The organism is Micromonospora sp. CNZ285, assembly GCF_004637285.1.
In genome coordinates, this window is record NZ_SPQD01000001.1 from 1187683 (window position 1) to 1413982 (window position 226300).

Consider the following 226300-nt stretch of genomic DNA (forward strand, 5'->3'; position numbering starts at 1 on the left):
CCCCGCTGCGCGCGGGCGCCCCGCTGCGCGGCAAGATCGTCGCGATCCGCCCGGAGACCCGGGACGCGGCCACGCTGGTGATCCAACCCGGCCGCGCCTGGCAGGGCCACACGCCCGGGCAGTACATCCGCCTCGGCGTGGACGTCGACGGGGTGCGGCAGTGGCGCGCGTACTCGCTCACCTCGGCGCCGGACGCCGCGGGCGGCCGGATCTCCGTCACCGTGAAGGCGATCCCGGACGGCAAGGTCAGCAAACATCTCGTACGCCGGCTGCGGCCCGGCACGATCGTGCACCTCGACCAGGCCCAGGGCGAGTTCGTGCTGCCCGCCGCGACGCCCGAGCGCGTCCTGTTCCTCACCGCCGGCAGCGGCATCACCCCGGTCATGGGGATGCTGCGATCCGGGCTGGCCGACCGGGCCGACGTGGTGCTCGTGCACTCGGCGCCGACCCGCGACGACGTCATCTTCGGTAGGGAACTGCGCGCGCTGGCCGAACGCGGCGCGCTGCGGCTGGTCGAGCGGCACACCGACACCGACGGCCTGCTGGACGTCGGCGAACTGGCCGGCCTGGTGCCCGACCACCTCGACCGCGAGACCTGGGCGTGCGGGCCGATCGGCATGCTCGACGCGGTTGAGGGGTACTGGTCCTCGAACGGACTCGTCGAGCGGTTGCACACCGAGCGGTTCCGCCCGACGGTGATCACGCCGGGCGAGGGGGGAACGGTGACCTTCACCGGGGCGGGCGTGACAGTCGAGTCCGACGGCGCCACCACACTGCTCGACGCGGGGGAGAACGCCGGAGTGCTGATGCCTTCCGGGTGCCGGATGGGCATCTGCTTCGGCTGCGTCGTACCGCTGCGCCAGGGAGCTGTCCGCGACCTGCGCAACGGCGACGTCACCACTGCCGTACCGGGGGACGGCGTGCTGGTCCAGACGTGCGTGTCGGCCGCCGCCGGTACCTGCGACATCGATATCTGACAGGAGCCACCCACGTGACCGTGATCCAGAAGAAGGCCGTCAACCCGATCGCCCACCTGAGCGCCGAGGACATCGAGATCATCGGCAAGGAACTGGACGCGATCCGGGACCGGGTCCTCGCCGACCGGGGGGAGCGGGACGCCCGCTACATCCGCAAGGTGGTCAAGACCCAGCGGACACTGGAGATGAGCAGCCGTGCGGTGCTGCTGTTCTCGCTGTTCCCGCCGGCCTGGATCGCCGGCACGGCCGGGCTCACGGTCGCCAAGATCCTGGAGAACATGGAGATCGGGCACAACGTCCTGCACGGCCAGTGGGACTGGATGCGCGACCCGAAGATCCACTCCACCACCTGGGAGTGGGACCACGTCTCCCCGGCCGACCAGTGGAAGCAGTCGCACAACGAGCTGCACCACCGGTACACCAACGTGGTCGGCAAGGACAACGACCTCGGGTACGGCATCATGCGCGTCGACGAGGACCAGCCGTGGCACCCGATGCACCTCGGGCAGCCGCTGTGGAACCTGCTCAACGCGATGTTCTTCGAGTACGGCATCGCCGCGTACGACATGGAGCTGGGCGACCACCTCAAGCAGCGCAGGCTCAAGGACCCCAAGTTCCGGGCCAAGGCCAGGGCCGTCGGGCGCAAGATCCGCCGCCAGGTGCTCAAGGACTACGTGGTGCACCCGCTGCTGTCCGGCCCGTCGTTCCTGTCCACGCTCGCAGCCACGTTCACCGCGAACCTGCTGCGCAACGTGTGGAGCCACTCGGTGATCATGTGCGGGCACTTCCCCAACGGCGTGGAGACGTTCGAGAAGACCTCCATCGACGGCGAGACCCGCGGCGAGTGGTACCTGCGGCAGATGCTCGGCTCGGCCAACATCAGCGGCAGCCGGCTGCTGCACATCATGACCGGCAACCTGTCGTACCAGATCGAGCACCACCTCTTCCCCGACCTGCCCAGCAACCGCTACCAGGAGATCGCCCCGCAGGTGCGGGCGCTGTTCGACAGGTACGGCCTGCACTACACCACCGGCCCGCTGCCCAAGCAGGTCGCCTCCGCGTGGTGGAAGGTCATCCGCCTGTCGCTGCCCAACCGCAAGGACAGCCGGCAGCCGGTCGCCCCGGCCGCGCTGGCCTCCTCCGGTACGGCCTGACCCGCCCGTTCGGTGCACGGCCGGTGAACTTCCACCGGCCGGCACCTGACCACCGCCTGCACAGTCGGCGTCCCCGCAGCTCAGAGGCGTTCTCGCGGCCGTCGTGACGGTCCGGTCCCCCCGTACACTCGCGCCCGTCCGGGCGTACGGGTGAAGGGGTGGAACGCCGATGCGGCGCGACGACACGACGCGGCCCGGCCGGCGCGTGGTCATGCTCGTCGACAACGCGGTCGACGGTGACTCGCGGGTGCAGAAGGCGGCCCGCTCGGCCGCCGACGCCGGCTGGGACGTCACGCTGATCGGCTGCGCCCACGTCGACTCCGAACGCCGCTGGCGGCTCGGCGACGCCGAGGTCCGCGTCCTGCCCCTCGCCGCCGCTCGCGCCACTCCACCGGCCGCCGGCTCCGGCCCGCGGGGCGTGTCCGGGTTGCGGGCTTGGCTGGTGGCCCGGGGCGGGTTGCCGCTGCGCGCGGCCCGGCTGGCTCGCCGGCCCGTGGAGCACGCCCAGGTCCGCTACTGGCGCGCCCGGCTGCGCGACGGGGCCTGGCGGCGGCTGGAGCCGGGGCTCTGGGACTACGAACGGGTCGCCGGACCGGTCGTCGACGACCTGCGCCCCGACCTGATCCACGCGCACGACTTCCGGATGCTCGGCGTGGCCGCCCGCGCGGTGGACCGTGCCCGCGCCGCCGGGCGCGACACCAAGCTGGTCTGGGACGCACACGAGTGGCTGCCCGGCGCGCGGCCCCGCCGCGACAACGCCCGCTGGCTGCCCGCGCACCTCGGCTACGTCCGCGAGTACGTCGGTCACGCCGACGCGGTGGTCACCGTCTCCGGCACGCTCGCCGACCTGCTGGTAGGCGACCACGCCCTGCCCGAGCGCCCCACAGTGATCCTGAACGCCCCGGTCGCCGCCGCCCCCGACACGGACGCCCCCGACCTGCGGGAGCGCTGCGGCCTGCCCGCTGGCACCCCGCTGCTCGTCTACAGCGGGGCGATGGCCGTCCAGCGCGGCGTTGACACGGTGGTCGAGGCGTTGCCGCTGCTGCCCGGCGTACACCTGGCGCTCGTCGTCGCCGACCCGGCCGCCGCCTACGTCCGCCAGGTCGTCGCCCGCGCCGCCCGGCATCAGGTGGGCGACCGGGTGCATGTGCTGCCGTACGTGCCGCACCGCCAGCTCGTCGCGTTCCTCGCCACCGCCGACGTCGGGCTGATCCCGCTGCACCACTGGCCGAATCACGAGATCGCGCTGATCACGAAGTTCTTCGAGTACGCGCACGCGCGGCTGCCGATCGTGGTCAGCGACGTCCGAACCATGGCGGAGACGGTCCGGGCCACCGGGCAGGGGGAGGTGTTCCGCGCCCGCGACGCCGCCGACCTGGCCCGCGCGGTCCGGGCGGTGCTCGCCGACCCGGCCCGCTACCGCGCCGCCTACGAGGGCGAGAACTCCCCGCTCCAGGAATGGACGTGGGAGGCCCAGGCCGAACGCCTGGACGCGCTCTACCGCCGTCTGCTCACCCCCACCCGCTGACGCGTGGGGAAATGCGGTGGGCGGGAGCACGCCGACCGGGCTACCGTCGAGGCATGCAGAACAGGCGCAGCATGACCGCCGCGGCCGCGCGAGCTTCCCGCTCGCCGGTTGCCGCCGCCTGACCTGCCCCACACCCACGCCGGCGACCGGAAACGGTCCGCCGGCGTCGTCGTGTCGACGCCAACGCGCGCGGCGGGCCGCCCGGTCACCCGTACCCGGAAGGCACCCGCCATGACGCCCGACGAGATCACCCGGACGTTCCTCGACCACTACCAGCGGCACGACCATCGGCGTGCGCCGGAGAGTTCGCTCATTCCGCCACCCGGCGACCCGGTGCTGTTCACCACGTCCGGCATGCACCCACTCACGCCGTACCTGCTGGGGCGCCCGCACCCGGACGGACGGCGACTGGCGAACGTGCAGCGGTGCCTGCGCACCACGGACCTGGACGAGGTGGGCGACAGCACCCACCTGACCGTGTTCCAGATGCTCGGCTCGTGGTCGCTCGGCGACTACGACATCGTGACCAGCCTGCGCTGGGGATTCGAACTGCTCACCGACGGGTTCGGCATCCCGGTGGGGAGGCTGCACGCGACGGTGTTCGGCGGCGACGACCGGCTCGGCCCGGACGACACCGCGCGCGACACCTGGACCGCGCTCGGCGTGCCGGTGGAGCCGCTGGGGGAGGACAACTGGTGGTCCAACGGCCCGACCGGTCCCTGCGGGCCGGACTCGGAGATCTTCGTGTGGACCGGCGACGGCCCGCCCACCGGCACACCGAGCGCCGACGCGCGCTGGGTGGAGGTGTGGAACCACGTGCAGATGCGCTACCACAGACACCCCGGCGGCCGGCTCACGCCGCTGCCGCACTCCAGCATCGACACCGGCATGGGCCTGGAACGGCTGGAGATGGTGCTGCGCGGCGACCGGTCCGTGTTCACCGGCGACGGCCTGCGCCGGTGGGTGGACGCGGCGGGGGAGCGGTGGGACCTGCGCGGTGAGGACCTGCGCGTGGTCTCCGACCACCTGCGGTCCGCGGTGGTCGTGCTCGGCGACGGGGTACGCCCCGGCAACACCGGCCGCGGGTACGTGCTGCGGCGGCTGCTGCGCCGCGCGCTGACAGTGCTGTGGCGCGACGACCCGGCGCGCACCCTGGACGACCTGCCACCCCAGGTGTACGCGGACACGCTGCGCCGCTTCCGCCAGCTTCCCGATCCGAGCACGCGGCCGGTCGACGTCGGCTCGCTGCACGCGACGCTGGTGGACGAGGAACGCCGCTTCCGGGGCCTGCTGCGACGCGGACGGCCGCTCGTGGACCGGGTACGGGAGCGCGGTCCGCTGACCGAACGCGACTACCACTGGCTGCACGACACCCACGGGTTGCCCCGTGACCTGGTCGACGGCCTGCTCGCCGAGGCGAGCTGAGCGGTGGCCGCCCGGCCGGGCCGGTGCCAGACTCGGAGGCGGACGCCACGCGAGGGAAGCGGACGCCGCCGCGAGGAGAGGGCTGCCGATGACCGAGGTACGGCCGGACGAGGAGACGGTGCCGCTGCTCGGCGCCGAGGTGCGCATCACCGACGCGGCCGGGCTGCTCGTCGCCGCCACCGACGGGCCGGTGGACCTGCTGGTCGGTGGCGACTTCCCCGCCCCGGTGCGGGAGGTCCGCTGCACCGTGCGCGCCGACACCGCCGCCGAGCCGCCGGTGCACCGCTTCGAGGCGTACCTCCGGGTGGAGGCCGCACCGGCGGGCCTGATCGCCCTCGGGCTGGCCGGGCCGGTCGGCCTGCTGCTCGCCGAGCGGCTGGCCGCCCGCGGCGGCGACGGCCCGGCCGCCGCGGTGGGCCGGATCGCGGCGGAGGCCGGGCGGCGGATCTGGCCGCGGCCGGTCGCCACGCTCGTCGCGCCGCCGCGCGACCCGGCCGGGCGGGAGGTGCTGCGCGCCGCCGAGGAGGCCGGGCTGCGGCCCCGCGTCGACCAGGACAACGGCACGGTACGCATCCGCGCCGACGTACCGAGCGCCGGCGTGGATCCGGTGCACCTGCGGGCGATGCTGGGCCTGCTGCTCCAGGCCGTACGCGAGCTGTCCGGCGACAGCGAGGAGCCGACGGTGCTGCGCGGACGGACGTACCTCGTGGGGCGGCGACCGGTCGCGGCGGCCGGGCCGCGCAGCGCGGCGGTGACCCTCGACCAGGTCGGCGGCCTGCCCGACGTGGTCGCGCGGTTCCGCGAGGTGGCGGTGTCGTTCCGGCACCCGGCGGCGATGGCCCGGTGGGGTGCGCGCCGGCCGCAGGGCATCCTGATGTACGGGCCGCCGGGCACCGGCAAGACGATGCTGGCCCGGGCGCTGGCGAACGAGGTCGGCGCGGACTTCGTGGAGATCCGTACCCCGGAGATCCTGGACAAGTACCTCGGCGGCTCGGAACGCAACATCAAGCGCATCTTCCGGGAGGCACGCCGCTACCGGCGGCCCACTGTGATGCTGTTCGACGAGTTCGACTCGATCATCAGCTACGCGGGTGCCGGCGGCGACGCGGCCAGCCAGGCCGTCAACGCCGTCGCGGGCATCTTCAAGCAGGAGATGAACACGCTGTTCGAGGAGAACCCCGACGTCATCGTGGTCGCCACCACCAACTTCCCGCAGCGCGTGGACGCCTCGCTGATCCGCTCCGGCCGCTTCGACCTGAAGATCGCCATTCCGGCGCCGGACGAGGCCGGACGCGCGGAGATCCTCACCAAGATGGTCCGCGAGCTGATCGACCGGCACGAGCGGCCCGGTTTCCGGATGTTCGCCGACGACCTCGACCCGGCCGCCCTCGCCGCCGACACGGCCGGGCTGACCGGCGCGGACCTGCGGGAGGCGCTGCGGCGGGTGCAACTCGCCAAGGCACTCCGGGAGGCGGCGGAGGGTGCGCCACCGGCTCCGATCGGTCAGGATGACCTGCGGGAGGCCGTCGCCGGGTTGCGCCGCGGCTGACCGGAAGGAGTCCACGTTGTCCTCGTCCGATCTGCTGCTGTCCCGCCGTGACCTCGCGTTCCTGCTGCACGACTGGCTGGACGTGACCCGGCTGACCGAGCGGCCCCGCTACGCCGAGCACTCCCGGGAGACCGTCGACGAGGTGCTGGACCTCGCCGCGCGGGTCGCCGCCGAACGCTTCGCCCCGCACAACCGGGCCGCCGACACCGGCGAGCCCACGTTCGACGGGCAGCGCGTGCGGACCATCCCGCAGGTGAAGGCCGCCCTGGCGGCGTTCGCCGAGACCGGGCTGCTCGCCGCCACCATGGACGAGTCGGTCGGCGGCCTGCAACTGCCGCACACGGTGGCCGCCGCCGCCTTCGCCTGGTTCCAGGCCGCCAACGTGGGCACGTCGGCGTACCCGATGCTCACCCTCGGCAACGCCAACCTGCTGCTCGCCCACGGCAGCGCCGAGCAGATCGACACCTGGGTACGCCCGATGGTCGAGGGCCGGTTCTTCGGCACCATGTGCCTGTCCGAGCCGCAGGCCGGCAGCTCCCTGACCGACCTCACCACCCGGGCCGAGCCGCAGGACGACGGCACGTACCGGATCGTCGGCACCAAGATGTGGATCTCCGGCGGTGACCACGAACTCGCGGAGAACATCGTGCACCTGGTGCTCGCCCGCATCCCCGGCGCGCCGCCCGGCGTGAAGGGCCTGTCGCTGTTCATCGTGCCGAAGGTGCTGCTCGACGACGACGGCAACCTCGGGCCGCGCAACGACGTGGTGCTGGTCGGCCTCAACCACAAGCTCGGCTACCGGGGCACCACCAACACGCTGCTGAACTTCGGCGAGGGCGTGCACCGGCCGTACGGGCGGGCCGGGGCGGTCGGCTACCTGGTGGGGCAGCCGCACCAGGGGCTCGCGGTGATGTTCCACATGATGAACGAGGCGCGCATCGGCATCGGGGCCGGCGCCACGGCGCTCGGCTACACCGCGTACCTGAAGTCCGTCGCGTACGCCCGGCAGCGCCCGCAGGGCCGGCCCGTCACCGACAAGGACCCGACCACACCGCAGGTGCCGATCGTGGCCCACCCCGACGTACGCCGGATGCTGCTGGCGCAGAAGAGCTACGTGGAGGGCGCGCTCGCGCTGGTGCTCTACTGCGGACGACTGCTCGACGAGCAGAAGACCGCGCCCGCCGAGGCCGACCGCGAGCGCGCGCAGCTGCTGCTGGACCTGCTCACCCCGATCACCAAGAGCTGGCCGGCGCAGTGGTGCCTGGCCGCCAACGACCTGGCCATCCAGGTGCACGGCGGGTACGGCTACACCCGCGACTACGACGTCGAGCAGCACTGGCGGGACAACCGGCTCAACGCCATCCACGAGGGCACCCACGGCATCCAGGCGCTGGACCTGCTCGGCCGCAAGGTCACCATGCGCGACGGGGCAGCGCTGGAACTGCTGCTGGAGACCATCCGCGGCACCGTGAGCCGGGCCTGGAAGGCCGAGGGATTCGCCTCGGAGCTGGCCGGTCAGCTCGCCGCCGCGGTGGACCGGATCGCCGTGGTGACGCGGCGGTTGTGGGCCCCTGGTGATCCGGAGCTGGCGCTGGCGAACGCCTCGGTGTACCTGGAAGCGGTCGGACACGTGGTGATCGCGTGGATGTGGCTGGAGCAGGTGCTGGTGGTGGAGGCGCTCGGGTCGCCGGACGCGGCCGAGGGGGAGTTCCTGGCGGGGAAGAGGCAGGCGGCGCGGTACTTCTACCGGTGGGAGTTGCCGAAGGTGGGGGCGCAGTTCGACCTGCTGGAAGGGCTGGACCGGACGACGCTGGACATGCGCGAGAGCTGGTATTGAGCTGCTCGGGGTTGCGTGAGGCCGACGGGTGCCGTCACCACCAGAGCCACTGCGCACCGTGTCGGTGTTGCCGGGTGGTCGGGACGGTGTCGACCACCCCGTTACCGCGATGCCCCTTCGGGGCGTTGCGGCATGCGACTCTCGCGGCCTGGCGCTCCCTGCTGGTCCAGATGGCGTTGACGAACCAACGCGGTGGGCCTCCGCCGCCGACCAGCGACCGCAGGCCGGTTCGCGGGGAACGTGGATCGTCTTTATCCGTACGCGACATGGTCGCCCCCTTTGGGAGCCGCGGGCGCGATGCCTCCGATTGACACAAGCCTAAGGGACGTCTCGTAACCCCGGTGTCTGTCTAGTCAGGACGATCGGTCAGGATCCCTGGGTGCAGGTGATCACCGCAGCCAACCCTGACTGGATCTTCCCGTTCACTGGGCTGCAGCCCGCCCAGTTCTGCAAGCTGGTCCGGCTGGTCGCCGAACGCGGCGGGGACGGCATCGCCGACGGCCGGCCGGGTCGGCAGTGGGCCCTGGATCTCGCCGATCGGGTGCTGCTGGTCGCCACCTACTGGCGCACGAACCTGACCATGCGGCAGATCGGCCCGCTGTTCGGGGTGTCGCACTCCGCAGCGCACCGGGTCATCGACACCCTCGCGCCGCTGCTGGCCCTGGCGCCGGTGCGTAAACGGCCGGTCGAGCAGATCGCCATCGTCGACGGCACCCTGATCCCCACCCGCGATCACCGCCTGGCAGCCCGGAGCAAGAACTACCGGTACTCAACGAACCTGCAGGTCGCCATCGACGCCTCCACCCGCCTGGTCATCGCCGTCGGCGACCCGCAGCCCGGCAACCGCAACGACACCATCGTCTACCGCACCTCCGGCATTGCCGAGAAGCTGGACGGGCGGCCGGTGATGGCCGACGGCGGCTACCGCGGCAACCCCGAGGTGATCATGCCGTACCGCAAGCCCACCGACGGCAGCACACTGCCGGACTGGAAGGAAGCCCTCAACATCGAACACCGCACCGTCCGAGCAGGGGTCGAACACGCCCTGGCCAGGATGAAGTGCTTCAAGATCCTGCGCGACTACCGCCGCGCCGCCCACACATTGACCGACGCCGCTTCCGGCATCGCCAACCTCCACAACATCATCCTCGCCGGCTGACCACCGGCCCCATCCCACGCAACGCCTTCACCCAGTTACGAGACGTCCCTTAGGCTGTGCGTCATGGAAGGAACGGCGGTCGAAAGCTGTTGACCAACAGTCATGCCGACGTGGGCACCCAGCGCTCGGCGCATGACTTCGTCAACGAGTTGCGAAGAGATCCACCATTGCTTTGCGGCTCCGCCGGCTCGGCCTGGTGCCGTTGCTGAACAAGTACGGCCATTGCGGGCCGTCATAGGAGCCGGCCGCCCAGCCGTAGGCCTTCGCTGCGGCGCCACCGAGAAATATTGCCTCGCACGCCACACCGAGAATGTTCAGTGGGCCTTGTTCCTGGACCACTTGCACGGCCGCACCGGTCGCCCCGGCCGCGCCGACCAGAGCCATCAGCCTTGTAAACTGGTTGTCGAATGCCTTGCCGAATCCGCTGCGCTTGGCCTGCCGAAGCTTCTGCGCGACGTCGCGCATCAGCGCGTTGTCGTCGATCGTTGACCCGTGCTGAATCAGCATCTTGTATGTGACGAGCCACTCGATGAGTTCCTTGTGGCCGTCGCCGGCGATGAACTTCGGCAGGCTTGGTTGACCGCGGCATTCGTCGAGCCGCGCCAGTACCCCGAGCAGTTGCTCGGCCAGCGCGTCCGTGGACGCGGATCGCGCCGGAAGGTCCATTTGCGCGCGGGTATGCCCGAACCGGCCAGCGCTCAGAATGTCTAGGAAGCGAGTGTCGGTACGGCTGAGCAGAAACGGCACCTCGGCGTCGGCGTCCTTGACCGCCTGGCCGTGGTTCCAGGCGTCGCGTAGGATCCGGAGCGTCGCGGCCTCCGGGTCCATCTTCTCCCGGGTGATCGCCTCCAGCGTCCCGCCCGGTACGTAGTCTTCCACGTCTGGCCGGTCGAGCACCTCCTGCCAGAAGTCGATCTGTCCCGGGTCGGCGGTTAGCGTTTGCTCCGCCCGCACCTTCCCGAGCTCCTCATCCGCGATGATCACCCGCTTCTCCTCGGCCGGAACGTGCAAATCTTGGATGTACATCCGGTAGATTGCGCCGTCGACCTCGTCGTCCCAGGCTGCGGCGTCCCACTTCCTTGCACGCAGGTCACGGTAGCTGCGGTCCAGTAGCCACTGTTCCCGTCCGACGATGCGCACCTGCCGGTGCTTCAGTAGGTGCAGGAAATCGTCCACCGAGATGCTGCCGTACTCGCGAAGCATCGCACTCGACGGCGCCCACAACACGACCGGTTTGCTGCCAGCTATCAGGCGGTGCAGATTCGCATAGCCCGCCGCTTTATAGTCGCTGATATGACAGAATGTGCGGAAGTCGACCTCGCTCATGTCAATGTCGCCGCCTCGGTGTCCGGGTCGGCCTCGTCGAAAGGCACTGGCGACAAGCCCGCGACGATGAGATTTGCCGTACCGGTGTTGCGGATCGCGTGCGCCACCCCCGGGTGCACCGTCAGGCTGACCCCGCCGGCACCCCGGAAGACCCGCTTCTGCGGTATGCCGCCTGGGGTGCTCCAGTGCAACTCCCACTCGTCCTCGTGCAGCACCACGAGTACCTCGCGCTTGCGCGCGTGGCAATGATTGCCACGAACCGCGCCTGGCCGCACGGTCATGAGATGCACGTCCGCGACTCCGCCGAGCGCATCGAGGGTATTCCCGGGTACGGCGAAGGCGAGTCCCCGCGGGTCACCCGCGTCCGCTCGGCAAGTGACTTCGATGCCGCATGTCATGGACGGACTGTGGCAGTAGCGGTCCGGCCTCCGCAAGCGACCGATCGGGCCGCGTGAGATGTCGATGTATCCGTTGCCAGCAACCGGTCGCCCAGCAGAGTCACTGGTCGGTATCGAGGACATGGCTCGGGCTTGCCCTCAACCTTTGATGCCGCTTCTCGGCAGACACGAGCGTGTCTGCGAGGTCCAGATGTCGCTCCCGTAGTGATCGGGACGTCCACAAGAGCAGTCGGTTCGGGCCGTTGCAGGATCTATGTTAGGCATCTTGTCGCTGCTCGCCGGCAATATTTCGGATAATTCATATCGCAGGATGCTGCGAGAGTTAAGTATGCATTGTCGTCGGCGGATCGGTATATGTGAGACAGGGGATGCGGAAGCTAGATGCGAAGGGCTCGCGTTCGACCTCTGCATCACAGGCGCAGTGGGTTCAGCCACACCATCGGTGAACCGCTGAGGGCAGCGTCTGCAAGACGGTGAGCGGACGTAGTCCGCAGTGCGGCTCGCGAGCTGTCGATCCAGCGCTGCACGTCCGCGACTCCCTGATGCCGGTATTCGACCGCCTGGACGAGGCACTCCAACTTGTCCGCGTCGCGGGCCACGACCGCTTCCAGAGTTTCGCCGGCCTCGTACTCGGCGACGGCAGCGGTGATCACGTCGGCGACCGCGGGCGGGCACGCGGCGACCTGGTCGGCGGTGACGGCGGTGTTGGGCGCAGCGGTGAGGTAGCGCTTGGCGATGTGCGGGATGTCGGTGATCCGGGTCTCCTGCGTGTCGTGCAGGACGCACAAGATCGAGACGCGACCCGGGTCGGCACCCTCCATGGCCGCGAGCATCATGCCGATGAGCGCCGTGCGGAACGAGTGCTCGGCGATCGATTCGGGGTGCTTCACACCGGCGAACCACCAGCCGGTGCGGGCGGCGCGCTTAAGCACGCCCGCTTCGAAGATGAAGCTCATGGCTCCTGCATGAGGATCGTTGCCCATCGGAAGTGCCCTCTCATCCGCCGAGCTTGTCGACATCGCATCCCCCTCGCCAGATTGTCAGTCGATGGGGAGACGGTAGACGAGGTCGTATCGGCCACCTGGTAGCACGATGTCGGCGGTCTCCACCGGCGTGCCGCTCGCGGTGTAGGTCCGCTCGATGGTGTGCACGAACGTGCGGGCCGGCAGGTTGAGCGCCTTGACCTCATCGGCCGTCGCTGATCGAAGGCCGACGCGCTCCACGACCTCGTCGACCCGTACGCCGATGGTGTCCATCCGGGCGACGACGCCCTTGACCTCTCCGTTCTCGGGCCACTCGATCGGAGTGTCCTCGGTGACGGCAAGCGGCTCGTACGACACGGAAAGCTGTATCGGTTCGCCGTCGGCGAGGAAGCGGTACGACGTCCGCATCACTGGCATGCCCGAGGCCGCGACGTCCGCTCCGGTTACGGCCCGACTTCCCCGTTCGCCCGCGACGCGGCCGGTGCCGGCCAGCAGGGCACGTGGGAGCACGACAGCCGACACGAGCAGGCCGATGAACGGATTGCCGCCCGGCTCGGCATCGAGCCGGGAGCGGACCAGCCGGGTGGTGTCTCGGACGTATACGCCGGATCCGGCGCGACCTACACGATGTCCTCGCCCTTCAGCACGGCGACGGCCCACTTGGCGACGGTCCGGCTCACGTCGTACTGGCGCATCAGGCCGGACTCGGACGGCAACTTGGCTCCAGCGGGGAGTTCTCCGGACAGGATCGCGGCACGTAGGTCGGCGGCGATAGCCAAGTAGGCAGGCGGCGTTGGCATGTCGGCGGCACCTCCGATCAGTCCACTCAGTCGATCACAGAGCGTGGGGGAGTAGCAGCTAGGAGCCACCTCGGTGCCGATGCGAATTCGCTGCCACACGTACACTGGCGCACGGGCATGCCGGCTTACCGGCCGGTGCCGGAGTCCCAGCCCTCGTCCTGGGAGGCAGGCGAGACATGGCCAGCAAGGCCGACACGATCGGTGCCCGGATTCGCTACTGGCGGATGCGCCGGGGCGGGATGAGCCAGGCCGTTCTCGCCGGGCTCGCCGGGGTCAGCCAGTCCTACATCTCCCAGGTCGAGTCCGGCCGTAAGACGATCGACAGGCGCTCCACCCTGGTCGCCGTCGCCGCCGCGTTGCAGATCACGGTCGCGGACCTGCTCGGCCAGGGCACCGAGACAGGCGACCCGGCACGTGAGCGCGCGGCGGAATGCGTGCCAGCGATCTGGTCGGCGCTCATCGAGATCGAGGACGGCGAGCGGCGGCCGTCGACACTCAGCCGCGAGGAACTGGCGGCGGGCATCGCACGCAGTGAGCAGCTCCGCCACCGCTCGAACTTCCCGGCCATGGCCCAGATGCTGCCCGGACTGCTGCTGGAGGCCGCCGCAGCGGGCGGACCGGCGCTCGCCCAGGTGGCGTACCAGGCGTCGGCCTGCCTGCGGCACCTCGGGTACCGCCACTTGGCGTTGAACGCGGCGCGGGTGGCGGTGACGGCGGCCGAGGACGTCGAGGAGGCGGCGTGGCTGGGCGCGACCCGCTTCGCGTACGCGCAGAGCCTGCCGATCGAGTCGGCGTCCCTCGCCGCGCGGGCGGCCGATCGGTCGCTCGCGGAGCTTCAGTCCGCCGCCTCCGACGAGCGGGTCCGGCAGATGCTCGGCCAGTTGCACCTGTCGGCGGCTCTGGCCTCGACAGTGAGCGGGCGCCCGGACGTCGCGCGTGACCATCTGACCGAGGCCGCCCGGGAAGCGGCGACCCTTGGCGACCCGGCGGACGGCATGGGGTTCAATGGCTGCGGGTTCGGGCCGACGAACGTGACGCTGTGGGAGATGTCCATCGCCGCCGAGTCCGGCGAGCCCGGCCGGGTGATCGAGCTGTCCCGCACGGTACGGCCGCAGGTGCTGGCAGCGTCGATCCGGCAGATGTCGTACTGGCTCGACCTCGGGCGGGCACTGGCCGATTCCGGTCGCCGGGACAACGAGGCGATCGCGGCGTTCGTGCGCGCGGAGCAGGCCGCGCCGGTGCCGTTCTCCCTCAACCCGCTCGCCCAGGACGCGGTCGTCGCGATGGCGCAGCGAGCCAAGCGGCGGGCCGTGCCGAACGAACTGCGTCTGCTCGCAGGGCGGCTGGGCATCAACCTGGCGGCATAACCAGCGGTAATTTCTCCATCACCATGCGGTCCTAGTGTCCGTTTTCGGGTGAGGAAAAGCCTCATCCTGCCGGGCGCGACGCCGCACTCCCTTGTGAAGTGATCCGTCGCGCCGGAGCGGACGGAGGTGGTGATGGGCGGGCGGAACGGTTGGCGCCGCACGGGCCAGGAGGCGCAGACAGCCGAATGGGAGGCGGCGAAGCGGCGGATCCTCGCGCTGGCTGAATCAGATCACTCGCAGGCAGCGCCCGTTGAGTCGGCAGCGGCCCAAGCGCCGCGCCGGGACGCAGACTTCGTCGCACCCGTCGAGCGGCGCCTGCCGTACGAGGGCTACCTCCTCGCTGTCGCGTCGACGCTCGTACGCCGGCATCGCCCGGCCTGGTCGTGGCGGAAGTGGCGGTGGGTGTGCCGCTGCGGGGCGGACCTGCCGTGCCGGAACCGCCACCGCGTACCGATCAATCGCGGTCACTGGCCGTCGCAGGAGGACCAGTGAGCACAGCGGAACAGGCGATCCTGGCGGTGCACGTACGGGGTCTGGACGGGATGTGCGTCGGTTGCCGGCTGTGGTGGGCGCGGCTGACTCCGTACCCCTGCTGGCAGGTCGCGTGGGCGACCAGCCGGCAGGCGCGCGCGAGCGTCGCCCGTTTTCTGGGGGTGCGCGGGTGAGCACCCACGGGCCGGTGCTGCCGGTCTGGACGTGCGGCGGGTGCGGTGCGCCGTGGCCGTGCGTGACGCGGCGGCGGGAGCTTCTTGCGGAGTACGAGGGTGCGCCGGTGTCGCTGGCGGTGTACCTCGGGGCGCAGCTGGTGCGGGCGACGGCGGACCTGAGCTGGGCGCCGGCGGGGGCGTTGCACCGGCGGTTCCTGGGGTGGGTGCGGTGAGCGTGTTGCGGGCCGGCGACGAGAAGTTCCATTACAGCGACGGGTCGCATCGGTGGACGGCGCCGGATCCGGAGTACGACCAGGAGGTGTGGGAGGAGCAGGTCCGCCAGCACAAGCTGGGTCACCTGCGCAACGAGCGTCCGAGGGTACGCATCCGGCGGATCGTGTGATCCCAGCAGCGTGCCGGGCTTCGGCGTTCGCTAGGGCTGCGCCGGGCCGCTGCTGACGTTGTACGAGTTCTTGGCGGCGACCACTGCTGCCTGGATGTGCTCGGGGTCGACGCCGTGGACGTTGAGCGGCGGGTGCAGGCGCCGGACGAGCTCGGCCTCGATGTCCGCCGGCTCGGCATCCTCCGCCCAGGTCAGGCGCAGGTGCTCGTGCATCCACGCGGTCAGCCGTGCCTCGTCCTCGGGCACCAGGACGACGCGGTCGGTCCAGGTCGTCCGATAGCCCTCGGCCACGAGGAGGCCGGCCAGCGTGCGGCGCAGCGTCGAGCTGCCCGAACGCCTCAGATGGTTACGCAGGATCCGGCCCCGCAGGCTGGTCGCCCGGCCCAGATAGAGCATCCGCCGCGACGGGTCGCTGTCGTTCGGCGGACCGGGGAGGTCGGGGAGGACCGACGGCGCAGCCCACCAGGCGTAGACGCCGCTGCCACGGGCGAGCCGCTTGACGGCGACATCGAGGGCGACCGGCACGCCGGAGAGCAACCGCAGGGCCTCGTCGACCCGCGCTTTATCGGTCGGGACGTCGGTGGGTCGCCGTTCGGGGATGGTCACCGGGACCATCCTAGGCGCTCGGCGGACGCGCAGCGTCGACGGACCAGAGTGTCCACGCCGGTAGGCTGCCCGGATGAACCATGACGTCGCGTCGATCCTGCGTGGCCTCGTGGCGAACCGTCGTCTCACTCCGCGAGCGATCAGCCGTGCCTCTGGCCGAGCTGAATCGACGATCCGGCGACTTCTCAGTGGTGCCGTCACGCCAGGAGCCGACGTCCTCCACGACATCGCCCCTGCCTTGCAGATGCCGGTAACGGACCTCTTGGTGATCGCTGGATTGCCCGTCGTGGATGTCTCCGCGAGGGAAGGGGCCTACGCGGCGAGCCAGGAGATCGGCAGGCTGGTAGCTGTTGCCAGCCGGCTCTCATCGGAGCAGGTGCGGGAGCTGATCACGCGTGCGGAGGACCAGGTTGAGTGATCTCTCGCGACCCGCTCGACAGGGGGAGCCGCGGTGACCGAGGTGCCCGCGCGACCCGCGGCAGATCAGCCCACCTGATCTTGGTCGGCGCGTTCTCTCGACTCGTACGCCCCGGATGCCCGCCGGTCACCGAGCCGGCGCGAGGTCCGCAGGTGACGGCCGGATGAGCCTGGTGTCGGCGTTCGTACCGATCTGGATCCTCACCGCGGTCGGCTACGCGGCGTGTCGCTGGGGTCTGCTGGGCGAGGCGGCGGCGTCGGTGCTCGGCCGGTTCGTGTTCCAGCTCGCGATGCCGTCCGCCCTGTTCCTGGCCCTGGCCCGGATGCCGCTGTCCGGGTTCGCCGGCCGCTCGCTGCTCGCCTTCGGGGTGAGCACCGTCGCGGTCGTCGGGTTCGGGTGGGCCGGCGCGAGCCGGCTGTTCGGTCGCGAGCCCGGCGAACGGCCGATCTGGGGCATGGCCGCCGGGTACGTGAACTCGGCGAACCTCGGCATCCCGATCGCGACGCAGGTTCTGGGCGACGTGTCGTTCCTGGCAGTGGTGGTGCTGCTGCAGGTGCTGGTGGTGGCGCCCGTGATCGTGGTCGCCCTGGACCGGCGAAGCGACCCGGCCGGGCGGGTGCGGGTCCGCCGGATCGCCTCCCTGCCGGTACGCAACCCGGTGATCCTGGCGTCGCTGCTCGGTGTCGCGTGCTCGGCCGCCGGAGTGCGTCTGCCGTCGGCGGCCGACGCGTCGCTGACGCTGCTTGCGGGTGCCGCGGTTCCGGCCGCCCTGGTCGCGCTCGGCGCGTCGCTGCACCCCACGGCGCCGTCGCGGGCAGAGCCGGCCGAGCCCGCCGAACTGGCCGTGATCACCGCGCTGAAGCTTGTCGCACAACCGGTCGTCGCGTACGCGGCCGGCCTGGCCCTGCATCTGTCCGCGCCGCAGTTGCTCGCCGTGGTGGTGTGCGCGGGCCTGCCGACGGCGCAGAACACGTTCATCTTCGCCCAGGAGTACGGCGTCGGTGAGGCGGTGGCCAACCGGGCGGTGGTGGTGACCACGACGCTGTCGCTGGCCACCCTGGCCGCCGCGGCGGCGCTCCTCGGGTAGCCCTCGTCGACAACGGTCACTCCCGGATCTCCATCTCTGTCACCAGGCCGTTGCCGAGGCGATAGACGTGCGTGACGGTGTGGTCGGCGAGCTTCGCTCCGGCCTTGTCGTGGACCACTTGATGAACGGTGACGGCGATGCGGCCGTCGGCTTCCGTGCGGAACGCGGTCGGCGTGACAGTCGGATCGAGCTGCTCCCACTGCCGGCGCCAGTAGTCACTCACCTGGTCCCGGCCGCGAACGACGCCTCCTTCCCAGCCGTTGGGCCACGAGACGTCCGGCGTCATGGCGGCCAGCAGCGTGGGGACGTCACGCCGGTTGAAGGCCGCGTAGAGGTTCGTGAGCAGGGCCTGGGCAGTGAGGCGTCTCGGCGAATCCATCGAGTCAGCATGGCCCGTGGACCCCACTTCGCGAGGACCGCTTCGCGGTCAGCAGAACGCGAGATTTTCGGCAGAGCCGGACGGTAGCGAGGTGGCCCGACAACGCCATCGGCTCCAGCCGCGGTGGCGACCTCCGACGGCGATCAGGTCAGGGCGAGGTGCGCCGCGCTCACGGTCGTCGCCGGTACGTCTCGTTCGCCTCGGCGGCCTGCCGGCGCAGCGTCTCGACCCACGGGTACGACCCCGGGCTGTCGAGCAGGTGGTCCCAGATCACGCCGAGGGCGAAGGCGTCCCGGCCCCGCACCCCCTCGTGCCGCAGCGTGAAGCCGTCCGGGCCGGAGATCAGCCGCACCGTACTCGGCTCGTCGTCCGGCAGGGTGACGAGCGGATCAGGGAACCCCGGCTCCTCGGCTGCCGTCCACGTCCACCGCAGCGTCTCGTCTTCGACCCGTTCCAGCCGGATCGCCAGGTCACCGGCCGGAAGCACCGCCGCCGGGACCTCGACCGGTGCGGGCCGGTGACGGACCACAGTCACCCGGTCCAGGTCGGCGTCGTCATCGTCCTCGTCATCGTCGCACGGCGGCGGCATCGCCGGACCGCCGGCCGGACGCGGCACCAGGGACAGCAGGGCCCACTCGGCGGCCGTCGCCGGCTTCTGCTCCCAAGCGCGACCACCCGGGTCGGCCAGCACGGTGCGCCGGCGCGACTCCTCGGTCACCGCCCAGATGTGCAGCTCGTGCCGCTCGGGCGGGTCGTCGTCGGTGCGTACCGTCTCGTGCAACCGGTCGCGGGCATGCACCCGCACCCGGATCAGCCCGCGGGGGACGGCGACGTCGCTGAGCGCGTTCGGAGGGCCGCCCATCAGGCCGACGAGCGACAGCAGGCCGCCGGGACTCCAGATGGTCGCCTCACTGACGGCGTCCCACCCGTCCTCGACCTCCGCCGGCGGGCCGGGCAGGACCCGTACACGTGCCTCGATCCGGCCCGTGTGGGTGCCGCAGAACCCGGTGAACTGGTACGGCCCGCCGAGGTGCAGAAGACTGTCACCGACCGTGTAGATGGGCATGCCGGTTTCCCCCGGCACTGTCGACACGTCGTACTGGCAGTAGCTGACGGCGATCCGCGTCCAGTCGGACACCGGGCCCTCACTCCGCTGCTCTCCACCGCCCGCGTCGACCATCGCCGGATCGTAGCGCCGTCCTGACCGCACGGTGGGGCACCCGGACGGTGCTCCCGCCCCGTCGCGGACGATGGTCCGGTCCGGCGGGGCGCCGGCCGTGACGGCGCGGCGTCCGTGATGCTGTGGGCGTGGAGTACGTGTCCAGAGTGCCGCGACCGCCGTTGGACGGGCTGATCGACGACCTCTACTACCTGGAGGGCACCCCGCCGTACGCCCGGCTGACGCTGCCGCCGATGCCGGCGGCGCTGCTCATCGTCAACCTCGGGGCGCCGTTCCGCATCCGCGGCGGCGCCGACATCGAGACCGCGGAGTACGCCGACGGCTGTGTGATCACCACACCCACCCGCGCGTTCGACTTCGGCTACCCGCGCCCGACCCGGTCCGTCGGCGTACACGTCAAGCCGTGGGGCCTGGCGCCGCTCCTGCCGATGCCGGCGGCCGAGCTGCGCGACCGGCCGGTGACGCTGGAGCAGGTCTGGGGCCGGCCCGCCGTCGCCGAGCTGCGCGACCGGCTGGCCGCGGCGGACGGACCGCACGAGATGCTGACGCTGCTCGAGGAGGATCTGACGCGACGGCTGTCCGAGACCACCGGCCTGGGCCTCGTGCGGCATGCGAGCGGCGTCATCGCGGCGACAAGCGGTGCGGTGGCGATCGGTGACCTGACGGCGGCGGCCGGCGTCAGCAGCACCCACCTGGCGCAGCGGTTCAAGGAACTCGTCGGCGTCACGCCGAAGCGGCTGGCCCGCACCCACCGCTTCGCCGCCACCGTGTTCGCGATCGACCCCGCCGGACCTGTCGACTGGGGCGAACTCGCCGGTCGCGCGGGCTACTTCGACCAGGCCCACTTCGGCCACGAGTTCCGGGCTTTCACCGGGCTCACGCCGACCCGGTACATCGAGGTCCGGCGGCGGTTCCTGCGCGAACACCCCGGCCACGCGATGGACGGCTGGCCGCTGCCGGCCGATTGATTTCCTACAAGAACTGCGGCTCACGGCCCGCTAGCGTGAGGGCATCCAAGGCAGAGGGGAGCCGGCGTGGGCACTGTGGTCCTGTACAGCTCGGTGTCGGTGGACGGCTTCGTCGCGGACGACAACGACCAGCCCGGACCGCTGTTCGACTGGTTGACAAGCGGTGACGTCCCGCTGGACGACAGCGATGCGTTGACGGTCTCGCAGAGGTCCCACGACTACGTCCGGCCGTACTGGGACCGCATCGGGGTGACTGTCGTCGGCCGGCACGTCTTCGACCTGACCGACGGCTGGGACGGGACGCCGCCGAGCGGCATCGACCACGTGGTCGTCGTGACACACCGGCCCCCGCCCGAGGGCTGGGACCCAGCGGCGCCGTTCCACTTCGTCGACGGCGTCGAGGCAGCCGTGGCAAAGGCACAGGAACTCGCGGGGGACCGCATCGTCGAGGTCGCCGCCGGCGACGTCGGCGGCCAGGCGCTCGCCGCGGGCCTGGTCGACGAGGTACGCATGGACGTCGTACCCGTGGTGTTCGGCTCCGGCAAGCGCTTCTTCGGGTCGGTCGACACGCAGCACCTGCTGGCGGATCCCGACGTGGTGATTCCAGGTGACCGGGTGCTGCACCTGCGCTACCGGGTGCGCCGCTGACCGATCCGGGATGATGTCGCCGTGGACTATCCGCCGCCGATACCGGACCCGGCTGACGGCACCACCCGCCGCTACGTCATCGCCCCGTCGCAGCAGGGAAGCGCTCGCTACCTGGAACTCCTGCACGGTGGCATCGTCCGTCCGGACGCGCCGGAGGAGAATGCTCCAGTCGCGCACGCCCTGCGCCAGGATGCTCGACGCGTCAGCGACGAGGAACTCGTCTTCCTGCTCCAACCCGGCGGCCTGCCGAACTGGCGCTCACGGTTGGTCGCCGCCTATCTCATTGGGCTCGACAGGCGTAGCCGGTTCCGGCAGACCGTCGGCGAGCTGCTTCTGGACAGCCAGGTCTGCTTCAGCGGCCAGGGCTACTGCTTCGCCCTCGCCGCCTTCGGCGACCACCCGGACGCGGAGATCCTGAACGCCTACCTCGATCGCTACCTGCCCGCACTCGACCTCCGCTACGACCAGCACTGGGCGCTGGGCGCCCTGCGGTATGTCGACCGGCGACTCGGAACGGCCCACGCCGACCGCTACCTGGGACCCGGCGGACGGTGGGAACGCTGGGCCGGCGCCGTCTCCCATCCGCCGGACGCCGACATCCATCGAGACCTGATCACCGATCTGTGCGCCCTTTGAGGACTAAGGGCTGCGACGGCCGACGGCAGGGGCGGTGTCATCAGAGCGGTGCGAGCCGGCGCCCCCTCGGGTCAGCGTGGCCCGAGCCCGGTGCGCCCGTCGATCAGCTCGCGTACGACGTCAAGGTGGCCGGCGTGCCGGGCGGTCTCCTCGATGACGTGCAGAACGATCCGCCGCAGGTCAGTGGTCTGCGATGCCAGCGTCTCGTCCGGATGCCGGCCGGCGGGTGCCGCCGTCAGCGGGGCCGCGGCGATGATCGAGTCCGAGATCTCGCACTGGTCGCGGTAGAAGGCGAAGACCTCGGCCGGCGATCGCGTCGTGCGCAGTGGTGTGTTCTCATCCGGCCAGGGCAAGGGCTCCACCGCACCACGGAAGACCTCCTGGAACCAGTGGCGTTCCGCGTGCCCGAGGTGCTCCACCAGCCCGAGCGGCGACCATCCGGAGGGCAGGACGGATGTCCGCAACGCGGTCTCGTCCAGATCCGCCAGGATGGCCCGGACGCTGGCCCGCTGGCACTCGAGGAACTCACACAGCGCAGCCTTCTCCATATCGATCTCCGTCACGCCGGCAGGCTAGCGGCCGCCTACGACACTCTCGCCGGCAACCGGCTGACGGGCGCCGGGCATCGCGGTACACCTGGGCGGTGATCGTCATTCAGTTGGTCCGCGTCCGGTGGACCGCCGACGCCCGCGGTGCGCCAGCGACGAACGCCCGCCGCGGCCTCGTCCGGGCGATGCCGCTGCCCGGGCCGCTTCCGGACGCCGAGGTGGTCGTCCACGACGTGCTCGCCGACCAGGCGGTCGGCTACGAACACCGAGACGGGGTGCGGTTCCGGTTCACCAGGTGCGCGTGCGATCCGAGCTGGTACTACGAGGGATGGTTGGGTCAGCTCAGCGAGCTGCGGCTCGACGCGAATGCGGCGTCCGATCCCCGCCGGACAGCCGGTCCGTTGTCGACCAGGCTTTCCACCATGAACAACGCACTCGACGGCAAGGTAGCTCTCGTCACCGGCGGTGGCCGTGGCATCGGCGCGGCGGTGGCACTGCGCCTGGCGGAGGACGGCGCCGATGTGGCGCTGACGTTCCAGCAGAATCAACGACGCGCCGACGACCTGGTGGACCGGATCAAGGCGGCGGGGCGGCGGGCGATCGCCGTACGGGCCGACAGCGCCGACCCGGCAGCGGTGATCGCGGCGGTGGACCGGGCCGCCGGCGAGCTGGGCCGTTTGGACATCCTGGTCAACAACGCAGGCGCGTTCCTGCTGGGGCCGCTGGAGCAGTTGAACCTCGACGAGTTCGAGCAGACGGTCGCGGTGAACGTCCGGGCGCCGTTCGTCGCCTCGCAGGCCGCGGTGCGCCACATGGCGGCGGGCGGGCGGATCGTCAACATCGGCAGCAATGTGGCCGAGCGGACGGTCTTCCCGGGCTTCTCGCTGTACGCGATGAGCAAGACCGCTCTGATCGGCCTGACCAAGGCGCTCGGGCGCGAACTCGGCGGCAGAGCGATCACCGTGAACCTGGTGAACCCCGGTGCCACGGACACCGAGCTGAATCCGGCCGACGGCCCGAACGCCGACGCGATCAACGGTTTCACCGCGCTCGGCCACTACGCGCAGCCGGCCGACGTGGCCGCCGCGGTGGCGTTCCTCGTCGGCCCGGACGGGCGCTACGTCACGGGGGCGACGGTGAACGTCGACGGCGGATTCACCATCTGACCGTCCGGAACGGCCAGGGTCGTGACCGAGGGCTGATGGGCTGCCCACCGCGGGGCGGCGCGGTGGCTAGGCTGTGCCGGTGTGGAAGGCGGGGTTCCGGGGTGACCGTCGTGGTTGACGCGGACGACGTCCGTCGGCTGGCGCTGTCGCTGCCAGACGTGGTCGAGATCGACAGCGACGGCTTCGACTTCCGGGTCGCCGGCAAGGGATTCGTCTGGTCCTACCCCGAGCGTAGGCCCGGCAGACCGCGCCGCATCCGCACCGACATCGCCGTGCTGTACGTGGGCGACGAGGCGGAGAAGCAGGCGTTGCTCCTCGGCGAGCCCGACCTCTTCTTCACCACGCCCGCGTACGACGGGTTGCCCCTGGTCATGCTGCGGCTGGCGCACGTCGGCGTCGAGCGCCTGACCGAGCTGGTCACCGACGCGTGGCGGATGCGTGCCCCCGGCTCGCTCACCGGTGACCTCGACGAGGGCACCGGAGCGGGACCCCGGCCGTCTCCGTCCTCGTCGCCGGTGACCGGCGATTGACACGTTCGCGTCAGATGAGGAATGGTTGCCGGCGACCCCGCGATGCGCGTGGGCACTCTGCATGAAGGAATGACGCCTGTGATCCGGGTAGGCCGAGCGGCCGCCTGAGTGTCGACCGCACGACGGATGACCGTCGTGCGGTCGCGGCACGGTGGAGCGGTCCGACGTCTCCTCCGCCCGTCGCAGTTCCTCTCATGCATCGAGGTCTCACGTTGAGCATGGACGCCCGCATCCAACAATCAGTCGTCGTCAACCTGTCCCGCCGGCCCGCGCCGGTCGAGGTGGGGCCCTTCGTGATCGGGCTCGACCCGACGACGACCAGCCCGTACATCAACTACGCGACGCCGCGCCCCGGCGCCGCCGTCACCGCGGCCGACGTCACCGCGCTGGTCGCGGCGTTCCACGCCGCGGACCGCAGGCCCCGCCTGGAGTACGTCACCAGGTGCGCCCCCGATCTGGAGGCGCTGCTGACCGCCGCCGGCTTCACCGTGGAAGCCCGGCACACGTACCTGATCTGTACGCCCGGCACGCTGCGGGCAGGTCCGACGCCGGCCGGCCTCGACCTGCGGGAGCCGGACACCGATCCGCAGCGGGCCGCGCTGATCGGCGCGCAGAACGAGGGCGCGGTCAGCGAGGTGGCCGGCATCGCCGTACGCCCGCCGTACCGCCGCCGAGGACTGGCGTCCGCGATCACCGCCGAGGTGACCCGGCGGCTGTTCGAAACCGGCACCGAGGTCACCTGGCTGGAGGCCTCCGGCGAGGAGTCGTGGCGGATCTACGAGCGTGTCGGCTACCGGCCCGCCGGCCAGCGCCTCTACATCGCCGTGAACTGAGGCCGGAGGAGCCCGGGGGGGTCCGGCGACCCGGCCCCGGGCCACCTCCGCAGGGGTACGTGCCGGCTACGCTCCGGCTGAGGTGTCCGAGCCGTACGCGGCGTCGTACCTCGTCACCGGGCTTCCACCAGCGCCTTCGCCCCGGATCGTGCCCCGCCCGGATCGCCGGCGCTGCTTCTGCAACCTGGCCACGGCCCGCCGCGCGTCCCGCATGACCGGGTCGGACGCCGACGACGCGCGGGCCGTCCGGCGGCGCCGCGCCACGACCACGGCTGACGTGACGAGTGACAAAGTCGTGCCGCTCAGGACGATCCAGAGCCAGAGCATCGTCATGGTCCACTCCAGTCGTTGCTTCCCCCCGTGGCCTCAGCGTGGCCTCTCGATGCAATGTCCGATCAGGCAGGCGACCGCAGCGATCCGAACCGTACGCCGGTGGCCTGTTCGGACAGCTCCCACAGGCGGCGGCCGTGCTCCGGGTCGGTCGCGGCGGGGGACAGCTTTCCCGGCGCGGGGTGGCCGCGCAGTTCGCCCGCCCCGCCCGGGGCGACGAGCCGGCCCGACGGTGCCGTGGGGTCGGTGGCGGCGAACAGTTGGGGCCAGGCGCCGTGGTCTGCGGGCTGCGCGAGCAGCGGGTTGCCGATCCGGCCCAGCAGTATCCGCCAGACTCCGGTGGTGGCACTGGTCTGCAGGTTCGTGGCGGTGTAACCGGGGTGGGCGAGGATGCTGCGTAGCGGACTCGCTGCGGCGCTGAGCCGGCGATGCAGCTCGACGCCGAAGATGGCGCTGGCGAGCTTGGACGTGTTGTAGAAGCCCATCGGGGAGTAGCGCCGCTGCCGGGCCGGGTCGGCGAAGGGCGGCTTCGCCCGCCGGTGGTTGACCGAGGTGACGGTGACCACCCTCGGGTCGCGACCGGCCAGCAGCAGGTCGAGCAGGAGCCCGGTGAGCGCGAAGTGCCCGAGGTGGTTGGTGGCGAACTGCAGTTCGTGCCCCTGCGCGCTGAGCGTGTGCGGCGGAGCCATCACGCCGGCGTTGTTGATCAGTACGTCCACCCGGCGGTGGTCGGCGTGCATCCGGCCGGCGAACTCGCGTACCGAATCGAGGTCGGCCAGGTCGACCCGCCGTACTTCCAGATCCGCGCCGGGCCTGGTGGCGGCGATGCCGGCCGCCGCCCGGCGGCCCTTGTCCTCGTCGCGGACGGCCAGCACCACGCGGGCGCCGCGGGCGGCGAGCGCCCGGGTGGTGGCCAGGCCGAGTCCGCTCGTCGCGCCGGTGACGACGAAGGCACGGCCGTTCAGATCGGGGATCCGTTCCGCTGTCCAGCCATCAGCGTTCATGAGTCTCACTGTGCACTCGGTGGCACTGAGTGTCAATCATTGCGTCGGATGTCATCCGGGGCATCACGTAGCATCGACGAATGGGATCTCGTGTGGACGGCGGCCTGGCCGAGCGCAAACGCCGGCTGGTCGCCGACGAACTGCGCGACGCCGCCCTGATGCTGCTCGCGGCCCGTGGCTTCGACGCGGTGACAGTCGACGACATCGTGGCGGCGGCCGGCATGTCGCGGCGCACCTTCTTCCGCTACTACGCGTCCAAGGAGGACGTGGTCGTCCGGTTCCTGGCCGACATGGGAGCCGACGTCGTCGCCGAACTCGCCGCGCGGCCACGCACCGAGCCGCCGTCGGTCGCGTTGCGCCACGCCGTCCGGGTGCCGATCGCCTCCTGCGCCGGCCACCCCGACCACGCCGAGCGGGCCCGGGTCGTGGTCCGGTTGATCCTGGACACCCCGGCCCTGCAGGCCCGCTGGCTGGAACGCCAGATCCAGTGGCGCGCCGGCCTGGCCGCCGAACTGGCCGCGCGCTGCGGTCTCGACCCGGACACCGACCCCTATCCGGGGATGGCCGCCGGGATGGCCCTGCTGGCGCTCGACACGGTGCTGCGGCAGTGGCGGGCGGGAGACGACGAGCAGCACCTGGCCGCGCTGACCGATCGGGCGTTCGCCGTCGTGGCCCCGGCTCTCGACGCGTACGCCGCCGACGCTTTGCGTTGACATTAGGCAGGCAAACACCTGCATAACGCCCGTTGACGTCGGCGCGGCTGTTCACGCTCGCCCCGGGGCAGGTCGGCCGCTACCGGGCCGACTTCCGGTTCACCGGCTGCGGGTGCAGTCCGAGCCGGTACTACGAGGAATGGCTTGTGCACGTCGGACACGGCGCGGTGACATCCTTCGGGCAGCCGGACCGCGACGTCGACCACCCGCGTCCACCTGTACGGGTGAGGCGTCAGCTGTCGAACCAGACGACGAGTCGTACGTTGTGCTCGCCGTACCGTTCGGCCAGCTCGCGCATGCCGTCCAGTACCGCGCGCAGCGCCGGGTCGCCACGCAGCGCATCGCCGTGGGCCAGGCGCTCCACCCGCCACATCACGTCCCCCGAACGCCATTCGGTTCCCTCCGGGTAACTGCTGCCCCGGTGATCCGCGTGCTCGCCGGCCACGTCGCGCCAGGCTTGCCTGTGCCGGCTCGCCTTGCTCCGGTAGCGCGGCCCCTCGGCCGTCAGCTCGTACTCGTGGATCCGGTCGTCCACCCGGGGCGATCGCGCGTTCCAGTCGATGCGTGCCACCTCCGCCCACGACACCCATGAGGGGTCGTGATGGCATTCGGTGAAATGGCGAGCGCGCAGATCCGATGTGACGTCGTCGGGCAGGCCGCGGCCGGGTGCGACCGGCTCGAACCCGGCGTAGTTGCGCACGCCGAACAGCAGGCCGAATGCCTCGTAATTGGTGGGTATGTCCGTCAGGCTGATGTCGGTCAGCTCCCACGGCGAACCCGGGCCGTGCGGCCGGATCTCCACCCCACCCCAAATGTCGGTACTCATGTCACTCCACCCCAAGCCGAGACGTTCGATGTCCTCCCCGAACATCGCACCTGGCGGCAAGGCGTCGCAGTCCGGGTCTGCCCACTGCGGGGCGGCGCGGTGGCTAGGCTGGGCCGGTGTGGAAGGCGAGATCGACAGCGACGGCTTCGACTTCCGGGTCGCCGGCAAGGGATTCGTCTGGTCCTATCCGGAGCGTACGCCCGGGAAGCCCTTGGTCATGCTGCGGCTGGCGCACGTCGGCGTCGAGCGCCTGACCGAACTGGTCACCGACGCGTGGCGGATGCGCGCCCCCGGCTTCCTCGCCGGTGACCCCGATTGAACGGCTTTGCACCGCCATGAGGTGAGCCCCGGCTGAGAGGCTCGGAGCCGCAGGGGACGGTTGGCGGACGTCAGCTCCGCACCCCGTGCGGCCGGATGAGCGCAGGGCGTCTCAGGCGGGTCGCTGACGTACCGCGACGATCTCGGCATGGTGAGCGACCGCCCAGTCAGCCAGCGCGGAAAGCGGATCCAGAAGGCTGACACCGAGTGGCGTCAGACGGTACTCGACGCTCGGCGGCAACGTCGGAAACACCTCACGTTCGACCAGGCCGTCGTTCTCCAACGCGCGCAAAGTCCGGGTGAGCATGCGCGGGCTGATGCCCTCCACGGCCCGGTGCAACTCGTTGAACCGGTGCGGACGCCGGCCGAGCAGGGTGATCAGCAGCAGCGCCCACTTGTCGCCCACCCGCCGCAGCAGGTCGGTGACCGGACAGCGATCGTACTCGCCGACCGGAACCGGCATCGGCAGCCGATGATCGTGCAGCGAGGCACTCACATCGGTGTTACCTGTGGACATGAAAGTGCCTTCTTTCGCCTCCGCCGACCTGCTGCCCAGGATGAGGCAGGCCGATGAGCAAAACGATAGGGGGCGACGTGGGCGTCGTGGTGGTCAGTGGCGGTACGAACGGGATGGGACGCGATTTCGCCCTGGGGCGGGCCGAACGTGGCGACCGCGTCCTGGTGCTCGGCCGCAACCGTGAACGTGGCGAGGCGATGGCCGGCGGCCTGATCGCCTTCCGTCCCGTCGATCTGTCCAGCATGGCCGAGACGCGGCAGGTCATCGAGCACATCCTCGGCGAGCACCAGGTCGTGGACGCGTTGGCGCTGTTTGCCAATGCTGTTTCGCCGCGTCGCGTCGTGACGGTGGAGGGACTGGAGCGCACGTTCGCGCTCTACTACGTCAGTCGCTACCTGCTCAGTTTCGGTCTGCGCCCGGCCCTGGAGCGGGCGACCGCGCCGGTGATCGTGAACGTCGCCGGTGTCGGTGTCACGAAAGGCGGGGTGCGCTGGGCCGATCCACAGATGACGGCGGGCTACTCAGCCATCGCCGCGCAGTTGCAGGCCGGTAGGGCCAACGACCTGCTCGGCGTAGGCTTCGCCCAGCGTTCCGGTAGCCGCGCCCGATACGTGCTCTACCATCCCGGGTTCACCAGAAGCGGCGACCGTAGCGCGCTCCCGTTCGTGGTCCGAGGGCTGCTGGCGGTGGCGGCGGCGGTGGCCGCCCGGTCCGTCGCGGACGCGGTGGCGCCGATTCACCAGTTCCTGGACGCTCCGCCAACCGCGCCGGTGATCGCCGTCGACCGGGGGAAGCGACTTGCGCCCGGTTTCCCGACCCTCGACCCCCATGACGCCGAGCGGTTGATGGACTTCACGGAGAGGCTCGTGGGTTGAGACGCTACCGTACGGAGGTGCGCGCGCCGCGCCGACGCTACGGCTGGAAGTAGTCGGACATCATGCGGCTGACCCACTCCGGCTGCCGGACGTCGGCGGGGACGAACTCCACCAGCACCGGCTTCAGGTCGATGACCGGTGTGCCGGACACCGCGTCGAGGCCCACCACCGTCAGCTCGCGGCCGTTCACCGCCTCGATCGCGCAGCACGTCACGCCGATGCGGTTCGGCCGCCGGGGGCCACGGCCGGCGAACACGCCCATCGGCGGCAGGTCAGCCCGGCCCCGGTAGGGACGGGGCTCGCGGTGGTCGCCGTCGTCCGGGAACCGGTCGAAGACGAACACGACCTCCACGTGCGAGAACGCCTCCAGGCCCTGCAGGCACGCCTCGCCGAAGCGCTCGTCGACGACGATCGTGCTGCGGACGGCGCCCCAGTTGTCGCTGTGCTGGATGTCCGTCCGGTCGTTGTGGACCGTGCCGATCGGCGTGATCTCGAAGGCGCTCATGACCGGAGACTAGTTCCGCATCGAGCGCCCCGGTGTCCCTGCTGCGCGGGGAGCCGGTCACGGGGCAGACGAGCCGGAGCGTCCTCGCTAGGCTCGTGATCATGGACATTCTCCGATACGCGGCGTTCACCGCCGACCCCGCCGGTGGCAACCCGGCCGGCGTCGTCCTGGACGCCACCGGGGCGGACGACACGGAGATGCAGCAGGTGGCGGCCGAGGTCGGCTACTCCGAGACGGCGTTTCTCGTGCCCGCCGGCGAGGGCGGGCGGTTCACCGTCCGCTACTTCAGCCCGAAGGCGGAGGTGCCGTTCTGCGGGCACGCGACGATCGCGTCCGCGGTCGCGTACGCCGAGCGGCACGGCCCGGGTGTGCTGCACCTGGACACCCGCGCCGGGCTGGTCGAGGTCGCCACGAGCGTGCACGCCGACGGCGCCACCACCGCCACGCTGACAAGCGTCGCGCCGCGCACCGTACCCCTTGCCGCGGACGACCTGGCGGCGCTGCTCGCCGCGTTGCGCTGGTCGCCGGACGATCTCGACGCGACGCTGCCGCCGCGTGTCGCGTACGCCGGGGCCTGGCATCCGATCGTGGCCGCCGCGACCCGGCAGCGCCTGGCGGACCTGGACTACGACATGGCGGCGCTGAGCGCGCTGATGGCCGAACGTGACTGGACGACCATCGACCTCGTGCACCGCGAGTCTCCGCTGGTGTTCCACGCGCGCAACCCGTTCCCGCCCGGCGGCGTGGTCGAGGACGCCGCGACCGGGGCGGCCGCCGCCGCGTTCGGCGGCTACCTGCGCGAACTGGGCCTGGTGCGGCCGCCCGCGACCGTCACCGTGCGGCAGGGCGAGGACATGGGCCGTCCGAGCCTGCTCACCGTCGGCATCCCCGCCGGAACCGGCGCCGGGATCGCGGTGACCGGCACCGCCGTGCCCATCCGGGAGGACGCCGATACACCGAGTCCGCTTCCGCACTGAAACGCAGGGCGCACGACGTCGGATCCGGGGCGGCTCGTTCGTAGTACGGGTGAGAGGCGGCCGGACCGGGCCGCCCGGACAAGGGAGTCATGGCATGCCGCGGTACCTGATCTCGTTCAACGACGGCGCGATGGACCACATCCCCGCCGAGGAGATCCCCGAGGTGGGCAGGGAGGCGCACGCCGTCATCCAGGAGGCCGTGAACGCGGGTGTGTTCGTGTACGGGACCGGGCTCGAACGCCAGCAGGCGAGCATCGTGGGTACGGACGGGGTGGTCACCGACGGGCCGTTCCCGGAGACCAAGGAGGTCATCGGCGGGTTCGTGGTCCTGGACGCGGCCTCACGTGACGAGGCGCTGAAGTGGGCCGCCAAGATCGCCGCCGCGTGCCGCTGCGCCCAGGAGGTCCGGGAGATCATGCCCGACCCCGAGACGGAGGCGATGCTCCGCGCGGCGGGCCGGTGACAGGTCCGACGTCGACGCGATGAGGGCGGGCGTGGCACCCGGACGGCAGCCACGCCCACCATGATCGCTAGCCTCGTGCGGTGAAACGTGGACTCGCCGCACTCTCCCTGCTGTTCGTCTCCGCCTGTGCGCCCGCGGAGCCCGCGCCGCCGTCGTCCGCGGCCCCGTCGTCGTCCGCGGCCCCGTCGTCGTCCGCTGCGGCGTCGTCGGCCGCTCCTCAGGCCGGCTCGACCGCGCCCGCGGACAAGGTCGCGGCCGGGGCGTGCAACATGGTGGCCCGGGTGGTCGAGCAGCAGGACGTCCGCTTCACTTCGAACTCGCCGATCGCCATGCGTGCCCGCAAGGCGGCCGACCCGGGCGTCCGGGACGCCGGCGAGCGACTGGCGGTGGCGGCGAAGGAATCCGGGGACATGTTCATCCGCAACGACCCGAACGCGGACACCGGCCCGGTCGACGCGCGCATGGCCGAGGCGCAGCGCGGGCTCCTCACCAAGTGCACGGAGCTGTTCGGCCCGCAGCCGTGGCCGTTCGCCCCGTCGCCGACAGCGACCAGCTGAGCCGGATGGTAGGCGACGTCCGGTCGACCAGGTCGCTGCGGTGACGGGCCGGGGCTGGCCGCGATAACCGGTTGGCGGGCCCCGGCGAGCGCTGCTAGCTTGCCGGTGGCCGTGCCGGAGAACGAGGGAGGTGGTACCCGTGACCGCAGTATCGACATGGGTGCTCCCCTCGGGGGTCACGGCCGGGGCGATAGGTCGTCCGGGAGCGCCGTCGCACTCCCGAAAGGCACGACCATGCGCTTCACCTCCGAACAACGCCTCGCCGACGACGTCCGCGAACGCGAGTTCACCCTCGGCGGGATCCCCGGCCTCCTGTGGACGCCCGCGTCCGCGTCCGCGCCGGTCCCGCTGATCCTGCTCGGCCACCCCGGCGGACTGCGCCGGATGTATCCCCGCCTGCTTGCTCGGGCGGAGGGCTGCGTCGCGCAGGGCTTCGCGGCCGCCACCGTCGAACTGCCCGGCAGCGGCGACCGGCCCGCGTCCGCCGCCGCCGAGCAGGCCCGCGCCGACCTGCGCCGGGCACTCGCGGCGGGGGAGCCGGTCGCCGGCGAGGTCGTCGACCGGCTCGTCCTGCCGCTCGTGGAGAAGGCGGTCCCGGAGTGGCGGGCCACCCTCGACGCCCTGCTCGCGCTGCCCGGGATCGGCGGCCCGGTCGGCTACGCCGGCGGCGTGATCTCGATCGGCGTACGGCTGGCGCTCGTCGAACCCCGCATCGTGGCGGCGCTCCTGTTCGCCGGGAGCTTCGTGCCGCGCGCCATCGTCGAGGAGGCCCGGCGGGTCACCATCCCGCTGCACGTCCTGCTCCAGTGGGACGACGAGGGCAACGACCGGCAGATGGCACTGGACCTGTTCGACGCCTTCGGCTCGGCGGAGAAGACGCTGCACGCCAACATGGGCGGCCACACCGGCGTGCCGTGGTTCGAGGGGGAGCCCGCGAACCGGTTCTTCGCCCGGCACCTGAGGTAGGGCAGGGACGCCGGTTGTTCGCCTACCAGCTCGCGGTCCAGCTGGGACCCGGCGGCAGGTAGGCGAACCCGGCGTCGTCCAGCATGTTCCCGTTCATCTCGTGGAGCACCACTCCACCGGGCACGGTGTAAGCCGAGGTGATGATGGACCGCCGCGCGCCGGTCACGCGGACCCGTTCACCGGCGGCGCCCAGGTGGGGCGCCTGATCAGGCAGAACGGGTGACCGGCCGGGTCGGCGTACACGTGGTCGCCCGGCAACCGCCGCGCGCCCAGCGCGAGCACCGCCTCACCCGCCGCGTCCTGGTCGTCGACCATCACGTCGAGGTGCATCTGCTGCGGCACCGCCGGATCCGGCCACGTCGGCGGCACCAGCCCGGGGGCGCGCTGGAACGCCAGCCCGGACGCCGCCGTGCTCGCCGACACGACGGTGAAGTCGTCGTCCGCGTACGTGATCGGGTCGCCGAGGACCGCGCTCCAGAACCGGGCCTCGACCATCGGATCCGGGCAGTCGACGATCAGGTGGTGGAGCCTGCCGACCGGCATCGCGATCACCCCGTTCCCGACCGGTGCTGCGGACGTCAGCTCAGCCGCAGGTCGTGCTCGGCGAGGGCGGCCTCGATGACGCCCAGCGCCTTCGGCCCCATGCCGTGCAGCCGCGCCAGCTCCGCGCGCGGCACCCCGGCGAGCTGGCGCAGCGTGGTGTAGCCGGCGGCGGTCAGCGCCCGCGTGGCCGGTGCGCCGATCTTCGGCAGGCGATCCAGGGGCGAGGTCATCGCCCGATGCTAGACCGCCACCGGTACGGCTCGCCTGCCGTACCTCGGCGTCAGGGACGGAATGGGGGAAAGACCCGACGGACATATCGGGGCGTTTCCGTATAGGACTCGGGTGGGACACCGCTGAAGAATCGACGAGCATCCAGACACCGGGAGGTGCCGTGTTCCGACGTACCATGGCCGTCGCTCTGGCCGCGTTCACCGTCCTGGCGGGACTGCCCGGCGCGGCGCGCGCCGGCCTTCCGTCGCAGCGCCTCGCCTGGGGCGAGTGCGCCGACGACCTGCCGGACGTCCCGCCGGATCCGCGCGTGCGGTGCGCCCGGCTCCGGCTGCCGGTGGACTGGGCCCGGCCGAACGGCCCGACGTTCGAGCTCGCCGTGGCACGCCGGTCCGCGCGCCTGCCGGAGCAGCGGGTGGGCACGCTGGTGTTCGGGCCGGGCGGCCCCGGCGACTCGGGGGTGGAACGCATCCGCCGGGGCGACCGGTTCAGCGGCGAGTTGCTGGACCGGTTCGACCTGGTCAGCTTCGACCCGCGCACCGTGGCCCGTACCGCCGCGCCCGTCTGTACCGCGGATCCGGCGTTGCGCAGGCCGCCCGTCCCACTTGCCGGTCAGGCGGACTTCGACGCCGCGGTGGCCTACAACCAGGGCTTGTGGAGCAGGTGTCGCCCGACCAGCCCGGTGTTCGACCGCGCCGACACGCTCAGCACCGTCCGTGACCTCGAGGCGTTGCGGCGTGCGCTGGGGGAGCGGCGGCTGTCCTTCCACGGCAGTTCGTACGGCACGCTGCTGGGCCAGCAGTACGCCGAGCGGTACCCCCGCCGCGTGCGGGCGGTGGTGCTGGAGGGCGTGTTCGACCACAGCCTCGACGTGCGGTCCTTCGTGCGGACCCAGGCCGCCACGTTGCAGGACTCGTTCGACGAGTTCGTGTCCTGGTGCGACAGCTCGGCGGACTGTGTGCTCCACGGACGGGACGTGCGATCGGTGTGGGCGCGGACGCTGGCCCGCGCGGACCGTGGGGAATATGCCCCCCGTACCGCCTTCGACGTCACCGCCGTGGCACTCGGCACGCTCGCCGGCCCGCGCTGGCCGCAACTCGCCGCGGTCGTGCGGGACCTGGACGCCGGTACGCCGCCACCGGCTGTGAATCTCTCGATCTCGGTCGCGGCGTTCTGCGCGGACTGGCCCGCCGAGGTACGCGACTACGCCGAGTACGCCGGACTGGTCCGAGACGCCGCGGCTGCCGCCCCGGACGTCCGGTACGGCGCCGGTCTGCTGGCCGTGCAGACCTGCCTGGGCTGGCCGTCCCCGGTCCGTAATCCGCCGCACGAGCTGAACGTGCACACCCGTACGCCGCTGTTGCTGCTCAACTCCCGGCACGATCCCCGTACCGGCTACGCCTGGGCGGCGAACGTCGCCCGGCAGCTCGGCCGGCACGGGCGTCTGGTCACCTACGAGGGCTGGGGCCACGGCACCTACCAGCGCAACGACTGCACGACTGCCGTGGTGGACAGGTACCTCGTCGATCTGACGGTGCCCGCCCCCGGCACGCGATGCCCGGCGAGCTGACCCGGCGCCGCTAGACCGCCGGTCCCGGCGCCCCGGCGAGCGTACGGCCTGCCGGGCGCCGGTGCGGCAGCGCCGCCAGGCCCAGCGCGAGCAGCAGCAGGACCGCACCGACCAGGAACGGCAGCGACAGGGTGGGCTGGCCGAGCCACTCCCACGGCACGTGCCAGCGCGGATGCGGCTCGCTCAGGTGGTGCGTGAGCATCATCGGAGCGCCGAGCAGGACCGGCGCGGCCCAGAACACCATCGCGACGCCGTAGAGGACCTTCGCCGGGCCCTGCACCAGCGGGCGTCGTCCCTCGGTGCGGCGGCTGGCCCAGCCGAACAGCACCCAGCCGCCCAGCGTGCCCAGCGCGAAGCCGAGCAGACCGGCGGGATACGCGGCGCCGGGGGTGGCGCGGCTGAGGGTGACGTTCGTCGAGCCGTCGGCGGTGAGCTCCACGGCGAGGATGTGGTCGCCGCGTTCGGCGTACACGGTGATGTCGGAGGGGATGGACGCCGCGTCGCACTGCGGACTGCCGGGGACGCAGTCGTAAGCGTTGGCGTAGAGCGGCTCGTGGTGCTCCCACCCGGCGGCGTCCAGGCGCTGCCGCAGGTCGGTGAGGCCGCCGGCCGGGGTCTGGTCGAACGACGCGGTCAGCTCGGCCAGCGCGTACTCGCCGCCGTCACCGAGGAGCAGCTCGGACAGGAGGCCCTCGTTCAGCGGGTGGCCGTAGATGAGGAACACGGCGGGCGGGTCGTCCTGGTCGATGTGGCTGGCCTGCCGGTCCGGGTAGAGCTGCCCGACCACGGCGGCCAGGTCCCGGTGGTCGAGCGGGCGGGAGCCGAGCCACGCGAGCCAGGTGCCGAACGACGCGGCGAACAGACCGCAGACCACCGCGAAGACCGCCGCCCAGGCCACGACGGTGCGGCTCGCCGGCCGTCCCAGCCGGGCACGCAGACCATGACGTACGAGATTCGCCGCCACCCGGGTACGCCGGTGGGCCGGGCCGACGTCCCGTACCGTCTCCAGGATCTCGGCCCCGCGCGCCCGGCGGTAGTCGCGGGGGTAGGCCAGCAGCAGCCAGCGATGCATGGGTTTCTCCCTCGGGAGCCGCGACGGTGGGGGTCAGGCGGTGCGGGGGCGCAGGGTCCGCAGCCGGCTCTCGGCGGCGGAGGCGAGCTGTCGCAGCCGCTCGGTCTGGCGGGCCAGCTCGGCCCGGCCGTCGGCGCGCAGCCGGTAGTAGCGGCGCAGCCGGCCGTCGACGACCTCTTCGTGACTGAGTTCCACGAGTCTCTGCGCCACCAGCCGGTCCAGGGCGGCGTAGAGGGTGCCCGGCAGCAGGTTGACGCGACCGCCGGACAGTCCGGCGACCTCCTGGATGATCCCGTAGCCGTGGCGCGGCTCGTCGGCCAGCGCGGTCAGGATCAGGAAGGTCGCCTCGCGCATCTCACTCACCGAGGCAACATATACAGCCGATCAATACATAGTCAACGGTCGCCGAGAAGGTGCCGCTCGGCCATGAAGGCGCGCAACGTCCCGGCGTCCTCGGCGGACATCAGCCACCGGGGGATCACCGTGGCCGGCATGCGTCCCACGTACACGATCCAGAAGTCCGGCGTCTCGGTGACCCGCGTGACGCCGTCCCAGGCGATGCCGCCGGACTCCGAACCGCTGCGCATCATGATGTTGGTCTCGTCGATGTCGTAGCCGCCCTCGACGGCGTACCCGCCGGAGCGGCGCCGGGCCCGCCACCGCACCCACGGCGCGTACAGCATCGACAGCACGCCGGCCACGATCAACGCGGTCCACAGCGAGGCGAACCGCGCCGACGCCTGCGAGGCGATCCAGCCGATCACCCCGATCGCGGCGAGGGCCGCGCCGATGTAGCCGAACCGGCGCAGCCGGGCGGCGGCCAGCGCGGCGGCCACGCGGGCCGGATAGGCGGGATCGGCCGGTACGGCGAAACGGATCTGCATCGGCACCGAGGACCACCCACCGGACTCGTGATTCTGGACGGCGGGAACGTTGCCCCGCGACGACGTGCGGCTCCACGGTACCGGTGGCCGGCGGGGGTGCGGTCTCAGATCCGGCGCAGCACGAACGTCACGAAGCCCAGCATGTTCCGGTACCCCCGCAGCCACTGGTCACGGTGCTCGCGGGCGGCCGTCAGCGCCCCGGCGGCGTCCGGGTGGCCGGGGTTGTCCAGCGCCCACTCGGTGAGCGAGCCGGTCCACGACCACTCGTAGTCGTCCCACTCGGCGGTGTCGCTGACGTGCGCGTACACCGGGGCCCAGCCCGCCTGCTCGGCGGCGTCGACCAGACCGGCGAGGTCGGCGTGGTCGTCCGGTTTCGCGCCCAGCGCCGCCAGCGCCCCCGGCGTCGGCGGCACCTGCCAGAACCCCTCGCCGACCATCAGGATGCCGTCGGCCTTCACGTGCCGGCCGGCCAGCCGCAGCGTCTCGCCGAAGCCGCCGAGTGCGTGCGTCGACCCGACGCACAGCACCAGGTCGTAGTCGCCGTCCGGCACGTACGCGCGGGCGTCGCGCTCGTGCAGCGTGAGCCGGTCGGCGAGGCCGCGTTCGGCGGCGGCGTCCGCTGCGCGTTCGAGCGCGTACGGGCTGAGGTCCACGCCGTCGGCGTGCCCGTCCGGGTAGTGCGCGAGAGCCTGCAACGCCCAGGCGGCCTCACCGCAGCCGAGATCGAGGATCCGGGCCTCCGGCCGCCGGCCCGCCCGGCGTAGCAGCCGGTTGAGGCTGAGGCCGGAGATCGGGGCCGCGATCGGGTGGTGCGAGTGCGCGATGCTGCTCAGGCGTTGACGGTCCATCGCCGCAGTCAACACGAGGACGGCGCGCCCGCGCACGCGGGTGGCCGCGCCGGTCAGTGCCGGCAGACGATCGTGGCGTCATCGGTGGCGACGCCCCCGCGTGCCTCGGCCTCGCGGACCCGGCGGATGACCTCGGCGGGCCCGTCGGTCTCCAGCAGGCGCAGCAGCCCCGCCCAGTCGAAGAGCCCGAACGTGTCCACGAGCCGGCTCGCGCCGTTGCTGAGCAGCGCCGCCGTGCCCACCCCGCCGGCCGGGCACGCGCCGGTGACCGCCTCGGCCACCACCGCCGGGTCGTCCTTGGCGACCCAGAAGCCGCCGGGGCTGTTGCGGCGGGATCGCAGTTCCATCAGCAGCCGCCGGTACTCGTCGCCGCCCTCCGGCACGTCCGTCAGCCGCTCCTCGAACGACCGGGCGATCACCACCTCGCGCGGATCGTGGGCGACGAGCGGCTCGCCGCCCGCCCGGCCGACGACGGCCACCGCGTCGCCGAGGACCAGGTGCTCGACGCTGTCGCCGGAGAACCGCAGCATCGCCACCGCCGCGAACGGGCTGATCGGATGGCCGACGTCGCACGTGTCGCGGTGCGCGTCGGTGACCCGCTCGATGCCCTCGGCCAGCACGTCGCGAAGGCTCCGCTCCTGCGCCAGCGCGCCGAGCAGAGCGCCGCCGAGCCGGGTCGCGTACCAGGCGATGCCGTGGTGGCAGACCTCGCCCGCGCCGGCGATGCCGCCGGCGCCGTCGACCAGGACCATGCCGCACGGTACGGCGCCCGCGAAATCCTCATTGGTACGGCCGGGATGCCCCGCGTCGGTCGCCATCGCTACCCGCATCGGCTCATCATGCCGGGGCCGGCCGGAACGCGATGTCCCGCGCGGCCTTGATCTGAAGCCTGGTTGAGGTCCTAGCGTCGTGCGCACCCGACCACGGCTTCACCCAGCCCCAGTTCTGGCTCCTGCGCAACCTGTCCCCGAACGACCTTTTGCCCGGCGGCGGCGGACTGACCGTCCCCGAGCTGCGGCACCGATGCGCTCGTACCTGCGGGCCGAGGACGACCTGGACGCCGAGGCGGAGGTGCTGCGCGAACGCGGCCGGCTGACCCGCGACGCGGACGGCCGGCTGCGGATCACCGAGGCGGGGGAGGACGCCCGGCTCCGGCTCAAGCCGCACGCGCCGGGAATCCGGGCCCGCATCCACGACGGCGTCGACGACGCGGACTACGTCACCACCCTCAAGGTGCTCCGGCGGATGATCCGGAACACCGGCGGCACCGTGTAGCGCACGGGCCCGGCTCAGGACGCCCGACGGCTCCGGATCGCCAGGCGGGCTCCCTGGTGGAGCAGCACGCCGGCACCGGTGTTCGCGACGGCCGCCACCAGCGCCCGAGGAGAAGCCCGAACAGGATCAGCACCGGGATCATCGCGGGCGACCTCCTGCCGTCGGCTCGTTCGAGCGTACGCCCGGTCCACCCCGCCGGTCGCCGGGCGCCTGTCGTCGCGGCTGCCCCGAATCGGCCGTACGGGCGCGGCCGGGCCGCCAGGATGAGGTGATGCGCGCCAGTCAGAAGATCCGCCACCGGCACGCCGACGTCGACGGCCTGCAGGTGTTCTTCCGCGAGGCCGGACGCCCCGGCGACCCGGCGGTGCTGCTACTGCACGGCTTTCCCAGCTCGTCGCACACGTTCCGCGAGGTCATGCCCGCGCTCGCCGAGGTCGCGTACGTGCTCGCGCCCGACCTGCCGGGCTTCGGCATGTCCGCGTCGCCCACCGTCGCCGAGTACGACTACACGTTCGAGAACCTGTCGTGGACGGTCGAGCGGCTCCTCGGCCGGCTCGGCGTGGACCGCTTCTTCGTCTACCTGCACGACTTCGGCGCGCCGGTCGGCTACCACCTCGCCACCCGCGCCCCGGAACGGATCCGCGGCCTGATCGTGCAGAGCGGCAACGCGCACGCCGACGGGCTCGGCGCGCAGTGGGACACCGCGCGGGCGTACTGGGCCGATCCGGGCGAGGCCACCCGCGCCGCGCTGCCCGACTGGCTGACCTTCGCCGGCACCCGGGACCAGTACCTCGCCGGGCTGCCCGGGCACGTACGCCCGTTGCAGGCGCCCGAGGCGTGGCACCTGGACTGGGAACGGATGACCCGGCCCGGCAACGTCGAGGCGCAGTTCGCGCTGTTCACCGACTACGCGAACCATGTCGCCCGGTTCGGCGAGATCGCCGCGTACCACAGCGCCCACCAGCCGCCGGCGCTCGTGCTGTGGGGCCGGCACGACGCGTACTTCGACGTGGCCGAGGTGCTCGCGTACCACCGCGCGCTGGACCGGATGGACGCGCACCTCTACGACGGCGGCCACCTGCTGCTGGAGACCCACGCGGCCGAGTGCGCCGCGCTCATGCGCGCGTTCGTCCTCGACAACTCGTGAGACGTGGCGAGAGGACCCGCGACGTCACGGCGTGGTCGAGGGCTTCGCCTTCTGCGGGTGGAACGTCTCGTGGCGGGCCAGCATGGCGACGAACTCGCCGATCTTGCGCGTCCGGGTCTCCGCGCGTTTGACCGCGTTCAGCCGGTGGATGAGCGCGAACCGGTTGGCGCTGGTCAGGACGTCGAACATGGCCTGGGCGGCGGGTTCGGCCGCGATGGCGGCGAGCAGGTCGGCCGGCACCTCGGCCTCCGACGGTGGTGCGTACGCCGCCGCCCACCGGCCGTCCGCCTTCGCGGCCTCCACCGCGGCCCGGCCCGCCGGTGTCATCCGTCCCTGCTCCTCCAGCCGGGCCACGTGCCCGACGTTGCGCTGCGACCAGGAACTGCGGGCCCGGCGCGGGGTGAACCGGATCCAAGAGCTCTCGTGGTCGCGCTTGCGGGCCTGCCCGTCGATCCAGCCGAAGCACAACGCCTCGTCGACCGCCTGCTGCCAGGTCAGCGTGGTGACGGTGCCGCCCTTGCGGGTCAGGGCGAGCCAGACACCGGGCGACGTGTCGTGGTGGGCGGACAGCCACGCGCGCAGGCGTCCGCGTCGGCCACGATCAGCTCGTCCAGCTCAGCGGTTCCCATGACCGGCAGGCTATGCCCTGGGTACGACGCTACCGCCGGACGCCCGGATCAGCCGCCCGCTGATCCCCGTCGGACGACGGGTCGGCCGCCCGCCGTATCCGCCGCCCGGCCACCAGCATCGCCACGCCTGCGCCGGCGAGCCCCGCGCCGATCAGCCCGCCCACGATCCCCGCCGCCGGATCGCGTTCCCGGAACGCGTACACCACGGTCGAGGTGAGGATCGGCGTACCGAGGGCGATCGCCATCCACCCGCCGAGGATGTCCTCCTTCCCGGCGAAGGCGTTCGTGGTGATGAGGAAGAGCAGCACCATGGCAGCGGCGAGGCTGATGAGGATCAGCGCCGAGAGGATCAGCGCGGGATCGCGGGGGAGCAGCCCGGCGGCCGCGGCGAGCACGTAGATGATCGCCGCCGCGATGAGGTTCGCGAGGACGTTCGTCATCACGTTCGCCACGAACCTGCGCAGGCCGCCGCGCCCGGTGTCGTCGCCGCTGATGGCGTCCCCCGATCGCCGTCGATGCCGTCAACGGGAGGCTAGGGGGACCGGGCGGCCGGCACAACGCCCGGCGCCGGTCGGTGTCGTCACGACGTCCGCGAATCGTGCGACCGGCGGGCGGCCAGCAACTCGTCCAGGTGCCGCTCGCTCCACGACCGGGCCGCCGCGACGAGAGTCAGCAGGCTGCGGCCCAGCGGCGTCAGCGCGTACTCCACGCGCGGCGGGTTCTCGTCGTAGGCCGTGCGTGTGACCAGCCCGTCGCGTTCCATCGCCCGCAACGTCTCGGCCAGCACCTTCGGCGTGATCGTGCGCAGCGGCACCCGCAGCTCGGTGAACCGGCGCGGCCCGTGCTCCAGGCACAGCACCACCATCGCGGTCCACTTGTCGCCGATCTGCAACGGCACCATCCGCGACGGACACGCGGGGTGGAACATGTCCGGATCGAGCGGCGTCACCGCCCGAGCGTAACCCCGGTACCGTTGCGGTAACCGGCACCCCGCGCTCTAGCGTCGCGCCATGACCAGCATCGTCGTCTTCGGCGCGGGCGGCCGGGCCGGCCGCGCGATCACCGCCGAGGCCCACCGCCGTGGCCACCGCGTCACAGCCGTCGTCCGCGACCCCGCCCGCCATCCCGGCCTCACCTCCGCGGTACGCGGCGACGTCACCGACCCGGAGGCCGTCACCTCCATCGGGTACGGGCACGACGCCGTCGTCCACGCGGTCAGCCCGGCGTCCGGGCCGGAAGCGCTGGCCGCCGCCGGTCCCGATCCGGAGTTCTTCGTCCGGGCGGCCGACGCGCTGCTGCACGGCCTGGCCCGCGCCGGCGTGCCGCGGCTCGTGGCGGTCGGCCTGTTCGCCACGCTCACCGACGCGCACGGCCGGCCCCTCTACGACGACCCGGCCGTGCTGCCCGCCGAGCTGCGGCCGTTCGCGCTCAGCCATGCCGCCGGCCTGGACCGGCTCCGTGCGGCGGACACCACAGTCGACTGGCTGGTGCTCACCCCGCCCGCCGCGCTGGACGTGGACGGCCCCCGCACCGGCCGCTACCGCCTCGGCGGCGAGCACGCCCCGGCACTCGCGCACCTGTCGTACGCCGATCTGGCGGTCGCGGTGGTCGACGAGATCGAGGCGCCGCGCCACCACCGCACCCGGCTCTCGGTCTTCGGGGACGTGCCGGACTAGCCGCCCGCCGCGTTGTGCCGGGCGACCAGCGCCGGCAGCTCGTCCAGCGAGTCGATGCGGAACAGGCACCGGTCGGCCACGTCCGGCATGTCGAGGATGTGGCCCCACGGTCCGCGCCGGATCAGGCACGCCGTCATGCCGGCGGCCATCGCCGGGGCGGCGTCGTTGTCCGGCCGGTCACCCACGTACAGGATCGTCGACGCGTCGCCGCCGCCCTCGCGGACGACCCGGTCGAAGAACTCCGGCGCCGGCTTCGCCACGCCCCAGGCCGCCGACGTGCCGATCACGTCCACCGCCAGGTCCAGCGCCCGCAGCGTCGCCTCGGCGTGCGCCGGCTGGTTGCCGGCCAGGCCGACGCGCAATCCCTGCTTCCGCAGGGCGGCCAGGCAGGCCCGCGCGTCCGGGTACAGATCCTCCTCGCCGAACGACTCCGGGTCGCCGGCCACGACCCGGCGCGCGAGTTCGGCGGTGAGGTCGAAGTCCGGCCGGAACGCCCGGAACACCTCCTGGTAGTCCAGCCCGCGGGCGATCACCGCGCCGAAGACCGCGGAGAACGTGTGCCGGGGTACGCCGAGCCAGTCCGCCCAGGTCGCGAACTCGCGGGTCTCGTCGAGGATCGTCCCGCCCACGTCGAAGAAGACCGCTCGGATCATCAGCGGATCGTACTGTCGTTGATCAGCCTGTGGGGGGCGCCCGGGTAGCGCAGACTGCCCGCATGAATGCCGCCTTCCTCCCCGAACCGCCGCAGAGCCCGGCGGCGAAAGCCGCCTACGAGGACGACCTCGCCTCCGACGGCTACGTCAACAACCTCACCCGCGTCTGGTGCTGGCGCCCCGACGTGCTGATGTCCTTCCAGAACACGCGCACCGAGCTGCTGTCCGAGTCCACGCTGTCCTCCCGTGAGGTGGCGGTGCTGGTCGCCGCCACGGCCGCCGCGCGGGGCGACTCGTACTGCTCGCTGGCCTGGGGTGCCCGACTGGCCGGGATGAGCGACGAGGAGACAGCCGTCGCGGTGCTGCGCGGCGACGAGGCGGACCTGTCGGAGCGGGAGACGGCGCTCGCGGACTGGTCCCGCCGGGTCGTGACGGACCCGAACGCCACCACCGAGGCCGACACGCGACGCCTGCGCGAGGCCGGCCTGAGCGACCGGGAGATCTTCGAGGCGACCACGCTGATCGCGTTCCGGCTGGCGTTCTCCACAGTTAACGACGCGCTCGGCGCGCGGCCGGACGCGCAACTGGCGGAGAAGGCGCCACGGCTCGTCCGGGAGGCGGTCACGTTCGGCCGCCCGGTCTGAGCGAGCGGGCCCCGGCCCCGGGCCGCGCCTCGGCCGGGCACGGCCTCGGGGCAGCGGTCCGCCACGCGAGCGGAGATCATCATCCGGTGACAGACACCGCCGCGTACACGTTGGCCGTTCCGCCGCTGTTCGCTGCCCTGGCTCCGGCGAACGACATCCTGATCGCCGGCGCCGGTGGCGGCTTCGACGTCTACGCCGGCCTGCCGCTGGCGCTGGCGCTGTGGCAGGCCGGCAAGCGGGTGCACCTGGCCAGCCTCTCCTTCTCGGAGCTGGAACTGCTCGACCGGCAGGTGTGGGTGGACGAGCACGTCGCGGCGATCCGGCCGGACACCCTCAGCCCGGACTGGTACTTCCCGGAGGGGATCCTGGCCCGCTGGCTGGCGGGCCGGGACCTGCCGTCGACCGTGTACGCCTTCCCACCGCTGGGCGTGCAGCCGCTGCGCGATGCGTACCGGCACCTGGTCGACCGGCTCGACCTCGACGCGATCGTGCTCGTCGACGGCGGCACCGACATCCTGTTGCGCGGCGACGAGAGCGGCCTGGGCACCCCGGTGGAGGACATCACCAGCCTGGCCGCCGTGGCCGGTCTGGACGTGCCGGTCCGGTTGGTGAGCAGCCTCGGTTTCGGCATCGACGCGCACGACGGCGTCAACCACGTCGAGGTGCTGGAGAACCTGGCCGCGCTCGACCGGGAGGGCGGCTACCTCGGCGCGCTGTCCATTCCCGGCTCCAGTCGTGAGGCCGTGCTCTACCGCGAGGCGGTCGCGCAGGCCCAGGCCGCCACCCCGCACCGGCCGAGCATCGTCCAGGGGCAGATCGCCGCCGCCACCGGCGGCGCGTTCGGAGACGTACGGTTCAGCCGGCGCACCGGCCACGGCGACCTGTTCGTCAACCCCCTCATGGCGATCTACTTCTCCGTCGACCTGCCCCGGCTCGCCGCCCGCTGCCTCTACCTCGACCGGATCGAGAACACGATCGGGCGGCGTCAGGTCATCACCCGCATCGAGGCGTTCCGCGACGAGCTGCGGGCCGCCCGGGTGCCCCGGGCGTATCCGCACTGACGGCCACGGCATGTCGTACCGGTGTGGGAGGGTCCGGGCATGACGACGTTCGTGCTCATCCACGGTGGCGGGGGCAGCGCGTGGGACTGGCACCTGCTGGTTCCCGAGCTGGCCGCCCGGGGTCACGACGCGGTGGTGCCGGAGCTGCCCATCGGTGACCGGTCGGCGGGGTTCGCCGAGTTCGGCCAGGCGGTGATCGACGCCGCCGGCGACCGCGACGACCTCGTGGTGGTCGGCCACTCATACGGCGCGTTCACCGCACCGCTGGTCGCCGACCGGCTGCCGGTGCGCCTGCTGGTCCTGCTCACGCCGATGATCCCGCGGCCCGGCGAGAAGCCGGGGGACTGGTGGGGCAACACCGGCTACCGCGAGCCGGAGGGGCTCAGCGAGGAGCAGCAGTTCTACAACGGAGTGCCGGCCGAGATCGTCGCCGAGGCGCCCGCGCACGGCCGGGAGCAGGTCAGCGCGGAGTGGGACGAGCCGTGGCCACTGCCCACCTGGCCGGCCGTGTCGACGGCGGTGCTGATCGGCCGCGACGACCGGTTCTTCCCCGCCGACTTCCAGCGCCGGGTGGCCGCCGACCGGCTCGGCGTTGTGCCGGACGAGATCGACGGCGGCCACGCGGTGGCGCTCAGCCGTCCGGGCCCGCTCGCCGACCGGCTGACCGCCTACCTGGCGTCCTGACCGTCCGGCCGCCGGGCTCAGGAGACGGCGGCGGCCGGGCGCGCGGGCTCCGGGTCGCGCGTGTGCCGGCGCGTCGGCAGCAGCAGCGGCGTGGCGAGCAGCAGCACCCCGGACACGGTGATCGCGGCGAGCGGGCCGACGACAGTGGCGAGGCCGCCCCACCCGGCCATCAGCGCGGCCTGGGTGAGCCGGCCGGTGACGCTCCACGCGGTCAGGACCTGCGCGGTGTGCGCCTGCGGGGTGCGGCGCAGGCGCTCGGTCGCGTAGATCGGGTTGAACACGCCCATGCACGTGATGAGCACCGACTCGACGGCGATCACCGTCAGCAGCCCGGTGGTCCCCGGATGGGTGAACGCGAGACCGAGCGGGACGATCGACCGCAGCCAGCCGGACGCCGTCATGACGCGCTGCCGCCCGTACCGCCGCACCAGGCGCGGGCTCAGCCGTGCGCCGAGTACGCCGCCGAGCGCGGAGACACCGAAGACCAGCCCGTACTGCCAGGCCGCCACCCGGTATTCACCCAGCAGGAGCACGGCGAGCAGCGGCGCGGTCGCCATGATCAGGCCGCCGACCAGCACCGAGTTGAGGAACAGCCGCCACAGCACCGGGTCGCGGCGCACGAGCCGCCAGCCGGCGCCCAGGCCGGCGACGCGTGAGGCGCCCGCCGGGTCACGGGGCGCGGCCGTGTCGCCGGCCCGGATCCGCCGGACCGCGAGCGCCGACAGCAGGTGGCTCACGGCGTCGGCGGTGATGGTGACGACCGGGCCGAGCAGCCCCACGAGCGCACCGCCGAGCGGCGGCCCGGCCGCCGTCGCGGCCCAGCTCGTCGCCTCGAACCGTCCGTTCGCCGCCAGCAGCCGATCATCACGGACCAGGCTCTTCAGGTACGCCCCGGACGCAGCGGTGAACGTGAGGCCGGCCGTCCCGCAGACCACCGCGACGACGAGCAACTGGCCGTAGGACAGCACCCCGAGCGCGTACGCGGCCGGCACGCTCGCCAGCGCCGCGAACCGGACCAGATCCGTCGCGATCATCACCGGCAGCTTCCGCCGGTAGGCCACCCACGGCCCGAGCGGGACCGCCAGCAACGCCGCCACCGCCAGCCCGGCCGCCTCCAGGAGCGACACCGCGAACGCCGACGAATCCAGCACCCGCACCGCGATCAGCGGGAACGCGCCGAACGCCAGCCAGGTGCCGTACGTGCTCACCGCGTACGCCGACCACAGCCACCCGAAATCCGATCCCCGTCTCCGCACGCCCGCCCCCGTCACCGATGCCCGCGCATCAGACCGGCCACGCGGGTGCCGCAGCAAACAACCGCCGCCCGGCGCGCCACAACCATCGGCTGGACCCCCCTACTGTGGGCCGGTGGACAGCGAGGCGGTGCGGTCGTTCGTGCGGGCGGCCGAACTCGGGCAGTTCCGGCACGCCGCCGACGATCTGGGCGTCACCCAGCAGGCCGTGTCGAAGCGGATCGCCGCGCTGGAGCGGGAGCTGGGAGTGCGCCTGTTCACCCGTACACCCCGAGGGGTCGAGCTGACACACGACGGCCGGGCGTTCCTCCCGCACGCCCGGGGCGTCGTCGCCGGCGCGGACCGCGCGGTCGCCGCGGTCCGGCCCGGCGCGCGGGCGCCGCGCATCGACGTGCTCGGCCTGCGCAGCGCGCAGGCAGTCCTGCTGCACGACTACTGGCGCGCCCACCCGGGCGTCGACCTCGACGTGGTGACGCTGCGGGTCGACGACCCCCGGCAGGTCGCCGCCGCCGTCCGGGCCGGCGACGTCGACGCCGCGTTCCGCACCGTCACCGACCCGGCCGCGCTGCCGTCCGAGGTACGGATGGTCCGCGCCTTCGACTCGCCGCTGCAACTGCTCGCCGGGCCCCGGCACCCGCTCGCGTCCGCGCCCACGCTCACGCCGTCCGAGCTGCGCGGGCACCGGCTGCGGGTGCCGGGCATCGTGCCGGGCAGCGAGTGGGGCGAGTTCTACGAGCAGCTCGCCGACGCCTTCGACCTGTGGGTGGACGCGACCGGGCCGAACTTCGGCACCGAGGTGCTCCTCGACGAGCTCGCGGACTCGGCGGACGTGGCGACGCTCGTCGGCACCCGGGACCGCTACCTCTGGCCCGCCGGCCACGACCTGCGCCGCATCCCGATCACGGATCCGGTGCTCGCGTACCCGATCAACCTCATGCTGCCCCGGACCGGTCCGCATCCGGGGCTGCGGCCGGTGATCCGCCACTTCGCGGACCTGCCGCCGCTGCCCGGGCCGGTCTGGCGGCCCGCCTGGCCCGGGTGATCAGGGCTGCGACGTCCGCCGCGCCAGGTGGACCGTGACATCCGAGGTGACCTCGACCGTGCCGGGCAGCACGTCCCGGACGCGGCGGAACACCTGCTCACGTACGGGTGGCGGCAGTTCGAGATAGGCCGAGACGGTCGACAGGAGACCGACGTAGTCGTCGGCGCTCGTCGTGATCCGCCGCGCGATCTCCGACTGGCGAACGTCGGTGAACCACTCGGACGCGCGCAGCTCGGTGCCGGGCCACTGCATTCCGGCCTCCGGTGGCGTCCCGTCCGGCGACGGGATCTCGTCGTCGGCGAGGAACTCGGACCGGGCCGCGGCCACCGCGTCGCGCAGCGCCGGGTCGGCCAGCCGCAACGGCCCGCCGAACGAGGCGAACACGCCACCGGCCGCGAGCAGCCCGGCGATCCGCTCCCACCGCCGGTCCGGGTCGGTCCAGTGCAGCGCCGCCGCCGCGTACACCAGGTCGTGGCGCTCGCCGGCGCGCAACTGCTCGAACGCGGCCTGCCGGACCCGCACCTCGGCCGGGACGTGCCGGCGCAGTTCGGCGAGCATCGCGGGGTCCGGGTCGGTGGCGGTGACCGCGATGCCGCGCCGGGCGAACAGCCGGGTCGCCTTGCCGGTCCCGGCGCCGATCTCCAGTGCGGTCCGGACCGGCCGGCCCGCGTACGTTAGCACCAGGTCGGCCAGCTCCTCGGGGTAGCCGGGCCGGAACCGCTCGTACGCCCGCGCTGCCGCCCCGAAGCTCAACGCGCGATCCGGCATACCGGTCATCCTTCCACGCTCAGGCCACCGGGCTACGCGTCCGGGTCCCACGCCGCGATCTGGTCGAGCACGCGCCGGTCGCCCTCGATGGCGAGCGCGTCCAGCGGAATCCGGCCGTAGAAGGCCAGGACCAGGTCACCGGCGGTGGAACGGGCGGAGGTGTCGGCCGGGCCCGCGTCGTCTCCGGCCTGCACGCGGGTGACCCGTGCCCCGCCGGGGGAGAGCCGCGTGCGCCACGATCCGCCCTCGGTGACGTGGTAGTCGAGGACGGCGGGCTCGTACGGCCACGGCACGGTGGTCGCGCAGCAGGTGAACAGGAAGTCCTCCACGCCGTCGAGGGCCACCTCGACCGGCAGCGGCTGCGGCGCGCCCACTGTGAGCCGGGCGTCGTAGGTGTGCACCGCGATCTCCTGGAGCTGGTGCCGGGCGACGGCGCCGCAGGTCTGCGGCGACTGCGACGTGTCCCACCACGTCCAGCAGCGGCGATCGGGTCCGGCGTCGCGCAGCGCGGCCAGCAGGTGCTCGGTGGACTCGGCCAGCCAGTCCCGCAGCGCCGTACGCTCCCGCGGCGCGCCCGGCCCGCCGGGTTCGGCCCGTCCGGACGCCTCGGGACCGGCGGCGACGGTGGCCGCCCACGAGCGGCGTCCTTCGCCGATGTGCCGGGCCAGGTCGAACAGCGTCCATCCGGGACAGGTCGGCACCGGCGCGTCGAGGTCCGGCGCGGCGGCGACCGCGTCCCGGAACGCGGCCGACCGGTCGTCGATCAGCCGCAGCCGGTCGGGAAACGTCAGGGGTTCGGTCACTCCGGCTGTCTACCACTGTGCCCGGAGGCCCGACAGCGAGTTTCGGCGCGCACGTGCGCGCCGACGGCGTCGGCCACCTGCTCGGGCGGGGCGGAGGCGTCGATCAGACGGGCGTCGGTCACCGACGCGAACGCGGCGAGGGCCCGGGCGACGTGGTCGTGCCGCCAGCCGCGCGCGCCGGACTCGACCTGGTCGGCGTCGATCCGGGCCCGCAGCCGGTCCTCGGGGAGCGTGAGCACCACCTCGCGGACGTCGACGCCCGCGGCGCGGATGCCGCCGAGGATCTCCGCGCGGTATGCCGGGTCGAGCAGGCTCATCGGCACGATCCAGACGCCCGCGTGGTGCCGGTCCAGCCCGGTGACCGTCTGCACGACGAGGTGACGCCACAGGGGCAGGTCCTGGAAGTCGTCGGTCGGCGGGGTGACGAACGCGGTGAGCATCGAGCCGAGGAACTCCGGGTCGAACAGCCGCGCATCCGGCAGCGCGCTCGTGAGCAGCCGCGCCGTGGTCGTCTTGCCGACACCGAACGCGCCGTTGAGCCAGACAATCATGACGGTGATCGTGTCAGTTGGCGGCTAGCCTGGCGCGGTGGGATTCGACGTCGGCGCGGACGCGTACGGCCGTTTCATGGGCCGATTCGCCGAGCCGCTGGCGGTGCGCTTCGCCGACGCCGCGGGTGTCACGCGAGGGCAGCGGGCGCTTGATGTCGGCTGCGGCACCGGCGCGCTGACCGCGGAGCTGGTCGCACGGCTGGGGCCCGAGGCGGTGTCGGCTGTCGACCCGTCGGCGCCGTTCGTGGAGGCGGCCCGGGTACGCCTGCCCGGGGTCGAGATCCGGCGGGCGTCGGCTGAGCTGCTGCCGTTCCCCGACGGCGGCTTCGACGTCACCCTCGCTCAGCTCGTCGTGCACTTCATGACGGACCCGGTTGCCGGCCTGCGGGAGATGGTCCGTGTGGCCCGTCCCGGGGGAGTGGTGGCGGCCTGCGTGTGGGACCACGCCGGTGGGCGTGGACCGCTGACCGTGTTCTGGCAGGCGGTCCGGTCGCTCGACCCGGACGCCTACGACGAGTCGGGGCTCGCCGGGGCGCGGGAGGGCGACCTCGTCGACCTGTTCGCCGCCGCCGGCCTGCGTGACGTGCGGTCGTCCATGCTCACCGTCCGGACGAGTTTCGCGAGCTTCGACCAGTGGTGGGAGCCGTACACGCTCGGGGTGGGCCCGGCCGGGGACCACGTCCAGCGGCTCGACGCGGCGGGCCGCGCGGCGTTGCGCGACAGGTGCGCGTCACTGCTCGGCGACCGGTGGCCGGTGGAGGTCCCGGCCTCGGCCTGGACGGCGGTCGGCCGGGCGCGGTAGGCGGTCAGTCGGCGAAGTCGACACCGGCGAGCGCCACACCCCGGTACGCGGCGAGGCGCTCGGCCTCCGCGACCACCGCGTCGCGGGTGCTGCCGGGCAGTTTGCGCCACGGCTGGACCGCGACGGTGAACGACCGGCCGGACTTGCGGGGCCGCCAGGTGCCGGCCAGATCCCCGTCGGCCAGTACGGCGCCGGGGCGGCCCAGCACCGGCCACAGCTCCTTCGCGCGGGCCGCGTCCGGCACCAGCGTCGCCCGGTCCTTCGCCTGGAGGAACAGGTCGAACGGGCCGAGCAGGCGGGTCGTGGTGGCGTCCGCCGACCCCAGCGCCGCCTCGTCGGCGGCGAGCAGCCAGCGCGTCTCACCGTCGACGTTCACCTCGACCGCGTCGTGCGGCCAGCGGGCCTTGACCTCCTTGACCGGGGCGTCGAGGTAGTCGGCGACGTGCTTGGGCGTGGCCGGGCCGAGCAGCCGCAGGTACGCGCGGATGAGTTCGAACCGGTCGCCGGGCGCGGCGGCCGGACGGAAGTCGCTGATGCGTTCCAGAATCGGCGGTGACGTGTCGAGCCGCAGCTCCAGTCCGGCGCGCACGGCGGCCAGCCGGAACGGCATCTCGTAGAGGTGGATCGCGTCGCACGGCCGGCAGTGCCGCAGGTAGGGCTCGGGCATCACCTCGGCCAGGCGGCCGGAGACCGCGCCCTTGACCGTCGGCTCGCGGACGATCTCCCGCATCCGCGCGGCCACCTCGTCGAGCGCGGCGACGATGCCGATGCCCGCCGCCTTCAACGGCTTCGCCGCGTCGTAGATGCGCTTGCCCGCGTCGGCGTCGGAGAACGGCTCGACCGCGGCGGCCACCGCGCCCACGTCGGCGCGGCGGTAGAGGTGCGGGGCGCCGCGTACGGTCCAGAGCAGGACCAGGTCGTCGCCGGTCAGCGGGGCCACGTCGACGCCGCGTGTGGCGAGCGCCCACCGGCCGCCGTCGGGACCGGTGTCCTGCACGCCGATGCCGAGCACGGCGGTGTCGGCGAGCGAGCCCCGCACCCGGTCGAGCTGCTGAGCGCGCACGCGGAAGGCCAGCACCTGACGCCTGTCGGTCATCGCCACAGCGTAGGCGCCGGCACCGACACGTCGTCGATGGAACGCTGCGGGTGTCTCCGGCCCCGTTTGACACCCACAGCGTTCCACTCGCCGCCCGTCGGCGGGGGAACGCGGCGTCAGCGGTCGGCGAGCAGCCGTTCGCGGACCTCGCGGCGCAGGATCTTGCCGATCTGGGAGTACGGCAGCTCGTCGACGATCACGACCCGGCGTGGCACCTTGTACCCGGCCAGGTGGGTGCGGCACGAGGTCCGGATCGCCTCCGGGCTGCCGGCCACCGCCGGGTCGACCACCACCGCGGCGACGACCTCCTCGCCGTCGTCGGTGGGCATTCCCACGGCGGCGGCCTCGCGTACGCCGGGGACGCGGCGCAGCGCCTCCTCCACCTCGGACGGGTAGACGTTGAAGCCGCCCGTGATGATCAGTTCCTTGATCCGGTCCACCACCGTCACGAAGCCGTCGGCGTCCATGGTGACGATGTCGCCGGTACGCATCCAGCCACCGGGCAGCAGCACCTTCGCCGTCTCCTCGGGCCGGTGCCAGTAGCCGGTGAACACCTGCGGGCCGCGGACCAGCAGCTCACCGGCCTCACCCGGAGCGCGGTCGCGGCTCGGATCCTCCGGGTCGACGATGCGCACGTCGGTGGAGGGGAACGGCACGCCCACGGTGCCCGGCCGGCGGGTCGGCGCGACCGGGTTGCCGACGGTGATCGGGGACGTCTCGGTCATCCCGTACCCCTCGACCAGCAGGCCGCCGGTCACCTGCTCCCACAGCTCCACCGTGGCCGGTGGCAGCGACATCGCGCCGGACAGCGCGTACCGGATGGAGGTGAGGTCGACGCCGCGCTCGCGCGCGACGGTGGCCAGCTTCGCGTAGACCGGCGGCACCGCGGGCAGGAACGTCGGCGGGCGGCGGCGGACAGCGTCGAGCACCTGGTCGGCGTCGAAGCGGGGGAACAGCACCAGCGTCGCCCCGATGCTGACGGCGAAGGTGAGGCAGAGCGTCAGCCCGTAGGCGTGGAACAGCGGCAGCACCGCATACACCGTCTCCGCGCCGTCGCGCAGGCCCGGCACCCAGGCCCGGCCCTGCGCGGCGTTGGCGCGCAGGTTGCGGTGGGTCAGCACCGCGCCCTTGGGCTCGCCGGTGGTGCCGCCGGTGTACTGGAGCAGCGCCACGTCCCCGGCCTCGGGCGCGGGATGCCCGGCGGGCAGCGGCCCGGCGGCGGCGACCAGCTCCGACCAGGGCAGGGCGCCGGGCGCGGGGGCGGTCATCGCGGCCCGCGCGGCGCGGACCTTCGGCAGCGGCACCCGCAGCGCCCACCGCTTGAGCCGCGGCAGCGCCGCGGTCAGGTCGACCGACACCACGGTACGCACGGCGCCGCGTCCCGCCACCAGCGGCGCGACCTTGTCCCACACGATCGCGACCGTCGCGCCGTGGTCGGTGAGCTGCCGGTCCAGCTCGTCGGCGGTGTAGAGCGGGTTGTGCTCGACGACCACCGCGCCGAGGCGCAGCACGGCGTAGAACGCGACCACGTGCTGCGGGCAGTTGGGCAGCACCAGCGCCACCCGGTCGCCCGGGCCGACGCCGAGCCGGCGCAGCGCCTCGGCGGCGCGGGCCACCTGGTCGGCCAGCTCGGTGAAGGTGGTGGTGGCGCCGTAGAAGTCGAGCGCGACCCGGGGACCGAACCGTCCGGCCGCCTCGGTGAGCAGGTCGACGAGCGAGCCGTCCGGCTCGGTGATCTCGGCGGGCACCCCGGGTGCGTAGCTACGGGTCCAGGGTCGCTGGGCGGTCGCGTCCATCGCCGTTACTCCTCGTCGCGCGGATGACGCCACCAGCCTAACTTAACCGCGCGGTAACCTACGCTCACGTAGGTTGCCGGGTCGGTCACACCCGCCGCAGGTCAGCGGCGGCCGGTCGAGTGTTGGTGCACCGCCCGCCGGCCCTTCACGATCCCGACGACGATGACCGCGGCGAGCGCGATCACGCCGATGATGACGAACCAGCGGACCGCCTCCAGCAGCAGCCCGAGCAGGATGATCACACCGGCGGCCACGCCGACCACCCACAGCAACGCGCGCATGTCCCAGCCTCCCGTCGTACGGTCGGCCGCCCGCTTTCCCGCTGGACCGGCGGGCATGCCGCCGCCGGGTGGATCAGTGCCGGGCCACGTACACGGTGTTCGCCGCCTCCCGGCCCTGCAACGGGTTCGGGAACCGGACGACGTGTGCCACCGAGGTCGGGAACACTTCGGTCAGCGTGCGCTGGAACGCCGGGTCCGGCGGGTCGTTCGACCACAGCGCGAAGACGCCCTCCGGGTGCAGCAGCGCGGCCAGCCGCCGCAGCCCGTCGACCGTGTAGAACGGGGCGTGGCTGGGGTGCAGCACGTGGCGGGGGGAGTGGTCCACGTCCAGCAGCACCGCGTGGAAGCGGCGCCCGGGCTCGTCCGGGTCGAGACCGTCGCCGGCGACCGCGGCGAAGAAGTCCGCCCGGACGAACCGGGTACGCGGATCGGTGGCCAGCCCGGCGGCGAACGGCAGCAGGTCCCGCCGGTGCCAGTCGATCACGTCCTCGATCGCCTCGACCACCACCAGCGAGCGCACCCGGGGATCCTCCAGCGCGGTACGCGCGGTGTAGCCGAGGCCGAGCCCGCCGACCACCACGTCCAGCGCGTCGCCGGTGAGCGGAGCCAGCCCGAGCCGGGCCAGTTCGATCTCCGCGACCGGGAAGGCGCTGGACATGAGGTACTCGTCGTCGAGCTTCACCTCGTACACGTCGGAGTCCAGTGCCGGGTCACGGCGCCGCCGCAGGCTGATCTCGCCGATCGGCGTCTCCCGCCAGGCCAGTTCCTCGAAACGCGCGCCCACCCGTGTCCTCTCCGCCGATCCGTCCCCGGATGCTACCGGCCGGTTCCCGGCCCGGCCCGGCGAAACGGCGGCGGACGGCGGTCAGTCGGCGGGGCGGGTGGCGACCACCACGGTGTCCAGCGCGTCGACGGTCCCGCCGTCGGTGGCCGGGACCGGCCGGCGGGTCGTCTCGGCCCGCTGCACGCGCAGCCCGGCCAGCCCGTCGACCACCGACTCCGGCGTGAGCAGCACGTCCGGGTCCTGCGGGCCGCCGATGCCCCCGGCGAGGTTGGCCAGGTCGTGGCCCACCACCACCAGCGTGCCGCCGGGGCGCAGCGCGGACTTCGCCGCGGCGAGCACCGCGGCGAACTCCGGCGCGGGCAGGTGCAGGTAGCTGATCAGCACCAGGTCGTAGCTGTTCGGCACCGGCCGGTACGCGGTCACGTCCGCGACCCGCCAGTCGACAGTGACGCCCCGCGCGGCGGCCAGCTCACGCCCTCGGTCCACGGCCACCGCGGAGAAGTCCACCGCGTTGACCCGCCAGCCCTGACCGGCCAGCCAGACCGCGTTGCGGCCCTCGCCGGCGGCGATGTCCAGCGCTGACCCGGGAGGCAGCCCGGTGACCGACTCGACCACGAAACGGTTGGGCTCAGCGCTCCACACCAGTCCGGGCGTGTCGGCGTACCGGCTGTCCCAGGCGCTGCTGTCCACTGTGTTCCCTCCTCCGGCGGCCCCACACCGCCATGGTGACCGTACCGGCCACGGCAAGCGCTCCCACGGCGAGTCCCCATACCGGCGGCAACTGCTGCGCGAGCACGAACACGCCCATCACCACGACGAACCAGCCGAACCCCCGGCGCAGCAGGTCGGCCGGGATCCGCCCGGCGAGCCGGCCACCGAGCAGGCTGCCGACGACGGCGGCGGCGGTGACCCCGGCGGCCAGACCCCAGTGGATCTGCACGCTGGACAGGTAGCCCGCCAGACCGGCGAACGACTTCATCGCGATGACGACCAGCGAGGTGCCGACTGCGATCGGCATCGGCAGTCCGCCCAGCAGGGCCAGGGCCGGTACGACCAGGAAGCCGCCGCCGGCGCCGACCAGGCCGGTGACCAGGCCGACGACCACACCGTCCCCGACCACCCGCAGCATCGGCAGCTCGTGCGGCACCGGGCGGCCCTCGGTGGACCGGCGGCCCCGCAGCATCGCGACCGCGGTGGCGAGCATCATCAGCGCGAACCCGGTGAGCAGGACGCCGGCCGGGACGAACTCGGCCAGCCGGCCGCCCGCGTACGCGCCGGTCATGCCGGCCACGCCGAAGATGAGCCCGGTACGCCAGCGGACCCGGTTCGCCCAGGCGTGCGGCAGTACGCCGACGGCGCTGGTCACGCCGACGACCAGCAGCGAGGTGGCGATCGCCTCCTTGGCGGGCAGGTCGGCGACGTAGACCAGCAGCGGCACGGCGAGGATGGACCCGCCGCCGCCGAGCAGGCCCAGCGTCACGCCGATCAGCACCGCGCCGGCCAGCGTCAGCGCGAGGGTGGTCACTTGCGGCTCCCGTCGCGCAACTGCCCGACGATCGTGTCCAGGTCGCAGCTCGCGCCGCGGTTGTACGGCAGCTTGCTCAGCAGCATGCCCATGGCGCAGGTGTTGGTGAGCGCGGCGAACGTGAGGCCCGCGCCGATGAACGCGGCGACCCACTTCAGGCCGGGCACGAACACCGACCCGAGGACGGCGGCGAGCACGATCGAGCCGGCGACGAGGCGTACCTGGCGCTCCAGGTCCCAGCGCGGGCGGCCCTGGTTGACCGGGGCGTTTGTGGCCTGCCAGGCCAGCATGCCGCCGTCGAGCACCTTCACGTTGGGCAGGCCGACGGTGCCGAGCGCCTGACCGGCCTGGCCGGCCCGGACGCCGGAGCGGCAGATCAGCACCACGTCCTCGTCCAGGTGGCTGCGCAGCTCCGCGCGGTGCTCCCGGAGCAGGTCCAGCGGCACGTTGTACGCGCCGGGGATGTGCGCCGCCTCGAACTCACCGGGTGTGCGCACGTCGAGCATCCGGGGCGTACGTCCGGCGGCGATCAGCTCGCGCAGGGTCGCCGCGTCGATGGTGGTGGGGGTGGTCGTGGTCATGCTTCGGTCTCCTTCAGCGGGTGTTTTCGGGCAGGGTCGGGCGCCGGCCGGCGTGGGGACACGCCGGCCGGGCGCTCGGGGAGAGGTCAGGCGGTGGGCGCCATGCGTACGCCGGCCGCCTCGGCTCGGCCGTACGAGTCGTCGATCAGCACCACGTCACGGCCGGCGTTGGCGAGCAGGGACGCGGCGGCGGTGGCCCGGTAACCGGAGCCGCAGTGCACCCAGACGGTCCCGGCGGGGATGTCGGCGAGCCGCTTCGGCACGTCCGGCAGCGGCACGTGCACCGCACCGTCGATGTGCCCGGCCTTCCACTCGTTCGTCATCCGCACGTCGAGGACGACCTGCGGCGCGGGCAGCCCGGCCGGGGTCTTCCCGGCCTGCGCGGCGGCGAGCGCGCCGAAGTCGGCCACCGCCAGCTCCCGCAGCTGCGACGGGTCGGCGGTCCACTGCTCGGGCTCGCCGGTGGCCTGGGCGGCCGGGCGGTCGATGCCGATGCGGACCAGTTCCCGCTGGGCGTCGGCGACCTGCTCCGGGGTCTGCGCCAGAAACGTGATCGGCACACCCCAGTCGATCAGCCAGCCGAGCCACGTCGACATCGGCCCGTCCAGGCCGAGGCTGACGGTGCCGGCCAGGTGCGAGGCCGCGTACGCCTTGCGGTGGCGCAGGTCGACCACCCACTCGCCGGCGGCGATACGACGGCGCAGCTCGTCGGCGTCGGCGCGGGCCACCGGCGTGAGGTCGACCGGGGCGGGACCGGCGGCGTTGGCGACGCCCATGTGGGCGTAGTACGCCGGGTAGGCGTCCAGCCCGGCCAGCGTCTCGGTGACGAACTGGTCGGCGGCCAGCCGCAGCACCGGGTTGGCCTCCTTCTCCCGGCCGATCGTCGACTCGGGGGCGTCGGCCTGGCTGGCCGAGCAGAAGCTGCCGAAGCCGTGCGTGGGCCAGACGTGAGCGCCGTCGGGCAGCAGGTCGGCCAGCTTGCGCGCCGAGGCGTACTGGTGGTGCGCCAGCTCGTGCGCGTACTGCTGGCCGAGCAGGTCGGTGCGGCCGGTGGTGCCGAACAGCAGCGAGCCGCCGGTGAACACGCCGGCCGCCGTCCAGCCGCCGTCGCTGGCCTCGTCGAGCGCGAACGACAGGTGGTGGAACGTGTGACCGGGGGTGCCGATCACCCGCAGCCGCATGGTGTCCGACACCGGCACGGTGTCGCCGTCGGCGGCCGGGGTCCGGTCGAACTCGACCGTGTCGGCGGCGGCCACCAGGTACTGCGCGCCGGTGATCCGGGCCAGCTCCAGGCCGCCGGAGACGTAGTCGTTGTGGATGTGCGTCTCGACCACGTGGGTGATCCGTACGCCCTTGGCGCCGGCCAGGTACAGGACGCGGTCGATGTCGCGCTGCGGGTCGACCACGATCGCCACCCGGCCGTCGGAGGCGAGGTAGCTGCGGTCGCCGAGCGAGGAGGTCGCGATGACGGACACGTCGAGAGTCATGCCGTTTCCTCTCATTGCCTATATACCCCGGGGGGTATGCATGGGACAGTCTGCGGCCTGGGTCAACCAGGCAGGTGTTTACCCGCCCGCGTCGTGGTCACACGGCGCGGGCGGGGCTCAGCCGGTCAGGCGGACGCCGTCAGGCAGGGGGCCGTCAGGCCAGGGACAGGAAGAGCTTCTCCAGCTCCTCCTCGGTCATCTCCGGCTCCTCGCCCGCCTGGCGGGCGGCGTCGCAGTAGCGCATGCCGGAGGCGATGATCTTGAAACCGGCCCGGTCGATGGCCTTGGAGACCGCGGCGAGCTGGGTCAGCGCGGCGCGGCAGTCCTCGCCGTTCTCCATCATCTCGATGACGGCGTTGAGCTGCCCCCGGGCCCGCTTGAGCCGGGTCAGCGCCTCGCCTGTCATCTCCGGTCGAAGATTCACGTCATACCTCCTGCGCTCGAAGATACCCCAGGGGGTACCCGTGCCGCCACCCGTCAGGCGGTCTTGGCCCGGACCTCGTCCATGTCGAGGTCACGCACGGCCCGGATCAGCTCCTCCAGCCCGGCCGTCGGCAGGGCGCCCGGCTGGGCGAACACCAGCACGCCGTCCCGGAACGCCATCAGTGTCGGGATCGACCGGATCTGGGCGGCGGCCGCCAGGGCCGGCTCGGCCTCGGTGTCGACCTTGCCGAAGACGATGTCCGGGTGCTGCTCGCTGGACTTCTCGTAGACCGGCGCGAACGCCCGGCAGGGGCCGCACCAGCCGGCCCAGAAGTCGACCAGGACGATGCCGTCCCGGTTGACCGTCTCTGCGAAGTCGGTGGTGGTCAACGCCACGCTGGCCATCAGTACCTCCGTCGGTTCGGGTTCCGCCATGTCTAACACACCCCCGGGGGTATCCATTCCGGGGGTGGTGGCCGGCTTGATCCACTCCACCTCGGGGAGGTGGACGGGTCTGGGCCGGTGTGATGCGGCCACCTCGGCGTACTGGCGGGGCGAACCGACGACGGAGGGCCCGTGAGGGACACGCAGGGTCGCCGGGGCATCGACGGAGCGCTTATCCTGTGCGCCGACCATCCCGGCGGGAAGGGACACGATGGCGTCGCGGCAGGACCAGCTGCACTCGTACCAGTTCACCGTCCAGCGGGCGGTCGCCGCGCTCGTCATGCGGGAGACGGACCCGCCGCAGTCCCCGTTCCGCCGGCTGGCCGGCGCCGGTCTGGCCAGCGTCCTGGTCGCGGCGATCGCGCTCGGCGGCGTCGCCCTCTACGGCCTGTTCACCGGCGGCGGTGACTCGTGGCGCGAGACGGGCGCGGTGATCGTGGAGAAGGAGTCGGGCGCGCGATTCGTCTACCGCGACGAGAAGCTGCACCCGGTGTCGAACTACGCCTCCGCGCTGCTGATCATCGGGGCGGAGCGGCCGAAGACGGTGCTGGTCAGCCGCCGCGCCATCGAGGGGGTGCCGCGCGGTCTGCCGCTCGGCATCGCCGACGCGCCGGACTCGCTGCCCGCGCCGAACCGGCTCGTCCGCGACGCGTGGACGCTCTGCTCCGTGGCGGGGGACGAGCCCGGGCGCGACGAGGCCCGGTCGGTGCTGCTGATCGGGCGGCAGGCCACCGGCGGCCGGGTGCTCGGCGACCAGGGGCTGCTGGCCCGGCACCCGGACGGCGGCCTGCACCTGCTCTGGCACGACCGGCGCTACCTGCTGCGCGACACCGACCGGGTGCTCGCCGCGCTCGCCGCCACCCGGGAACGGGCGGTGCCGGTGGCGGCGGCGCTGCTCAACACGCTGCCGGCCGGCGCCGACCTGGCCCCGCCGCCCGTCGGCGACCTCGGCGAGCCGTCCGAGCGGGTCACCGGCGCCACAGTGGGTGACGTCTACCTGGTGCGCAACTCCGGCGGCGGACGGCAGTACGCGGTCGCGCAGCGCGCCGGGCTGGCCGGCATCACCGAGTTGCAGGCGGCGCTGCTGCTGGCCCGCACCGGCCAGCGGGAGCCGGAGCCGATCACGCTCGGCCGGTTCGCCGCGCTGCCGAAACTGCCCGGTCTGGTGCCCGGCGGGGCGAGCGCGCCACCCGCCGTACCGCCCCGGCTGGCCGCCGCCGAGAGCGGTGCGATCTGCGCGCGGGCCGGGGACGACGCCGGCGTTCGCGAGATCCGTCTCGGAGTCACCGCGCCGGACCTCGCCGCCGCCACCCGGACACAGGGCGGGCGGGCCGGGCTCGCCGACGAGGTGGTGGTGGAGCCGGGACGCGGCGCGCTGGTGGAGGCGGTGTCCGCGCCGGGCGCCACCGGCGGCGCGGTCTGCGTGATCACCGACCTCGGACGGCGGTACGCGCTGACCGGCGCGGACGTGCCGGGCTCGCTCGGCTATGCCGGGGTGCGCCCGGCGCGGCTGCCGGCGGCCCTGGTGGACCTCCTGCCGGCTGGCAGCCCGCTCGACCCGGAGGCCGCCCGCGCCGTCGCCGCGCCCGCCTGAGCGCCGGGCGCGATCCGCCGGGGAGGACGAGCAGCGGTCAGCCGGCGGGGCGGCGCAGCACGCTCACCGCGAAGTCGGCGTCGTCGCGCCACGGCCGCAGGTCCCAGGTGGCGAAGCGGTGCTCGGGGCGCAGCCCGGCGGCGACCGCGTCGGCGTCCAGGTCGGCCACCGGGTAGCCGCGGTCGGTGGCGAAGCCGACCACGACCAGGCCGTCCGGGCGTACGTGCGCGGCGACGCGGGCCAGCACGTCGCGTTCGGTGCCGGGGGCGACGAAGACCATCACGTTGCCGGCCAGCACGGCGGCGTCGAACGGCTCGGCCTCGCCCTGGGCGGCCAGGTCCAGCTCGGCCAGGTCGGCGACCAGGAAGCGGGGACCGGGGTGGTCGGCGCGGGCCGCCTCGACAAGCGTCGGGTCGGCGTCCACGCCCACGGCGTCGTGCCCGCGCGCGGCGAGCGCGGCGGCGACCCGGCCGGTGCCGCAGCCGGCGTCCAGGACACGGGCGCCGGGCGGCACGAGCGCGTCGAGCAGCCGCGCCTCACCGGACAGGTCGGCGCCCTCGGCGGCGAGCTGACGGAACCGGTCCACGTACCACTGCGAGTGGCCGGGTTTCGTGTCGGTCACCCAGCGGGTCGGCTTGCCCATGAGGCCACCGTAGCTGATCTTGTGGCGGCGGGTCAGGCGAGCGCCAGGAACGTGCCGGCGGCGAGCGGCCCGCCGAGCGCGACGCCGGCCAGCACCTGCGGCCAGGTGTGGTCGCCCAGCCGTACCCGGGACCAGCCGACGGCCGCGACGAGCACCCAGCCGAGGTTCGCGCCCGGGCCGGCCAGCGGCACCAGCACGGCGACGGTGGCGGCGGCGACCGCCGCGTGGATGCTCAGCTTCCACCAGTGGTTCACCAGCGCGCAGGCCGCGCCGACCACGAAGACCACCACGATCACGGCGAACAGTTCGGCCGGCGCGCGCACCGCCGCCAGCAGCAGCAACCCGGCCGCGACCGAGGCCAGCCCGATCGACAGCGGCCGGGCCCGCTGGGCGCGGTCGCCGACGTGCCGGTCGGTGAGGCGCCCCCGGCGGACGCCGTGCACGAGCACACCGATCGGGATGACGGCGCAGAACGTGAGCGCGATGCCGCCCCAGAGCAGGAACTGGCCCGCCGAGCGGCTGACCCGGGCGGCGGCGATCAGCGGCAGCGCCGTGACCAGGACGGTCGGGGCGAGCGCCTCGGTGAGCAGCCGGGCCGCCCGCGCGCCGGCCCGGCGCTCCCGTGATGCTCGCACCCGATCATCCTGGCACGGACGCTCAGCCCTTCTCGGCCCCGCTGGTGAGTCCCTCGGTGAGCAGGCGTTCCCCGGCGAAGAACAGCACCACGATCGGCAGCGTGAGGATGACCGAGCCGGCCATCAGCACGGTCTTGGGCACCTCGACGCCGTCGGCGAGCAGCGACAGGCCCAGCGACACGGTCCACCGGTCCGGCCGGTCGACCAGGAACAGCAGCGCGAACAGGTACTCGTTCCAGGCGATCATGAAGTCGTACAGCGCGACGGCCATCACCGACGGGGCCGCGAGGGGCAGGCTGACCCGGCGGATGATGCCGAGCCGGCCGGCGCCGTCGATCGCCGCGGACTCCTCCAGGCTGATCGGGATCGTCTCGAAGTAGTTCTTCAGCATGTAGACCGACACCGGCAGCGTCTGCGAGATGTAGACGAGCACCAGGCCGGTCAGCGACCCGCGCAGCCCGGCCCGGGTGAAGACCACGAACAGCGGGATCGCGATGACGATGGACGGGAACAGGTAGACCGCCAGGAACAGCGCGCTGACCTGCCGGCGGCCGAAGAACCGCAGGCGGGACACCGCGTACGCCCCGGGGATGGCGATCACCAGGGTGAGCGCGGTGGCTGCCAGCGCCACCAGGCCGCTGTTGCGGATGAACGTGAGGAAGCCCTGGCCGCCGTCGGAGACGGACTTCAGCACCTCGGCGTACGTGGCGACGGTCAGCTCGCCGAACGGTACCCAGAGCGAGCCGGGTTCGAGCAGCAGGCGTTCGATCGGACGTACCGACAGCACCAGCATGTACCAGAACGGCAGCAGCGTGACCACCAGGAACCCGGCGATCACCAGCCGCCGCAGCCAGCGCAGGCTGACCGTCTCGATCCGGTCCCGGTCCATCACGCCTCCCGTCGCGCGCCGAAGAAGCGCAGGTAGATCGCCACGAACACGAGCAGCACGACGGCCAGGACGACCGCCTGGGCGGCGGCCGCGCCGATGTCGGTACGGGCGGTGAGGAACTGGTAGACCCGCACGCTCACCACCTCGGTGCCTGCGGCGCCGCCGGTGAGCAGGTAGACGTCGTCGAACTTGTTGAACGTCATGATGAACCGCAGCACGCCGATCAGCGCGATCACCGGCATGAGCTGCGGCAGCAGGATGTGCCGGAACCGCTGCGTGGGTGTCGCCCCGTCGACCCGGGCGGCCTCCTCCAGCTCACCGGGCACCGCCTGGAGCCGGGCCAGCAGGAACAGGAACGCGAACGGGAAGTAGCGCCACGCCTCGAACGCGATCACCGTCCACAGCGCGGTGGACTCCTGGGACAGGAACGGCACCGGGGAGTCCCAGCCGAGGAAGCGCCGCCCCCAGTCGTTGACGATGCCGAGCTGCGGGTCGAGCATCACCTGCCAGACGAACGTCATGGCGACCACCGGCGCCACGTACGGCAGCAGCATCGACGCGCGGACGAGCGTGCGGCCGCGGAACGGCCCGCGTACGGCCAGCGCCGCCGCGAGCCCCACCACGATCGAGCCGGCGGTGCCGCCGACGCTGTAGAGCACAGTGGTCCAGAGCGTGTCGGCGAACCCGGGCGTGTGCAGCACCCGGTCGATGTTGTCCAGGGTCAGCTCGCCGAACAGGCCGGTCTTGCGCAGGGTCGCCAGGCGTACCCGCTGGAAGGCCAGCACCACCGTCCAGACGATGGGTATGCCGATCACCGCGACCACGACGAGCAGGGTCGGGGTGACCAGCGCGAGCCCGGCGCGGGCTTCGCGGCGGCGCAGCGTCAGCGGGCGTCGGCCGGGTCGGCGGGGTCGCTCCGGCGCGGGGGAGCGGCCGGCCTCCGGCGCGGTGGTGGTCAATTGACGCCCTTGGCTATCGCCTCGACGTCCTTGCGGGCGCGTTCGGCGGCGGCGCGGGCGTCGGACTTGCCGCCGACGACGTCGGCGAGCGCCTTGGGTACGGGCAGCTCACCGAGGATGGCGCCGACGAGCTTGCCCTGGTTCTCGGTCAGGCCCCAGCGCTGGAAGGTGTCGGGGCTGCGCCGCAGGGTGGCGAGCACGTCCTCGCCGTAGACCTCCGACAGCGGCTTCTTGGTGTCCACGCCGGCCGGGCTGGTGTTCCAGGCGGTCCGGAACTTCTGCTTGTCCTCCGGGGTGCCGGTGCGCACCGGGAAGCGCCCCTCGGGGGACATGCCGAACCAGCGCGGGTAGCCGTCGGAGAGCATGTACTCCACGAACGACTTCGCCGGGTCGGCCGCGCCGTCGAGCACCGCCCATGAGCTGACCTCGCCGTACTGGGCCGGTTCGGTGCCGTTCGGGCCCTTGATCGCGGTGACGAACCCGCTGTTCTTCGCGAGCCAGGCCGGGTCGGACTGGCACTGCGGGCAGGTCGGCCGGGCGTCGGCGCGCAGCCCGGCCAGCTCGTCGAGGATGAAGGGCGACCAGATCAGCATGGCCGCCTTGCCGGCGAAGTAGGTGGCCCGGGTGGTGTCGACGTCCTGGGCGCCCTTGACCGAGTTGTTGCGCATCAGGTCGCCGTAGAAGCGGAACGCCTCGACGCACTCGGGGGAGTCGAGCGTGACAGTGCCGGAGTCGTCGGTGAGCCGGCAGTTGTTCGCCAGCGCCAGGTGCTCGAACGTCTGCTGGGTGAACACGTCGCCGGGGGAGGTGGCCGCGGTGATGCCGGCGACGCCGCCGGTGTTCAGCTTCGCCGCCGCGGCGGCGATCTTCTCGTACGTGTCGGGCGCCGGCAGGCCGGCGGCGGCGAACAGGTCCTTGCGGTAGACGAGCAGCTGGCCCCACCCGTCGCTCGGTACGGCGAGCTGCGTGCCGCCGTCGCTGGTGAGTTCCAGTGCGCGGGGCGTGAACGTGTCCCGGCCGAGCCGGTCGACGACGGCGCCGTTGGCGTCGGCGTCGAGGAGTTCGTTCGCGGACAGCGTGCGCACCCCGGCCAGCGAGACCGAGCCGACCACGTCGGGCAGGTCGCCGGCGGCGGCGCTGGAGGCGATCAGGGACGGGAACTGGTCCTCGTTGACGGTGACCAGGTTGACCTTGACGCCGGTCTTGGCGGTGTAGTCGGCGATGATCGTCTTGGTGGCGGCGACGCGGTCCGCCACGTCTTCCAGGCTCCAGACGGTGATCTGCGAACTGTCGGATTTCTGCCCGTCGTCGCTGCATGCGGCCACGCCGGTCCCGGTCAGTGCCAGGATCAGGCTGATTGCGAGCCGCCGCGTGGAGGGTGATGACATCGGTGGCACTCCTCTCGAAAGAGCACGGCCTGCCGCTAATACCCATCGATTCATCAATCTAATCACATATGCCCATTTTTTGGGTTAGAATCGGGGTCGGCACTTCCCTCGGAGCGACGCCATGAGCAACTGGGTTGTCTCTCTGGCCGGGCCCGGGCACGTACGCCTGGAGCCCTGCCCCACGGACCGGCTCGGTCCGGGCCAGGTCCGCGTCCGCACCCGCTACTCGGGCATCTCCGCCGGCACCGAGCTGACGCTCTACCGGGGCAGCAACCCGCGACTGCGCAAGGACTGGGACGCCGGCTCCCGCATGTTCGTGCCCCGTCAGGCCGCGCCCGCGTACCCGGTGGTGGGTTTCGGATACGAGGAGGTCGGCGAGATCGTCGAGGTCGCGCCCGACGTGGCCGGGCGGCGGCCCGGCCAGCTCGTCTGGGGCATCTGGGGGCACCGCGCCGACGCCGTGCTCCCCGCGACGGCCGTGCATCCGCTGCCACCGGGCCTCGACCCGCTCGCCGCCGTGTTCGCCCGGCCCGGCGCCATCGCGCTGACCGCCGTGCTCGCCGGTGACCTGCACCTGGGCGACTGGGTGGGCGTGTTCGGACAGGGCGTGATCGGGCTGCTCGGCACGCGCCTGGCCGCGCTGTCCGGCGCCCGCGTGGTCGCCGTCGACCGGATGCCGGGCCGGCTCGCGCACGCCGTGCGGCTCGGCGCCCGCCGGGTGGTCGACGCCGCCGCCGACTCGCCCGCCGCCGCGCTGCGGGCCGCCACCGACGGCCGGGGCGCCGACGTCTGCCTGGAGCTGTCCGGGTCGTACCCGGCGCTGCACGAGGCGATCCGCGCCACCGCGCACGCCGGGCGCGTCGTCGCGGCCGGCTTCTACCAGGGGTACGCCCACGGGCTGGAACTCGGTGAGGAGTTCCACCACAACCGGATCCAGCTCGTGGCCGCCCAGGTCTCCGGGCCCGATCCGGCACCCGGCACGGCCGGCCGGTGGTCCGGGACGCGGATCGCACACACCTTCATGGACCTGGTGGCCGAGGGCAGCGTCGACCCGCTGCCGCTGGTGAGCCACGTCGTCGACGCGGGCGCGGTGGCCGACGCCCTGGCGTTGCTCGACCGCGGTGACGGTGACGTCCTCCAAGTGGTGCTGAGGTTCTGATGGACATTCCGCTCTCGTGCCAGGAACAGCTGCTTCCCGGCACCGACCTGACCCGGAAGTACGCCCTCGCCGTCTCCCTCGGCTACCAGGGCATCGAACTGCGCGGGCGGGGCGACCACGCGCTGGCCCGGCGGCTGCCGGAGCTGCGCCGCGCCCGCGCCGCCGGCGTGGTCATGCCGACCGTCTGCGTCGAGATGGACCACTTCGTCGGCGACTTCGACCCGGGCCGCTCCCGCGACGCGGTGGACAACCTGCGCTCCCAGCTCTCGGTGATCGCCGAGCTGGGCGGCGTCGGCGCGATGACCCCTGCCGCGTGGGGCATGTTCTCCCGCCGGCTGCCCCCGTTCGACCCGCCGCGCTCGGCCGACGAGGACCGGCGGGTGCTCGTCGACGCCCTGGGCGAGCTGGCCGGGCACGCCCGCGCCGAGGGGGTCACCGTGTTCCTGGAACCGCTCAACCGGTACGAGGACCACATGGTCAACCGGCTCGACCAGGCCGTCGAGCTGTGCCGCGCGGTCGGGTCACCGGCACTGCGGGTGGCCGCCGACACGTACCACATGAACATCGAGGAGGACGACCCGCACGCCGCGCTGCGCGCCGCCGCGCCGTACCTCGGGCACGTCCAGGTCAGCGACTCCAACCGGCACCAGCCCGGCGCCGGGCACCTGGACTGGGGCGCGCTGCTGGCCACGCTCGACGCGATCGGCTACACCGGCTGGCTGGCACTGGAGTGCCGGCTGCGCGGTGAGCCGGTCGCCGCGCTGCGCCAGGCCGCCACCGCGCTGGCCCAGGCCCGTCCCCGGCGGGCCGCCGCATGACGCTGACCACCGGGGTACGCGCCGACGCCGACCGGCACGCCCGGCTGCGCCGCCTCGCGCTGGCCACCCTGGACGCCAACTGGGAACACGACCACACCGTCCCCTCGCGCACGCTCTACCCGCACCAGTGGAGCTGGGACTCGGCGTTCATCGCGATCGGCCTGGCCCACGTCCGTCCCGACCGGGCCTGGCGGGAGCTGCGCACGTTGTTCGCCGCGCAGTGGGTCGACGGGCGGGTGCCGCACATCGTGTTCAACCCGGCCTCGCGCGCCGGGCCGTACTTCCCCGGGCCGCAGTTCTGGGACTCGGCCCGCGCCGACGGCTCGCCGGCCCGGGCCACCTCCGGGATCGTCCAGCCGCCGGTGCACGCCCCGGCCGCCTGGCTGGTGCACCGCCGCGCGCCCGGCGAGGCGACGGTGGCCGCGCTGCGTCGGCTCTACCCGAGGCTGGTCGCGCAGCAGCGCTACCTGACCGGTAGGCGGGACGCCGGCGGCGGCGGGCTGGCGTCGATCGTGCACCCGTGGGAGTCCGGGCTGGACAACAGCCCCGCCTGGGACGCGCCGCTGGCCGGCGTGCCCGCCGACGAGGCGGTGATGCGCGCGTACCGGCGGCACGACACCGCGCACGCCGACGCGGCGCAGCGCCCCACCGACCTGGACTACGCGCGCTACGTCGCGCTGGTGGAGAGCTACCGGGCCGGCCGCTACCGGGACGAAGGGCTGCTCGGCCGGCACCCGTTCCTGGTGGAGTGCCCACTGGTGAACGCCGCGCTCGGCGTCTCCGAGTACGCCCTCGCGCGCATCGCCGCGGTGATCGGCGCCGATCCGGGACCGCACCGCGACCGGGGTGCCCGGATCACCGAGGCGCTCGTCACCCGCCTCTGGGATCCGGTCGCCGGCACGTTCCGTCCCCGCGACGTGCGCGCCGACCGGCTCGTGCCGGCCCGGACCGTGCTCGGGCTGATGCCGCTGGCGCTGCCCGAACTGCCCGCCGCGCAGGTGTCGGCGCTGCTGGCCGAGGCGTGCTCGCCGCGCTTCGGGCTGGCCGCCCGGATGGACCGGCCGCTGCCCACGTACGACCGCACCGCGCCGGACTTCGAGCCGCTGCGCTACTGGCGCGGCCCGAGCTGGATCAACACCGGCTGGCTGCTCTGGCAGGGACTGCGTACCCACCGCCGGGCCGACCTGGCCGCCGGGCTGCGCGAGTCGCTGCTCGACCTGGTCGACCGGGCCGGCTGCCACGAGTACTTCCACCCGGACACCGGCGCCGGTCTCGGCTCACCGGCGTTCAGCTGGACCGCCGCGCTGGTGCTGGACGCGCTCGCCCAGGAGTGACGGCGGTGGGCGCCGGGTACGCCGGCGCCCACCGGGCCGTCCAGGGCTCAGGCGATGCCGGCCGGGGTGGCGCCGCCGACGCGCAGCGCCGACATCGGCACGTCGTCGATCGCGTAGCCGAGCGCGTCGACCACCTCGACCACGCCGCTGACCTGCCGGGCCAGCCGGACCGCGAGCTGCGCGGTGGACCGGCGCTCCACCTGGCCGGTCAGCGTCACCACGCCCCTGCCGACGGTCACGTCCACCACGCCGTCGCGGACGCCGAGGCTGCGCCACAGCACCTCCTCGACCACGTCCCGCCGGATGCCGGCGTCCGGGCGCAGGTGCACCTTGAGCAGGTCGCCGCGGGTGACGATGCCGACCAGCCGGCCGAGGTCGTTCACCACCGGCAGCCGCTTCACGCCGCGCGCGTCCATCAGCCGGGCCGCCTCCACGATCGTCGCGTCCGGCGTGATGGTGACCGGGGGAGCGGTCATCAGGTCGGCGGCGAGCGTCGCGCCGGCCTTCGCCCGCGCCTCGCGGCGGTGCCGGTCCGGCAGGATCCGCCGCTCCCGGGGCCGGCCCAGGAACTCCACCTTGTACATCAGGTCCGCCTCGGACACCACGCCCAGCACCCGGCGGGTCTCGTCCACCACCGGCGCCGCAGTGACGTGCCGTTCGGTCAGCACGTCGACGATCTCCCGGTACTCCGTGCCCTCCCGTACCGACGCCACGTCCCTGGTCATCACGTCCTGCACCTGCCACGTACGCATGGCGAACCTCCCTGTGTCCGCCTCCGACGCTAGGTGGCGGCGACGGGCCGGAGCAGGGGCGCAAAGACCAGGTCCGGGGGCCGGAGGTCCCGAATCACCCAGCCGCGACGGGCTCCGCGACCTCGTCGAAGGGCGGCTCGGCGGTCAGCAGGCCCGCCGGCACCGGCTCGACCTCGACCCGGCAGTCGTGGAACGTGGGCGCCTCGCCCAGGTCGGTGTCCCGGACGCCGGTGACCGCGTTGACGGTGGACCGCCCCGGGCTGCGCCGCGCCCAGTACGCCTTGTACGTGAACGCGCACCCCGGCCGGGTCGCCTCGTCCACCGCCACCGCGGCGAGGAACGCGCCCCTGTCGTTGTGCACGCGTACCGCGTCGCCGTCGGCGAGCCCGCGCGCCGCCGCGTCGTCCGGATGCAGGTGCACCCGGGGCGGCCCGGCGCGGCGGGTGTGCCACGGCAGCGACGCGAACGTGGAGTTCATCAGGTAGCGGTTGGCCGGGGTGAGCAGCGTCAGCGGGAACCGGCGGGCCAGCTCCGAGTCGGCCGCCTCGGCCGGTGGCGTGTACCCGGGCAGCGGGTCCACCCCGAGCGCGGCCAGCGCCGGGTCGTGCAGCCGGGCCCGCCCGTCCGGGGTGGGGAAACCACCCTCGGCGTACGGCGCGGAGCCCACCGGCACGCCGGTGAGCCGGGCGTACGTGCGCTCGCGCAGCTCCTCGTACCTGATCGGGGCGTCGGCCAGCAACTGCCGGGCCAGGTCCTCGTCGCTGTCCCGGAACGCCGGGTGGTCGATCCCGAGCGCGGCGGCGATCCGCCGGAAGATCTCGGTGTTCGGCAGCGCCTCGCCCGGCGCGCGGGTGACCGGCAGGTTCAGCGTCGTGTAGTGGTGCCCGTATGACGTCTGGAGGTCCAGGTGCTCGGGCTGCATGGTGGCCGGGAGCACCACGTCGGCGTAGTCGCAGGTGTCGGTCCAGCGTTGCTCCAGCACCACGGTGAACAGGTCGGCGCGGCCGAGCCCGGTCAGCAGCCGGGCCTGGTCCGGGGCGGTCGCCGCCGGGTTGGCGTTGAACACGACGAGCGAGGTGACGGGCGGGTTGGCCTCCCCGGTGAGGACGGCGGCCAGCCGGCTCATGTTCAGCGACCGGGCCGGCGGGGCGGGCATGCCGCCCGGCCGGATCACCGGGCCGTTGTCGACCGGGTGGTGGCCGCTGGTGGTGACCAGCGCCCCGCCTCCGGGGTACCGGAAGTCGCCGGTGACCAGCGGCAACGCGCAGATGGCCCGGATCGCCTGCCCGGCGCCGTGGTGGCGTTGCAGGCCCAGCCCGACCCGTACCGCTGTCGGCCGGGTGGTGGCGATCCGGTCGCCGAGGCGGCAGATCGTCCCGGCGGGCAGGCCGCACTCGGCGGCGGCCCGTTCCACCGGCCAGTCGTCGAGCCGGGCGCGTAGTTCCGGCCAGCCGGTGGTGTGCGCAGCCAGCCACTCCTCGTCGGCCGCCCCGGCGTCGCGGACGTGCCGCATCAGCCCGAGCGCGAGCGCCGCGTCGGTGCCGGGTAGCGGAGCGACGTGCTCGTCGCTGCGGGCCGCCGTGTCGGTGCGCAGCGGGTCGATCGTCACCACGTACGCGCCGCGCTCGCGGGCCTGCTGCACGAACGGCCACAGGTGCAGGTTGGTGACGAGCGGGTTGGCGCCCCAGAGGACGATCAGGTTCGCCTCGACGATCGACTCCGGTTCGAAGCCGACCGAGGCGCCGTAGAGCGAGCGCAGCGCCGCCCGCGCCGCCGCCGTGCAGATGGTGGTGTCCAGCCGGGACGCGCCCAGGTGGGCGAAGAGCCGGGGCCCCATGGTCCAGCCCTGGACCAGGCCCATCGTGCCGGCGAAGTAGTAGGGCAGCACCGACTCCGGGCCGTCCCGCTCGATGCTCGTACGCAGCCCGGCGGCCACCCGCTCCAGGGCCTCGTCCCAGCTCGCCGGCCGGTACGCGACCCGGCCGGCGCCCTTCGGGCCGGTGCGGACCCAGGGCGTGGTGAGCCGGTCCGGCCCGTTCACCGCGTCCAGGTAGCGGTTCACCTTGCCGCAGAGCGCGCCCCTGGTGAACGGGTGGTCGCGGTCGCCGCGCAGCGCGACCGCCCGGCCGTCGTCGACGGTGAGCTGCCAGACGCAGGTGTCCGGGCAGTCCAGCGGGCAGGCGCCGGGGTGGGTGGTGACGGGTCCCATGCGCGGATGCTACCGATGCGACAGGCCACCCGGCCTCCGGCTTTCCCGCCGCCGGGTGGGTGGGGCGTTTGGCCGGGGCGGGGGCGGGTACCCGCCGGGGCCGAGCGGGGTGGGCGTGGTGCCCGCCGGCGGCGAGGGGAGGGGTGGGATGCGGTTCCCCCTGTTCGTCGAGGCGGTGGCGCGGCGGGCCGAGTTGCCCGCGGACGAGGCCGCGACCGTCTCCCGTGCCGTGTTGCAGACCCTCGCCGACCGGATCACCGCGGACGAGGCGACGGACCTGGCCGCGCAGCTGCCGGACGACGTGGGCGGTTATCTGGAGCCAGGCGGCACCGCCACCACCGGTGGCGCTGTCGACTTCCTGTACCGCGTAGCCGAACGCGCGGCGGTGGACCCGGCGGTCGCCGAGGTGGGCGCCGTGGCGGTGCTCGCCACGCTGCGCGACACGGTGACGGTGGGGGAGTTCCACGATCTCGTCGCGCAGCTCCCGAAGGGCTTCGACGCCATGGTGGACCCCATCCCACGCCCGCCGTACGATGTCTGAGCAGGTTCCCCGCGATCCGGGTTGAGCTGCGGCACCGAGGCCGTCTGCGGCGAAGATTCCACGGCCTGGAAGTATTTTCACCGTAAAATAACTTGTTGCCGGTCACCTACGCTGTAAATCGTCTACGCGCTAGAGGGATGATCGGACGAATTCCTCCGTCCGAGGTTCCAAGGTGCGGTCCCCTCTTCGGCTCAAGCCTCATCGCCGCTCTTCCGGCGCAGGAATCGAGCCATATTCTGCTTCCAATGTGAAGTCCTGGGGGGGATCAATGATCACATTCGTCGATTGCTGCCTGCCTGCCCTCTGTGGAGCGCAACCCGCATCCTGACATGGCAGAGACGATGATCATCAATCGTTTCGGCGCGATCTCGGCGGTACACGGCGGACGTCCGGCACTTCTCGGTGAGACCCACGAGGTCACCTACACCGAGCTGGCCGGGGCGGCCGGCGGGCACGCTGCCGTGTTCGCCGCCGCGGGCCTGCGCGCCGGAGACCGGATCGCGCTGCTCACCGCACACGGCGCACCGACCGTGGCGGCGATGCTCGGCGCCCTCGCGACCGGATGCGCGTACGTGCCGCTGGATCCGGGCTTCCCGGTCGCCCGGCTGCGCCACATGGTCGACGCCGCCGGCGTCACCGCCGTGGCCTGCGCCGCCGAGCACCGCGACCTCGCCTCCACACTGGCCGGCGAGCGCCCGGTCGTCCCGCTGGACGAGGTGCCGTCGGCTGCGCTGCGCCCGGTCGCGGCCGACCCGGACGCGCTCGCGTACGTGCTGTTCACCTCCGGGTCCACCGGCGTGCCCAAGGCGGTCGGGCAGACCCACCGCAACCTGGCCCACGTCGTCGACAACCAGATCGCCGCGCTCGGTGTCGGCCCGGACGACCGGCTCAGCCTGCTCGCGTCGTTCAGCTTCGACGCCGCCATCCCCGACCTCTACCCGGCGCTGCTCACCGGCGCCGCCGTCGTCCCGGTCGACCTGCGCCGCCAGGGGCTCGCGTACGCCGTCGAGCAGCTCGACCGGCACCGCGCCACGGTGCTGCACTGCACGCCCACCGTCTACCGCTTCCTGCTCGACACGCTCGGCGCGCGCCGGCTGCCCACGGTGCGGGCGGTGCTGCTCGGCGGCGAGCAGGCCACCTGGGCCGACGCGGCCCGTGGCCGGGACCGGTTCGCCCCCGAGTGCGTGCTCGTCAACGGCTACGGCGCGACCGAGATGACGTTCGCCGCCCGGCACGTGCAGCCGCTGTCCGAGGTGGACCCGGACGCGCGCGGGCCGCTGCCCGTGGGCGTCGCGTTCCCCGGCTACCGGCTGGACCTCGCCCCGGACACCGGCGAGATCGTGGTCCGCAGCCGCCACCTCGCCCCCGGCTACCTCAACCAGGACAGCGACCGGTTCGGCGTCGACGCCGACGGGCTGCGGTCGTACCGCACCGGTGACCTGGGCCGGCTGCTGCCCGGCGGGGAACTGGTCTGCCTCGGCCGGCTCGACCGGCAGGTCAAGGTGCGCGGCCACCGGGTCGAGCTGACCGAGATCGAGGCGGTGCTGTCCGCCCAGCCCGGCGTCGCGGGCGTCCGCGCCATCGTGCGCGACGGCGAACTGCTCGCGTACGCCCGGCCGGCCGGCGTCCGCCCGGACCCGGCGGCGCTGCGCGCGGCGCTGACAGCCGCGCTGCCCGACTACGCGGTGCCCCGCGCGGTGGTGGTGGTCGACGAGTTCCCGCTCACCGTCACCGGCAAGGTCGACGAGCGGGCGCTGCCCGACCCGGTGACCGAGGTGCCGGCCGAGGAGGCACCGGCCACCGACACCGAACGCGCCGTGCACGACATCTGGTGCGCGGTGCTCGGCCGCGACGCGGTCGCCCGCACCGCCAGCTTCTTCGACGTCGGCGGGCAGTCGCTGCTGCTGGGCCAGGTGCAGCAGCGCCTCGCCGAGCGGTTCGGCGTCCGCCTGCCGATGCTGCGCCTGTTCGATCACCCGACCGTCGCCGCCCAGGCGGCGCTGCTGGACGCCCCGCCCGAGGCGGTCCGCGCCCCGGTGCTGCCCGCACCCGCCGCGCCGGTGCGCGCCGCCCGCGAGTACACCGGCGACGAGATCGCCGTGGTCGGCGTCGCCGGGCGGTTCCCCGGCGCGCCCGACGTGGCGACGTTCTGGTGGAACCTGTGCACCGGCGTCGACTCGGTGCACGACCACACCGACGAGGAGTTGGCCGCGCTCGGCGTCGGCCCCGGCCTGCGCGCCGACCCCCGGCACGTCCGCGCCGCCGGCCGGCTCGACGGGGTGGCCGACTTCGACGCCGAGTTCTTCGGCTTCGCCGCCGACGAGGCGGCCCGTACCGACCCGCAGCACCGGCTGTTCCTGGAGACCGCCTGGGAGGCGCTGGAGGACGCCGGGCACGACCCGGAGCGCTTCCCGGGGCTGGTCGGCGTCTACGCCGCCACCTCGGCCAACCGCTACTTCCTGTTCCACCTCATGGACAACCCGGCGGTGGTCGGCGACGTCGACCCGGACGACTGGGAGGCCCGGCTCGTCGGCCGCCAGTTCACCGACCACCTGCCCGGTCAGGTGGCCTACCGGCTCGGCCTGACCGGCCCGGCGATGGCCGTGCAGAGCGCCTGTTCCAGCTCGCTCGTCGCGGTGTGCGTGGCCGCGCAGAGCCTCGCCGACTACCAGTGCGACCTGGCGCTGGCCGGCGGGTCCACGGTGATGTGGCCCCGGCACCGGGCCACGCCGGGCGGGCTCGCCTCGCCCGACGGCCGGTGCCGCGCCTACGACGAGGGCGCCGCCGGTTCCGGGTTCGGCTCCGGCGCGGGCGTGGTGGCGTTGCGGCGGCTCGCCGACGCGCAGGCCGACGGCGACCGTATCTACGCGATCCTGCCCGGCTGGGCGGTCACCAACGACGGCCCGGGCCGGGCCGGCTTCGCCGTGCCCGGCCCGGCCGGACAGGCCGCCGCCGTCGCCGGCGCGCTCGCCACCGCCGAGGTCGCGCCCGGCGAGGTCCGCTTCGTCGAGGGCCACGGCAGCGGTACGCCACTGGGTGACGCCATCGAGGTGGCCGCGCTGCACGAGGTGTACGCGGGCGCCGCGCCCGCCGAGTCCACGGCGCTCGGCTCGGTGAAGACGAACATCGGTCACCTCGACGCCGCGGCCGGCATCGCCGGGCTGATCAAGACGGTGCTGGCCGTCCGGCACGGGGTGATCCCGCCGAACCTGCACTTCACCCGCCCGCACCCGGAGATCGACCTGGCCGCCGGCCCGTTCTACGTGCCCACCAAGGCGCGGGACTGGCCGGACGACGCGCGCCGGGTCGCCGGAGTCAGCGCGTTCGGCCTGGGCGGCACCAACGCGCACGTCGTGGTGGAACAGCCGCCGCCCGCCGAACCGGCCGACCCGCCCGGCGAGGGACCGTGGCTGCTGCCGGTCTCCGCGCGTACCCCGGTGGCGCTGCGGGCCGCGCTGGCCCGCCTGCGCGGCCACCTGGCCGGGGCCGCCCCGGCGCTGTCCGACGTGGCCGCCACGCTGGCGCTGGGCCGGCGGGCGTTCGCCCACCGGGCGGCGGTGGTCGCCGCCGACCTGCCGGCCGCGCTGTCCGCGCTGGACGTGCTGCTGGACACCGGCGCCCGCATCGCCGGTGACGGCGGCCCGCTGCGCGAGACGGCAGCCGAGTGGGTCGCCGGGCGCGACGTCGACTGGCACGCGCTGCACCCCGAGGGCACGGTCCGGCGCACCGGACTGCCCACCTACCCGTTCCAGCGCCGCCGGCACTGGATCGACCCCGTGCAGAAAGGTCCGCGGTGAACTGGTTCGTCTCCGCCGGAAGCCGACCCGAGGCGCCGGTGCGGTTGTTCTGCCTGCCCTACGCCGGAGCGGGCGCCAGCGCGTTCCGGCGCTGGGCGGCCGAGTTCGGTGCGAGCGTCGACGTGGTGCCGGTGCAACTGCCCGGCCGGGAGAACCGGATCACCGAGGACCCGCGCTTCAGCGTCGCCGAGGTGGCCGACGCCATCGCCTCCCGCGCCGACCGCCCGTACGCGATCTACGGCCACTCCATGGGCGGACGGCTCGGCTTCGACGTGGTCCGCGAGCTGCGCCGTACCGGCCGCCCGCTGCCGCTGCGGCTCTACGTCGGCGGCGCCCGCGCCCCGCACGTCGCCACGCCCGGCCCGTTCGACGGGCTGTCCCGGGCCGGCGACGACGAGCTGCTGCGCCGCCTCGGCGAGGGCGGCGGCCTGCCCGCCGAACTGCTCGACCACCCGGAGCTGGTGGAGCTGCTGCTGCCGCTGCTGCGCGCCGACTTCGGCCGGGTCGACGACTACCGCCACATCCCGGGCGAGCCACTGCCGGTGCCGATCGTCGTGTTCGCCGGCCGCACCGACCGGGCGGTCAGCCTGGAGCAGAGCGCCGCCTGGGCCGAGCACACCGCGGCCGGGTTCACCCTCCACGAGCTGGACGGCGGGCACTTCTTCCTGCACGACCGGCTGACCGAGCTGGCCGCGCTGATCCGGGCCGACCTGACCGCCGCGCCCACCGACACCCGCCCCGGCACGCCGGACGCGGGTCCGGACCCGGTGCGCGCCGCCGGCCGCGGGACCGCCGGCGCCGCGCACCGGGTTCCGCTCGGCGACACCGGCTGGTCGGTGTGGCGTGACGCGGTGCTGCGGACCACCGGGTTCCCGGCCGACGGGCTGGAGCTGTTCGCCGCGCCCCGGGCCGCCGCCGCGGCCGACGAGCTGCTGGCCACCGGGGCCGGTGAGGACCGGTTCACCAAGGAGTTCGAGGAGGCGCTGCGCGCCGGGGCGCAGCGGTTCAGCGAGCTGGCCGCCGACCCGCTGCTGCGCGAGGCGGTCACCTGGCAGAACCGGGGCGCGCTGGTGGCGTTCGACGGGCTGGTGCGCGGCGGCGCCGACGCGGCCCGCAACGTGCGGCGTCGTGACCGGGAGCGGGCGCTGCTGAAGTACTGGCAGCGCTACTGCGGCAAGAACGAGACCGTCGGCTTCTTCGGCCCCAGCTGCTGGGTCACTGTCGATCCCGCGCAGCCGGAGGTTGCCCGGGTCAACCCCGGCGAGAGCCTGACCCGGCGACGCTGGGTGTGGTTCGAGTCGTGGGCGCTGTCCGCGTACGCCGAACGGATCGGCGCGGACCTGGCGGTGCGCCGGTGGTGGCCGCCGATGCTGCGGGCCCACCTGGCGGTCCGGGACCGCGACGTGCTGCGGCCCGGCCGGCCGGCGCTGACGCTGACCCCGGTGGAGGCCGCGCTGCTGCGCGCGGCCGACGGCCGGCGTGCCGCCGCCGACCTGGTCGCCGACCCGGCGATCGGGCTGCGCCGCCCGGAGGACGGCTACGCGCTGCTCGACCGGCTGGTCGAGCGGGAACTGATCACCTGGGACGCGGCCCTGCCGGTGAGCCCGGACGCCGAGCGGGTGCTGGCCGACCGGATCGACGCGATCGGCGACGAGCCGGCCCGCGCCGCCGCCCGCGCCGGATTCGACCGGCTGCGCGCCGCCCGCGACGACGTCGCCGCCGCGGCCGGTGACGCGGACCGGCTGCGGACCGCCCTGGACGCGCTCGACGCCACGTTCACCGAGCTGACCGGCGTGCCCGCGGTACGCCGGGCCGGGCAGATGTACGCCGGCCGCACGGTCTGCTACGAGGACAGCGCCCGGAACCTCGACGTGGTGTTCGGCGCGCCGCTGCTGGCCGAACTGGCCGCCCCGCTGGACGTGCTGCTGCGCGCCGCCCGCTGGCTGGCCAACGCGCTCGCCCGCGCCTACCTGGACGTGCTGCGCGGCCTGTACGAGGAACTGCGCGCCGAGGCCGGCGCCCCGGTGCCGCTGGCCGACCTGTGGTTCCTGGCCCAGGGGATGTTCTGGGGCGACGGGGAACGGCCGGTCGACGCGGTGGCGGCGGACTTCGCCGCCCGCTGGGCCGGACTGTTCGGCCTGGACACCCTGCCCGCCGGCACCACCGACGTACGGCTGCGCGCCGCCGACCTCGCCGGCCGGATCGACGCGGTGTTCCCCGGCAGCGGTCCGGAGTGGTCGAACGCCGCCATCCACAGCCCCGACCTGCAGATCTGCGCCACCGACGCGGACGCGCTGCGGCGCGGCGACTACACGGTGGTGCTCGGCGAGCTGCACGCCGCCTGGTCGTCGTTCGACTGCGCCGTGTTCACCCCGTCGCACCCGGACGTGGAACGGCTGCGCGACGCGCTCGCCGCGGACCTCGGGCAGCGGCGCGTCCGGCTGCTGTTCCCGGCCGACTGGCCGCGGCGGACCAGCCGCACCGCCGAGTCCCTGACCGGCCCGACCGACAGGCACCTGGCGTTCCTCGACGCGCCCGGCGCCGACCCGGCCCGCGTGCTGCCCACCGTCGACCTGGTCGTCGACGAGGTGGACGGCGAGCTGGTCGCCACCGCCTCGGACGGGCAGCGCTGGCCGCTCGTCGAGATCTTCGCCGAGCCGTTCAGCGCGCACGCCGTGGACGGGTTCAAGCTGGTCGCCGCCGCGCCGTACACGCCCCGGATCACCGTGGACCGGCTGGTGCTGGCCCGGCAGACGTGGCGGACCACAGTCGGCGAGAGCGGACTCGCCGTGCCCGACGGGGAGCGGGACCGCTTCCTCGCCGTCCGGGACTGGCGGCGCCGCCTCGGCCTGCCCGAGCAGGTGTACGTCAAGCTCGGCACCGAGACCAAGCCGTGCTTCGTGGACCTGTCCGCGCCGGCGTTCGCCACCACGCTGTGCGCGATGGTGCGCGCCGCCCGGGTCGACGGCGGCGACGACGTGTCGTTCACGGTCAGCGAGATGCTGCCCGCGCCGGAGCAGGCGTGGGTGCCCGACGGGGCGGGCCGCCGCTACTTCAGCGAGCTGCGCCTGCACATCACCGACGCCGGGCGGGAGGACCACCGGTGAGCCACCTGCTGCCCCTGGGCGACACCGGCTGGTCGGTGTGGCGGGACGTGGTGCTGCGTACCGCCGGTTTCCCGGCCGCCGGGCTGGACCGGTTCGCCGCGCCCGACTGCGCCGCCGCCGCGGACGCGCTGCTCGCCGGCGACACCGGCACCGAGGTGTTCGGCAAGGCCCTGGCCGAGGCGTTCGCCGAGTCCTCCGCGGTGGCCGGTGAGCTGGCCGCCGACCCGCTGCTGCGCGAGGCGGTGACCTGGCAGAACCCGGACATGCTGATCGCGCTGGACGGGCTGCTGCGCACCGACCCGCAGGTCCGCAACGTGCGCCGCCGCAAGCGCGAGCTGAGCCTGCTGCGCTACTGGCAGCGCTACTGCGGCAAGGCCGAGACCATCGGCTTCTTCGGCCCGGTCTGCTGGGGCACGTTCGACGCCACCCGGCCCGGCGTGCACACCACGCCCGGCGACGCGCTGGTGCACCGGCGGCGGGTGTACTTCGAGGCGTGGGCGCTCATCGCGTACGCCGACCGGCTCGCCGACGACCTCGCGGTGCGCCGCTGGTGGGCGCCCGCCCTGCAACCGCACCTGACCGTCGCCGGGCGGGAACTGCGCTGGCCGCTGCACCCGCCGATCGCGCTGACCCCGGTCGAGGCGCTGGTGCTCGGCGCCTGCGACGGGCGGACGCCCGCCGTGGAACTGGCGCAGCGGCTATGCGACGCCGGTGAGGTGCACGGCGCCGACGACGTCTACCTGCTGCTCGACCGCTGGGTCGAGCGCGGCCAGCTCAGCTGGGGCGCGAACCTGCCGATCGCGCCGGACGCCGAGCGGGTGCTCGAAGCGCGGATCGCGGCGATCGGCGACGAGCCGGTCCGCGCCGCCACGGCGGCCGAGTTCGGCCGGCTGCGCGCCGCCCGCGACGAGGTGGCCGCCGCGGCCGGCGACCCGGACCGGCTCGGCGCCGCGCTCGCCGCGCTCAACGCCGAGTTCACCGCCGTCACCGGGCGCCCGGCCACCCGGCACAGCGGGCAGATGTACGCCGCCCGCACCGTCTGCTACGAGGAGACCGCCCGCGACCTGGAGTTCCGGATCGGGTCGGCGGTCATCGACGCGCTCGCCGAGCCGATGGCGGTGGTGCTGCGTACCGCCCGCTGGTTCACCACCGAGGTGGCCGCCCGCTGCGGCGAGCTCTTCACCGAGCTGCACGAGGAACTGGCCGCCGACGGCCCGGTGCGGCTGGCCGACCTGTGGCTGCTGGCCCAGGGCACGCTCGTCGCCCCGGACGGCCCGATCGGCCGGGCCGGCGCCACGCTCACCGCGCGCTGGGCCGAGCTGTTCGGCCTGGCCGACCTGCCCGAGGGGCAGGCGGAGCTACGGCTGCGCGCCGCGGACCTGACCGAGCGGGCCCGGGAGCTGTTCCCAGCCGCGCGGCCCGGCTGGCCGTCGGCCCGGCTGCACAACCCGGACGTGCAGCTCAGCGCCGCCTCGCCGGAGGCCGTCGAGCGCGGCGACTTCCTGCTGGTGCTCGGCGAGCTGCACCCGGCCTCTGTCGCGTTCGACAGCGCGGTGCTCAGCCCGTTCCACCCGGACCCGGCCGCGCTGCGCGCCGACCTGGACGCCGACCTGGGCCCGGTCCGGCTGCGGGTGCTCTGGCCGGACAGCTTCCCCCGCCGCACCACCCGCACCACGTACGCGCTGACCGGCCCGGCGGACCGCCAGCTCGGCATCGACACCGCGCACGGCGCCGACGTGGACCGCCTGGTCCCGGCCACCGCCGTGCTGGTCGAACGCACCGGCGACCAGCTCACCGCGGTCTTCCCCGACGGCGCCCGCTGGCCGCTGATGGAGGTGTTCGCCACGCTGCTCGGCTCGCTGCTGCTGGACGCGTTCAAGCTGCTCGGCGCCGCCGCGTACACGCCCCGCATCACCATCGACCGGCTGGTCGTGGCCCGGCGCACCTGGCGTACCACAGCCGGGGCGTGCGGGCTGGGCGGCCACGCCGACGAGACCGCCCGCTACCTGGCGGTACGCCGCTGGCGCGCCGAGACCGGCCTGCCCGAGCGGGTGTTCGTCAAGGTCGGCACCGAGATCAAACCCTGCTACGTGGACCTGACCGGCCCGCTGTACGCGCAGTCGCTGTGCGCGATGGTCGACGCCGCGCTGCGCACCGGGCCGGACGTGCCGGTGGTGGTCTCCGAACTGCTGCCCGCACCCACCGAGGCGTGGGTGCCCGACGCCCGGGGCCGCGGCTACGTCAGCGAACTGCGCCTCCAGATCACCGACCCGGCCGAGCACCTTGGAGCACTCCGGTGACCGACACCCTGACCGTCAGCGCCGTCCACGGCCCGGACCTGCCGTGGCCGGACACCACCCTCGCCGATTTGATCACCGCGCAGGCGGCCCGCACCCCCGACGCGGTGGCGGTGCGCCAGTGGGACACCCGGCTCACCTACCGGCAGCTCGTCGACCGGGCCGCCGGGGTGGCCGCCGCGCTGCGTGAGCACGGCGTCGGCCGGGGCGACCGGGTCGGCGTGTGCGGCGCGCGTACCCCCGACCTGGTGGTCACCGTGGTCGGCGTGCTGCTCGCCGGCGCCGCGTACGTGCCGCTGGAGCCGGGCGGCCCCCGGGCCCGCCTGCGCGGCATCGCCCGCGACGCGGGCGTCCGCGTCGTGGTCGGCGACGCGGCGGCGGCCGAGTTCGGCGACGAGCCCGGCGTCACGCCGCTCGGCCTGCCCGGCCCGGCCCCGCTCGCGCCCTGCCCGGCCCGACCCGGCGACCCGGCGTACGTGCTGTTCACCTCCGGCTCCACCGGCCGCCCGAAGGGCGTGCTGACCACCCACCGCAACGCGGTCGAGTTCGTCACCGGGGTGAGCGCGCTGACCGGCGCCGACGCGTCGGTCCGCAGCCTCGGCATCGCCTCGCTCGGCTTCGACGCGGCCACCATGGACCTGTTCGTGCCGCTCACGCTCGGCGGCGCGGTGCAGCTGCTCGGCGCCGACGACCGGGCCGACCCGGTACGGCTGGCCCGGTTCGTCGCCGAGCACGAGGTCACCTGGGGCTTCATCACCCCGACCGTGCTGTCGCTGCTGGACTCGGCCGCCTTCCCGTCGTGGCGGGTGCTGCTCTGCGGCGGCGAGGCGGTCCCGGCCGAACTGGTCGCCCGCTGGGCGCCGGGCCGGCGGTTCCTCAACGGCTACGGCCCCACCGAGACCACGGTGCTGGCGGTCACCTGCGACCTCACCCCGGCCGACACCGACCCGATGCCGATCGGCCGGCCGCTGCCCAACCACCGGGCGTACGTGGTCGACGCCGACCTGCGTCCGGTGCCGGCGGGGGAGACCGGCGAACTGCTGATCGGCGGGCCCGGCCTGGCCGACGGCTACCTGAACCGGCCCGGCCTGACCGCCGAGCGGTTCGTGCCCGACCCGTTCGGCGAGGCACCCGGCGAGCGGCTCTACCGCACCGGTGACCTGGTCCGGCAGGGCCCGGACGGCCGGATCGTCTACCTCGGCCGCGCCGACCGGCAGGTGAAGGTCCGCGGCCAGCGCATCGAGCTGGGCGAGATCGAGGCGGTGCTGGCCGCCCACCCGGGCGTCGAGCGCGTCGCGGTGGAGGCGGTACCCGGCCCGGCCGGCGCCGAGCTGGTCGCGTTCCTCACCCCGGCCGGCGCGCCGGACGACGACGAACTGCGGGCGTACGCGACGACGCGGCTGACCACCGCGATGCTGCCGGCCCGGACGGTGCGGCTGGACGCGCTGCCGGTCAGCGCGACCACCGGCAAGCTGGACCGGCCGGCGCTGCGCGAACTGGCCGCGGCCGCCCCGGCCGGCGTGGCCGAGGCGTCCGCCGACGACGACCCGGTGACGGCGGCGGTCCGGCGCGTCTGGACCCGGCTGCTCGGCACCGCGCCCGCCCCGGACAGCGACTTCCTCGCCGCCGGCGGCAACTCCATCGCCGCGATGCGGCTGGTCGCCGCGCTGCGCGCGGAGCTGGGCCGGCAGGTGGACACGCGGGTGCTGTTCGCCGACCGCACGTTCGCCGCGCTCGTGGACCGGGTCCGCGCCGCCGACGCGGCCGACGCCGACGGGCTCACCACCGGCAACCCGCCGACGCTGTCCCCGCCGCAGCGGCGGCTGTGGTTCATGGACCAGCTCGCCCCGTCCAGCGCGCCGTACAACATCGCCGTCGCGCACCGGCTGCGCGGGCCGCTGGACGTCACCGCGCTCGGCGCCGCGCTGCGGGCCGTCGCGGAACGGCACGACGTGCTGCGCTGGCGCATCCCGCAGAACGGCGGCGTGCCGTACGCGGTCCGCGAGGAACCCACCGACGTGGCGGTGCCGGTGGTCGACCTGACCGGCGCCGCCGACCCGGACGCCGAACTGGCCGGCATGCTCGCGGCCGGCGCCGGGCACGCGTTCGACCTGGCCACCGGCCCGCCCTGGCAGGTGACCGTGTACCGGCTCGCCGCGCAGGAGCACGTGCTCGCGATCACCGTGCACCACGCGGTCTTCGACGGCTGGTCCGAGACGCTGCTCTACGACGAGCTGGCGCTCGCGTACGCCCACGCGCTCGGCCGGTCCGTGCCGGGCCGCCCGCCGCTGCCCGCCACGTACGCCGACTACGCGGTGTGGCGCGCCGACCGGGACCGGCGCCGGGGCGAGACGGACCTGGCCTGGTGGGCCGCGCACCTGGCCGGCGCCCCCACCGTGCTGGACCTGCCCCGCGACCGTCCCCGCCCGGCCGTGCAGACGTACGCCGGCGCGGAGGCCGCGGTGCGGCTGGACGAGGCCGCCGACCGGGCCGTACGCGACCTGGCCGCCCGGCGCGGCACCACTGTCGCGGCGGTGCTGCTGGCCGCGTTCGGCGAACTGCTCCGGCGCGTCACCGGCGGCGACGAGCACGTGCTCGGCGCGATCGTCGCGGACCGGCGGCTGGCCGCGTTCGACGAGGTGATCGGGTTCTTCATCGACACCGTGCCGGTACGGGTCCGCTCCGGCGGCGCGAGCTTCGCCGAGCAGGTCGACCGGGCCGCCACCGAGCTGCACGAGGTCACCGCCCACCCGGGCGCGCCACTGGAACGCATCGTCGAGGCGCTCGGCGTGGGCCGGGACACCTCCCGCGCCCCGCTGGTGCAGGTGCTGTTCAACGTGCTCAACTTCGTCGCCCCCCGGCTGACGCTGACCGGCCTGGCCGTCGAGCCGGCGCCGGTACCGAAGCCCGGGTCGCCGTTCGACCTGACCGTCTACGTGGTGGAGCGCGACGGGCGGGCCGGCGTCGAGGTGGTGCACAACCCGGACCTGTTCACCGGCGAGCGGATCGAAGCGCTGCTGGCCGACCTGGCCGCCCTGGTCGGCGCGCTCGCCGCCGACCCGGACGCCCCGGCCGCCGAGGTCGCGCCCGAGCTGCCCCGCCCGGCGGTACGGGTCGCGGCGCTCGGCGCCATGAGCGTCGCCACCGCCGAACCGGCGCGCGCGCCGCTGCCCGCCGGGTCGGACGCGCTCACCGCGACCGAGGAGCTGATCGCCGGGATCTGGCGGGACGTGCTCGGCCGCGACGCGGTCGGCGTGAGCGACAACTTCTTCGACATCGGCGGTCACTCGATGGCCCTGGCCGCCGTGCACGCCCGCCTCACCGAGGCCACCGGCCGCTCGATCACCATGCTCGACCTGTTCCGCCACCCGACCGTGCGGGCGCTCGCCGCCAGCCTCGACGGGGCCGCCGACCGGCCGGAACTGGCCCGCGCCGCGATGCGCGCCGCCGCCCGGCGGGGACGTGCCCGCCGTACCCCGCCACCACGCCGACCTCACCCGTGACGCGATCCCTTGTGAATGAAGGAACCCCCATGCAGAACGACATTCCCGCCGACGACGGCGTCGAGCCCATCGCCATCGTCGGGCTCGCCGCCCGCCTGCCCGGCGCGGCCGACGTCGACGAGTTCTGGCGCAACCTGGTCGACGGCGTGGAGTCGACGACCGAACTGACCCGCGAGGAGCAGCTCGCCCGCGGCGCCCAGCCGCAGGAGGTCGACGACCCGGGCTGGGTCAACCGTGCCCCGCTGGTGGACGGCTACGACGAGTTCGACGCCGGCCTGTTCGGGATGACCGCCCGCGAGGCCGAGATCACCGACCCGCAGCACCGGCTGTTCCTGGAGACCTGCTACACCGCCCTGCAGAACGCCGGCTACGACCCGGGCCGCTACGACGGCGCGGTGGGCGTGTACGCCGGCACCGGCGGCAACACGTACCTGCACCGCAACGTGTACCGCAACAAGCGGGTCGGCGGGAACCCGCACGGCGCGGTCTCGCTCGCCACCGGCAACTCGCCGAACTACGTGGCCACGAACGTGTCGTACCGGCTGGACCTGCGCGGGCCCAGCATGACCGTGCACACCGCCTGCTCCACCTCGCTTGTCGCGTTCCACCTGGCCTGCGAGGCGCTGCGCAACGGCGAGTGCGACATGGCGCTGGCCGGTGGCGTCAACATCGAGCTGCCGCACGTCGGCTACCTCGGCATGGACGGCTTCACCTCGCCGGACGGGCGGTGCCGGCCGTTCGACGCCGGAGCGAACGGCACGGTGTGGGGCAGCGGCGTCGGCGTGACGCTGCTCAAGCGGCTGTCCGACGCGATCGCCGACGGCGACACCATCCGCGCGGTCGTGCTCGGCAACGCGATCAACAACGACGGTGCCGGGAAGGTCGGCTTCACCGCCCCCAGCATCGACGGGCAGATGGAGGCCGTCGCCCAGGCCGTCGAGCTGGCCGGCGTCGACCCGCGCAGCATCAGCTACGTCGAGGCGCACGGCACCGGCACCGCGCTCGGCGACCCGATCGAGGTCGCCGCGCTGTCCGCGGTCTACACCAAGGACACCGACGAGCGCGGCTGGTGCGGCATCGGCTCGGTGAAGTCCAACATCGGTCACCTCAGCCAGCCCTCCGGCATCGTCAGCGTGATCAAGACGGTACTGGCGATGGAGCACGGGCTGATCCCGCCGACCATCAACTACGAGACGCCGAACCCGGCCATCGACTTCGCCGACACCCCGTTCTACGTGGCGAACACGCTGACCAAGTGGGACACCGACGGCGGACCGCGCCGCGCCGGCGTCAGCTCCTTCGGCATCGGCGGCACCAACGCGCACGTGGTGCTGGAGGAGGCCCCGGCCGCCGGCCGGCACGAGCCGCCGGCCCGCCCGGCGCACCTGCTCCAGGTGTCGGCGAAGACCCCGACCGCGCTGGACACCGCCGTGCGGCGGCTCGCCGACCACCTGGAGAGCGGCAGCGACGTGACGCTGGCCGACGTGGCGCACACGCTGCGCGTCGGCCGCCAGGTGTACGCCCACCGCGCCGCCGTCGTCGCCGGTGACCCGGCGTCCGCAGCCGCCGCGCTGCGCGAGCGGCGCAAGGGCCACCGGGGTGTCGCCGAGGGCCCCGCACCCCGGGTGGCGTTCCTGTTCAGCGGCCAGGGCTCGCAGTACGCCGGGATGGGCGCCGAGCTGTACGCGCAGGACAACGCGTACGCCGCCGCCGTCGACGAGTGCGCCGAGCTGCTCCGCCCCGAGCTGGGCCTGGACATCCGCGACCTGATCCTGGGCCGCGACCCGGAGGCGGCGGACAAGCTCACCGAGACCCGCTACACCCAGCCCGCCCTGTTCACCGTCGAGTACGCGCTCGCCGCCGCCTGGCGGGCCGCCGGGGTCACCCCCGCCGCGATGATCGGCCACTCCATCGGTGAGTACGTGGCCGCGACGGTGGCCGGGGTGCTCGACCTCGCCGACGCGCTGCGCGTGGTGGCCGCCCGGGGCCGGCTCATGCACTCCCTGCCCGCCGGTTCGATGCTGGCGGTCACGCTCGACGAGTCGGAGGTGACCGGCAAGCTGCCCGAGGGCCTGTCGGTGGCGACGGTCAACGGCCCCGGCACCTGCGTGGTCGCCGGTGAGACGGCGCTCGTGGAGGAGTTCGCGGCGAGCCTCGGCGGCAAGAACAAGTCGAAGGTGTTGCGCACCTCGCACGCGTTCCACTCGCCGATGATGGACCCGATCCTGGACGAGTTCACCGCGCTGATGGCCACCGTGCCGCTGCGCGCCCCGGCGGTGCCGTTCGTCTCCAACGTGACGGGCACCTGGATCACCGAGGCGCAGGCCACCGACCCGGCGTACTGGGCCGCGCACCTGCGCCGCCCGGTCCGCTTCGGCGCGTGCGTGGCGACGCTGCTCGCCGAGGGCACCTGGGCGCTCGTCGAGTGCGGCCCCGGCCGGCAACTGGCCAACCTGGCCCGGATGCAGGTCGCCAAGGCCGGTGAGGCGCAGCGCGCGCTGACCCCGCTGGGCAGCCTTCCCGGCCCCGGCGAGCAGACCGGTGACCTGGCCGCGCTGCTCGGCACGGCCGGCGCGCTGTGGTGCGCCGGGGTGCCGGTGAGCGTCCCGGCCGACCCGCACGCGCGGCGGGTGCCGCTGCCCACGTACCCGTTCGAGCGGCGCCGCTACTGGATCGACCCGGACCCGGAGCAGGAGCTGGCCGCGGCGCCCGTCGAGACCGGCCCGCGCCCGCTGCCGGAGTGGTTCGCGGTGCCGGTGTGGCGGCAGGCCGCGCCGGCCCGCACGGCCGAGCCGCTGGGCCGCTGCCTGGTGCTGGCCGACGGTCCGCGCGGCGACGCGCTCGTGGCCGCGTTGCGCGCCGCCGGCGACGACCCGGTCGAGGTACGCGCCGGCGAGGCGTTCACCGCCACCGCCAACGGCTTCCGGCTGCGCCCCGGCGTACGCGCCGACGCGGAGGCACTGGTCGCCGCGCTCGGCGCCGACCTGCCCCGGCGGATCGTGCACGCGTTCGCGCTCGACGGCGACCCGGCCGGCACCGACGCGGCGGCCGCCTGGGCGGCGCAGGAGCGCGGCTTCTTCGGCGCGCTGCACCTGGTGCAGGCCCTGGCCGGCGCCGGTGTCACGGCCGACGAGGCGGGCGTCCGCCTGGACCTGGTCACCGCCGGCATCGGCGACGTCCGCGGCGACGACCTGACCCGTCCCGAGCACGCCACGCTGGCCGGCCTGGCCCGGGTGCTCCCGGCCGAGCTGCCCGGCCTGACCGTGCGGCTGCTCGACACCGACCCGGCCGCGCGCGGCGTGGCCGCCCTGGTGGCCGAGCTGCGCAGCCCCGTCGACGCCGAGCACCCGGAGGTGGCGCTGCGCGGCGACCGCCGCTGGCTGGCCGGCTACGAGCAGGTCACAGTGGCCGCCGAGGACGAGCCGGGCGTGCTGCGCGAGGAGGGCCGCTACCTGATCACCGGCGGTCTCGGCGGCATCGGCGTCACCCTCGCCGAGGACTTCGCCCGCCGGGCCCGCGCCAAGCTGGTGCTGCTGGCCCGTTCCGGGCTGCCCGAGCGGGACGAGTGGGACGCGCACCTGGCGGTGCACGGCGGCGCCGACCGGGCCGGGCGGGCCATCGCGGCGATCCGCCGGATGGAGGCCGCGGGCGCCGAGGTGCTGGTGCTCGCCGCCGACGTCACCGACGCGGACGACCTGCGCCGGGTCCGCGACGAGGCGGAGCGCCGGTTCGGCGGCCTGGACGGCATCGTGCACGCCGCCGGTCTGCCCGGCGGCGGCATGGCCGAGGTGAAGGACCGCGACGAGGCGCGGCGCGTGCTGGCCCCGAAGCTGGCCGGCACCCTGGCGCTGGCCCGGGTCTTCGGCGACCTGCCGCTGGACTTCGTCGTGCTCTGCTCCTCGATCACCGCGGTGATCGGCGGGTTCGGCCAGGTCGACTACTGCGCCGCGAACAACTTCCTGGACGCCTTCGCGCGCTCCGGCACCGGGTTCCGCGCGCCTGTGGTGTCGCAGAACTGGGGCGGCTGGGCCGAGGTCGGCATGGCGGTGGAGACCGCCGCGCCTGCCGCGTTCCGGGCCGCCGGGCGGGACACCGTGACCACGGCGGTCGCCCACCCGGTGCTCACCACGATGGTGGCCGGCCCGGACGGGACGGTGCTGCACGGCCTGGTCTCGGCGGACACCCACTGGCTGCTCGACGAGCACCGGATCGGCGGGGTGCCGGTGGTGCCGGGCACCGCCCACCTGGAGTCGGTGCGCGCCGCGGTGGTCGCCGCGCTGCCCGCGCCGGGGCCCGACGCCGCCGTGGAACTGCGGGACGTGGTGTTCCTGGAGCCGTTCTCGGTGCCGGACGGCACCGTGGCCCAGTACCGGGTCGAGCTGACCCCGGCCGAGGACGGCACCGACTTCACCGTCGCCAGCCTCGCCGCCGGCCAGGCGCGCACCCACGTCCGCGGCACCGCCGGGTGGACCACCGACGCGGCCCCGCCGGCCGCCGTGCCCGCGGTGGCCGGGCGGCGGGTCGACGACGACGCCTCGTTCGGTCGGGGACGCACCAGCATGCTCACGTTCGGGCCGCGCTGGGCGGCGCTGGCCGAGCACCACCTCGCCGACGGCGAGGAGCTGGCCCGGGTGCAGGCACCCGCCGCCGCGGTCGGTGACCTGCCCTCCTGGGGCATGCACCCGGCGCTGCTGGACGTGGCGACCGCGTTCGGCCGCGGGCAGGGCTCCGGCACCTACCTGCCGCTGTCGTACGGCCGGATCGTGGTGCGCGGCGCGCTGCCGGCGACGTTCCACAGTCACCTGCGGCACCGGCCCGCCGCCACCGACGAGGTGGTCGCCGCCGACCTGTCGCTGCGCGACCCCGACGGGCGGGAACTGGTCTCGATCAGCGACTTCGTGCTGCGCCGGGTCGACCAGGACGCGGTCACCGGCAACCTGGCCGAGTCCCCGGCGGCGGACGCGGACGCCGCGGCGCCGGTCACCGAGGACATCCGCCCGGTCGACGGCGCGGAGGCGTTCCGCCGCAGCCTCGCCGCCGGTCTCGGCGCCCAGGTGGTGATCACCACCCGCACCGTCGCCGACATCCGGCGCCGCGCGGCCCGGGTCACCACCGACAGCCTCGCCGAGGAGACCGACGCGCCGGCCGGCCCGGCCGGGGTCACCGGCGGCGGCTCGGCGGCGCCCGGCACCGAGCTGGAGAAGACGATCGCCCAGGTGTGGCGCGACGGCCTCGGCGTCACCGACGTCGGCGTGGACGACGACTTCTTCGCCCTCGGCGGCAACTCGCTGGTGGCCGTGCAGCTCATCGCCGCCATGCGCAAGGCGACAGGCGTACGGCTGCCGATGCGCAGCCTCTTCGAGACGCCCACGGTGGCCGGCCTGGCCGCCCGGATCGAGGAGCTGCGCGCCGAGGCGCCCGCCGACGCACCGGCCGCCCCGGCGGCGATCCCGGCCATCCCGCGGCTGCCCCGCGGCTGACACCCCCGACGCAGAACTTAGGAGACACCGCACCATGAGCGAGACAACCACGACGCTGCCGGTGGTCGTCGAGAGCGACGGCCGGGCGCTGACCGACCTGATCGCGGCCCGGCGCGCCGAGCTGCGGGACACCCTCGTCACCAGCGGCGGGCTGCTGTTCCGCGGCTTCGACGTGGGCGGCGTGGACGGCTTCGACCAGGCCGTCCGCGCACTCGCCGGCGAGCCGCTGACCTACACCGAGCGCTCCTCGCCCCGGCACTCCATCAAGGGCCGGGTCTACACCTCGACCGACTACCCGCCGGACGAGGAGATCTTCCTGCACAACGAGAACTCGTACCAGGCGCGCTGGCCGCTGACGCTGTTCTTCTACTGCGTCACGCCGCCGGACAGCCTGGGCGCCACGCCGCTGGCCGACGTGCGCCGGGTGTACGAGCTGATCGACCCGGCGGTCCGCGAGGAGTTCATCCGCCGCCGCTGGATGCTGGTACGCAACTTCCACGGCGACTTCGGCACCCGCTGGCAGGAGGTGTTCAACACCGAGAGCCGCGCCGAGGTCGAGGCGTACGCGGCGGACAACGGCATCACCGTGGAATGGGTCGGCAAGGACGGCCTGCGTACCCGCGCGGTCCGCGACGTGGTGCACCACCGGCCCGGCTCCGACACCCCGCGCTGGTTCAACCACGCCACCTTCTTCCACCTCAGCACCCTGCCGACTGACTACCAGGAGGGGCTGCTGGCCATGTTCGGCGCGGACGGGCTGCCGTCGAACACCTACTACGGCGACGGCGGCGAGATCCCCGCCGACGTCATGGACCACCTGCGCGCCGCCTACCGGGCCGCCACCGTCCGCTTCGACTACCAGCGCGACGACGTGCTGGTGGTGGACAACATGACCGCCGCGCACGGCCGGGAACCGTTCACCGGTCCCCGCAAGATCGCCGTGGCGATGGCCGAGCCGTACACCCCCGAGACCGCAGGAGCGAACTGACATGGCCGAACCCCGATTCCTGGTCGTCCGCAACGACGAGGAGCAGTACTCGATCTGGTCGGCCGACCGGGACCTGCCCGCCGGCTGGCACGACACCGGCTTCGCCGGCACGCGCGAGGAGTGCCTGGCCCACGTCGACGAGGTCTGGACCGACATGCGTCCCCGCTCCGTGCGCGAGGCCCTCTCATGAGCACGAGCCAGGAGTGGACCTTCCCGGCCTCGTACGCCCAGGAGCGGGTGTGGATGGCCAACCAGCTCGACGCCGGGTCGCCGGTGTTCAACGTGTCCTTCCCGTGGCTGTTCCCGGCCGGCGTGGACGCGGACACGGCCGGCGACGTGGTCAACCGGGTGATCGCCCGGCACGAGGCGCTGCGTACCCACCTGCGGGCCGACGACGGCGCGCTGGTGCAGGTCGTGCGCGCCCACGAGCCGGCGCCGCTGCCCGTCACCGACATCACCCACCTGCCGGCCGGTGAGCAGCGGGCCGAGTTCGAGCGCATCCGCGGCGAGATGGCCCGCACGCCGATCCCGCTGGACGCGGCGCCGCTGTGGCGGGCCCGGCTGATCCGCATGGAGGAGGGGCTGGCGCTGGCGTTCGTGGTGCACCACGCCGTCTTCGACAGCCACTCGGCGGTGCTGTTCCACGCCGAGCTGGTCGCGTTCTGCGAGGCCGCGCGCACCGGCGCCGAGCCCGTCGTGCCCGAGCTGCCCATCCAGTACGCGGACTTCGCGGTCTGGCAGCGCCAGCAGCTCACCGGTGCGGAGCTGGACCGGCAGCTCGCGTTCTGGACCGGTCACCTGGCCGGCGCGCCGCCGGTCACCGGCCTGCCGCTGGACCGGCCCCGCCCGGCCCAGCTCGGCTTCGCCGGTGACGAGGTGCGCTTCACGCTGCCCGACGGGCTGCTGGACCGCGTCGGCGCGCTGGCCACCGGCGCGCAGGCCACCCCGTACATGGTGCTGCTCGCCGGTTTCGCGGCGCTGCTGTCGCGGATCTCCGGCGACGCCGACGTGGTGGTCGGCGTCTCCACCGCGGGCCGGGACAACCCGGAGCTGACGCCGCTGATCGGCATGTTCGTCAACCCGGTGGCGCTGCGCTGCGACGTCTCCGGCGACCCGACGTTCGCGGCGCTGCTGGGCCGGGTCCGCAACGGCCTGATCGACGCGATGGAGCACGGGCAGACGCCGTTCCAGAAGATCGTCGAGGCGGTCGACCCGCAGCGTGACCCGTCGGTGCAGCCGATCTTCCAGACCGCGCTGAACTGGATCCCGGACTCCGGCCTCGACCCGGTGGAGCTGGGCACCACCAAGGACGACCTGGCCTTCGACATCACCACCGGCGACTGCCGCCTGGTCTACCGCACCGAGCTGTTCGACCGGGCCACGGCCGAGACGGTGGTCCGCCGCTACGTACGGCTGCTCGCCGCCGCCGTCGCCGAGCCGGAGCGTACGGTCGGCGCGCTGCCGTTGCTCACCGACACCGAGCGGGACCGGGTGCTCGGCGCCTGGAACGACACCGCCCGCGACGTGCCGGTGACCACTGTGGTCGACGAGGTGCAGCGGCAGGCCGCCGCCACCCCGGACGCGGCGGCGCTGGTCTGCGACGGCGTGACGCTCGGCTACGGCGAGCTGAACACCGCCGCGAACCGGCTGGCCCGGCTGCTGGTGGCGCGCGGCGCCGGTCCGGAGACCCGGGTCGCGCTGGCGCTGCCGCGCTCCTGCGACCTGGTCGTGGCGATGCTGGCGGTGCTCAAGGCCGGCGCCGCGTACGTGCCGGTGGACACCGCGTACCCGGCCGGCCGGATCGCGTACCTGCTGGCCGACGCCGCGCCCGCGCTGGTGGTGACCGCGCCGGACACCGCCGCCCTGGTGCCCGGCGACGCGCTGGTGCTCGACGGCGAGGTCGGCTCCGACCAGTCCGGCGACGACCTCACCGACGCCGACCGGGTCGCGCCGCTGCGCCCGGAGCACCCGGCGTACGTGCTCTACACCTCCGGCTCCACCGGCCGCCCGAAGGGCGTGGTGGTCGAGCACCGGGCGGTGACCGCGTACCTGGCCTGGGCCCGCGCCACCTACCCGGGGCTGGCCGGGGTGGCGCTGCTGCACTCGCCGGTGTCGTTCGACCTGACCGTGACCGGCCTGCTCGGCACGCTCACCGCCGGCGGCACGGTACGGCTCGCCGCGATCGACGAGCCCGCGGCCCGCGCCGGCGGCCGGCCCGCGTTCCTCAAGGTCACGCCGAGCCACCTGCCGCTGCTCGACGGCGAGCTGTCGCCGACTGCCGACCTGGTGATCGGCGGCGAGGCGCTGACCGGGGAGCAGCTCGCCGCCTGGCGGGCCGCGCACCCCGACGTGGCCGTCATCAACGAGTACGGCCCGACGGAGGCCACTGTGGGCTGCGTCGCGGCCCGGATCGCCCCCGGCGAGCCGGTCCCGGCCGGTCCGGTGCCGATCGGCACGCCCACCTGGAACACCCGCGCGCTGCTGCTCGACGCCGCCCTGCGGCCGGTGCCGCCGGGCGTGGTGGGGGAGCTGTACGTCACCGGCACCCAGCTCGCCCGCGGCTACCACGACCGGCCCGCCCTGACCGCCGAGCGGTTCCTGCCCTGCCCGTACGGCCCGCCCGGCGCCCGGATGTACGCCACCGGCGACCTGGCCCGCTGGCGCGCCGACGGCACGCTGGACTACCTGGGTCGCCGCGACGACCAGGTCAAGGTGCGCGGCATGCGCATCGAGCTGGGCGAGGTCGAGGCGGCGCTGCTGGCCCACCCGGACGTGCGCGCCGCCGCCGCGGCGGTCCGCACCGACGGCGGCGAGCCGGCGCTCGTCGGCTACCTGGTGGGCCCGGCCCACGAGGACTCGGTCCGCGCCGAACTGGCCCGCGAGCTGCCCGCGCACCTGGTGCCGGCCGCCCTGGTCCGGCTGGACGCGCTGCCGCTGACGCCGAACGGCAAGCTGGACCGTGCCGCGCTGCCCGCCCCGGCGGCGGCCGAGCAGGCCCAGGACAGCTACGTCGCGCCCCGCACCGAGGCCGAAGGGCTGGTCGCCGAGGTGTACGCCGAGATCCTCCAGGTGGAGAAGGTCGGCGCCCTGGACGACTTCTTCGCCCTCGGCGGCAACTCGCTGCGCGGCATGCGGGCGATGGCCCGCATCCGCGCCGAGGTGGACGTCGACCTGCCCATGCGGGCGCTGTTCAGCAGCCCCGTGGTGGCGGACCTGGCCGCCCAGATCGAACAGCGGATCGCCGCCGAACTCGACGGGCTCTCCGACACCGAGGTCGCCGCGCTGCTCGCGGCGGAAGAGGGAACCAACTGATGACCGACCTGAAGGATCCGGCCCGCGAGGCGGCCCGGCAGGCGCTGATCGCCCGACGGCTACGCGCCCGCCAGACCGCCCCCGCGGCCCGGATCACCCCCCGCCCGTCCGGCGCGGAGGTGCCGCTGTCCTACGCCCAGGAGCGGGTCTGGTTCATGGACCAGCTCGCCCCGGGCGAGGCGGCGTACCACATCGCGGTGCCGCTGCGGGTGCGCGGACCACTGGACGTGGACGCGCTGCGTGCCGCCCTGACCGGGCTGGCCGAGCGGCACGAGTCGCAGCGCACCCGCTTCCCGGCCGACGCCGACGGCCGTCCCACAGTGGTCGTCGCGGACACCGCCGACGTGCCGCTGACAGTGGTGGACGCGCCCGACGAGGCCGCCGCGCAGGCGCTCGTCGACGCGGCGGCGGCCGAGCCGTTCGACCTGGCGAACGGTCCGCTGCTGCGGGCCCTGCTGATCCGGCTGACCGCCGAGGACCACGTGCTGTTCCTCGCCCAGCACCACATCGTCGGCGACGGCTGGTCGGTGGACGTGCTGCTGCGCGACCTGATCACGCTCTACCGGGGCGGCGAGCCGCCCGCGCTGCCGATCCAGTACGGCGACTTCGCCGTCTGGGAGGCCCAGGAGCTGGACGGTCCGCAGGCGCGGGCGCACGTCGACTACTGGAAGCAGCGGCTGGCCGGCATCACGCCGCTGGAGCTGCCGCTGGACCGGCCGCGTCCGGCCACCCAGACCTACCGGGGTGACTTCGTCGAGTTCCAGCTCGACCCGGCCGCCACCGAGGCGCTCAACGCGCTCACCCGGGACAGCGGCGGCACGCTGTTCATGACGCTGCTCGCCGCGTACCAGGTGCTGCTGGCCCGGCACGCCGGCCAGGACGACTTCGCCGTCGGCGCGTCGGTGGCCGGCCGGTCCGCGCCGGAGCTGGAGAACGTCGTCGGCATGTTCATCAACATGCTGCCGCTGCGCGCCGACCTGGCCGGCGACCCGACGTTCGCCGAGCTGCTGGAGCGCACCCGCCGTACCGTGCTCGACGGGTTCGAGCACGCCGAGGTGCCGTTCGCCAAGGTGGTCCACGAGCTGGGCCTGCCGCGCGACGTCAGCCGCTCCCCGGTGTTCCAGGCCATGTTCGTGCTCCAGAACTACGAGATGGGCCGGTTCACCGGCGTGTCCCGCACCGACGAGGTCACGTTCTCCTGGACCCCGATGGAGTTGCAGGCCACCCGGTTCGACTTCGAGCTGCACGCGGTGGAGACCGTCGACGGGCTCTGGGGCAAGCTGGTCTTCAACACCGACCTGTTCGACCGGGCGACTGTCGAGCGGATGGCGCAGCGGTGGACCGCGCTGCTGGACGCGGTCGTCGCCGCGCCGGACACCCCGGTGTCCCGGCTGCCGCTGCTGCCCGCCGCCGAACGGGAGCTGCTGGCCGCCTGGAACGACACCACCGCCGACTTCCCGCGCGCGGAGACGCTGCACGGCCCGATCGAGGAGCGTGCCGCGGCCACCCCGGACGCGGTCGCGGTCACCATCGACGGGCACAGCCGCACGTACGCCGAGCTGAACGCGCAGGCCAACCGCGTCGCGCACCGGCTGCGCGCGGCCGGCGTCGGCCCGGAGACCCTGGTCGGGGTCTGCGCGGAACGGTCGGTGGAACTGGTCGCCGGACTGCTCGGCGTGCTCAAGGCCGGCGGCGCGTACCTGCCGCTGGACCCGGAGTACCCGGCCGACCGGCTCGCGTTCATGGTCGGCGACGCGGACGCGCCGGTGGTGCTGGTCCAGTCGCACCTGCGCGACGTGCTGCCCGACACCGGCGCCACGGTGCTCGAACTCGACGACGCCACCGTGTGGAGCGGGCAGCCCGACACCGATCCGGCGCCGGCCGCCGGACCGGAGAACCTGGCGTACGTCATCTACACCTCCGGCTCCACCGGCCGCCCGAAGGGCGTGCCGAACACGCACCGGGGCATCGTCAACCGGCTCGACTGGATGCAGAAGACGTACCGCCTCGGCGCCGACGACGCGGTGCTCCAGAAGACCCCGGCGAGCTTCGACGTGTCGGTGTGGGAGTTCTTCTGGCCGCTGCGCACCGGCGCCCGCCTGGTGCTGGCCAAGCCCGGCGGCCACAAGGACGCGGGTTACCTGCGTGACCTGCTGGTGTCCGAGCGGATCACCACCGCCCACTTCGTTCCGTCGATGCTGACCGTCTTCCTCGCCGAGGACGGCGTGGAGGCGGCCACCGCGCTGCGCCGGGTGATCTGCTCCGGGGAGGAGCTGCCGCTGGCCTCGGCGGCCGACTTCACCGCCCGGCTGCCCTGGTGCGGCCTGCACAACCTGTACGGCCCGACCGAGGCGGCCATCGACGTGACCGCCTGGGCGTGCGAGCCGGACCGGCTCGCCGAGGTGACGAGCGTGCCGATCGGCGCCCCGATCGCCAACCTGCGGCTGCACGTGCTCGACCCGTCCGGCGCGCAGTGCCCGGTCGGGGTGGCCGGTGAGCTGCACATCGGCGGTGTCGGGCTGGCCCGCGGCTACCACCGCCGGGCGGCGCTGACCGCGGAGAAGTTCGTCCCCGACCCGTTCTCCGGTGAGCCGGGCGCCCGCCTCTACCGCACCGGTGACCTGGCCCGCTGGGTGGTCGGCCCGGACGGCGCCGGGGTGATCGAGTTCCTGGGCCGCATCGACCACCAGGTCAAGCTGCGCGGCCTGCGCATCGAGCTGGGCGAGATCGAGAGCGCGCTGCGCGAGCAGCCGGGCGTCACCGAGGCCACGGTGATCGTCCGGGAGGACAGCCCGGGCGACAAGCGGCTCACCGCGTACCTGGTGGGGGAGGCGGAGCACGCCGCGCTGAAGGCGGCGCTGAAGGACACGCTGCCGGAGTACATGGTGCCGGCCGCGTTCGTCACGCTCGACGCACTGCCGCTGACCCCGAACGGCAAGCTGGACCGCAAGGCGCTACCAGCGCCGGTGGTCACCCGCGAGGCGTCGGTGGCGCTGGTCGAGCCGCGCGACGACACCGAGCGGGCGCTCGCCGCGATCTGGTCCGAGGTGCTGGGCGTGGACACGCTCGGCATCGACGACGACTTCTTCGACCTGGGCGGGCACTCGATGCTGGCCACCCAGGTGGTCGCCAAGATCCGCAAGGCGGAGCTGGGCGGCCGGGCGGTCGGCGTGATGGACCTGTTCCAGAAGCGCACCATCCGCGACCTCGCCGCGTTCATCTCCGGCGACGCCGCGCAGGAGGGGCCGCGCCGGCTGCTCTACGAGCTGACCAAGCCGATCCCGGCGGGCAAGCGGGTGCTGACGTACGTCTGCGTCCCGTACGGCGGCGGCAGCGCCATCGTCTACCAGCCGCTGGCCGACGCGCTGCCGGCCGGGTACGGGCTGTGGTCGCTGGCGATCCCCGGTCACGACGTGGGTCTGAGCGAGGACGCGCTGCCGTTCGACGAGCTGACCAGCCGGGTCGCCGACGAGATCCTGGAGCGGGTCGAGGGACCGATCGCCCTGTACGGCCACTGCGGCGTGGGCAGCGCCATCCTCGCCGACGTGGCCCGCAAGGTCGAGGCGGCCGGCCGGGAGCTGGAGGCCGTCTACATCGGCGCCATGTTCCCGTTCGCCCGCCCGAAGGGCGTGATCGCGGCGCTGCGCGACCGCCTCGAGCGGCTCAGCAGCAACAGGCACTCCGCGAGCTGGCTCAAGTCGATGGGGGTGGACACCGACGAGCTGGACCCGGAGCAGGCCGACCGGATCATCAGCAACATGCGGGCCGACTCCCGCGCCTCGGAGGAGTACTTCACCCGGCTGCTGGACCAGCAGGCGGCAAAGCTCCGGACGCCGATCATCTCGGTGGTCGGCTCCGAGGACCCGGTGACCGACTACTACCGCGAGCGGTACGCCGAGTGGCAGTTCCTCAGCGACACGCTCGGCCTCGTGGTCCTCGACCAGGCCGGGCACTTCTTCCTCAAGTACCGGGCCGAGGAACTGGCCGAGATCGTCACGCAGGTCCACCCGGCGGTGGTCGCCGGTGACGTCAGCGCGCTGACGCCGGAGGCCCGGGGTGAGGACGCCGGCTGGGTGGTGGCCGACACGCTGCGGGTGGGCGAGGACCGCAAGCCCACCAAGACGGTCAAGCCGAGCATGGGCCGGTTCATGGCCATCACGACCGGCCAGCTCATCTCCAGCACCGGTTCCGCACTGACCGCGTTCGCGCTGCCGATCTGGCTGTTCAACCGCACCGGCTCGGTGGCGAACCTCGGCCTGCTCTGGGCGCTCGCGCTGATCTGCGGCGTGCTCATGCTGCCGGTGGCCGGCGCGCTGGTCGACCGGGTCAGCCGGCGGCGGATCATGATGACGGCGAGCTGCTTCGCCGGGTCCGTCCAGCTCGTGCTGGCGGCCCTGTTGTGGACCGACAACCTGGCGCTCTGGCACATCTACATGCTGGTGGCGCTCAGTTCGGTGGCCGGTTCGTTCCAGCGGATCGCGTTCCAGTCGGCGGTGCCGCAGCTGGTGCCCAAGCGCTACCTCGGGCACGCCATGGGCATCACCCAGCTCTCCACCGGTGTGGCCACGCTGCTCATGCCGGCGTTCGCGGCCGGCCTGCTCGCCACCATCGAGCTGAAGGGCATCCTGCTGGTCGACGTGGCCAGCTACGTGTTCGCGGTGCTCACCCTGGCCGTGGTCCGCTTCCCGGACGCGCTGGGCTGGCGGCCCCGGGAACGGCTGCTGGTGGCCATCGCCAACGGCATGCGCTACTCGTGGCGGCACCGAGGGTTCCGGCTGATGCTCGGCTACTTCGCGCTGGGCAACATCTTCCTGGCGCCCGCGCTGGTGCTCATCACGCCGCTGGTGCTGTCGTTCGGCAGCCCGACCCAGGTGGCGCAGGTGGCGCTGGCCGAGGCGGTCGGCGCGGTGCTCGGCGGCGTGCTCATGTCGCTGTGGGGTGGTCCGCGCAAGCGCCGCATGATCGGCGTGCTGATCGGCAACCTGGGCACCGCCATCGGCTGCGTGCTGATCGGCCTGGACGCGTCGGTGGCGATGATCTGCGTCGGCTTCTGCTGGCTGGCCATGTCGATGACCACCGCGCAGTCGATCTACGCGACGATCGTCCAGGTGAAGGTGCCGCAGCGCTTCCACGGCCGGGTGTTCAGCCTCAACCAGACCATCTCCTGGTCGACGCTGCCGATCGGGTTCGCGCTGCTCGCGCCGGGCGCCACCGCGCTGTTCGAGCCGATGCTCGCCCCGGGCGGGGCGCTCGCCGGGTCGGTGGGCGCGGTGATCGGCACCGGACCGGGCCGGGGCATCGGTTTCGCGTACATCTGCTTCGGTGCGGCGCTGATCCTGATCACGCTCGGCGGGTTCGCGATCCGGCTGCTGCGCCGCTTCGACCTGGAGGTGGAGGACTCCCTGCCGGACGACCTGATCGGCGCCCAGGAGCGCGAGAAGCGCCTGGCCGCCAAGGCCGAGAAGAAGGAGCTCGTCTCGGTCTGACCCCGCCTCCCATCCGGTCGATCAAGGAGTTCGTGTCCGGTCCGGGCCGTCCGGCCGGCACGAACTCCTTGATCACCGGGGCTAGCATCGGTGCGATGAGCGAGGACGTCACCGACGCGCTGCTGCGGGAGATGGGGCGCCTCGATCCGTGCGCCGCCGTGGTCGAGGCCGGTGAGCAGGACGTCGACGGCCTCACCGACTACAGCCCGGACGGTCACCAGGCCCGCGCCGACCTCGCCGCCCGCGCCCTGCGCCGGATCGAGGCGCTGCCCGCGACCCCGCTGCACGCCCACCTCGCCGAACGGCTGCGCACCCGGATCGCCTTCCACGACGCCGGGGAGGACCTGCGGGAACTGCACGCCGCGGCCACCGGCCCGCTCCAGCTCATCCGCCAGTGCGTCGAGTCAGCGGTGCCGGGCCGCGACGCCGGACACGCGGCCTCCGAGGACGGCTGGGCCCGCGTCGGCGCGCGCCAGGCCGCGATCCCGGCCGCACTCGACGGGTACGCCCAGAGCCTGCTGCTCGCCGCCGCGCGCGGTCACCTGCCGGCCCGGCGCCAGGTGGAGCTGGTGACGCGGCGCTGCCGCACCTGGCTCGACGACGACCTCGCCCTGGTGCAGCGGTACGGCGACGGCCCGCAGCGCGCCTCGTTGCAGGCGGCGGCCGAGGGCGCGCGGGAGGCGTACCGGAGGTTCGCCGCGACGCTCACCGCGGACCTCGCGCCCCGGGCGCACCACGACGAGGCGTTCGGCCCGGCGCGGTACGCCCTCTGGGTGCGGGCCTTCCTCGGCGCGGAACCGGACCTGCGCGAGCTGTACGCGTGGGGCTGGGACGAGTTCACCGCGATCGAGGCGGAACTGGTCGCCGAGGCGAGAACCCTGGGCGGCACCGTGCCCGAGGTGCGGGAGCGGCTCGACCGCCCCGACGCGCCGGGCGTGCTGCGCAGCCGGGACGAGTTCGCCGCCTGGCTCCAGGAGCTGCTGGAGGCCACCACCGAGCGGATGCACGGCGTCCACTTCGACATCCCGGCGCCGCTGCGGCGCATCGAGTCACGCATCACCACGTCGGGCGGCACCGCCTACATCGCGCCGTCGCGGGACCTGACCCGGCCGGGCCGGGTCTCCTGGCTGCTGCCCGACGGGCAGGAGCACTTCTCCACCTGGTGGGCGTACAGCACCGCGTACCACGAGGGCGTCCCCGGCCACCACCTGCACCTCGGCTCGGAGGCGTGCCGGGGCGGCCCCGGGCAGCGACTGAACCTGCTCGGCGGGCTCTCCGGCGCCCAGGAGGGCTGGGCGCTGTACGTCGAGCGATTCATGGACGAACTCGGACTCTACGAGCAGCCGGGCGCCCGGCTGGGACACCTGTTCATGCAACTGCTGCGGGCGGCCCGGGTCGTGCTCGACATCGGCCTGCACCTGAAGCTGCCGATGCCCTCCGGCGGTACGCCGTGGACGCCGGACGCCGCGCTGGACCTGCTGGGCGAGCGCTGCCACCAGGGCCCGTACGCGCCACTGGAACTGGCCCGCTACCTGGGCCGGCCCGGGCAGGCGCTCACCTACAAGGTGGGGGAGCGGGTGTGGCGGGACGGCCGTGCGGCGTTCCCCGGCGACCGGCGCGGTTTCCACAACCGGGCGCTGGAACTCGGCTCCTTGGGACTGGACCAGCTCACGAGCGCGCTCGCCGCCTATCCGGCCTCGTCGGCGGGCAGCTCCTCCGGATCGGCCACCCAGGCGGAGTAGACGGGCAGCGCGTGCCACGGGCCGCCGGCCGGGTCGGTGGTCACCGCGACCACCGCGTACGGGTTACCGAACCGCAGCTCGGCGACGCGCGCGACGCCCTCCGGCGGCAGGCCGGCCACCATGCCGAACGCGGTCACCGCGGCGGCCTCGAAGCCGTAGCGCCCGAACCGGGCCACCGCGGACTGCGCGGCGTCGAACTCCGGCCCGGCCAGGCCCAGCAGCTCGCCGAGCGCCCGGGCCGCCGCGTCGAAGCCGAACCCGGGCGCGGTCAGGTCGTGCCGGCTGCGCGCCGACCAGCAGGGCAGCACCGCCGTGGCGCGTTCCTCCCGGCCGTCCGCCGCGAACGTGTTCACCGGCTCCTCCCGCAGCGTCCACAGCGGCGTCTCGCCCAGCGGCAGGTCGAACAGCGACCGGCGGCCCGGCGCCGAGTTGTCCGGGATGAGCGCGGCGGCGCTCGCCAGCTCCTGCGCGGCGGCCAGCACGTCGGCCGCGGGCACCTCGGGCGCGGCGGCCACCGACACCACGAGCATCCCCGCGCCGTCGTCGCCGGTGCGGGCCGGCACCGCATGCACGACCACGTCACCGGCCCGGTCGGTGGCCGCCACCCAGCAGCGGTGCCCGAACGGCGGCGTCCGCAGCACCCGGTTCAGCCGGCCGGACCAGGCGCTGCCCGCGCCCAGCTCCGCACCCGGGGCGGTGTCGAACGGGTCGGCCCACGACACCCGGGTCGCGAGCGCGCTGCCCAGCACCAGCAGGGTGTCCGGGGCGACGTCGACCGGGAAGCGGTCGATCAGCCCGCCGGTACGCTCCCGGGCCCAGGCGTCCAGCGCCGCCTGGTCGGGCAGCGGACCGCGTTCGGTGGTCTCCGGCAGGGCGGCCCGCCACGCGGCCAGCTCGGGCGCCGGGGTGCGCTCCCACAGTGCCGTGGCGGCGGCGACCATCGGGTGCGGCGCGGCGAGCAGTGCCCGGGCCTCGGCGGCGGCGTCGTCCGGGTCGGCGTCGAGTGCCTCGGCCAGCGCCGCGCGGGCGTCGCCGGTGGCGGCCGGGCCGGTCAGCGCCAGCAGCAGCCAGGCGCCCAGCGGCGAGGCGACGTGGTGGGTGTCACCGGCGGCGCGGTGCAGCCGCTCGGCGTAACGGGCCAGGGGTGCGCGCAGAGGAGTCACGGCTCCACTCTGCCCGCACGGCGCGCCCGCCGGCACGCCCCGCGTCAGGACCACAGTTCGAACGGCTCGTCGATCTCCGTCCCGGCCAGGAACGCGGGCAGCAGTTCCGGCAGCCGCCCGGGATAGCAGCGCGGCTGCTCGGCGAGCACCTCGGCCAGCGGCCACCAGCGGAACCCGAAGTAGTCCTCCACCTCGTAGTCCAGCCGCAGCGCCTCGTCCACGTCCGGCCCCGGGCCGGGCAGCCGTACCGTCACGATGACCTCGTCCTGGAGGTGGCGGCGCTGGCGGTGCCGGAAGCTGGCCCGCCGCCGCCAGGTGGGAGCGCCCACCTCGTCCGGGCCGATGGCGATGCCTGTCTCCTCGCGCAGTTCCCGGACCGCCGCCTCCCGGTACGTCTCGCCCGGGTCCAGCCCGCCGCCGGGTAGCTCCCACCACACGCCGAGGTCCGGGTGGTCCGGGTCGCGGGTGTGGAACAGCAGCAGGCGGTCGGCGGCGTCGAGCACCACCAGCCGCACCGCGCTGCGCTCGAACAGCGGCAGATCGTCGGGCAATTCCACGCCCCCAGCGTAAGGAAGGCCCCCTCTTAACGCCTCCGGTAGTAGAGGGTCCCCTTATTAACATCGCGGCGCGGCGCGACGATGGCGAGCCCGGCGCGGCACCGCACCCGCTCAGCCCGCGTCGATGACGCGGGCCACCTCGGCCGGCAGCGGGTACGGCCGCTCCACCGGAGGCAGCGCCGCCGCCCCGGCCTCGTCGCCGTCGGTGAGACGACCGTGCACCGACCGGGCCAGCCCGGTGACGTCGGTGAGCCCGACCATCCACTCGTCGACGTACCGGCGTACCGCGTCGCCGGTCAGCCCGACCTGCACCGAGCGGTACGGCAGGGGCGCCAGCCGCAGCGAGCGTTCCGGGTCCCACTGCACCCGCACCGGGCTGACCCGCAGGCAGTGCCGCCAGGCGTCCCGGTCCGGGTGCAGGCGCGGGTCGTAGCTGCTGAGGCAGGCGTGCCGCAGGGCCCACTCGAAACCGGCCCGGCTGATGTCGACAGCCAGCACCCGTTCCTGGCCCGGCTTGAGCGCCCAGCCGCAGCGGTACATCATCCAGCGGAACGAGGGCTTGATCCAGGTCATCCGCTCCCGCTTGAACGGCGGCACGAACCGGCCCGCGCGCAGCGCCGCGTCGGCGATCTCCGGCGGGTACGCCTGGTAGACGGTGACCGACGTGTCGGTGTACGCGGCGCGGATCTGGTGGCGGGGCACTGTCACCGGGGCATGATGGCACCGCGTACCCGCCCCGGCGACCCGATTCCGGGCCCGGCGCACCCCGACCGATAGGCTGCCCGCCGTGGCAGGTCTGTTGAGGAACGTGGCGTCGAAGCTCGGCCGGATCACCCGGGGCGTACCCGCACCCACCCGCACCGGCGGGCCGATCCCGGCGCAGGTCGCGCGCCGCCGCCAGGTGAGCGCGTTGCAGCGCCGCGAGCTGTCGTACGCCCCGGAGCCGGACGGGCAGGCCGACCCGGGTGAGATCGTCTGGACCTGGGTGCCGTACGAGGACGACCCGCGTCAGGGCAAGGACCGCCCGGTGCTGGTGGTGGGCCGGCACAGCCGCACGCTGTTCGGGCTGATGCTGTCCAGCCAGAGCGACCGGGACGGTCAGCGGCACTGGCTGGCGCTCGGCCCGGGGGAGTGGGACCGGGACGCGCGGCCGAGCTGGGTACGCCTGGACCGGGTGCTCACCATGCGCGAGGACAGCATCCGCCGCGAGGGCGCGGTGCTGGACCGGCCCCGGTTCGACCGGGTCGGGCAGGCGCTGCGCGCCGGCTACGGCTGGCGCTGACCGGACGAGCGGCTCAGAACTCCGCCACGAGCTGGCGGGTCGGGCGGGACGCGCCGAGCGTCTTCGCCTCGTACATGGCCGCGTCGGCGCGGCAGAGCGCGTCGGCGAGCTGCGTGGGGCAGTGCACCGGCGCCAGCCCGACCGAGGCGGTGACCTGGATGCTGCGCGCACCGAGCGGGATCGGCGCGGCGAGCGCCTCGCAGAGCCGCCGGGTGGCGTGCTCGATCCACCGGCGGTCCGGCGTGGGGCTGGCCAGCAGTCCGGCGAACTCGTCGCCGCCGAGCCGGGCGACCAGGTTGGGGCCGGCGAACGCGGCGAGCCGCTGCGCGACGCTGACCAGCACCTGGTCCCCGGCGGCGTGCCCGTAGCGGTCGTTGACCTGCTTGAAGTTGTCCAGGTCGAGCACCACCGCGACGAGCGGCTGGCCGGCGGGGTCGGTGAGCAGGGCGGCGGCCAGCCGGAAGAACGCGCGGCGGTTGGGCAGCCCGGTGAGCGGATCGTGGCTGGCGGCGTGCCGCTCGGCGGCCAGCTCGGCCTGGAGCAGCTCGATCTCGGCTTCGGCGCGCAGCGCGCGGCGGCGTAACTGCCAGGCGGAGACGAGTGCGCCAGCCGCGGAGATGCCGGAGGCGATGGTCATCGGATCCGCCAACGCGTCCTCCTCACCGCAGTCCCGAAGCCGCGCGGAGCGGCGTCCCCGGGGCCGGGCTCAGGTCACCGTACGTGAGCGAACCGGCACACCGTATTTCGAGTATCATCCTCTCCGTCCATTGCAGATGCAATAGCAGATGCACGTGCATCTCACTCCTCAGTCGACAGACGTCGCCACCCACCGCTCCTCCCCGCGGCCTCGGCTGGCTCATCCCGAAGGACGCCCATGCAGCAACCCCCGAACGGCGTGCCCGTGACCGAGTTGCCACCGATGCGCTGGCTGAAGAGCCGCCGCAGCAACCCCAGCGGCAACTGCGTCGAACTGGCCGAGCTGCCCGACGGCGGCGGCATCGCGGTCCGCAACTCGCGGCACCCGGAGGGTCCGGCGCTCATCTACACAGTGGACGAGATCGCGGCCTTCGTGCTCGGCGCGCGGGACGGCGACTTCGACCACCTGATCCCGCCGTCCCGTACACGGGACTGACTCCGTCCGTCCGGAGGAGTTCACCTCACTGTCGGTTCATGGCATGCTTACTCGTCGGTCCGGGAGGGTGCCCGGCCGGGGCGGTCGGGATGCGAGGGCGGTCAGGTGGCGACGGTGCCCGTCGAGGGTGGTCCGACAAGCGGTCCGACAGTGCTGCGCATGCTGCTCGGCGGGCAGCTGCGCCGGCTGCGGGAGAGTGCCGGGGTCAGCCGGGAGACCGCCGGCTGGGAGATCCGCTCGTCGGAGTCGAAGATCAGCCGGATGGAGCTGGGCCGGGTCGGCTTCAAGGAGCGCGACGTGGCCGACCTGCTCACGCTCTACGGCGTCACCGCGCCGGAGGACCGCGACGCGCTGCTCAAGCTGGCCCGCGACGCGAACAGCCCGGGCTGGTGGCACCGCTACGGCGACGTGCTCCCCGCCTGGTTCCAGTCGTACCTGGGCCTGGAGGCGGCCGCCGCGCTGATCCGCACGTACGAGGTGCAGTTCGTACCAGGCCTGTTGCAGACCGCCGCGTACGCCCGGCAGGTGATCCTGCTCGGCCACCGCGGCGCGTCGGCGGCGGAGCTGGACCGGCGGGTGGAGCTGCGGATGCAGCGCAAGGAGCTGTTGCGGCGGCCCGACCCGCCGCAGCTGTGGGCGGTGCTCGACGAGGCGGTGCTGCGCCGCCCGATCGGCGGCGCCGCGGTGATGCGCGAGCAGATGGACGCGCTGATCGAGGCGACCTCGGGCCCGCACGTGCGGTTGCAGATCGTCCCGTTCGCAGCCGGCGGGCACGCCGCGGCCAGCGGCGCGTTCAGCATCCTGCGCTTCGGTGACGCCGACCTGCCCGACATCGTCTACATCGAGCAGCTCACCAGCGCCATCTACCTGGACAAGCGCGACGACCTCGACTTCTACGCCGAGGCGATGGAACGGTTGTGCGTGGAGGCGGCGCCGCCGGAGCGGACCCCGGAGCTGCTGGCCCGCCTGCGCGACGAGCTCTACCCGGCCTGACCGGCGCGGTGGCGGGCAGTAGCATGACCGCCAACCGGAGACAGTGGACGGTGGCACGCGAGTCGTGGAGGCGGCCTTGACCAGCGACGCACCAGGTACGGCACCCGAGTCGGGCCGGATCGACACCACCGTGGCGCATCCCGCCCGCCGGTACAACTACTGGCTCGGCGGGAAGGACAACTTCCAGGCCGACCGTGACTCCGGCGACGCGATGGCCGCGCGGTTCCCGACCATCCGGATCAGCGCGCTGGAGAACCGGCGGTTCCTGCGCCGCGCGGTGCGCCACCTGGCCGGTGAGGCGGGCATCCGGCAGTTCCTGGACATCGGCACCGGCATCCCCACCGCCGACAACACGCACGAGGTGGCGCAGGCGACCGACCCGCGCGCCCGGGTGGTCTACGTCGACAACGACCCGATCGTGCTGGCCCACGCCCGCGCGCTGCTCACCAGCTCCGCCGAGGGCGCCACCGCCTACCTCGACGCGGACCTGCGCGACCCGGAGCGCATCCTCGCCCACCCCGACCTGCGCCGCACGCTGGACTTCTCCCAGCCGGTGGCGTTGATGCTGCTGGCGGTGCTGCACTTCGTGCCCGACGGCGAGGACCCGTACGCGATCGTCGGCCGCCTGCTGGACGCCCTGCCCGCCGGCAGCTACCTGGCCGCCTCGCACGCCACCCACGACTACCTGCCGGCCGAGGTGGCCGCCGAGGCGAAGGCGGCGGCCCGCGGCGGCGGTCCGCATGGTGTGATCAACCTGCGCAGCCGGGAGGAGGTCGTGCGCTTCTTCGACGGCCTGGAGCTGGTCGAGCCGGGCATCTGCTCGGTCGCCGAGTGGCGCGCCGACGGCGAGCCCGAACCGCGCCCGTCGGTGATCGACGTCAGCATGTACGGCGGGGTCGCCCGCAAGCCCTGACTCCGCGCTCCGGGCCGGGCGGTTGACGGGCACCGGGACCGGACGGGCAGACTGGAGGCATCATGTCGCCGTTCACGCCCGCCCTGCGCCTGCACGACCGGTACGTCCTGCGCGAACGTATCGGCCTCGGCGGGATGTCCGAGGTGTGGCGCGCCGACGACGAGGTGCTGCACCGGCCCGTCGCGGTCAAGGCCCTCGCCGGGCAGCTCGCCGCCGACCCGCAACTGCGCGCGGTCATCCAGCGCGAGGCCCGCGCGGCGGCGCGGCTCACCCACCCGCACGTGACCCAGGTGTACGACTACGGCGAGGCGACGCTGGACAGCGGCGTCGTCGTCCCGTACCTGGTGATGGAGCTGGTGGAGGGTCAGACGCTCGCCGACCGGCTGAACGGCGGGCCGCTGGCCTGGCCGGACGCGGTCCGTACGGCCGGGCAGGTCGCCGGGGCGCTGGCCGCGGCGCACCGGATCGGCGTGGTGCACCGCGACGTCAAGCCGGCGAACGTGATGCTCACCGAGACCGGCGCGAAGGTGCTCGACTTCGGCATCGCCGCGCCCGCCGGCCCGCACCCGGTCACCGGGCAGACCGGCGCGCTGCTGATGGGCACCCCCGCCTACTTCGCCCCGGAACGCCTCGACCCGGGCCCGGCGAACCCGGCCGGCGACGTGTACGCGCTCGGTGTGCTGCTGTACCGCAGCCTCACCGGCCGGGCGCCGCTGCCGGTGCGCAGCTGGGACGACGTGCTGGACGTGCGGCGCAACCGGCCGACCGTGCCGCCGCTGCGGGTGCCCGGCCTGCCGCCGGAGATCGCCGACCTGGTCCTGGCCTGCCTGCACGTGGACCCGGAGCGGCGGCCCACCGCGGCCCGGCTCGCCGACCGGCTCGGCGCGGGCCGCCCGGTGGACCCGCCGACCGCGATCCTGCCGACAGTGGCGCCGGCCGCGCACCCGCCCACCCTGATCGAGCGGTCCCCGGCCGCCGCGTCCCGCCCGGTCCCGCCGGCACGTCCCGTTGCGCCGCCGCGCCCGGCGGTCTCGTCGAACCGGCTGCTCGGGCTGCTCGTCGCCGGTGCCCTGGTCCTGCTGCTCGCGGTGGTGGGCTCGCTGGTGTGGGGCGACGGCTCCGGCACGCCGCCGGCCACCGCGCCCACCGCGGGCCCGTCGACCGGTGCCGCCGAGCCGCCCGCCCCGGAGCCCAGCAGCGCCGCGCCGCCGTCGACGGTGCCCGAGCCGGTGACCCTGCGTCAGCTCGGCGACCGTTTCGGTGAGCTGATCGACCGGGCCGAGTCGATCGGGCTGGTCGACGGCAAGACCGCCGACGACCTGCGCAAGAAGGCCGCCGAGCTGGACCGGGGCAAGCCGAAGGACCGGAGCAAGCGGGTCGAGGACCTGCGCGAGAAGATCGACGACGCGGCCGAGGACGAGAAGATCGACCCGGTCACCGCCACCGCGCTGCGCAAGCTGCTCGACGGTTACGAGCGGCTGCGCGGCGCCGACGAGGGCTGACCGTCACCGCAGCGTGGCGGCGACCACCTCGCCGACGCCGGTGCCGGCCCGGACCACCGGCTCACCCGCCGGTGACCAGATACCGGAACCACCCGCGGCGCGCGAGTACCCGCCTCCGGTCGAGCCGGCGAAACTGGCCGTCACCACCCACACGCCGTGCGCGGCGGCGACCCGGCGGGCGCGTTCCTCGGGCACCGCCGCGTCGTCCGCCGACTCCAGCACCCCGGCCAGGTAGGCGTCCGCGCCCAGCGCCACCGTGGCCGCCGCGTGCTCCGGCGTGCCGGTGTCCTTGCACACCGCCAGCCCCAGCCGCCAGCCGTCCACATCGAGCACTGCCGGCTCCCGGCCCGGTCGCATGTGCCGCGGCTCCGCGCCACCCAGGCACATCTTCCGGTACGCGACCCGCACGCCCTCGGCGTCGACCGCGAGCACCCCGATGTGCGGGCCGGGCACCGGCGCCCCGGCCAGCGCCAGCGTCCCGGTCTCGGCGCAGGCCGTCCGCAGCGCCGCGAGCCTCGGATCGGCCGGGTCCAGCGGCGTGGCGGTCAGCTCGTACCCGGTCAGCGACATCTCCGGGAAGACCACCACGCGGGCCCCGGCGGCGCGCACCGCGTCGGCGTGCCGGGCGGCGTTGCCCTCGACGTCGTGGGAGCGGGTCAGCGGCTGGGCGACGGCGATCCGCAGCGGCGTACGCATGACGTACACGATAATGGTTTCCATGACGCGTGGTCGTCCGCGGCTTCGCCCCGTAACGTTGGTCCGATGATCGGAAACGCACAGCTGCTCGCCGTCCCCCGGGTGAGCACCGCGCGGGCCGCGGAACCGTCCGGCGACGGGGTGACCGGATGGGTCACCGGCCTGATGGAACGGCTCGGTGGGCCGGGCGCCGGGCTCGCGGTCGCCCTGGAGAACCTGTTCCCGCCCATCCCCAGCGAGGTGATCCTGCCGCTGGCCGGCTTCACCGCGAGCCAGGGCCGGATGAGCCTGGTCGGCGCGATCGTCTGGACCACGCTCGGGTCGATCGTGGGTGCGCTGGCGCTGTACTACATCGGCGCGGCCCTCGGGCGGGACCGGATGCGTGCCCTCGCCGCGCGGCTGCCGCTGATCAAGCTGGAGGACGTGGACCGCACCGAGGAGTGGTTCCTGCGCCACGGCGTCAAGGCGGTGTTCTTCGGCCGGATGATTCCGATCTTCCGCAGTCTCATCTCCATCCCGGCCGGGGTGGAACGGATGCCGGTGCCGGTGTTCCTGCTCTACACCGCGCTGGGCAGTCTGATCTGGAACACCACGTTCGTGCTCGCCGGTTACCTGCTGGGCGAGCAGTGGCACGTGGTCGAGGCGTACGCGGGCACGTTCCAGAAGCTGGTCATCGTGGCCGTGCTGGCCGGTGCCTGCTGGTTCGTGGTCAGCCGGGTCCGCCGCTCCCGCCGCACCGCCGGGGCCGCGCCGCAGGAGGCGGAGGCGCCGCCGGAGCCGCAGCCGGCCCCGCAGGGCACCGTCTACCGGGGCGGCTGGTACTCCCGGGCGGAGGACTGAGGCAGGCTCAGCACGGCGGGTAGAGCGGGCGGGTGCCGGTGCCGGCGGCCCGGGCGGCCCGGTCGCTGAACCGGCAGCCGAAGTCCGGCGCCGCCACCGCGCGCCGGTCGGTGACCGCGTCACCGGCCGGGCGCTTCCCGGTACGCACCCAGCGGGCCAGGTCGTCCCAGGCGGCGCCGGCCTCGGCCGGGCTGAACTCGCAGTGCTGCGCGGTGCGCACGGCCCGCTGCACCAGCAGCCGGGACCGTCCGTGCCGGGCCACGTCCCGGGCGTACGCCTGCTCCATACCGAACGGCACGAACAGGTCGCCGAGCCCGTGCAAACTGAGCACCGGCGCGGTGGGCCGCCCGGCGATCCGGGGCACCTCGGTCAGGCCGGGCGAGAGCCGCTGGCGCAGGTTCTCCGGCGCGACCCGCTGCACCGTGGCGTTGAGGTTCACCGGCTGGTCCGGCGTGTACCTGGTGAACAGATTCGTGGCGAGCTGACCGGGCCGCCGGGCGGGGGAGCCCTCCGCCTCGCCGACCGCGATGCCGAACAGGAAGTCCTTCCACACCGCGAACGCGGCGTCGCCGCCCGGCCGCGGCCCGCCGGAGCGCTCCACGGTGACCGCGCGCAGCTGCTTGCCGAGGTCGTTCGTGGTGTCCGGGCCGCCCGGCGTCAGCCCGGCCAGACCGAGCGTGACCTGGATGCGGGGCACCGCCGAGGTGAGGTAGTCGGGCGGCGTCGGGTACGCGCGCACCCCGGCGAGCGCCTGCGCCACCAGGTTGTAGTCCAGGAAGAAGTCGAACAGCTCCTGGTCGCCGAGCACCCCGCACATCGGCAGCGCCCCGGCGTAGAAGCCCGGGTACTGCTCCAGCGACCGGCCGATGACGTGACCGCCCATCGACGCCCCGGCGATGAGCACCCGGTGCGGGCGGCGGACGGTACGGCTGAACAGATCGGCCAGGGCGCGGGTGCCGCGTACGCCGGAGCGCACGTCGTAGCCGTTGCGGTCGTACGACGACGACGCCCACGCGTACCCCTGCGCCACCAGGCGCTGCCGCAGGTCGAAGCCGGGCGGCTCGGGCGACAGCTCGGTGCTCTGGCCGCGGTAGCCGTGCGCCCACATCACCAGCTCGCCGTTCCAGCGCGCCGGGATCTCGATGATGTACCCGGCGTTGTCGTGCACGCCCTGCCGCACGGTGGTGGCGGCTCCGCCGACGACGAGCGGCGGCAGCGGCGGGTTGACGATGGTGTAGCCGGGCAGCGGGCCGCTGCCGTCGTCGCGGCCGGTGGCGGGGGCCGCGCCGGTGAGGCCGAGCGTCAGCGCGAGGGCCGCGCCGACGGCGAGCAGCCGGCGGCGCACGGGTGAGGGCTGCATCGCTGCTCCCCGGGGGGACGGGTGCCACCCCGGGACGGGGGTGACGACGCGGGACGGATGCCTACCGGCCGGTAGCGACCTGAACCTAGGCCGGGCGTCGAGAGCTGTCAATCGCTGACCGACCGCTCGGTCAGCGTCCGTCCCGCGGGCCGCTCACACCAGGCCGTGCGCCAGCATCGCCTCGGCCACCCGCCGGAACCCCTGGATGTTCGCACCGGCCACGTAGTCGCCGGGCAGGCCGAACTCCTCGGCCGTCGCCCAGCACGTGTCGTGCACGTCGCGCATGATCTCGCGCAGCCGCTGCTCCGACTCGCCGAACGTCCACGTGTCGCGGCTGGCGTTCTGCTGCATCTCCAGCCCGCTCACCGCCACGCCGCCGGCGTTCGCGGCCTTGCCCGGGGCGAACCGCACCCCGGCCCGGCCGAAGATCCGCACCGCCTCCGGCGTGGTGGGCATGTTCGCCCCCTCCACCACCGCGACGCAGCCACCCGCGACCAGTGCGGCCGCCTCCGCGCCGCCGATCTCGTTCTGCGTGGCGCACGGCAGCGCCAGGTCGCAGGGCACCTCCCACACGTTGCGGTCCGCGACCGCCACGGCGTTGCGTGCGTGCTCCGCGTACTCGGCCAGCCGGCCCCGGCGCTGCTCCTTCAGCTCGCGCAGCAACGCCAGGTCGACGCCCTTCTCGTCGACCACGTAGCCGCCGGAGTCCGAGCACGCCACCACGGTGCCGCCGAGCTGGTGCACCTTCTCGATCGCGTAGATGGCCACGTTGCCGGAGCCGGACACCACCACCCGCTTGCCCTCCAGACTGTCCCCGGCCTGGCGGAGCATCTCGTCGGCGAAGAACACCGCCCCGTACCCGGTCGCCTCCCGGCGCACCTGCGCGCCCCCGTACGCCAGGCCCTTGCCGGTGAGCACGCCCGCGTCGTACCGGTTGGTGATCCGCTTGTACTGCCCGAACAGGTAGCCGATCTCCCGGCCGCCCACCCCGATGTCACCGGCCGGCACGTCGGTCTGCGGGCCGATGTGCCGGTACAGCTCGGTCATGAAGCTCTGGCAGAACCGCATCACCTCGCGGTCGGAGCGGCCCTTCGGGTCGAAGTCCGCGCCGCCCTTGCCGCCGCCGATGGACAGCCCGGTCAGCGCGTTCTTGAAGATCTGCTCGAACCCGAGGAACTTCACGATGCCCAGGTAGACCGACGGGTGGAAGCGCAGGCCGCCCTTGAACGGGCCGAGCGCGCTGTTGAACTCCACCCGGAAACCGCGGTTGACCCGCACCCGGCCCTGGTCGTCCTCCCACGGCACGCGGAAGATGACCTGCCGTTCCGGCTCGCAGACGCGTTCGACCACCTCGGCGTACTCCGGATGCCGGGCCAGGGCCGGACCGATGCTCTCCAGCACCTCGCGGACCGCCTGGTGGAACTCGGGCTCTCCCGGGTTCCGGGCGACCACGCCGGCGAACACCGACTCGACGGTCTCCGGCATCACGGGCACCTCCTCTCGCCTGGGACGCGGGCCCCCTGGCCTGCGTCGCCCCAGGATACGAACGGTGTGCGGGGTGGGGTTCACTGGTCGGCGTGGACGCCACCATCTGGACGACTGCGCGGGACGCGCGCGCCTGGCTCGACGCCGCGAACGGCCGCGGCGACACCGAACTGACCTGTCGCATCCTCAAGATCGGCGAGGAGGCCGGCGAGGTCGCCGCGGCCTGGATCGGGCTGCTCGGGCAGAACCCGCGCAAGGGGGTGACGCACACCCGCGAGGAGGTCGCCGCCGAACTCGCCGACGTGGCGTTCACCGCGCTCGTGGCGATCGAGAGTCTCGGCCTGGACGCGCAGGCCGTGCTGGCCGGGTGCGCCGGCAAGGTGCGGGAACGGACCGGAGGGGGAATGAACCGGGACGCCGACACGGACGTATGACCCGATGGGGACCGGCGAGAGGGGACGACCATGACCGCATCCGAGGACGACCCCGGCCTGGCCCGACCCCGCTGGTCCGGCGGAGCCCGGCTGCTGGCGGCGGCGGCGGTGCTCGTGGTGGTGCTCGGCGCGGTGGCGGTGGCGGTGACGCTGTCCAACCCGGCCCGGCTCGGCGTGGTCTTCTCCGGCGGCGCCCCGCCGTCGCCCGCTCCCGGCGGCGGCTCCGGCGGGGCCGGCGCCGCCGAGGTGGCCGGCGCCGAGACGCTCGCCGCGCCCCGCGGCAACCGGCAGCGCGCCCAGTTCGAGCTGGTCGACGGGCTGACCCGGTTCACGCTGCGGGCCGCCGACCTCGGCGACGACCTGTACCGGATCGGCGCGCCGGACGGCTCCGGTGTGACACCGCGCCCGCAACTGGTGGGCGACCGCGTCCGGCTGCGGATCGAGGAGAACGGCCGTCCCGGCCCGGCCGCCGTCGAGGTGGTGCTCAACTCCCGGGTCACCTGGCGGCTGCGGCTGATCGGCGGCGTCAGCGAGCAGCGGCTCGACCTGGGCGAGGCCCGGCTCGCCGGGATCGACCTGGTCGGCGGCGCGTCGCGTACCCGGCTGCTGCTGCCCCGGCTCGACGGCTCGCTCACCGTCCGGATGACCGGCGGGGTCAGCGAACTGACAGTCACCGTGCCCGGCGGGCCGCCGGCCCGGGTGCGGGTGGCCTCCGGCGCCGGCTCCCTGACCCTGTACGACGAGCGTCGCGGCGGGATCGCCGCCGGTGACCTGGTCAGTTCGCCGGGCTGGGACCGGGCCGCCGACCGGCTCTACCTCGACCTGGTGGGGGGCGCCAACGCGGTGAGCGTCACCGCGGAGTGAGCGTACAGTCGGGCGGTGGACCGCACCGAATCCCTGCCCGCGCAGACGCTCCCACCGGGCGTCGGCCCGACCGACCCGGGCAGCGTGCTGCTGCCCGGCCACGACGTCCCGCTCGGCCGCTACACCACTGTGCGCCGGCTGCTGCCGCAGCGGCAGCGGCGGATGGTCGGCGCCTGGTGCTTCGTCGACCACTTCGGGCCCGACGACGTGGCCGACCGGCCCGGCATGGAGGTGCCGCCGCACCCGCACACCGGGCTGCAGACCGTCACCTGGCTGCTCGACGGGGAGATCCTGCACCGCGACAGCCTCGGCAACGTCCAGCCCATCCGACCGGGCCAGCTCAACGTGATGACCTCCGGGCGCGGCATCGCCCACTCCGAGCGCTCCCCGCTGGTGCACCCGCCGCTGATGCACGGCGTGCAGCTGTGGGTGGCGCTGCCCGACCCGGCCCGCGCCGGTGACCCGGACTTCGCCCACCACGCCGACCTGCCCCGCTTCCGCGACGGCGACCTGGACGTCACGCTGCTCGTCGGCGACCTCGGCGGGGAACGCTCGCCCGCGGTCGTGCACACCCCGCTGGTCGGCGCGCAGATCGAGGTCCGCGGGCCGGCACCGGCCACGCTGCCGCTGCGTCCGGACTTCGAGTACGGGCTGCTGGCCATGTCCGGCGCCGCCGAGTGCGACGGCACGGCGCTGGCCCCCGGCGCGCTGCTCTACCTGGGCCTCGGGCGGAACGCGCTGACGCTGCGCGCCGAGCCGGGCACCCGGCTGCTGCTGCTCGGCGGCACCCCGTTCGAGGAGCCGCTGGTGATGTGGTGGAACTTCGTCGGACGCTCGCACGAGGAGGTGGTGGCCGCCCGGGAGGACTGGATGGCCGGCTGCCGCTTCGGCGTGGTCGCCGACGACGCGGCGCCGCCGCTGCCCGCGCCCGCGCTGCCCACCACCCGGCTCAAGGCCCGTGATCGCGGCGGTGACGTCCGCGGCTGACCGTCGTACCCCGAATGCCGCGCCGTCGCCGGGGTAGTCGGCGGCATGCCGACAACCACCGCCCCGCGCGACGTCGCGGACAGGAAGCGGCTCGCCCGCCGGCTCGCCGGAGACGGCCGCGGGTTCGCCGAGTGCTTCGGGTTCCGGGTGACGAACAACCCGGCCCAGTTGTTCCAGGTGCTGTACCTGGCCGTCCTGCTGGCCCGCCGGGGCGACTTCCACCGGGCCGTCGACGCGGCCGGCGCGCTGCGCGACGCCGGCTGGGACACCGCGGCCCGGATGGCCCGCTCCCGGCACGAGGACCGGGTACGCGTGCTGCGCGCCGCCGGGCTGCGCGGTGACCTGCCCGCGATCGCCGACACCCTCGGCGACCTGGCCCGCACGATCGTCGAGACGTACCGGGGCGACCTGCGCCGGCTGCGGACCGCCGCGCACCAGGATGCGGGCGAGGAACGGCGGCTGCTGACCGCGCTGCCCGGAGTGGACGACGAGGTGTGCGACCTGTTCCTGCGCGAGGCGCAGGCGCTGTGGCGTGAGGCGGCGCCGGTGGCCGACCGGCGGGCGCTCGCGGCGGCCCGGCGGCTCGGGCTGGGCCGTACCGCGCGCGACCTCGCCGGACTGACCGGCAGCGGCGAGTCGGAGCAACTGTCGTGGCTGGTCGGAGCGCTGGCGCGAGTGGACCTGGAGCGGCGGTACGCGGAGGTGACCGCCTGAGCGCACACGTGCGCCCGGACACACTTCCGCGATTCTCACCCGTTCGGCTGATGTCGCGTCGTATGATGATCGTGGCAGCGATGCCCGCCCGGTTCGGGCGAACATCTCACCGCTCTGCGGTCGCGACCCGGTTTGGGCGTGAACCGCGGAGGGCAGGTGCTGCGTGGCGCCCCAGGTCGCGGTTCGTGACCCGGGGCGCTCGCCTGTCCGGGCACGCCGACCGGCCACAGGGGAGCCCACGCGCGACAGTCGTACGCCGGGCCTGTTTCCGCACGCGCAGAGGCCGGCGGCCGTGTCGCCCGCCGGCCCGCCGCCGTGCTCAGATGCCGCGCAGGTGTTGCGACACGCGCGGGTGGTTGTCCCGGGCCTGCGCCGCGCGCTGCGACCGGCTCACCTCGGGCGCCGCCTCGATGCCGGCCGAGCGGGCCACCTCGGTGCCGTTGGCGTAGTCCACCGGGGGCAGCGCGCGCAGCGCCCGCAACACGTCCGGCGGCGCGCCCTCCCGTTCCGCCTCGCGGATGACGTCGTCCTTGCCGGCCGGGTAGTCCAGCGCGGACAGGTAATCAAGGACATCCGTGTAACTCGCCATGGGTCGGGCTCCTCGTGGCAGTAGTCGGGGTCATGACCGGGCGGCGGTTACCCGTCGTGCCGCCCCTCACGCCCGCGAGCGCGGAAAACCCGCCGTCGTCGCACGCCGGTGGCCGGCGCCGTTTCCGGCGCGCCGTCGCGGGTAGCCGCGGTGGGCGCACCGAAGGGGGTACCACGGATGCACTACCTGACCTTCGTGAGCCGGGTCGCCCGGCTCACCGGCACGAGCGAGGACCGGGCCGCCACACTCACCGGCGCCACGCTGGAGACGCTCTCCGAGCGGCTGACCGGCGGCGAGGTGATGGACCTCGCCGCGCAGCTGCCCAAGCCACTCCAGGGGCTGCTCCGGCCCTATCCGCGCGACGAGGCCGCCGAACGGTTCGGCGCGGCCGAGTTCGCCGCCCGGGTCGCCCGCCGGGCGGACTGCGACGAGAACACCGCCCGGGACGCCGTACGCGCGGTGTTCGTCACGCTGCGCGAGGCGATCCGGGGCGGGGAGTTCCAGGACGTCGTGGTGCAGTTCCCCCGCGACTACCGGGACATGGTCGAACCGGCCCTCGCCCCGGCCGCCGCGCGCCGCTGAACCGGCGGCCGGTCAGCCGATCACACCGGCGTCGCGCAACGCGGCGATCCGGTCGGCGTCGATCCCGGCGCCGGCCAGCACCTCGTCGGTGTGCTCGCCCGGCGACGGCGGCGGGCGCCGGACCGACGTCGGGGTGGCCGAGAAGCGGGGCGCGGGAGCGGGCTGGGTGACGCCGTCCGGCGCCACGAAGACGTCCCGTGCCCGCAGGTGCGGGTGTTCCGGCGCCTCGGCCCAGTCGAGCACCGGCGCCACACAGGCGTCCGTGCCGGCCAGCAGCTCCGTCCACTCCTCGCGGGTACGGGTGCGGAACAGCCGCGCCCAGGCTGCCCGCAGCGCCGGCCAGTCCGCCGGATCGTCCCGGTCCGGCGCGTCGTCGCCGTCCAACGGGAAACCGGTGAGCCGGACCAGTTCGGCGTAGAACTGCGGCTCCAGCGCGCCCACCGCGACGTACCGCCCGTCGGCGCACTCGTACGTGTCGTAGAACGGCGCGCCGCCGTCGAGCAGGTTCACCCCGCGCGGGTCCTGCCACAGCCCGATGCCGCGCAGCGCGTGGATCTGGGTGGCGAGTACCGACACGCCGTCCACGATGGCCGCGTCGACCACCTGGCCGGGCGCGCCGCCGCGCACCGCGTACAGCGCCGCGACCACGCCGAGCGCCAGCATCATGCCCCCGCCGCCGTAGTCGCCGAGCAGGTTCATCGGCGGCACCGGGCGTTCCCCGGCCCGGCCCACGCCGTGCAGCGCCCCGGTCAGCGCCAGGTAGTCGATGTCGTGCCCGGCGCGCTGCGCCAGCGGCCCGTCCTGCCCCCAGCCGGTCATCCGTCCGTACACCAGGCGGGGGTTGGCGGCGAGGCAGGCGTCCGGGCCGAGGCCGAGTCGTTCGGTCACCCCGGGCCGGAAGCCCTCCACCAGCGCGTCCGCGCCGGCGACCAGGTCGAGCACCAGGTCATGCCCCTCTGGCTGCTTCAGGTCGACGGCGATCGAGCGGCGGTTGCGGTTCAGCAGGTCGCCGGGGAAGGCGCCGAACCCACCCCCGCCGGCCCGGTCGACGCGCACCACGTCGGCGCCGAGGTCGGCCAGCATCATCGCCGCGAACGGACCGGGGCCGATCCCGGCCAGCTCGATCACCCGTACGCCGGTCAGTGGTCCCTGATTGGTCACCCGCGTCACCATAGGGGCAGGGGTGACCCGGGCGCCACGCCCTCCGCCGGCGCCCAGTGGTTGACCAGGGCAATCATGCGTGTCCCGACTTGGCGTCCGGTCCGGCGGTGACCTAGCCTTGTGCAGGCGAGGGGAGTACTTCCCACGAATCATTCCGGTCAGTACGGCGAGCCGCCGAGGCGAGCCCCGGGTGGTTGCCCACGAAAACGTGGGTGAAGGAGACCTCGAACATGACACGGTGTTCGAGGAGGCTCCATGCCCGAATTGTCGCCCCTGGCCGCGGCCGGGTTGTCGTCTGTCGGCACGCCCACGCTGTGGGCCGTGACGATCGTCGGCGTGTTCGTCCTGCTGGTGCTCGACTTCCTGGTCACCAGGAAGCCGCACGAGGTCTCGATCCGTGAGGCGCTGGGCTGGTCGGCCTTCTACATCGCCCTGCCGCTGGCCTTCGGCGCCTGGGTCTGGTCCCGCTACGGCAGCCAGCAGGGCATCGAGTACCTCACCGGTTACCTGGTCGAGAAGTCCCTCTCGGTCGACAACCTGTTCGTCTTCATGCTGCTGCTGGCCGCGTTCGCGGTGCCCGCGGTGCTCGCCCAGCGGGTGCTGCTCTACGGCATCGCCGGCGCCCTGGTGCTGCGCGGTGTGTTCATCGCGCTCGGCGCCGCCGCGCTCCAGACGCTCGACTTCGCCTTCCTGCTGTTCGCGCTCATCCTGATCGCCACCGCGGTCAAGCTGCTGCGCGACGCCCTCTCCGGGCACGAGCAGGAGGTCGACATCAACAAGATGCGGTCGGTGCGGCTGCTCCGCAAGATCATGCCGGTGGTCGACGACTACCACGGCACCCGGATGACGATCCGGCAGGGCGGCCGGCGGGCGCTCACGCCGTTCGCGCTGGTCGTGGTCGCCGTGCTGGCCACGGACATCGTGTTCGCCGTCGACTCGGTGCCCGCCGTCTACGGCATCACCGAGGATCCGTACCTGGTCTTCGCCACGAACGCCTTCGCGCTGCTGGGCCTGCGGGCGCTGTACTTCGTGCTGCACGCCGCGCTGAGCCGGCTCGTGCACCTCAGCTACGGCCTGGCCGCCATCCTGGCGTTCATCGGCGTCAAGCTCGGCCTGCACTGGGCGCACGGCATCTGGAAGGGCGTGCCGGAGATCCCGACGCTCGCCTCGCTCGGCGTGATCATCGGTGTCCTGGTGATCGTCACCATCACCAGCCTGCGGGCCACCCGGGACAGCGGCGACGGCAAGCGCACGGTCGTGCACGAGGGGTCGGGCGGGGGTTCGGCCTGACTCGGTGGGAAACCTGCGCCGGCGCGACCGGCAGTGGTACGACTGACGGGTGGGAATCGTCTCGCCCGGCTTCCAGGGCCGGCCCCGTTCGTCCGCGCCCGACCTGCCACCGGGGCAGTACCTCACCGAGGACTTCCCGGTGCTCTCCGCCGGCCCGACGCCACGCGTGCCGCTGGACACCTGGGAGTTCGTGCTGACCAGCGAGACCGGCGCGGAGTACCGCTGGTCCTGGGACGAGATGATGGGCCTGCCGCAGGACACCCCGACGGTGGACCTGCACTGCGTCACCCGCTGGTCCAAGCTCGGCACCACCTGGCAGGGCGTCTCCCTGGACACGCTGCTCGACGGCGTCGACACCGGGGCCCGGTACGCGCTCGCGCACTCCTACGGCGGGTACACCACCAACCTGCCGCTCGACGACCTGCGCGGCGGACGGGCCTGGGTGGTGCACACGTACGACGGAGGGCCGCTGCCGGCCGAGCACGGCGGACCGGCGCGGCTGCTCGTGCCGCACCTGTACCTGTGGAAGTCGGCGAAGTGGGTGCACGGCATCCGGCTGCTCGCCGACGACCGGCCCGGCTTCTGGGAGACCGCCGGCTACCACGACTACGGCGACCCGTGGCGCGAGCAGCGCTACCAGGGCGACTGAGGTGACGGCGCAGGCCGAGGGCCGCCGCGTCGCGCCGCTGATGTGGCGGGTCGCCCGGCTGGTCGAGCGGCGGATCGAGACGTCCACCGCGCAGACGCTGGTGCTGGACGTGCCCGGCTGGCCCGGACACCTGCCCGGGCAGCACGTCGACCTGCGCCTCACCGCCGAGGACGGCTACCAGGCCGCCCGGTCGTACTCGCTGGCCGGCCCCGCCGACGGCGAGCGGACCGAGGTGACGGTGCAGCGGGTGCCCGACGGTGAGGTGTCGCCGTACCTGACCGACACCTACGCCGAGGGCGACCCGCTGGAGGTACGCGGACCGGTCGGCGGCTGGTTCGTCTGGCGTACCGAGGACACCGCGCCGGTGCTGCTCGTCGGCGGCGGATCCGGCGTGGTGCCGCTGATGGCGATGATCCGCGCCCGTCGCGCCGCGGGCAGTCGCACGCCGTTCCGGCTCGTCTACTCGGTGCGCACCCCGGACGACGTCATCTACGCCGACGAGCTGCGCCGCCGCGCCCGCGACGACCAGGGCCTGGACGTCGCGTACGTCTACACCCGGTCCGCGCCCGAGGGCTGGCGCGGCGAGCCGCACCGGATCGGCCTGGCCGACGTGAACAGCCACGGCTGGCCGCCCGACCTGGAGCCGCTGTGCTACGTGTGCGGCCCCACCGGATTCGTGGAGACCGTGGCCGACCTGCTGGTGGGGCTGGGTCACCCGACCCGGCGCGTGCGGACCGAACGGTTCGGCCCGACCGGCTGAGACCCGAGGAGGGCGAATGACCGACCTGTCCTACGTGGATGGCAACATGCTCGACGGGCCGCTGCGCGAGTTGTTCGCGGTCGACCTGAGCGCCACCACCGGGCGCTGCGACACCTGCGGGACGACCGGCCCGATGGCCGGGCTACACGTCTACTCGCACGCTCCGGGCCTGGTCGGGCGCTGCCCCGCCTGCTCCGGGGTGATGGTGCGACTGGTCCGCGCGCCGCAGCGGGCCTGGCTGGACCTGCGCGGCACCACGTACCTCCAGGTGCCCATGCCGGCCGAGCAGGGTTTCCGCGCCGCGTCCTGACGCCTGCGCCGTGGCTGGGCCGCGTCCTGACGTCTGCGCCGTGGCTGGGCCGCGCCTGCCGCGCCGGCGCAGCCGCCCGACGAGCTGACCCACAGTCACCGGCACCACGGAGAGCACGAGCTGACCGTTGCGCGGGTCGACTGTCGCCGCCACCCCGTACAGCCGGGCGCCGTGCCGCAGCAGCCGGGGCCGCCCGGCGGCGAGCCGAGGTGCGCGCACCGCGGCCCCGCCGCGCCCGTGACCGCCGTCCACCTCGGCGCGTACCGGATGGCGCTGCCCGCTGGCGGCGCTGGCGGCCAGGAGCCCGTCCAGCGCGAAGTCCGTGCGCAGCGTGCGGCCGGTCGGATCGCCGGCGTCCATCCGGGTGGCGCCCACGACCGGACCGGCCAGCATCCGCACCGGCCCGGCCTCCGTGGCGAACCGGGGGTACGGGCTGCGCGTGGTCACCGTCAGCGTGTGCCCGTCGGTCCAGCTCACGTCGACGGTGTCCAGCCGCGCCAGCCAGTCGGCGCGCACGTCGGTGACGTCGGTCCACCGGGCCGGGGCGCCCGGGTAGCCCGCGTGCCAGCGGTCACCGGCGAACACCGTCGCCGGTACGCCCCGGCCGCTGTCCTGCTCGATGACCGCCAGCAGGTCGTCGACCCCGCCCGCGGTGACCGCGCCCAGGCGCAGCCGGGCCTCGATGTCGAGCCGGTCCCGCAGGCAGTCGGTGACGTGCCGCCGTACCAGCCGCGCCACCGTCGCGTGCACCCGCTCCTGCGCGGCCCGGTCCAGGTGCCGGAAGTCGTCGCCGACCAGGTTCGCCAGCTCCAGCCCGGCGTGGCGGCTCAGCACCGCGTCCCGGCGCTCCCCGGCGGGGATCAGCTCGGCCACGTACGCGAACAGCCGTTCCACGCTGACCAGGCGCTGCTCCACCCGGCTGTGGTAGGTGATGTTGCGGGCGTCCAGCCGGCGTACCGCCTGGTAGTAGTCGTAGTCGGCGAGCACCGAGATCCGCCGGGCGTGGTAGCAGGCGGCGAGCGTGAACGGCTGGTCGCTGAGCACCGGCATGTCCTCCGGGAACCGCAGCCCGAGCCGGTCCACCAGGTCGCGCCGGAACAGCTTCGTGTTCGCCAGCGACCACGGCAGCGCCGAGTCGAACAGGCTCACGTCGACCGCGTTGCCGTCGGCGAACACGTCCGAGAACACGTGCCGGCCGTTGACCCCCACCACCTTGCCGAGCACCACGTCCGAGCCGTACCGGTCCGCGGCGGCGACCAGACGCTCCAGGGCCTCCGGGCCGAGCCGGTCGTCCGAGCCGAGGAAGAACACGTACCGGCCGGTGGCCAGGTCCAGTCCCCGGTTGCAGGGCGACGCCGGGCCACCGGAGTTGGACTGGTGGACCACCCGCATCGTGCCGGGGTGCTTGGCGGCGTACCGGTCGAGCAGGCGGCCGCTCCCGTCGGTGGACCCGTCGTCCACCGCCACGATCTCCATCCGGTCCGGCCCGATGGTCTGCCGCAGCACCGAGTCGAGGCAGGACCGCAGATAGCGCAGCGTGTTGTAGACAGGCACGACGACACTCACATCGGGGCGGCTCGTCGCCGGTGGGCGCTGCGTGGTCGGTGGGCGGTGCGTCGCCTCCTCGGCTGCCACGGCTGCTCCTTCACGGTCGCCCGGACGATCCGGCGCGACCCAGCGTGGTGGAGCGACAGGTCCGGGTGACGACACCGGCGTGACGGCGAGGTGACCGGAAGGCAGCCGTTGGATACGCGCGAAAGGGCCCGACCCCGTGGTGGGGGTCGGGCCCTTCCGGTGTGCGTGCTATCGCCCTTGCTCGGCAGCCGTGGGGGCGGCGCTGTTGCTTAGCTGGTGCTGTAGCCGCGGGTGGCGATCCAGTCGGCGAGGTTGTCGATGCTCATCCGGTAGGTGGCGGTGTTCGGGTTGGCGCTGTCGGCGATGGTGACGGTGTTGCCGTTGTCGCGGTAGCCGATGACGCTGATGTAGTGGCCGCCTTCGAAGGAGTGGGTGGTGCCGTCGGTGTCGGTGGCGGTACCGGCGATGTTGGCGACCACGGCCCGGCCGGCGTCGACGGTCTTGACCACGTCGGCGCGGAGCTTGTCGGTCTGCTTGTCGTCGGCCTTGGGGGTGCTGATCTCGACCGACTTGTAGGCGTCCTTGGCGCCGGTCTCCTTGTTCAGCACGGGGGTGATGTCGTTGATGCTGTTGGTGCCGGCCTCGGTGGTGCCCATCTCCTTGGCCATGGCGTGCACGTCGATGTTCTTGCCCTGCACGCTCAGGGCGTTGCGGGCGGCGGCGGGGCCGCAGAAGTAGAAGTTGGGCTGGGCCTCGTAGCGGACGTCGAGTTCCCGCTCGCCGTGGCCCTTGCGGTCCGCCACCACGCTGGTGGTGCTGGTGGTGGGGGCGGCGTGGGCGGCGATCGCGGGGCCGGCGATGCCTCCGGCGGTGGCGGCGATACCGGCAGCGGTCAGAACGGTCTTACGCAGCAGAGTGGTAGCCATGATGGTTGCCTCCCTGAGTGGGGGAAACGCGGCGAAGGGGACGCCGCGAGAAGGGGGAAAGTCTTGGGGGTGCCCGTCGACAGGGCTGGCGCACGGGCGGCCTGGGGGCCTGCTGTCCGCGGCTCGGGGATGTAACGACGACCGGCCCGGCGTCATTCCCGTCGGCGGTGTGACGGCGTCCGGGCCGGGGTCATTCCCGGGGGACGGCGGTGCCCGACGCTCCGGCGATGTAACGACGTCGGGGCCGGGCCGATTCCCCTGACCTGTCCGGGCGCCCGGGCGGCCGGCGTCTGGCGCTCGACGGTGCCGGGGCCGTCAGCCATGTACAACGCCCCGCGCCCGCCACCGATTCCACCCTCACGGTGGCACCGACCACAGCCCCACCAGGGCCAGCGAAACGAACATCAAGCACCAAACCGCCCAGCCGGATGCGGACGGTTCGCCCGAGCCGCGGTGGATCCGCCGAATGTCAGCCCTCGAACGCCAGCCGTCACAGATTCGGCCCTCGAATGCCCGCCGTCACAATCCACCCCCGCCCGCCCACGCGATCTTGCAGTTTGGTGCCCGGCGAACCTCGCAAAGCAGGCATCCCCGGGGCGCCAAGTGCAAGATCGCGCAAGCGTCGGTCCGTTACCCGCGGCGGCACAGAGCCAACGGATGCCGACCGCGGGCTACAGGCGTTCTTCCGCAGAATGAGATCGGCAGGCCGCTCGCCTTGGGGCGAGGCGGTCGCGGCGTTGCGACCCGCATTTCCTGGGGTGGTGGACCGGCCGGGACGGGCGGCGCGTCGGGGCCGGGACGGTTGGCCTCACGTCGGGACAGGGGGGCGGAGTTCGTGTCGGAGGTGGGCGCTGGCGCGGGGCACGAACTCCTGGCGCGGCGGCCCGTGTCGCGGCGGGGAGCGCAGCACCCCGGATGCGGTGGGGTGGACGCGGTGGCGGAGAGTGGCGCTGTGCGATATCTGCGCAGCGACGGACGTGTCGCCATCCGCCGTCCCCGTCCGGCCGACGAGGCGGAGTTCGTCGCCGCCGCCCGGCGCAGCCGCGACCTGCACCATCCGTGGCTCTCGGCGCCCGATGACGCGCAGCGGTACGCGGCGTACCTGCGCAAGATCCGGGGGCGGGACAGCTCCGGGTTCCTGCTCTGCGACCGGGCCACCGGGGAGATCGCCGGATACGCGAACATCAGCGGCATCGTGCTCGGCGCGCTGCGCGGTGGTTACCTCGGATACGCGGCGTTCCGCCCGTACGTGGGCACCGGGCACGCCTCGGCCGGGGTGCGGCTGGTGATCGAGTACGCGTTCGGGCCGCTCGGTCTGCACCGGCTGGAGGCGAACATCCAGCCCGGCAACGAGCCGTCGAAGCGGCTGGCGCGCCGGCTCGGCTTCCGGCTGGAGGGGTTCTCGCCGGACTACCTGTTCATCGACGGCGCGTGGCGCGACCACGAACGCTGGGCGATCACCGCCCCGGAGCCGGATCGGGCGGAACCGGCGCCGGGGCGGTGACCGGCCGGCCTCAGCTGCCGGGCTTCGGGAAGGCGACCGGGCTGCGGTGCCCGTCCCGGTCCACCGCCCGTACGCCGAAGAACACGTTGTCCTTGGACAGGTCGATGGTCACCTCGGTGACGTCGCCGACCGGCAGCACCTTCTGCCACTGGTCGGCGGTGGTCTCCCGCCACACCACCTCGTACCCGGCCAGGTCCGGCTCGGGGCCGCGCTGCCATCGCAGCGTGGTGTCGTTTGTCAGGTTCGTGGTCACCACGGTGACGCCCTTCGGCGTGCCCGGGGCCTGGGCCAGTGACCACAGCGTCGCGGCGTTCACCCGCGCCACCCGGGCGATGTAGCCGAAGTCGCAGAACTCGGGCAGGTCGCCGTACTGCACCCCGTCGACGACGCGCACGTCCTGGTGCTGGTGCGCGAAGTCCTCGTTGGGCTCGGTGAACCGGCCGGCCGGCCAGCCCTCGCGCAGGAACGAGATGTGGTCGCTGCCGCGCAGGTAGCGGTCCCGCCGGTAGATGACGCGTACGTCCATGCCGGTGGCGGAGTTCTCGGCCACATCGGTGACGAACCGGGCGAGCTGCCGCGACGGCGAGTCGTTCTCGCCGCCGACGGACTGCCGCACGCTCGCCTCGGCCGGGGTCTCGGCGGTCGGCACGCCCTCGGCGAACAACCGCACGGTACGCGGGTCGCGGGTGCCGTCGTCGGCGGTGCTGGACCCGACGATGTCGTTGCTGAACATCGCCTGCACGTCGGCGCCGGCCGCCTTCAACTGCGAGGCCAGGTACGCCGAGCCGTACAGTCCCTGCTCCTCGGCGGCGACGGCGGCGAGCACGATGGTGGCCTCGGTGCGGCGGGTGGACAGCACCCGGGCCAGCTCCATCACCACCGCCACGCCGGAGGCGTCGTCGTCGGCGCCCGGCGCGTCGCTGACCGCGTCCATCACGTCGGTGGCCCGGGAGTCGTAGTGGCCGGTGATGACGTACACCCGCTCGGGCGTGACGTCGCCGCGCAGGGTCGCCACCACGTTGGTGATGGTGGTGGGGACGGGGATGCGGGAGGCGGGCTGCTGCACGTACGACTGCAGTTCGACGCTCATCCGGCCGCCGGACGCGGCCGCGTACCCGGAGAGCTGGGCGTGGATCCAGTCGCGGGCGGCGCCGATGCCGCGTACCGGATCGGTCTGGCTGGACAGGGTGTGGCGGGTGCCGAACGCGGCGAGCCGGCGCACGACGGCCTCGATCCGGCGGCTGTCGATCTCGCGTAGCAGCGCGGTCAGCTCGCGGCCGGGCCGCTGCGGCCGGGCCGGACGGCCCGGGCCCGGGGGAGCGCCGGTCGCGGCGGCGGCCGGGGCGGCGGCGAGCGGGGTGGCGACGGCGGCGGCGGTGGCCGCGGCGGAGGCGGTGAGGAAGGTACGCCGGCTGGACCTCGTGGGCCGACCCTCGGCGGTCTCGTGGTTTCCCATCCCGGCATCCTCGCGCCGATCACGAGGAATGTCCATATAGCCGCCGATGGATGGATCATGGGCACGTTTGTCGCAGGTCTGCCCGGGAACGGCAGCAGGCATGACGAAACCACGGGTGGTGATCGTGGGGGCCGGGTTCGCCGGGTACCACGCGGCCAAGACGTTGCGCCGACTGGCCCGCGACCGGGCCGAGATCGTCCTGCTGAACACGACCGACTACTTCCTCTACCTGCCGCTGCTGCCCGAGGTGGCGGCCGGCGTGGTGGAGCCGACCCGGATCGCCGTGCCGCTCGCCGGCACGCTCGACGGCGTCCGCGTGGTGGTCGGCGAGGCGGACCGGGTCGACCTGCAGAACCGGTGGGTCGGCTACCGCTCGATCGAGGGCGACCACGGGCAGCTCGCGTACGACCGCCTCGTGCTCAGCGTCGGCAGCGTCAACAAGCTGCTGCCGATCCCCGGCGTGACCGAGTACGCCCACGGCTTCCGCGGCCTGCCCGAGGCGCTGTTCCTGCACGACCACGTGGTCCGGCAGGTCGAGCTGGCCGAGCTGACCGAGGACCCGGCCGAGCAGCGGGCCCGCGCCACGTTCGTCGTGGTCGGCGCCGGCTACACCGGCACGGAGGTGGCCGCGCACGGGCAGCTGTTCACCGACCGGCTGATGGCCCAGCGCCCGCACCTGAAGGTCCGGCCGCGCTGGATGCTGCTGGACGTGGCGCCCCGGGTGCTGCCCGAACTGGACCGGCGGATGTCGGTGACCGCCGACCGGGTGCTGCGCAAACGCGGCGTGGACGTGCGGATGGGCACCTCGGTCGCGGAGGCCACCCCGGACGGCGTGATGCTCACCGACGGCGAGTACGTCCCGACGTGCAGCCTGATCTGGTGCGTCGGCGTACGCCCCGACCCGTTCGTGGCCGAGCTGGGGCTGCGCACCGAGAAGGGCCGGCTGGTGGTCGACGAGTTCCTCAACGTCCCCGGCTACCCGGAGGTGTTCGCCTGCGGCGACGCCGCCGCCGTGCCCGACCCGACCCGCCCCGGGCAGGTGTGCGCGATGACCGCGCAGCACGCCCAGCGGCAGGGCAAGCTGGCCGCGCACAACATCGCCGCCTCGTACGGGCAGGGCGTGCGCAAGTCGTACAAGCACCACGACCTGGGCTGGGTGGTGGACCTGGGCGGCAAGGACGCGGCGGCGAACCCGCTGAAGGTGCCGCTCGCCGGGCTGCCCGCCAAGGCCGTCACCCGCGGCTACCACCTGCTGGCCATGCCCGGTAACCGCCCCCGGGTGGCGGCGGACTGGGCGCTGGACGCGACGCTGCCCCGGCCCGCCGTGCAGCTCGGCCTGGTCCCGGCGAACGCGGTGCCGCTGGAGAGCGAGTCACCGGAGCTGGCCCGCCGCCGCTGAGCCGCGCACGCACCCGCCGGCCGGCCCGTCCGTCACCCGCCGGCCGGCGGCCGTTCCGGCGTCCTGGCGCCCCTGGCCTCCGGCCGAGCCGGCGATCCCGTGGCGGGCTCCGGCGCGATCGCACCGACGGCCGGACCGGTGCCGGGTGGACCCGCCGGTTCGGCCGGATCGCCGTCGGCGGGCTGCGGCAGCGCCTGCCGCCCGGCGGGCGCGAACTCGCGCAGCAGCACCTGCACGATACCGGCGGCCGGGATCGCCAGCAGCGCCCCCAGCAGCCCGGCCAGCTCGACCGACAGCAGCACGCTGACCAGCACCGTCAACGGGTTCAGCCGCACCGCGCGGGCCATGATCACCGGTTGCAGCAGGTGGTTCTCCACCTGCTGGTACACCACGAAGAAGACAAGCACCACGAGGCCGGCGGTGGGGGAGTGCAGGAACGCCGCGCCGGCCGCGGCGAGCGCGCCGAGCGTGGCGCCGACGAGCGGGATCAGGTCGAACACGGCGACCGTCAGCGCGATCACCGCGGCGAACGGCACACCGAGCAGGAACAGCACGACGAACGTCAGACCGCCGCAGATCACGCTGATCAGCAGGTTGCCGCTCAGGTAGCCGGTGACGATCCGGGACGAGTCACGCCCGATGCGCCGCAGCCGTGCCGCCGCGCCGTCGCCGGTGAGCCGCAGCGTGGCGGCCACGATCTTCGGCGCCTCCAGGACCATCAGGTACGCCAGCACCACCACGGTGACCAGCGCGGCGACCGCCTGGGCCACGCTGCGGACCACCCCGACCGTCGGGTCGCCGAGCCGGGCGCCGTACCGGCGGAGCTGGCCGGGTTCGGCGTACCGGAGCAGGTGGAAGCGGTCCAGCAGCCGCCCGAGCGGTCCCTGCCCGGCCTGCGCCTCGCGTACGAGGTCCGGCGCCCGGTCGGCGAACCGGCCCACCTCGTCCACCAGCGGCACCACGATCAGCGCGCCGACGGCGGCGAACAGCGCGAACGCGGCCAGGAACACCAGCAGCGTGGCGAGCGCGCGGCGGCGTACCCGACGTTCGAGACGGTCCACGAGCGGTTTGAGGGCGACCGCGAAGAACACCGCCACCAGCCCCCACACCAGCACCCGCCGGGTGGCCCAGACCAGCGCCAGCCCGACCCCGGTGGCGAGGACCAGACCGATCACGATCAGCGTCCGGCGCGCGATGGACCGATCGTCGGCGGCGCTCATCCGGCGCGGCTACCCGCGCTGGGGGTACGAAAACCCGGCTCAGCCCAGGTCGGCGTCGGTGACCGGGTGGGCGCCCGTGGCGAACGCGTCGAGCGTCGCGCCGTGCAGCACCGTTCCGGGCACCGGGTCGGCGGCGACGCGGGTGGCGAGCCGGATCACCGGGATCCGGCCCGCCGCGGGCGTGGCGGCGAGCACCACGTTGCCGTAGCGGCGTCCGCGCAGCATCCGCCGGTCGGCGACCAGGCAGACGTCGGCGAACACCGCCCGCAGCGTCGCCACCTGTGACCGGGTGTGCGCCAGCGGCGGCAGGTCGGTGAGGTTGATCAGGTAGAGGCCGTCCGGGCGCAGCACCCGGGCCACCTGCGCCGCGAACTCGACCGCCGCCACCTGCGGCGGCATCCGGGCCGCCCGGTACACGTCGGCCACCACCACGTCGTACGTCCCGGACGGCTCCTCGGCGACCGCCTCCCGGGCGTCGCCGAGCGCGACCACCACCTCCGGCGGCAGCCGCGGCAGCCTCCGCCGGACCAGCTCGACCACGCCCGGTTCGCGCTCGATCACCCGCTGCGCCGAACCGGGCCGGGTGCTCGCGAGCCAGCGCGGCAGGGTGAGCGCGCCGCCGCCCAGGTGCAGGGCGGTCAGCGCCGCGCCGCGCGGGGCGGCGAGGTCGATCGCGGCGGCGATCCGCCGCACGTACTCGAAGTGCAGGTACCGGGCGTCGGCCACGTCCACGTACGACTGCTCGACCCCGTCGGCCAGCAGTGTGCGCCCGGACGGGCGGGCCGGGTCCACCACGATCTCCAGAGTCTCGGTGTCGTCGTGATCCACGGCGGGACACGGTACCGCGCGGTCGCGGGCGGCCCCGGCCCGCGTGGGACCGGGGCCGTTCCGCCGCCGGGTCAGCCGGCCGCCATCCCGGCGCCGGCCTCGTCGACTGCCGCGTCCACCCGGTGCGCGAGGTCCACGTCCGCCGCCGTCACGCCGTCGACCTGCTGGGTCCGGACCGTCAGCACGGCGTTGTCCGGGTCCGGCCGCCCGATCTGCGGCGAGCGTCCGACGTCGGACTTGAGCCGGTCCAGCCGGTCGAGCACCCGGTCCAGGTTGCCGCCGGGCAGCTCGATCGTGCGCACGAGCGAGCGCCGGTCGCTGGACCAGTAGGGCAGCGTCGCGAGCGCGTCGCGCAGCTCCGCCTCGGTCAGCGGCGCGGTGGCCGAGGACGCGCCCACCAGGCCGCCGCCGAAGTCGGTCGGCCCGAGCAGGTCACGCAACTCGTCGGGTACGCGCAGCGACTCGACCAGTTCCGCGTCGGCCTCGGCGAGCGCGGCGAGCGTCGCCTCGGCCTGGTAGCGGGCCTGCTCCGGGGTGAGGCGGCTGTACCGCCCGACCTCGGCCAGGAAGCCGGGCAGGTCGCGGCGGCGTTCCAGGCCGTACACCGGCACCACGTCGTGCAGCGTCAGCGGCACCGCCTCCAGCAGCCGCTCCCGTTCCGCCTCGTCCAGCGCCCGGGCCAGGGCCAGCACGGTGCCCTCCGCCGCGACCTTGGCCGTGGTGAAGTCCACCCCGGCGCGCCGGCTCACGTCGTCGACGAGATCCCGGTAGCCCATCGAGACCCCGGGTGACGGCGTCGGGTCCGGCAGCGGGCGCGGACGCTCCGCGACGGCGACCGGCGGCGGCGCCGGGCCACCCCGGGTAGTGTCCGGCTTGTGCCGTCCGGCCGGCGGCGGGCCGGACCGGTCGTGCTGGTCCAGCGAGGTGACCTGCTTGGACCCGCTCAGGCTGGCGCCGATCTGGCTCGGCCGCAGCCCTCGTTCGCGGGCCTCGCGGGCCAGGGCCCGGCGGCGCTGGTTGTCGCCCTCCATCTGCTTGCGCATCGTCGCACCTCGTTCCTGGGTCGGTTGCGCTTGCGCCGACCGCGTTCCCGGCGCTGCCGGGAAGGTAACGGCGGACCGCCCGGGCGGACGCTTCATTCGCTGCGGGTGAGGAGCGCTCACCCCGGCGGGCGGCAGGCTCGGACGGACCGGACAACTTCCGACGCACGCGGAAGGGCAGGTCGACATGAAACGGATCGTGGAGATCGTCCCCGCCCGTCCCGGCTGGTACGCCCGTTGGCGGATCGGCCCGGACGACACCCGCTCCTACCCGGTGACCCTGTGGGCGCTGCTGGAGCACCACGACGGCAGTGGACGCGAGGTGGTCGGCGTCGACTGTGTCGGGCAGTGGCCCGGCGCGGACGACGACGACATGAGTGGGGACTTCGTCCGTTATCTGTTCCAGACGCCTGATTCCGGCGCGCCGGAGGACGTCGAGCCTCCACTCGCGGGACAGTCGCGGCACCGGCAGGCCGAGCCTGCCGCCTGAGCCATCCTCCCGGCCCCCGGCCCCTGGTCCCAGGGTCGGGGGCCACCCCTGTCCGCCTGTCGCTCCAGCCCGCGTGACGGGTCGAGCCGGCCCGGGTCAGCCGACCTCGCGGACGCCGCCGGTCAGGGCGCGCGGCGGGGCAGCCAGCAGTTCGGCCAGGCCGGTGCGGTCCAGCAGGTGCCTGATCTGCGGGTTCAGATTGAACAGGCGGATCGCCCCGGTGCCGGCCCGGTGGATCACCACGAGCGCGCTCAGGCCGGAGGAGTCGCAGAGGTGCACCCCGGCGAAGTCGAGTTCCAGCTCCTGGTGACCGTCGCGGCGCAGCTCCGCCACGGCCTCGACGAGTTCCGGCGCGGTGTCGAAGTCCAGCTCCCCGGCCAGCCGCACCCGGGCGGAACCGGCGCCGAGCCGGTCCACCTCGATGGTCAACATCTGGGAGGGCACGTTCCCATGTTCCCAGCCGGGCCCGGCCGGGAAACCCCCGGGGTCACGCGGACGCGGTCGTACCCGGCGCGGGAAGGCCCGGCGCGTCGTCGACCGGCGAGCGGTCGAGCAGGCCGGTGACGCCGGTCAGGTCGAGGATGGTCTCCAGGAAGCGCGGGACCGCGCGCAGCTCGATGACGGTGCCGGCCTGCTGGCCCTCCCGCCAGGCGTGCACGATCACGGACAGGCCGGTGCTGTCCATGAACTCCAGGTCGCCGAAGTCGAACACCAGCGTCGTCGGGCGCCCGGCGAGCAGTTCGTCGATCTCGGCGCGCAGCGGGGAAGCCGTGGCGTACGCCAGGTCGCCACCGACCACGACCACCGGAACGGCCGGGTCTGATCGATCCACGGAGATGCTCAGCGGGCTCGCCTCGGGCCCTCTCCGTTGAGGAAGCACGTCACGCCTTTCCGTGGGGCTGCCGGCCGGGACCGGGATGACAGGATCGTAACAACGGCGGCATCACCTCGCAGGACGCGCGAGCGGGCCGCCAGCGCCGTGAGGTGGCGGTCCCGGCATACCGGCGTAGGGTGGGCGGTGAGACGTGACCACAGGCGCCGGGTCCGGCGCCCCCGGGTGCCGACGAGGAGAGTGGGGCTCAGCTGGTGACTGCTGCCGACGTCAGGGGTGCCGACCCGGGCGACGGACGGATCTCCACGCCGAGTGCCGCACGGGCTCCGGCGTGGTCCGCCGCCGCGCCCGTGCCGTCCGCCCTGCCGCCGCTGGCCGCCGACCGCGACCTCACCGTCCCGAACTGGTCCGAGGTGGTCGAGCACTTCCGCGAGGGCCTGGTCGTCTGCGACGCCGACGGTGTCGTCCAGCACGTGAGCCCGGTCGCGGAGCGGCTGATCCCCGAGGTGACGCCCGGCGAGCTGCTGGCCGCGGCCGGCCCGGTCCCGCTGCGCGGCGACGGCCCGGCCGAGTTCACCCACCACGGGCGGCGGCTGCGGGTACGACCGGTCGCGCTGTCCCGCCACCGGCGCTGCTGGTACGTCGACGACGTCACCGAGAGCGTCAGCCGGGCCGACGCGCTGCTCGCCGAGCGGGCACGTTCGGCGTTCCTCGCCGTGGTCGGCGAGAAGCTCGGCAACCCGCTGCACCCGGACCGGGCCGCCGCCGCGGTGGTGCGCCTGGCCGTGCCCACGGCGGCCGACGTCGCGGTTCTCGTCCTCGCCCCCCGTTCCGGCCGGGCCCGCTGGTGGCGGGCGGTACGCGCGGACGACAGGTCGCCCGTCGTGGACAGCGGGGTGCTGTCCGCCACGGCGCTCCCGGCGGCCATCGAGGCCGGCCTGGACGGCACCGAGCCGCACGAGCTGGACTGGCTGGTCGAGCAGGCCGCCGAGGCGGGCTGGCTGCCCGGCCTCGACGCCTCCGGCGCCACCGCGCGGGTGGTGCCGCTGCCGGGCCGGGAGGCGCCGGCCGGGGCGCTGCTGGTGGTCCGGCGCGCCGACCGCTGGTACGACGAGGCCGACGTGGACCTGGTCCGCGCGTTCGCGGCCCGGGCCGGCGCGGCGCTGACCACCGCCGTGCTCTACCGCGACCAGGCCGAGGTCGCCGACACGTTGCAGGCCAGCCTGCTGCCGGTCGAGCCGGCTCCCGCGTCCGGCGTGCAGTGGGGCACCGCGTACCGGCCGGCGCAGGCCGGGCTGCGCATCGGCGGTGACTTCTACGGCTCGCACCGGCTCGCCGACGGCGGCTCGGTCTTCTTCCTCGGCGACGTGTCGGGCAAGGGCGTGGAGGCGGCCGTGTTCACCGGCCAGCTCCGCCAGTGCCTGCAGGCGCTGCACCGGGTGGAGACCCAGCCGGGGCGGCTGCTGAAGCTGCTCAACGACGCGTTGCTGGAGACCACGCAGGCGCACGGGCAGGGCCGGTTCGCCACCATGGTGCTCGGCGTGGCCCGGCCGGACCGCGACGGCGGCCTGACGCTGACCCTGGCCGGCGGTGGGCACCTGCCGCCGCTGGTGCTGCGCGAGTCCGGCGAGGTCGAGGCGGTGCCGCTGCGCGGCATGCTGATCGGCGTGGTGCCCGACCCCCGCATCGGCGAGGTGACAGTGCAACTGGCACCGGGGGAGACCTGCCTGTTCTACAGCGACGGGGTGACCGAGGCGCGCGGCGGGCGGCGCGGCGACGAGCAGTTCGGCGCCGAGCGGCTGCTCCACGCGGTGACCGGCTGCCACCGGATGCCCGCGCCGGCGCTCGCCGAGCGGATCGAGCAGGTGACCTGCGACTGGCTCGCGCACGGCGACCACGACGACATCGCCGTGCTCGCGCTGCGGGCCACCGGCCCGGCCGGGCGGGCGCCGCGGCACCTGCACGCGGTGCCGGACCCGGCCGCGACCGAACGAACGAGGGAGTCGTCCGCGTGACCGTGCCGACCGTCGAGGCCGACCCGGGCCACGTCTTCGCCCGCTATCTGGAGTGCCTGGCCGACGCCGACGAGTCCGCTGCCGTGGCGGTGGCTCGCGGCCTGCTGGAGGCGGGCGTGCCGGCCGAGCGGGTGCTGCTGGACCTGGTCGCCCCGGCCCAGACCGAGGTGGGCGAACGCTGGGCCCGCAACGAGTGGAGCGTCGCCCAGGAGCACGCCGCCACCCACATCAGCGAACGGGTGGTGGCGGCGGTGGCCGCGTACGCCGATCCCCGCCCGACCCGCGGGCGGATCGTGATGGCCTGCATGGACGGCGAGTGGCACGCGCTGCCGGCCCGGCTGGTGGCCGAGGTGCTGCGGCTGCGCGGCTGGCAGGTGGTCTTCCTCGGCGCCAGCGTCCCGGCCGCGCACCTCGTGTCCTACCTGCACCGCTACGACGCGGAGGCGGTGGCGCTGGCCTGCGCGCTGCCGATGCGGCTGCCGCACGCCCACCGGATGGTGGAGGCGTGCCGCCGCTCCGACGTGCCGGTGGTGGTCGGTGGCCGGGGTTTCGGCGACGACGGCCGCTGGGCCCGTGTGCTCGGCGTGCCGTGGGCTCCCGACGCGCCGGCCGCGGCGGACCTGGTGGCCGACGAGCGGGCGTTGCGCGAGGCGTCGCCCGCGCGGCTGGACCACCTGGCCGATGACGAGTACGCCAGCCTGGTCAAGCGGCGCGGCGAGTTGATCGACAGCGCCCTGGCCGACCTGCGGGAGCGGGTGCCGTCGACCGCGGACTACACGCCCGCGCAGCTCGACTCCACGATCAGCGACCTCGGCTACATCGTGGACTTCCTGGCCGCCGCGCTCTACGTGGACGACGCCACGCTGTTCACCGCGTTCGTCGAGTGGCTGGTCGAGATCCTGGTCAGCCGCGGGGTGCCGGCGGGTGCGGTCGGGCTGACGCTCGAGCACTATGGACAGCAGCTGCGCGACTTCCCGCGCGCGACCGCCTTCCTCGACCGGGGCCGCGCTCTGGTCGGCGGGTTGTCGGCGGTGGGCCGCTGACGGGCGTCGGCGCGGCGGTCGCATATACTTGCACCACTGCAAGGATCTGCCTGCTGTGGGAGCGAGGAGGGCCACTGTGACGTTCGCCGTCACGTACGCCCAGCGGGACGGGGGCGGCGCCCACCTCCGGCTGGCCGGTGAGCTCGACCTCGGCACGGCCGGAGAGCTGAACTCGGCGATCGACCGGCTGATCGCCGAGGGACACCGCGAGCTGCTGCTCGATCTCACCGAACTCACGTTCTGCGACTCCACCGGCATCGCGGCCTTCATCCGGGGGGACAACCTCGTCGCCGCCGACGGCGGCTGGCTGCGCCTCACCGGTGCGACCGGGCGGGTGGCCCGCGTGCTCCAGGTGACAGGGCTGGTCGAGGTGCTCCGGCACGACCGCGACACCGTCGACCCGACCGCGCCGGCCGCCTCCTGATCCGGTACATTTCCCCGCCAGCAGCCGGCCGTGCGGCCGGACGCCCTCCTCACCGCGAAGCAGGTAAACCGATGGGCCAGACCAGTCCCAGCCCCGTTCGCATCCTGGTGGTGGACGACGACCCGGGTGACGTCCTGATGATCGAGGAGGCGCTCGCCGACTCCGACGTCGACAAGGTCATCGACGTGGTCGCCGACGGCCAGGAGGCGATGGAGTTCCTCCGCCGCGAGGGCCGGCACGCCGAGGCGCAACGCCCGGACGTGATCCTGCTCGACCTGAACATGCCCCGGATGGACGGGCGGCAGGTGCTCGGCGAGGTCAAGGGTGACGAGAACCTGCGGACCATCCCGATCGTCGTGCTGACCACCTCGAACGCCGACACCGACGTGGTCAGCAGCTACACGTTGCAGGCCAACGCGTACGTGACGAAGCCGATCGACCTGGACGACTTCAACGACGTGGTGCGCCGGATCGACGAGTTCTTCGGACGGGTGGTCGTGCTCCCGAAGCACCAGTAGGTGCGGGAAGTCCGGGCCCCCGCATCCTGAACATTTTGTGGGAACGGCCGCGCCCGGGAGCGCCCGGACCGCAGGATCGGCTGGTGGGGACGCACACCGGCTGCCTGGGGGGCGACGCATGAGGTTCTCGGTGGTGGAGACCGGCTACGACAGGCGTCAGGTGGACGCCTGTCTGGACGAGCTGAGCCTGCGGCTTGGGCGGCTGGCGGCGCGTGCGGAGGGCGCCGCGGGGGCCGGCCGGGAGTGGGACCAGATCCGGTCGGACGCCCTGCACCTGTGCGACTTCCTGCATCGCCGTACCGCCCCGGTCGAGGGCGGCACGTCCCGCCCGCCGGCCGCCGAACGGGAGGCCGCCGAGCTGCTGGCCCAGGCCCGCGCCGAGCTGGAGGCCGCGCGCGAGGAGGCCCGCCGGTTGCGGGAGGAGGCCTACGCCGAGGCCGTGCGGGCCCGCCGCGAGTTCGAGGCGGCCCTGCTGGCGCGCCGGCGCCGGGAGTCCCGGGTCGACGAGATCCTGGCCGGCGCGCGGGGCGATCGGGTGGCGGTGGACACCCCCACCGCCGCGGCGGGCGTGCGTCCCGGTGGCGGCGGACGCAGCGCCGCCTGACCCGCGCCGGTCAGACCAGCGCCGCCACCACGGTCGTGGCGCGCTTCTCGTGCCGGGCGTACGCATCGGGGTAGGCGGACACCTGCACCGCCTGGGCCGCGGCGGTGACGCTCATGTCCTCCCAGCCGGGCACCTCGCGCAGCGCGGCGTAGAAGGCCCGGGCGGCGTACGCCGGCCGCATGAGCTGGGCGACGGTGCCCCAGCCGCTGCTGGGCCGCTGCTGGAACAGCCCGACCGAGTCGTGGTCGGAACCGCTGCCCTGGTGCGGGTGGTCGAACGACTCCGGGAGCACGTCGCTGGCCAGGTTGTAGAGGTCGCTCTCCTGCATGGCGGTGGCGACGGCCACGACCAGCGCCCGGCGGGGCATCTTCATCTCCCGCCCCGCGTCGACGATGGCCTTGGCGTTGTCCATCTGCCGCTGGTCCAGGCCGGCGACCGGCCGGGGGCGCTTGGGCGGCACGGGCTTGCGCGGCGGCTTCTTCGTCGCCGGGGTGGCGCTGGGCGTGGGGGCGGGCGGCGGCAGGGCCGCGGCGGCGGGCGGCGCGATCCGGGTGAAGTCGCGGGAGGCGCGCTGGTCGGCGGCGGCCCGGTCGGCGACGGCCTCGCGTACCTCCAGGTGCGCCGGGCCGTTCTCGCCGACGCCTGCCACGCCGATCAGGCCGAGGCAGCAGGTGACGCCGGTGGCCACCGCGATCCGGCCGGGTACGGTCCGGGCCGGGCCGCGTCGCGGCGGTTCCGGGGCGCGATGACGCCCCACTCTCCGTTCGGCTGATGCCGGGTCAATCGTTCGGCGAACCGGGCGGTTGGCGGGCAGCGGCTGATGATCGGAGTCGTCGGGATGCACCCGCCGAGGCTAGAAAGCTCCAGGGCTTTTGCCATCGGGGTGATTGGTGGCATGCGCCACAATCTGCCGGATTCGCGGGCCGCATTAGGGGTGCCGGATCATGAAAACCGCCAACGTCGCGTACCCGGAAGAACGCCTATGTCGGTTTCGGCGGTGCGAAACGGGCGCCGGGCCGGGTCGGCGGCGGCGTACCCCCGGTTCCTCCGTTCGGCGGAGGGTGCCCTGGTCGGACGGCTTGCGCACGGCGGCGGCCCACCGACCCGCCGGGATCGACACCTCGCGATCGGACGCTCCGCGCCCGAGCCCTGTGGATCATGGCGAGGCCGCCGCGCGGCGGCCCGGGCGCTCGATACGATTCCCACGGTGACGGAGCGGATGGTCGACGAGCGCCCGAGCGGCCCCCGCAGCCGGCGCGGCACGCTCGTCGTCGTCTGCGCCGTGCTGCTCGCGCTGCTGCTCGCCGGGCACCGGCTGGTGCCCAACGTCCACGGCCTGGGCAGCCTGATGGACAGCGTCACCCCGCTGCTCGGGATCGCCGTACCGCTGCTCGCGCTGGCGGCGCTGCTGCGCCGCTCCCGGCCCGCGCTGCTGGCGGTGCTGCTGCCGGCCCTGATCTGGGCCGGGCTGTACGGACGCGCCTGGCTGCCCCCGGCCGCCGGCGCGGACGGCGCCACGGTCCGGGTGGTCAGCCAGAACCTGCGCGTGAGCAACCCCGACCCGGCCGCCACCGTCGGCGCGCTCACCGGCGACGCCCCGGACCTGATCGGGCTCCAGGAGGTCGCCGACGGCGGCCGGGTGGCGCCGGTACTGGCCGAGCGCTACCCGCACCGGGCGGTCGTGTCGACAGTCGCGCTGTGGAGCCGGTGGCCGATCCGCGAGGCGCACGGCGTGGACACCGGGCTGGGCTGGGACCGCGCGCTGCGGGCCGTCGTGGCCGCGCCCCGGGGCGACCTGACCGTGTACGTGGCCCACCTCGGCTCCGCGCGGGCCGGGCACACCGCCACCCGGGACCAGACCGTCGCCGCGCTGGCCGACGCCGTGCGCGCCGACCCGGCCGACCGGCTGGTGGTGCTCGGCGACCTGAACACCGCCACCACCGACCGGGTCTTCGACCCGCTGACCCGCCTGCTCGGCGACGCGCAGGCCGAGGCCGGGCAGGGATTCGGCTTCACCTGGCCGGCGGAGCTACCCGTCACCCGCCCGGACCACGTCCTCTACCGGGGACTCACGCCGACCACCGCCGGGGTGCTGCGCACCCCGGACAGCGACCACCGCGCGGTGACGGCCGGCTTCCGCTGGTGAACGCTCAGTGCCGGCCGTTCTCCGCCGGGGTCACGGTGAGCCGGTGCCGGCTCGGGTCGCCGCTGGAGAACGGCCACAGCCGGTCCGCGTACGCGACCAGATCGGCCAGCTGATCCCGGGTCAGTCCCGCCGAGGAGATCTCGGCGTGCACGTCGGCCCGGTAACGGCCGTCGTCGTCGCGGCCCAGTTTCGCCTCGGCGGTCACCTGCACGGTGTGCGCCTCGTCGGTGATCTCCCCGGCCGCCTCCACCGCCGCGTGGTGCAGGCAGGAGGCGAACGCCGCGGCCAGGAGCTGTTCCGGCGTCAGGCCGGTGCAGTGCGGCGCCAGCGGGGACGCCAGGGCGGAGGAGAGCCCGCCGTCGTCGGTGCGTACGTGACCGCCCGCCGCGGTCGCCGTGGCCGTCTCGGCCAGCCAGGAACTCGGATCCGGCATCGCGTTCCTCCCGTCACTCACCGGACCGCGTTCCCGGACCCGCAGCGGCGAAACCGTGCCCGGGCGGGCAGTAGGAGCGCTCAGCCGACCCGGCCGCTGGTCGCGGCGTCGACTGCCATCGCCTCGGTGGCCTCGGCGGCGGCCCGGCTGGTCCACGGCGACACCTGCGGTGCGCGTTGCCGGGGCAGCGTCGCGGTCATCGGCACGTAGACCCGGGCGTCCACCGCCTCGGCCAGCAGCAGCGCCGCCATCGGGCTGGTCGGCCGGGCGCACGGGTCGGCGTCGAGGCAGCTCCGGCACAGCTCCGCCACCTCGCCCGGCAGGCCGGGCACCTCGGGCAGCGGGCGTGGTGGCCGGCGGCGGCGCGACCCGAGCAGCTGGGTGGTGCTGCCGGCCTCGTACGGCAGCTCGCCGGTGAGGCAGTAGTACAGCAGCACGCCGAGGGCGTACATGTCGGCGGCCGGGGTGGCGGGCTGCCGGTCGAGCTGTTCCGGCGCCAGGTACGCCGGGGTGCCCACCACGACGCCGTCCGGAGTGCGGTCCGGTGCGCCGGCCGGGGTGGCGATGCCGAAGTCGAGCACCTTCACCCCGCACGGGGTGAGGATCACGTTCGCGGGCTTCACGTCCCGGTGCACGATGCCGTGCGCGTGCGCGGCGGCGAGCGCGGCGCACACCTCGGCGCAGACCCGCACCGCGATCCGCCAGTCCAGCGGCCCGCTGCGCAGGTGCGCGGCGAGCGTCTCGCCCTCGGCCAGCTCCATCACGATGTACGGCACCGGCCGCCCGTCCGGCAGCGTCGCGGTGCCGAAGTCGTGCACGCTCGCCACGTTCGGGTGCACCAGCCGAGCCGCCGAACGCGCCTCGTCCCGGATGCGTTCGACCGAGCCGGCGTCGCCGTCGAGCGCGGGCGAGATGAGCTTCACCGCGACGGTCCGGTCCAGCACGCGGTCGTGCGCGCGCCACACCTCCGACATGCCACCCAGGCCGGCCCGCTGTTCGAGCTCGTACCGCCCGCCCAGCGTCCTCATCGCCACTCCTCGCCTCGTCCGGTGCCCTCCGGTCCCGCTACCCGGCCCCGGAGCTGTGCAAACCGCAGAGGGTACGCACCCCGGCGGGGTAGCTTCGCGGCGAGGGCGTCGACGGACGGAGGGCAGCGGTGGCCGTGGTGCGCGTGCGGTTCGTCGGCGGACCGGCCGACGAGCTGACCCGGGAGCTGCCCGCCGGGCCGGACGGCGTGCCGCCGCCCCGGTGGGTGCTGCGTCATCCGGAGGAGCCGGCCGAGGGGGTGGCCGACCACCTCTACGAGCGCGACGACCACGCGTCACCCGGTGGCTGGACGATGCGGTACGTGCACACGTTCCCGTTCGGTGCGACCGAGTGAGACTCCGCAGCGGCCGCAGGCGAGGCGTCAGGCCGGCCGGACGCCGGTGGTGCCGAGGATGACCGAGGCGACCAGCTCGGGGTCGTCGTGCATCGGCACGTGCCCGCAGCCGGGCAGGTCCAGGTGCCGGGCGCCGGGCAGCCGGGTACGTGCCAGCGCCGCCTGCCGGTACGGCAGGATCCGGTCCCGCGTACCCCACGCGACGGTCACCGGCACCGTCGGCGCGCCCGCGTAGGCGTACCCCCGCCCGGCGCGGGCGACGGCGCGGAACGCCCGGGCCTGGCGCAGCGCGCGGGCGTCGGCGAGCGCGTCGTCGAGGGCCATCCGGTTGGGCCGGGCCAGGATCATGCCCATCGCCAGCATCCGCAGCGCGGGTGCGGCGAACAGGCGGCGCAGCACCGGTTCGGGCAGCCGGGCCGCGTTGCGGTGCAGGGAGAGCACTGCCAGCGCCCAGCGCAGCTCGCGCGCGGTGCAGAACCCGGCCGGCGACAGCGCGGTGGCCGAGGAGACGGCGCCGAGCGCGGCCAGTTCCAGCGCGATCGCGCCGCCGAGGCTGTTGCCCGCGACGTGCGGGCGGTCCAGTCCGAACGCGCCGAACAGCTCGACCATGGCCGCGGCCAGCCCGGGCATGTCGGCGGGCAGCCCGGCGGCGGGCAACGGGGAGCGGCCGAAGCCCGGCAGGTCGACGGCGATCACGTCGTGCGCCTCGGCGAGGCGGTCCATCACCGGCCGCCAGGCGGCCCAGTGGTGACCGATGCCGTGCAGCAGCACCAGCGTGGGCCCGGCGCCCCGCCGCTCGTAGACGACCTCCACCGGCGCGGTCACGGCCGCCCCTGCGGCGTGCTGGCGCCGAAGCCCCGGCCCAGCGCCCGGGACTGCTCCTCGATCAGCGGGACGGTGGCCCGGGCGGTGCGACCCACCAACCGGTCGGCCAGCGGGCTGACCAGCACCGATCGCATCGCCTGCACGCCGGCCACGGCGCGCGGCACGTACACCCGGCGGCTGCGGCGCTCGATCGCCCGGACGAACGCCTCGGCGCACTCGGCCACCGTGGTGGTGCGCCGCAGCGGCCACGGCAGCTTCGCCAGCGCCGTCTCGAAGGCCGGCAGGTCGGCGCGCGCCTCGCGGACCAGGTCGGTGTCCACCCAGGACGGATGGGCGGTGCCGACCGCCACGCCCCGGTGCGCCAGTTCGAGGCGGATCGCGTTGCCGAACTGTTCGACGCCGGCCTTGGACGCGCAGTAGGCGGCCATGCCGGGCAGCGCGGCGAACGCCGCGGCCGAGGAGACGATCAGCAGGTAGCCGCCCCGGTCGACGAGCGCGGGCACGGTCGCCGCCGCGGTGCGCATCACCCCGATCAGGTTGACCTCGACGGTACGCACCAGCGCCTCGACGTCGCCGACGGCGATCGTGCCGCGGTTGGCCACCCCGGCGTTCGCCACCACCGCGTCGATCCCGCCCAGCGTCGCCAGTGTCCCGTCCACCGCCGACGCGAGGGCGTTCTGGTCGGTGACGTCGGCGGCGAACCAGGCGTGCCCCGGGCCCAGCTCGGCGGCGAGCGCGGCGAGCCGGTCTGGTTCCAGTCCGACGAGGGACAACCGGGCGCCGCGGGCCGCGGCGAGGCGGGCGGTGTGCTCGCCGATGCCCCGGGCCGCGCCGGTCACCAGCACCACCTTGCCGGCCAACCGGCCGGAAACACGACCATCGATGGACATGCCGGGAAGTTACCACCGGGTAGCCCCGGTGCGGAAGACCCGGCCGCACCTGCCCGGATCGCCGCCGAACGGCGCGCACAGCTGGTACACAGGATCGGGACAGCCCGGCGACAGCGGGTCCGCCCACGATGGGGGCATGGTCATGAACGCGCAGTCCGCGCAGGGTCGCATCGAGCTGCGCCGACCGGACGGCGAACCGGTGCGGGTGCTCGTCGTCGACGACGAGCCGACGCTCACCGACCTGCTCTCGATGGCCCTGCGGTACGAGGGCTGGCAGGTAGCCACCGCCGGCAGCGGCATGGCGGCGGTCACCACCGCCCGTCAGTTCCGCCCGGACGCCGTGGTGCTCGACGTGATGCTGCCCGACCTGGACGGCTTCCAGGTGCTGCGCCGCCTGCGCGAGCAGTCGCCGAGCGTGCCGGTGCTGTTCCTCACCGCCCGCGACGCCGTGGAGGAACGCGTCGCCGGGCTCACCGTCGGCGGCGACGACTACGTCACCAAGCCGTTCAGCCTGGAGGAGGTGATCGCCCGGCTGCGTGCGCTGCTGCGCCGCTCCGGCTTCGCGGTCGCCGCCCGCCAGGAGGCGGTGCTCACCGTCGGCGACCTCACCCTCGACGAGGACAGCCACGAGGTACGCCGCGGCGACGACCTGATCACGCTCACCGCCACCGAGTTCGAGCTGCTGCGCTACCTCATGCGCAACCCGCGCCGGGTGCTCAGCAAGGCGCAGATCCTCGACCGGGTGTGGAACTACGACTTCGGCGGCCAGGCCAACGTGGTCGAGCTGTACATCTCGTACCTGCGCAAGAAGATCGACGCGGGCCGCGCGCCCATGATCCACACATTGCGCGGGGCGGGTTATGTCCTCAAGCCCGCCGAGTGACAGCCGGGGCCGGCTGCGCCGCCGCCTGGCCGGCTGGTCGCTGCGCCGCCGGCTCGTGCTCTCCGTGGTGGCGCTGCTCGCGCTGGTCAGCCTCGGCATCGGCGGCCTGACCACAGTGGCGCTGCGGCACTTCCTGATCGACCAGATCGACAACCAGCTCACCTTCGGCGACCGGCGGCCCGCCGACTTCGAACGCTGGGCCCGCCGCGGCGTCGACCCGCCGCGCCCGGACCAGCGGCCCCTCCCACCGGACGACGACGAGGTCGCGCCCGACCCGCCGAACGGCTTCCCGCCCGGCTCGATCTCGGTCCGGGTCCCCGCCTCCGCCGAACCCGTCGGCCGGGTGCGCGCGGAGAGCGGCAGCAGCGAGGCACTGCCCGCCGCGGACCTCACCGCGCTGACCGGCGTACCCCGGGACGACCGCCCGCACACCGTCGTCGTCGGCGACCGGGGGGACTACCGCGCGGTCGCGCTGCCCTCGCCGCGCGGCGACGGCGACGTGCTGGTCCTCGCGATCCCGCTGGCCCAGGTGGACGACACCGTCATGTGGATGCTCGTCGCCCAGGCCGGGGTGATCGGCGCCGGCCTGGTCATCGCCGGCGCCCTCGGTCTGCTCATCGTCCGGGTCACGCTGCGCCCGCTCAACCGCGTCGCCGCCACCGCCGCCCGGGTCACCGAACTGCCGCTCGACCGCGGCGAGGTCGCCCTGTCCGTGCGGGTGCCGGCCGCCGACACCGACCCCCGCACCGAGGTCGGTCAGGTCGGCGGCGCGCTCAACCGGATGCTCGGCCACGTCGCCGCCGCGCTCGCCGCCCGGCAGGCCAGCGAGACCCGGGTACGCCAGTTCGTCGCCGACGCCAGCCACGAGCTGCGCACCCCCCTGGCCGCCATCCGCGGGTACGCCGAGGTGGCCCGCCGGGGCCGCCAAGAGGTGCCGCCCGACGTGGCGCACGCGCTGCGCCGGGTCGAGTCGGAGAGCACCCGGATGACCAGCCTCGTCGACGACCTGCTGCTGCTGGCCCGGCTGGACTCCGGCCGCCCGCTCGCCGCCGAACCGGTCGACCTGACCGCCATGGCCGTGAACGCGGTCAGCGACGCGCACGTCGCCGGACCCGGCCACCGCTGGCAACTCGACCTGCCCGACGAGCCGCTCACCGTCACCGGCGACGCCCACCGGCTGCACCAGGTGCTGGCGAACCTGCTGGCGAACGCGCGGGTGCACACCCCGGCCGGCACCACCGTCACGGTCCGGCTCGCGCCCGCGCCCGACGGCGTCGAACTCCGCGTCACCGACGACGGACCGGGCATCCCGGAGCAGTTGCAGCCGGAGGTCTTCGAGCGGTTCGCCCGCGGCGACACCTCCCGCTCCCGCGCGCAGGGCAGCACCGGACTGGGACTGGCCATCGTCGCCGCCGTGGTGGAGGCACACCACGGCCGGGTCGACGTGGTCAGCCGGCCCGGTCACACCGCGTTCACGGTCTGGCTGCCGGGATCCACAGCCGACGCATAGGCCGTTCACGGGAGCGGGCCAGCGGGCCCGCCGAGTCTTGCCGGCATGAACCGAACCGAGAGCCTGCCGACCGCCCCGCCGGCCCCTGTGCCCGTACCCCTGGAGACCCGCGCGGACCGCGAACCGCGCTGGGCCCGGCCGGCGCTGCTCGGCCTGCTGGCCGCCACAGCGCTGCTCTACGTGTGGGGTCTGGGCGCCTCCGGCTGGGCCAACGCGTTCTACTCGGCCGCCGTGCAGGCCGGGTCGCAGAGCTGGACGGCGTTCTTCTACGGCTCGTCCGACGCGGCCAATTCGATCACGGTGGACAAGACCCCCGCCTCGCTGTGGCTGATGGCGCTCTCGGTGCGCGTCTTCGGCCTGAGCGGCTGGTCGATCCTCGTGCCGCAGGCGCTGCTCGGCGTCGCCTCCGTCGGCGTGCTGTACGCGACGGTCTGCCGCTGGTACGGCCCGGCCGCCGGACTGCTCGCCGGCGCGGTGCTCGCGCTCACCCCGGTGGCGACGCTGATGTTCCGGTTCAACAACCCGGACGCGCTGCTGGTGTTCCTGCTCGTCGCCGCCGCGTACGCCACGGTGCGCGCGGTCGAGACGGCGAGCACCCGGTGGATCGCGCTGACCGGCGTGCTCGTCGGCTTCGGCTTCCTCACCAAGATGCTCCAGGCGTTCCTGGTGATCCCGGTCTTCGCCGGGGTCTACCTGCTGGCCGCGCCGACCGGCCTCGGACGGCGGATCCGCCAACTGCTGCTCGCCGGCCTGGCCGTGGTCGTCTCCGCCGGCTGGTGGGTGGCGATCGTCGAGCTGGTGCCGGCGAGCGCCCGCCCGTACATCGGCGGCTCGCAGAACAACAGCATCCTGGAGCTGACGCTCGGCTACAACGGCCTGGGCCGCATCACCGGCGACGAGGTGGGCAGCGTCGGCGGCGGTGGCGGCCGGCCCGGTGGGGGAGGCGGCGGGCCGTTCTCCGGTCAGACCGGTCTCCTGCGGATGTTCGACACCGAGGTCGGCGGGCAGATCTCCTGGCTGCTGCCCGCCGCGCTGATCCTGCTGGTCGCCGGGCTGTGGCTGGCCGGGCGGGCACCGCGTACCGACCGCACCCGGGCCGGTCTGCTGCTGTGGGGCGGCTGGCTGCTGGTCACCGGCCTGATCTTCAGCTTCATGTCCGGGATCTTCCACGCGTACTACACGGTCGCCCTGGCCCCGGCGGTCGGCGCGCTGGTCGGCATCGGGACCACCCTGCTCTGGCGCGCCCGCTCCGCGCCGGTCCGGTGGCACCGGCTAGCCGCCACGCTGGTCCTGGCCGGCACGCTGGCGGTCACCGCCTGGTGGTCCTGGCACCTGCTCGGCCGCACCCCCGACTGGCACCCCTCGCTGCGCCCCACGGTCCTGGCCGTGGGCCTGACCACCGCAGCCCTCCTGGCCACCTCGGCGGTGATCAAGGAGTTCGTGTCCGGGAACGGCGTTCAAAGTGACGCGAACTCCTTGGTCAACTCGGAGACGGGGGTGGCGGCGGGGCCCGGGGCCGGGTTTGCCGGGCGGGTTGTGCGGTGGGTCGTGCCGGTGGTGTCCGTCGCCGGGATCGCGGTGGCGCTGGCCGGGCCGGCCGCGTACGCGATGCAGACCGCTGCCACGCCGCACAGCGGCTCGATCCCGAGCGCCGGGCCGGCCGGAGCGGGTGGCTTCGGCGGTCCCGGTGGACCGGGCGGGCGGACGCCGGGCAGCGGGAACGGGCAGTTCCCCGGTGGTCCGGGCGGTAGGAACGGGCAGTTCCCGAGCTTCCCGGGCGGCCCGAACGGCACCGGCTCGGACGGCACGGGTTCCGACGGCTCCGGCCCGGACGGCACCGGCCGGGACGGCGGGGCGAACGCCGGTGGGTTCCCCGGATTCCCTGGCGGTGGTTCGGCCCCGGGCGCGCCCGGCACCGGGCAGGACGGCGGCACCGCGCCGGGTGGCATCCCGGGTCTGGGCGGCTTCCCCGGGCAGGACAGCGGGACCGGGCAGGAAGGGCGGGGGCAGCGCGGCGGGGGCATGGGCGGGCTGCTCGACGCCCGCGAGCCGAGCGCCGAGATGACCGCGCTGCTCACCGCCGGCGCCGACGACTACACCTGGGTCGCCGCGACGGTCGGCTCGAACAACGCCTCCGGCTACCAGCTGGCGACCGGCCGGCCGGTCATGCCGATCGGCGGGTTCAACGGCAGTGACCCGTCGCCGACGCTCGCCCAGTTCCAGCGGTACGTCGCCGACGGGCGGATCCACTACTTCCTCGGTGGCGGCGGGTTCCGGGCCAACGGCGGCAGCAACGCCTCGGCCGAGATCGCCGCGTGGGTCGCGGAGACCTTCACCGCGACCACCGTCGACGGCGTGACCGTGTACGACCTGAGCAGCGGAAAGCAGGGCTGAGCGATGACCGACACGTACGCGCCCCGGGCCGCCGTGCAGGCCCGGCCCGCCGCCGGCAGCGCGGTGCTCGACGTGGTGGTTCCGGTCTACAACGAGGAGGCCGACCTCGGGCCCTGCGTCCGGCGGCTGCACGCGCACCTGACCGCGCACTTCCCGTACCCGTTCCGGATCACGGTGGCCGACAACGCCAGCGTGGACGGCACCCCGGCGGTGGCCCGCGCCCTCGCCGGCGAGCTGCCCGAGGTGGGGGTGCTGCGCCTGGACGAGAAGGGCCGCGGGCGGGCGTTGCGGGCCGCCTGGTCGGCCTCGCGGGCGCCGGTGCTCGCGTACATGGACGTGGACCTGTCCACCGACCTGGCCGCGCTGCTGCCGCTTGTCGCGCCGCTCATCTCCGGGCACTCGGACCTGGCCATCGGCACCCGGCTGGCCCGCACCAGCCGGGTTGTCCGGGGCGCCAAGCGGGAGGTCATCTCGCGCGGTTACAACCTGCTGCTGCGGGGTGCGCTCGCGGCGCGTTTCTCCGACGCCCAGTGCGGGTTCAAGGCGATCCGCGCCGACGTGGCCGCCGAACTGCTGCCGCTGGTACGCGACACCGGCTGGTTCTTCGACACCGAGCTGCTGGTCCTGGCGCAGCGGGCCGGGCTGCGCATCCACGAGGTGCCGGTGGACTGGGTGGACGACCCGGACAGCCGGGTCGACATCGTCGCCACCGCGCTGGCCGACCTGCGCGGCATCGGGCGGCTGGGCCGGGCGCTGGTGACCGGGGCGCTGCCGCTGGCGCAGCTGCGCGCCCAGCTCGGCCGGGGGCCGCTGCCGGCCCCGCCGGCGCGGGTGCCGGTCGGGTTGCCGCGCCAGCTCGCCCGGTTCGCCGCGGTGGGCGTGGCGAGCACGCTCGCGTACCTGCTGTTGTTCCTGCTGGCCCGCGGCCCGCTCGGGGCGCAACCGGCGAATCTGCTGGCGCTGCTGCTCACCGCGGTGGCGAACACGGCGGCCAACCGGCGGCTCACGTTCGGCGTCAGCGGGCGCCGGCACGCCGGCCGGCACCACCTCCAGGGGCTGCTCGCGTTCGCGCTCGGCCTGGCCCTGACCAGCGGCTCCCTGGCCGCGCTGCACGCCACCACCACCCCGAACCGCGCGTTGGAGCTGACCGTCCTGATAACCGCCAACCTGGCCGCCACCGCCCTGCGCTTCCTCCTGCTCCGCCTGGCCATGCACCACCGCCCCTGACCCCCACCACCCCTGACCCCACCCCGTCGATCATGAGGTTGGCGGTGCGACACGCCGGGCCACGGCACCGTCAACTTCATGATCGACGGGGAGGGTGGGAGGGTGGGGGCGTGTACCGGGAGTGGAAGGTGGCGGGGGTTCCGGGCGGGGTGCTGTGGAGCAGCGTCTCCGGTGGGAGTGAGACGCGGGTGCTGCCGGACGGGTGCCTCGACCTGCTCTGGTCCAGCCGGTCCGGGCTGCTGGTGGCGGGTCCGGACCGCACCGCGCACCTGTCGCGTTCGGCGCCGGGGGACCTGTGGATCGGGCTGCGCCTGCCGCCGGGAACCGGCCCGGCCGTGTTCGGAGTGCCGGCCGAGGAGCTGCGGGACCGCCGCGTACCGCTCGCCGACCTGTGGGGCAGCGCCGCCGCCGAGGTGACCGAGCGGGTCGAGGCGGCGCTGGCCGCGCCGGGCAACGAGGCTGCCGGGGTGCTCACCCGGGTCGCCCGCGACCGGCTGCGCGCGGCCGGCGGCGCCGACCCGATCGGCGCGCATGTCGCCGCCCGCCTGGCCGCCGGGGCCACCGTCGCCGCGACCGCCGCCGAGGTCGGCCTCGGCCCGCGCGCCCTGCACCGCCGCAGCCGGGCCCTGTTCGGGTACGGCCCGAAGACGCTGGCCCGCATCCTGCGGATGCGCCGCGCGCTGGACCTGGCCCGCGCCGGTGCGCCGCTCGCCGAGGTGGCGGTGCGCAGCGGGTACGCCGACCAGGCCCACCTGACCCGCGAGGTGCGGGAGCTGGCCGGGGTGCCGCCGACCCGGCTGCTCGCCCCGGCCCGGAGCCGCCCGCAGGCGAGCTGACCGGCCCGGAAGCGGCCCGCGAACCGGCTCGCGTCTACTCGGCCGCGGGCAGCGGGGCGAACAGGTCCACGCCGTTGCCGTCCGGGTCGTGCAGGACCGCGTACCGCTGCCCCCAGAACGCGTCCCACGGCGGCATCTCGCCGTGGTACCCGGCGCCGGTCAGCTCGGCGTACCAGCGGTCCACCTCGGCCGGATCGGCGCACCGGAAGGCCAGGCTCATCCGGTTGTTGCCGCCGGACGGGTCGAACTCGGGATGGAAACTGCGGATCACCTCGACCGTGTCCCAGGCCAGCCGTACCCCGTTCGGCAGGGTGACCTCGACGTGCCCCTCGGTCTCGGCGCCGGCCGGGATCGGCAGCCCCAGCCGCCGGTAGAAGTCGAGCGTGCGGGCCATGTCGGTGACCACGGCCCCGACCAGATCGAACTGCGGTGTCATGCGGCCACCGTAGGCGCGACCGGGCCGGCCCGTCTTGAACGGATCGGACGGGGGACGAGTGGCCGGTGTGGCCGCGCACCCGGACGCCGAGACGTTACGGTGAGGGACAAGTCCGGCTTCGAGCAATAAAGCTCGCATTCCGGGCGTGCTCCGATGACCGGCGAGGGAAGGAAAAGCAGCCGTGACGCATCTGGCCTACCTGGACGCGGGATCCGGCAGTCTCATCGTGCAGGCGGTGGTCGGCGGGGTGGCCGGGGTGGCGGTGGCCGCCAAGCTCTACTGGCGCCGCCTGGTGTCCCGGTTCCGGCGTCAGCCCTCCGACCAGGGCCCGGCGGCGTGACGATCCCCGACACCGGCGTCCGCGTCGAGCCCGGCTCCTTCCGCGACCCCGGCAACCGGGTGTTCCACCGCGGCGAGGAGGTGCTGCGCGGACTCGACGAGCGCTCCGCCCGGGACTGGCGAGCGCTGTCCGTCACCGACTTCTTCCGCCAGGCCACCAGCACCGGGCAGATCGTCGGCACCGAGGAACTGACCCCGACCCCTGTCGACGCGCCCTGGACCACGGTGCTGCGGCACGAGCGGATCCCGTTCGTCTCGCACCCCTACGAGTGGTCGTCCGCCATGCTGCGCGACGCCGCGCTGCTGCACCTGGACGTGCTGCGCGCCGCCCTGGAAGCCGGCTTCACCACCAAGGACGGCTCGGCGTACAACGTGCAGTGGCGCGGCGCCCGGCCGGTCTTCATCGACGTCGGCTCGTTCGAGGCACTGCGCGACGGCGAACCCTGGGCCGGCTACCGGCAGTTCTGCCAGACGCTGCTCTACCCGCTGCTCATCCAGGCCCACCTCGGGCTGGACTTCCAGCCGTTCCTGCGCGCCCGCGTCGACGGCGTCGAACCGGACCAGATGCGCCGGCTGTTCGGCGGCACCCGGCGCTGGCGGGCCGGCGTGCCCACCCACGTGCACCTGCACGGTGCCATGCAGGCCCGCAACTCCGCCGCGAGCACCACCGACGTCCGCGCTCAGTTGCGCGCCGCCGGGTTCTCCCGCGAGCTGGCGCTGGCCACGGTACGCGGACTGACGAAGCTGGTCCGCCGCCTCGACCACCGGCCCGGCGACAGCCACTGGTCGGACTACCAGCGCACCTGCGCGTACTCGGTGCCGGACCGGCAGGCCAAGGAGGAGTTCGTCGACCGGGCGGTGGCCGCCGTCGGTGGCGGCTCGGCGCTGGACCTGGGCGCCAACGACGGCCGGTACGCCCGCATCGCCGCCCGGCACGCCGCGCACGTGGTCGCCGTCGAGCAGGATCCGGCGGTCGTCGACACGCTCTACCGCGCGCTGCGCGACGAGGGCGAGACACGGATCCTGCCGCTGGTGATGGACCTGGCGGACCCGTCCCCGGGCGGCGGCTGGCGCGGCGTCGAGCGGGCCGCGTTCGCCGACCGGGCCCGCGCGGACACCGTCCTGGCCCTGGCTGTGGTGCACCACCTGGCGATCGGGCGCAACGTGCCGTTGCCCGATGTGCTCGACCAGCTCACCGCGCTCACCGCCACCGGCGGCAGCCTGGTGGTGGAGTTCGTCCACCCGGACGACCCGATGGCCCGCCGGCTGCTGGCGAACAAGCCCGACGGACTGTTCCCGGACTACCGGCGGGACGTCTTCGAGGCGCTACTGGGCCGCCGGGGCCGGGTGGTCGCCCGGACCGAGCTGCCGTCCGGCACCCGCACGCTCTACCAGGTGGTGGTGGGTGGCTGAGGACACCCTCGCGCCACCCCGGGACCACGCCGCCGTCCCGGTCCGGCGGGAACGCCGGCAGTGGTGGCGGGCCGAGGCGGCCCGGCTGGCCGAGGTGGTGGCGCTGGTCGGGCTGGTCGTCACCCAGCCGCTGCTCGACGTGCTCGGCCGCAGCCCCGACTTCTTCCTGTTCCACCGCGCCTCCCGGGCCGACGTGCTGCTGCTTGTCGCCCTGATCGCGCTCGCGCCGACGATGCCGCTCGCGCTGCTCGGCGCACTCGCGCTGCCCGCCGGGCGCCTCACCCGGGCCGCCGTGCACACCGCGTTCGTGGGCCTGCTGCTCGCCGCGCTGGCGGTCCAGGTCGGCCGGCACGTCACGCCGCTTCGGGGCGTACCCCTGCTCGTCGCCGCCGGTGTGGCCGGAGCCGCCGGTGCGGCCGCACACCGGCGGTGGCGGGCGCCCCGGCGGGTGCTGCGGGTCGCCGCCGCCGGGCCGCTGGTGTTCGTCGGGCTGTTCCTGTTCGCCTCGCCCGCCTCGGCGGTGGTGCTGCCGCGCGGCGAGGGCGGCGCGGCCGGTGTGGCCGGCGCGGGCGCACACCCGCCGGTGGTCATGATCGTGCTGGACGAGCTGCCGCTCGTCTCCCTGCTCGGCCCGGACGGCCGGATCGACGCCGAGCGCTACCCGAACTTCGCGGCACTGGCCGGCGGGTCGACGTGGTACCGCAACGCCACCGGCGTCAGCGGCTGGACGCCCTACGCGCTGCCCGCGATGCTCACCGGGCGCTACCCGGAGCGGGGGGTGGCGCCGCACTACTCGCAGTACCCGGACAACCTGTTCACCGCGCTCGGCGGCCTCTACCGGATCAAGGCCGAGGAGAGCATCACCCGGCTCTGCCCACCGAGCCGCTGCGAGCAGGCCACCACCCCGGAACAGGGGCTCGACGTGCTGGTCCGGGAGAGCGGCAGGCTGCTCGGGCGGATCGCCGCGCCGGTGGACAGCCGGATCGACCCGGAGGACTCCTACCGCGAGCGGACCGCCGCCGAGGCCGGGCTGGACGCCGCCGAGCCGGTGCCTGACGACCCGAAGTTCCGCTGGGACACCCTCGACGACAACCAGCCGGCCCGGTTCACCTCGTTCCTCGCCGGGCTGCGCCCCGACACCCGGCCCACGCTGCACTTCCTGCACCTGCTGATGCCGCACTCGCCGTGGGCGTACCTGCCGTCCGGGGCGCACTACGCGGCGCCGGAGGACCTGCCGAACGACGGTGCCGGCTGGGTCGACCTGGCCCGCGCCCGGCATCTGGCCCAGCTCGGCTACACCGACCGGCTGATCGGCGAGACGCTGCGGACGCTGCGCGCCACCGGCCTCTACGACAAGGCGCTGGTGGTGCTCACCGCCGACCACGGCGTCAGCTTCCGCCGGGACTGGCAGGGCCGGGGGATGGACGCCATCGACCACGCCGCGAACGAGGTGGCCTGGGTGCCGATGTTCGTCAAGGAACCCGGCCAGCGCGCCGGGCGGGTGGACGACCGCAACTGGGAGCACGTCGACCTGCTGCCCACGATCGCCGACGAGACGCACATGCGGGTGCCCTGGCGGATGGACGGCCGGTCGGCGAAGGCCGCCCCGCGCGAGCGGGCCGACAAACGCTTCTACGACCGCCCCGGCCAGCCGGTCACCATCAACGGCGGTGTGCCCGCCCCTCTCCCGCCGCTTCCCGTCGACCCGCTCGTCGGCACCCGGGCCGGTGACGTGCCGGTCGGCGGGACCGCCACGGTGGCGAACCGGGACGCGTTCGACGCGGTCGACCCGGCCGGCGGCGGGCTGCCCGCGATGGTCTGGGGCACCGTGCCGGACGGCGTGCCCGACGGCACCCGGCTCGCCGTGGCGGTCAACGGCACCGTCGGCGCGGTGGTGCCCGTGGTGCCGCCGGACGCCGGTGGACGGCGGTTCGCCGCGCTGCTCGCCGACGACCGTCTGTTCGCCGCCGGAGCCAACCGGCTCGACCTCTACCGGGTCGGCGACGACGGGACGCTGCGGCGGCTCACGCTGTCGTGACGGACCTCCCGAACGTCCCCATGGCCGCGCTCCCATCCGGTTTCCGGACCGGCTGGCCGGGAAACAGGTGACGCACACCTCACCCTCAAACCATGACGAGCGGTGTTCTCCGCGCCGTGATTACGGTAGAAGCGAAGGCAATTCAACGAAGATCTTGCCGGCGAAGCGAGGAACAGATGACGGAAGTCAAGCTCGACCACCCCGGTGGGCAGCTGTCGATGCCGGTGCAGTCCGCGGTTGAGGGCCCCGCCGGGATCGGGGTGAGCAAGCTGCTCAAGGAAACCGGGATGACCACGTACGACCCCGGTTTCGTGAACACCGCGTCCTGCTCGTCCGCCATCACCTACATCGACGGTGATGCCGGCATCCTGCGGTACCGGGGTTACCCGATCGACCAGCTGGCCGAGAAGTCCTCCTTCCTGGAGGTCTCCTACCTGCTGATCTACGGCGAGCTGCCGTCCCAGACGCAGCTCACCGAGTTCAGCGAGCGGATCCGGCGGCACTCGCTGCTGCACGAGGAGATGCGCCGCTTCTTCGACGGCTTCCCCCGCGACGCGCACCCGATGGCCGTGCTCTCCTCGGCCGTCAGCGCCATCTCGACCTTCTACCAGGACAGCCTGGACCCGTTCGACTCCGAGCACGTGGAGATGTCCACGGTGCGGCTGATGGCGAAGGTCCCCACCATCGCCTCGTACGCGTACAAGAAGTCGATCGGGCAGCCGCTGCTGTACCCGGACAACTCGCTGGGCTACGTCGAGAACTTCCTGCGGATGACCTTCGGCGTGCCGGCCGAGCCGTACGAGGTCGACCCGGTCGTCGCCCGGGTGCTGGACATGCTGTTCATCCTGCACGCCGACCACGAGCAAAACTGCTCCACCTCGACCGTGCGGCTGGTCGGCTCCAGCAACGCCAACCTGTTCGCCTCGGTCTCGGCCGGTGTGAACGCGCTGTTCGGCCCGCTGCACGGCGGCGCCAACCAGGCCGTGCTGGAGATGCTCCAGAAGATCCAGGCCGACGGTGGCGACGTCCGCTCCTTCGTGCAGAAGGTGAAGGACAAGCAGGACGGCGTGAAGCTGATGGGCTTCGGGCACCGGGTCTACAAGAACTACGACCCGCGCGCCGCCATCGTGAAGAAGGCCGCCCAGGACGTGCTCGGCCGGATGGCCAAGCCGGACCCGCTGCTGGACCTCGCGGTGCAGCTCGAGGAGATCGCGCTCGCCGACGACTTCTTCGTGTCCCGGCGGCTCTACCCGAACGTGGACTTCTACACCGGCCTGATCTACAAGGCCATGGGTTTCCCGACGAAGATGTTCACGGTGCTGTTCGCGCTCGGCCGGCTGCCCGGCTGGATCGCGCAGTGGCGCGAGATGATCAACGACCCGGAGACCAAGATCGGTCGGCCGCGGCAGATCTACACCGGCGCCACCGAGCGGGACTACGTCCCCGCCGAGCAGCGCTGACGCGACCCCGGCGAAAGGCCGCCGCCTCCGTCCGGAGGCCGGCGGCCTTTCCCGTACGCGCCCCCGCCCCACCCCGCCCGCGCACTCGTCCCGCCCTCGCTTCCGTTGATCTTGCACTCGGTGCCCCGGCATTGCGGGCATTGCGGCCCTCCTGGGGGCACAAAGTGCAAGATCGCGGGGGCGAGGGCGGGGCGGGGGTAGGGGAGAAGGGCCGGGGGAGGGTTAGCGGAGGCCGGCCGCGGTGAGGAGGTTGCCCTCGGGGACGCGCGGCGCGGGGTGGCCGTGTGCCATGCGGTGCTGGGCGCGGGCGGCGGTGAAGGCCGGGTCGCCGGTGATGGCGGCGGCGTACGCGGCGGCCGTACGGGACGCGATGGCCGCCCAGCCGTACTGCTCGTGCACCATCGTGCGGGCCCGCCGGGCGAGCGCACGCGCCCGGTCCCGGTCGGACAGCAGCGCGTGCACCGCCTCGGCGAGGCCGTCCGGGTCGTGCGGGGCGAACGTCATCCCGGTGACGCCCGGCTCCACGATCTCGGCCAGCCCACCGGTACGGGCCACAGCGAGCGGCGCGCCCGCGGCGGCCCCCTCCAGCGCCACCATGCCGAACGGCTCGTAGATGCTCGGCACCGCGAAACAGTCCGAGGCGGCCATCACGGCGGGCAGGTCGGTGCCGCCGAGGAACCCGGGCATGCTCACAGTGGCACCCAGCCCGAGGCGGTGCACCTCGGCCTCCAGGTCCGCCTTGTACGGCCCGTCGCCGACGATCACCGCGCGCAGCCCGGGGGTGCCGGTCGCGCAGCCGGGGCAGCCCGGCCAGCAGGTGCTGCACGCCCTTCTCGTACACCAGGCGGCCGGCGAACGTGACCAGCGGGCCGTCGGCGGCGAACCGGGCCCGGGCGGCGGCGACCGCCGACGCGGGCACCCGCCAGCGGTGCGGCTCGACGCCGTTGGGGACCACGTCGACGCGCGTGGCGTCCACGCCGAACAGCGCGCCCACCTCGTCGCGCATGTAACCGGAGCAGACGATCACGCGCCCGGACTCGCCGGCGAGCCAGTGCTCGACGCCGTGGATGGTGCGGTTCATCTCCTCGGGCAGCCAGCCCTGGTGCCGGCCGGCCTCGGTGGCGTGGATGGTGCTGACCAGCGGCACGTCCAGGTGCTCGCGCAGCGTCATCGCGGTGTGCGCGACGAGCCAGTCGTGGGCGTGGATGACGTCGTACGAGCCGGCGGAGGCGGCGCGCAGCGCGGCCCGGGTGAGGGTGTGGTTGAACGCCATCGTCCAGGCGAGCAGGGAGCCGGTGGCGAGCGGGAAGGTGACCGGGTCCTCGGCGGCGCGGACGATGCGGACGCCGTCGGCGTACTCCTCCAGGGGAGCGCCCTCGGCGTGGCGGGTGACGACTGTGACCTCGTGCCCGGCGGCGGCCAAGGCGACGGACAGCGCGTGCACGTGGCGGCCGAGCCCGCCGACGAGCACCGGCGGGTACTCCCACGACAGCATCAGGATGCGCCGGGTCCGGGGCGCGGACCCGGCCGGCGACGGGGGCGCCGGGCGGGAGGTGAGGGTGGGCCGGTGGAGCCGGTCCGTCGCGGTGGCGGGCTGAGCGCCGACCCGCAGAGTGGTCACGGGGATCTCCGTCCATGCATGGTGAGGCACGCCGGCTTCGGTGGCGGCGTCGAGCGGTGGTGAGGGGTGGCCGAACGGCCGGGCGGGCCCGCGCGCGCGTGGGCCCGGATCCAGGAAAGTCCATCTGCCGCCGGTCCGCATCTCGAAAAGGGCGATCGTGACGGATGACACCCGAACGTCTATCCGTTCGCACGAGGGCGGATTCGGTTACGGTCCGAACGGGTGGATTGACGGCGGGTACGACTGGGCATCACCGGCGTGCGCATCGGCGGCTCCCCCTGTCCGGTGCGCTCACGATCATGGGCCGAAGGAGCGACATGCAGGTCTGGCCGGGCGAGAGCTACCCCCTCGGCGCCACGTACGACGGGATGGGCACCAACTTCGCGATCTTCTCCGAGGTGGCGGAGAAGATCGAGCTGTGCCTGTTCGACGAGTGGGACATCGGCACCGAGCGGCGGGTGGAGCTGCGCGAGGTCGACGCGTACGTCTGGCACGCCTACATCCCCGGTGTCGAGCCCGGCCAGCGCTACGGCTATCGCGTGCACGGGCCCTGGAATCCGGCCGAGGGGCTGCGCTGCAATCCGCACAAGCTGCTGCTCGACCCGTACGCGAAGGCAGTCGACGGGGAGATCACCTGGGATCCGTCGGTCTACGACTACGAGGTCGGCGGCGACCCGGACCGGATGAACACCGCCGACTCGGCGCCGTACATGCCGAAGTCGGTGGTGGTGAACCCGTACTTCGACTGGGGCAACGACCGGCCGCCGCGCACCCCGTACCACCATTCGGTGATCTACGAGGCGCACGTGCGGGGCCTGACCATGCGCCACCCGGGCATCCCGGAGGAACTGCGCGGCACGTACGCGGCGATCGCCTCACCGGTGATGATCGAGCACTTCAAGCGGCTCGGCGTGACGGCGGTGGAGCTGATGCCGGTGCACGAGTTCGTGCACGACCACCGCCTGGCCGACCTGGGGCTGCGCAACTACTGGGGCTACAACACCATCGGCTTCTTCGCCCCGCACCACGGTTACTCCGCGCTGGGCCGCCTCGGCCAGCAGGTGCAGGAGTTCCGGGGCATGGTCAAGGCGCTGCACGCCGCCGGCATCGAGGTCATCCTCGACGTGGTCTACAACCACACCGCCGAGGGCAACCACCTCGGGCCGTCGCTGAGCTTCAAGGGCATCGACACCCCCAGCTACTACCGGCTCTCCGAGGACGACCGGCGCTACTTCGTCGACTACACCGGCACCGGCAACAGCCTCAACGTGCGCAGCCCGCACTCGCTGCAACTGATCATGGATTCGCTGCGCTACTGGGTCACCGAGATGCACGTCGACGGCTTCCGGTTCGACCTGGCGGCCACGCTCGCCCGCGAGTTCTACGAGGTGGACCGGCTGTCCACGTTCTTCGAGGTGGTGCAGCAGGACCCGGTGGTCGGCCGGGTGAAACTCATCGCCGAGCCGTGGGACGTCGGCCCCGGCGGCTACCAGGTCGGCAACTTCCCGCCGCAGTGGACCGAGTGGAACGGAAAATACCGCGACACCGTCCGCGACTTCTGGCGCGGCGAGCCGGCCACGCTCGCCGAGTTCGCCTCCCGCATCTCCGGCTCCGCCGACCTCTACCAGGACGACGGACGCCGCCCGTTCCACAGCATCAACTTCGTCACCTGCCACGACGGGTTCACGCTCACCGACCTGGTGTCCTACAACGACAAGCACAACGAGGCGAACGGCGAGGACAACCGGGACGGCGAGAGCCACAACCGGTCCTGGAACTGCGGCGTCGAGGGGGAGACCGACGACCCTGGTGTTCTGGCGCTGCGGGCCCGGCAGCGGCGCAACTTCCTGGCCACGCTGATCCTGTCCCAGGGCGTGCCGATGCTCGGCCACGGCGACGAACTGGGCCGCACCCAGCGCGGCAACAACAACGCCTACTGCCAGGACAGCGAGCTGGCCTGGGTGGACTGGGACCGGGCCGACACCGAGCTGCTGGACTTCGTCCGCCGGCTCACCGAGTTCCGCAACCGGCACCAGGTGTTCCGCCGCCGCCGGTTCTTCACCGGCCTGCCGGTGGGCGGCCGCGCCGCCGGATCCGGGCTGCCGGACCTGGCCTGGTACACCCCGGACGGCCGGGAGATGACCGGCGAGGACTGGGGCAACGACTTCGGCCGCTCGGTGGCCCTCTTCGTCAACGGCGACGGCATCGGCGAACGCGGCCAGTACGGCCAGCGCCACCGGGACAGCTCGTTCCTGCTGCTGTTCAACGCGCACGACGCGTCGCTGGACTTCACGCTGCCCGGCGAGGAGTTCGGCACCCGGTGGGAGCTGGTCATCAACACCGCGGAACCCGATCCGGAGAAGACGATGCTCGTCGAGGCGGGCGGCACGGTCTGCGTGCCGGACCGTTCGCTGCTGGTCCTGGAGAGGACGGCCTGACCGATGCCCGACACCCCCCGCTCGACCTACCGGGTCCAGGTGCGTCCCGGCTTCGACCTGGACGCCACGGCCGAGCTGGCGGGCTACCTCGCCGCGCTCGGCGTCACCCACCTCTACACCGCGCCCCTGCTCACCGCCACCCCCGGCTCCACGCACGGCTACGACGTGGTCGACCACCGCGCGGTCAACCCGCAACTCGGCGGCGAGGCCGCCCGCGCGCGGCTGGTCCGGGCGCTACGCGCCGCCGGGCTGGGCCTGGTCGTGGACATCGTGCCCAACCACGCCGGGGTGGCCCGGCCCGAGGCCAACCCGGCCTGGTGGGACGTGCTGCGGCGGGGACGCGAATCGGCGTACGCGCGCTGGTTCGACATCGACTGGGACCGCGGTCGGCTGCTGCTGCCGGTGCTCGCCGACACCGCCGACGCGCTCGACGACCTGAAGCTCGTCGACGGGGAGCTGCGCTACCACGAGCACCGCTTCCCGGTCGCCGACGGCACCGGCGACGGCACGCCCCGCCAGGTGCACGACCGGCAGCACTACGAACTGGTGAACTGGCGGCGCGGCGACGCCGAGCTGACGTACCGCCGGTTCTTCGCCGTGTCCGACCTGGCCGGCCTGCGGGTGGAGGACCCGGGGGTCTTCGACGCCACCCACGCGGAGATCCTGCGCTGGGTCGACGCCGGGGAGGTCGACGGCATCCGCGTCGACCACCCGGACGGGCTGCGCGACCCGGCCGGCTACCTGGCCCGGTTGCGCGCCGCCGCACCGGCGAGCTGGCTCGTGGTGGAGAAGATCCTGGAGTACGGCGAGGACCTGCCGGACTGGCCGGTCGACGGCACCACCGGCTACGACGCGCTGGCCGCCGTGTCCGGGCTGTTCGTCGACCCGGACGCCGAACCGGAGTTCACCACGCTCGACGGCCGGCTGACCGGGCGGCACACCTCCTGGCCGGACCTGACGCACGCCACCAAGCTGGAGGCCGCCACCCGGCTGCTCGCCGCCGAACTGACCCGGCTGGCCGCGCTGGTGCCGGAGCTGCCCGGCGAGCAGGCCCGCGCGGCCCTGGCCGAGCTGGCCGCCTGCTTCCCGGTCTACCGCGGCTACCCGCCCGAGGGCGCCCGGCACCTGGCCGCCGCCCGCAGCGAAGCAGGTCGCCGCCGTCCCGACCTGACCGGCGTCCTCGATCAGGTCACCGCCCGGCTGCGCGACCCCGGCCACGAGCTGGCCGCCCGGTTCCCGCAGTTCACCGGCGCGGTGATGGCCAAGGGCGTGGAGGACACCGCGTACTACAGGTGGAGCCGGTTCGTCGCCCTCAACGAGGTCGGCGGCAGCCCGGCCCACTTCGGCGTACCAGCGGCCGAGCTGCACCGGTTCGCCGCCACCCGGCAGGTGCGGTGGCCGGCGAGCATGACCGCGCTCTCCACCCACGACACCAAGCGCGGCGAGGACGTGCGCGCCCGGCTCGCGGTGCTGTCCGAGCTGCCTGGCCGCTGGGCCGAGCGGGTCGCCGACTGGATGTCGCGCGCGCCGCTGGCCGACCCCGCGCTGGCCCACCTGCTCTGGCAGACCGCCGTCGGGGCGTGGCCGATCGAACGGGAACGACTGCACGGGTACGCCGAGAAGGCCGCCCGGGAGGCGTCGGTCACCACCAGCTGGGCCGACCCGGACCCGGCCTTCGAGCACGAGCTGCACGCCCTGGTCGACCGGATGTACGACGACCCGGAACTGCACGCCCAGATCACCGCGTTCGCCGCCGAGATCACGCCGCCCGGCTGGTCGAACGCGCTCGGGCAGAAGCTGGTGCAGCTCGCCATGCCCGGTGTGCCCGACGTCTACCAGGGCACCGAGCTGTGGGAGAACTCGCTCGTCGACCCGGACAACAGGCGGCCTGTCGACTTCGCCGTACGCCGGGACATGCTGGCCCGGCTCGACGCCGGCCGGCGGCCCGCGGTGGCCGACGACGGCGCGGCCAAACTGCTCGTGGTGTCCCGGACGCTGCGGCTGCGCCGCGACCGCCCGGACCTGTTCGGCGGCTACCGGCCGGTGCCGGCGCGCGGCCCGGCCGCCGCGCACGCGGTGGCCTTCGACAGGGGTGGCGCGGTCGCGGTGGCGACCCGGCTGCCGCTGCGGCTGGCCCGCTCCGGCGGCTGGCGGGACACGACGGTGTCACTTCCCGTTCATCAGTGCACAGACTTGTTCACCGGGCGGGTCTACAGTGGTTCTGAGCTGCTCCTGGATGATCTGCTGAGCACCTATCCCGTCGCCCTCCTCGCACCCACCGACTCTGTGGAGGCCGCCGCATGACCGAGTTCACCGTGTGGGCGCCCGAGGCCGCGCGGGTTCGGCTGCGCCTGCCCGGCACCGCCGACCACGCGATGCGTCAGGGGCCGGACGGCTGGTGGCGGGTCGAGGTGCCCGACGCCGGGCCGGGCACCGACTACGCGTTCCTGCTCGACGACGACGACCAGGCGTTGCCCGACCCCCGCTCGGCCTGGCAGCCGGCCGGGGTGCACGGGCCCAGCCGGCTCTACGACCACGCCGCGTTCGCCTGGTCCGACGCCGCCTGGACCGGCCGGCAACTACCCGGCAGCGTGCTGTACGAGCTGCACGTCGGCACGTTCACCCCGGAGGGCACGTTCGACGGGGCGATCGCGAAGCTCGACCACCTGGTCGACCTCGGCGTCGACATGGTCGAACTGCTGCCCGTCAACGCGTTCAACGGCGAGTACAACTGGGGCTACGACGGCGTCTGCTGGTACGCCCCGCACGAGCCGTACGGCGGCCCGGACGGGCTGAAACGGTTCGTCGACGCCGCCCACGCCAAGGGCCTGGGGGTGATCCTCGACGTCGTCTACAACCATTTCGGGCCCTCCGGGGCCTACGCGCCGCGGTTCGCGCCGTACCTCACCGAGCAGAGCAACACCTGGGGCCGCACCGTCAACCTGGACGGCCCGCACTCCGACGGGGTACGCCGCTACATCGCCGACAGCGTGCTGGGCTGGCTGCGCGACTACCACGTCGACGGGCTGCGGCTGGACGCCGTGCACGCCATGCCGGACGGCCGGGCGGTGCACTGGCTGGAGGAGGTCGCCGCCGAGGTGGAGGCGCTGTCCACGCACCTCGGGCGGCCGCTGTCGCTGATCGCCGAGAGCGACCTCAACGACCCGCGCCTGATCACGCCCCGTGAGGCGGGCGGGTACGGCCTGCACGCCCAGTGGAACGACGACGCCCACCACGCGCTGCACACGCTGCTCACCGGCGAGCGGCAGGGCTACTACGGCGACTTCGGCTCCCTGGAATGCCTCACCGACGTGCTGACCGGCGGGTTCTTCCACGCCGGCACCTGGTCCAGCTTCCGGGGCCGCAGCCACGGCCGCCCGGTCGACAGGCAGCGCACCCCCGGCCACCGCTTCGTGGCGTACCTGCAGAACCACGACCAGATCGGCAACCGGGCCACCGGCGACCGGATCTCCGCCACCCTGTCGCCCGGCCTGCTGCGCGTCGGCGCCACGCTGCTGATGACCGCGCCGTTCACGCCGATGCTGTTCATGGGGGAGGAGTGGGCGGCCTCCACGCCGTGGCAGTTCTTCACCAGCCACCCCGAGCCGGAACTCGCCGCGGCGGTCGCCACCGGCCGCAGGCGCGAGTTCGCCGACCACGGCTGGGCCACCGACGACGTACCCGACCCGCAGGACCCGCAGACGTTCCTGCGGTCCCGGCTGGACTGGGCCGAGCTGGACAAGCCGGACCACCGCGAGACGTACGACCTCTACCGGCGGCTGATCGCGTTGCGCCGCTCCCGGGCCGACCTGTCCGACCCCCGGCTGGACCGGGTCGACGTCCGCCACGGCGACCGGTTCCTGGTGATGCGGCGCGGCGAGACGCTCGTGGTGGCGAACCTGGCGGGCCGGGCACAGCGGATCAACCTGCCCGGGGTGGTACGCCGGGTGCTGCTCGCCACCTCCGAGGGCGTCACGGTCATGCGCGACGGACTGGAACTGCCGCCGGAGAGCGCCGCGATCGTGGCGCTCTGACGGCTCATGGGCCGGGGCACGCGCTCAGCTTCCGCCGTACCGCCTCGGCGTCGGCGTGACCGAGTTCGTCGAGCAGCGATAGCGACCGTCGCCAGGCGTCCCGGGCCGCGTCCGTCCGCCCGGCCGCGGCCCACGTGTCGCCGAGATGGTCCAGCACGATGCCTTCGGCATGCCGGTCACCGATCTCGGTGAACAGGGCGAGGGCCTGCTGGAAGCAGTCGACGGCGTGCTCGTACTCGCCGAGGTGGTGGTGGGCGAAGCCGATGCTGTCCCACGTGTTCGCCTGCCCGTACGCGCTGCCGGCCTGCTCGGACAGGGCGAGCGCGCGGCGGCAGTAGGTGATCGCGTCGTGGTGCTCGCCGAGCTGCGAGTGGTACCAGCCGATCGCGTTGAGCGCGACCGCCTGCTTGAGCGGGCCGCCGGCCCGTTCGTAGAGGGCGAGGCTCCGCCGCGCGTGCGGCAGGGCCTCCCGGGGCTGCCGTTGCCGGTCGTGCAGCATGCTCAGGTCGAAGTGGGTGTGCGCCCGCCCCTCGTCGTCGCCCAAGGCGGCGAACAGGTCCAGCGCGGCGAGCAGGTTGCGCTGCGCCTCGGCGTACCGGCCGAGGTTGGAGCAGGCCCCGGCCAGGAGCCGGTGCGCCTGGGCCTGCGCGGGACGGTCACCCGACCGCCGGGTCGACTCGACCGCCCGGCGGGCCACCGTGGCCCAGTCGTGCCAGTGGCCCTGCCTGTCGAAGTACGTGGCCAGGGTCCACGAGAGCTGCCCGGCAGCGGTGTCGAGACCGCTGCCGGCGGCGTACTCGATGATCGCGAGGAGCACCTGGTGTTCGCCGGCGAACCAGGCCAGCGCGGCCGCCAGGTCGTCGAGCCGTTCGGCGGTCACCCCCGGCGCGGCGGGGGCCAGGGTCAGCGGGTCGCGCTGCGGGGACAGCAGCAGTGCGGCCGCGTGTGCCGTGTGCAGGTGGTGGTCGACCAGCCGGCACAGCGCGGGCCGGGAGCCGGCCGGGTCACCTGCCGCCCGCTCGACCGCGAAACTCCGGACCAGGTCGTGCATGCGGTATCGGCCCGCGACGTGCTCCTGCACGAGATGCGCGTCGACCAGCTCGCGCAGCGGCGGGCGCAGCTCGTCCGGCGTACGGGCGGTCAGGCTTGCCGCCGCGGCCCGGCTGATGTCCGGGCCCGGGGCGAGGCCGAGCAGCGTGAACACCTCCGCCGCGGCCGGTGTGAGCGCCGCGAGCGAGCGGGACAGCACCACGCGCAGGTTCGTCGTCGCCTCGTCGCCGGACAGCGCGTCCAGCGGGTGGACAGCCGTGGTCAGCTCCGCCGCGACCGACGACAGGGGGAGGTCGGGGTGAAGCGCCGCACGGGCCGCCACGATCCCGAGCGCCAGCGGCAGACCGCCGCAGAAGCGCAGGATGTCCGCGACGGCGTCCGGGTGCCCCGCCACCCGCGCGGCACCCACCTGCCGGACGATCAGCTCGTGGGCCTCGTCGTCGGGCAGCACGTCCAGCGGCAGCGGTCGCGCGCCGTGGGTGGTGACGAGGCCGGCCAGCTGCCGGCGGCTGGTCACCAGGACAGCGCTCGTGGGCGTGCCGGGCAGCAGCGGGATCACCGTGGCGGTGTCGCGGGCGTCGTCGAGGACCACCAGCATCCGGCGGCCGGCGACGAGCGTGCGGTACAGCGACGCCCGGGCCTCCGGGTCGGCCGGTACGCGCGCCGGTTCGACGCCGAGCGCCTCGAGGAAGCCGCGCACCGCCACCGGCCACCCGACCGGGTCCCCGGTCGGGTCGAAGCCGCGCAGGTTGACGTAGAGCTGCCCGTCGGGGAAGCGGCCGGCGTTGGCGTGCGCCCAGCGCAGGGCCAGCCAGGTCTTGCCGACGCCACCGCCACCGCCGATGGACGAGATCACGACCGGTGATCCGGCGCGGTCCGGGCGCCCGGCGTCTGCGAGTTGTTCGTCGAGGCGCGCGAGCGCGGCGGTCCGACCGGCGAAGACCCCTGGTGACGCGGGTAGCTGCCGGGGCACGGTGTCCGCATCCCGCGCCGCGCCGGACCCGCCGGTTGCCGTCGCGGTTGGTCCGCCGCCTCCCACAAGGGCCGGCGGCGCGATCACCGCGTCGGCGGTGAGGATCTGCTGGTAGAGCTGTGCCAGCGGCGGGCTCGGGTCGGCGCCGATCTCGGTGGCCAGCCTCCGGCGCAGCCGGTGGAAGTGCTCCAGCGCGTCGGCCTGCCGCCCGCACCGGTACAACGCAAGCATCGCCTGCGCCGCCAGGCGCTCGTCCCACGGGTACCGGCCGCTCAGATCCAGGACGTCGGGAAGGAGACGAACGTGCCCGCCCCGCCGCAGCGCGATGTCGTTGCGGTCCAGCGCCGCCGCGAGCCGCTGCCGGTCGAGGGTCTGCCGGTAGGCCGCCAACCACGGCGTGGTCAGCCCGTCGAACGCGTCACCGCGCCAGAGACCCAGCGCCCGTTCCAGACAGCTGATCGCTGTCGCGTCGTCTTCGGCGCGCCGAGCCTGCTCGGTCAGGTCGCGGAAGCGGTGCAGGTCGACGCGGTCCGGGTCGACGGCGAGCAGATAGCCGGGATGGCGCCGGACGACGCGGACCTCGTCCGCGCCGGCCAGCGCCTGGCGGAGCCGGGACAGGTAGCCACGCAGGGTGGCGGTGGCCCCGTCCGGCACCTCGTCGCCCCAGATCCGGCTGATGAGCTGTCCGGTCGCGACGACACGGTTGGGCTCGACCAGCAGGGCGGCGAGGACGCACTGCTGACGGGCGTGACCGATCCGGACCGCCCGGCCGTCGACCCGGACGTCCAGGTCGCCGAGCACCCGGAACTCCACCGCCACGGACTGTCACGCTAGCCGCGTGCGGTGGTGGCCGGACCGGGCGTGACGACGATCCGACAGGCAGCAGCGCGACGGTCCGCGTTCCCGGTCTCCCGGTTCGCGGACCGCCGTGCCGGCGGGATCACGGGCAGTTGATCGGGAGATCCAGGGTGGGCCGGGGATCGTCGATCACCGCGTCCGGGCCGCAGTCACCGTCGTCCCAGCCGGGGCCGCCGACCAGGGTGTCCACGCCCTTGTCGCCGTAGAGGTGGTCGTCGTTGCTGCCGCCGTCCACGCGGTCGTTGCCGTCCAGCGCGCTGGGCCCGACGAAGCGGTCCCCGTGGACGGTGTCGGCGCCGCCGTCGCCGTGGAGGTTGTCGTCGCCGAGGTCGCCCCAGATGTCGTCGCCGGTCAGCCCGCCGTAGACGATGTCGTCGCCGCTGTTGGCCTGGATGTCGTCGTTGCCGTCGAGCCCGCAGATGACGTCGTCGTCGACGCTTCCGACGATGACGTTGCGAGCTGTCGTACCGATGATGAACTCCGGGCCGTTGGCGTTGTTGCTGACGTAGAGCGCGCCGGCGAATCTCAGGGTGTACCCGGCCGGCACCGGCAACCCGGAGTAGGGGCCGCAGTCGGCGGGGACCACGTAGGCCGCGGACGCCGGGGTGGCGCCGGCGGCCAGGCCCGCGGTGGTCAGGACGAGCGCACCGACCACCGAGGCGACGGCACGGGCGGTGGAGAGGTACCTGTGTGACATGACGCTTCTCCCTTGCGGTTGATGTGTGCGATAAGCGTCACCGGCGAGCGTTCAGCGGACGTGCAGCAAACGTTGAACCCCGCCCTCCCCGTCGATCTTGGACTTGTGGCGCCTCGAAGGTCGCGCATGTCCGTTTCGCGAACCACCACAACTCCAAGATCGGCGGGGTGGGGAGCGGTGAGTTCGCCGAGGGGGCGCGGTCCAACCTCTGACGACCGACTCTGGAGGTTCCCCATGTCCGACAACCCGGGCCGTGACGAGCTGTGGGCGCTCGCGCACGCCGAGCGCGCCGCCCTCGCCGACGATCTCGCCGGGCTCGACGCGGCGCAGTGGGCCCAGCCCTCGCTGTGCGGCCGGTGGACGGTGGAGGAGACGCTCGCGCACATGACCGCGGCGGCGAGCCTCGGCCGAGCACGCTGGCTCGCCAGCGTGCTCGGCGCCCGGTTCGACTTCGATCTGCACAACGACCGCCGGCTGGCCGAGCACCGGGGCGCCGACCCGGGGGAGACGCTCGACCGGTTCCGCCGGATCAGCCGCAGCACCACGTCGACGTTCGGGCCGACCGAGGCGTGGCTCGGTGAGGTGGTCGTGCACGCCCAGGACATCCGGCGTCCGCTCGGCCTGACGCGGACGCCCCCGGTCGAGGCCGTCACGCCGGTCGCCCGGTTCTACGCCGGGCGGGACTTCACGGTGGCCGGGCGCAGTGCGATCGACGGCCTGCGGGTGGAGGCGACCGACGGGCCGTTCACCGCCGGCGCCGGCCCGCTGGTCAGCGGCACCACGCTCGCGCTGATGATGGCGATGGCCGGGCGGGCCGCCTACTGCGACGACCTCTCCGGCCCCGGCGTGCCGGCGCTGCGGGAACGCTGCGCGCCCGCCTGACGACGCCCGGCGGCGGAACACGGGCGGGCCGTCGTGCCGGACGCCTGCGGGGCCGCAAAGAGGGTCACGACCTCGGCAGCGTCAGGATCTCCGCGCCGTCGTCGGTGATGGCGATGGTGTGCTCGCTGTGCGCGGTGCGGCAGCCGGTCGCGCTGCGCAGCGTCCACCCGTCGGCGTCGGTGACCAGCGTGGCGGTGTCCGCCATGATCCACGGCTCCAGCGCCAGCAGCAGCCCGGGCCGCAGCGTGTAGCCGCGACCGGGCCGTCCGGTGTTCGACACGTGCGGGTCCTGGTGCATCGTCGATCCGACGCCGTGGCCGCCGAACTCGGTGTTGACCGTGTATCCGGCTTCGGTGAGGACCGAGCCGATGGCGTACGAGAGGTCACCGACGCGGGCGCCGGGGCGGGCCGCGGCGATCCCGGCCTGCAACGCCCGTTCGGTGGCGTCGATGAGCGCGACGCTCTCCGCGGGCCGGGCGTCACCGACGAGGAAGCTGATCGCGGAGTCGGCCACCACCCCGCCCAGCGAGACGGCCAGGTCGAGGCTCAGCAGGTCGCCGTCGGCGAGCGTGTAGTCGTGCGGCAGCCCGTGCAGCACCGCGTCGTTGACCGAGGTGCAGATGTAGTGGCCGAACGGCCCGCGCCCGAACGACGGCTCGTAGTCGACGTAGCAGGACTGCGCCCCGGCCTCGGCGATCATGCGCTGCGCCTGCCTGTCGATGTCGAGCAGGTTCGTGCCGACGGTGGTGCGGCTGCGCAGCGTCCGGAGGATGTGGGCGACCAGGGCGCCGGTGTCCCGCGCCCGCCGTACGTCGGTGGGGCTCAGGATCTCGATCATGCAGGCGCCTTCCTCGCGCGACCAATAAGTATCCCGGTCATGTTATCCCGGTATTAGAATCCTGGCATGGTCCGGTTGCCCCTCACCCCCGCCGAGGTCGAGCGCGGGCAGCGCCTCGGTGCGCTCCTGCGCCGCGCCCGGGGTGGGCGTTCGATGCTGCTCACCGCACTCGACGCCGGTGTCTCCCCGGAGACGCTCCGGAAGATCGAGTCCGGCCGGGTCGCCACGCCGGCGTTCCCCACCATCGCCGCCATCGCCGACGTCCTCGGCCTCTCCCTCGACGAGGTGTGGGCCGAGATCAACAGGTCCGACGCCGCGGTGCGTCTCGCGTCGTCCGAGCGGCGCCTCGCCTCGTAGGGCCACCCTGCCGACCCGATGAGCATACTGAGTATGCTCACTCGCATGCCGCCCTCGCGTCGCGCCGTCGCGCTTGTCGTCCCCGTCGCCGGATTCCTGCTCGGCTTCGGAGACTTCGTCTGGATCAAGTGGGTGCCGTACCCCTTCGCCGAACTCGGCAACTCCACCGCAACCTGGGCGGTGGCCGCGTTCGCGCTGGGCTGGTGGATCCGGTCGGGCGCGGTGCGCGCCGCCGTGGCCGCCAGCGTCCTGCTGATCGTTGCGGTGCCCAGCTACTACCTGGCGGCGACCCTGCTCCAGGGCGACGACCTCGCCGTGATCTGGTCGCCCACCTCGATCGTCTGGATGGTGTTCGGCGTGGTGGCGGGCGTGGTGTTCGGCGTCGCCGGCATCTGGGCGCGGACCGAGGGATGGCGGCGCGTCGTGGGGACCGCCCTGCCGGTGGCCGTGTTCGTCGAGGAGGCGCTGCGGTTCGCGCTGAAGTCCGGGTCGTACCCCGGAGCGTGGTGGAACGTGGCGATCGACCTCGCGCTCGCCGCGCTGCTGGTGGTGCTGATCGGCCGGTCCGCCCGGGTGCGGCTGCTGGCCGCCGCGGTGGCGCTGCCGGTGGCCGCGCTCGGCGCCGTCACGTTCGCCGCCGTCGCGGGCTGACCCGCCGCGTCGGCCGGTGGCCGCCAGCCCGACCGGGATCGGCGACAATGACCCGAGACGGCGTGGTCCGGACGACGGGGGAGGAAACGGATGATCCGACGGCAGGTGCTCGCGGCGGCGATGCTCACGGTGACGGCTCTCGTGGCCGGCTGCACCACGGACCGGCCCGAAGCCGCACCGCCCACCAGCGCCCCGGCCGCATCCACCGCCCCGGCCACGCCGAGCGCCACACCGAACGTCACGCCGAGCGCCGAACCGGTACCCGCGCCTGCGGAACTGGCGGCACTGGAGCGGCGCTTCGGCGCCCGGATCGGCGTCTTCGCCCTTGACACCGGCACCGGCCGCACCCTCGCGCACCGGGCCGACGAGCGGTTCGCGTACGCCTCGACCTGCAAGGCGCTGGCGGCGGGCGCGATGCTGGCCGCCACGTCCGACGCCGACCGGGACCGGGTGGTCCGCTACCGGCGCGCGGACCTGGTGGCGCACTCCCCGGTCACCGAGCGGCACGTGGAGACCGGGATGACGCTGCGGGACGCCGCCGAGGCGGCGGTGCGGTACAGCGACAACACCGCCGGCAACCTGCTGTTCGACGCGCTCGGCGGCCCGGCCGGCTTCGCGCGGGCGCTCCGGGAGGTGGGCGACTCGGTCACCCGGCCCGCCCGTACCGAGCCGGAACTCAACGCGGCCACGCCCGGCGACGAGCGCGACACCAGCACGCCCCGCGCGCTGGCCGGCTCGCTGCGGGCGTACGCGCTGGGGGAGACCCTGCCGCCCGCGGACCGCGACCTGCTGCTGGGCTGGATGCGGGCCAGCACCACCGGCAGCGGGCTGGTCCGGGCCGGCGTGCCGGCCGGCTGGCAGGTGGCGGACAAGTCCGGCACCGGCGGGTACGGCACCCGCAACGACATCGCCGTGGTGTGGCCGCCGGACCGGGCACCGATCGTGCTCGCCGTCATGTCCAGCCGGGACAGCCGCGACGCGAAGCCCGACGACGCCCTGGTCGCCCAGGCCGCGCGGGCGACGGTGACGGCGCTGCGCTGACGCGGGGCGCCGCGCCCGGCCGGCTCAGGGGATGGGCCACTCGTGCACGGGCCGGTTGCTGTGCATCAGGTCGACGTAGTGGCGGACCACCTCGCGCAGCGCCGCCGGCCGGTCCATGTGGTCGGCCGACTCCAGCCGGTGCAGCGTCTCCACCTGCCAGGTCGCGCCGTTGCGGCCGGTCAGGCAGCGCTGCTCGACGATGCCGAGCAGCCGGTCCCGCTCGGCCGGGTCGAGGCCCCACCGGTCCAGCCCGTGGTGGGCCATCGGCAGGAGGCGGCGCAGCACCAGCTCGGTCACCGGCAGGTAGCCGAGCCCCGGCCAGTACACCTGGGCGTCGATGCCGTGCCGGGCGCAGGCGTTGAAGTTCTCCTCGGCCGCGCTGAACGACATCTGCGACCACAGCGGACGGTCGGACTCGGCGAGCGCCCGGACCAGGCCGAAGTAGAAAGCGCCGTTCGCGACGGTGTCGAGCACGGTCGGACCGGCCGGCAGCACCCGGTTCTCCACCCGCAGGTGCGGCCGGCCCTTGAGCACGTCGTAGACCGGGCGGTTCCACCGGTAGATGGTGCCGTTGTGCAGCCGCAGCTCGGCCAGCTTCGGCACGCCGCCGCTGTGCAGCGTGGCCGCCGGGTCCTCCGGGTCGCACACCGGCAGCAGCGCCGGGAAGTAGCGCACGTTCTCCTCGAACAGGTCGAACACCGAGGTGATCCAGCGTTCGCCGAACCACACCCGCGGGCGTACGCCCTGGGCCTTGATCTCCTCCGCCCGGGTGTCGGTGGCCTGCTGGAACAGCGGCACCCGGGTCTCGCGCCACAGCTCCCGGCCGAAGAACAGCGGGGAGTTCGCGCCGAGTGCCACCTGGATGCCGGCGACCGCCTGGGCCGCGTTCCAGTAGTCGGCGAACTGCGCCGGGCTGACCTGGAGGTGGAACTGGGTGCTGGTGCACGCCGCCTCGGGCGTGATCGTGTCAGCGGTGGTGGCCAGCCGCTCCACCCCGCTGATCGCGATCGGCAGGTCCTCGCCGCGGGCGGCGAAGATCTGCTCGTTGAGCAGCGCGTACCGGGGGTTGGCCGACAGCGTCTCGGCGGTCAGGTGCTCCGGGCGCAGCGTCGGCAGGATCCCCACCATCACCATGTGCGCGCCGACCGTGCGGGCCTTGGACTCGGCGGCGTTCAGGCTGGCCCGGACGTGCTCCTCGAACGCGGCCGTGCCGGTGCCGGCGAGCCGCCGCGGCTCGACGTTGATCTCCACGTTGAACTGGCCCAGCTCGGTCTGGAACGCCGGGTCGGCGATCGCCTCCAGCACGTCGGCGTTGCGCATGGCCGGGTCGAAGCCGTCGTCGACCAGGTTCAGCTCGATCTCCAGGCCGGTCATCGGCCGCTCCACGTCGAACCGGGACTCCCGCAGCATCTCGGCGAACACGTCCAGGCACCGCCGGACCTTCTCGCGATAGCGGGCCCGGTCCTCCCGGCTGAAGGTACGCACGCCGACGTCCTCGCCCATGGTCACCACCCTGTCACCGTTGGTTCTCCCCAACCTCGCACGGAGTGGCGGGTCAGGAAAGGCCCGGAGGCCCTTTTCTGTACCCCGTGGCGGCCCCGGTGATCCCCGTCGCGGGGCAGCGGGTTCCGTCCGGGCGGCCCGGCCCGGGCGGCTAGCATGGCCGCCGACGGCGAAGGGGAGTGGCGGAATGCGCGACGGGTGGATCCGGGCGTTCGTGGTGGCGGCGTTCGCCGAGGCCTGCTCGTGGGCGGCGCTGCTGGCCGGCATGGCGGTCAAGTACGGCCCGCCCGGCAACGAGATCGGCGTGAAGATCTTCGGCCCGATCCACGGCGCGCTGTTCGTGGTCTACGGCCTGCTGACGCTCGTGGTGGCCCGTCGGCGCCGCTGGACGCTCGTGCAGACCGGGCTGGCCCTGGCCAGCGCGGTACCCCCGTTCGCCACCGTGCTGTTCGAGCGCTGGGCGAACCGCCGCGGCCTGCTCGACGCGCCTGCTGTCGCGCAGCGGCCGCTCACCCCCGCCGGTCGCTGACCGCGGCGACGTCCTCCGCGAGGAAACCGGCCAGCACGTCGGTCAGCTCCCGCGGCGCCTCCTCGGCCATGTGGTGCCCGGACGGGATCGACGCGGTCCGCACGTCGTCGGCCCAGTCGCGCCAGATCGCGGCCGGGTCGCCGTAGAGGTCGACCATGTCGTCGCGCTCGGACCAGGCGAACAGCACCGGGCAGCCGATCCGCCGCCCGGCGGCCCGGTCCGCGTCGTCCGCCGCCCGGTCCGGCCCGAGCCCGGCCCGGTAGTCCTCGCACATGGCGTGCACCGTCGCCGGGTTACCGATGGCGCGCCGGTAGTCGGCGTACGCCGCCTCGCCCATCTCCTCCGGTGATCCGCCGTACCAGGCGTCCGGATCGGCGTTTATGACCCGCTCGGCCGGCTTGGCGAGCTGACCGAGGAAGAACCAGTGCCACCAGCGGGCGGCGAACCGGGCGTCGCAGCGGGCCAGCGCCTCACCGATCGGCACCCCGTCCAGCACGCCGAGCCGGCTCACCCGGTCCGGATGGTCCAGGGCGGTCCGCATGGCCACGTACGCGCCGCGGTCGTGACCGATCACTGCGGCCCGGCGGTGACCGAGCGCGTCGAGCAGCCCGACCACGTCGGCGGCCATCGCCCGCTTGGAGTAGACGGTGTGCTCCGGGTCGCTCGGCGGCTTCGACGAGCCGCCGTAACCGCGCAGGTCCGGGCAGATCACCGTGTGCCGCGCGGCCAGCCGCGGCGCCACCCGGTGCCAGGTCGCATGGGTACGCGGGTGCCCGTGCAGCAGCACCACGGGTGGCCCGGAGCCGCCGTGGCGTACGCGCAGGCGCACCGCGCCGACGTCGATCTCGGTGAGCGTGAAACCGGGGAACATGGCCGCAGCGGTGCCCACCACCGGCGACGGGGAAACCTAGGTCAGGGCCGAGCAGGCGGCCACGCCGAACAGCAGCACGGCGCCCAGTACGGCCTGCAACAGCAGCGCCGGACCCAGGTGCGACCAGAGCGTGGCGGTACGCGGGGTGAGCAGCTGCCCGGTGGTCAGGTTGACGATCCGCTCGATCCGCGGCGGCAGGTCCTCGTCGCGTTGCGCCCGCAGCGTGAGCTGGACGTGGTCGCCGGGGTGCAGCGCGCTCTGCGGCAGGTGGCCGTGCAACTCGACCTCGACCAGCCGGCCGGTGGCGTCGCGGACCCGGACCGGGGTGACCAGGAACTCCGGCCCCTTCTTCAGCTCCTTGAAGCTGCGCCGGGCCCCGCCGCCGCCACTGCTGAGCAACGCGCGCACCACCTTCAGCAGCAACCCCACCACCCCCGCGGCGGTGAGCACCGCGACCAGCGCGGGCTGCCCGACCCGGACCTCCCGGGCGTAACCCTCCATCAACCGGACCAGACGCCCGGTGACGACGCGTTCCGTCGGGTGGACGACGCGTCGGGTGTACAACTCCGTATCCATGTTCACCACCGAGAGTCCCGTTCCGTGCACAGATGGTATCGGCCCTTCGGGTTGAACGACGTGAATGAACGGTGGTCACGCCCGGGCGGCCGGCAGGTGAACTCCGCCGGGGCGCGGGTATGCGTGCGGCCGAGCCGGAAAGGGGTCGAGCATGCAGCTGTCCTTCCTGCGCCCGCTCTACGACCGTCCCGGGCCGTGGTGCTCGGTGTACATGGACGCCTCCCGCGACACCCAGGACGCGCGAGCGCAGGTCGACCTGCGCTGGCGGGCCCTCAAGGGCGACCTGCTGGGGCAGGGCGCCGACCCGGTCACCGTCGAGGCGGTGGAGGAGGTCGTCCGCCGGCACCAGCCGATGCCCGGCGACTACGGCATCGCCGTGTTCGCCAGCCGGGGCCGCGTGGTGCTCACCGAGTACCTGTCCGCGCCGCCGCTGCGCGACCTGGCGAGCTGGTCGGCGCTGCCGCACACCATGCCGCTCGTGGCCCAGCGGGGCGAGCAGGTGGCCTGGGTGCGGGTGCTGGCCGACCGTACCGGCGCGGACGCCATGGCGGTCAGCGCCGGCGGGGTGCCCCGGCGGGCCCAGGTGCAGGGCGGGCAGAGCCGCCAGCTGCGCCGGGTGCAGCCGGGCGGCTGGTCGCAGTCCCGCTACCAGCGCGCCGCGATGGAGGCGTGGCACCAGAACGCCGGTGACGCCGCCGCGGCCACCGCCGACCTGGCCGAGCGCGTCGGCGCGGACGTCGTCGTGGTGGCCGGGGACGTCCGGGCCACCGGCATGATCGCCGCCCAGCTCCCCGCCCGCTGGCAGGACGTGCTGGTGCGCACCGACGCGGGCGCCCGCGACGTGGGCGCCGACGACACGCTGATGGACGACATCACGGTGCAGACCGTCGCCGAGGTCGCCGACCGGCGGATCGCCGCCGCGCTGGACCGCTTCGGCGTCCAGGAGGACGTCGGCGCCGGACTCGACGCCGTGGTCTCCGCGCTGCAACGCAACCAGGTCGACACCATGCTCATCGTGGACGACCCGTCGGCCGACGGCGAGCTGTGGGTGGGCCCCGAGCCGACCGAGATCGCCACCGACCCGGGGCAGCTGGCCGGCATGTCGGTGGCCGACCCCCAGCGGGTACGCGCCGACGCGGCGCTGCTGCGCGCGCTGATCGGCACCGACGCGGACCTGACGGTGCTCGCGCCCGAGGAGGCGCCGGAGCTGACCGACGGGGTCGGCGCGGTGCTGCGCTACGTCGACGCGAGCACGCCGGGGCGGGGTAATGGCTGAGCGCATCGTCGCCGACCTGGTGGTCGAACGCCTGCGGGCCTGGCGGGTGCCGCGGGTGTTCGGCTGTCCGGGCGCGGCGATCGCCCCGCTGGTGGGCGCGCTCGACGACGCGGGCGGGGACCCGGCCTTCGTCCCCGCCCGGCACGAGGAGACCGCCTCGTACATGGCCACCGGGCACGCGAAGTTCACCGGCGGCGTCGGGGTGTGCCTGGCGACCCAGGGCCCGAGCGCGGTGCACCTGCTCAACGGGCTCTACGACGCCAAGCTCGACAGCAAGCCGGTGGTCGCGATCATCGGCGAGGACGTCACCGGCCCGCTCGGCGGCGCGCACGAGGAGATCGGGCTGAGCCGGCTCTTCGGCGACGTGTGCAACCAGTTCGTCCGCTACGGCCGCAGCCCGGAACAGGTGCCGGCGCTGCTGGACCAGGCGTTCCGTACCGCCGCGGCGACCCGCAGCCCGACCTGCGTGGTGCTGCCGCGCGCGTTGCAGGTCACCGCCGTACCGGACCTGCTGCCGCAGACCGCCGGGGTGGTCACCGCGACGCCCGGCGAGCCGCTGGCCCGGGTGCTGCCGCACGACGCCGACCTGGACGCCGCCGCCTCGCTGCTCGGCAACGGGCGGCGGGTGGCGATGCTCGTCGGCCAGGGCGCGCACGGCGCGGCCGAGGAGATCGTCGCGCTCGCCGACCGGCTCGGCGCGGGCGTGGCCACGTCGCTGCTGGGCAAGCCGGTGCTCGACGAGCGGATGCCGTTCCACACCGGCGTGCTCGGCGAGGTCGGCACCACCGCCGCCGCGCAGCTCATGGGCTCCTGCGACACGCTGCTGATGATCGGCACCAACGACCCGTGGACCGACTGGTTCCCGATGCCGGGCCAGGTACGCACCATCCAGATCGACATCGACGGCCGGCGCGTCGGCACCCGCTACCCGGTGGACGTGCCGCTGGTGGGCGACGCCGCCGAGACACTGCGGGCGCTGCTGACCCGGGTGCCGGAGAACCCCCACCGCGAGTGGCGCGGCATGGTGGAGAAGATGGTGGACCGGTGGCGCGAGGCCGCCGCCGAGCGCGCCGCCACGCCCGCCGACCCGGTCGACCCGCGGCTCGTGCTGCGTGAGCTGTCCACCCGGCTGCCCCGGCACGCCGGCGTCGCCGTCGACGTCGGCTCGGTCGTCTACTGGTACGCCCGCCACCTGGAACTGCCGCCGGGGGTGCAGGCGCGGCTGTGCGGCACCCTCGGCTCGATGGGCTGCGCCCTGCCGTACGCGGTCGCGGCCAAGCTGGCCCGCCCGGACGAGCCGGTGCTCGCGCTGCTCGGCGACGGCGCGATGCAGCTCAACGGCCTGGCCGAGCTGATCACTGTGGCGCACCACTGGACGCGGTGGCGCGATCCGCGGCTGATCGTGCTGGTGCTGAACAACAGGGACCAGTCCGGCGTCGGCGGCGGCCGGTCACCGGGGGAGCAGGGGCCCGAGGTGCCGTACGCCGGGTGGGCCCGCCTGCTCGGGCTGCACGGCGTCCGGGTGGACCGGCCGGACCTGGTCGGACCCGCCTGGGACGAGGTGCTGGCGGCCGACCGGCCCGCCGTCCTGGAGGCGGTGGTGGACCCGGCCGTGCCGCTGGACGCGCCCGAACCGGCGCTGGCCGACCTGCGCGGCCTGGTGACCGACGGAGACGCCGCCCGCCGGGTGCGGGAGCGGGTGATCCAGACCGAGGCCATCGCGGCGGACGAGGTCGTTTAGCCGGATCACTCCGGGGCACTGCGACCAGGCACAACCGTCCCGGGAGGTCCCATGTCCGTCGCCGCCGACCGTCGTTACGGCCCCGCCCCGCTTCCCGCGGCGCGCGGGCCGGTCTCCGCCGCCTTGCTGGCCGCGCTGCGCGACGCTCCCCGGGAGCTGCCGGCCGGGCTGGGCGCCGCGTTCGACGCGGAGGCCGCGCCGCTGACCGACGAGGATCTCCAGCTCACCCTGTTCCTCTGCTACGAGCTGCACTACCGGGGCTGGTCCGGCGTCGACGAGGCGTGGGAGTGGGAGCCGTCGCTGCTGGCGTTGCGCGCCCGCGCCGAGCGGCCGTTCGAGGCGGCGCTGCGCGAGCTGGCCGGCCCGCCGCCGGCGGTGCTGCCGGCCGCCGTGCCGGGCGCGCTGGCCGACCTGGTGGCCGCCGACGACGGCCCGCCGCTGGCCGCCACGCTGCAACGGCGCGCCGACCTCGACCGGTTCCGCGAGTTCGTCACCCACCGCTCGATCTACCACCTGCGCGAGGCCGACCCGCACAGCTGGGCGCTGCCCCGGCTCGGCGGGCCGGCGAAGGCCGCCCTCGTGGAGATCCAGACCGACGAGTACGGCAACGGCCGGCTGGACCTGATGCACGCCGAGCTGTTCCGCACCACGATGGACCGGCTCGGCCTGGACACCGGCTACGCCGCCCACCTGGACCGGGTGCCGGCGGTGACGCTGGCGACCAACAACCTGATGTCGCTGTTCGGCCTGCACCGGCGGCTGCGCGGGGCGCTGCTGGGGCACCTGGCCGCGTACGAGATGACCTCGTCGCTGCCGAACCGCCGCTACGGCAACGGACTGCGCCGGCTCGGCTTCGACGCGGTCGCCACGCGCTTCTACGACGAGCACGTCGAGGCCGACGCCGTGCACGAGCAGATCGCCGCGTACGACATGTGCGGCGGACTGGTCCGGGCCGAGCCGGCGCTCGCGTCCGACGTGCTGTTCGGCGCCGCCGCCGCGCTGGCGCTGGACGCCCTGTTCGCCGCGCACCTGCTCACCGCCTGGACGGCCGGCGAGTCGTCCCTGCGCCCGCCCCAGCGCACCCTCGCCGCAGCCTGACCCCCCACCCTCTCCCTCGCGATCTTGCAGTTCGGGCCCCTTGGGTGCCCGCTTCGGGAGGTTCGCCGGGCATCGAAGTGCAAGATCGCGAGAGGGCGTCAGGTGGAGCGGTCGCTGCCGGCTCGGAAGCCCGTCGCCTTGTGCGTGCCGTCGCAGAACGGCTTGATCGCGCTCTTGCCGCACCGGCACAGCGCCACCGTGCCCCGGCGCGCCTCGATCGGCGTGCCCTCGGGCGTGACCAGCGCGAAGTCGCCGCGTACCAGCAGTGGTCCGTCCCGGTACGGGGTGATGGTCGCCGCCGGGGTGCTCTCGTCGTCGGGCATGCGCGGTGCAGTGCCCGTCCCGGTCCGGCCCAAACCCGCATCCGAGCGCCGTTGCGCCCGCGACGGCGGGCACGCGGCGCGACGGCGTACCTGGGTGTCGCGGGCGGTGCCGGTACCGGGCGGGCCTTGGTCCTGACCCGTGGGGAGATGCCCCGTTTAGACCCCAGAGGGACGGGAAGCCGGGCCGCGTGGTGAGCGAACGAGTCGAACGGGTCAGCGGCGCGGGCCTGCCCGCGGAGCGGGTGGTGGCGGCCGGCAGCGCCGCCCGGATCCTGGTCGCCGCGACCGCCCGGGCGCTGCGCGGCGACGACTGCGGCGACCTCGGCCACCCGGGCGCGCTGTCCCGCCTCACCGGCGCGCCTGAGCCGGTACGCCGCGCCGCCGCCGTCCGGGCTGCCGGGCGGGCGGCGCTCACCGCCGATCAGATCGCCGCCGTGGACGCCGAGCGAATCGCCGGATGGTTCGCCGGGCAGTACCCGGACCGGCGCTTCCCCGGCGTGGTGCTCGGCTCGCCGCACGGCGCCGCCGCCCACCTCGCGGTGGCGCTCGGCGTGCCCTGGCTCCCGGCCGGGTTCGAACTGGCCGGGCAGTGGACCCGGGGAGCGGTGGACCGCCCCGACGCCGCGTACGCGCACGGCGCCACGCTGGCCGCCCGGCTGCTCGACGGCAACCCGCGCGTGCACGTCCGCCAGGTGCACTGCCCGGCGAGCCGGGGCGCGGCGGCGGGCGCGGCGGTGACGTTCGCGGTGCGCTGGCGCACCCTGCCGGAGGCGTACGCGCGCTTCCTGGCCGACCGGCTGGAACCGGCCGCGCCGGTGCTGCTGCTGCACGACGCCCGCACCTGGCCGGTCCGCGACGGCGGCGACGGTCACAGCTTCCAGGCCGGCTGCCCGGGCGGCGGCCTCGACCCGGTCGACTTCCACCCGGACGCCCGCGCGCTCGGCCAGGTGCTGCGCGCCGCCGGCGGTGACGAGACGCGCTGGGCGGCGCCGGAGGTCACGATGGCGGGCGCGTTCGCCGAACACGGCGTGGAGTCCGGCTTCGAGCACGACGCCCGCTCCTTCGGCGACCGGCACGGGCATCCGCTGCACCGGGTGGTCGTGCCGCAGCCGGACGCGCTGAGCGCGGTGACCGCCGACCTGTACCGGCGCTGGCTGCGGCGCGCCGGCAAGACCGGCAACCGGCTGGTGGTGGAGTGCGGCCGGCTGCTCGACCCGGCGCAGGTGCTGCGGGCCGGCCTGGTGCCCTACTGGTGCGAGAACGCCACCGCGCGCCGGGTCGCCGGGGTCGAGTGGTGGCTGGCCGGCAGCGAGCCGTTCAGCTCGGTGGACGTGCTGCCCGAGCCGCCCGGCCTGCGCTCGCCCGCGTCCGCGGGGCTGCCCCAGTGGCTGGCGGTGGCCGGCTTCGGGCGCAAGCGGCGGGCCCTGGACCGGGGCGCCGCGCGCGGCTACCCGGTCGCCTCGGTACCCACCCGACGTGCCACGGAGGTGTTGCGCAACCAGCCCTGCGACCTGCCCGCGCCACCGCCGCTGCGGATGGCCGAGGCCCTCACCGCGCTGCGTGACGCGGGCGCACACCAGGGTCTGCTGGTCTCCTGAACCGCCGCCGGGACCGGCCCGCCGGCCAACCTGGCGAAACTTCCTCGCGATCCTGCGGTCCGTGATTGAGTACCTACGGAGCGGGAAGACCGCTCGCCGCGAAACGGCCCACGACGCCGTGCGGCGGGCAGCCACCGCTTTCGACGTATCCGTCACGTAACCCAACTTCCTCACCCGGTGCGTGGTCCGACCACGCGCACGACCGGTTCCGACCGGGCGGGGGCTCTTCGGCGAGGGGGCGCGGATGTTCGGACAGACCACCACACCCACACCACCGACCACCGACCGGGGTCTGGAGGACCTGGACGCGGCGGCGCTCGCGTACGCGGCCCGGATCGAGGGCCTGCCACCGGAGCGGCGGCAGGAGGCGCGGGACGACCTGGTCCGGTTCGCGCTGCCGTTCGCCGGCCGGCTCGCCCGCCGCTACCGCGGGCGCGGTGAGCCGCTGGAGGACCTGGAGCAGGTGGCCCGTCTCGGCCTGGTCAACGCCGTCGACAGGTACGACCCGGAACGCGGTTCGTTCACCGCGTACGCGGCCATCACCATCGTCGGCGAGATCAAACGGCACTTCCGCGACCGCACCTGGGGCGTGCACGTGCCGCGTCGGCTGCGGGACCTGATCCTCGAGGTGGGACAGGCGACGGCGACGCTCACCAGCGAGCTGTCCCGCGCCCCCACGGTGGCCGAGCTGTCCGCCCGGCTGGAGACGCCGGAGGAGGAGATCCTCGCCGCGCTGGAGTCGGCCGCCGGCTACAGCCCGGCGTCGCTGAACGCGCCGGTGGGCGGGGAGAGCTCGGCCGAGTTCGGTGACCTGGTCGGCGAGTCCGACCACGCGCTGGAGTCCGTCGACGACCGGGTCACCGTCAGCGGCCTGCTGCACCGGCTGCCCTGGCGGGAACGCCGCATCCTGGCGATGCGCTTCTACGGCAACCAGACCCAGGCGGAGATCGCCGCCCGGTTCGGCATCTCGCAGATGCACGTGTCCCGGCTGCTGTCGCGGGCGCTGACCTGGCTGCGTCAGGCGATGCTCGCCGACGCGCCGCCGCCCTGGCAGAACGGCGCGGCCGAGGCCGAACCGGCCAAGGCGCGGATCTCGGTGAGGCAGAACGGCGACCGGGTGGTCGTCGAGGTCGGCGGCGAGGTGGACCGGGCGGGCGCGGACCAGTTGCGCCGGGCGGTGCTCCAGGCGGTCACCGGGCAGCCCCGTGAGGTGGTGGTCGACCTGGTCGGGGCCGGTGGCTTCGACGCCGGCGGGATCGCCGCGCTGATGGCCGGCCGGGAGGCCGCCGCGCGTACCGGGGTGCCGCTGCGGCTGACCCGGGTGCAGCCGGCGGTACGCCGCTCGCTGGCCGCGGCCGGACTGCCGGCCGCCGACTGACGCACGCGCCACCGCGCCGGCTCCCCACCACGGGGTACCGGCGCGGTGGCGTACGACGAGAGGGCCGGCGCCCGGCGGCGCCGGCCCTCGTCCGGTGTGTCAGTTCTCCGGGGTGTCCCCGTGCCCGCGCGGGTGCCGCCACCTGTCGTTGGGCTGGTCGTCGCGCTCGGCGTTGAGCGCGCTGCCCTCCGGCTCGTCGGTCTCCTCGAAGCTGGGACGGCGCACGTCCTCCGGCTCCGGCACCTCCACCGGCCGGGCCCCGGACTGCGGCGCGGGATGGAACTCCACCGCCTCGTGGGCGCCGTACGCGCCGCCGCGCGACGGTGACTCCGGCACGTGCCGCTCGTGGTGCATCTCCTCGCTGAAGCTCTGCGGCGGCTTCGTGGTGCGCTGCGGCAGGTCCCGGCCGAGGTCGGACACGAGCGGACCGTACTTGAGGTCGAACGCGGGCCGCTCGGAGCGGATGCGAGGCATCCGGTCGAAGTTGCGCAGCGGCGGCGGGCAGGTGGTGGCCCACTCCAGCGAGTTGCCGAAGCCCCAGGGGTCGTCCACGGTGACCATCGCGCCGTACCGCCACGACTTCCAGATGTTCCAGATCACGAACAGCGTGGACGCGCCGAGGACGAACGAGCCGATGCTGGAGATCGTGTTCAGCGTGGTGAAGCCGTCGCCGGGCAGGTAGTCGGCGTACCGGCGGGGCATGCCCTCGTTGCCCAGCCAGTGCTGCACCAGGAAGGTGGCGTGGAAGCCGATGAACATGGTCCAGAAGTGCATCTTGCCGAGCCGCTCGTCGAGCAGCCGCCCGGTCATCTTCGGGAACCAGAAGTAGAGCCCGCCGAACGCGGCGAACACGATCGTCCCGAACATCACGTAGTGGAAGTGCGCCACCACGAAGTAGGTGTCCGTGACGTGCCAGTCCACCGGCGGGCTGGCCAGCAGCACGCCGGTCAGGCCACCGAGCAGGAACGTCACCAGGAAGCCGACGGCGAACAGCATCGGCGTCTCGAAGGTGATCTGCCCCTTCCACATGGTGCCGATCCAGTTGAAGAACTTCACCCCGGTCGGCACCGCGATCAGGAAGCTCAGGATGCTGAAGAACGGCAGCAGCACCTGCCCGGTGGCGAACATGTGGTGCGCCCACACCGTCATCGACAGCACCGTGATGGCGATGGTGGCGAGCACCAGTCCGGTGTAGCCGAAGATCGGCTTGCGGGAGAACACCGGGATGATCTCGGTGATGATGCCGAAGAACGGCAGCGCGATGATGTAGACCTCGGGGTGACCGAAGAACCAGAACAGGTGCTGCCACAGCATCGGCCCGCCGGTCGTCGAGTCGTACACGTGCGAGTGCAGCAGCCGGTCCGAGGCCAGCGCCATCAGCGCGGCGGCCAGCAGCGGGAACACGAAGATCACCAGGACGCTGGTGAGCAGCGCGTTCCAGGTGAAGATCGGCATCCGGAACATGGTCATGCCCGGCGCGCGCAGCGTCACGATCGTGGTGATCAGGTTGACCGCGCCGAGGATCGTGCCCAGGCCGGACACGGCCAGGCCGACCACCCACAGGTTCCCGCCGACGCCGGGGGAGTGCTGCGAGGTGCTCAGCGGCGTGTACGCGGTCCAGCCGAAGTCCGCCGCGCCGGCCGGGGTGGCGAACCCGCCGACGACCATCAGCGCGCCCAGGAAGTAGAGCCAGTACGCGAACGCGTTCAGCCGGGGGAACGCCACGTCGGCGGCGCCGATCTGCAGCGGCACCAGGTAGTTGGCGAACCCGAAGAACAGCGGGGTGGCGAACAGCAGCAGCATCACCGTGCCGTGCATGGTGAACATCTGGTTGTACTGCTCCGGGGAGACGATCTGCATCCCCGGCCGGGCCAGCTCCGCGCGGATGATCAGCGCCAGGATCCCGCCGACGATGAAGTATCCGAACGACGTGACGAGGTAGAGCAGGCCGATCTGTTTGGCGTCGGTGGTGCGCAGCAACCGCCACAGCGCGTTGCCCTTCACCGCCTCCCGTACGGGCCCGGGGAATCCCCCGAACCGGGCCGGCGCGAGGATCGCGGGCCCCCGGTCTCGTGCCGGTTCCGTGACTACCCGCTTGGGCATGGCATCTCACCCCGTGTGACGACAGACAGGACGGGCGGGCGTACCCGGCCCCCTGCCCATGTAACCAGGCGAGAGCGGAGAATTCGGTCAATTAGCCGGGAGCATGGCCCAGACGACCTTGCCGGCACCGACCGGGGTGCTGCCCCAGCGCTGGGTGAGCTCCCGCACCAGCATCAGCCCGCGGCCGCCCTCGGCGCGCGGGTCGCGGCTGCTCGCGGCGCGCGCGTCGGCCGGGCTGCCGTCCATCACCGCGACCCGCAGGTACGGCCGGCGCAGCGTCAGCGTCACCTGCATCGGGGTACCGGCGTGCCGCACCACGTTGCCGACCAGCTCGCTGAGCACCAGCGACGCCGGGCCGGCCAGCTCCGGCACGTTCCACCTGCCGCACGCCTCGGTGACCAGCTCCCGGGCCCGCCGGCAGGCGCCGGCGACCGGCTCCAGCCGGGCCCGCAGCCGGGGCGACGCCGCCGCGCCGGCCAGCGCTGTCGCCTCGGCGCAGTCCCGGCGCACCGGCACCACCCGGCAGGCGGTGGTCTCGTTCAGCCACGCCGCCGTCTCGGCGCAGGGAGCGGCGAGCACCATCGGCACCGCCGGCCAGTCGGCGGCCCGGCGGGCGGCGGCGGCGAACACGGACAGCGCCAGCGGCTCGCCGACCTCGATCTCCTCCAGGTCGACCACCAGGGCGTCCGGCTGCGCGGCGAGGCAACTGTCGAGCACCTCGTGCACCGCGCGCATCGTCCCCAGGTCGAGCGCTCCGGCCAGCCGTACGACAGTGACCGGCGACTCGTCGCGGACCTCGCACCTGATCCGGGTCACCATCGCCGCCTCGTTTCCTTCTCGTCGGGGAGGGTCGCCCTCGTCGGGCGGGTCGCCCCGGCCGGGGCGGTCGCCGCCTCCCGCAGCCGGAGGACTACGGACGTACCCGGGCCCCGGACCGGCGAAACCGGGCATCGGGGTCGCCGGGGCGCAGGTCAGCGGCGCTCCCCGCGCCACGACGCGAGCAGGCCCAGCGCCAGCATGGCGGCGCCCAGCAGCAGGTGCAGCCACGAGTCGGCCCGGTTGACCGCGAGCGCGTTCGCCGCGTCGCGCCGGTCGACCGCCAGGCCGTAGAGCCACAGCGCCAGGTAGACCGCGCCGGCGCCGACCAGGAACGCGCGGGCCCCGGCGACGGTACGGGCCAGCACCAGCCCGGCCACGCCGAGCACCAGGTGCACCAGGTTGTGCACCACCGAGACCTGGAACACACCGAACAGCCGGGCGCCCGAACCCGGGCCGGCGAAGCGCAGATCCGCGAAGTGGCTGGTCACGCCCGGCACGAAACCCAGCGCGCCGAGCAGCAGCAGGAGCACGGCGAAGCCCGAGGCGATCCGGCGTACCGGCGCGCGCCCGTCGGCCGGGTTGCGCCGCGCCCGGGAGTGCGCCATCGAGTTCGTCACGCCGGCCTCCTCGCCACCGCGGGAAGCGCCGGTTTCCCGCGGCCGGCGGGGGCAAACGCCGGCCCGGCCGCGCGGGGCGGCCGGGCCGGTGCGGGCTCAGGCGGGCTGCAGCGGCTTCGTCACGCCCGCCCGGACCCGGTCGTACAGCTCCACGTACCGCTGTGCCATCCGGGCCGGGGTGAACCGCCGGGCCGCCTCACGCCGGCACTCGGCCGGCTCCAGCCCGCCGGCGGCGAGGACCAGATCACCCAGCTCCCGCTCGTCGCCGGTGAGCAGGCCGGTGCGGCCGTGCTCGATCAGCTCCGGCAGGCAGCCGCGGGAGGTGGCCACCACCGGCGTGCCGAGCGACAGCGACTCGACCACCGCCGTACCGCCCGGCTCCTCCCAGCGCAGCGGGAACAGCGACGCCCGCGCGGAGGCGACCAGGTCGTCGCGTTCCCGCCCGGCCACCGTGCCGACCCAGCGCACCCGGTCGCCGTCGACGTACGGGGCCACCTGGTCGTAGAAGAAACGCACGTCCGGGTTCTGCCGGGCCTCGTCGCCGGCCGCGGCCAGATCCTCCGGCCGGTGGTACGGGCCGACCGGACCGGCCAGCACCAGCCGGAAGCCGGCCTCCTGCGCGAGCCGGGCGCCCAGGTCCTGCCCCTTGCCCGGGTTGATCCGGCCGAGGATGACCACGTGGTCGCCCTTCGCCACCGGGCCGTGCCGGTCCGCGTCCACGGCGAGCGGGGTGGACAGGTGCACGTGCCCCACCGCGTGCGCGCGCAGCGCCTCCGGGGCGCGCGCCAGCTGCGACGCGGACACCCCGTTGACCCGTACCCGGTCGCCGCCGTCGAGGTTGCCGTACAGCTCCGGGTGCTTGGCGAGGTCCCAGTGCAGGGTGTGCAGCACCGGCGGGGCGTCCGGGCCCATCGCGGCGAGCGTGGCCAGCCCGACCGCCTCCACGTGGTCGTGCACCAGGTCGATGTCGTCGCGGGCGTGCAGCGCCCGCACCACCCCGGACAGGTGCGCCTGGGAGACGCCGCAGACCTGGTTGTACGGCCGCTGCAAGGCGTGGAACTGGCCGTCCGGGAAGACCGCGATCCGCTCGTCCACCGGCAGCGTGCTGCTCTCCACCGAGGCCAGCACCACCCGTACGCCCAGCCGGCGCAGCTCCGGCACCAGCGTGGCGATCACGTTCTCGATGCCGCCGTAGCCCGGCGGCGGCACGGACAGCCACGGCCCGGCGTTCATCAGCACGGTGAGCGTCATGCGCTGTCCTCTCTCAGGGTTTCCCCGGTCACGCGGCCGCCACCCGGCGGCGGGGAAGACGGTTCCGCATCTGCGCCAGCGGCGGGCGTTCCTGCACCGACACGTCGTTGACCACGATCTCGCGGTCCAGGTTGGGCAGCGCCTCCGAGCCGCCCCGGCGGAACTGGGTCAGCAGCGCGGTCGGCGCCACCCCCGGCGCCGCCCACCCGCGCCGTTGCAGCCGCGACCAGGCGGTCAGCATGATCTGCGCGGACATCCGGCCCAGCGCGGCGGTGTCCTGGTGCCGGTGCTTGCGCTCACCCAGGTCGACCTGGGCCAGCGCGTCCAGCCCGACCAGCTCCAGCAGGTCGATCAGCATGGCCGTCTCGACGCCGTACCCGGTGACGAACGGCACCCGCTCCAGCACCTCCCGGCGGCCGGCGTACTCGCCCGCGAGCGGCTGCACGAAACCGGCCAGCTCCGGCCAGAACAGGTTCAGCAGCGGCCGGGCCATCAGCTCCGTCACCCGCCCGCCGCCGTCGGGCTCCACACTTGTCGCACCGACCAGCGGCCGGTGGTAGAAGCCCTTCACGAACTCCACGCTCGGGTCCGTCAGCAGCGGCCCGAGCAGCCCGGTCACGAAGTGCGGCCGGAACTCGCGCAGGTCGGCGTCGACGAACGCGACCAGGTCCCCCTCGGCGGCGGCCAGCCCGGCCCAGAGCGCGTCGCCCTTGCCGGTCAGCCGGGGTAGCCCGCGCGTCATCGCGTCCTGGCTGACCACCTCGGCGCCGGCGGCGCGCGCCACCTGGGCGGTCCGGTCGGTGGAGCGGGAGTCCACCACGATCAGCTCGTCGACGAGCGGCACGCGGTCCATCAGGTGTTCCCGGACGGTCGACACGATCGCGCCGACAGTCGCCTCCTCGTTGCGCGCCGGCAGCACCACGCTGACCCGGCTCGCGCCCTTGGCCCGGACCAGCCGTCGCGCCGGCCAGTCGGCGGCGGTGCTGGTGCGGTACGTGGCCCACGCCTCCACCACAGGTGAGACGGTCGAATCTGATTCCCGCACGGGCACCCCCCATTAGTGGTGGAATCGCGAACCATGGTTTTCCCAATCCCGCATCCGCGCTAACCGGATCTTGCCTAACAACCTGATCACCAGGTGCGTACCGGGCGGTTCCGGGCGGATGAACGTTGCGTTGCGCCCCCCGGCGGCGTTTCGCGCGCGGCCGCCGGGGGGAGTGGTGACCGCAGTCTTCCAGTCGTGGCGAGAGGGTTGGTCGGATGCGTACCTGCCGGGTGGGACTAGTCGGAGCCGGTGGGGTGGCACAACGCCACGCCCGGGTGCTCACGGGCTTCGAGGACGTGGAGCTGGTCGGTGTGACCGACGTCGCGCCGGACGCGGCGGGGGCGCTCGCCGGCACGTACGGCGGCCGGGTGTTCCGCGACGTGGACGAGCTGCTCGCGGCCGGCCCGGACGCGGTGTACGTCTGCGTGCCGCCGTTCGCGCACGGCCCGGTCGAGGAGGCGGTGGTCGCCGCCGGGGTGCCGATGTTCGTGGAGAAGCCGGTGGCGCTGGACCTGGAGACCGCCGAGCGGGTCGCGGCGCTGGTGCAGCAGCGCGGGCTGCTCACCGGCGTCGGGCACCACTGGCGCTACCTGCACGTGGTGGAGGAGGCGCGGCGGCTGCTCGCCGGCCGTCCGGTCCGGATGGTCAACGGCGCCTGGCTGGACAAGGTGCCGCCGGTGGCGTGGTGGGCGCGGCGGGACCGCTCCGGCGGCCCGGTGGTCGAGCAGGCCGCGCACGTGCTGGACCTGGTCCGGCTGCTGGCCGGCGAGGCGGTCGAGGTGACCGCGTACGGCGACGGCAGCCCGCCGCCGGTGGACGGCGCCGACATCGACTCGGTGACCGCCGCCACGCTGCGGTTCGGCTCCGGCGCGGTCGGCACGCTCGCCGCGTCCTGCGTGCTCGGCTGGAAGCACCGGGCCGGTGTGGAGGTCCTCGCCGACGGGCTGGCGCTGTGGCTGGCCGAGGACGGCCTGACCGTGCGTGACGCCGACGGCGAGCGGCACGTGCCCGCCGACCCGGACGGCGCGCGGGTCGCCGTCGACCGGGCCTTCGTCGACGCCGTGTGCGGCCTCGGCGACGACGTGCGGGTGCCGTACGCCGAGGCGCTGCGCACCCACCGGCTGGCGCTGGCGGTGGCCGAGTCTGCGCGTACCGGGCGGCCGGTGGCGCTGCCGACCGGGCCGGCGGCCCGGCTCACCGCGGCGGTCGCGGACGCGGGGGTGAGCGTCGATGCGTGACCGCGTGGTGGTGGTCGGCGGACCCGGCCGGGTCGAGCTGGCCGAACTGGACGCGCCGGAGCTGCGCGAGGGCACGTTCCGGGTGGAGACGCTCTACAGCGGCGTCTCCGCCGGTACCGAGCTGAGTTTCGTCAAGGGCACCAACCCCTATCTGCACGTCACCTGGGACGCCGGGCTCGGGCTGTTCCGCCCCGGCGGGGCGAGCACGCCGTACCCGGTGACCCGGCTCGGCTACATGCAGGTCGGGCGCGTGGTGGAGAGCCGTACCCCGGCCGTCGCAGTGGGCGAGGTCGGGGCCATGACGTACGGGCACCGCAGCGGCTGGGTGGCCGACCCGCTCACCGAGCGGTTCGTGCCGCTGCCCGACGACCTGGACCCGCTGCTCGGCGTGTACGTCGCGCACATGGGCCCGATCTGCGCCAACGGGCTGCTGCACGCCGCCGCCGACCTGTGCGGCACCGACGTGCGGACGCTCGGCGACGGCGTACGCGGACGACGGGTGGCGGTGGTCGGTGGCGGCGTGGTGGCGCTGCTGACCGCGCTGTTCGCCCGCCGGCACGGTGCCGCCTCGGTGGTCGTGGTCGACCCGACGCCGGCCCGGCGGCAGGTCGCCGAGGCGCTCGGCCTGGACACGCTCGACCCGGACGCGGACGACCCGGCGGTGGTGCTCAAGACGCGGTGGAACCACGCCGCCGGGGACCGGGGCGCCGACGTGGTCTTCCAGTGCCGCGGCCAGGACTGGGCGTTGCAGCTCGCGCTGCGCCTGCTGCGCCCCCAGGGCACCGTGATCGACCTGGCGTTCTACCAGGCCGGCGCGGACGCGGTCCGGCTCGGCGACGAGTTCCACCACAACGGGCTGTCGCTGCGCTGCGCGCAGATCGGCCGGGTGCCGCGCGGCCTGGCCCCCACCTGGGACCGGGAGCGGCTGTCGGCGGAGACGGTGGAGCTGCTGCGCCAGTACGGCGACGTGATCCGCAAGCACCTGATCTCCGCAGTGGTCCCCCTGGACGAGGCCCCCACCCTGCTGACCGACCTGGCCGACCGCCGCCGCACCGAGCTCCAGGTCGTCCTGACCCCCTGACGCGCCCCCGCCCCGAACGCGTCGATCATGAGGTTGACGGCGACAAAACGGGCAGGAGATGCCGTCAACCTCATGATCGACGGAAGCGGGCGGACGGTGGGCGGGAGGCGCGCGGTGGGCGGGGGTCACAATCGGCTCCGGTTCGCGTACCGTTGCGGCTCATGGGTGTGTCGCAACGCTTGAAGACCAGGTTCCGCCGGTTCCTCCAGCGCCCGGGGACGACTGTCGACCTGGCGCCGCTGGAGAAGCTGCTGCCGGCGATCGAGGCGCGCGAGGCGGACCTGGAACAGCTCTCCGACGCGGAGCTGACCGAGGCCGCCGGCCGGGCCACGGGGTACGAGGAGATCTGCGCGATCGGCCGCGAGGCGGCCCGGCGCGGGCTCGACCAGCGCCCCTACGACGTGCAGCTGCTCGGCTCGATGGCGCTGCTGTCCGGCAAGGTCGCGGAGATGGCCACCGGTGAGGGCAAGACGCTCACCGCCACGGTCGCCGCGTACGGCCACGTGCGGCTGGGCAACGGCCCGGTGCACGTGCTCACCGTCAACGACTACCTGGCCCGCCGCGACGCCGAGTGGATGACGCCCGTCTACGACCTGCTCGGCCTGACCGTCGGCTGGGTCAACGAGGCGTCCACGCCCGAGGAGCGGCGTGCCGCGTACGGCTGCGACGTCACCTACGTGTCGGTCAGCGAGGCCGGCTTCGACTTCCTGCGCGACCAGCTCGTCACCGACCTGGCCGACCGGGTGCAGCCGGCGCTGAAGACCGCGATCGTGGACGAGGCCGACTCGATCCTGATCGACGAGGCCCGGGTGCCGATGGTGCTGGCCGGCGCGGTCGGCGGCGAGCAGGATCCGGTGCACGCGGCCGCCGCGCTGGTGCGCGGGCTGCGCAAGGGCAAGCACTACACGATCGCCGAGGACGGCCGCAGCGTCGCCTTCACCTCGGTCGGCCTGGCCACCGTCGAGGCCAAGCTCGGCGGCATCGACCTGTACGACGAGGAGCACGTCGGGCAGCTCTCCGCGGTGAACGTGGCGCTGCACGCGTTCGCCCTGCTGCACCGGGACGTGGACTACATCGTCCGGGACGACTCGGTCGAGCTGATCGACGAGATGCGCGGCCGGGTCGCGCAGCGCCGCCGCTGGCCGGACGGGCTGCAGGCCGCGGTCGAGGCGAAGGAGGGCCTGGACGCCACCGCCGAGGGCGAGGTGCTGGGCACGATCACCGTGCAGGCGTACATCGCGCTCTACCCGACGGTCTGCGGCATGACCGCGACCGCGGTGCTCGTCGGTGACCAGCTCCGCGAGTTCTTCGGCCTCGAGGTCGCGGTGATCCCGCCGAACACCCCCTGCGTCCGCGAGGACGAGCCGGACCGGATCTACGCCACCCGCGCCGAGAAGGAGGAGGCGCTGGTCGACGAGATCACGCGCTGCCACGAGGCGGGGCGGCCGGTGCTGGTCGGCACGCTCGACGTCAAGGAGTCCGAAGGGCTGGCCGCCGCGCTCAACGCCGCCGGCGTGTCGTGCGTGGTGCTCAACGCCAAGAACGACGACGAGGAGGCCGGCATCATCGCGGAGGCCGGCGCGTACGGCGCGGTGACGGTCTCCACCCAGATGGCCGGCCGGGGCGTCGACATCCGGCTGGGCGGCAGCGACCAGGCCGACCGGGACCGGGTGGCGGAGCTGGGCGGCCTGTACGTGATCGGCAGCGGCCGGCACGACAGCCGCCGGGTCGACGACCAGCTCCGCGGCCGGGCGGGCCGGCAGGGCGACCCGGGCGGGTCGGTGTTCTTCGTCAGCCTGGAGGACGACCTGGTGGTCCGGCACGCCGGCGACACCGTGCCGGCCTCGCCGCGGATGAACGCCGACGGCCTGGTCACCGACCCGCAGGTCGACTACGCGGTCGAGCACGCCCAGCGGGTCGCCGAGGGCGTCAACCACGAGATCCACCGCAACACGTGGCGCTACAGCCAGGTGATCGAGCAGCAGCGCAAGGCGCTGGCCGAGCGCCGGGAGCGGCTGCTGACCAGCGACATCGCCGCGCTGATGCTGCTGGAGCGGGTGCCGGAGAAGGCCGGCGACCTGGACGAGGACCTGCTCGCCGACGTGGCCCGCAAGATCGCCCTCTACCACCTGGACCGGCTCTGGGCCGACCACCTGGCCGAGCTGTCCGAAGTACGCGAGGGCGTGCACCTGCGGGCACTGGGCCGGCTCGACCCGCTCGACGAGTTCCACCGCAGCGCGGTGCCGGCGTTCAACGCGCTGGTGCCCGAGATCGAGACGCGGACCGTGGCCACGTTCGAGGAGACCGAGTTCGACGAGGGCTGGGAGCCGGACTCGTCGAAGCTGGTGCGGCCGACCGCCACCTGGACCTACCTCGTGCACGACAACCCGTTCGGCTCGGAGCTGGACCGGCTGATCGCCTCGGTGGGCCGGCGGCTCATCTCCGGCTCGCGCTGACCCGCGCCGAAGGCCCCTTCCGGTGCGACCGGGAGGGGCCTTTTTGCGCGGTTTCGCCCGCGGTCTGCGAGGGTAGTAGGCCGGGGCCCACAGGAGGGACGGACATGGGACAGGCAACGGTGCCGGACGGGGAGACCGCGTGGACGTACGCGGGGACGGTGGAGGCCCCGGCCCGGTGAACCTCGACACGCGCCAACCCATGATCGACAACCTTGGTGTGCTGGAGACGGCCGCGCTGCTGCGCGAGCTGACCGCCGGCCTGATCGGTGCGGCCGGGTTCGACGAGGCGCTCGACCGCCTGGTCCGGATCGCCCGCGACGCCGTACCGGGCGTGGACTGCTGCGGCTTCACCGCGCTGCGCGCCGGTGAGCCCGCCGGGGTGGCCGCCTCCGACCCGGACCGGGCCGAGCTGGACGACCTGCGGCACGGCCCGGACACACCGGCGATGACGGCGGTCCACCGCCGGGAGATGATCATCGCGGGCGGGCTCGCCGACGAGACGCGCTGGCCGGCCTGGAGCGAGCGGGCCCGCGCGCTGGGCGTGCACGGGGTGATCTCCGCGCCGGTCGACGTGGACGAGCAGGTCATCGGCGCGATCAACCTGTACGCCGAGGCGCCCGACGCGCTCACCCCCCGCCACCAGCTCACCGCGATGCTGCTCGCCGAGCACGCCGGGCTGCTGCTGGCCGCGGCGCGCGACCGCGAGCGGGCCGCCTCCCGGGCCGGTGAGATCGACGACTCGCTGCTGGCCGAGGGCGTGGTCGGGCAGGCCGTCGGCGTGATCATGACGCAGCGCGGCTGTCCCGCCCCGGAGGCGCTGCGGGTGCTGCGCAGCGCCGCGTCCTCGCTGGACATCCCGCTGCGCGAGGTGGCCGAGCGGCTCGTGCTGACCGTCTCCCGGCCCCGGGACAACTGAGCGACAGTCGTTTCACCCCGCGGCGCCTCGGGTAGCACTCTGGACTGGTGAGCTGCGCCGACCTGGGGAGGAAGCGATGCAGAGCCGATTGCGGGTGCAGGGGCATCCCATTCAACCGATGCTTGTCACGTTCCCGTTCGGCCTGTTCGTGTGCGCCGCGATCTTCGATCTGGCCGACGTGGCCGGCGGTCCGGCGTTCCTCGGTGAGGTGGGCTACTGGACCGCCGTGGCCGCGCTCGTCGCCGCCGGGCTCACCACCGTCGCCGGCCTGGTCGACCTGTGGGACGTCCGCGCCGGGCGGACCAGCCGGACCGTGCTGACGTTCAACCTCGTCAACGCCGTCATGGCGGGGCTGTTCCTGCTGTCCTGCCTGATCCGGGCGAACGCCCCGCAGCGGGGCGCGAACGGTGCCCTGCTCGCCGCCGAACTCGTCGCGCTCGCCGTCGGCGCGGTCGGGGTGGCCCTGGGCGCGCGGCTGATGCAGCAGTTCGACCGGGCCACCGAGCCGAGCGGCTTCGAGACGTTCGGCGACGTGCCCGCCGGGTCCACAGTCGAGATCGCCCGTCCGCGCCCGTTCTGACCCGGCGGAAATGCGTTGCCGCGGCCACCGCCGGGCGGCAGGCTCGCGGGCATGGAAGGCACGTTCGAGGAACTGGTAGCCGAAGCCGAGGCGGCGCCGGTCGAGGGCTGGGGCTTCGACTGGCTGCGCGGCCGCGCCACCGAGGAGCGCCCGTCCTGGGGGTACGCGCGCCTGGTCGGCGAGCGGATGGCCGGGGTCGGGGCGGCGCTGGACATCGACACCGGCGGGGGAGAGGTGCTGGCCGAGGTGCCCGCGCCGCCGCCGCTGCTGGTCGCCACCGAGGCGTGGCCGCCGAACGTGCCGGTGGCCCGGCGTCACCTGCGCCCGCTCGGCGCGACAGTGGTACGGGTGGCCGACCGCCCGCCGCTGCCGTTCCGGGACGCCGCCTTCGACCTGGTCGTGAGCCGCCACCCGGTGCACACCTGGTGGGACGAGGTGGCCCGGGTGCTGCGCCCCGGTGGCGCCTACCTGTCCCAGCAGATCGGCCCCGGCACGGTGCGGGAACTCAGCGAGGCGATCCTCGGGCCGCTGCCGCCGCCGGAGCACCGCCACCCGGAGAAGGCGGTCGCCGACGCGCGGGCCGCCGGGCTCACCGTCGTCGACCTGCGCGAGGCCACGCTGCGTACCGTCTTCCACGACATCGGCGCGGTGGTCTGGTTCCTGCGCAAGGTGGTCTGGACGGTGCCCGGCTTCACCGTCGGCCGCTACACCGACGAGCTGCGCCGCCTGGACGAGCGGATCCGCGCCGAGGGGCCGTTCGTCGCGTACGCCCGCCGTTTCCTCATCGAGGCGCGCCGGGACTGAGCGGGCCGGGCCGGTGGGCGGCGGCGTGGTGCGCAGCCAGCACGTCGGCGCCGAAGTCACCGGCCGGGCGGCGCAGCACGGTGTGCGCGTGGTTGCCGTCGTCGGTGGTGTTGTCGTACTCGATCAGCAGGTCGTCGCCCTGCACCCGGTAGTAGTGCCGCCGGCCCGGCTCGACCGGGCCGGCCCAGGCGAAGTGCAGCTCGCCGCCGTCGAGCCGGTCGGCCTCCCGGGCCGCCAGCTCCGGCGGCAGCCGGTCCAGGTAGAGCGCGACCAGCCGGTCGAGCAGCGCCCGGCCGGTGGGCCGCAGCCGCCCCCGGGGTACGCCGAGCGGGTCGAGCCGTCCCGGCGCGGTGGCCCGGGTGGCGCTGATGATGTCGGCGGGCGCCTCCCCGGCGATGATCGCGGCGGACCGGCCGGCCGGGCCGAGCGCGTCGAGCAGTTCACGGGCCAGATCCTCCTCGGGGCCCAGGGGCCGGGAGACCGGGCGGCCGGCGTGCCGGACGGTGGCCGGGTTGGCGCCGAGGAAGACCGGCGCGGGGGAGACCCGGTCGTCGGCGACCGTCATGCTCACCGACAGGTGGTGTCCCTCGAACCGCCAGGCCCAGTCGTCGTCGCGGTCCGGGTCGCCGAAGACGGCCACCCAGTAGTCGCCGCTGTGCCGGCCGCGCCGCCAGTCCTCGGCCCGGTCCAGCACCTCCTCCAGGGCCATCACGGTCATGGCCTGCGCGTACGCGGCCGGGCTGAGCGCGGTGGCGAGCAGCCGGTGGGCGGCCTTGCGGGCGTCGACGTCCAGGCCGGCGAGCGCGACGCCGGGCCGGGGCCGCGGCCGGTACTCCAGCCACCGCCGGGCCGGCTCGTCGTCGAAGGCGTGCCGGGCGGCGTCGCGCGCCGGCTCGTCCAGCGCGGCCAGGAACGCCGCCGCGGCCGTGCGCATCTGCTCGGGTACGGGATCCTCCACCGTCCCTGTATACCGCCCGCCGGTCACGCGCGGCCGAGCAGCGCCAGCATGTCGGGCAGCTCGAAGAAGCGTGCGGTCTCGACCGCGGACGGGCCGCCGTGGTCCGGGTCGGCGCCGGCGTCGAGCAGCGCGCGGACCGCCGCCTCCTGGCGCCGGAACACGGCCGCGGCGAGCGCGGTCTGCCCCCTGTCGTTCACCCGGGCCGGGTCGGCGCCCCGGGCCAGCAGCGCGGTCACCGTGTCCGGGTGTGCGTGGTACGCGGCGAGGATCAGCAGTGTGTCGCCCTTGGCGTTGGTGAGGTTGACCGGCAGCCCGGCGTCCACGTTGGCCGCCAGCTCCTCGGTGGCGCCGGCCCGCGCCAGGTCGAACATCCGGTGGGCGAAGGCGATGGTCTCGTCGTCGAGTTCGTCGGGCATCCGCCCAGGCTATGGCGTCGCGGCCGGACGCGCCTGGTAGCTTGCGCAGCCGGGCACGGGGGGCGCGCACATGGACGATCGGGTGTACGTGGGCAACGCGGCGGTGGACGGCGCGACCGACGCGGGCTGGCTGCTGGGTCACTTCAAGCCGCCCGGGGACGTGCGGCACAGCACCGACGTGGAGGTGAAGTGGGGCGTGCACCCGGCGGGGGAGACCCGGTCCCGGTGGGCCACCGGTGAGCGGCGTACCGCCCTGCTGGTGCTGATCAGCGGCGCGTTCCGGATCGAGTTGCCGGACCGGACGGTGGTGCTGCGCGCGCCCGGTGACTACGTGGTGTGGGGCCGGGGCGTGGACCACTCCTGGTACGCCGAGCGGGAGTCCACGGTGCTCACCGTCCGCTGGCCGTCGGTGCCGGGTTACAAGGTGGAGCCGCCGGTGCGGCGGTGAGCGCGCCTCTCGTCCCAGCATTCGGTAATACCTACTAAATCGATAGGCTTTACCGTCTAAGCTGGGGGGAGCACACCCGCTCCGCACCGTGAGGACGTCCCGCCGATGACCAGCACCGCTCCCGCCGACCTGCTCGCCGTCGCCGCCCGCTGGGCCGACCCGGACGGCTGGCCGGTGCCGCTGCGCTTCGAGGCGTCCGACCGGTGGTACGCCCGGCTGGACGCCGGCGACGAGCACGAGGTGTGGGCGCTGAGCTGGCTGCCCGGACAGGGCACCGACCTGCACGACCACGGCGGCTCGGCCGGCGCGTTCCTGGTCGTGGCCGGCGTGCTCACCGAGGAGACGGTCGGCGGCGGACGGCTGCGCCCGCACCGGCTCGCCGCCGGCGCCGGCCGGCGCTTCGGCGCACGGCACGTGCACCAGGTCACCAACCGCGGCGACGAGCCCGCCGTCAGCGTGCACGTGTACCGGCCGGCGCTGACCCGGATGACCCGCTACCACCTCGTCGCCGGCCGGCTCCGGGTCGCCGAGGTGGCCCGAGCCGGTGTGGCCTGGTGAGCCGCCGCCGCAACCCCGACGAACGGAAGGACGCCACGATGGCGCAGCAGACCCCCACCACCGCGACCGACCGCTGTCCGGTCCCGCCGCCCGGCTCGCGGGGCATCGACGAGATCCTCGCCGCCGCCCGGGCCCGCCTGCGTCGCCTCGACCCGGAGCAGGCCCACCTGGCCTGCCGGGGCGGCGCGCTGCTGGTGGACATCCGCCCGGCCGCCCAGCGCGCCGCGCAGGGCACCGTGCCCGGCTCGCTCGTGGTCGAGCGCAACGTGCTGGAGTGGCGCTTCGACCCGCGCTGCGCGGCCCGGCTGCCACAGGCGACCGGCTACGACGTCCCGGTGATCGTGCTCTGCCAGGAGGGCTACACCTCGTCGCTGGCCGCCGCCGCGCTCCAGGACGTCGGCCTGCACCGGGCCACCGACGTCGTCGGCGGCTTCGCCGCCTGGCAGATCGCCGGCCTGCCCACCCTCGGTCCCAACCCGCCGACCCGACCCTCGTCCGCCGCGCCCCCGGTCACCGCCGGCGGGGCGCTCCGCTGACCGTCCCGCCGCACCCGGCGGGGCGGGGCGACCGCCCGCACAGGAGGCTCCCATGTCCGTCGTCGCCCTCACCACCCGTCCGGCCCGATCGGGCCGCCCCGACCGGGCCGTGCCGCCCCGGCCGCGTACCGCACCGACGCTCACCATCACGCTCGACCTGGGTGCCGGGCCGCTGACGCCGGGCCTCGCGCGCCTGGTCGACCTGCTCGACGAGCTGGCCGCATCCGGGGAGGGAGCGGCCGCGTCCGGCGAAGGGCCGGCCGGACCGGACGGCCGCCCGGCCGCCCGTACCGTGCTCGACCTGCGCCGCGGCGACGCGCCCGCCACCGCGGCGCCCGCCCCCGGCGGCGTGCGCATCCTCACCGGCACCCGGCGCGTCCGCCACGGCGGCGCCGAGATCCCGCTGACCCGCATCGAGTACGACCTGCTGCTGTTCCTCGCCGAACATCCCCGCCGGGTGTTCACCCGACTGCAACTTCTCGCGAACGTCTGGGGCTACGAACACGCGGTGGCGCGCACCGTCGACGTGCACGTCCGCCGGCTGCGGGCCAAGTTCGGGCCGGACACGCCGCTGGTGACCACCGTGTACGGCGTGGGCTACCGCCTCGCCGACGACGCCGAGATCGTCGTGGACGCCGACGCCTGACCTCGGCCGACCCGAACGCGGCGCACCCGGACCCGGGGTGCGCCGCGTTCACGTCCGCCGCTGATCCGCCATTGTGAACCCCCGGGGAGACCCCCCGTACCACCGCGAATCGGTGCTCTGCTGTAATCAACGGGCCTCGCACGCAGAGCGAGCGCACGGCTGCGATGTGTTCGTCAAATGTCACATTCATGCAACGCGGCCGCCCCTTGACCCTCGCAGAGACGCCGGGAAGCATCGATGAAGCGGCGTCCCGGGCCGTGGGGAGATACCCGGACCAGCCCAAGGAGGACCATGTCGGTCAGCCCCGCCTCGTCGCGCGCCGGATGGCATACGTCCCAACCCGCGGTCCCCGGTCGTCCCCCCGGCGGCCAGCGCCGTCCCGCCAACACCGCCGCCGCGCCCATGCTCACCGTCACCCTCACCATCCCCCTGGCCTGCGAGGAGTCGCTCACCCCGGCCGCCCGCCGGCTGCTCGACGCCGCCCGCGAGATGCTCGAACGCGGCGACGCGGTGGTCAGCGCGGGCACCGTCCCGGCCGAGCGCCGGCCCGACGCCGTCCCGGCCGGCCGCGCCCCGGCGCGCCCGCTCGCCCCGACCATCCCGACCCTGCACATCCTCGCGTCGTCCCGGTCGGTGCTGCGTGACGGCGAGCCGCTGCCGCTGACCCGCCTGGAGTTCGACCTGCTGCTGCACCTGGTCGCCCACCCGCGCCGGGTGTTCACCCGGCTGCAACTGCTCAACGCGGTCTGGGGGTACGAGCACGCCGGCGTCCGCACCGTCGACGTGCACGTACGCCGGCTGCGCGGCAAGGTCGGTGTGGACGTCCCGCTCGTCACCACCGTCTACGGCGTCGGCTACCGGCTCGCCGACGACGCCCGGGTCACCATCGACCGCACCGGCTGAGCACCGGGACCACCACCCGACGACCGCCGCCGGACGGAGCCCCGACCGCCCGGAGCGATCATGTGGTGACCCGCCCGCCCGCGCGGCACGATGGTCCGATGCGTGTGCGCCCGATCAGCCCCGACCTGCTCGTCACCGAGCTGGCCGAGCGTCTCGCCCGCACCGGGACGCCCGGCCGGCTCCGGGTCGCCGTGGACGGCCCGCCCGCCGCCGGGCCGGACGTGTTCGCCGAGGCGCTCGTCGACCCGCTGCGCGCCGCCGGCCGGCCGGTGCTGCACGTGCGCGCCGAGGACTTCCTCCGCCCCGCCTCGGTACGCCTGGAGCACGGCCGCACCAACCCGGACGCGTACTACGAGGGCTGGCTCGACGAACCAGGGCTGCGCCGCGAGGTGCTCGACCCGGCCGGCCCGGACGGCTCCGGCCGGCTGCTGCCGTCGCTGTGGGACGCCGACGCCGACCGGGCCAGCCGCGCCGCGTACGTGGACCTGCCACCCGGCGGGGTGGTGCTGGTCAGCGGCGCGCTGCTGCTCGGCGGCTCCTTGCCGTTCGACGTCACCGTCCACCTCGTGCTCTCCCCGGCGGCGCTCGCGCGACGTACCGATCCCGAGCTGCGGTGGACCCTGCCCGCCTTCGCCCGCTACGCCGAGGAGGTCGACCCCGCGGCCTTCGCCGACGTGGTCGTCCGGGCCGACGACCCGCGCCGTCCGGCGCTCGTCGAGGCCGCCTGACCAGCGGCTGCGGACTCACCGGAAACACTCAGGAAACAGCCGGTTTGGTCCGCCGCGGGCGGGGGTAATCGCCCGGCTCACAGAGCACGGGTGATCTCGTCACCCGCGCTTACACAGTCGGACCGGGTCCGGGGCGCTGGCCGCCCCGGTCCGGTATGAGGACGTAGGAAAGGCAGGCAGCGATGCTCGTCCACGACACGACAGCCACCGGCCGCTCCCAGGCGGAGGTCGACCAGATCCGGCAGTCCCTGCGGTCGCGGTACGACGAGCTGACCGCCGAGTACGAGCAGACCATGGCGCAGAGCCAGGTGCTGCGGCTGGTGGAGGTCGGCGACACCGCCGGCGACGACCAGGCCGACAGCGGCACCAAGACCGCCGAGCGGGACACCGCGCAGTCGCTGCTGCGGACCATTCTGGACCGGCGGGCCCAGTTCGAGCACGCGCTGACCCGCCTGGACGAGGGCACCTACGGCTTCTGCGAGGGCTGCACCGCGCCCATCCCGGTGGAGCGGCTGGAGATCTTCCCGTCCGCCACCTCCTGTGTGACCTGCAAGCAGACCCGGGAGCGGCGGGCTGCCTGAACGCCGTTCCGGTTGCCGGTCGGTCCCCGACGCGGTGGACTGCCACCATGGGTGAGATCAAGGTGGGCACCGCCTCGTGGACCGACCGGACCCTGCTCGACTCCGGCTGGTACCCGGCTAGCGCCGACACGCCGGAGAAGCGGCTGTCCTACTACGCCCGGCAGTTCCCGCTGGTCGAGGTGGACGCCACCTACTACTCGCCGCCGGCCGAGCGGACCGCCCGGCTGTGGGCCGAACGCTCCCCGGCCGGGTTCACGTTCAACGTCAAGGCCTTCAGCCTGCTGACCGGCCACCCCACCCGCGTCTCCGCCCTCTACAAGGACCTGCGGCCGGAGACCGACAAGCGCAACGTCTACCCGGACGACCTGCCCGCGCAGGCGTACGAGGAGGTCTGGACCCGGTTCCTGTCCGCCCTCGACCCGCTCGTCGAGGCCGGCAAGCTGGGCGCGCTGCTGTTCCAGTTCCCGCCCTGGTTCACCATCAAGCGGGCCAACAAGGAGTACCTGCTGGAGGTGGCGCGGCGGTGCGCGCCGCTGCGCCCGGTCTTCGAGTTCCGGCACGCCTCCTGGTTCGACGGCGACAACGCCGAGGAGACGCTCGGTTTCCTGCGCGAGCACGAGCTGCCGTTCGTCTGCGTGGACATGCCGCAGGGACACAAGTCGTCCGTCCCGCCGGTGCTGGCGGCCACCGCGGACCTCGCGGTGGTGCGGTTCCACGGCCACAGCGACAAGTGGACCAGCAAGGACATCCACGAGAAGTTCGGCTACGACTACTCCGAGCGGGAGCTGCGCGACTGGGCGCCGAAGCTGCGCGAGCTGGCCGGCCAGACCGGGCAGACACACGTCCTGATGAACAACTGCTACCAGGACTACGCGCAGCGCAACGCCACCACACTCGCCGGCCTGCTGGACGCCTGAGCGTCTCACCCGGTCCGGGTGAGGCCCGCTCACCCGCCCCCGCCGCAGCATGGACCAGTGGGCGCCGGCTCGGGCGCCGCGACGAGGAGGTGGGTCATGACGGTACGGGTGGTGGCGGACCGACGCCGCGGTGGCGTACTGCACGTGGTCGGCAGCTCCGAGGCGCCACGGCGGGGCGAACGGCCCGGCCGGTTCAGCCCGACCCGGTTGTGGCGGGGCCCCAGCGGTCCGCCGCGCCGCGCCGACGACCGACGCTGGGAGACCGAAGCACGGGGGTGAGACCGATGGCCGAACAGCTGTTGTCCGCGTTCGAGTCCTCGCTGGACAAGACGAACGTGATCCTCAAGGAGATCGAGTCCGCGTACGGCTGGCCGAAGGAACGGCGCAACCAGTCCTACGCCGCGCTGCGTACGGTGCTGCACCTGCTGCGGGACCGGCTGCCGGTGCAGGAGAGCACCGAGTTCGCCCAGCAGCTGCCGGTGCTGGTGCGCGGGATCTACTTCGACGGCTGGCAGCCGGAGAACGTGCCGATCAAGCTCAACCGCGACGACTTCCTGTACGAGGTGCGCCAGGGCTTCCCGTACGACGCCGAGGGCGGCGCGCAGCGGGTGGTGCAGGTCGTGCTGGACACGCTGCGGCGGCACGTCACCCAGGGCGAGTGGGAGGACGTGAAGGCCACCATGCCGGGTGACCTGCGTCAGATGATTCCCTGATCCGGCACCGGACCGGCCCGTCCCGCCCCCTCGGCGGGGCGGGCCGCGGGCGTGCGGGACACCGGCAGCCCGGCCCGCCGGGCCAGCCCGAGGTGCCGACCAGGAACATCGCCGCGCCCTACTGAAGGTTGATCTGGAAGACCTCGAACGTGGCGCCGAACCGCGCGCCGAGCCGGCGCCCGGCCGGCCGGGCCATGCCCTCCAGGAACTCCTCGGCGTCGAAACCGCCGTCGCCGAGCCCGCTCAGGTACGCCCCGTGCGCCCGCAGCGACGCCACGCCCTTGTCGAACGTGTCCGTCACGTCCACCCCGTGCCGGGCCACCGGCGACCCGGCCGCCCACACCTCGCGGACCCGCGACCACGGCTGGACACCGTCGGTGAGCTGTTCTGGGAAGATCCACCGGTTGCCGGCGTCGCGGACCGCGTCCAGCGTGGCCCGGCCGCAGGCGATGTGGTCGGCCTGGTTCAGCGCGTACGCCCCGTCCCACGTCTCCCGGAAGTTGTTCGTCAGCACCACGTCCGGCCGGTGCCGGCGCACTACGGCGGCGATGGCCCGGCGCAGCGGCACGCCGTACTCCAGCAGCCCGTCCGGCAGGCCGAGGAAATCGACCTCCGACACCCCGACCACGGCGGCGGAGGCCCGCTGCTCCTCCTCGCGCACCACCCGGGCGCGTTCCGGCGTCATCCCGTCGATGCCCGCCTCGCCGCTGGTGAGCAGGCAGTACACGACCTCCTTGCCCTGTCCGGTCCAGCGGGCCACCGCGGCGGCGGCGCCGAACTCCAGGTCGTCGGGGTGGGCCACCACTGCGAGCGCCCGCTGCCAGTCCTCGGTCAGCGGGGTGAGCGGCTCCGGCTGCGTCACGTGCGTCTCCTCGCGTCGTCCTCCCGCCATCCTGGCACTCGCCCACTCCCGCCGCTTGCCCCGCGAACCGTCCGTACGGCGGCGTCCGGGCGTCTACGGTGTGGTTAGAGAAGATCGGGCGTGGGGTACCACCCGCTGCACACGGACCCCGGCACCACGCGGGGCGGCACACCGAGGGAGCACCCATGGCATTGAACGACGACGACATCCAGAGCAGCGGCGGCAGCGGCCTGGAGGGCCCCGCCGACGGCGGTGCCACCCCGGGTCAGCACGACGGTGGCGCGGACGGCGGCGCGGAGGGCCCGGCCGACGGCGGCGCGACTCCGGGTCAGCACGACGGTGGCGCGGACGGCGGCGCCGAGGGCCCCGCTGACGGCGGCGCGACCCCGGGTCAGCACGACGGTGGCGCGGACGGCAGCGCCGAGGGTCCGGCCGACGGCGGCGCGACCCCCGGTCAGCACGACGGCGGCGCCGACGGCAGCGCCTGACGCATGAGCACCACGCACGTCGACCCGCCGGGTGGCCACGGCCGCCCGGCGGTTCCGTTCTCCGCGACCGAGGCGCTGGCCCGGTGCGTGGCGGTGGAGCCGGCCAAGTTCGCCGCCGACCACTGGGGGCGCAGTCCGCTGCTGTCCCGCGCCGCCGAGCTGCCGAACGCCGACGGCTTCACCGACCTGCTCAGCCCCGCCGACGCCGACGAGCTGCTCAGCCGCCGCGGCCTGCGTACCCCGTTCCTGCGGGTGGCGAAGGACGGCCAGCTCGTGCCGGCGGCGCGGTTCACCGGCGGCGGTGGCGCGGGCGCCGAGATCGGCGACCAGGTCCTCGACGAGAAGGTGCTGGCGCTGTACGCCGACGGGGCGACGCTGGTGCTGCAGGGCCTGCACCGCACCTGGCCGGCGATCGTCGACTTCGCCCGCGACCTGGGCACCGCGCTGGCCCAGCCGTTGCAGGTGAACGCCTACCTGACGCCGGCCGGCAGCCAGGGCTTCGCCACCCACTACGACACGCACGACGTGTTCGTGCTCCAGGTGGACGGACGCAAGCACTGGCGGATCCACCCGCCGGTGCTGGCCGACCCGCTGGAACGCCAGCCCTGGGGCGGCCGGGCCGACGAGGTCTCCGCGACCGCCGAGGGCCGACCCGAACTGGACGTGGTGCTCGAACCGGGCGACGCGCTCTACCTGCCGCGCGGCTGGCTGCACAGCGCCCAGGCGCAGGAGTCCAGCTCGCTGCACCTGACCGTGGGCATCCGGGCGCTGACCCGGTACGCAGTGGTCGAGGAGCTGCTCGCGCTCGCCGCCGAGGACGCGCGGCTGCGCGCGAGCCTGCCGTTCGGGCTCGACCTGGCCGACCCGGACGCGATCGAGCCGGAACTGACCGAGACCGTCGAGGCGCTGCGCGACTGGCTGCTGCGGGCCGACCCGGCGGCGGTGGCCGGCCGGCTGCGTGCCCGGGTCTGGCCGGCCGCCCGCCCGGCGCCGATCCGGCCGCTGGCCCAGGCGCAGGCGCTGGCCCGGCTCACAGCGGACAGCGAGGTGGCGGTACGCGGCGGGCTGCGCTGGCAGCTCGCCCCGGCCGCCGACGGACGGGTCACGCTGCGCGTGCCGGACCGCACGCTCACGCTCCCCGGGACCTGCGAGGCGGCGCTGCGGGCGCTGCTCACCGGCGAGGTCACCAGGGTCGGCGACCTGCCCGGCCTGGACGACGACGCCGACCGCCTGACCCTGACCCGCCGCCTGCTCAAGGAGGCGATCCTGACCCCCGCCTGACGGGCCCGATCATGAGGTCGACCGGCGGCGCGACGGCGTGTCGCCGCGCCGGCCTCATGATCGACGGGCGGCCCCGGCCCGGGCGGTCAGCGGGTGTAGGTCACCGTCAGCAGGAGCAGTGTCGTCACCAGGCCGGAGACGGCCACCACGATCATCGGGCGCGGGGTCAGCACCGCGTGGCGGCGGTCGGCCAGCAGCCGCGCCGGCGCCAGCCCGATCACCGGACCGAGCAGCGTCACCACCAGCGCCAGCACCGGCAGGCCCACCGCCAGGTCGCCGCTGGAACCGGCCGCCAGCGCCCGCGCACCCACCCCCAGCGCGTACGCCACCAGCGCCCCGCCGATCCCGCATGCGACCAGCAGCGGGTTCACCGAACCGGGCAGCTCGCCCGGTGCCCCGGTGCGGTCCAGCAGCTCCCGGACCGCCCGCAGCAGCGGCACCGGGTCACCGGCCGCGCCACGCACCGGGCCGGGCGGGTCGCCCAGCCGCCGCGCGCTCCCGCCGAGCCGGGCCCGCAACTGCGCCCACAGGTGAGTGACCTCGCCGTCGACGCGCTCCACCAGCAGGGACGCCTCGGCCACCTCCGCCTCGGCCTGCCGCACCTGCTCGACCGCCTCCGCGACCGCCCGGTCGGCGGCGGCCACCTGCTGGTCGTACCAGGTGTGCGCCTCGGCCCGCTGGGCGGCCACCCGGGCGGTCAGCTCGGCGAGCCGGCGGATCTGCGCGCTGTACGTCTCACTGGCAACCGGTTCGTTCATCGGGAGGGACCATAAGGGATGATCACCTGTCCGGTGCGGTGCACCGCCCGGTCGAAGTAGAGACCGCGCCACGGCCGGGGATACCAGTCCGGCCCGCCGCTGCCCGGATACAGCGAGGAGCCCAGCTCACCGCCCTGCACGTCCAGTGCCACCCAGGCGCCGATCTGATCCGTGCGCGCGCCCGCGCCGCCCAGGTCGACCCGCATCCGGGCCACGCCACGCCACCACGCCAGCACGTGCGTACGCCGCTCCGGCCCGTCGTGCAGGATCCGGCGCAGCTGCTCCAGCCCGGTGCGCGTACCGGCCTTGCCGGCGAGCGCCGCGGCGGCCGCGTCCACCGCGTACAGCAGCAGGAAGTGCGGGGTACGCGCCGCACCCGGCGCACCGAGCCCGTCACCCACCTCGGCCATCAGCTCCGGCACCGTCTCCTCGTCGTACCAGGAGGCGTCGCCTTCCAGGTCCTCGTACAGGGCGCGGGCGGCCGGGTCGGCGTCCGGGTCCAGGCAGGCGATGGAGAACCGGGCGGTGCCGGGCCGGTACTGCCGGGCCAGCGAGCGGGCGGCGGCGTCGAGCACCGCGCACGCCTCGTCCACCCGGGTGCCGAGCACCGCCAGGTTGCGGCCCGGCGCGCGGGGCAGCCGCAGCGCCGCCGAGCGGGACTGCACGTCGATGATCTCGCCGAGCAGCGCCACCGGGCTGCGCGGCACGCCCTGCTCCGGCGCGGTCAGCGCGCGGAAGTCCGGCGCGTCGGCCAGCTTCGGGATCGCGTCGCCGTCGAACAGCCGGGCCGGCGCGGCGTCCTGCGGGCGCATCCGCCACAGCCGGTGCTGAAGCTCGCTCCACGTCTCCCAGTCGCTCGCCGACGGGATCCGGGCCACCTCGTTCCCCTCGGCCAGGCCCGACTCGGCGTTGATCACCGCGTGGTGGCGGGGCAGCGACTGCGCCGCGTCGTTGCGCTCGGCCAGGATGCGCAGCGCCTTCGGCAGCGCGATCCGCAGCGTGAACTGGGCGACCAGCGCCGGCCGCCCCCACAGCGCCTCGATGCCCCGCACGTCCTGCGAGGCCAGCACCAGGTGGATGCCCTGCGACCGGCCTCGCCGGGCCAGGTCCTCCAGCAGGTCGGCGGCCTCCCGGGCGACCACGTCCCGCCCGGCGAGCAGCGCCTGGAACTCGTCGACCACCGCCACGATGCGCGGCCAGTGCCCGTCCGGGTCCACCGCGCGCAGCTCGGCCAGCTTGGTGACCTCGTGCTTCTTCGCCGCGTCGGCGCGCCGGCGCAGCTCCTCGGCGAGGAAGCGCAGCAGCGCCAGGCCGAACTCCCGGTCGGTGTTGACGTTGATGCCGACCAGCCGCATGTGCGGCAACCAGCTCGGGTCGCGCCGGCCCTGCGCGAACCGGGCGAAGGACACGCCCTCCTTGAAGTCCAGCAGATAGAACTCCAGCTCGGCGGGGGAGTAGCGGGCGGCGAGCGCGCCGATCCAGGCGAAGATCAGGTTCGTCTTGCCGGTGCCGGACGGACCGCCGATCAGGGCGTGCGGCGGGTAGTCGCCGAGCGTGAGCAGCACCTGCCGCCCGTGCGGGCCCTCGCCGATCGGCGCGCTGAGGCCGTGCGCGGAGTCCTCCCGCCAGTACTCGTCCGGCGGCGGGAGCAGGTCGGTGAACGGCGTCGGCGGCGGGCCGGCGGCCACCCGGGACGCGACGGTGCGGCAGGTCTCGGTGACCAGGGCGGGCGGCGGCGGCGCGTCCAGCACCACCGGCAGCCCGGCCACCCGGGCGTCGTCCGGCTCCACGGTGATCCGGGTGACGGTCGGGTCGTCCGGCAGCTCGATGCCGCGGACCACCAGGTGCACGCCGCAGGCCGCCCCGGTCCGTACCACCCGGTCGAGCTGGCCGCGCTCGTGCCGGGACAGCTCGTCGCCGCCGAGCAGCACCGCCACCCGCCACGGCTCCGGGCGGCGTCCGGTCGCGGCGGCCAGCTCGCGCAGCGAGCCGTACTCACCGGCGAGCACAGTGGCGTTGATCCGGCGGATCTGCTCCACCAGGTCGTCCAGCAGGCGGCCCAGCCCGCCCGGCCCGACGAACGTGAGCAGCCCGGCCGTGCCCAGCGGCGCGAAGCCGGCCAGCCCGCCGCCCAGGTGTTCCGGGTCGTACCCGTAGAGCCGAACCGCGCCGGGGTCGGCCCGTCCCACCGAGCGCAGCAGCAGCGCCGGCACCACAGCGGCCAGGCCGTCCCGGTCGCGGCCGGCCAGGTGCGCGTGCCCGGCGTCGAGCAGCGGGACGAGCGCGGGCACCGGTTCGGCGCCGTCGAGGCGTACCGTGCCGACGCGCAACGCGCCCGGCGGCTCGGACCGGCCGGCGGGCGTGGCCTGCCAGCGGTCCCACGGCGCGGACGCCGCGCCGGGCGCCTCCCGCTGCGCCGCGGCGGCGGCCCGCCGGGCCAGCTCGGCGAGGCGGGCGGTGTGCCGGGCGCCGATCTCGGCCAGGCGCCGGTCGCGGGCGGCGCCCACCCGGGCGGGCACCGCGGCGGCGGCCCGGCGGGTACGGGCCAGCCGCTCCCGCCCGGCGGCCAGGTCGGCCTCGGCGTTGGCGAGCCGGGTACGGGTGGCGCCGAGGGCCTCGGAGAGCATCCCCCGGACCCGCGTCACCAGTCGAGCGCGGACGTCAGCCACGGGACGGCTCCCGGTCGTCGGTGTCCTTGGGCAGGTCCCGGCCGAGCCGGTCGAGCAGCACGCCGGTGAGCACGCCGGCGGTGACCGCCGGGTCGGCCGCGTGCGGTTGCTCCGCGTCGTCGTCGCGGCGTGGCGGGGGCATCCGGCACACCCGGGTCAGCAGCGTGTCCAGCACCGGCCGCGGCAGCCCGGGCAGCAGGTCGCGGACCCGGGAGTCCAGCGCGCCGCGCAGCCGGGGCAGGTCGTCCGCGCGGGGCGGATGGCCGAGCAGCTCACCGGCCAGCTCGCGCAGCAGCGGCGGAGTGATCGCGGCCAGCCCAAGGCCCACGTCGGCGTGCGCCCGGCGCAACTCGCGGTGCAGCCGGTCCCGATCGCCGGAGCGGACCCCGGCGGCCACCCGGCGCAGCAGCTCGTGGGAGTCCACGACGCGCTCGTCCGGCTCGTCCGGCGCACCCTCCCGGCCGCCGGTCAGCTCCGCCACCCGCACCGCCCACCAGCGCCGTACCGCCGGCTGCTCGCCCGGCTCGGCGGCCGGGCCGGGGGCGGGCGGCTCCTCGCCGCGCGGCGTGTCGTGCTTCGGCGGCCGCTCGCCCGGCGGCGCCGGCCGCGCGCCGTCGGGCGCCAGCCCGATCGCGGCCAGGTACGCGGTGAGCTGCTCCTGCGCCACGCGCAGCGCGTAACCGGCGGTCTCGGCGTGCTCGGTGGCCGAGGACAGCTCCGGCACCCCCATCGGGTCGGACGACTCCTGGCGCACCCAGCGCAGCCGCTCCTGCGCCTGGCCGAGCTTCTCCAACGCGGCGGCGAGCTGTGCCAGCGGCAGTTCCTCGGCGGCGGCGCGCACCTGCGCGCCGATGTCCTCGACGATGGACACGGCCGGCCTCAGAGCGTCGCGACGTAGAGCTGTGCCTGTTCCACCGCGACCAGTGTCGCGGCCAGACACTCCTCCAGCTCCTGGCCGGCCTGTGTCAGCGAGGCCTGCGCCGCCTCGACCGTCTCGTGGCCGCTGCCCTCCAGCGCGCCGGCCAGGGTCTGCTGCGCCTCGGCCAGCTTCTCGCCGGCGGCCTGCACCGCTGTCTGGCCGTCACCGATCTGCTGGAGAGCGACATCGATGGCGGCCTTCAGCTCGGCGACGCTCGCCACGGGGACCTCCTGGGGGCGAAAGAGATCTCCATTACAACCCATCGGAACGGGTGGACGAACATCCACCCTCGCGTGGTTGCGGCCCTCGTGTCCGGTTCCCGCGCTGACGTGCGCGAAGACCTCGGCCGGCGGTCCTGCCGGCGGACACCGCGGTCCCGCTCGCGGGACCGCCGGCCTAGCGGCCGAGCCACCGCGGGCCGCGTACCTCCGCGCCGAGCGCGGTGACCCGCTCGCGCAGTTCGCGGTCGGCGGTGACCACCACCCGCCGCCGCTCCGGCGCGGCGGCGACCAGCTCGACCACTGTGTCGTCGCCGGAGCCGGGCGCGGAGACCACGTCCACGCCGGGCGCCGGCGGCACGTGCCGGGCCGCGCCCTCCACCACCAGCACCACCTGCACCGGTGGCGGCAGCTCCGGCGGCACACCCGCGTCCCCGAGGGACGCCAGCGCGTCGCGCAGCCGGGCCGCCGCGCCGGCCCGGTCCCGCCACCAGCCGTCCGGGCGCGAGCCCACCACGTTCGCGCCGTCCACGACCAGCAGCGGTCTGCTCTCCATGCCCCCAGCCTGCCATCCGGTCGCGTTTGTCGCGCCGACCGCCGGGTAGCCACCGCCGACCGTGCCGCGCGTGCCGGGTGCCGGTCGTGCCGACTGACTGCGGAGGACGAGATGATGGGACCGGGTGACTTCGGCAACGACCCCTGGGACGAGTTCCTGGCCCGATACTTCGGCCGGGGCGAGGGGGGACGCCGGCCGGCGCACCGGGTCGACATCACCCGCCTGATGACCGCCGACGCCCGGGAGATGCTCGCCGACGCGGCCCGCCGCGCCGCCCAGAAACACAGCAACGACCTGGACACCGACCATCTGCTCTGGGCGGCGTTGCAGCGTGAGCCGTTGCGCGACCTGGTCCGCCGGGCCGGCGCCGACCCGGACGCGCTGCTGGGCGCGCTGGGCGGGCGCGGCGAGGGCGCGCCGCGGGGTGAGGTGCCGCCGAACCTGTCGCTCACCCCGGCGGCGAAGCGGGCGCTGCTCGACGCGCACCAGTTGTCCCGGGCGATGGGCGCCAACTACATCGGTCCCGAGCACATCCTGATGGCGCTGCCGCTGAACCCCGAGTCGCCGGCCGGGCGGATGCTCGCCGCCGGCCGGATCCAGCCCGAGTCGTTGCAGGCGGCCAGCGCCGAGCGCGGCGCGACGAACGCCCCGCGGCCGGACCGCGGCACCCCGACCCTCGACCAGTACGGCCAGGACCTCACCGAGCTGGCCCGGATGGACCAGATCGACCCGGTGATCGGCCGGGCCGACGAGATCGAGCAGGCGGTGGAGATCCTGTCCCGGCGGACCAAGAACAACCCGGTGCTGATCGGCGAGGCCGGTGTCGGCAAGACCGCGATCGTGGAGGGCCTGGCGGAGCGGATCTGCGACGGGGACGTGCCGCAGACGCTGATCGGCAAGCGGGTGATCCAGCTCGACCTGTCCGGCCTGGTCGCCGGCACCCGCTACCGGGGCGACTTCGAGGAGCGCCTGAAGAAGGTGATCGACGAGATCCGCGCCCACCGCGAGGAGCTGATCGTCTTCCTCGACGAGATCCACACCCTGGTCGGCGCGGGCGGCGCCGGCAGCGAGGGCGGGATGGACGCGTCGAACATGCTCAAGCCGGCCCTGGCGCGTGGCGAGCTGCGGGTGATCGGCGCGACCACGCTGGACGAGTACCGGCGCAGCATCGAGAAGGACGCCGCGCTGGCCCGCCGGTTCCAGCCGGTGCTGGTGCCCGAGCCGAGCGTGGAGGACACCATCGCGATCCTGCGGGGCCTGCGCGACAGGTACGAGGCGCACCACCAGGTCCGGTTCACCGACGAGGCGCTGATCGCCGCCGGTGAGCTGTCCGACCGGTACGTCACCGACCGGTTCCTGCCGGACAAGGCGATCGACCTGATCGACCAGGCCGGGGCGCGGGTGCGGTTGCGTACCCGTACCCCGGCCGAGGACGTGCGCGAGCTGGAGCAGCAGCTCGACGAGACCCGCCGGGACAAGGAGCAGGCGGTCGCCGACGAGCAGTACGAGCGGGCCTCCGCGCTGCGCGACCGGCTCGCCGAACTGGAGGACCAGGTCCGCCGCGCCCGCGGCGACGAGGGCCCCAACCACGTGCCCGAGGTGGGCCCGACGGAGATCGCCGAGGTGGTCTCCCGGGCCACCGGCATCCCGGTCACCCAGCTCACCGAGGAGGAACGCGACCGGCTGCTGCGCCTGGAGGGGCACCTGCACGAGAAGATTATCGGCCAGGACGACGCGGTCAGCGCCGTCTCCGAGGCGGTACGCCGCTCCCGTACCGGCCTGGCCGACCCGGACCGGCCGATGGGCAGCTTCCTGTTCCTCGGCCCGACCGGCGTCGGCAAGACCGAGCTGGCCCGGGCGCTGGCCGAGGCGCTGTTCGGCGAGGCGGACCGGATGGTCCGGCTGGACATGAGCGAGTTCCAGGAGCGGCACACGGTCAGCCGGCTGGTCGGCGCCCCGCCCGGGTACGTCGGCTACGAGGAGGCCGGTCAGCTCACCGAGGCGGTGCGGCGCCGCCCGTACGCGGTGGTGCTGCTGGACGAGATCGAGAAGGCGCACCCGGACGTGTTCAACATCCTGCTCCAGGTGCTCGACGACGGGCGGCTCACCGACAGCCAGGGCCGCACCGTCAACTTCAAGAACACCGTCCTGATCATGACCAGCAACCTCGGCTCGGAGCTGATCACCGGCACCCAGCGCACCGTCGGCTTCGCCAGCGGTGCCCCCGGCGAGCAGGAGAACGACGAGCTGCGGGAACGGCTGATGCGCCGGCTCCAGGAGAACTTCCGCCCGGAGTTCCTCAACCGCATCGACGAGGTGATCATCTTCCAGCGGCTGGAGGCCGAGCAGCTGCGCCAGATCACCGGGCTGCTGCTGGAGGAGACCCGCCGTCGCATGCACGCCCAGGACATCCAGGTCGACTTCAGCACCGCCGGCGTCGACTGGCTCGCCGAGCACGGCTACCAGCCCGAGTTCGGGGCCCGCCCGCTGCGCCGGGTGATCCAGCGCGAGGTCGACAACCGGCTGTCCCGGATGCTGCTGGAGAACGAGATCTCGCCCGGGCAGAAGGTCACCGTCGACACCCGCGACGACCAGCTCGTCTTCGACGTCACCGCCGGTGAGCGGGGCTACACGCCGGCCACCACGTCCCATCCCCGATGACCGGCCGGGGCCCGTCCCGGCCGGGCCGGGACGGGCCGTCACCGAAGGACCGGAGGGCGGACATGACCGAACCCGAGGAGATCCCCGACGAGGACATCGGGGCCGGCGAGCCGATCGAGGCGACCCCGACGGCGAACCCGTCCCGGGTGCGGATTCCGCCGGAGGGCCTGAAGCAGCACACACCGAACGAGGGCGAGCCGGCATCCGGGCCGCCGCCGGGAGAGGAGGCGTGATGGTACGCGAGGCGCGACTCGACCCCGAGGTCGAGGTGATCTGGGACGACTTCCACGCCGAGGTGAACGTGTCCTCCGAGACGCTGCGGCAGTGGCTGCTGACCCGCGGCTCGGGGGAGGAGGCGTTCGGTCCGGGCCCGGACCTGGACCTGCCCGAGCCGGGCCGGCAGATCCTCGCCGTGCTGCGCAAGCGCAAGGTGGACCTCACGCCGGAGGACATCGAGGTGATGCGGGAGGCAATCACCCGGATCCGCGAGCTGACCGCGCAGCGGCCACGCCGGGGCAACGCCGACGACGAGTGGCGCCACGCCCTGCTCGACCTCGGTCACGACGTGCTCGTCGAACGCTGAGCCGGTACGGCGGCGCCCGGGCGGACCACCCGCCCGGGCGCCGTCTGCTACTCCGACTCCAGGCTGGGCAGCCGCAGCCCGGCCGCGTCCGCCGCGGCCTGCCGGTCGGCGCGGGCGCGTTCCTCGCGGCTGAGCAGGTTGGCGTACTCGGTCACGTCGGCCGGCCCCGGCACCTCCGGCAACCGGCGCAGGAACGCCTCCACCTCGGCGGAGGCGGTGGTGTGCGCGGTGGCCGCCTGGCGCAGCAGCTCCCGCTGGTCGGCGGCCGGATACAGATCAGTCATGTCGCCGGTGTTACCCGGGTTCAGGCGATTCGCACCCCGCCCGAGCCGTTGGGCTGCACGCCGAACTCCGGGTGCGCCAGCAGCCAGCCCAGGTACTCCGGATGGTTCGCCAGCGCGTCGGTGTACGCCGCGACCGCCGCCGCCAGCACCGGCTCGGCCACCGCCGCGGCCGGCACGTCCGGATGCCAGCCCAGCAGCAGCCGCCACCGCAGCGGCGTACCGGCGAGCCGGCGGGTCACCAGACCGGCCACCGGACGGAACGTGGCCTGGCACAACGCCACCGCCTCGCCCGCGTCCACCAGGTCCAGCGCGGCCCGCACGTCCGCCTCGTACACCTTCTTCGGGGTGAAGCCGGAGCGGGCGCAGGCGGCGGCGAAGCAGTCGCCGAAGCAGCCGTCGCCCGGCGCGGCCACCCACCGCTCACGCCGCAGGTCGACCAGGTCGACGTCGGCGCGGCCGGCCAGCGGGTGGGTCTGCGGCAGCAGCACGCAGATCGGCTCCACCGCCACCTCCCGCCAGCTCAGCCCGAACCCGGCCGACGGCGTCGAGTCGCCGCACACGCCGGTCAGCGCGAAGTCGAGCCGGCCACCGGCCACCATCTGCGCCAGCTCGTCCACCGACCAGGAGCCGTACGTGGTGATCTGCGCGTCCGGCCGCTCGGCGGCGAGCCGGTGCACCAGCCGCCCCAGGATCGGGCTGTTCACTCCGCCGAAGCGGTACCGGCGCAGCGGATCGCCCGCGCCGGCCATCCGGGCCGCCTCGTCCCGCAGGCCCTTCATCGCCGGCAGCAGCACCCGGGCCCGGTCCAGCACCAGCTCGCCCAGCGCGGTGGGGCGGGCGCCACGGCGGTCCCGTTCGAACAACGGCCCGCCCAGCGCCCGTTCGATCCGCTGAAGCTGGGCGGTCAGCGCCGGCTGGGCCAGGCCGAGCGCCGAGGCGGCCTTGGTGACGCTCCCCGTCTCCGCGATCGCGCAGACCACACGCAGGTGTCGCAGCTCCAGATCCATACCGTGACGGTAGGACCACGAACCGATACACGGAAGGGGCGATCGGCTCACCCCTGGCGGTGGTGCTCCAGGTCGCTCAGCCGGGTACGCCGTCCGGTGACCGCGTCGCGCACCTTGTCCAGCACCCCGACGGCCGGTTCGACGATCTTGTTCCAGGGCGGAGTGGCGGGCGTGCCGGGGTGCGGCCGGGTCGGCGCCGCCTCCTCCGCGATCTCCCACCGGTTGCCCAGCCGGATCAGCTCGGCGTCGCTGGCCACCTCGCGCAGCGGCGTGACCAGCGCCGCGACGCGGCTGACGTGCCGGCGTACCCGCTCGGCCACGTCCGCGACCGCCGGGTCGTCGGCGCCGGACAGATCCTTGAGCGCGGTCAGCAGCCCGGCGTCCGCCTCGATCTCCCGCTCGACCAGCTCCGCGGCGTCCGGCATGGCGGCGCGCGCCGCCGGGAACAGGTACTGCTCCTCGGCGGACAGGTGCCGGGACACCGCGGCGGTCAGCACGTCGAGCACCTCGCGCCGGCCGGTGGCGTCCAGCGCCGGGTCGGTGACCCGGTCGGCCAGCCCCAGCAGCGCCCGGTGCTCGGTGTCCACGAGGTCGGCGACGCTGCGCCCACCCGGCCGGTACGCGTCGTCGGCGGCGGGCGGCAGCGGCGGCAGGGGGACGGTCATGGTGCCCTCCTCGTGACGGCCGGAGTCGATGTCCGGGCGGTCCGGCGGTACCCGGCCGGGCGTGCCGCGAAACCGCCGCCGGGCCACCGGCGGCCCGCGCCCACCTCACCTGCTGGTATAAGGAAGCGATGACGAGCGACGCCGCCCCCGCCCGACCCGACGCCACCGACGAGGTCGTCGACCTCTGCCGCGACCTGCTGCGCATCGACACCACGAACACCGGCGACAACGACACCAGCGCGGGGGAGCGGCTCGCCGCCGAGTACGTCGCGGAGAAGCTCGCCGAGGTCGGCGTCGACGCCGAGATCCACGAATCCGCGCCCGGCCGGGCCAACCTGGTCGCCCGGATCCCCGGCACCGAGCCCGGCCGCGACGCGCTGCTGGTGCACGGCCACCTCGACGTGGTGCCCGCCGACCCGGACGAGTGGTCGGTGCACCCGTTCTCCGGCGAGATCCGCGACGGCTACCTGTGGGGCCGCGGCGCGATCGACATGAAGGACTTCGACGCGATGGTGCTCGCCGTGGTCCGCGACTGGCAGCGCACCGGCGTCCGGCCCCGGCGCGACATCGTGCTCGCGTTCACCGCCGACGAGGAAGCCGGCAGCGACTACGGCGCGCACTTCCTCACCCAGCGGCACGGTGACCTGTTCGACGGCTGCACCGAGGCGATCGGCGAGGTCGGCGGCTTCTCCTACTCGGTCGACGAGCAGCGCCGCCTCTACCTGATCGAGACCGCCGAGAAGGGCATCGACTGGCTGCGCCTGCACGCCAAGGGCCGGCCCGGCCACGGCTCGATGGTGCACGACGACAACGCGGTCACCGCGCTCGCCGAGGCGGTTGCCCGGATCGGCCGGCACCGCTTCCCGGTGGTGATGACCGACACCGTACGGGCGTTCCTGGCCGAGGTCTCCGACGTGCTCGGCATCGAGATCGACCCGGACGACCCGGAGACCGCGATCGCCAAGCTCGGCCCGATCGCCAACATCATCGGCGCGACCGTCCGCAACACCGCCAACCCGACCCGCCTGGCCGCCGGCTACAAGGACAACGTCATCCCCGGCCGGGCCACCGCCACCATCGACTGCCGCAGCCTGCCCGGGCAGAGCGAGGAACTGGAACGGCAGCTGCGCGAGCTGGTCGGGCCGGACATCGCCATCGAGTACGTCCAGCGCCAGCCGGCCCTGGAGACCACGTTCGACGGTGACCTGGTGGCGCACATGTCGGAGGCGCTGCGCGCCGAGGACCCGGGCGCGCACCCGGTGCCGTACATGCTCTCCGGCGGCACCGACGCCAAGGCGTTCTCCCAGCTCGGCATCCGCTGCTTCGGCTTCGCGCCGCTGCGGCTGCCCGCCGACCTCAATTTCTCCGGCCTGTTCCACGGCATCGACGAGCGGGTTCCGCTGGACGGACTACAGTTCGGCGTGCGGGTTCTGGACCGCTTCCTCCGTACCTGCTGACCGCGCCCGCCGCGGCGCCGCCGGCGCGGAACCTCCCCCCATCGCGAAGGGACTGCCACACATGACCGACCAGCACGGTGAGCTGGACGCCGCCCTCGAGCGGGTGATCGACGCCGCCCGCGCCCACCTGGCCGCCGTCCGGGCCGCCCAGGGCCGGATCGACGACGACGCCGTCTGGCAGGCGTACGTCGCGTTGAACAACGCCTCGTTCGCCTACGACGAGCAGCTGCTCGACGCGTTCGGCGAGGTGACGCCCTGGGACGTGGAGTCGATCGACCCGGACGAGGCCGACGAGCGCTTCGGCGCCGTCGAGGGCGGCGAGCCCACCGACCCGCACCCGCGGGTCATCTCGGTGCGGCAGCGGCGCGACTACCGGGTGCCCAGCGTCGCCGCGCTGCTGCGCGCGGCCGAGGCGGCCCGCCGGGAGGGCACCCCGGAGGAGGACGAGCCGGCGCCGGTCGAGGGGGTCGGCGAGGCGGTGCTGGAGTTGCTGCAGAGCGGCGACGGCTCGCTGTCCGCGCTCGACGTGCCGGAGCTGGAGCCGCTGGACGGTGTGGTGATGGTCAGCGAGGTCGGCACCCCCGTCGACCTGGAGTCGTTCGACGACGACGACCCGGTCGGCCCGTTCCAGCCTGCCGCCGACGACCGGCTGGTCGGCCGGCTCGACGAGCACCCGTTCATGGAGCTCGACGAGGAGCACGACCACGCGCACTAGGCCGTGCGCGTCCCCGGGGCGGCGCCGCGTCGCGCGGCCCCGGGGACGGGCCCGTCGTCAGTACGACAGGCCCGGCTGCGACTGGTTGACCAGGCGGCGCCGCAGCACCACCTGCCGCGTGCCGTCCCGGTAGAGCCGCACCCGGGCCAGCTCCCAGCCGGAGAACTCGGCCTGGATCGCCAGCTGCGCCGCGGCGGTCAGCCGATCGACGTTCGAGGGCAACCGCAGCGGCGCGTATTCGTAGTCCATGCCCCTATGCTGCCCAGGTCACGGGCCCTCCGCCACCCCCTGCGGGTGACCCGGATCGCCCTCGTACGGCTCAGCCGTCGCGCTCCGGGTAGCCCACCGGCACCGCCGACACGTCGTCCAGCGCCGTGACGATCTCCTCCGGCAGCGTCATCCGCTCCACCTGCAACGCGCCGAGCAACTGCCCGACGGTCCGGGCGCCCAGGATCGGTGCGGTCACGCCCGGCCGGTCCCGCACCCAGGCCAGCGCCACCTCCAGCGGCGACACGCCGAGCCCGCCGGCCGCGATCGCGACCGCCTCCACGATGCTGGAGCAGCGCGGCTCCAGGTACGTCGCGACGAACCGCTCGAAGTGCGGCGACACCGCCCGCGAGTCGGCCGGGCGGCCGTTGCGGTACTTGCCGGTCAGCACGCCCCGGCCCAGCGGCGACCAGGGCAGCACACCCAGCCCCATCCCGGCGCAGGCGGGCAGCACCTCCCGCTCCACACCGCGCTCCAGCAGCGAGTACTCCACCTGCGCGGCGACCACCGGCGCCCGCCCCGGCCAGGCGGCCTGCCAGGCGGCGGCCCGGGCGGTCTGCCATCCGGAGAAGTTCGACACACCCACGTAGCGGGCCTTCCCGCTGGACACCGCGTGGTCCAGCGCCGAGAGCGTCTCCTCCAGCGGGGTGTCCGGGTCGTACCCGTGCACCTGCCACAGGTCGACGTGGTCGGTGCCGAGCCGGCGCAGCGAGGCGTCGAGCGTGCGCAGCAGATGCCCGCGCGAGCCGTCCCGGCGGCGGCTGCCCGGCCGCAGGCCCGCCTTGGTGGCGATCAGCAGCTCGTCGCGGTCCACCAGGCTGCCCAGCAGGGAGCCGATCACCGACTCGGCGTCGCCGTCGGCGTACACGTCGGCGGTGTCGACGAGGTTGCCGCCCGCGTCGAGGTAACTCTTCAGCTGGGCGGCCGCGTCGTCGGCGTCGGTGTCCCGTCCCCAGGTCATGGTGCCGAGCGCGAGCCGCGATACCGCCAGCCCGCTTCGGCCGAGCGGTCGCTGTTGCATGCGTGAACCTTATTTCGAACCCGGCGTCACGGATATCCTCGCCGCAGTCAACTTCCCGCGCGACCTCCACCCGGTGTGACATGTTCGGGGCGAGCCGGACGTCAAGGGCGCCACGCTCATTGCGTAACCTGATGCGACCTGTGGTGCGGACGGTGGGAGGATCAGTGCGACTCGGGCTCAACCTCGGATACCAGACGGCGTGGAGCACGCCCTTCGACCACCTGGCGCTGGCCCAGGAGGCGGACCGGCTCGGCTACTCGGTGGTCTGGGCCGCGGAGGCGTACGGCTCGGACTCGCCGAGCATGCTGGCCTGGATCGCCGGTCAGACGGAGCGTATCGACGTGGGCTCCGCGGTCATGCAGATCCCGGCCCGTACCCCCGCCATGACGGCGATGACCGCCGCGACCATCGACACGCTCTCCGGCGGCCGGTTCCGCCTCGGCCTGGGCGTGTCCGGCCCGCAGGTCTCCGAGGGCTGGCACGGCGTGCGGTTCGCCAAGCCGCTGGCCCGCACCCGCGAGTACGTCGACATCGTCAAGCTCGCGGTGGCCCGCAAGGAGGTCGCGTACGACGGCGAGCACTACACGCTGCCGCTGCCCGACGGCCCCGGCAAGGCGCTGCGGCTGGGCTTCCACCCGCCGCGCGAGCACATCCCGATCTACCTGGCCGCCGTCGGCCCGAAGAACCTGGAGCTGGCCGGCGAGATCGCCGACGGCTGGCTGGCCGTCTTCTACTCCCCGGAGTTCGCCGAGGAGCACCTCGCCTCGGTGCGGGCCGGGCGCGCGGCGGCGGGCAAGGAACTGGCCGGCTTCGACGTGGTGCCGTCCGTGCCGGTCGTGGTCGGCGACGACATCGCCACCTGCGCCGAGCTGGTGCGCTGGTACGCCGCGCTGTACGTCGGCGGCATGGGCAGCCGCAAGCAGAACTTCTACAACCAGCTCGCCACCCGGATGGGCTACGGCGACGCGGCCCGCGAGGTCCAGGACCTCTACCTGGCCAAGCGGCAGCGCGACGCGGCCGCCGCCGTACCGATGGAGTTCATCGACCGCACCTCGCTGCTCGGCCCGAAGGAGCGCATCGCCGAGCGGATGCGGGAGTACGCCGCCGCGGGCGTGACCACGCTGTCGGTGTCGCTGTTCGTGGCCGACCGGGAGAGTGGGGTGCAGACCCTGCGTACCGTCGCCGAGGCGCTGGAGCTGTCCGGAGTCGGCGAGTGACCTGGATCGAGGCCATCGTCCTGGGCCTGGTCCAGGGGCTGACCGAGTTCCTTCCGGTGTCCTCGTCCGGGCACCTGCGGATCACCTCGGAGCTGTTCTTCGGCCGGGACGCGGGCGCGTCGTTCACCGCGGTGACCCAGCTCGGCACCGAGGCCGCCGTCCTGATCTACTTCGCCAAGGACATCTGGCGGATCGTCCGGACCTGGTTCGTCGGCCTGGTCGACCGCTCGGTGCGGTCCAGCCTCGACTACCGGATGGGCTGGTACGTCATCGTCGGTACCATCCCGATCGGCATCTTCGGGCTGCTGTTCAAGGACCAGATCCGCACCGCCGGCCGTGACCTGCGGTTGGTGTCGACCACGCTGATCCTCGGCGCGATCGCGCTGGCCTTCGCCGAGTACTGGGGCCGGCAGACCCGTACGCTGGAGAACTTCCGGATGCGCGACGGCGTCATCATGGGCTTCGCCCAGGCGGCGGCGCTGGTCCCCGGCGTCTCCCGGTCCGGCGGCACCCTGACCGCGGGCCTGCTGCTCAACCTAACCCGGGAGACCGCGGCCCGCTACTCGTTCCTGCTGGCCATCCCGGCCGTGGTGATCTCCGGCGTGTTCAGCCTCCCGGACGTCTTCGAGCCGTCCGCGCCGGGCACCGCCGCGCCGAGCGTGGCGCAGATGGTGATCGCGACGCTCATCGCGTTCGCCGTCGGCTACGCGGCCATCGCGTGGCTGCTGCGCTACGTCGCCCACCACACGCTGTACGTGTTCGTGCTGTACCGGGTGGCGCTGGGCAGCCTGCTGATCTGCCTGCTGGCGACCGGCACGATCAGCGCCACCTGACGTCGTCGTGCGAGAGGCCGGCCACCCCGATGTCCGAGGTGGCCGGCCTTCGGCTTCGTCGCCGGCTCAGCCACGTAGGGCCGCGCCGTCGCGCACGCCGCGCGGCCCGGTGGCCGGGGGTGGCTACTCTCACCCGCATGTCGCGCTTCCGCCTCAGACCGCTGCACGGCGTTCCCGTGATGATCGCGATTCTGGCGGCCTATGCCTGGAGTCTGGGAGAGCCTTTCGACAAGCCGGAGCTGCCGGCCGAGATGTTCGTGGTGACGGGCACAGTCGAGTCGGTACAGAAGAACTGGGAATCGACGACGGGAGGAAGCAGAAACCTCGCCGCCGTGGTGTATCGGGTGGTGCTCCGCGAGCACCCCCGGGTCAAGTTCAGCGTACGAGAGCTGCCGAGCGAGGAACTGGTGCCCGGCACGCCGGTCCGATTCGAGATGAGCAGGGATCCCCAGCCGGAGCTGGAACGCGCACGGTTGTACGTCTACGCGACCTACGTGGTTTCGGCCGAGACCTTCGTCGTCGACGGCACCGTGCTCTACGACGCGGCCGAGATCAGGGCGCAGGACAAGGCACGGGCCGACGCGGGGGTCAGGCGGTACCGCAGTATCTCTCTGGTGCTGTGGGCTGTGGTGGTCGTCTGGGTCGCGCTCCTGGTCCGGCGGCACCGGGTGGTGCTGCAGTCCTTGGCGCGGCCTGTCGTGGCGGGACGATCATCGGGGGACGTACCGCCTAGGGTGGTCAGCGTGGCGACCCTTCTGCTTCTGCGACACGGCCGGACCACCGCGAACGCCGACGGCGGCCTGGCCGGGCGGCAACCGGTCGAGCTGGACGACACCGGCCGGGCGCAGGCCACGGCGGTCGCTGCGCGCCTCGCCGGGCTGCCGCTCGCGGCGGTGGTGACCAGCCCGCTCATCCGCTGCCGGCAGACCCTCGACCTGGCGCTTCCCGGCGCCGAGCCGATCGTCGAGGACGGGCTGATCGAGTGCGGGTACGGCGACTGGGAGGGGCAGTCGCTGAAGAAGCTGGCGAAGGAGCCGCTCTGGCCGGTGGTGCAGCAGCACCCGAGCGCCGCCGCGTTCCCGCAGGGCGAGTCGATGGCGGCGATGTCCGCGCGGGCGGTCGCCGCGGTACGGGCCTGGGACGCGCGGGTCACCGCCGAGCACGGGCCGGAGGCCATCTGGCTGGCGTGCAGCCACGGCGACGTGATCAAGGCGATCGTGGCGGACGCGCTCGGCGTACACCTTGATCTTTTCCAGCGGATCGTGGCCGACCCGGCGTCGGTGACGGCGATCCGCTACACCCCGTTGCGGCCGTTCCTGGTCCGGCTCAACGACACCGGCGGCGATCTGTCGGCGCTGGTCCCGCCGCCGCGCAAGCGGCGCCGGCGACCGGCGCGGGCGGCCGAGTCCGACGCGGCGGTCGGCGGAGGCGCGGGCGCGGCCGGGTGAGACAGGCGTACGCGGCGCGTTCGCTCTGGGCGGATTCGGCGTCGGTGGGCTGCGCGGTGCTTCCACACGCCGGATAGGGTCGTGGGTATGACGCACCAGGTGCACGCCTTCGAGCCGCCGGAGCGGTTCGTCGCCGGTACGGTCGGCCCGCCGGGGGAGCGCACGTTCTTCCTCCAGGCGCGCGGCGGCGGCCGGCTGGTCAGCGTGTCGCTGGAGAAGGTCCAGGTGTCGTTGCTCGCCGAGAAGCTCGAGGAGCTGCTCACCGAGGCGCAGCGCCGATTCGGCGTGAAGCTGCCGGAGACGGCCGCCACGGTGACCAGTGACAACGAGCCGCTCGACACGCCTGTGGACGAGGAGTTCCGGGTCGGCACGCTGGGCCTGGCCTTCGACGTGGACACCGCCACCGTGGTGATCGAGGCGATCGCCGTCGGTGAGGCGGAGGTCGAGGTCGAGCTGGGCGACGCGGACGACGACGCCGACGAGGACCCGGACGAGCCGGACGACGACCTCGACCGCCTGCGGGTGCGGCTGACCCCGGAGGCGACCCGCGAGTTCATCGAACGGGCCAAGCGCGTCGTGAACGCCGGCCGGCCCCCCTGCCCGCTGTGCGGCCAGCCGCTCGACCCGGCCGGTCACCTCTGCCCCCGGCACAACGGCTATCACCGGTGACCTCGTCGGAACTGCAGCCCCGACAGGACGGCGCCGAGGCGCTGCGGCTGCTCGCCGACGGTGAGCTGACCCTGGAGGGGCGGCTCGTCGACGCCTCCAACGCGACGCTGCGCGGCGTCATCGCGCTCGGCGACGTGAGCGCGCACTGCGTCTACAAGCCGGTACGCGGCGAGCGCCCGCTCTGGGACTTCCCGGACGGCACGCTCGCCGGCCGGGAGGTGTCCGCCTACCTGGTGTCCCGGGCCACCGGCTGGGACCTGGTTCCGCCCACGGTGCTGCGCGACGGCCCGTTCGGCCCCGGCTCGTGCCAGCTCTGGATCGACGAGCCGGACGACGCCGAGCCGCTCGTCGGGTTCGTGCCGGCGCGGGAGATCCCGCCGCGCTGGTTCCCGGTCGCCGCGGCCCGCGACGACGACGGGGCGGCGTACGCGCTGGCGCACGCCGACGACCCCCGCCTGGCCCGGCTCGTCGTGCTCGACGCGATCATCAACAACGCCGACCGCAAGGGCGGGCACGTGCTCGTCGGCCCGGACGACCGGATCTACGGCGTCGACCACGGCGTGAGCTTCCACGTCGAGGAGAAGCTGCGTACGGTGCTGTGGGGCTGGGCCGGCCGCGAGCTGCCGCCGGACGCGGTGGAGGTGCTCGACGGCCTGGCCGGGCAGCTGCGCGGGCCGCTCGGCGAGGAACTGGCCGAGCACCTGACCATCGGTGAACTGGCCGCGCTGGCGGAACGGGTCGAGCGGCTGGGCGAGAGCGGCCGGTTCCCGCTGCCGCCCCAGGAGTGGCCGGCGATGCCCTGGCCGCCGATGTGAGCCGTTGTCGCGTTGATCACCCGTAGGGCGGCACCCGAGCGTCTGACGGATCGTTAGGCTGGCGGTCATGGAGTCTTGGGCGGGACATGACGTGCCACGGCTGCCCGGCGAGGGCGTGTCGCTGAGGTTGTACGACTCGGCACGGCAGGGCGCCCATCCCAGCCGGCCCGAGGGCGCGGCCTCGATGTACGTCTGCGGCATCACCCCGTACGACGCGACGCACCTCGGGCACGCCGCCACCATGATCACGTTCGACCTGGTGCAGCGGATGTGGCGCGACGCCGGCCTCGATGTGCGGTACGTGCAGAACGTCACCGACATCGACGACCCGCTGCTGGAGCGCGCCGAGCGCGACGGCGAGGACTGGAAGGTCCTGGCCATGCGGGAGACCGCGCTGTTCCGCGAGGACATGGAGGCGCTGCGGATGATCCCGCCGGCGCACTACGTCGGCGCGGTCGAGTCGATCCCGGACATCGCCGAGAAGGTGCTGGTGCTGCTCAAGGACGGTGCGGCGTACCGGCTCGACGACGGCACCGGCGACGTCTACTTCGACATCTCCGCCGCGCCCCGGTTCGGCTACGAGTCCAACCTGTCCCGAGAGCAGATGATCGAGCTGTTCGCCGAGCGCGGCGGCGACCCCGAACGCGCCGGCAAGCGCGACCCGCTCGACCCGCTGCTGTGGCGCGGCGCCCGCGAGGGTGAGCCGTCCTGGCCCGGCGGCGAACTGGGCGCGGGCCGTCCCGGCTGGCACATCGAGTGCACAGTCATCGCGCTGAACCTGCTCGGCGACCGGATCGACGTGCAGGGCGGCGGCAACGACCTGATCTTCCCGCACCACGAGTGCTCCGCCGCGCACGCCGAGCGGCTGACCGGCGAGGCGCCCTTCGCCGACCACTACGTGCACGCCGGCATGATCGGCCTGGACGGCGAGAAGATGTCGAAGTCCCAGGGCAACCTGGTCTTCGTGTCCCGGCTGCGGGCCGACAAGGTCGACCCGATGGCGGTCCGGCTGGCGCTGATGAGCGGCCACTACCGCAGCGACCGCTCCTGGACCGACGATCTGCTCACCGAGGCGCAGGAGCGGCTGGGCCGCTGGCGGCGGGCCGCCGCCGCGCCGGCCGGGCCGTCGGGTGCGGCGTTGCTGGCCGAGGTACGCGAGCGCCTGGCCGACGACCTGGACACGCCGGGTGCCCTGGCGGCAGCCGACCGCTGGGCCGAAGGCACCCTGACCGGCGTCACCGACGACCCGGATGCCCCGGCCCTCTTCCGGGACACGGTGGACGCCCTCCTCGGCATCGCCCTGTAGTCCCGCCCTTTCGCCGCTAGCCCTCGCGCCGCACCTTCTCGCCCTGCTCGCGCGTCGATCTTGCGCTTGCGGCCCACGTTCCGGCGCTTTTGCCCCGGTTCGCGGGGGCCGCAACCGCAAGATCGCGCCGCCCGAGGGCGAGTGTGGCGTTGGTGGAACGTGGTGGGTGCGTCGAGGGCGGGAGCCGGGAGCCGGGAGCCGGGTCAGCCCAGGACCAAGCCGGGGTCGGGGTCCTGGTCGGGGGTGGGGGCGGGGATCTTGTACTCCTCGGTGAGCGTGGTCATCGGGCCGGGCCACGTGGCCTGCGCGACCTCGATCGGCTTGTGCCGCTCGTCGTACGCGACGTGCAGCAGGTGCAGCACCGGCGTGTCCGGGCGGATCTGGAGAATCTCCGCCTCCTCCCGGCTGGGCTGACGCGCGCTGATCGTGTCGGTGGCGGTGACGTACCGCCGGCCGGTGACCTCCTCCGCCTCCTGGTAGAGCGGCCGGCCGAACGCCTCGGCCCGCTCCAGTGACGTGCCGGCGGTGTCGGCGGGCAGGAACCAGGACGCGCCGACCTCGACCGGTGAGTCGTCGGTGCGTACCAGGTGCCGCCGGCAGAGCAGCTCGGTGCCGTCGGCGACGCCGAACGCGTCGGCCACCTCGGCCGGGGCGGGGGAGCGGCCGACCGAGACGAGCTGCTGGCGGTACCGGGCGGCCAGGTCGGTGTGGTAGCCGCGGAAGCCGCCGTACCGGCCCCGGGACAGGCGGTTGAGGCGGCGCCGGGTGCCCCGGACGTACGTACCGGAGCCGGGTTTGGTGATCAGGATGCCCTCGACCC

Annotated in this window: 218 protein-coding genes and 4 pseudogenes (2 of these 222 running past the window's edge); 125 read left to right on the forward strand and 97 right to left on the reverse strand. The window is 74.1% G+C overall.

Annotated elements, in window-relative coordinates; translation table 11 throughout:
* The 7 genes from CLT75_RS05275 to CLT75_RS05305 form a co-directional block, all read left to right on the forward strand.
* Positions 1-977, forward strand: the 3' portion of a protein-coding gene (locus CLT75_RS05275) for a ferredoxin reductase (RefSeq protein WP_135239752.1). It extends 115 nt beyond the left edge of the window; the window shows 977 of its 1092 coding nt (coding positions 116-1092); its start codon lies off the left edge, out of view; it ends in the stop codon at positions 975-977.
* A 14-nt stretch (positions 978-991) separates the two neighbouring features.
* Positions 992-2131: an acyl-CoA desaturase gene (locus tag CLT75_RS05280; RefSeq protein ID WP_135239753.1), complete on the forward strand. Its 1140-nt coding sequence runs from the start codon at positions 992-994 to the stop codon at positions 2129-2131.
* Positions 2132-2300: 169 nt separating this feature from the next.
* The gene (locus tag CLT75_RS05285; RefSeq protein WP_135239754.1) at positions 2301-3659 is read left to right on the forward strand and encodes a glycosyltransferase family 4 protein; all 1359 of its coding nucleotides are present in this window, start codon (positions 2301-2303) and stop codon (positions 3657-3659) included.
* A gap of 231 nt (positions 3660-3890) precedes the next feature.
* Positions 3891-5084, forward strand: coding sequence for an alanine--tRNA ligase-related protein (locus CLT75_RS05290; RefSeq protein WP_135239755.1), 1194 nt, complete (start codon positions 3891-3893; stop codon positions 5082-5084).
* An 88-nt stretch (positions 5085-5172) separates the two neighbouring features.
* Positions 5173-6633, forward strand: coding sequence for an ATP-binding protein (locus CLT75_RS05295; RefSeq protein ID WP_135239756.1), 1461 nt, complete (start codon positions 5173-5175; stop codon positions 6631-6633).
* 16 nt (positions 6634-6649) lie between these two features.
* Positions 6650-8470, forward strand: coding sequence for an acyl-CoA dehydrogenase (locus CLT75_RS05300; RefSeq protein WP_135239757.1), 1821 nt, complete (start codon positions 6650-6652; stop codon positions 8468-8470).
* A gap of 379 nt (positions 8471-8849) precedes the next feature.
* Entirely contained in the window at positions 8850-9629 is a 780-nt protein-coding gene (locus CLT75_RS05305) for an IS5/IS1182 family transposase (protein WP_030275477.1), read from the forward strand.
* A gap of 141 nt (positions 9630-9770) precedes the next feature.
* On the opposite strand, the gene CLT75_RS05310 is transcribed toward CLT75_RS05305, so the two are convergent.
* The 5 genes from CLT75_RS05310 to CLT75_RS05330 all read right to left on the reverse strand — a co-directional run bounded on the left by CLT75_RS05310 (position 9771) and on the right by CLT75_RS05330 (position 13136).
* Positions 9771-10955 carry a hypothetical protein gene (locus tag CLT75_RS05310; protein WP_135239758.1) on the reverse strand — a complete coding sequence of 395 codons (1185 nt, stop codon included), beginning with the start codon at positions 10953-10955 and terminating at the stop codon, positions 9771-9773.
* The gene (locus CLT75_RS05315) at positions 10952-11353 is read right to left on the reverse strand and encodes a polysaccharide biosynthesis C-terminal domain-containing protein (RefSeq protein WP_135239759.1); all 402 of its coding nucleotides are present in this window, start codon (positions 11351-11353) and stop codon (positions 10952-10954) included. The genes CLT75_RS05310 and CLT75_RS05315 overlap by 4 nt, the downstream gene beginning before the upstream one ends.
* Before the next feature lie 410 nt (positions 11354-11763).
* Positions 11764-12336, reverse strand: a complete 573-nt coding sequence (locus CLT75_RS05320; protein ID WP_135239760.1) for an HD domain-containing protein — start codon at positions 12334-12336, stop codon at positions 11764-11766.
* A gap of 57 nt (positions 12337-12393) precedes the next feature.
* Positions 12394-12996 carry a UTRA domain-containing protein gene (locus CLT75_RS05325; protein WP_135239761.1) on the reverse strand — a complete coding sequence of 201 codons (603 nt, stop codon included), beginning with the start codon at positions 12994-12996 and terminating at the stop codon, positions 12394-12396.
* Entirely contained in the window at positions 12957-13136 is a 180-nt protein-coding gene (locus tag CLT75_RS05330; protein ID WP_135239762.1) for a winged helix-turn-helix domain-containing protein, read from the reverse strand. The genes CLT75_RS05325 and CLT75_RS05330 overlap by 40 nt, the downstream gene beginning before the upstream one ends.
* 176 nt (positions 13137-13312) lie before the next feature.
* Here CLT75_RS05330 and CLT75_RS05335 point away from each other — a divergent pair, with 176 nt between their 5' ends.
* From CLT75_RS05335 to CLT75_RS32540, 4 genes and pseudogenes are all read left to right on the forward strand, one after another.
* Positions 13313-14503 (forward strand): helix-turn-helix domain-containing protein, encoded by a 1191-nt coding sequence (locus tag CLT75_RS05335; RefSeq protein ID WP_135239763.1) that lies wholly within the window; start codon positions 13313-13315, stop codon positions 14501-14503.
* Between the two features lie 305 nt (positions 14504-14808).
* Positions 14809-15168 (forward strand): annotated as a pseudogene (locus tag CLT75_RS05340) (hypothetical protein); the annotation flags it as partial.
* Positions 15165-15383: a hypothetical protein gene (locus CLT75_RS05345; RefSeq protein WP_135239764.1), complete on the forward strand. Its 219-nt coding sequence runs from the start codon at positions 15165-15167 to the stop codon at positions 15381-15383. The pseudogene CLT75_RS05340 and the gene CLT75_RS05345, both read left to right, overlap by 4 nt.
* Positions 15380-15553: a hypothetical protein gene (locus tag CLT75_RS32540; RefSeq protein WP_167796883.1), complete on the forward strand. Its 174-nt coding sequence runs from the start codon at positions 15380-15382 to the stop codon at positions 15551-15553. Before CLT75_RS05345 ends, CLT75_RS32540 begins: the two co-directional genes overlap by 4 nt.
* A gap of 30 nt (positions 15554-15583) precedes the next feature.
* On the opposite strand, the gene CLT75_RS05350 is transcribed toward CLT75_RS32540, so the two are convergent.
* Positions 15584-16168 (reverse strand): GIY-YIG nuclease family protein, encoded by a 585-nt coding sequence (locus tag CLT75_RS05350; RefSeq protein WP_135239765.1) that lies wholly within the window; start codon positions 16166-16168, stop codon positions 15584-15586.
* 64 nt (positions 16169-16232) lie between these two features.
* On the opposite strand from CLT75_RS05350, the gene CLT75_RS05355 reads away from it, so the two are divergent.
* A complete protein-coding gene (locus tag CLT75_RS05355; protein WP_135239766.1) occupies positions 16233-16577 on the forward strand; it encodes a helix-turn-helix domain-containing protein in 345 nt (114 codons plus the stop codon).
* A 163-nt stretch (positions 16578-16740) separates the two neighbouring features.
* Positions 16741-17664, forward strand: a complete 924-nt coding sequence (locus CLT75_RS05360) for an AEC family transporter (protein ID WP_135239767.1) — start codon at positions 16741-16743, stop codon at positions 17662-17664.
* 16 nt (positions 17665-17680) lie between these two features.
* On the opposite strand, the gene CLT75_RS05365 is transcribed toward CLT75_RS05360, so the two are convergent.
* Entirely contained in the window at positions 17681-18043 is a 363-nt protein-coding gene (locus tag CLT75_RS05365) for a nuclear transport factor 2 family protein (protein ID WP_135239768.1), read from the reverse strand.
* 169 nt (positions 18044-18212) lie between these two features.
* Positions 18213-19223, reverse strand: a complete 1011-nt coding sequence (locus CLT75_RS05370; RefSeq protein WP_135239769.1) for a hypothetical protein — start codon at positions 19221-19223, stop codon at positions 18213-18215.
* A gap of 128 nt (positions 19224-19351) precedes the next feature.
* Between CLT75_RS05370 and CLT75_RS05375 the strand changes: the two genes are divergently transcribed.
* The 3 genes from CLT75_RS05375 (at position 19352) to CLT75_RS05385 (ending at position 21475) form a co-directional block, all read left to right on the forward strand.
* Positions 19352-20191 carry a helix-turn-helix domain-containing protein gene (locus CLT75_RS05375; protein ID WP_486485064.1) on the forward strand — a complete coding sequence of 280 codons (840 nt, stop codon included), beginning with the start codon at positions 19352-19354 and terminating at the stop codon, positions 20189-20191.
* A gap of 66 nt (positions 20192-20257) precedes the next feature.
* Positions 20258-20839 carry a dihydrofolate reductase family protein gene (locus CLT75_RS05380; RefSeq protein WP_135239770.1) on the forward strand — a complete coding sequence of 194 codons (582 nt, stop codon included), beginning with the start codon at positions 20258-20260 and terminating at the stop codon, positions 20837-20839.
* 21 nt (positions 20840-20860) lie between these two features.
* Positions 20861-21475 (forward strand): DUF6000 family protein, encoded by a 615-nt coding sequence (locus CLT75_RS05385; RefSeq protein ID WP_135239771.1) that lies wholly within the window; start codon positions 20861-20863, stop codon positions 21473-21475.
* A 71-nt stretch (positions 21476-21546) separates the two neighbouring features.
* Here the strand turns inward: CLT75_RS05385 and CLT75_RS05390 are convergent, their stop codons facing one another.
* Positions 21547-22038: a DinB family protein gene (locus CLT75_RS05390; protein ID WP_209310272.1), complete on the reverse strand. Its 492-nt coding sequence runs from the start codon at positions 22036-22038 to the stop codon at positions 21547-21549.
* Positions 22039-22445: 407 nt separating this feature from the next.
* Here CLT75_RS05390 and CLT75_RS05395 point away from each other — a divergent pair, with 407 nt between their 5' ends.
* From CLT75_RS05395 to CLT75_RS05405, 3 genes are all read left to right on the forward strand, one after another.
* The gene (locus CLT75_RS05395; RefSeq protein ID WP_135243914.1) at positions 22446-23189 is read left to right on the forward strand and encodes a 3-oxoacyl-ACP reductase family protein; all 744 of its coding nucleotides are present in this window, start codon (positions 22446-22448) and stop codon (positions 23187-23189) included.
* A 110-nt stretch (positions 23190-23299) separates the two neighbouring features.
* The gene (locus CLT75_RS05400; protein WP_209310433.1) at positions 23300-23719 is read left to right on the forward strand and encodes an MmcQ/YjbR family DNA-binding protein; all 420 of its coding nucleotides are present in this window, start codon (positions 23300-23302) and stop codon (positions 23717-23719) included.
* Positions 23720-23937: 218 nt separating this feature from the next.
* Positions 23938-24552 (forward strand): GNAT family N-acetyltransferase, encoded by a 615-nt coding sequence (locus tag CLT75_RS05405; RefSeq protein ID WP_135239773.1) that lies wholly within the window; start codon positions 23938-23940, stop codon positions 24550-24552.
* A gap of 66 nt (positions 24553-24618) precedes the next feature.
* Here CLT75_RS05405 and CLT75_RS05410 read toward each other — a convergent pair whose 3' ends face one another.
* Both CLT75_RS05410 and CLT75_RS05415 read right to left on the reverse strand, forming a co-directional pair.
* Positions 24619-24885: a hypothetical protein gene (locus CLT75_RS05410; RefSeq protein WP_135239774.1), complete on the reverse strand. Its 267-nt coding sequence runs from the start codon at positions 24883-24885 to the stop codon at positions 24619-24621.
* A 62-nt stretch (positions 24886-24947) separates the two neighbouring features.
* A complete protein-coding gene (locus tag CLT75_RS05415) occupies positions 24948-25886 on the reverse strand; it encodes an oxidoreductase (RefSeq protein WP_135239775.1) in 939 nt (312 codons plus the stop codon).
* Positions 25887-25966: 80 nt separating this feature from the next.
* Here CLT75_RS05415 and CLT75_RS05420 point away from each other — a divergent pair, with 80 nt between their 5' ends.
* Positions 25967-26599 carry an acyl-CoA-like ligand-binding transcription factor gene (locus tag CLT75_RS05420; protein WP_135239776.1) on the forward strand — a complete coding sequence of 211 codons (633 nt, stop codon included), beginning with the start codon at positions 25967-25969 and terminating at the stop codon, positions 26597-26599.
* Positions 26600-26831: 232 nt separating this feature from the next.
* On the opposite strand, the gene CLT75_RS05425 is transcribed toward CLT75_RS05420, so the two are convergent.
* A complete protein-coding gene (locus CLT75_RS05425) occupies positions 26832-27470 on the reverse strand; it encodes a hypothetical protein (protein WP_135239777.1) in 639 nt (212 codons plus the stop codon).
* Positions 27471-27543: 73 nt separating this feature from the next.
* Here CLT75_RS05425 and CLT75_RS05430 point away from each other — a divergent pair, with 73 nt between their 5' ends.
* Positions 27544-27744: an MmcQ/YjbR family DNA-binding protein gene (locus CLT75_RS05430; RefSeq protein ID WP_135239778.1), complete on the forward strand. Its 201-nt coding sequence runs from the start codon at positions 27544-27546 to the stop codon at positions 27742-27744.
* A gap of 111 nt (positions 27745-27855) precedes the next feature.
* Here CLT75_RS05430 and CLT75_RS05435 read toward each other — a convergent pair whose 3' ends face one another.
* Positions 27856-28260, reverse strand: coding sequence for a winged helix-turn-helix transcriptional regulator (locus CLT75_RS05435; protein ID WP_135239779.1), 405 nt, complete (start codon positions 28258-28260; stop codon positions 27856-27858).
* A gap of 77 nt (positions 28261-28337) precedes the next feature.
* Between CLT75_RS05435 and CLT75_RS05440 the strand changes: the two genes are divergently transcribed.
* Positions 28338-29135, forward strand: coding sequence for an SDR family NAD(P)-dependent oxidoreductase (locus CLT75_RS05440; RefSeq protein ID WP_486485065.1), 798 nt, complete (start codon positions 28338-28340; stop codon positions 29133-29135).
* A 37-nt stretch (positions 29136-29172) separates the two neighbouring features.
* Here the strand turns inward: CLT75_RS05440 and CLT75_RS05445 are convergent, their stop codons facing one another.
* Positions 29173-29640 carry an SAM-dependent methyltransferase gene (locus tag CLT75_RS05445; protein ID WP_135239781.1) on the reverse strand — a complete coding sequence of 156 codons (468 nt, stop codon included), beginning with the start codon at positions 29638-29640 and terminating at the stop codon, positions 29173-29175.
* 101 nt (positions 29641-29741) lie between these two features.
* Here CLT75_RS05445 and CLT75_RS05450 point away from each other — a divergent pair, with 101 nt between their 5' ends.
* The 4 genes from CLT75_RS05450 to CLT75_RS05465 all read left to right on the forward strand — a co-directional run bounded on the left by CLT75_RS05450 (position 29742) and on the right by CLT75_RS05465 (position 32603).
* Positions 29742-30617 carry a PhzF family phenazine biosynthesis isomerase gene (locus tag CLT75_RS05450; protein ID WP_135239782.1) on the forward strand — a complete coding sequence of 292 codons (876 nt, stop codon included), beginning with the start codon at positions 29742-29744 and terminating at the stop codon, positions 30615-30617.
* 94 nt (positions 30618-30711) lie between these two features.
* Entirely contained in the window at positions 30712-31080 is a 369-nt protein-coding gene (locus tag CLT75_RS05455; RefSeq protein ID WP_135239783.1) for a YciI family protein, read from the forward strand.
* 80 nt (positions 31081-31160) lie between these two features.
* Complete coding sequence (locus CLT75_RS32545) at positions 31161-31637, forward strand: hypothetical protein (protein ID WP_167796884.1); 477 nt, start codon at positions 31161-31163, stop codon at positions 31635-31637.
* Positions 31638-31871: 234 nt separating this feature from the next.
* Positions 31872-32603, forward strand: coding sequence for an alpha/beta hydrolase (locus CLT75_RS05465; protein ID WP_135239784.1), 732 nt, complete (start codon positions 31872-31874; stop codon positions 32601-32603).
* A 22-nt stretch (positions 32604-32625) separates the two neighbouring features.
* Here CLT75_RS05465 and CLT75_RS32550 read toward each other — a convergent pair whose 3' ends face one another.
* From CLT75_RS32550 to CLT75_RS05475, 3 genes are read right to left on the reverse strand one after another with little or no spacing between them, the layout of a single operon-like run.
* Positions 32626-32769, reverse strand: coding sequence for a hypothetical protein (locus CLT75_RS32550; RefSeq protein WP_167796885.1), 144 nt, complete (start codon positions 32767-32769; stop codon positions 32626-32628).
* Positions 32766-33146, reverse strand: coding sequence for a VOC family protein (locus tag CLT75_RS05470; protein ID WP_209310273.1), 381 nt, complete (start codon positions 33144-33146; stop codon positions 32766-32768). The genes CLT75_RS32550 and CLT75_RS05470 overlap by 4 nt, the downstream gene beginning before the upstream one ends.
* A 35-nt stretch (positions 33147-33181) precedes the next feature.
* Complete coding sequence (locus CLT75_RS05475) at positions 33182-33376, reverse strand: helix-hairpin-helix domain-containing protein (RefSeq protein ID WP_135239786.1); 195 nt, start codon at positions 33374-33376, stop codon at positions 33182-33184.
* A 176-nt stretch (positions 33377-33552) separates the two neighbouring features.
* Between CLT75_RS05475 and CLT75_RS05480 the strand changes: the two genes are divergently transcribed.
* A complete protein-coding gene (locus tag CLT75_RS05480) occupies positions 33553-34944 on the forward strand; it encodes an alpha/beta hydrolase (RefSeq protein ID WP_486485333.1) in 1392 nt (463 codons plus the stop codon).
* A 10-nt stretch (positions 34945-34954) separates the two neighbouring features.
* Here CLT75_RS05480 and CLT75_RS05485 read toward each other — a convergent pair whose 3' ends face one another.
* The 5 genes from CLT75_RS05485 to CLT75_RS05505 all read right to left on the reverse strand — a co-directional run bounded on the left by CLT75_RS05485 (position 34955) and on the right by CLT75_RS05505 (position 38578).
* On the reverse strand, positions 34955-36016 hold the full coding sequence (locus CLT75_RS05485; RefSeq protein WP_135239788.1) for a hypothetical protein: 1062 nt from the start codon (positions 36014-36016) through the stop codon (positions 34955-34957).
* 33 nt (positions 36017-36049) lie between these two features.
* Positions 36050-36370 carry a helix-turn-helix transcriptional regulator gene (locus tag CLT75_RS05490; RefSeq protein WP_135243915.1) on the reverse strand — a complete coding sequence of 107 codons (321 nt, stop codon included), beginning with the start codon at positions 36368-36370 and terminating at the stop codon, positions 36050-36052.
* A 41-nt stretch (positions 36371-36411) separates the two neighbouring features.
* Positions 36412-36900 (reverse strand): YcxB family protein, encoded by a 489-nt coding sequence (locus CLT75_RS05495; RefSeq protein WP_135243916.1) that lies wholly within the window; start codon positions 36898-36900, stop codon positions 36412-36414.
* A 104-nt stretch (positions 36901-37004) separates the two neighbouring features.
* On the reverse strand, positions 37005-37748 hold the full coding sequence (locus CLT75_RS05500; protein ID WP_135239789.1) for a class I SAM-dependent methyltransferase: 744 nt from the start codon (positions 37746-37748) through the stop codon (positions 37005-37007).
* Between the two features lie 53 nt (positions 37749-37801).
* Positions 37802-38578, reverse strand: a complete 777-nt coding sequence (locus CLT75_RS05505) for a hypothetical protein (protein ID WP_486485066.1) — start codon at positions 38576-38578, stop codon at positions 37802-37804.
* 193 nt (positions 38579-38771) lie between these two features.
* On the opposite strand from CLT75_RS05505, the gene CLT75_RS05510 reads away from it, so the two are divergent.
* Together CLT75_RS05510 and CLT75_RS05515 are read left to right on the forward strand one after the other, a co-directional pair.
* Complete coding sequence (locus tag CLT75_RS05510) at positions 38772-39023, forward strand: hypothetical protein (protein ID WP_209310274.1); 252 nt, start codon at positions 38772-38774, stop codon at positions 39021-39023.
* Positions 39024-39294: 271 nt separating this feature from the next.
* Entirely contained in the window at positions 39295-40170 is an 876-nt protein-coding gene (locus CLT75_RS05515; protein WP_135239790.1) for an alpha/beta hydrolase, read from the forward strand.
* A gap of 24 nt (positions 40171-40194) precedes the next feature.
* On the opposite strand, the pseudogene CLT75_RS05520 reads toward CLT75_RS05515, so the two are convergent.
* The 3 genes and pseudogenes from CLT75_RS05520 to CLT75_RS05530 all read right to left on the reverse strand — a co-directional run bounded on the left by CLT75_RS05520 (position 40195) and on the right by CLT75_RS05530 (position 41748).
* Positions 40195-40799: pseudogene (locus tag CLT75_RS05520) on the reverse strand (YdeI/OmpD-associated family protein).
* 29 nt (positions 40800-40828) lie between these two features.
* On the reverse strand, positions 40829-41239 hold the full coding sequence (locus tag CLT75_RS05525) for a diguanylate cyclase (protein ID WP_135239791.1): 411 nt from the start codon (positions 41237-41239) through the stop codon (positions 40829-40831).
* Positions 41240-41379: 140 nt separating this feature from the next.
* The gene (locus CLT75_RS05530; protein WP_262015459.1) at positions 41380-41748 is read right to left on the reverse strand and encodes a winged helix-turn-helix transcriptional regulator; all 369 of its coding nucleotides are present in this window, start codon (positions 41746-41748) and stop codon (positions 41380-41382) included.
* A 61-nt stretch (positions 41749-41809) separates the two neighbouring features.
* Here CLT75_RS05530 and CLT75_RS05535 point away from each other — a divergent pair, with 61 nt between their 5' ends.
* Positions 41810-42475, forward strand: a complete 666-nt coding sequence (locus CLT75_RS05535; protein WP_135239792.1) for an NAD(P)H-binding protein — start codon at positions 41810-41812, stop codon at positions 42473-42475.
* Here CLT75_RS05535 and CLT75_RS05540 read toward each other — a convergent pair.
* Positions 42472-43128 carry an HAD family hydrolase gene (locus CLT75_RS05540; protein WP_135239793.1) on the reverse strand — a complete coding sequence of 219 codons (657 nt, stop codon included), beginning with the start codon at positions 43126-43128 and terminating at the stop codon, positions 42472-42474. The genes CLT75_RS05535 and CLT75_RS05540 overlap by 4 nt on opposite strands.
* Before the next feature lie 62 nt (positions 43129-43190).
* On the opposite strand from CLT75_RS05540, the gene CLT75_RS05545 reads away from it, so the two are divergent.
* The 3 genes from CLT75_RS05545 to CLT75_RS05555 all read left to right on the forward strand — a co-directional run bounded on the left by CLT75_RS05545 (position 43191) and on the right by CLT75_RS05555 (position 45517).
* Positions 43191-43772, forward strand: coding sequence for a carboxymuconolactone decarboxylase family protein (locus CLT75_RS05545; protein WP_135239794.1), 582 nt, complete (start codon positions 43191-43193; stop codon positions 43770-43772).
* 86 nt (positions 43773-43858) lie between these two features.
* Complete coding sequence (locus CLT75_RS05550; protein ID WP_135239795.1) at positions 43859-44833, forward strand: DUF1152 domain-containing protein; 975 nt, start codon at positions 43859-43861, stop codon at positions 44831-44833.
* A gap of 39 nt (positions 44834-44872) precedes the next feature.
* Entirely contained in the window at positions 44873-45517 is a 645-nt protein-coding gene (locus CLT75_RS05555; RefSeq protein WP_135239796.1) for an alpha/beta hydrolase, read from the forward strand.
* A gap of 17 nt (positions 45518-45534) precedes the next feature.
* Here the strand turns inward: CLT75_RS05555 and CLT75_RS05560 are convergent, their stop codons facing one another.
* Positions 45535-46773 (reverse strand): MFS transporter, encoded by a 1239-nt coding sequence (locus CLT75_RS05560; RefSeq protein WP_135239797.1) that lies wholly within the window; start codon positions 46771-46773, stop codon positions 45535-45537.
* A 112-nt stretch (positions 46774-46885) separates the two neighbouring features.
* On the opposite strand from CLT75_RS05560, the gene CLT75_RS05565 reads away from it, so the two are divergent.
* The gene (locus CLT75_RS05565) at positions 46886-47812 is read left to right on the forward strand and encodes a LysR family transcriptional regulator (protein ID WP_486485067.1); all 927 of its coding nucleotides are present in this window, start codon (positions 46886-46888) and stop codon (positions 47810-47812) included.
* On the opposite strand, the gene CLT75_RS05570 is transcribed toward CLT75_RS05565, so the two are convergent.
* Genes CLT75_RS05570 through CLT75_RS05580 form a run of 3 tightly spaced genes read right to left on the reverse strand, consistent with a single transcriptional unit; the run spans position 47813 to position 49934 of the window.
* The gene (locus CLT75_RS05570; protein WP_135239798.1) at positions 47813-48580 is read right to left on the reverse strand and encodes a class I SAM-dependent methyltransferase; all 768 of its coding nucleotides are present in this window, start codon (positions 48578-48580) and stop codon (positions 47813-47815) included. It abuts the gene before it with no gap.
* Positions 48581-48612: 32 nt separating this feature from the next.
* On the reverse strand, positions 48613-49383 hold the full coding sequence (locus CLT75_RS05575) for a maleylpyruvate isomerase N-terminal domain-containing protein (RefSeq protein WP_135239799.1): 771 nt from the start codon (positions 49381-49383) through the stop codon (positions 48613-48615).
* Positions 49380-49934, reverse strand: coding sequence for an AAA family ATPase (locus CLT75_RS05580; protein WP_135239800.1), 555 nt, complete (start codon positions 49932-49934; stop codon positions 49380-49382). Before CLT75_RS05580 ends, CLT75_RS05575 begins: the two co-directional genes overlap by 4 nt.
* A gap of 37 nt (positions 49935-49971) precedes the next feature.
* Between CLT75_RS05580 and CLT75_RS05585 the strand changes: the two genes are divergently transcribed.
* Positions 49972-50736 carry a class I SAM-dependent methyltransferase gene (locus CLT75_RS05585; protein WP_135239801.1) on the forward strand — a complete coding sequence of 255 codons (765 nt, stop codon included), beginning with the start codon at positions 49972-49974 and terminating at the stop codon, positions 50734-50736.
* Between the two features lie 4 nt (positions 50737-50740).
* On the opposite strand, the gene CLT75_RS05590 is transcribed toward CLT75_RS05585, so the two are convergent.
* From CLT75_RS05590 to trxA, 10 genes are all read right to left on the reverse strand, one after another.
* Entirely contained in the window at positions 50741-51832 is a 1092-nt protein-coding gene (locus CLT75_RS05590; protein ID WP_135239802.1) for a winged helix DNA-binding domain-containing protein, read from the reverse strand.
* A gap of 116 nt (positions 51833-51948) precedes the next feature.
* Positions 51949-53628 (reverse strand): long-chain-fatty-acid--CoA ligase, encoded by a 1680-nt coding sequence (locus CLT75_RS05595; RefSeq protein WP_135239803.1) that lies wholly within the window; start codon positions 53626-53628, stop codon positions 51949-51951.
* Between the two features lie 101 nt (positions 53629-53729).
* A complete protein-coding gene (locus CLT75_RS05600) occupies positions 53730-53909 on the reverse strand; it encodes a hypothetical protein (protein ID WP_135239804.1) in 180 nt (59 codons plus the stop codon).
* Between the two features lie 73 nt (positions 53910-53982).
* Positions 53983-54693 carry a class I SAM-dependent methyltransferase gene (locus CLT75_RS05605; RefSeq protein WP_135239805.1) on the reverse strand — a complete coding sequence of 237 codons (711 nt, stop codon included), beginning with the start codon at positions 54691-54693 and terminating at the stop codon, positions 53983-53985.
* Positions 54694-54774: 81 nt separating this feature from the next.
* The gene (locus tag CLT75_RS05610) at positions 54775-55383 is read right to left on the reverse strand and encodes a class I SAM-dependent methyltransferase (protein WP_135239806.1); all 609 of its coding nucleotides are present in this window, start codon (positions 55381-55383) and stop codon (positions 54775-54777) included.
* A complete protein-coding gene (locus CLT75_RS05615) occupies positions 55322-56218 on the reverse strand; it encodes a sulfite exporter TauE/SafE family protein (RefSeq protein WP_135239807.1) in 897 nt (298 codons plus the stop codon). The genes CLT75_RS05610 and CLT75_RS05615 overlap by 62 nt, the downstream gene beginning before the upstream one ends.
* Positions 56215-56799 carry a rhodanese-like domain-containing protein gene (locus CLT75_RS05620; protein WP_135239808.1) on the reverse strand — a complete coding sequence of 195 codons (585 nt, stop codon included), beginning with the start codon at positions 56797-56799 and terminating at the stop codon, positions 56215-56217. Before CLT75_RS05620 ends, CLT75_RS05615 begins: the two co-directional genes overlap by 4 nt.
* Positions 56800-56885: 86 nt before the next feature.
* The gene (locus tag CLT75_RS05625) at positions 56886-58286 is read right to left on the reverse strand and encodes an MBL fold metallo-hydrolase (RefSeq protein ID WP_135239809.1); all 1401 of its coding nucleotides are present in this window, start codon (positions 58284-58286) and stop codon (positions 56886-56888) included.
* A 154-nt stretch (positions 58287-58440) separates the two neighbouring features.
* Entirely contained in the window at positions 58441-58710 is a 270-nt protein-coding gene (locus CLT75_RS05630; protein ID WP_013285930.1) for a metal-sensitive transcriptional regulator, read from the reverse strand.
* A gap of 53 nt (positions 58711-58763) precedes the next feature.
* A complete protein-coding gene (gene trxA / locus CLT75_RS05635) occupies positions 58764-59114 on the reverse strand; it encodes a thioredoxin (RefSeq protein ID WP_120570220.1) in 351 nt (116 codons plus the stop codon).
* Positions 59115-59364: 250 nt separating this feature from the next.
* Between trxA and eccB the strand changes: the two genes are divergently transcribed.
* Positions 59365-60747, forward strand: coding sequence for a type VII secretion protein EccB (eccB, locus tag CLT75_RS05640; RefSeq protein ID WP_135239810.1), 1383 nt, complete (start codon positions 59365-59367; stop codon positions 60745-60747).
* 37 nt (positions 60748-60784) lie between these two features.
* Here the strand turns inward: eccB and CLT75_RS05645 are convergent, their stop codons facing one another.
* Genes CLT75_RS05645 through CLT75_RS05665 form a run of 5 tightly spaced genes read right to left on the reverse strand, consistent with a single transcriptional unit; the run spans position 60785 to position 65261 of the window.
* Positions 60785-61390, reverse strand: coding sequence for a class I SAM-dependent methyltransferase (locus CLT75_RS05645; protein WP_135239811.1), 606 nt, complete (start codon positions 61388-61390; stop codon positions 60785-60787).
* 32 nt (positions 61391-61422) lie between these two features.
* Positions 61423-62025: a phosphatase PAP2 family protein gene (locus CLT75_RS05650; RefSeq protein WP_135239812.1), complete on the reverse strand. Its 603-nt coding sequence runs from the start codon at positions 62023-62025 to the stop codon at positions 61423-61425.
* A 22-nt stretch (positions 62026-62047) separates the two neighbouring features.
* On the reverse strand, positions 62048-62914 hold the full coding sequence (locus CLT75_RS05655) for a carbohydrate ABC transporter permease (RefSeq protein WP_091427216.1): 867 nt from the start codon (positions 62912-62914) through the stop codon (positions 62048-62050).
* Entirely contained in the window at positions 62914-63873 is a 960-nt protein-coding gene (locus CLT75_RS05660) for a carbohydrate ABC transporter permease (RefSeq protein WP_135239813.1), read from the reverse strand. Before CLT75_RS05660 ends, CLT75_RS05655 begins: the two co-directional genes overlap by 1 nt.
* Complete coding sequence (locus tag CLT75_RS05665) at positions 63870-65261, reverse strand: extracellular solute-binding protein (protein ID WP_135239814.1); 1392 nt, start codon at positions 65259-65261, stop codon at positions 63870-63872. The genes CLT75_RS05660 and CLT75_RS05665 overlap by 4 nt, the downstream gene beginning before the upstream one ends.
* Before the next feature lie 121 nt (positions 65262-65382).
* Here CLT75_RS05665 and CLT75_RS05670 point away from each other — a divergent pair, with 121 nt between their 5' ends.
* The 3 genes from CLT75_RS05670 to CLT75_RS05680 are packed head-to-tail and all read left to right on the forward strand — an operon-like array spanning position 65383 to position 68572.
* The gene (locus tag CLT75_RS05670; RefSeq protein WP_135239815.1) at positions 65383-66420 is read left to right on the forward strand and encodes a zinc-binding dehydrogenase; all 1038 of its coding nucleotides are present in this window, start codon (positions 65383-65385) and stop codon (positions 66418-66420) included.
* Complete coding sequence (locus CLT75_RS05675) at positions 66420-67238, forward strand: sugar phosphate isomerase/epimerase family protein (protein ID WP_135239816.1); 819 nt, start codon at positions 66420-66422, stop codon at positions 67236-67238. Before CLT75_RS05670 ends, CLT75_RS05675 begins: the two co-directional genes overlap by 1 nt.
* Entirely contained in the window at positions 67235-68572 is a 1338-nt protein-coding gene (locus tag CLT75_RS05680; RefSeq protein WP_135239817.1) for an MGH1-like glycoside hydrolase domain-containing protein, read from the forward strand. Before CLT75_RS05675 ends, CLT75_RS05680 begins: the two co-directional genes overlap by 4 nt.
* Positions 68573-68619: 47 nt before the next feature.
* Here CLT75_RS05680 and CLT75_RS05685 read toward each other — a convergent pair whose 3' ends face one another.
* Together CLT75_RS05685 and CLT75_RS05690 are read right to left on the reverse strand one after the other, a co-directional pair.
* Positions 68620-69324, reverse strand: coding sequence for a CBS domain-containing protein (locus CLT75_RS05685; RefSeq protein WP_135239818.1), 705 nt, complete (start codon positions 69322-69324; stop codon positions 68620-68622).
* A 94-nt stretch (positions 69325-69418) separates the two neighbouring features.
* Positions 69419-71533, reverse strand: a complete 2115-nt coding sequence (locus CLT75_RS05690; RefSeq protein WP_135239819.1) for a molybdopterin-dependent oxidoreductase — start codon at positions 71531-71533, stop codon at positions 69419-69421.
* 148 nt (positions 71534-71681) lie between these two features.
* On the opposite strand from CLT75_RS05690, the gene CLT75_RS05695 reads away from it, so the two are divergent.
* From CLT75_RS05695 to CLT75_RS05745, 11 genes are all read left to right on the forward strand, one after another.
* Positions 71682-72074 carry a DUF2267 domain-containing protein gene (locus tag CLT75_RS05695; RefSeq protein ID WP_135239820.1) on the forward strand — a complete coding sequence of 131 codons (393 nt, stop codon included), beginning with the start codon at positions 71682-71684 and terminating at the stop codon, positions 72072-72074.
* A 329-nt stretch (positions 72075-72403) separates the two neighbouring features.
* Positions 72404-75871: an AMP-binding protein gene (locus CLT75_RS05700; RefSeq protein WP_135239821.1), complete on the forward strand. Its 3468-nt coding sequence runs from the start codon at positions 72404-72406 to the stop codon at positions 75869-75871.
* Positions 75868-78978, forward strand: coding sequence for a thioesterase domain-containing protein (locus tag CLT75_RS05705; protein ID WP_135239822.1), 3111 nt, complete (start codon positions 75868-75870; stop codon positions 78976-78978). Before CLT75_RS05700 ends, CLT75_RS05705 begins: the two co-directional genes overlap by 4 nt.
* Complete coding sequence (locus CLT75_RS05710; protein WP_135239823.1) at positions 78975-81278, forward strand: lantibiotic dehydratase; 2304 nt, start codon at positions 78975-78977, stop codon at positions 81276-81278. Before CLT75_RS05705 ends, CLT75_RS05710 begins: the two co-directional genes overlap by 4 nt.
* Positions 81275-84778 carry a non-ribosomal peptide synthetase gene (locus CLT75_RS05715; RefSeq protein ID WP_135239824.1) on the forward strand — a complete coding sequence of 1168 codons (3504 nt, stop codon included), beginning with the start codon at positions 81275-81277 and terminating at the stop codon, positions 84776-84778. Before CLT75_RS05710 ends, CLT75_RS05715 begins: the two co-directional genes overlap by 4 nt.
* Before the next feature lie 29 nt (positions 84779-84807).
* Positions 84808-90258: a type I polyketide synthase gene (locus CLT75_RS05720; protein ID WP_135239825.1), complete on the forward strand. Its 5451-nt coding sequence runs from the start codon at positions 84808-84810 to the stop codon at positions 90256-90258.
* A gap of 34 nt (positions 90259-90292) precedes the next feature.
* Positions 90293-91246: a TauD/TfdA family dioxygenase gene (locus CLT75_RS05725; protein WP_135239826.1), complete on the forward strand. Its 954-nt coding sequence runs from the start codon at positions 90293-90295 to the stop codon at positions 91244-91246.
* 1 nt (position 91247) lies between these two features.
* The gene (locus CLT75_RS05730; protein ID WP_135239827.1) at positions 91248-91436 is read left to right on the forward strand and encodes an MbtH family protein; all 189 of its coding nucleotides are present in this window, start codon (positions 91248-91250) and stop codon (positions 91434-91436) included.
* Entirely contained in the window at positions 91433-94558 is a 3126-nt protein-coding gene (locus tag CLT75_RS05735) for a non-ribosomal peptide synthetase (protein WP_135239828.1), read from the forward strand. Before CLT75_RS05730 ends, CLT75_RS05735 begins: the two co-directional genes overlap by 4 nt.
* Positions 94558-100044: a non-ribosomal peptide synthetase/MFS transporter gene (locus tag CLT75_RS05740; protein WP_135239829.1), complete on the forward strand. Its 5487-nt coding sequence runs from the start codon at positions 94558-94560 to the stop codon at positions 100042-100044. The genes CLT75_RS05735 and CLT75_RS05740 overlap by 1 nt, the downstream gene beginning before the upstream one ends.
* A 95-nt stretch (positions 100045-100139) precedes the next feature.
* The gene (locus CLT75_RS05745) at positions 100140-101786 is read left to right on the forward strand and encodes a DUF885 domain-containing protein (protein ID WP_135239830.1); all 1647 of its coding nucleotides are present in this window, start codon (positions 100140-100142) and stop codon (positions 101784-101786) included.
* Here CLT75_RS05745 and CLT75_RS05750 read toward each other — a convergent pair.
* The 3 genes from CLT75_RS05750 to CLT75_RS05760 all read right to left on the reverse strand — a co-directional run bounded on the left by CLT75_RS05750 (position 101732) and on the right by CLT75_RS05760 (position 104214).
* Positions 101732-102949: a serpin family protein gene (locus CLT75_RS05750; protein WP_135239831.1), complete on the reverse strand. Its 1218-nt coding sequence runs from the start codon at positions 102947-102949 to the stop codon at positions 101732-101734. The two genes, CLT75_RS05745 and CLT75_RS05750, sit on opposite strands and share 55 nt — an antisense overlap.
* A 44-nt stretch (positions 102950-102993) precedes the next feature.
* Positions 102994-103506, reverse strand: coding sequence for an NUDIX domain-containing protein (locus tag CLT75_RS05755; protein ID WP_135239832.1), 513 nt, complete (start codon positions 103504-103506; stop codon positions 102994-102996).
* 111 nt (positions 103507-103617) lie between these two features.
* Positions 103618-104214, reverse strand: coding sequence for a DUF4291 domain-containing protein (locus tag CLT75_RS05760; protein ID WP_135239833.1), 597 nt, complete (start codon positions 104212-104214; stop codon positions 103618-103620).
* Positions 104215-104293: 79 nt separating this feature from the next.
* Here CLT75_RS05760 and CLT75_RS05765 point away from each other — a divergent pair, with 79 nt between their 5' ends.
* On the forward strand, positions 104294-104788 hold the full coding sequence (locus tag CLT75_RS05765) for a type II toxin-antitoxin system PemK/MazF family toxin (RefSeq protein ID WP_135239834.1): 495 nt from the start codon (positions 104294-104296) through the stop codon (positions 104786-104788).
* A gap of 13 nt (positions 104789-104801) precedes the next feature.
* Here the strand turns inward: CLT75_RS05765 and CLT75_RS05770 are convergent, their stop codons facing one another.
* Positions 104802-105437, reverse strand: a complete 636-nt coding sequence (locus CLT75_RS05770) for a GGDEF domain-containing protein (protein ID WP_135239835.1) — start codon at positions 105435-105437, stop codon at positions 104802-104804.
* 225 nt (positions 105438-105662) lie between these two features.
* Here CLT75_RS05770 and CLT75_RS05775 point away from each other — a divergent pair, with 225 nt between their 5' ends.
* The 4 genes from CLT75_RS05775 to CLT75_RS05790 all read left to right on the forward strand — a co-directional run bounded on the left by CLT75_RS05775 (position 105663) and on the right by CLT75_RS05790 (position 109328).
* Positions 105663-105920: a DUF397 domain-containing protein gene (locus CLT75_RS05775; RefSeq protein ID WP_135239836.1), complete on the forward strand. Its 258-nt coding sequence runs from the start codon at positions 105663-105665 to the stop codon at positions 105918-105920.
* 105 nt (positions 105921-106025) lie between these two features.
* Complete coding sequence (locus tag CLT75_RS05780) at positions 106026-106913, forward strand: Scr1 family TA system antitoxin-like transcriptional regulator (RefSeq protein WP_135239837.1); 888 nt, start codon at positions 106026-106028, stop codon at positions 106911-106913.
* Between the two features lie 76 nt (positions 106914-106989).
* Positions 106990-107826: an SAM-dependent methyltransferase gene (locus CLT75_RS05785; protein WP_135239838.1), complete on the forward strand. Its 837-nt coding sequence runs from the start codon at positions 106990-106992 to the stop codon at positions 107824-107826.
* Between the two features lie 62 nt (positions 107827-107888).
* On the forward strand, positions 107889-109328 hold the full coding sequence (locus CLT75_RS05790) for a serine/threonine-protein kinase (RefSeq protein WP_135239839.1): 1440 nt from the start codon (positions 107889-107891) through the stop codon (positions 109326-109328).
* Positions 109329-109331: 3 nt separating this feature from the next.
* On the opposite strand, the gene CLT75_RS05795 is transcribed toward CLT75_RS05790, so the two are convergent.
* On the reverse strand, positions 109332-110024 hold the full coding sequence (locus tag CLT75_RS05795) for a carbon-nitrogen hydrolase family protein (RefSeq protein ID WP_135239840.1): 693 nt from the start codon (positions 110022-110024) through the stop codon (positions 109332-109334).
* Between the two features lie 66 nt (positions 110025-110090).
* On the opposite strand from CLT75_RS05795, the gene CLT75_RS05800 reads away from it, so the two are divergent.
* Positions 110091-110864: a DedA family protein gene (locus CLT75_RS05800; RefSeq protein ID WP_135239841.1), complete on the forward strand. Its 774-nt coding sequence runs from the start codon at positions 110091-110093 to the stop codon at positions 110862-110864.
* 7 nt (positions 110865-110871) lie between these two features.
* Here CLT75_RS05800 and CLT75_RS05805 read toward each other — a convergent pair whose 3' ends face one another.
* Together CLT75_RS05805 and gdhA are read right to left on the reverse strand one after the other, a co-directional pair.
* Positions 110872-112224, reverse strand: coding sequence for a hypothetical protein (locus CLT75_RS05805; RefSeq protein ID WP_135239842.1), 1353 nt, complete (start codon positions 112222-112224; stop codon positions 110872-110874).
* 153 nt (positions 112225-112377) lie between these two features.
* On the reverse strand, positions 112378-113709 hold the full coding sequence (gdhA, locus tag CLT75_RS05810) for an NADP-specific glutamate dehydrogenase (RefSeq protein ID WP_135239843.1): 1332 nt from the start codon (positions 113707-113709) through the stop codon (positions 112378-112380).
* A 92-nt stretch (positions 113710-113801) separates the two neighbouring features.
* Here gdhA and CLT75_RS05815 point away from each other — a divergent pair, with 92 nt between their 5' ends.
* Genes CLT75_RS05815 through CLT75_RS05830 form a run of 4 tightly spaced genes read left to right on the forward strand, consistent with a single transcriptional unit; the run spans position 113802 to position 116708 of the window.
* Complete coding sequence (locus CLT75_RS05815; RefSeq protein WP_135239844.1) at positions 113802-114143, forward strand: MazG-like family protein; 342 nt, start codon at positions 113802-113804, stop codon at positions 114141-114143.
* 30 nt (positions 114144-114173) lie between these two features.
* Positions 114174-115007, forward strand: coding sequence for a hypothetical protein (locus CLT75_RS05820; RefSeq protein ID WP_135239845.1), 834 nt, complete (start codon positions 114174-114176; stop codon positions 115005-115007).
* 15 nt (positions 115008-115022) lie between these two features.
* Complete coding sequence (locus CLT75_RS05825) at positions 115023-115994, forward strand: pirin family protein (RefSeq protein WP_135239846.1); 972 nt, start codon at positions 115023-115025, stop codon at positions 115992-115994.
* A gap of 45 nt (positions 115995-116039) precedes the next feature.
* Entirely contained in the window at positions 116040-116708 is a 669-nt protein-coding gene (locus CLT75_RS05830; protein WP_135239847.1) for a hypothetical protein, read from the forward strand.
* A gap of 319 nt (positions 116709-117027) precedes the next feature.
* Here CLT75_RS05830 and CLT75_RS05835 read toward each other — a convergent pair whose 3' ends face one another.
* Positions 117028-117297, reverse strand: coding sequence for a DUF2795 domain-containing protein (locus CLT75_RS05835; RefSeq protein WP_135239848.1), 270 nt, complete (start codon positions 117295-117297; stop codon positions 117028-117030).
* A 177-nt stretch (positions 117298-117474) separates the two neighbouring features.
* Here CLT75_RS05835 and CLT75_RS05840 point away from each other — a divergent pair, with 177 nt between their 5' ends.
* Positions 117475-117879 carry a DUF2267 domain-containing protein gene (locus tag CLT75_RS05840; RefSeq protein WP_135239849.1) on the forward strand — a complete coding sequence of 135 codons (405 nt, stop codon included), beginning with the start codon at positions 117475-117477 and terminating at the stop codon, positions 117877-117879.
* Between the two features lie 12 nt (positions 117880-117891).
* On the opposite strand, the gene CLT75_RS05845 is transcribed toward CLT75_RS05840, so the two are convergent.
* On the reverse strand, positions 117892-119052 hold the full coding sequence (locus CLT75_RS05845; RefSeq protein WP_135239850.1) for a CaiB/BaiF CoA transferase family protein: 1161 nt from the start codon (positions 119050-119052) through the stop codon (positions 117892-117894).
* A 243-nt stretch (positions 119053-119295) separates the two neighbouring features.
* On the opposite strand from CLT75_RS05845, the gene CLT75_RS05850 reads away from it, so the two are divergent.
* The 4 genes and pseudogenes from CLT75_RS05850 to CLT75_RS33050 form a co-directional block, all read left to right on the forward strand.
* Positions 119296-120330: a TerC family protein gene (locus tag CLT75_RS05850; RefSeq protein ID WP_135239851.1), complete on the forward strand. Its 1035-nt coding sequence runs from the start codon at positions 119296-119298 to the stop codon at positions 120328-120330.
* 49 nt (positions 120331-120379) lie between these two features.
* Positions 120380-120979, forward strand: a complete 600-nt coding sequence (locus tag CLT75_RS05855) for a sulfite oxidase-like oxidoreductase (RefSeq protein ID WP_135239852.1) — start codon at positions 120380-120382, stop codon at positions 120977-120979.
* Positions 120980-121019: 40 nt separating this feature from the next.
* Entirely contained in the window at positions 121020-121739 is a 720-nt protein-coding gene (locus CLT75_RS05860; RefSeq protein ID WP_209310434.1) for a ferredoxin reductase, read from the forward strand.
* Between the two features lie 46 nt (positions 121740-121785).
* Positions 121786-121956: pseudogene (locus tag CLT75_RS33050) on the forward strand (DUF6510 family protein); the annotation flags it as partial.
* On the opposite strand, the gene CLT75_RS05865 reads toward CLT75_RS33050, so the two are convergent.
* Entirely contained in the window at positions 121882-123684 is a 1803-nt protein-coding gene (locus tag CLT75_RS05865) for a glycosyltransferase family 2 protein (RefSeq protein ID WP_135239854.1), read from the reverse strand. The pseudogene CLT75_RS33050 and the gene CLT75_RS05865 sit on opposite strands and share 75 nt — an antisense overlap.
* Positions 123685-123893: 209 nt before the next feature.
* Complete coding sequence (locus tag CLT75_RS05870) at positions 123894-124550, reverse strand: C39 family peptidase (RefSeq protein WP_135239855.1); 657 nt, start codon at positions 124548-124550, stop codon at positions 123894-123896.
* A 952-nt stretch (positions 124551-125502) separates the two neighbouring features.
* On the opposite strand from CLT75_RS05870, the gene CLT75_RS33055 reads away from it, so the two are divergent.
* Positions 125503-126054: a GNAT family N-acetyltransferase gene (locus tag CLT75_RS33055; protein WP_486485068.1), complete on the forward strand. Its 552-nt coding sequence runs from the start codon at positions 125503-125505 to the stop codon at positions 126052-126054.
* A gap of 10 nt (positions 126055-126064) precedes the next feature.
* Here CLT75_RS33055 and CLT75_RS05880 read toward each other — a convergent pair whose 3' ends face one another.
* Positions 126065-127510, reverse strand: coding sequence for a M20/M25/M40 family metallo-hydrolase (locus tag CLT75_RS05880; RefSeq protein WP_135239857.1), 1446 nt, complete (start codon positions 127508-127510; stop codon positions 126065-126067).
* A gap of 100 nt (positions 127511-127610) precedes the next feature.
* Between CLT75_RS05880 and CLT75_RS05885 the strand changes: the two genes are divergently transcribed.
* A complete protein-coding gene (locus CLT75_RS05885; RefSeq protein ID WP_135239858.1) occupies positions 127611-128909 on the forward strand; it encodes an NAD(P)/FAD-dependent oxidoreductase in 1299 nt (432 codons plus the stop codon).
* Positions 128910-128941: 32 nt separating this feature from the next.
* Here the strand turns inward: CLT75_RS05885 and CLT75_RS05890 are convergent, their stop codons facing one another.
* From CLT75_RS05890 to CLT75_RS05900, 3 genes are all read right to left on the reverse strand, one after another.
* Positions 128942-130129, reverse strand: coding sequence for an AI-2E family transporter (locus tag CLT75_RS05890; RefSeq protein WP_486485069.1), 1188 nt, complete (start codon positions 130127-130129; stop codon positions 128942-128944).
* Between the two features lie 39 nt (positions 130130-130168).
* Positions 130169-130957, reverse strand: a complete 789-nt coding sequence (locus CLT75_RS05895; protein WP_209310275.1) for a fused MFS/spermidine synthase — start codon at positions 130955-130957, stop codon at positions 130169-130171.
* Between the two features lie 71 nt (positions 130958-131028).
* Positions 131029-132000 (reverse strand): DUF2267 domain-containing protein, encoded by a 972-nt coding sequence (locus CLT75_RS05900; RefSeq protein WP_135239860.1) that lies wholly within the window; start codon positions 131998-132000, stop codon positions 131029-131031.
* A 184-nt stretch (positions 132001-132184) separates the two neighbouring features.
* Here CLT75_RS05900 and CLT75_RS05905 point away from each other — a divergent pair, with 184 nt between their 5' ends.
* Positions 132185-132487: a hypothetical protein gene (locus CLT75_RS05905; RefSeq protein ID WP_135239861.1), complete on the forward strand. Its 303-nt coding sequence runs from the start codon at positions 132185-132187 to the stop codon at positions 132485-132487.
* Between the two features lie 96 nt (positions 132488-132583).
* Here CLT75_RS05905 and CLT75_RS05910 read toward each other — a convergent pair whose 3' ends face one another.
* Positions 132584-132931 (reverse strand): STAS domain-containing protein, encoded by a 348-nt coding sequence (locus CLT75_RS05910; protein ID WP_357208704.1) that lies wholly within the window; start codon positions 132929-132931, stop codon positions 132584-132586.
* Positions 132932-132974: 43 nt separating this feature from the next.
* Positions 132975-133319 carry an STAS domain-containing protein gene (locus CLT75_RS05915; protein WP_135239862.1) on the reverse strand — a complete coding sequence of 115 codons (345 nt, stop codon included), beginning with the start codon at positions 133317-133319 and terminating at the stop codon, positions 132975-132977.
* 254 nt (positions 133320-133573) lie between these two features.
* Between CLT75_RS05915 and CLT75_RS05920 the strand changes: the two genes are divergently transcribed.
* The 5 genes from CLT75_RS05920 (at position 133574) to CLT75_RS05940 (ending at position 137923) form a co-directional block, all read left to right on the forward strand.
* Positions 133574-135334, forward strand: a complete 1761-nt coding sequence (locus tag CLT75_RS05920; RefSeq protein WP_135239863.1) for a PP2C family protein-serine/threonine phosphatase — start codon at positions 133574-133576, stop codon at positions 135332-135334.
* Positions 135331-136377: a cobalamin B12-binding domain-containing protein gene (locus CLT75_RS05925; protein ID WP_135239864.1), complete on the forward strand. Its 1047-nt coding sequence runs from the start codon at positions 135331-135333 to the stop codon at positions 136375-136377. The genes CLT75_RS05920 and CLT75_RS05925 overlap by 4 nt, the downstream gene beginning before the upstream one ends.
* Before the next feature lie 76 nt (positions 136378-136453).
* On the forward strand, positions 136454-136801 hold the full coding sequence (locus CLT75_RS05930; RefSeq protein ID WP_135239865.1) for an STAS domain-containing protein: 348 nt from the start codon (positions 136454-136456) through the stop codon (positions 136799-136801).
* Between the two features lie 71 nt (positions 136802-136872).
* On the forward strand, positions 136873-137319 hold the full coding sequence (locus tag CLT75_RS05935; RefSeq protein WP_135239866.1) for a response regulator: 447 nt from the start codon (positions 136873-136875) through the stop codon (positions 137317-137319).
* A 118-nt stretch (positions 137320-137437) separates the two neighbouring features.
* Positions 137438-137923, forward strand: a complete 486-nt coding sequence (locus CLT75_RS05940) for an ATPase (RefSeq protein ID WP_135239867.1) — start codon at positions 137438-137440, stop codon at positions 137921-137923.
* A 10-nt stretch (positions 137924-137933) separates the two neighbouring features.
* On the opposite strand, the gene CLT75_RS05945 is transcribed toward CLT75_RS05940, so the two are convergent.
* A complete protein-coding gene (locus CLT75_RS05945) occupies positions 137934-138767 on the reverse strand; it encodes a hypothetical protein (RefSeq protein ID WP_209310276.1) in 834 nt (277 codons plus the stop codon).
* Between the two features lie 363 nt (positions 138768-139130).
* On the opposite strand from CLT75_RS05945, the gene CLT75_RS05950 reads away from it, so the two are divergent.
* Positions 139131-140069 (forward strand): endonuclease/exonuclease/phosphatase family protein, encoded by a 939-nt coding sequence (locus CLT75_RS05950; RefSeq protein ID WP_486485070.1) that lies wholly within the window; start codon positions 139131-139133, stop codon positions 140067-140069.
* 4 nt (positions 140070-140073) lie between these two features.
* Here the strand turns inward: CLT75_RS05950 and CLT75_RS05955 are convergent, their stop codons facing one another.
* Together CLT75_RS05955 and CLT75_RS05960 are read right to left on the reverse strand one after the other, a co-directional pair.
* Positions 140074-140502, reverse strand: a complete 429-nt coding sequence (locus CLT75_RS05955) for an OsmC family protein (protein ID WP_013285994.1) — start codon at positions 140500-140502, stop codon at positions 140074-140076.
* 80 nt (positions 140503-140582) lie between these two features.
* Complete coding sequence (locus tag CLT75_RS05960; protein WP_135239869.1) at positions 140583-141530, reverse strand: serine/threonine-protein kinase; 948 nt, start codon at positions 141528-141530, stop codon at positions 140583-140585.
* Between the two features lie 128 nt (positions 141531-141658).
* Between CLT75_RS05960 and CLT75_RS05965 the strand changes: the two genes are divergently transcribed.
* A complete protein-coding gene (locus CLT75_RS05965; protein WP_120570161.1) occupies positions 141659-141883 on the forward strand; it encodes a hypothetical protein in 225 nt (74 codons plus the stop codon).
* A 27-nt stretch (positions 141884-141910) separates the two neighbouring features.
* Here the strand turns inward: CLT75_RS05965 and CLT75_RS05970 are convergent, their stop codons facing one another.
* Together CLT75_RS05970 and CLT75_RS05975 are read right to left on the reverse strand one after the other, a co-directional pair.
* A complete protein-coding gene (locus CLT75_RS05970; RefSeq protein WP_135239870.1) occupies positions 141911-142708 on the reverse strand; it encodes an alpha/beta fold hydrolase in 798 nt (265 codons plus the stop codon).
* Positions 142705-143598, reverse strand: coding sequence for an SDR family oxidoreductase (locus CLT75_RS05975; RefSeq protein WP_135239871.1), 894 nt, complete (start codon positions 143596-143598; stop codon positions 142705-142707). The genes CLT75_RS05970 and CLT75_RS05975 overlap by 4 nt, the downstream gene beginning before the upstream one ends.
* Before the next feature lie 136 nt (positions 143599-143734).
* Between CLT75_RS05975 and CLT75_RS05980 the strand changes: the two genes are divergently transcribed.
* The 5 genes from CLT75_RS05980 (at position 143735) to CLT75_RS06000 (ending at position 150448) form a co-directional block, all read left to right on the forward strand.
* A complete protein-coding gene (locus CLT75_RS05980; protein WP_374667421.1) occupies positions 143735-144481 on the forward strand; it encodes a response regulator transcription factor in 747 nt (248 codons plus the stop codon).
* Positions 144459-145991 carry a sensor histidine kinase gene (locus CLT75_RS05985; RefSeq protein ID WP_135239872.1) on the forward strand — a complete coding sequence of 511 codons (1533 nt, stop codon included), beginning with the start codon at positions 144459-144461 and terminating at the stop codon, positions 145989-145991. Before CLT75_RS05980 ends, CLT75_RS05985 begins: the two co-directional genes overlap by 23 nt.
* 45 nt (positions 145992-146036) lie before the next feature.
* Positions 146037-148385 carry a glycosyltransferase family 39 protein gene (locus CLT75_RS05990; RefSeq protein WP_135239873.1) on the forward strand — a complete coding sequence of 783 codons (2349 nt, stop codon included), beginning with the start codon at positions 146037-146039 and terminating at the stop codon, positions 148383-148385.
* Positions 148386-148388: 3 nt separating this feature from the next.
* On the forward strand, positions 148389-149612 hold the full coding sequence (locus tag CLT75_RS05995) for a dolichyl-phosphate beta-glucosyltransferase (RefSeq protein WP_135239874.1): 1224 nt from the start codon (positions 148389-148391) through the stop codon (positions 149610-149612).
* Positions 149613-149722: 110 nt separating this feature from the next.
* Complete coding sequence (locus tag CLT75_RS06000) at positions 149723-150448, forward strand: helix-turn-helix transcriptional regulator (RefSeq protein ID WP_135239875.1); 726 nt, start codon at positions 149723-149725, stop codon at positions 150446-150448.
* Positions 150449-150482: 34 nt separating this feature from the next.
* Here CLT75_RS06000 and CLT75_RS06005 read toward each other — a convergent pair whose 3' ends face one another.
* Positions 150483-150884, reverse strand: coding sequence for a VOC family protein (locus tag CLT75_RS06005; protein ID WP_135239876.1), 402 nt, complete (start codon positions 150882-150884; stop codon positions 150483-150485).
* 181 nt (positions 150885-151065) lie between these two features.
* Between CLT75_RS06005 and CLT75_RS32555 the strand changes: the two genes are divergently transcribed.
* The 4 genes from CLT75_RS32555 to CLT75_RS06020 all read left to right on the forward strand — a co-directional run bounded on the left by CLT75_RS32555 (position 151066) and on the right by CLT75_RS06020 (position 156134).
* A complete protein-coding gene (locus CLT75_RS32555; RefSeq protein WP_013286005.1) occupies positions 151066-151224 on the forward strand; it encodes a hypothetical protein in 159 nt (52 codons plus the stop codon).
* Complete coding sequence (locus tag CLT75_RS06010; protein WP_135239877.1) at positions 151221-152636, forward strand: methyltransferase domain-containing protein; 1416 nt, start codon at positions 151221-151223, stop codon at positions 152634-152636. The genes CLT75_RS32555 and CLT75_RS06010 overlap by 4 nt, the downstream gene beginning before the upstream one ends.
* Positions 152629-154674, forward strand: a complete 2046-nt coding sequence (locus CLT75_RS06015; RefSeq protein WP_135239878.1) for a sulfatase-like hydrolase/transferase — start codon at positions 152629-152631, stop codon at positions 154672-154674. Before CLT75_RS06010 ends, CLT75_RS06015 begins: the two co-directional genes overlap by 8 nt.
* A gap of 176 nt (positions 154675-154850) precedes the next feature.
* On the forward strand, positions 154851-156134 hold the full coding sequence (locus tag CLT75_RS06020) for a citrate synthase (RefSeq protein WP_135239879.1): 1284 nt from the start codon (positions 154851-154853) through the stop codon (positions 156132-156134).
* Positions 156135-156356: 222 nt separating this feature from the next.
* Here CLT75_RS06020 and CLT75_RS06025 read toward each other — a convergent pair.
* Positions 156357-157755: pseudogene (locus tag CLT75_RS06025) on the reverse strand (glycosyltransferase family 4 protein).
* 317 nt (positions 157756-158072) lie between these two features.
* Here CLT75_RS06025 and glgX point away from each other — a divergent pair.
* The 3 genes from glgX to treZ are packed head-to-tail and all read left to right on the forward strand — an operon-like array spanning position 158073 to position 164227.
* Entirely contained in the window at positions 158073-160193 is a 2121-nt protein-coding gene (gene glgX, locus CLT75_RS06030; protein WP_135239880.1) for a glycogen debranching protein GlgX, read from the forward strand.
* Between the two features lie 3 nt (positions 160194-160196).
* Complete coding sequence (treY, locus tag CLT75_RS06035) at positions 160197-162497, forward strand: malto-oligosyltrehalose synthase (protein WP_135239881.1); 2301 nt, start codon at positions 160197-160199, stop codon at positions 162495-162497.
* Positions 162494-164227, forward strand: coding sequence for a malto-oligosyltrehalose trehalohydrolase (gene treZ, locus CLT75_RS06040; protein WP_135239882.1), 1734 nt, complete (start codon positions 162494-162496; stop codon positions 164225-164227). Before treY ends, treZ begins: the two co-directional genes overlap by 4 nt.
* A gap of 4 nt (positions 164228-164231) precedes the next feature.
* On the opposite strand, the gene CLT75_RS06045 is transcribed toward treZ, so the two are convergent.
* Both CLT75_RS06045 and CLT75_RS06050 read right to left on the reverse strand, forming a co-directional pair.
* Positions 164232-167069, reverse strand: coding sequence for a BTAD domain-containing putative transcriptional regulator (locus CLT75_RS06045; RefSeq protein ID WP_135239883.1), 2838 nt, complete (start codon positions 167067-167069; stop codon positions 164232-164234).
* A 121-nt stretch (positions 167070-167190) separates the two neighbouring features.
* Positions 167191-167805 carry a calcium-binding protein gene (locus CLT75_RS06050; protein WP_135239884.1) on the reverse strand — a complete coding sequence of 205 codons (615 nt, stop codon included), beginning with the start codon at positions 167803-167805 and terminating at the stop codon, positions 167191-167193.
* Positions 167806-168039: 234 nt separating this feature from the next.
* On the opposite strand from CLT75_RS06050, the gene CLT75_RS06055 reads away from it, so the two are divergent.
* The gene (locus CLT75_RS06055) at positions 168040-168687 is read left to right on the forward strand and encodes a maleylpyruvate isomerase family mycothiol-dependent enzyme (protein ID WP_135239885.1); all 648 of its coding nucleotides are present in this window, start codon (positions 168040-168042) and stop codon (positions 168685-168687) included.
* A 64-nt stretch (positions 168688-168751) separates the two neighbouring features.
* On the opposite strand, the gene map is transcribed toward CLT75_RS06055, so the two are convergent.
* Positions 168752-169525: a type I methionyl aminopeptidase gene (gene map / locus CLT75_RS06060; RefSeq protein ID WP_135239886.1), complete on the reverse strand. Its 774-nt coding sequence runs from the start codon at positions 169523-169525 to the stop codon at positions 168752-168754.
* Positions 169526-169591: 66 nt separating this feature from the next.
* On the opposite strand from map, the gene CLT75_RS06065 reads away from it, so the two are divergent.
* The 3 genes from CLT75_RS06065 (at position 169592) to bla (ending at position 171574) form a co-directional block, all read left to right on the forward strand.
* A complete protein-coding gene (locus CLT75_RS06065; protein WP_135239887.1) occupies positions 169592-169882 on the forward strand; it encodes a helix-turn-helix domain-containing protein in 291 nt (96 codons plus the stop codon).
* Positions 169883-169927: 45 nt separating this feature from the next.
* Positions 169928-170533, forward strand: a complete 606-nt coding sequence (locus tag CLT75_RS06070; protein WP_486485071.1) for a DUF6518 family protein — start codon at positions 169928-169930, stop codon at positions 170531-170533.
* A 90-nt stretch (positions 170534-170623) separates the two neighbouring features.
* On the forward strand, positions 170624-171574 hold the full coding sequence (gene bla, locus CLT75_RS06075; RefSeq protein ID WP_135239889.1) for a class A beta-lactamase: 951 nt from the start codon (positions 170624-170626) through the stop codon (positions 171572-171574).
* Between the two features lie 24 nt (positions 171575-171598).
* Here the strand turns inward: bla and CLT75_RS06080 are convergent, their stop codons facing one another.
* On the reverse strand, positions 171599-173077 hold the full coding sequence (locus CLT75_RS06080; protein ID WP_135239890.1) for a glutamate-cysteine ligase family protein: 1479 nt from the start codon (positions 173075-173077) through the stop codon (positions 171599-171601).
* Positions 173078-173264: 187 nt separating this feature from the next.
* Here CLT75_RS06080 and CLT75_RS06085 point away from each other — a divergent pair, with 187 nt between their 5' ends.
* The gene (locus CLT75_RS06085) at positions 173265-173606 is read left to right on the forward strand and encodes a DUF3817 domain-containing protein (protein WP_135239891.1); all 342 of its coding nucleotides are present in this window, start codon (positions 173265-173267) and stop codon (positions 173604-173606) included.
* Here CLT75_RS06085 and CLT75_RS06090 read toward each other — a convergent pair.
* Both CLT75_RS06090 and CLT75_RS06095 read right to left on the reverse strand, forming a co-directional pair.
* Positions 173587-174477, reverse strand: coding sequence for an alpha/beta fold hydrolase (locus tag CLT75_RS06090; RefSeq protein ID WP_135243923.1), 891 nt, complete (start codon positions 174475-174477; stop codon positions 173587-173589). The two genes, CLT75_RS06085 and CLT75_RS06090, sit on opposite strands and share 20 nt — an antisense overlap.
* A 36-nt stretch (positions 174478-174513) precedes the next feature.
* On the reverse strand, positions 174514-175053 hold the full coding sequence (locus tag CLT75_RS06095) for a hypothetical protein (RefSeq protein WP_135239892.1): 540 nt from the start codon (positions 175051-175053) through the stop codon (positions 174514-174516).
* A gap of 151 nt (positions 175054-175204) precedes the next feature.
* Between CLT75_RS06095 and CLT75_RS06100 the strand changes: the two genes are divergently transcribed.
* The 3 genes from CLT75_RS06100 to CLT75_RS06110 are packed head-to-tail and all read left to right on the forward strand — an operon-like array spanning position 175205 to position 179168.
* Positions 175205-176329, forward strand: a complete 1125-nt coding sequence (locus tag CLT75_RS06100; protein WP_135239893.1) for a baeRF2 domain-containing protein — start codon at positions 175205-175207, stop codon at positions 176327-176329.
* A complete protein-coding gene (locus CLT75_RS06105) occupies positions 176322-178070 on the forward strand; it encodes a thiamine pyrophosphate-binding protein (RefSeq protein ID WP_135239894.1) in 1749 nt (582 codons plus the stop codon). Before CLT75_RS06100 ends, CLT75_RS06105 begins: the two co-directional genes overlap by 8 nt.
* Before the next feature lie 51 nt (positions 178071-178121).
* Complete coding sequence (locus tag CLT75_RS06110; RefSeq protein ID WP_135239895.1) at positions 178122-179168, forward strand: iron-containing redox enzyme family protein; 1047 nt, start codon at positions 178122-178124, stop codon at positions 179166-179168.
* Positions 179169-179266: 98 nt separating this feature from the next.
* Here the strand turns inward: CLT75_RS06110 and CLT75_RS06115 are convergent, their stop codons facing one another.
* Positions 179267-179491, reverse strand: coding sequence for a CDGSH iron-sulfur domain-containing protein (locus tag CLT75_RS06115; RefSeq protein WP_135239896.1), 225 nt, complete (start codon positions 179489-179491; stop codon positions 179267-179269).
* Positions 179492-179679: 188 nt separating this feature from the next.
* Between CLT75_RS06115 and CLT75_RS06120 the strand changes: the two genes are divergently transcribed.
* Positions 179680-181089 (forward strand): hypothetical protein, encoded by a 1410-nt coding sequence (locus tag CLT75_RS06120; RefSeq protein ID WP_135239897.1) that lies wholly within the window; start codon positions 179680-179682, stop codon positions 181087-181089.
* Between the two features lie 244 nt (positions 181090-181333).
* Entirely contained in the window at positions 181334-182467 is a 1134-nt protein-coding gene (locus CLT75_RS06125) for a SigB/SigF/SigG family RNA polymerase sigma factor (RefSeq protein WP_135239898.1), read from the forward strand.
* A gap of 99 nt (positions 182468-182566) precedes the next feature.
* Here CLT75_RS06125 and ctaD read toward each other — a convergent pair whose 3' ends face one another.
* The 5 genes from ctaD to CLT75_RS06150 all read right to left on the reverse strand — a co-directional run bounded on the left by ctaD (position 182567) and on the right by CLT75_RS06150 (position 188269).
* Positions 182567-184570 carry an aa3-type cytochrome oxidase subunit I gene (ctaD, locus tag CLT75_RS06130; RefSeq protein WP_135239899.1) on the reverse strand — a complete coding sequence of 668 codons (2004 nt, stop codon included), beginning with the start codon at positions 184568-184570 and terminating at the stop codon, positions 182567-182569.
* A gap of 87 nt (positions 184571-184657) precedes the next feature.
* A complete protein-coding gene (locus CLT75_RS06135) occupies positions 184658-185389 on the reverse strand; it encodes an ATP-binding protein (RefSeq protein ID WP_135239900.1) in 732 nt (243 codons plus the stop codon).
* A gap of 152 nt (positions 185390-185541) precedes the next feature.
* Complete coding sequence (locus CLT75_RS06140) at positions 185542-185994, reverse strand: DUF4383 domain-containing protein (RefSeq protein WP_167797000.1); 453 nt, start codon at positions 185992-185994, stop codon at positions 185542-185544.
* A gap of 108 nt (positions 185995-186102) precedes the next feature.
* Positions 186103-187257, reverse strand: coding sequence for a glycosyltransferase (locus tag CLT75_RS06145; protein WP_135239902.1), 1155 nt, complete (start codon positions 187255-187257; stop codon positions 186103-186105).
* Positions 187258-187285: 28 nt separating this feature from the next.
* Positions 187286-188269: a glucosyl-3-phosphoglycerate synthase gene (locus CLT75_RS06150; protein ID WP_486485334.1), complete on the reverse strand. Its 984-nt coding sequence runs from the start codon at positions 188267-188269 to the stop codon at positions 187286-187288.
* A 248-nt stretch (positions 188270-188517) separates the two neighbouring features.
* Here CLT75_RS06150 and CLT75_RS06155 point away from each other — a divergent pair, with 248 nt between their 5' ends.
* The 6 genes from CLT75_RS06155 (at position 188518) to CLT75_RS06180 (ending at position 195377) form a co-directional block, all read left to right on the forward strand.
* Entirely contained in the window at positions 188518-189540 is a 1023-nt protein-coding gene (locus CLT75_RS06155; protein WP_135239904.1) for a Gfo/Idh/MocA family protein, read from the forward strand.
* Positions 189533-190621, forward strand: a complete 1089-nt coding sequence (locus CLT75_RS06160) for a zinc-binding dehydrogenase (protein WP_135239905.1) — start codon at positions 189533-189535, stop codon at positions 190619-190621. The genes CLT75_RS06155 and CLT75_RS06160 overlap by 8 nt, the downstream gene beginning before the upstream one ends.
* Before the next feature lie 161 nt (positions 190622-190782).
* Positions 190783-193077: an accessory Sec system translocase SecA2 gene (gene secA2, locus CLT75_RS06165; protein ID WP_135239906.1), complete on the forward strand. Its 2295-nt coding sequence runs from the start codon at positions 190783-190785 to the stop codon at positions 193075-193077.
* Between the two features lie 199 nt (positions 193078-193276).
* The gene (locus CLT75_RS06170) at positions 193277-193993 is read left to right on the forward strand and encodes a GAF and ANTAR domain-containing protein (protein ID WP_486485072.1); all 717 of its coding nucleotides are present in this window, start codon (positions 193277-193279) and stop codon (positions 193991-193993) included.
* A 76-nt stretch (positions 193994-194069) separates the two neighbouring features.
* Positions 194070-194573, forward strand: coding sequence for a DUF2231 domain-containing protein (locus tag CLT75_RS06175; RefSeq protein WP_135239907.1), 504 nt, complete (start codon positions 194070-194072; stop codon positions 194571-194573).
* A 51-nt stretch (positions 194574-194624) separates the two neighbouring features.
* Positions 194625-195377, forward strand: coding sequence for a class I SAM-dependent methyltransferase (locus CLT75_RS06180; protein WP_135239908.1), 753 nt, complete (start codon positions 194625-194627; stop codon positions 195375-195377).
* On the opposite strand, the gene CLT75_RS06185 is transcribed toward CLT75_RS06180, so the two are convergent.
* Positions 195355-196335, reverse strand: coding sequence for a DUF3500 domain-containing protein (locus CLT75_RS06185; RefSeq protein ID WP_209310278.1), 981 nt, complete (start codon positions 196333-196335; stop codon positions 195355-195357). The two genes, CLT75_RS06180 and CLT75_RS06185, sit on opposite strands and share 23 nt — an antisense overlap.
* A 23-nt stretch (positions 196336-196358) precedes the next feature.
* Positions 196359-196751, reverse strand: a complete 393-nt coding sequence (locus CLT75_RS06190; protein WP_135239910.1) for an ankyrin repeat domain-containing protein — start codon at positions 196749-196751, stop codon at positions 196359-196361.
* 70 nt (positions 196752-196821) lie between these two features.
* Here CLT75_RS06190 and CLT75_RS06195 point away from each other — a divergent pair, with 70 nt between their 5' ends.
* The 9 genes from CLT75_RS06195 to CLT75_RS06240 all read left to right on the forward strand — a co-directional run bounded on the left by CLT75_RS06195 (position 196822) and on the right by CLT75_RS06240 (position 202781).
* Positions 196822-197199, forward strand: a complete 378-nt coding sequence (locus CLT75_RS06195; RefSeq protein WP_135239911.1) for a cupin domain-containing protein — start codon at positions 196822-196824, stop codon at positions 197197-197199.
* 105 nt (positions 197200-197304) lie between these two features.
* Complete coding sequence (locus CLT75_RS06200; protein WP_135239912.1) at positions 197305-197757, forward strand: cysteine dioxygenase; 453 nt, start codon at positions 197305-197307, stop codon at positions 197755-197757.
* A gap of 38 nt (positions 197758-197795) precedes the next feature.
* Positions 197796-198293 carry a rhodanese-like domain-containing protein gene (locus CLT75_RS06205; RefSeq protein ID WP_135239913.1) on the forward strand — a complete coding sequence of 166 codons (498 nt, stop codon included), beginning with the start codon at positions 197796-197798 and terminating at the stop codon, positions 198291-198293.
* A 52-nt stretch (positions 198294-198345) separates the two neighbouring features.
* Positions 198346-198939, forward strand: a complete 594-nt coding sequence (locus CLT75_RS06210) for a winged helix-turn-helix domain-containing protein (protein ID WP_135239914.1) — start codon at positions 198346-198348, stop codon at positions 198937-198939.
* 291 nt (positions 198940-199230) lie between these two features.
* Entirely contained in the window at positions 199231-199842 is a 612-nt protein-coding gene (locus tag CLT75_RS06215; protein ID WP_120570122.1) for a winged helix-turn-helix domain-containing protein, read from the forward strand.
* Between the two features lie 98 nt (positions 199843-199940).
* The gene (locus CLT75_RS06220; protein ID WP_135239915.1) at positions 199941-200570 is read left to right on the forward strand and encodes a nucleoside/nucleotide kinase family protein; all 630 of its coding nucleotides are present in this window, start codon (positions 199941-199943) and stop codon (positions 200568-200570) included.
* A gap of 182 nt (positions 200571-200752) precedes the next feature.
* Positions 200753-201151 carry a TraR/DksA family transcriptional regulator gene (locus tag CLT75_RS06225; RefSeq protein ID WP_128138896.1) on the forward strand — a complete coding sequence of 133 codons (399 nt, stop codon included), beginning with the start codon at positions 200753-200755 and terminating at the stop codon, positions 201149-201151.
* A gap of 47 nt (positions 201152-201198) precedes the next feature.
* Positions 201199-202068 carry a DUF72 domain-containing protein gene (locus CLT75_RS06230; protein WP_135239916.1) on the forward strand — a complete coding sequence of 290 codons (870 nt, stop codon included), beginning with the start codon at positions 201199-201201 and terminating at the stop codon, positions 202066-202068.
* Positions 202069-202352: 284 nt separating this feature from the next.
* Positions 202353-202781: a DUF2267 domain-containing protein gene (locus CLT75_RS06240; protein ID WP_120573804.1), complete on the forward strand. Its 429-nt coding sequence runs from the start codon at positions 202353-202355 to the stop codon at positions 202779-202781.
* Between the two features lie 118 nt (positions 202782-202899).
* Here the strand turns inward: CLT75_RS06240 and CLT75_RS06245 are convergent, their stop codons facing one another.
* On the reverse strand, positions 202900-203643 hold the full coding sequence (locus CLT75_RS06245) for a PIG-L deacetylase family protein (RefSeq protein WP_135239917.1): 744 nt from the start codon (positions 203641-203643) through the stop codon (positions 202900-202902).
* A 185-nt stretch (positions 203644-203828) separates the two neighbouring features.
* On the opposite strand from CLT75_RS06245, the gene CLT75_RS06250 reads away from it, so the two are divergent.
* The gene (locus CLT75_RS06250) at positions 203829-204131 is read left to right on the forward strand and encodes a hypothetical protein (RefSeq protein WP_026268594.1); all 303 of its coding nucleotides are present in this window, start codon (positions 203829-203831) and stop codon (positions 204129-204131) included.
* Positions 204132-204134: 3 nt separating this feature from the next.
* Entirely contained in the window at positions 204135-205412 is a 1278-nt protein-coding gene (locus CLT75_RS06255; RefSeq protein ID WP_135239918.1) for a JmjC domain-containing protein, read from the forward strand.
* Positions 205413-205498: 86 nt separating this feature from the next.
* Here CLT75_RS06255 and CLT75_RS06260 read toward each other — a convergent pair whose 3' ends face one another.
* From CLT75_RS06260 to CLT75_RS06280, 5 genes are all read right to left on the reverse strand, one after another.
* Entirely contained in the window at positions 205499-206170 is a 672-nt protein-coding gene (locus CLT75_RS06260; RefSeq protein ID WP_135239919.1) for a hypothetical protein, read from the reverse strand.
* A complete protein-coding gene (locus CLT75_RS06265; protein ID WP_135239920.1) occupies positions 206167-208839 on the reverse strand; it encodes an FtsK/SpoIIIE domain-containing protein in 2673 nt (890 codons plus the stop codon). The genes CLT75_RS06260 and CLT75_RS06265 overlap by 4 nt, the downstream gene beginning before the upstream one ends.
* Positions 208832-209710, reverse strand: a complete 879-nt coding sequence (locus CLT75_RS06270) for a hypothetical protein (protein WP_135239921.1) — start codon at positions 209708-209710, stop codon at positions 208832-208834. The genes CLT75_RS06265 and CLT75_RS06270 overlap by 8 nt, the downstream gene beginning before the upstream one ends.
* Before the next feature lie 8 nt (positions 209711-209718).
* Positions 209719-209979 (reverse strand): hypothetical protein, encoded by a 261-nt coding sequence (locus tag CLT75_RS06275; protein ID WP_013286060.1) that lies wholly within the window; start codon positions 209977-209979, stop codon positions 209719-209721.
* A gap of 175 nt (positions 209980-210154) precedes the next feature.
* On the reverse strand, positions 210155-210532 hold the full coding sequence (locus CLT75_RS06280; RefSeq protein WP_135239922.1) for a hypothetical protein: 378 nt from the start codon (positions 210530-210532) through the stop codon (positions 210155-210157).
* A gap of 111 nt (positions 210533-210643) precedes the next feature.
* Here CLT75_RS06280 and CLT75_RS06285 point away from each other — a divergent pair, with 111 nt between their 5' ends.
* The 3 genes from CLT75_RS06285 to CLT75_RS06290 all read left to right on the forward strand — a co-directional run bounded on the left by CLT75_RS06285 (position 210644) and on the right by CLT75_RS06290 (position 213776).
* On the forward strand, positions 210644-213193 hold the full coding sequence (locus tag CLT75_RS06285) for an ATP-dependent Clp protease ATP-binding subunit (protein WP_135239923.1): 2550 nt from the start codon (positions 210644-210646) through the stop codon (positions 213191-213193).
* A 62-nt stretch (positions 213194-213255) separates the two neighbouring features.
* Entirely contained in the window at positions 213256-213426 is a 171-nt protein-coding gene (locus CLT75_RS32560) for a hypothetical protein (RefSeq protein ID WP_167796886.1), read from the forward strand.
* Positions 213426-213776, forward strand: coding sequence for a DUF3140 domain-containing protein (locus CLT75_RS06290; RefSeq protein ID WP_135239924.1), 351 nt, complete (start codon positions 213426-213428; stop codon positions 213774-213776). The genes CLT75_RS32560 and CLT75_RS06290 overlap by 1 nt, the downstream gene beginning before the upstream one ends.
* A 47-nt stretch (positions 213777-213823) precedes the next feature.
* Here the strand turns inward: CLT75_RS06290 and CLT75_RS06295 are convergent, their stop codons facing one another.
* From CLT75_RS06295 to CLT75_RS06305, 3 genes are read right to left on the reverse strand one after another with little or no spacing between them, the layout of a single operon-like run.
* Complete coding sequence (locus tag CLT75_RS06295; RefSeq protein WP_013476980.1) at positions 213824-214060, reverse strand: hypothetical protein; 237 nt, start codon at positions 214058-214060, stop codon at positions 213824-213826.
* A gap of 20 nt (positions 214061-214080) precedes the next feature.
* Positions 214081-215067: a LysR family transcriptional regulator gene (locus tag CLT75_RS06300; RefSeq protein ID WP_013286066.1), complete on the reverse strand. Its 987-nt coding sequence runs from the start codon at positions 215065-215067 to the stop codon at positions 214081-214083.
* Between the two features lie 47 nt (positions 215068-215114).
* Positions 215115-215732, reverse strand: coding sequence for a hemerythrin domain-containing protein (locus CLT75_RS06305; RefSeq protein WP_135239925.1), 618 nt, complete (start codon positions 215730-215732; stop codon positions 215115-215117).
* A gap of 128 nt (positions 215733-215860) precedes the next feature.
* Between CLT75_RS06305 and CLT75_RS06310 the strand changes: the two genes are divergently transcribed.
* Together CLT75_RS06310 and CLT75_RS06315 are read left to right on the forward strand one after the other, a co-directional pair.
* Complete coding sequence (locus tag CLT75_RS06310; protein WP_135239926.1) at positions 215861-217189, forward strand: M20/M25/M40 family metallo-hydrolase; 1329 nt, start codon at positions 215861-215863, stop codon at positions 217187-217189.
* Between the two features lie 61 nt (positions 217190-217250).
* Complete coding sequence (locus CLT75_RS06315) at positions 217251-217904, forward strand: hypothetical protein (RefSeq protein ID WP_013286069.1); 654 nt, start codon at positions 217251-217253, stop codon at positions 217902-217904.
* Positions 217905-217961: 57 nt separating this feature from the next.
* Here the strand turns inward: CLT75_RS06315 and CLT75_RS06320 are convergent, their stop codons facing one another.
* Both CLT75_RS06320 and CLT75_RS06325 read right to left on the reverse strand, forming a co-directional pair.
* Entirely contained in the window at positions 217962-218153 is a 192-nt protein-coding gene (locus CLT75_RS06320; RefSeq protein WP_030274256.1) for a DUF5703 family protein, read from the reverse strand.
* Positions 218154-218223: 70 nt separating this feature from the next.
* The gene (locus CLT75_RS06325) at positions 218224-219192 is read right to left on the reverse strand and encodes an aldo/keto reductase (protein WP_013286071.1); all 969 of its coding nucleotides are present in this window, start codon (positions 219190-219192) and stop codon (positions 218224-218226) included.
* A 164-nt stretch (positions 219193-219356) separates the two neighbouring features.
* Between CLT75_RS06325 and CLT75_RS06330 the strand changes: the two genes are divergently transcribed.
* The 6 genes from CLT75_RS06330 to mshC all read left to right on the forward strand — a co-directional run bounded on the left by CLT75_RS06330 (position 219357) and on the right by mshC (position 225480).
* The gene (locus tag CLT75_RS06330) at positions 219357-220409 is read left to right on the forward strand and encodes an LLM class F420-dependent oxidoreductase (RefSeq protein ID WP_135239927.1); all 1053 of its coding nucleotides are present in this window, start codon (positions 219357-219359) and stop codon (positions 220407-220409) included.
* The gene (locus CLT75_RS06335) at positions 220406-221242 is read left to right on the forward strand and encodes an undecaprenyl-diphosphate phosphatase (RefSeq protein ID WP_135239928.1); all 837 of its coding nucleotides are present in this window, start codon (positions 220406-220408) and stop codon (positions 221240-221242) included. The genes CLT75_RS06330 and CLT75_RS06335 overlap by 4 nt, the downstream gene beginning before the upstream one ends.
* A gap of 734 nt (positions 221243-221976) precedes the next feature.
* Positions 221977-222690, forward strand: a complete 714-nt coding sequence (locus CLT75_RS06340) for a histidine phosphatase family protein (protein WP_135243925.1) — start codon at positions 221977-221979, stop codon at positions 222688-222690.
* Positions 222691-222777: 87 nt separating this feature from the next.
* Positions 222778-223359 carry a DUF3090 domain-containing protein gene (locus tag CLT75_RS06345; RefSeq protein ID WP_135239929.1) on the forward strand — a complete coding sequence of 194 codons (582 nt, stop codon included), beginning with the start codon at positions 222778-222780 and terminating at the stop codon, positions 223357-223359.
* Positions 223356-224174 carry an SCO1664 family protein gene (locus CLT75_RS06350; RefSeq protein ID WP_135239930.1) on the forward strand — a complete coding sequence of 273 codons (819 nt, stop codon included), beginning with the start codon at positions 223356-223358 and terminating at the stop codon, positions 224172-224174. The genes CLT75_RS06345 and CLT75_RS06350 overlap by 4 nt, the downstream gene beginning before the upstream one ends.
* A 67-nt stretch (positions 224175-224241) precedes the next feature.
* Entirely contained in the window at positions 224242-225480 is a 1239-nt protein-coding gene (mshC, locus tag CLT75_RS06355) for a cysteine--1-D-myo-inosityl 2-amino-2-deoxy-alpha-D-glucopyranoside ligase (RefSeq protein ID WP_135239931.1), read from the forward strand.
* 203 nt (positions 225481-225683) lie between these two features.
* On the opposite strand, the gene CLT75_RS06360 is transcribed toward mshC, so the two are convergent.
* A protein-coding gene (locus CLT75_RS06360) for a GntR family transcriptional regulator (RefSeq protein ID WP_073829687.1) crosses the window boundary here: on the reverse strand, positions 225684-226300 show its 3' portion. 175 nt of this gene lie beyond the right edge of the window; the window shows 617 of its 792 coding nt (coding positions 176-792); its start codon lies off the right edge, out of view; it ends in the stop codon at positions 225684-225686.

Excerpts from the sequence above, each read along its gene's own strand:
- CLT75_RS05670 (WP_135239815.1), top strand. The coding sequence starts at position 65,383 with ATGAGCAACTGGGTTGTCTCTCTGGCCGGGCCCGGGCACGTACGCCTG.
- CLT75_RS05775 (WP_135239836.1), top strand. The coding sequence starts at position 105,663 with ATGCAGCAACCCCCGAACGGCGTGCCCGTGACCGAGTTGCCACCGATG.
- CLT75_RS06090 (WP_135243923.1), bottom strand. The coding sequence starts at position 174,477 with ATGTTCCCCGGTTTCACGCTCACCGAGATCGACGTCGGCGCGGTGCGC.
- CLT75_RS05455 (WP_135239783.1), top strand. The coding sequence starts at position 30,712 with ATGCCGCGGTACCTGATCTCGTTCAACGACGGCGCGATGGACCACATC.
- CLT75_RS05290 (WP_135239755.1), top strand. The coding sequence starts at position 3,891 with ATGACGCCCGACGAGATCACCCGGACGTTCCTCGACCACTACCAGCGG.
- CLT75_RS05465 (WP_135239784.1), top strand. The coding sequence starts at position 31,872 with ATGCGCTTCACCTCCGAACAACGCCTCGCCGACGACGTCCGCGAACGC.
- CLT75_RS05880 (WP_135239857.1), bottom strand. The coding sequence starts at position 127,510 with ATGGGAAACCACGAGACCGCCGAGGGTCGGCCCACGAGGTCCAGCCGG.
- CLT75_RS05535 (WP_135239792.1), top strand. The coding sequence starts at position 41,810 with ATGACCAGCATCGTCGTCTTCGGCGCGGGCGGCCGGGCCGGCCGCGCG.
- CLT75_RS06055 (WP_135239885.1), top strand. The coding sequence starts at position 168,040 with ATGTCCGACAACCCGGGCCGTGACGAGCTGTGGGCGCTCGCGCACGCC.
- CLT75_RS05495 (WP_135243916.1), bottom strand. The coding sequence starts at position 36,900 with ATGCAGATCCGTTTCGCCGTACCGGCCGATCCCGCCTATCCGGCCCGC.
- CLT75_RS06155 (WP_135239904.1), top strand. The coding sequence starts at position 188,518 with ATGCGTACCTGCCGGGTGGGACTAGTCGGAGCCGGTGGGGTGGCACAA.
- CLT75_RS05410 (WP_135239774.1), bottom strand. The coding sequence starts at position 24,885 with ATGACGATGCTCTGGCTCTGGATCGTCCTGAGCGGCACGACTTTGTCA.
- CLT75_RS05500 (WP_135239789.1), bottom strand. The coding sequence starts at position 37,748 with ATGGACCGTCAACGCCTGAGCAGCATCGCGCACTCGCACCACCCGATC.
- eccB (WP_135239810.1), top strand. The coding sequence starts at position 59,365 with ATGGCGTCGCGGCAGGACCAGCTGCACTCGTACCAGTTCACCGTCCAG.
- CLT75_RS06250 (WP_026268594.1), top strand. The coding sequence starts at position 203,829 with ATGGCATTGAACGACGACGACATCCAGAGCAGCGGCGGCAGCGGCCTG.
- CLT75_RS05335 (WP_135239763.1), top strand. The coding sequence starts at position 13,313 with ATGGCCAGCAAGGCCGACACGATCGGTGCCCGGATTCGCTACTGGCGG.
- CLT75_RS32560 (WP_167796886.1), top strand. The coding sequence starts at position 213,256 with ATGACCGAACCCGAGGAGATCCCCGACGAGGACATCGGGGCCGGCGAG.
- CLT75_RS05960 (WP_135239869.1), bottom strand. The coding sequence starts at position 141,530 with ATGAGGACGCTGGGCGGGCGGTACGAGCTCGAACAGCGGGCCGGCCTG.
- CLT75_RS05445 (WP_135239781.1), bottom strand. The coding sequence starts at position 29,640 with ATGAGCGCCTTCGAGATCACGCCGATCGGCACGGTCCACAACGACCGG.
- CLT75_RS05870 (WP_135239855.1), bottom strand. The coding sequence starts at position 124,550 with ATGGCTACCACTCTGCTGCGTAAGACCGTTCTGACCGCTGCCGGTATC.
- CLT75_RS06205 (WP_135239913.1), top strand. The coding sequence starts at position 197,796 with ATGGCGCAGCAGACCCCCACCACCGCGACCGACCGCTGTCCGGTCCCG.
- CLT75_RS05590 (WP_135239802.1), bottom strand. The coding sequence starts at position 51,832 with ATGACCGACAGGCGTCAGGTGCTGGCCTTCCGCGTGCGCGCTCAGCAG.
- CLT75_RS05980 (WP_374667421.1), top strand. The coding sequence starts at position 143,735 with ATGGTCATGAACGCGCAGTCCGCGCAGGGTCGCATCGAGCTGCGCCGA.
- CLT75_RS05680 (WP_135239817.1), top strand. The coding sequence starts at position 67,235 with ATGACGCTGACCACCGGGGTACGCGCCGACGCCGACCGGCACGCCCGG.
- CLT75_RS06255 (WP_135239918.1), top strand. The coding sequence starts at position 204,135 with ATGAGCACCACGCACGTCGACCCGCCGGGTGGCCACGGCCGCCCGGCG.
- CLT75_RS06105 (WP_135239894.1), top strand. The coding sequence starts at position 176,322 with ATGGCTGAGCGCATCGTCGCCGACCTGGTGGTCGAACGCCTGCGGGCC.
- CLT75_RS06125 (WP_135239898.1), top strand. The coding sequence starts at position 181,334 with ATGTTCGGACAGACCACCACACCCACACCACCGACCACCGACCGGGGT.
- CLT75_RS06345 (WP_135239929.1), top strand. The coding sequence starts at position 222,778 with ATGACGCACCAGGTGCACGCCTTCGAGCCGCCGGAGCGGTTCGTCGCC.
- CLT75_RS05675 (WP_135239816.1), top strand. The coding sequence starts at position 66,420 with ATGGACATTCCGCTCTCGTGCCAGGAACAGCTGCTTCCCGGCACCGAC.
- CLT75_RS06110 (WP_135239895.1), top strand. The coding sequence starts at position 178,122 with ATGTCCGTCGCCGCCGACCGTCGTTACGGCCCCGCCCCGCTTCCCGCG.
- CLT75_RS05885 (WP_135239858.1), top strand. The coding sequence starts at position 127,611 with ATGACGAAACCACGGGTGGTGATCGTGGGGGCCGGGTTCGCCGGGTAC.
- CLT75_RS05600 (WP_135239804.1), bottom strand. The coding sequence starts at position 53,909 with ATGCGCGCGTTGCTGTGGGTGGTCGGCGTGGCCGCCGGTGTGATCATC.
- CLT75_RS06135 (WP_135239900.1), bottom strand. The coding sequence starts at position 185,389 with ATGGTGACCCGGATCAGGTGCGAGGTCCGCGACGAGTCGCCGGTCACT.
- CLT75_RS05720 (WP_135239825.1), top strand. The coding sequence starts at position 84,808 with ATGCAGAACGACATTCCCGCCGACGACGGCGTCGAGCCCATCGCCATC.
- CLT75_RS06200 (WP_135239912.1), top strand. The coding sequence starts at position 197,305 with ATGACCAGCACCGCTCCCGCCGACCTGCTCGCCGTCGCCGCCCGCTGG.
- CLT75_RS05955 (WP_013285994.1), bottom strand. The coding sequence starts at position 140,502 with ATGCCGGATCCGAGTTCCTGGCTGGCCGAGACGGCCACGGCGACCGCG.
- CLT75_RS06210 (WP_135239914.1), top strand. The coding sequence starts at position 198,346 with ATGTCCGTCGTCGCCCTCACCACCCGTCCGGCCCGATCGGGCCGCCCC.
- CLT75_RS05485 (WP_135239788.1), bottom strand. The coding sequence starts at position 36,016 with ATGCATCGCTGGCTGCTGCTGGCCTACCCCCGCGACTACCGCCGGGCG.
- CLT75_RS05620 (WP_135239808.1), bottom strand. The coding sequence starts at position 56,799 with ATGACCACGACCACCCCCACCACCATCGACGCGGCGACCCTGCGCGAG.
- trxA (WP_120570220.1), bottom strand. The coding sequence starts at position 59,114 with ATGGCCAGCGTGGCGTTGACCACCACCGACTTCGCAGAGACGGTCAAC.
- CLT75_RS05515 (WP_135239790.1), top strand. The coding sequence starts at position 39,295 with ATGCGCGCCAGTCAGAAGATCCGCCACCGGCACGCCGACGTCGACGGC.
- CLT75_RS05935 (WP_135239866.1), top strand. The coding sequence starts at position 136,873 with ATGGGCCAGACCAGTCCCAGCCCCGTTCGCATCCTGGTGGTGGACGAC.
- CLT75_RS05890 (WP_486485069.1), bottom strand. The coding sequence starts at position 130,129 with ATGAGCGCCGCCGACGATCGGTCCATCGCGCGCCGGACGCTGATCGTG.
- CLT75_RS05790 (WP_135239839.1), top strand. The coding sequence starts at position 107,889 with ATGTCGCCGTTCACGCCCGCCCTGCGCCTGCACGACCGGTACGTCCTG.
- CLT75_RS06280 (WP_135239922.1), bottom strand. The coding sequence starts at position 210,532 with ATGGAGAGCAGACCGCTGCTGGTCGTGGACGGCGCGAACGTGGTGGGC.
- CLT75_RS05860 (WP_209310434.1), top strand. The coding sequence starts at position 121,020 with ATGTGGCGGGTCGCCCGGCTGGTCGAGCGGCGGATCGAGACGTCCACC.
- CLT75_RS05365 (WP_135239768.1), bottom strand. The coding sequence starts at position 18,043 with ATGGATTCGCCGAGACGCCTCACTGCCCAGGCCCTGCTCACGAACCTC.
- gdhA (WP_135239843.1), bottom strand. The coding sequence starts at position 113,709 with ATGCCGGAGACCGTCGAGTCGGTGTTCGCCGGCGTGGTCGCCCGGAAC.
- CLT75_RS06285 (WP_135239923.1), top strand. The coding sequence starts at position 210,644 with ATGATGGGACCGGGTGACTTCGGCAACGACCCCTGGGACGAGTTCCTG.
- CLT75_RS05665 (WP_135239814.1), bottom strand. The coding sequence starts at position 65,261 with ATGTCATCACCCTCCACGCGGCGGCTCGCAATCAGCCTGATCCTGGCA.
- CLT75_RS05545 (WP_135239794.1), top strand. The coding sequence starts at position 43,191 with ATGAATGCCGCCTTCCTCCCCGAACCGCCGCAGAGCCCGGCGGCGAAA.
- CLT75_RS05475 (WP_135239786.1), bottom strand. The coding sequence starts at position 33,376 with ATGACCTCGCCCCTGGATCGCCTGCCGAAGATCGGCGCACCGGCCACG.
- CLT75_RS06180 (WP_135239908.1), top strand. The coding sequence starts at position 194,625 with ATGGAAGGCACGTTCGAGGAACTGGTAGCCGAAGCCGAGGCGGCGCCG.
- CLT75_RS06070 (WP_486485071.1), top strand. The coding sequence starts at position 169,928 with ATGCCGCCCTCGCGTCGCGCCGTCGCGCTTGTCGTCCCCGTCGCCGGA.
- CLT75_RS05690 (WP_135239819.1), bottom strand. The coding sequence starts at position 71,533 with ATGGGACCCGTCACCACCCACCCCGGCGCCTGCCCGCTGGACTGCCCG.
- CLT75_RS05310 (WP_135239758.1), bottom strand. The coding sequence starts at position 10,955 with ATGAGCGAGGTCGACTTCCGCACATTCTGTCATATCAGCGACTATAAA.
- CLT75_RS06160 (WP_135239905.1), top strand. The coding sequence starts at position 189,533 with ATGCGTGACCGCGTGGTGGTGGTCGGCGGACCCGGCCGGGTCGAGCTG.
- CLT75_RS06195 (WP_135239911.1), top strand. The coding sequence starts at position 196,822 with ATGGACGATCGGGTGTACGTGGGCAACGCGGCGGTGGACGGCGCGACC.
- CLT75_RS06225 (WP_128138896.1), top strand. The coding sequence starts at position 200,753 with ATGCTCGTCCACGACACGACAGCCACCGGCCGCTCCCAGGCGGAGGTC.
- CLT75_RS06085 (WP_135239891.1), top strand. The coding sequence starts at position 173,265 with ATGCGCGACGGGTGGATCCGGGCGTTCGTGGTGGCGGCGTTCGCCGAG.
- CLT75_RS05350 (WP_135239765.1), bottom strand. The coding sequence starts at position 16,168 with ATGGTCCCGGTGACCATCCCCGAACGGCGACCCACCGACGTCCCGACC.
- map (WP_135239886.1), bottom strand. The coding sequence starts at position 169,525 with ATGATCGAGATCCTGAGCCCCACCGACGTACGGCGGGCGCGGGACACC.
- CLT75_RS06140 (WP_167797000.1), bottom strand. The coding sequence starts at position 185,994 with ATGGCGCACTCCCGGGCGCGGCGCAACCCGGCCGACGGGCGCGCGCCG.
- CLT75_RS05355 (WP_135239766.1), top strand. The coding sequence starts at position 16,233 with ATGAACCATGACGTCGCGTCGATCCTGCGTGGCCTCGTGGCGAACCGT.
- CLT75_RS05295 (WP_135239756.1), top strand. The coding sequence starts at position 5,173 with ATGACCGAGGTACGGCCGGACGAGGAGACGGTGCCGCTGCTCGGCGCC.
- CLT75_RS06240 (WP_120573804.1), top strand. The coding sequence starts at position 202,353 with ATGGCCGAACAGCTGTTGTCCGCGTTCGAGTCCTCGCTGGACAAGACG.
- CLT75_RS05555 (WP_135239796.1), top strand. The coding sequence starts at position 44,873 with ATGACGACGTTCGTGCTCATCCACGGTGGCGGGGGCAGCGCGTGGGAC.
- CLT75_RS05470 (WP_209310273.1), bottom strand. The coding sequence starts at position 33,146 with ATGCCGGTCGGCAGGCTCCACCACCTGATCGTCGACTGCCCGGATCCG.
- CLT75_RS06260 (WP_135239919.1), bottom strand. The coding sequence starts at position 206,170 with ATGAACGAACCGGTTGCCAGTGAGACGTACAGCGCGCAGATCCGCCGG.
- CLT75_RS05845 (WP_135239850.1), bottom strand. The coding sequence starts at position 119,052 with ATGGTGACGCGGGTGACCAATCAGGGACCACTGACCGGCGTACGGGTG.
- CLT75_RS05420 (WP_135239776.1), top strand. The coding sequence starts at position 25,967 with ATGGGATCTCGTGTGGACGGCGGCCTGGCCGAGCGCAAACGCCGGCTG.
- CLT75_RS05625 (WP_135239809.1), bottom strand. The coding sequence starts at position 58,286 with ATGACTCTCGACGTGTCCGTCATCGCGACCTCCTCGCTCGGCGACCGC.
- bla (WP_135239889.1), top strand. The coding sequence starts at position 170,624 with ATGATCCGACGGCAGGTGCTCGCGGCGGCGATGCTCACGGTGACGGCT.
- CLT75_RS06050 (WP_135239884.1), bottom strand. The coding sequence starts at position 167,805 with ATGTCACACAGGTACCTCTCCACCGCCCGTGCCGTCGCCTCGGTGGTC.
- secA2 (WP_135239906.1), top strand. The coding sequence starts at position 190,783 with ATGGGTGTGTCGCAACGCTTGAAGACCAGGTTCCGCCGGTTCCTCCAG.
- CLT75_RS05700 (WP_135239821.1), top strand. The coding sequence starts at position 72,404 with ATGGCAGAGACGATGATCATCAATCGTTTCGGCGCGATCTCGGCGGTA.
- CLT75_RS05730 (WP_135239827.1), top strand. The coding sequence starts at position 91,248 with ATGGCCGAACCCCGATTCCTGGTCGTCCGCAACGACGAGGAGCAGTAC.
- CLT75_RS05830 (WP_135239847.1), top strand. The coding sequence starts at position 116,040 with ATGCCGACAACCACCGCCCCGCGCGACGTCGCGGACAGGAAGCGGCTC.
- CLT75_RS05570 (WP_135239798.1), bottom strand. The coding sequence starts at position 48,580 with ATGCCGGATCGCGCGTTGAGCTTCGGGGCGGCAGCGCGGGCGTACGAG.
- CLT75_RS05405 (WP_135239773.1), top strand. The coding sequence starts at position 23,938 with ATGGACGCCCGCATCCAACAATCAGTCGTCGTCAACCTGTCCCGCCGG.
- CLT75_RS05840 (WP_135239849.1), top strand. The coding sequence starts at position 117,475 with ATGCACTACCTGACCTTCGTGAGCCGGGTCGCCCGGCTCACCGGCACG.
- CLT75_RS06290 (WP_135239924.1), top strand. The coding sequence starts at position 213,426 with ATGGTACGCGAGGCGCGACTCGACCCCGAGGTCGAGGTGATCTGGGAC.
- CLT75_RS05510 (WP_209310274.1), top strand. The coding sequence starts at position 38,772 with ATGCGCTCGTACCTGCGGGCCGAGGACGACCTGGACGCCGAGGCGGAG.
- CLT75_RS06190 (WP_135239910.1), bottom strand. The coding sequence starts at position 196,751 with ATGCCCGACGAACTCGACGACGAGACCATCGCCTTCGCCCACCGGATG.
- CLT75_RS06325 (WP_013286071.1), bottom strand. The coding sequence starts at position 219,192 with ATGCAACAGCGACCGCTCGGCCGAAGCGGGCTGGCGGTATCGCGGCTC.
- CLT75_RS05315 (WP_135239759.1), bottom strand. The coding sequence starts at position 11,353 with ATGACATGCGGCATCGAAGTCACTTGCCGAGCGGACGCGGGTGACCCG.
- CLT75_RS05490 (WP_135243915.1), bottom strand. The coding sequence starts at position 36,370 with ATGCGCGAGGCGACCTTCCTGATCCTGACCGCGCTGGCCGACGAGCCG.
- treZ (WP_135239882.1), top strand. The coding sequence starts at position 162,494 with ATGACCGAGTTCACCGTGTGGGCGCCCGAGGCCGCGCGGGTTCGGCTG.
- CLT75_RS05435 (WP_135239779.1), bottom strand. The coding sequence starts at position 28,260 with ATGTCCACAGGTAACACCGATGTGAGTGCCTCGCTGCACGATCATCGG.
- CLT75_RS06145 (WP_135239902.1), bottom strand. The coding sequence starts at position 187,257 with ATGACGCTCACCGTGCTGATGAACGCCGGGCCGTGGCTGTCCGTGCCG.
- CLT75_RS06005 (WP_135239876.1), bottom strand. The coding sequence starts at position 150,884 with ATGACACCGCAGTTCGATCTGGTCGGGGCCGTGGTCACCGACATGGCC.
- CLT75_RS05425 (WP_135239777.1), bottom strand. The coding sequence starts at position 27,470 with ATGTTCGGGGAGGACATCGAACGTCTCGGCTTGGGGTGGAGTGACATG.
- CLT75_RS06020 (WP_135239879.1), top strand. The coding sequence starts at position 154,851 with ATGACGGAAGTCAAGCTCGACCACCCCGGTGGGCAGCTGTCGATGCCG.
- CLT75_RS05900 (WP_135239860.1), bottom strand. The coding sequence starts at position 132,000 with ATGCGCAAGCAGATGGAGGGCGACAACCAGCGCCGCCGGGCCCTGGCC.
- treY (WP_135239881.1), top strand. The coding sequence starts at position 160,197 with ATGCCCGACACCCCCCGCTCGACCTACCGGGTCCAGGTGCGTCCCGGC.
- CLT75_RS06320 (WP_030274256.1), bottom strand. The coding sequence starts at position 218,153 with ATGGACTACGAATACGCGCCGCTGCGGTTGCCCTCGAACGTCGATCGG.
- CLT75_RS05740 (WP_135239829.1), top strand. The coding sequence starts at position 94,558 with ATGACCGACCTGAAGGATCCGGCCCGCGAGGCGGCCCGGCAGGCGCTG.
- CLT75_RS05580 (WP_135239800.1), bottom strand. The coding sequence starts at position 49,934 with ATGATTGTCTGGCTCAACGGCGCGTTCGGTGTCGGCAAGACGACCACG.
- CLT75_RS05850 (WP_135239851.1), top strand. The coding sequence starts at position 119,296 with ATGCCCGAATTGTCGCCCCTGGCCGCGGCCGGGTTGTCGTCTGTCGGC.
- CLT75_RS06220 (WP_135239915.1), top strand. The coding sequence starts at position 199,941 with ATGCGTGTGCGCCCGATCAGCCCCGACCTGCTCGTCACCGAGCTGGCC.
- CLT75_RS05800 (WP_135239841.1), top strand. The coding sequence starts at position 110,091 with ATGATCGGAAACGCACAGCTGCTCGCCGTCCCCCGGGTGAGCACCGCG.
- CLT75_RS05415 (WP_135239775.1), bottom strand. The coding sequence starts at position 25,886 with ATGAACGCTGATGGCTGGACAGCGGAACGGATCCCCGATCTGAACGGC.
- CLT75_RS06115 (WP_135239896.1), bottom strand. The coding sequence starts at position 179,491 with ATGCCCGACGACGAGAGCACCCCGGCGGCGACCATCACCCCGTACCGG.
- CLT75_RS05795 (WP_135239840.1), bottom strand. The coding sequence starts at position 110,024 with ATGCGTACGCCGCTGCGGATCGCCGTCGCCCAGCCGCTGACCCGCTCC.
- CLT75_RS05450 (WP_135239782.1), top strand. The coding sequence starts at position 29,742 with ATGGACATTCTCCGATACGCGGCGTTCACCGCCGACCCCGCCGGTGGC.
- CLT75_RS05370 (WP_135239769.1), bottom strand. The coding sequence starts at position 19,223 with ATGGTCGACGCGGGCGGTGGAGAGCAGCGGAGTGAGGGCCCGGTGTCC.
- CLT75_RS06095 (WP_135239892.1), bottom strand. The coding sequence starts at position 175,053 with ATGGATACGGAGTTGTACACCCGACGCGTCGTCCACCCGACGGAACGC.
- CLT75_RS05745 (WP_135239830.1), top strand. The coding sequence starts at position 100,140 with ATGAGCGAGGACGTCACCGACGCGCTGCTGCGGGAGATGGGGCGCCTC.
- CLT75_RS05735 (WP_135239828.1), top strand. The coding sequence starts at position 91,433 with ATGAGCACGAGCCAGGAGTGGACCTTCCCGGCCTCGTACGCCCAGGAG.
- CLT75_RS05975 (WP_135239871.1), bottom strand. The coding sequence starts at position 143,598 with ATGTCCATCGATGGTCGTGTTTCCGGCCGGTTGGCCGGCAAGGTGGTG.
- CLT75_RS06230 (WP_135239916.1), top strand. The coding sequence starts at position 201,199 with ATGGGTGAGATCAAGGTGGGCACCGCCTCGTGGACCGACCGGACCCTG.
- CLT75_RS06100 (WP_135239893.1), top strand. The coding sequence starts at position 175,205 with ATGCAGCTGTCCTTCCTGCGCCCGCTCTACGACCGTCCCGGGCCGTGG.
- CLT75_RS05320 (WP_135239760.1), bottom strand. The coding sequence starts at position 12,336 with ATGGGCAACGATCCTCATGCAGGAGCCATGAGCTTCATCTTCGAAGCG.
- CLT75_RS05480 (WP_486485333.1), top strand. The coding sequence starts at position 33,553 with ATGGCCGTCGCTCTGGCCGCGTTCACCGTCCTGGCGGGACTGCCCGGC.
- CLT75_RS06295 (WP_013476980.1), bottom strand. The coding sequence starts at position 214,060 with ATGACTGATCTGTATCCGGCCGCCGACCAGCGGGAGCTGCTGCGCCAG.
- CLT75_RS06175 (WP_135239907.1), top strand. The coding sequence starts at position 194,070 with ATGCAGAGCCGATTGCGGGTGCAGGGGCATCCCATTCAACCGATGCTT.
- CLT75_RS05990 (WP_135239873.1), top strand. The coding sequence starts at position 146,037 with ATGAACCGAACCGAGAGCCTGCCGACCGCCCCGCCGGCCCCTGTGCCC.
- CLT75_RS05685 (WP_135239818.1), bottom strand. The coding sequence starts at position 69,324 with ATGCGTACGTGGCAGGTGCAGGACGTGATGACCAGGGACGTGGCGTCG.
- glgX (WP_135239880.1), top strand. The coding sequence starts at position 158,073 with ATGCAGGTCTGGCCGGGCGAGAGCTACCCCCTCGGCGCCACGTACGAC.
- CLT75_RS05330 (WP_135239762.1), bottom strand. The coding sequence starts at position 13,136 with ATGCCAACGCCGCCTGCCTACTTGGCTATCGCCGCCGACCTACGTGCC.
- CLT75_RS05595 (WP_135239803.1), bottom strand. The coding sequence starts at position 53,628 with ATGGACGCGACCGCCCAGCGACCCTGGACCCGTAGCTACGCACCCGGG.
- CLT75_RS05285 (WP_135239754.1), top strand. The coding sequence starts at position 2,301 with ATGCGGCGCGACGACACGACGCGGCCCGGCCGGCGCGTGGTCATGCTC.
- CLT75_RS06310 (WP_135239926.1), top strand. The coding sequence starts at position 215,861 with ATGACGAGCGACGCCGCCCCCGCCCGACCCGACGCCACCGACGAGGTC.
- mshC (WP_135239931.1), top strand. The coding sequence starts at position 224,242 with ATGGAGTCTTGGGCGGGACATGACGTGCCACGGCTGCCCGGCGAGGGC.
- CLT75_RS05645 (WP_135239811.1), bottom strand. The coding sequence starts at position 61,390 with ATGGGCAAGCCGACCCGCTGGGTGACCGACACGAAACCCGGCCACTCG.
- CLT75_RS06170 (WP_486485072.1), top strand. The coding sequence starts at position 193,277 with ATGATCGACAACCTTGGTGTGCTGGAGACGGCCGCGCTGCTGCGCGAG.
- CLT75_RS05540 (WP_135239793.1), bottom strand. The coding sequence starts at position 43,128 with ATGATCCGAGCGGTCTTCTTCGACGTGGGCGGGACGATCCTCGACGAG.
- CLT75_RS05695 (WP_135239820.1), top strand. The coding sequence starts at position 71,682 with ATGCGGTTCCCCCTGTTCGTCGAGGCGGTGGCGCGGCGGGCCGAGTTG.
- CLT75_RS05905 (WP_135239861.1), top strand. The coding sequence starts at position 132,185 with ATGAAACGGATCGTGGAGATCGTCCCCGCCCGTCCCGGCTGGTACGCC.
- CLT75_RS05995 (WP_135239874.1), top strand. The coding sequence starts at position 148,389 with ATGACCGACACGTACGCGCCCCGGGCCGCCGTGCAGGCCCGGCCCGCC.
- CLT75_RS05395 (WP_135243914.1), top strand. The coding sequence starts at position 22,446 with ATGAACAACGCACTCGACGGCAAGGTAGCTCTCGTCACCGGCGGTGGC.
- CLT75_RS05820 (WP_135239845.1), top strand. The coding sequence starts at position 114,174 with ATGACCGCATCCGAGGACGACCCCGGCCTGGCCCGACCCCGCTGGTCC.
- CLT75_RS05525 (WP_135239791.1), bottom strand. The coding sequence starts at position 41,239 with ATGACGAACGTCCTCGCGAACCTCATCGCGGCGGCGATCATCTACGTG.
- CLT75_RS05985 (WP_135239872.1), top strand. The coding sequence starts at position 144,459 with ATGTCCTCAAGCCCGCCGAGTGACAGCCGGGGCCGGCTGCGCCGCCGC.
- CLT75_RS05725 (WP_135239826.1), top strand. The coding sequence starts at position 90,293 with ATGAGCGAGACAACCACGACGCTGCCGGTGGTCGTCGAGAGCGACGGC.
- CLT75_RS06080 (WP_135239890.1), bottom strand. The coding sequence starts at position 173,077 with ATGGGCGAGGACGTCGGCGTGCGTACCTTCAGCCGGGAGGACCGGGCC.
- CLT75_RS06315 (WP_013286069.1), top strand. The coding sequence starts at position 217,251 with ATGACCGACCAGCACGGTGAGCTGGACGCCGCCCTCGAGCGGGTGATC.
- CLT75_RS05940 (WP_135239867.1), top strand. The coding sequence starts at position 137,438 with ATGAGGTTCTCGGTGGTGGAGACCGGCTACGACAGGCGTCAGGTGGAC.
- CLT75_RS06305 (WP_135239925.1), bottom strand. The coding sequence starts at position 215,732 with ATGACCGTCCCCCTGCCGCCGCTGCCGCCCGCCGCCGACGACGCGTAC.
- ctaD (WP_135239899.1), bottom strand. The coding sequence starts at position 184,570 with ATGCCCAAGCGGGTAGTCACGGAACCGGCACGAGACCGGGGGCCCGCG.
- CLT75_RS06215 (WP_120570122.1), top strand. The coding sequence starts at position 199,231 with ATGTCGGTCAGCCCCGCCTCGTCGCGCGCCGGATGGCATACGTCCCAA.
- CLT75_RS05805 (WP_135239842.1), bottom strand. The coding sequence starts at position 112,224 with ATGCAGCCCTCACCCGTGCGCCGCCGGCTGCTCGCCGTCGGCGCGGCC.
- CLT75_RS06300 (WP_013286066.1), bottom strand. The coding sequence starts at position 215,067 with ATGGATCTGGAGCTGCGACACCTGCGTGTGGTCTGCGCGATCGCGGAG.
- CLT75_RS06065 (WP_135239887.1), top strand. The coding sequence starts at position 169,592 with ATGGTCCGGTTGCCCCTCACCCCCGCCGAGGTCGAGCGCGGGCAGCGC.
- CLT75_RS05505 (WP_486485066.1), bottom strand. The coding sequence starts at position 38,578 with ATGCGGGTAGCGATGGCGACCGACGCGGGGCATCCCGGCCGTACCAAT.
- CLT75_RS05835 (WP_135239848.1), bottom strand. The coding sequence starts at position 117,297 with ATGGCGAGTTACACGGATGTCCTTGATTACCTGTCCGCGCTGGACTAC.
- CLT75_RS05360 (WP_135239767.1), top strand. The coding sequence starts at position 16,741 with ATGAGCCTGGTGTCGGCGTTCGTACCGATCTGGATCCTCACCGCGGTC.
- CLT75_RS05655 (WP_091427216.1), bottom strand. The coding sequence starts at position 62,914 with ATGGACCGGGACCGGATCGAGACGGTCAGCCTGCGCTGGCTGCGGCGG.